The sequence below is a fragment of the Methanolapillus africanus genome, from assembly GCF_032714475.1.
Classification (GTDB): domain Archaea; phylum Halobacteriota; class Methanosarcinia; order Methanosarcinales; family Methanosarcinaceae; genus Methanolapillus; species Methanolapillus africanus.
Window position 1 is genome coordinate 1 of sequence record NZ_JAWDKD010000021.1, and the last position, 211700, is coordinate 211700.

180 protein-coding genes, 5 tRNA genes and 3 pseudogenes are annotated in these 211700 nt (G+C 44.0%); 122 read left to right on the forward strand and 66 right to left on the reverse strand.

What is annotated here, in order from left to right:
• Window positions 1-317 precede the first annotated feature (317 nt).
• Window positions 318-1949: a phenylalanine--tRNA ligase subunit beta gene (gene pheT, locus MsAg5_RS07440; protein WP_338099998.1), complete on the forward strand. Its 1632-nt coding sequence runs from the start codon at window positions 318-320 to the stop codon at window positions 1947-1949.
• Window positions 1950-2148: 199 nt separating this feature from the next.
• Here pheT and MsAg5_RS07445 read toward each other — a convergent pair whose 3' ends face one another.
• The 6 genes from MsAg5_RS07445 to MsAg5_RS07470 form a co-directional block, all read right to left on the reverse strand.
• A complete protein-coding gene (locus MsAg5_RS07445) occupies window positions 2149-2622 on the reverse strand; it encodes a peptidylprolyl isomerase (protein ID WP_338099999.1) in 474 nt (157 codons plus the stop codon).
• 131 nt (window positions 2623-2753) lie between these two features.
• Window positions 2754-2838: transfer RNA gene (locus tag MsAg5_RS07450), tRNA-Ser, on the reverse strand.
• 110 nt (window positions 2839-2948) lie between these two features.
• Window positions 2949-3656 (reverse strand): FKBP-type peptidyl-prolyl cis-trans isomerase, encoded by a 708-nt coding sequence (locus MsAg5_RS07455; RefSeq protein ID WP_338100000.1) that lies wholly within the window; start codon window positions 3654-3656, stop codon window positions 2949-2951.
• Between the two features lie 259 nt (window positions 3657-3915).
• Window positions 3916-5106 (reverse strand): argininosuccinate synthase, encoded by a 1191-nt coding sequence (locus MsAg5_RS07460; RefSeq protein ID WP_338100001.1) that lies wholly within the window; start codon window positions 5104-5106, stop codon window positions 3916-3918.
• Between the two features lie 797 nt (window positions 5107-5903).
• Window positions 5904-9116, reverse strand: a complete 3213-nt coding sequence (carB, locus tag MsAg5_RS07465) for a carbamoyl-phosphate synthase large subunit (protein ID WP_338100002.1) — start codon at window positions 9114-9116, stop codon at window positions 5904-5906.
• 2 nt (window positions 9117-9118) lie between these two features.
• Window positions 9119-9385 carry a hypothetical protein gene (locus MsAg5_RS07470; RefSeq protein ID WP_338100003.1) on the reverse strand — a complete coding sequence of 89 codons (267 nt, stop codon included), beginning with the start codon at window positions 9383-9385 and terminating at the stop codon, window positions 9119-9121.
• A gap of 1501 nt (window positions 9386-10886) precedes the next feature.
• Between MsAg5_RS07470 and MsAg5_RS07475 the strand changes: the two genes are divergently transcribed.
• Window positions 10887-11270 (forward strand): hypothetical protein, encoded by a 384-nt coding sequence (locus MsAg5_RS07475; protein WP_338100004.1) that lies wholly within the window; start codon window positions 10887-10889, stop codon window positions 11268-11270.
• 77 nt (window positions 11271-11347) lie between these two features.
• On the opposite strand, the gene gatE is transcribed toward MsAg5_RS07475, so the two are convergent.
• Both gatE and MsAg5_RS07485 read right to left on the reverse strand, forming a co-directional pair.
• Window positions 11348-13261 (reverse strand): Glu-tRNA(Gln) amidotransferase subunit GatE, encoded by a 1914-nt coding sequence (gene gatE / locus MsAg5_RS07480; protein ID WP_338100005.1) that lies wholly within the window; start codon window positions 13259-13261, stop codon window positions 11348-11350.
• Window positions 13262-13485: 224 nt separating this feature from the next.
• The gene (locus MsAg5_RS07485) at window positions 13486-14286 is read right to left on the reverse strand and encodes a DUF1638 domain-containing protein (RefSeq protein WP_338100006.1); all 801 of its coding nucleotides are present in this window, start codon (window positions 14284-14286) and stop codon (window positions 13486-13488) included.
• Window positions 14287-14935: 649 nt separating this feature from the next.
• On the opposite strand from MsAg5_RS07485, the gene MsAg5_RS07490 reads away from it, so the two are divergent.
• From MsAg5_RS07490 to MsAg5_RS07520, 7 genes are all read left to right on the forward strand, one after another.
• Complete coding sequence (locus MsAg5_RS07490) at window positions 14936-16723, forward strand: PKD domain-containing protein (RefSeq protein WP_338100007.1); 1788 nt, start codon at window positions 14936-14938, stop codon at window positions 16721-16723.
• Between the two features lie 341 nt (window positions 16724-17064).
• Entirely contained in the window at window positions 17065-17346 is a 282-nt protein-coding gene (locus MsAg5_RS07495) for a ferredoxin-thioredoxin reductase catalytic domain-containing protein (protein WP_338100008.1), read from the forward strand.
• 108 nt (window positions 17347-17454) lie between these two features.
• Window positions 17455-17652 carry a hypothetical protein gene (locus MsAg5_RS07500; protein WP_338100009.1) on the forward strand — a complete coding sequence of 66 codons (198 nt, stop codon included), beginning with the start codon at window positions 17455-17457 and terminating at the stop codon, window positions 17650-17652.
• Window positions 17653-17791: 139 nt separating this feature from the next.
• The gene (locus tag MsAg5_RS07505) at window positions 17792-18592 is read left to right on the forward strand and encodes a hypothetical protein (protein WP_338100010.1); all 801 of its coding nucleotides are present in this window, start codon (window positions 17792-17794) and stop codon (window positions 18590-18592) included.
• A gap of 163 nt (window positions 18593-18755) precedes the next feature.
• Window positions 18756-18827: transfer RNA gene (locus MsAg5_RS07510), tRNA-His, on the forward strand.
• 445 nt (window positions 18828-19272) lie between these two features.
• Window positions 19273-22923 (forward strand): beta strand repeat-containing protein, encoded by a 3651-nt coding sequence (locus MsAg5_RS07515; protein WP_338100011.1) that lies wholly within the window; start codon window positions 19273-19275, stop codon window positions 22921-22923.
• A gap of 250 nt (window positions 22924-23173) precedes the next feature.
• The gene (locus tag MsAg5_RS07520; protein WP_338100012.1) at window positions 23174-23629 is read left to right on the forward strand and encodes a universal stress protein; all 456 of its coding nucleotides are present in this window, start codon (window positions 23174-23176) and stop codon (window positions 23627-23629) included.
• A 564-nt stretch (window positions 23630-24193) separates the two neighbouring features.
• Here MsAg5_RS07520 and MsAg5_RS07525 read toward each other — a convergent pair.
• A complete protein-coding gene (locus MsAg5_RS07525) occupies window positions 24194-25480 on the reverse strand; it encodes an amidohydrolase family protein (RefSeq protein WP_338100013.1) in 1287 nt (428 codons plus the stop codon).
• A gap of 537 nt (window positions 25481-26017) precedes the next feature.
• Window positions 26018-26851, reverse strand: a complete 834-nt coding sequence (locus tag MsAg5_RS07530) for an Ig-like domain-containing protein (RefSeq protein WP_338100014.1) — start codon at window positions 26849-26851, stop codon at window positions 26018-26020.
• 308 nt (window positions 26852-27159) lie between these two features.
• Between MsAg5_RS07530 and MsAg5_RS07535 the strand changes: the two genes are divergently transcribed.
• Both MsAg5_RS07535 and MsAg5_RS07540 read left to right on the forward strand, forming a co-directional pair.
• The gene (locus MsAg5_RS07535) at window positions 27160-27477 is read left to right on the forward strand and encodes a DUF5611 family protein (protein WP_338100015.1); all 318 of its coding nucleotides are present in this window, start codon (window positions 27160-27162) and stop codon (window positions 27475-27477) included.
• Window positions 27478-27669: 192 nt separating this feature from the next.
• Window positions 27670-27741: transfer RNA gene (locus tag MsAg5_RS07540), tRNA-Thr, on the forward strand.
• 330 nt (window positions 27742-28071) lie between these two features.
• Here MsAg5_RS07540 and MsAg5_RS07545 read toward each other — a convergent pair.
• On the reverse strand, window positions 28072-28332 hold the full coding sequence (locus tag MsAg5_RS07545; protein ID WP_338100016.1) for a TfoX/Sxy family protein: 261 nt from the start codon (window positions 28330-28332) through the stop codon (window positions 28072-28074).
• Between the two features lie 322 nt (window positions 28333-28654).
• Window positions 28655-28897, reverse strand: coding sequence for a hypothetical protein (locus tag MsAg5_RS07550; RefSeq protein WP_338100017.1), 243 nt, complete (start codon window positions 28895-28897; stop codon window positions 28655-28657).
• Between the two features lie 37 nt (window positions 28898-28934).
• On the opposite strand from MsAg5_RS07550, the gene MsAg5_RS07555 reads away from it, so the two are divergent.
• From MsAg5_RS07555 to MsAg5_RS07580, 6 genes are all read left to right on the forward strand, one after another.
• A complete protein-coding gene (locus tag MsAg5_RS07555) occupies window positions 28935-30389 on the forward strand; it encodes a TIGR00297 family protein (RefSeq protein ID WP_338100018.1) in 1455 nt (484 codons plus the stop codon).
• A gap of 120 nt (window positions 30390-30509) precedes the next feature.
• A tRNA-Leu gene (locus tag MsAg5_RS07560) sits at window positions 30510-30592 on the forward strand.
• Window positions 30593-30989: 397 nt separating this feature from the next.
• On the forward strand, window positions 30990-32327 hold the full coding sequence (locus MsAg5_RS07565) for a phospholipase C/P1 nuclease family protein (protein WP_338100019.1): 1338 nt from the start codon (window positions 30990-30992) through the stop codon (window positions 32325-32327).
• Between the two features lie 139 nt (window positions 32328-32466).
• A complete protein-coding gene (locus MsAg5_RS07570) occupies window positions 32467-33222 on the forward strand; it encodes a hypothetical protein (protein ID WP_338100020.1) in 756 nt (251 codons plus the stop codon).
• Window positions 33164-33979, forward strand: coding sequence for a DUF2927 domain-containing protein (locus MsAg5_RS07575; RefSeq protein WP_338100021.1), 816 nt, complete (start codon window positions 33164-33166; stop codon window positions 33977-33979). The genes MsAg5_RS07570 and MsAg5_RS07575 overlap by 59 nt, the downstream gene beginning before the upstream one ends.
• An 83-nt stretch (window positions 33980-34062) precedes the next feature.
• Window positions 34063-34236 carry a hypothetical protein gene (locus tag MsAg5_RS07580; RefSeq protein WP_338100022.1) on the forward strand — a complete coding sequence of 58 codons (174 nt, stop codon included), beginning with the start codon at window positions 34063-34065 and terminating at the stop codon, window positions 34234-34236.
• 66 nt (window positions 34237-34302) lie between these two features.
• On the opposite strand, the gene MsAg5_RS07585 is transcribed toward MsAg5_RS07580, so the two are convergent.
• From MsAg5_RS07585 to MsAg5_RS07605, 5 genes are all read right to left on the reverse strand, one after another.
• Entirely contained in the window at window positions 34303-35178 is an 876-nt protein-coding gene (locus tag MsAg5_RS07585) for a beta/alpha barrel domain-containing protein (RefSeq protein ID WP_338100023.1), read from the reverse strand.
• Window positions 35179-35997: 819 nt separating this feature from the next.
• Window positions 35998-38826: a DNA gyrase subunit A gene (gene gyrA, locus MsAg5_RS07590; protein ID WP_338100024.1), complete on the reverse strand. Its 2829-nt coding sequence runs from the start codon at window positions 38824-38826 to the stop codon at window positions 35998-36000.
• A gap of 10 nt (window positions 38827-38836) precedes the next feature.
• Entirely contained in the window at window positions 38837-40915 is a 2079-nt protein-coding gene (gyrB, locus tag MsAg5_RS07595; RefSeq protein WP_338100025.1) for a DNA topoisomerase (ATP-hydrolyzing) subunit B, read from the reverse strand.
• A 530-nt stretch (window positions 40916-41445) separates the two neighbouring features.
• Window positions 41446-43107 carry a SulP family inorganic anion transporter gene (locus tag MsAg5_RS07600; protein ID WP_338100026.1) on the reverse strand — a complete coding sequence of 554 codons (1662 nt, stop codon included), beginning with the start codon at window positions 43105-43107 and terminating at the stop codon, window positions 41446-41448.
• A 187-nt stretch (window positions 43108-43294) separates the two neighbouring features.
• Window positions 43295-43672: a DUF1801 domain-containing protein gene (locus MsAg5_RS07605; RefSeq protein ID WP_338100027.1), complete on the reverse strand. Its 378-nt coding sequence runs from the start codon at window positions 43670-43672 to the stop codon at window positions 43295-43297.
• Window positions 43673-43825: 153 nt separating this feature from the next.
• Here MsAg5_RS07605 and MsAg5_RS07610 point away from each other — a divergent pair, with 153 nt between their 5' ends.
• From MsAg5_RS07610 to MsAg5_RS07620, 3 genes are all read left to right on the forward strand, one after another.
• Window positions 43826-44188 carry a winged helix-turn-helix transcriptional regulator gene (locus MsAg5_RS07610; protein ID WP_338100028.1) on the forward strand — a complete coding sequence of 121 codons (363 nt, stop codon included), beginning with the start codon at window positions 43826-43828 and terminating at the stop codon, window positions 44186-44188.
• 148 nt (window positions 44189-44336) lie between these two features.
• A complete protein-coding gene (locus MsAg5_RS07615; RefSeq protein WP_338100029.1) occupies window positions 44337-44627 on the forward strand; it encodes a hypothetical protein in 291 nt (96 codons plus the stop codon).
• Between the two features lie 307 nt (window positions 44628-44934).
• Window positions 44935-45084 (forward strand): hypothetical protein, encoded by a 150-nt coding sequence (locus tag MsAg5_RS07620; RefSeq protein WP_338100030.1) that lies wholly within the window; start codon window positions 44935-44937, stop codon window positions 45082-45084.
• A gap of 4 nt (window positions 45085-45088) precedes the next feature.
• On the opposite strand, the gene MsAg5_RS07625 is transcribed toward MsAg5_RS07620, so the two are convergent.
• From MsAg5_RS07625 to MsAg5_RS07635, 3 genes are all read right to left on the reverse strand, one after another.
• Window positions 45089-45703 (reverse strand): hypothetical protein, encoded by a 615-nt coding sequence (locus MsAg5_RS07625; RefSeq protein ID WP_338100031.1) that lies wholly within the window; start codon window positions 45701-45703, stop codon window positions 45089-45091.
• A gap of 280 nt (window positions 45704-45983) precedes the next feature.
• Complete coding sequence (locus MsAg5_RS07630; RefSeq protein WP_338100032.1) at window positions 45984-47186, reverse strand: hypothetical protein; 1203 nt, start codon at window positions 47184-47186, stop codon at window positions 45984-45986.
• 78 nt (window positions 47187-47264) lie between these two features.
• Window positions 47265-47336 (reverse strand) — tRNA-Thr (locus tag MsAg5_RS07635).
• Between the two features lie 199 nt (window positions 47337-47535).
• Between MsAg5_RS07635 and MsAg5_RS07640 the strand changes: the two genes are divergently transcribed.
• From MsAg5_RS07640 to hisC, 3 genes are all read left to right on the forward strand, one after another.
• Window positions 47536-48219 carry a flavin reductase family protein gene (locus tag MsAg5_RS07640; protein ID WP_338100033.1) on the forward strand — a complete coding sequence of 228 codons (684 nt, stop codon included), beginning with the start codon at window positions 47536-47538 and terminating at the stop codon, window positions 48217-48219.
• Between the two features lie 186 nt (window positions 48220-48405).
• The gene (locus MsAg5_RS07645) at window positions 48406-49581 is read left to right on the forward strand and encodes an acetylornithine transaminase (RefSeq protein WP_338100034.1); all 1176 of its coding nucleotides are present in this window, start codon (window positions 48406-48408) and stop codon (window positions 49579-49581) included.
• 114 nt (window positions 49582-49695) lie between these two features.
• The gene (hisC, locus tag MsAg5_RS07650; protein WP_338100171.1) at window positions 49696-50775 is read left to right on the forward strand and encodes a histidinol-phosphate transaminase; all 1080 of its coding nucleotides are present in this window, start codon (window positions 49696-49698) and stop codon (window positions 50773-50775) included.
• Window positions 50776-51321: 546 nt separating this feature from the next.
• Here the strand turns inward: hisC and MsAg5_RS07655 are convergent.
• Genes MsAg5_RS07655 through MsAg5_RS07665 form a run of 3 tightly spaced genes read right to left on the reverse strand, consistent with a single transcriptional unit; the run spans window position 51322 to window position 53172 of the window.
• Complete coding sequence (locus MsAg5_RS07655; protein ID WP_338100035.1) at window positions 51322-51675, reverse strand: dihydroneopterin aldolase family protein; 354 nt, start codon at window positions 51673-51675, stop codon at window positions 51322-51324.
• A gap of 52 nt (window positions 51676-51727) precedes the next feature.
• Entirely contained in the window at window positions 51728-52447 is a 720-nt protein-coding gene (pssA, locus tag MsAg5_RS07660) for a CDP-diacylglycerol--serine O-phosphatidyltransferase (RefSeq protein ID WP_338100036.1), read from the reverse strand.
• A gap of 26 nt (window positions 52448-52473) precedes the next feature.
• On the reverse strand, window positions 52474-53172 hold the full coding sequence (locus MsAg5_RS07665) for a phosphatidylserine decarboxylase (RefSeq protein ID WP_338100037.1): 699 nt from the start codon (window positions 53170-53172) through the stop codon (window positions 52474-52476).
• Between the two features lie 158 nt (window positions 53173-53330).
• Here MsAg5_RS07665 and MsAg5_RS07670 point away from each other — a divergent pair, with 158 nt between their 5' ends.
• Entirely contained in the window at window positions 53331-53855 is a 525-nt protein-coding gene (locus MsAg5_RS07670; protein ID WP_338100038.1) for a hypothetical protein, read from the forward strand.
• A gap of 369 nt (window positions 53856-54224) precedes the next feature.
• Window positions 54225-54689 (forward strand): hypothetical protein, encoded by a 465-nt coding sequence (locus MsAg5_RS07675; RefSeq protein ID WP_338100039.1) that lies wholly within the window; start codon window positions 54225-54227, stop codon window positions 54687-54689.
• Between the two features lie 93 nt (window positions 54690-54782).
• On the opposite strand, the gene MsAg5_RS07680 is transcribed toward MsAg5_RS07675, so the two are convergent.
• Window positions 54783-55541 (reverse strand): bifunctional nuclease family protein, encoded by a 759-nt coding sequence (locus MsAg5_RS07680; protein ID WP_338100040.1) that lies wholly within the window; start codon window positions 55539-55541, stop codon window positions 54783-54785.
• 197 nt (window positions 55542-55738) lie between these two features.
• Here MsAg5_RS07680 and rnhB point away from each other — a divergent pair, with 197 nt between their 5' ends.
• Complete coding sequence (gene rnhB, locus MsAg5_RS07685) at window positions 55739-56401, forward strand: ribonuclease HII (RefSeq protein WP_338100041.1); 663 nt, start codon at window positions 55739-55741, stop codon at window positions 56399-56401.
• A gap of 122 nt (window positions 56402-56523) precedes the next feature.
• On the opposite strand, the gene MsAg5_RS07690 is transcribed toward rnhB, so the two are convergent.
• Window positions 56524-57060, reverse strand: a complete 537-nt coding sequence (locus MsAg5_RS07690; protein WP_338100042.1) for a GNAT family N-acetyltransferase — start codon at window positions 57058-57060, stop codon at window positions 56524-56526.
• A gap of 537 nt (window positions 57061-57597) precedes the next feature.
• On the opposite strand from MsAg5_RS07690, the gene MsAg5_RS07695 reads away from it, so the two are divergent.
• The 4 genes from MsAg5_RS07695 (at window position 57598) to MsAg5_RS07710 (ending at window position 62916) form a co-directional block, all read left to right on the forward strand.
• The gene (locus MsAg5_RS07695) at window positions 57598-58932 is read left to right on the forward strand and encodes a COG1361 S-layer family protein (RefSeq protein ID WP_338100043.1); all 1335 of its coding nucleotides are present in this window, start codon (window positions 57598-57600) and stop codon (window positions 58930-58932) included.
• Between the two features lie 120 nt (window positions 58933-59052).
• The gene (locus MsAg5_RS07700; protein ID WP_338100044.1) at window positions 59053-60246 is read left to right on the forward strand and encodes an ABC transporter permease; all 1194 of its coding nucleotides are present in this window, start codon (window positions 59053-59055) and stop codon (window positions 60244-60246) included.
• A 14-nt stretch (window positions 60247-60260) separates the two neighbouring features.
• Complete coding sequence (locus tag MsAg5_RS07705; RefSeq protein ID WP_338100045.1) at window positions 60261-61487, forward strand: ABC transporter permease; 1227 nt, start codon at window positions 60261-60263, stop codon at window positions 61485-61487.
• Window positions 61488-61683: 196 nt separating this feature from the next.
• Complete coding sequence (locus MsAg5_RS07710; protein ID WP_338100046.1) at window positions 61684-62916, forward strand: ABC transporter permease; 1233 nt, start codon at window positions 61684-61686, stop codon at window positions 62914-62916.
• A gap of 905 nt (window positions 62917-63821) precedes the next feature.
• Here MsAg5_RS07710 and MsAg5_RS07715 read toward each other — a convergent pair.
• A complete protein-coding gene (locus MsAg5_RS07715; protein WP_338100172.1) occupies window positions 63822-64598 on the reverse strand; it encodes an ABC transporter ATP-binding protein in 777 nt (258 codons plus the stop codon).
• A 371-nt stretch (window positions 64599-64969) separates the two neighbouring features.
• On the opposite strand from MsAg5_RS07715, the gene MsAg5_RS07720 reads away from it, so the two are divergent.
• The 3 genes from MsAg5_RS07720 (at window position 64970) to MsAg5_RS07730 (ending at window position 68609) form a co-directional block, all read left to right on the forward strand.
• Complete coding sequence (locus tag MsAg5_RS07720) at window positions 64970-66469, forward strand: COG1361 S-layer family protein (protein WP_338100047.1); 1500 nt, start codon at window positions 64970-64972, stop codon at window positions 66467-66469.
• A gap of 12 nt (window positions 66470-66481) precedes the next feature.
• On the forward strand, window positions 66482-67732 hold the full coding sequence (locus MsAg5_RS07725; RefSeq protein WP_338100048.1) for an ABC transporter permease: 1251 nt from the start codon (window positions 66482-66484) through the stop codon (window positions 67730-67732).
• A gap of 385 nt (window positions 67733-68117) precedes the next feature.
• Window positions 68118-68609 carry a ferritin gene (locus tag MsAg5_RS07730; RefSeq protein WP_338100049.1) on the forward strand — a complete coding sequence of 164 codons (492 nt, stop codon included), beginning with the start codon at window positions 68118-68120 and terminating at the stop codon, window positions 68607-68609.
• Window positions 68610-68993: 384 nt separating this feature from the next.
• Here the strand turns inward: MsAg5_RS07730 and MsAg5_RS07735 are convergent, their stop codons facing one another.
• Window positions 68994-69551, reverse strand: a complete 558-nt coding sequence (locus tag MsAg5_RS07735) for a nitroreductase family protein (RefSeq protein WP_338100050.1) — start codon at window positions 69549-69551, stop codon at window positions 68994-68996.
• Window positions 69552-69713: 162 nt separating this feature from the next.
• On the opposite strand from MsAg5_RS07735, the gene MsAg5_RS07740 reads away from it, so the two are divergent.
• Together MsAg5_RS07740 and MsAg5_RS07745 are read left to right on the forward strand one after the other, a co-directional pair.
• Window positions 69714-70307 (forward strand): zinc-ribbon domain-containing protein, encoded by a 594-nt coding sequence (locus tag MsAg5_RS07740; RefSeq protein ID WP_338100051.1) that lies wholly within the window; start codon window positions 69714-69716, stop codon window positions 70305-70307.
• Window positions 70308-70330: 23 nt separating this feature from the next.
• Entirely contained in the window at window positions 70331-70831 is a 501-nt protein-coding gene (locus MsAg5_RS07745) for a zinc-ribbon domain-containing protein (RefSeq protein ID WP_338100052.1), read from the forward strand.
• 499 nt (window positions 70832-71330) lie between these two features.
• Here MsAg5_RS07745 and MsAg5_RS07750 read toward each other — a convergent pair whose 3' ends face one another.
• A complete protein-coding gene (locus MsAg5_RS07750) occupies window positions 71331-72080 on the reverse strand; it encodes a phosphoglycolate phosphatase (RefSeq protein ID WP_338100053.1) in 750 nt (249 codons plus the stop codon).
• Window positions 72081-72364: 284 nt separating this feature from the next.
• Between MsAg5_RS07750 and MsAg5_RS07755 the strand changes: the two genes are divergently transcribed.
• The 6 genes from MsAg5_RS07755 to thpR all read left to right on the forward strand — a co-directional run bounded on the left by MsAg5_RS07755 (window position 72365) and on the right by thpR (window position 77823).
• The gene (locus MsAg5_RS07755) at window positions 72365-73924 is read left to right on the forward strand and encodes an aminotransferase class I/II-fold pyridoxal phosphate-dependent enzyme (RefSeq protein ID WP_338100054.1); all 1560 of its coding nucleotides are present in this window, start codon (window positions 72365-72367) and stop codon (window positions 73922-73924) included.
• An 87-nt stretch (window positions 73925-74011) separates the two neighbouring features.
• On the forward strand, window positions 74012-75040 hold the full coding sequence (locus MsAg5_RS07760) for a cobalamin biosynthesis protein (RefSeq protein ID WP_338100055.1): 1029 nt from the start codon (window positions 74012-74014) through the stop codon (window positions 75038-75040).
• 64 nt (window positions 75041-75104) lie between these two features.
• Complete coding sequence (locus MsAg5_RS07765; RefSeq protein ID WP_338100056.1) at window positions 75105-75707, forward strand: phosphatidylglycerophosphatase A family protein; 603 nt, start codon at window positions 75105-75107, stop codon at window positions 75705-75707.
• Window positions 75704-76600 carry an adenosylcobinamide-GDP ribazoletransferase gene (locus MsAg5_RS07770; protein ID WP_338100057.1) on the forward strand — a complete coding sequence of 299 codons (897 nt, stop codon included), beginning with the start codon at window positions 75704-75706 and terminating at the stop codon, window positions 76598-76600. Before MsAg5_RS07765 ends, MsAg5_RS07770 begins: the two co-directional genes overlap by 4 nt.
• Window positions 76588-77220 carry an NTP transferase domain-containing protein gene (locus MsAg5_RS07775; protein WP_338100058.1) on the forward strand — a complete coding sequence of 211 codons (633 nt, stop codon included), beginning with the start codon at window positions 76588-76590 and terminating at the stop codon, window positions 77218-77220. The genes MsAg5_RS07770 and MsAg5_RS07775 overlap by 13 nt, the downstream gene beginning before the upstream one ends.
• A 69-nt stretch (window positions 77221-77289) precedes the next feature.
• Window positions 77290-77823 (forward strand): RNA 2',3'-cyclic phosphodiesterase, encoded by a 534-nt coding sequence (gene thpR / locus MsAg5_RS07780; RefSeq protein ID WP_338100059.1) that lies wholly within the window; start codon window positions 77290-77292, stop codon window positions 77821-77823.
• A 961-nt stretch (window positions 77824-78784) separates the two neighbouring features.
• On the opposite strand, the gene MsAg5_RS07785 is transcribed toward thpR, so the two are convergent.
• Window positions 78785-79597 carry a helix-turn-helix transcriptional regulator gene (locus MsAg5_RS07785; RefSeq protein ID WP_338100060.1) on the reverse strand — a complete coding sequence of 271 codons (813 nt, stop codon included), beginning with the start codon at window positions 79595-79597 and terminating at the stop codon, window positions 78785-78787.
• Between the two features lie 839 nt (window positions 79598-80436).
• Between MsAg5_RS07785 and dapA the strand changes: the two genes are divergently transcribed.
• The 7 genes from dapA to MsAg5_RS07820 all read left to right on the forward strand — a co-directional run bounded on the left by dapA (window position 80437) and on the right by MsAg5_RS07820 (window position 86277).
• Window positions 80437-81318 carry a 4-hydroxy-tetrahydrodipicolinate synthase gene (gene dapA / locus MsAg5_RS07790; RefSeq protein WP_338100061.1) on the forward strand — a complete coding sequence of 294 codons (882 nt, stop codon included), beginning with the start codon at window positions 80437-80439 and terminating at the stop codon, window positions 81316-81318.
• Entirely contained in the window at window positions 81319-82122 is an 804-nt protein-coding gene (dapB, locus tag MsAg5_RS07795; RefSeq protein WP_338100062.1) for a 4-hydroxy-tetrahydrodipicolinate reductase, read from the forward strand.
• A 163-nt stretch (window positions 82123-82285) separates the two neighbouring features.
• Complete coding sequence (pheA, locus tag MsAg5_RS07800) at window positions 82286-83191, forward strand: prephenate dehydratase (protein ID WP_338100063.1); 906 nt, start codon at window positions 82286-82288, stop codon at window positions 83189-83191.
• A gap of 180 nt (window positions 83192-83371) precedes the next feature.
• Complete coding sequence (locus MsAg5_RS07805; protein ID WP_420847003.1) at window positions 83372-84589, forward strand: phosphoglycerate kinase; 1218 nt, start codon at window positions 83372-83374, stop codon at window positions 84587-84589.
• A gap of 119 nt (window positions 84590-84708) precedes the next feature.
• Window positions 84709-85308, forward strand: coding sequence for a TIGR00296 family protein (locus tag MsAg5_RS07810; protein WP_338100065.1), 600 nt, complete (start codon window positions 84709-84711; stop codon window positions 85306-85308).
• A gap of 60 nt (window positions 85309-85368) precedes the next feature.
• Window positions 85369-85803: a VOC family protein gene (locus MsAg5_RS07815; RefSeq protein WP_338100066.1), complete on the forward strand. Its 435-nt coding sequence runs from the start codon at window positions 85369-85371 to the stop codon at window positions 85801-85803.
• 66 nt (window positions 85804-85869) lie between these two features.
• A complete protein-coding gene (locus MsAg5_RS07820; protein WP_338100067.1) occupies window positions 85870-86277 on the forward strand; it encodes an iron chaperone in 408 nt (135 codons plus the stop codon).
• Between the two features lie 12 nt (window positions 86278-86289).
• Here the strand turns inward: MsAg5_RS07820 and MsAg5_RS07825 are convergent, their stop codons facing one another.
• Together MsAg5_RS07825 and MsAg5_RS07830 are read right to left on the reverse strand one after the other, a co-directional pair.
• A complete protein-coding gene (locus MsAg5_RS07825; protein WP_338100068.1) occupies window positions 86290-86658 on the reverse strand; it encodes a hypothetical protein in 369 nt (122 codons plus the stop codon).
• A 137-nt stretch (window positions 86659-86795) separates the two neighbouring features.
• A complete protein-coding gene (locus tag MsAg5_RS07830) occupies window positions 86796-87203 on the reverse strand; it encodes an acyl-CoA thioesterase (protein WP_338100069.1) in 408 nt (135 codons plus the stop codon).
• Between the two features lie 862 nt (window positions 87204-88065).
• Here MsAg5_RS07830 and MsAg5_RS07835 point away from each other — a divergent pair.
• The 8 genes from MsAg5_RS07835 (at window position 88066) to MsAg5_RS07870 (ending at window position 96302) form a co-directional block, all read left to right on the forward strand.
• The gene (locus MsAg5_RS07835) at window positions 88066-89562 is read left to right on the forward strand and encodes a 2-isopropylmalate synthase (RefSeq protein ID WP_338100173.1); all 1497 of its coding nucleotides are present in this window, start codon (window positions 88066-88068) and stop codon (window positions 89560-89562) included.
• 285 nt (window positions 89563-89847) lie between these two features.
• Entirely contained in the window at window positions 89848-91560 is a 1713-nt protein-coding gene (locus MsAg5_RS07840) for an acetolactate synthase large subunit (protein ID WP_338100070.1), read from the forward strand.
• A complete protein-coding gene (gene ilvN / locus MsAg5_RS07845; protein WP_338100071.1) occupies window positions 91561-92076 on the forward strand; it encodes an acetolactate synthase small subunit in 516 nt (171 codons plus the stop codon).
• Between the two features lie 350 nt (window positions 92077-92426).
• The gene (gene ilvC, locus MsAg5_RS07850) at window positions 92427-93434 is read left to right on the forward strand and encodes a ketol-acid reductoisomerase (protein ID WP_338100072.1); all 1008 of its coding nucleotides are present in this window, start codon (window positions 92427-92429) and stop codon (window positions 93432-93434) included.
• A 310-nt stretch (window positions 93435-93744) separates the two neighbouring features.
• Window positions 93745-93960 carry a hypothetical protein gene (locus tag MsAg5_RS07855; protein ID WP_338100073.1) on the forward strand — a complete coding sequence of 72 codons (216 nt, stop codon included), beginning with the start codon at window positions 93745-93747 and terminating at the stop codon, window positions 93958-93960.
• Window positions 93961-94261: 301 nt separating this feature from the next.
• Window positions 94262-95047 carry a hypothetical protein gene (locus MsAg5_RS07860; RefSeq protein WP_338100074.1) on the forward strand — a complete coding sequence of 262 codons (786 nt, stop codon included), beginning with the start codon at window positions 94262-94264 and terminating at the stop codon, window positions 95045-95047.
• A complete protein-coding gene (locus MsAg5_RS07865) occupies window positions 95040-95513 on the forward strand; it encodes a hypothetical protein (RefSeq protein WP_338100075.1) in 474 nt (157 codons plus the stop codon). The genes MsAg5_RS07860 and MsAg5_RS07865 overlap by 8 nt, the downstream gene beginning before the upstream one ends.
• Before the next feature lie 156 nt (window positions 95514-95669).
• Complete coding sequence (locus tag MsAg5_RS07870; protein WP_338100076.1) at window positions 95670-96302, forward strand: hypothetical protein; 633 nt, start codon at window positions 95670-95672, stop codon at window positions 96300-96302.
• 19 nt (window positions 96303-96321) lie between these two features.
• Here MsAg5_RS07870 and MsAg5_RS07875 read toward each other — a convergent pair whose 3' ends face one another.
• Entirely contained in the window at window positions 96322-97209 is an 888-nt protein-coding gene (locus MsAg5_RS07875; protein ID WP_338100077.1) for an NAD+ synthase, read from the reverse strand.
• A 518-nt stretch (window positions 97210-97727) separates the two neighbouring features.
• On the opposite strand from MsAg5_RS07875, the gene MsAg5_RS07880 reads away from it, so the two are divergent.
• The 3 genes from MsAg5_RS07880 to MsAg5_RS07890 all read left to right on the forward strand — a co-directional run bounded on the left by MsAg5_RS07880 (window position 97728) and on the right by MsAg5_RS07890 (window position 102242).
• On the forward strand, window positions 97728-100241 hold the full coding sequence (locus tag MsAg5_RS07880; RefSeq protein WP_338100078.1) for a CDC48 family AAA ATPase: 2514 nt from the start codon (window positions 97728-97730) through the stop codon (window positions 100239-100241).
• A 210-nt stretch (window positions 100242-100451) separates the two neighbouring features.
• Complete coding sequence (locus tag MsAg5_RS07885; protein WP_338100079.1) at window positions 100452-100715, forward strand: PRC-barrel domain-containing protein; 264 nt, start codon at window positions 100452-100454, stop codon at window positions 100713-100715.
• Window positions 100716-101186: 471 nt separating this feature from the next.
• Entirely contained in the window at window positions 101187-102242 is a 1056-nt protein-coding gene (locus tag MsAg5_RS07890; protein WP_338100080.1) for a methyltransferase domain-containing protein, read from the forward strand.
• 122 nt (window positions 102243-102364) lie between these two features.
• Here MsAg5_RS07890 and purB read toward each other — a convergent pair whose 3' ends face one another.
• Window positions 102365-103717 carry an adenylosuccinate lyase gene (purB, locus tag MsAg5_RS07895; RefSeq protein WP_338100081.1) on the reverse strand — a complete coding sequence of 451 codons (1353 nt, stop codon included), beginning with the start codon at window positions 103715-103717 and terminating at the stop codon, window positions 102365-102367.
• A 208-nt stretch (window positions 103718-103925) separates the two neighbouring features.
• Here purB and MsAg5_RS07900 point away from each other — a divergent pair, with 208 nt between their 5' ends.
• The 9 genes from MsAg5_RS07900 (at window position 103926) to MsAg5_RS07940 (ending at window position 112952) form a co-directional block, all read left to right on the forward strand.
• Window positions 103926-104534, forward strand: coding sequence for a hypothetical protein (locus MsAg5_RS07900; RefSeq protein ID WP_338100082.1), 609 nt, complete (start codon window positions 103926-103928; stop codon window positions 104532-104534).
• Window positions 104535-104919: 385 nt separating this feature from the next.
• The gene (locus MsAg5_RS07905) at window positions 104920-105069 is read left to right on the forward strand and encodes a 50S ribosomal protein L40e (RefSeq protein WP_338100083.1); all 150 of its coding nucleotides are present in this window, start codon (window positions 104920-104922) and stop codon (window positions 105067-105069) included.
• Between the two features lie 7 nt (window positions 105070-105076).
• Window positions 105077-105832 (forward strand): phosphoglycerol geranylgeranyltransferase, encoded by a 756-nt coding sequence (locus MsAg5_RS07910; RefSeq protein ID WP_338100084.1) that lies wholly within the window; start codon window positions 105077-105079, stop codon window positions 105830-105832.
• 160 nt (window positions 105833-105992) lie between these two features.
• Window positions 105993-107780, forward strand: a complete 1788-nt coding sequence (locus tag MsAg5_RS07915) for an ATP-binding cassette domain-containing protein (RefSeq protein ID WP_338100085.1) — start codon at window positions 105993-105995, stop codon at window positions 107778-107780.
• Between the two features lie 291 nt (window positions 107781-108071).
• Complete coding sequence (locus MsAg5_RS07920; RefSeq protein ID WP_338100086.1) at window positions 108072-109502, forward strand: RNA-binding domain-containing protein; 1431 nt, start codon at window positions 108072-108074, stop codon at window positions 109500-109502.
• A gap of 172 nt (window positions 109503-109674) precedes the next feature.
• Window positions 109675-110973 carry a phenylacetate--CoA ligase family protein gene (locus MsAg5_RS07925; protein ID WP_338100087.1) on the forward strand — a complete coding sequence of 433 codons (1299 nt, stop codon included), beginning with the start codon at window positions 109675-109677 and terminating at the stop codon, window positions 110971-110973.
• A 152-nt stretch (window positions 110974-111125) separates the two neighbouring features.
• Complete coding sequence (locus MsAg5_RS07930) at window positions 111126-111557, forward strand: ACT domain-containing protein (RefSeq protein ID WP_338100088.1); 432 nt, start codon at window positions 111126-111128, stop codon at window positions 111555-111557.
• A 79-nt stretch (window positions 111558-111636) separates the two neighbouring features.
• Complete coding sequence (locus MsAg5_RS07935) at window positions 111637-111975, forward strand: DUF2103 domain-containing protein (protein ID WP_338100089.1); 339 nt, start codon at window positions 111637-111639, stop codon at window positions 111973-111975.
• 62 nt (window positions 111976-112037) lie between these two features.
• A complete protein-coding gene (locus tag MsAg5_RS07940) occupies window positions 112038-112952 on the forward strand; it encodes a methanogenesis marker 12 protein (RefSeq protein WP_338100090.1) in 915 nt (304 codons plus the stop codon).
• A 572-nt stretch (window positions 112953-113524) separates the two neighbouring features.
• Here the strand turns inward: MsAg5_RS07940 and MsAg5_RS07945 are convergent.
• Window positions 113525-113767 carry a hypothetical protein gene (locus MsAg5_RS07945; protein ID WP_338100091.1) on the reverse strand — a complete coding sequence of 81 codons (243 nt, stop codon included), beginning with the start codon at window positions 113765-113767 and terminating at the stop codon, window positions 113525-113527.
• 241 nt (window positions 113768-114008) lie between these two features.
• On the opposite strand from MsAg5_RS07945, the gene MsAg5_RS07950 reads away from it, so the two are divergent.
• The 4 genes from MsAg5_RS07950 to MsAg5_RS07965 all read left to right on the forward strand — a co-directional run bounded on the left by MsAg5_RS07950 (window position 114009) and on the right by MsAg5_RS07965 (window position 117557).
• Window positions 114009-114797, forward strand: coding sequence for an ABC transporter permease (locus tag MsAg5_RS07950; protein ID WP_338100092.1), 789 nt, complete (start codon window positions 114009-114011; stop codon window positions 114795-114797).
• Window positions 114798-115577 (forward strand): ABC transporter ATP-binding protein, encoded by a 780-nt coding sequence (locus MsAg5_RS07955; RefSeq protein WP_338100093.1) that lies wholly within the window; start codon window positions 114798-114800, stop codon window positions 115575-115577.
• Window positions 115578-116430: 853 nt separating this feature from the next.
• Entirely contained in the window at window positions 116431-116826 is a 396-nt protein-coding gene (locus MsAg5_RS07960; protein ID WP_338100094.1) for a DUF1699 family protein, read from the forward strand.
• A gap of 248 nt (window positions 116827-117074) precedes the next feature.
• Complete coding sequence (locus MsAg5_RS07965) at window positions 117075-117557, forward strand: hypothetical protein (RefSeq protein WP_338100095.1); 483 nt, start codon at window positions 117075-117077, stop codon at window positions 117555-117557.
• A 123-nt stretch (window positions 117558-117680) separates the two neighbouring features.
• Here the strand turns inward: MsAg5_RS07965 and MsAg5_RS07970 are convergent, their stop codons facing one another.
• On the reverse strand, window positions 117681-118658 hold the full coding sequence (locus tag MsAg5_RS07970) for a Fic family protein (protein ID WP_338100096.1): 978 nt from the start codon (window positions 118656-118658) through the stop codon (window positions 117681-117683).
• Between the two features lie 440 nt (window positions 118659-119098).
• On the opposite strand from MsAg5_RS07970, the gene MsAg5_RS07975 reads away from it, so the two are divergent.
• Window positions 119099-119236 (forward strand): hypothetical protein, encoded by a 138-nt coding sequence (locus MsAg5_RS07975; protein ID WP_338100097.1) that lies wholly within the window; start codon window positions 119099-119101, stop codon window positions 119234-119236.
• Window positions 119237-119765: 529 nt separating this feature from the next.
• Here MsAg5_RS07975 and MsAg5_RS07980 read toward each other — a convergent pair.
• The 5 genes from MsAg5_RS07980 to MsAg5_RS08000 all read right to left on the reverse strand — a co-directional run bounded on the left by MsAg5_RS07980 (window position 119766) and on the right by MsAg5_RS08000 (window position 124601).
• Window positions 119766-121052, reverse strand: a complete 1287-nt coding sequence (locus MsAg5_RS07980; RefSeq protein ID WP_338100098.1) for a (Fe-S)-binding protein — start codon at window positions 121050-121052, stop codon at window positions 119766-119768.
• The gene (locus MsAg5_RS07985; RefSeq protein WP_338100099.1) at window positions 121052-121888 is read right to left on the reverse strand and encodes a respiratory nitrate reductase subunit gamma; all 837 of its coding nucleotides are present in this window, start codon (window positions 121886-121888) and stop codon (window positions 121052-121054) included. The genes MsAg5_RS07980 and MsAg5_RS07985 overlap by 1 nt, the downstream gene beginning before the upstream one ends.
• Window positions 121889-122352: 464 nt before the next feature.
• Entirely contained in the window at window positions 122353-123564 is a 1212-nt protein-coding gene (locus MsAg5_RS07990; protein ID WP_338100100.1) for a leucine-rich repeat protein, read from the reverse strand.
• A gap of 261 nt (window positions 123565-123825) precedes the next feature.
• Window positions 123826-124236: a Fic/DOC family protein gene (locus tag MsAg5_RS07995; protein ID WP_338100174.1), complete on the reverse strand. Its 411-nt coding sequence runs from the start codon at window positions 124234-124236 to the stop codon at window positions 123826-123828.
• A 182-nt stretch (window positions 124237-124418) separates the two neighbouring features.
• The gene (locus MsAg5_RS08000; protein WP_338100101.1) at window positions 124419-124601 is read right to left on the reverse strand and encodes a hypothetical protein; all 183 of its coding nucleotides are present in this window, start codon (window positions 124599-124601) and stop codon (window positions 124419-124421) included.
• A 117-nt stretch (window positions 124602-124718) separates the two neighbouring features.
• On the opposite strand from MsAg5_RS08000, the gene MsAg5_RS08005 reads away from it, so the two are divergent.
• The 3 genes from MsAg5_RS08005 (at window position 124719) to MsAg5_RS08015 (ending at window position 127732) form a co-directional block, all read left to right on the forward strand.
• Window positions 124719-125660, forward strand: a complete 942-nt coding sequence (locus tag MsAg5_RS08005) for an RNA methyltransferase (protein ID WP_338100102.1) — start codon at window positions 124719-124721, stop codon at window positions 125658-125660.
• 657 nt (window positions 125661-126317) lie between these two features.
• Window positions 126318-126809, forward strand: coding sequence for a hypothetical protein (locus MsAg5_RS08010; protein WP_338100103.1), 492 nt, complete (start codon window positions 126318-126320; stop codon window positions 126807-126809).
• A 452-nt stretch (window positions 126810-127261) separates the two neighbouring features.
• Window positions 127262-127732 carry a GNAT family N-acetyltransferase gene (locus MsAg5_RS08015; protein ID WP_338100104.1) on the forward strand — a complete coding sequence of 157 codons (471 nt, stop codon included), beginning with the start codon at window positions 127262-127264 and terminating at the stop codon, window positions 127730-127732.
• Between the two features lie 92 nt (window positions 127733-127824).
• Here the strand turns inward: MsAg5_RS08015 and MsAg5_RS08020 are convergent, their stop codons facing one another.
• From MsAg5_RS08020 to MsAg5_RS08040, 5 genes are all read right to left on the reverse strand, one after another.
• Window positions 127825-128790, reverse strand: a complete 966-nt coding sequence (locus MsAg5_RS08020) for a polyprenyl synthetase family protein (protein WP_338100105.1) — start codon at window positions 128788-128790, stop codon at window positions 127825-127827.
• Window positions 128791-128949: 159 nt separating this feature from the next.
• The gene (locus MsAg5_RS08025; RefSeq protein ID WP_338100106.1) at window positions 128950-130293 is read right to left on the reverse strand and encodes an RNase J family beta-CASP ribonuclease; all 1344 of its coding nucleotides are present in this window, start codon (window positions 130291-130293) and stop codon (window positions 128950-128952) included.
• Between the two features lie 303 nt (window positions 130294-130596).
• Entirely contained in the window at window positions 130597-131691 is a 1095-nt protein-coding gene (gene fni, locus MsAg5_RS08030) for a type 2 isopentenyl-diphosphate Delta-isomerase (protein WP_338100107.1), read from the reverse strand.
• Between the two features lie 372 nt (window positions 131692-132063).
• The gene (locus tag MsAg5_RS08035; protein WP_338100108.1) at window positions 132064-132855 is read right to left on the reverse strand and encodes an isopentenyl phosphate kinase; all 792 of its coding nucleotides are present in this window, start codon (window positions 132853-132855) and stop codon (window positions 132064-132066) included.
• Between the two features lie 109 nt (window positions 132856-132964).
• Entirely contained in the window at window positions 132965-133915 is a 951-nt protein-coding gene (locus MsAg5_RS08040) for a mevalonate kinase (protein WP_338100109.1), read from the reverse strand.
• 469 nt (window positions 133916-134384) lie between these two features.
• On the opposite strand from MsAg5_RS08040, the gene MsAg5_RS08045 reads away from it, so the two are divergent.
• Window positions 134385-134681 (forward strand): hypothetical protein, encoded by a 297-nt coding sequence (locus tag MsAg5_RS08045; protein ID WP_338100110.1) that lies wholly within the window; start codon window positions 134385-134387, stop codon window positions 134679-134681.
• A gap of 115 nt (window positions 134682-134796) precedes the next feature.
• On the opposite strand, the pseudogene amrB reads toward MsAg5_RS08045, so the two are convergent.
• A pseudogene (gene amrB / locus MsAg5_RS08050) lies at window positions 134797-135768 on the reverse strand (AmmeMemoRadiSam system protein B).
• A 238-nt stretch (window positions 135769-136006) separates the two neighbouring features.
• Entirely contained in the window at window positions 136007-137035 is a 1029-nt protein-coding gene (locus MsAg5_RS08055) for a D-aminoacyl-tRNA deacylase (RefSeq protein WP_338100111.1), read from the reverse strand.
• A gap of 144 nt (window positions 137036-137179) precedes the next feature.
• On the opposite strand from MsAg5_RS08055, the gene MsAg5_RS08060 reads away from it, so the two are divergent.
• The 3 genes from MsAg5_RS08060 (at window position 137180) to MsAg5_RS08070 (ending at window position 141638) form a co-directional block, all read left to right on the forward strand.
• Window positions 137180-139510, forward strand: a complete 2331-nt coding sequence (locus tag MsAg5_RS08060) for a heavy metal translocating P-type ATPase (protein WP_338100112.1) — start codon at window positions 137180-137182, stop codon at window positions 139508-139510.
• A 296-nt stretch (window positions 139511-139806) separates the two neighbouring features.
• A complete protein-coding gene (locus MsAg5_RS08065) occupies window positions 139807-141060 on the forward strand; it encodes a chymotrypsin family serine protease (protein ID WP_338100113.1) in 1254 nt (417 codons plus the stop codon).
• A 2-nt stretch (window positions 141061-141062) separates the two neighbouring features.
• The gene (locus tag MsAg5_RS08070) at window positions 141063-141638 is read left to right on the forward strand and encodes a hypothetical protein (RefSeq protein ID WP_338100114.1); all 576 of its coding nucleotides are present in this window, start codon (window positions 141063-141065) and stop codon (window positions 141636-141638) included.
• Between the two features lie 57 nt (window positions 141639-141695).
• On the opposite strand, the gene MsAg5_RS08075 is transcribed toward MsAg5_RS08070, so the two are convergent.
• Both MsAg5_RS08075 and MsAg5_RS08080 read right to left on the reverse strand, forming a co-directional pair.
• Window positions 141696-141929, reverse strand: a complete 234-nt coding sequence (locus MsAg5_RS08075; RefSeq protein WP_338100115.1) for a hypothetical protein — start codon at window positions 141927-141929, stop codon at window positions 141696-141698.
• A 264-nt stretch (window positions 141930-142193) separates the two neighbouring features.
• Window positions 142194-145793, reverse strand: coding sequence for a beta strand repeat-containing protein (locus MsAg5_RS08080; RefSeq protein ID WP_338100116.1), 3600 nt, complete (start codon window positions 145791-145793; stop codon window positions 142194-142196).
• A gap of 251 nt (window positions 145794-146044) precedes the next feature.
• On the opposite strand from MsAg5_RS08080, the gene MsAg5_RS08085 reads away from it, so the two are divergent.
• From MsAg5_RS08085 to MsAg5_RS08100, 5 genes and pseudogenes are all read left to right on the forward strand, one after another.
• Window positions 146045-146593 (forward strand): helix-turn-helix domain-containing protein, encoded by a 549-nt coding sequence (locus MsAg5_RS08085; protein ID WP_338100117.1) that lies wholly within the window; start codon window positions 146045-146047, stop codon window positions 146591-146593.
• A 189-nt stretch (window positions 146594-146782) separates the two neighbouring features.
• Window positions 146783-148528 (forward strand): AMP-binding protein, encoded by a 1746-nt coding sequence (locus MsAg5_RS08090; RefSeq protein ID WP_338100119.1) that lies wholly within the window; start codon window positions 146783-146785, stop codon window positions 148526-148528.
• 245 nt (window positions 148529-148773) lie between these two features.
• Window positions 148774-149100, forward strand: a complete 327-nt coding sequence (locus tag MsAg5_RS08095) for a hypothetical protein (RefSeq protein WP_338100120.1) — start codon at window positions 148774-148776, stop codon at window positions 149098-149100.
• 116 nt (window positions 149101-149216) lie between these two features.
• Window positions 149217-149624 (forward strand): annotated as a pseudogene (locus MsAg5_RS09395) (AlbA family DNA-binding domain-containing protein); the annotation flags it as partial.
• A 96-nt stretch (window positions 149625-149720) separates the two neighbouring features.
• Window positions 149721-150887: an ATP-binding protein gene (locus tag MsAg5_RS08100; RefSeq protein WP_338100121.1), complete on the forward strand. Its 1167-nt coding sequence runs from the start codon at window positions 149721-149723 to the stop codon at window positions 150885-150887.
• Between the two features lie 310 nt (window positions 150888-151197).
• On the opposite strand, the gene MsAg5_RS08105 is transcribed toward MsAg5_RS08100, so the two are convergent.
• From MsAg5_RS08105 to rpl7ae, 6 genes are all read right to left on the reverse strand, one after another.
• Window positions 151198-151617: a 30S ribosomal protein S6e gene (locus tag MsAg5_RS08105; protein ID WP_338100122.1), complete on the reverse strand. Its 420-nt coding sequence runs from the start codon at window positions 151615-151617 to the stop codon at window positions 151198-151200.
• A 285-nt stretch (window positions 151618-151902) separates the two neighbouring features.
• Entirely contained in the window at window positions 151903-153687 is a 1785-nt protein-coding gene (gene infB / locus MsAg5_RS08110) for a translation initiation factor IF-2 (protein WP_338100123.1), read from the reverse strand.
• A 285-nt stretch (window positions 153688-153972) separates the two neighbouring features.
• A complete protein-coding gene (gene ndk, locus MsAg5_RS08115; protein ID WP_338100124.1) occupies window positions 153973-154422 on the reverse strand; it encodes a nucleoside-diphosphate kinase in 450 nt (149 codons plus the stop codon).
• A gap of 12 nt (window positions 154423-154434) precedes the next feature.
• A complete protein-coding gene (locus tag MsAg5_RS08120) occupies window positions 154435-154623 on the reverse strand; it encodes a 50S ribosomal protein L24e (RefSeq protein WP_338100125.1) in 189 nt (62 codons plus the stop codon).
• 11 nt (window positions 154624-154634) lie between these two features.
• Entirely contained in the window at window positions 154635-154856 is a 222-nt protein-coding gene (locus tag MsAg5_RS08125) for a 30S ribosomal protein S28e (RefSeq protein WP_338100126.1), read from the reverse strand.
• Between the two features lie 33 nt (window positions 154857-154889).
• Window positions 154890-155261: a 50S ribosomal protein L7Ae gene (gene rpl7ae / locus MsAg5_RS08130; protein ID WP_338100127.1), complete on the reverse strand. Its 372-nt coding sequence runs from the start codon at window positions 155259-155261 to the stop codon at window positions 154890-154892.
• Window positions 155262-155865: 604 nt separating this feature from the next.
• Here rpl7ae and MsAg5_RS08135 point away from each other — a divergent pair.
• The 7 genes from MsAg5_RS08135 (at window position 155866) to MsAg5_RS08165 (ending at window position 172193) form a co-directional block, all read left to right on the forward strand.
• On the forward strand, window positions 155866-161505 hold the full coding sequence (locus MsAg5_RS08135; protein ID WP_338100128.1) for a cobaltochelatase subunit CobN: 5640 nt from the start codon (window positions 155866-155868) through the stop codon (window positions 161503-161505).
• Window positions 161506-162529: 1024 nt separating this feature from the next.
• A complete protein-coding gene (locus MsAg5_RS08140; RefSeq protein ID WP_338100129.1) occupies window positions 162530-162676 on the forward strand; it encodes a hypothetical protein in 147 nt (48 codons plus the stop codon).
• Window positions 162677-162954: 278 nt separating this feature from the next.
• Window positions 162955-163707 (forward strand): hypothetical protein, encoded by a 753-nt coding sequence (locus MsAg5_RS08145; protein WP_338100130.1) that lies wholly within the window; start codon window positions 162955-162957, stop codon window positions 163705-163707.
• A gap of 230 nt (window positions 163708-163937) precedes the next feature.
• Window positions 163938-169985: a cobaltochelatase subunit CobN gene (locus MsAg5_RS08150; protein WP_338100175.1), complete on the forward strand. Its 6048-nt coding sequence runs from the start codon at window positions 163938-163940 to the stop codon at window positions 169983-169985.
• Between the two features lie 240 nt (window positions 169986-170225).
• Window positions 170226-170972 carry a DUF2162 domain-containing protein gene (locus tag MsAg5_RS08155; protein ID WP_338100131.1) on the forward strand — a complete coding sequence of 249 codons (747 nt, stop codon included), beginning with the start codon at window positions 170226-170228 and terminating at the stop codon, window positions 170970-170972.
• A gap of 160 nt (window positions 170973-171132) precedes the next feature.
• Window positions 171133-171780: a MotA/TolQ/ExbB proton channel family protein gene (locus MsAg5_RS08160; RefSeq protein ID WP_338100132.1), complete on the forward strand. Its 648-nt coding sequence runs from the start codon at window positions 171133-171135 to the stop codon at window positions 171778-171780.
• Entirely contained in the window at window positions 171777-172193 is a 417-nt protein-coding gene (locus MsAg5_RS08165) for a DUF2149 domain-containing protein (protein ID WP_420847004.1), read from the forward strand. The genes MsAg5_RS08160 and MsAg5_RS08165 overlap by 4 nt, the downstream gene beginning before the upstream one ends.
• 166 nt (window positions 172194-172359) lie before the next feature.
• Here MsAg5_RS08165 and MsAg5_RS08170 read toward each other — a convergent pair whose 3' ends face one another.
• The 8 genes from MsAg5_RS08170 to MsAg5_RS08205 all read right to left on the reverse strand — a co-directional run bounded on the left by MsAg5_RS08170 (window position 172360) and on the right by MsAg5_RS08205 (window position 178276).
• The gene (locus tag MsAg5_RS08170) at window positions 172360-173784 is read right to left on the reverse strand and encodes a hypothetical protein (protein WP_338100133.1); all 1425 of its coding nucleotides are present in this window, start codon (window positions 173782-173784) and stop codon (window positions 172360-172362) included.
• 157 nt (window positions 173785-173941) lie between these two features.
• Window positions 173942-174622: a hypothetical protein gene (locus MsAg5_RS08175; RefSeq protein ID WP_338100134.1), complete on the reverse strand. Its 681-nt coding sequence runs from the start codon at window positions 174620-174622 to the stop codon at window positions 173942-173944.
• Between the two features lie 141 nt (window positions 174623-174763).
• The gene (locus MsAg5_RS08180; RefSeq protein ID WP_338100135.1) at window positions 174764-174997 is read right to left on the reverse strand and encodes a hypothetical protein; all 234 of its coding nucleotides are present in this window, start codon (window positions 174995-174997) and stop codon (window positions 174764-174766) included.
• Window positions 174998-175230: 233 nt separating this feature from the next.
• Window positions 175231-175587 carry an antibiotic biosynthesis monooxygenase family protein gene (locus tag MsAg5_RS08185; RefSeq protein ID WP_338100136.1) on the reverse strand — a complete coding sequence of 119 codons (357 nt, stop codon included), beginning with the start codon at window positions 175585-175587 and terminating at the stop codon, window positions 175231-175233.
• Between the two features lie 54 nt (window positions 175588-175641).
• Window positions 175642-176181: a methylated-DNA--[protein]-cysteine S-methyltransferase gene (locus MsAg5_RS08190; protein ID WP_338100137.1), complete on the reverse strand. Its 540-nt coding sequence runs from the start codon at window positions 176179-176181 to the stop codon at window positions 175642-175644.
• Window positions 176182-176455: 274 nt separating this feature from the next.
• Window positions 176456-177052, reverse strand: a complete 597-nt coding sequence (locus tag MsAg5_RS08195; RefSeq protein ID WP_338100177.1) for a CDP-2,3-bis-(O-geranylgeranyl)-sn-glycerol synthase — start codon at window positions 177050-177052, stop codon at window positions 176456-176458.
• A gap of 80 nt (window positions 177053-177132) precedes the next feature.
• Window positions 177133-177294: a hypothetical protein gene (locus MsAg5_RS08200; protein ID WP_338100138.1), complete on the reverse strand. Its 162-nt coding sequence runs from the start codon at window positions 177292-177294 to the stop codon at window positions 177133-177135.
• Between the two features lie 76 nt (window positions 177295-177370).
• Window positions 177371-178276, reverse strand: coding sequence for a DMT family transporter (locus MsAg5_RS08205; protein ID WP_338100139.1), 906 nt, complete (start codon window positions 178274-178276; stop codon window positions 177371-177373).
• A 175-nt stretch (window positions 178277-178451) separates the two neighbouring features.
• Here MsAg5_RS08205 and MsAg5_RS08210 point away from each other — a divergent pair, with 175 nt between their 5' ends.
• From MsAg5_RS08210 to MsAg5_RS08275, 14 genes are all read left to right on the forward strand, one after another.
• Window positions 178452-178700 (forward strand): DUF2164 domain-containing protein, encoded by a 249-nt coding sequence (locus MsAg5_RS08210; RefSeq protein WP_338100140.1) that lies wholly within the window; start codon window positions 178452-178454, stop codon window positions 178698-178700.
• A 124-nt stretch (window positions 178701-178824) separates the two neighbouring features.
• A complete protein-coding gene (locus MsAg5_RS08215; protein ID WP_338100141.1) occupies window positions 178825-179274 on the forward strand; it encodes a hypothetical protein in 450 nt (149 codons plus the stop codon).
• Between the two features lie 206 nt (window positions 179275-179480).
• Window positions 179481-179657, forward strand: a complete 177-nt coding sequence (locus tag MsAg5_RS08220) for a 4Fe-4S binding protein (RefSeq protein ID WP_338100142.1) — start codon at window positions 179481-179483, stop codon at window positions 179655-179657.
• Between the two features lie 326 nt (window positions 179658-179983).
• A complete protein-coding gene (locus MsAg5_RS08225) occupies window positions 179984-180235 on the forward strand; it encodes a 4Fe-4S dicluster domain-containing protein (RefSeq protein ID WP_338100143.1) in 252 nt (83 codons plus the stop codon).
• Window positions 180236-180237: 2 nt separating this feature from the next.
• Window positions 180238-181338 (forward strand): 3-methyl-2-oxobutanoate dehydrogenase subunit VorB, encoded by a 1101-nt coding sequence (locus tag MsAg5_RS08230; protein ID WP_338100144.1) that lies wholly within the window; start codon window positions 180238-180240, stop codon window positions 181336-181338.
• Entirely contained in the window at window positions 181338-182810 is a 1473-nt protein-coding gene (locus tag MsAg5_RS08235; protein WP_338100145.1) for a 2-oxoacid:acceptor oxidoreductase family protein, read from the forward strand. Before MsAg5_RS08230 ends, MsAg5_RS08235 begins: the two co-directional genes overlap by 1 nt.
• A 335-nt stretch (window positions 182811-183145) precedes the next feature.
• Window positions 183146-184477, forward strand: coding sequence for a cobyrinic acid a,c-diamide synthase CobB (locus MsAg5_RS08240; RefSeq protein ID WP_338100146.1), 1332 nt, complete (start codon window positions 183146-183148; stop codon window positions 184475-184477).
• 335 nt (window positions 184478-184812) lie between these two features.
• The gene (locus MsAg5_RS08245; protein ID WP_338100147.1) at window positions 184813-185055 is read left to right on the forward strand and encodes a hypothetical protein; all 243 of its coding nucleotides are present in this window, start codon (window positions 184813-184815) and stop codon (window positions 185053-185055) included.
• Window positions 185056-185217: 162 nt separating this feature from the next.
• Window positions 185218-186255, forward strand: a complete 1038-nt coding sequence (locus tag MsAg5_RS08250) for a DNA double-strand break repair nuclease NurA (protein ID WP_338100148.1) — start codon at window positions 185218-185220, stop codon at window positions 186253-186255.
• Window positions 186256-186259: 4 nt separating this feature from the next.
• Entirely contained in the window at window positions 186260-187852 is a 1593-nt protein-coding gene (locus MsAg5_RS08255; protein WP_338100149.1) for an ATP-binding protein, read from the forward strand.
• Window positions 187852-188001, forward strand: coding sequence for a hypothetical protein (locus MsAg5_RS08260; RefSeq protein ID WP_338100150.1), 150 nt, complete (start codon window positions 187852-187854; stop codon window positions 187999-188001). Before MsAg5_RS08255 ends, MsAg5_RS08260 begins: the two co-directional genes overlap by 1 nt.
• Before the next feature lie 2 nt (window positions 188002-188003).
• A complete protein-coding gene (locus MsAg5_RS08265; protein ID WP_338100151.1) occupies window positions 188004-188996 on the forward strand; it encodes a hypothetical protein in 993 nt (330 codons plus the stop codon).
• 114 nt (window positions 188997-189110) lie between these two features.
• Window positions 189111-190181 (forward strand): hypothetical protein, encoded by a 1071-nt coding sequence (locus MsAg5_RS08270; RefSeq protein WP_338100152.1) that lies wholly within the window; start codon window positions 189111-189113, stop codon window positions 190179-190181.
• 5 nt (window positions 190182-190186) lie between these two features.
• Window positions 190187-191131 carry a hypothetical protein gene (locus MsAg5_RS08275; protein ID WP_338100153.1) on the forward strand — a complete coding sequence of 315 codons (945 nt, stop codon included), beginning with the start codon at window positions 190187-190189 and terminating at the stop codon, window positions 191129-191131.
• A 5-nt stretch (window positions 191132-191136) separates the two neighbouring features.
• Here the strand turns inward: MsAg5_RS08275 and MsAg5_RS08280 are convergent, their stop codons facing one another.
• Window positions 191137-191961, reverse strand: a complete 825-nt coding sequence (locus MsAg5_RS08280; protein WP_338100154.1) for a DNA adenine methylase — start codon at window positions 191959-191961, stop codon at window positions 191137-191139.
• A gap of 292 nt (window positions 191962-192253) precedes the next feature.
• On the opposite strand from MsAg5_RS08280, the gene MsAg5_RS08285 reads away from it, so the two are divergent.
• The gene (locus tag MsAg5_RS08285) at window positions 192254-193312 is read left to right on the forward strand and encodes an MtaA/CmuA family methyltransferase (protein WP_338100155.1); all 1059 of its coding nucleotides are present in this window, start codon (window positions 192254-192256) and stop codon (window positions 193310-193312) included.
• Window positions 193313-193497: 185 nt separating this feature from the next.
• Here MsAg5_RS08285 and pyrH read toward each other — a convergent pair whose 3' ends face one another.
• Window positions 193498-194193, reverse strand: coding sequence for a UMP kinase (gene pyrH / locus MsAg5_RS08290; protein ID WP_338100178.1), 696 nt, complete (start codon window positions 194191-194193; stop codon window positions 193498-193500).
• A 252-nt stretch (window positions 194194-194445) separates the two neighbouring features.
• On the opposite strand from pyrH, the gene MsAg5_RS08295 reads away from it, so the two are divergent.
• The 5 genes from MsAg5_RS08295 to mutY all read left to right on the forward strand — a co-directional run bounded on the left by MsAg5_RS08295 (window position 194446) and on the right by mutY (window position 199470).
• Window positions 194446-195396: a tetratricopeptide repeat protein gene (locus MsAg5_RS08295; RefSeq protein WP_338100156.1), complete on the forward strand. Its 951-nt coding sequence runs from the start codon at window positions 194446-194448 to the stop codon at window positions 195394-195396.
• Between the two features lie 89 nt (window positions 195397-195485).
• Window positions 195486-196832: a DUF1266 domain-containing protein gene (locus MsAg5_RS08300; protein WP_338100157.1), complete on the forward strand. Its 1347-nt coding sequence runs from the start codon at window positions 195486-195488 to the stop codon at window positions 196830-196832.
• Between the two features lie 143 nt (window positions 196833-196975).
• The gene (locus tag MsAg5_RS08305; protein WP_338100158.1) at window positions 196976-197530 is read left to right on the forward strand and encodes a DUF4240 domain-containing protein; all 555 of its coding nucleotides are present in this window, start codon (window positions 196976-196978) and stop codon (window positions 197528-197530) included.
• A 78-nt stretch (window positions 197531-197608) separates the two neighbouring features.
• On the forward strand, window positions 197609-198268 hold the full coding sequence (locus MsAg5_RS08310) for a suppressor of fused domain protein (RefSeq protein WP_338100159.1): 660 nt from the start codon (window positions 197609-197611) through the stop codon (window positions 198266-198268).
• A 59-nt stretch (window positions 198269-198327) separates the two neighbouring features.
• Window positions 198328-199470, forward strand: coding sequence for an A/G-specific adenine glycosylase (mutY, locus tag MsAg5_RS08315; protein WP_338100160.1), 1143 nt, complete (start codon window positions 198328-198330; stop codon window positions 199468-199470).
• 556 nt (window positions 199471-200026) lie between these two features.
• Here the strand turns inward: mutY and MsAg5_RS08320 are convergent.
• On the reverse strand, window positions 200027-200911 hold the full coding sequence (locus MsAg5_RS08320) for a polyprenyl synthetase family protein (protein WP_338100161.1): 885 nt from the start codon (window positions 200909-200911) through the stop codon (window positions 200027-200029).
• A 349-nt stretch (window positions 200912-201260) separates the two neighbouring features.
• On the opposite strand from MsAg5_RS08320, the gene MsAg5_RS08325 reads away from it, so the two are divergent.
• From MsAg5_RS08325 to MsAg5_RS08370, 10 genes and pseudogenes are all read left to right on the forward strand, one after another.
• A complete protein-coding gene (locus MsAg5_RS08325; RefSeq protein ID WP_338100162.1) occupies window positions 201261-202625 on the forward strand; it encodes a DNA double-strand break repair nuclease NurA in 1365 nt (454 codons plus the stop codon).
• Window positions 202615-204516: an ATP-binding protein gene (locus MsAg5_RS08330; protein WP_338100163.1), complete on the forward strand. Its 1902-nt coding sequence runs from the start codon at window positions 202615-202617 to the stop codon at window positions 204514-204516. Before MsAg5_RS08325 ends, MsAg5_RS08330 begins: the two co-directional genes overlap by 11 nt.
• A 226-nt stretch (window positions 204517-204742) precedes the next feature.
• Window positions 204743-206518 carry a replication protein A gene (locus MsAg5_RS08335; RefSeq protein ID WP_338100164.1) on the forward strand — a complete coding sequence of 592 codons (1776 nt, stop codon included), beginning with the start codon at window positions 204743-204745 and terminating at the stop codon, window positions 206516-206518.
• Window positions 206519-207076 (forward strand): DNA-binding protein, encoded by a 558-nt coding sequence (locus MsAg5_RS08340; RefSeq protein WP_338100165.1) that lies wholly within the window; start codon window positions 206519-206521, stop codon window positions 207074-207076.
• A 179-nt stretch (window positions 207077-207255) separates the two neighbouring features.
• Window positions 207256-208440, forward strand: a complete 1185-nt coding sequence (locus tag MsAg5_RS08345) for a cysteine desulfurase (protein ID WP_338100166.1) — start codon at window positions 207256-207258, stop codon at window positions 208438-208440.
• A gap of 163 nt (window positions 208441-208603) precedes the next feature.
• Window positions 208604-208831, forward strand: coding sequence for a hypothetical protein (locus tag MsAg5_RS08350; RefSeq protein WP_338100167.1), 228 nt, complete (start codon window positions 208604-208606; stop codon window positions 208829-208831).
• Window positions 208832-208854: 23 nt separating this feature from the next.
• On the forward strand, window positions 208855-209760 hold the full coding sequence (locus MsAg5_RS08355) for a rhomboid family intramembrane serine protease (RefSeq protein WP_338100168.1): 906 nt from the start codon (window positions 208855-208857) through the stop codon (window positions 209758-209760).
• Complete coding sequence (locus tag MsAg5_RS08360) at window positions 209761-210324, forward strand: hypothetical protein (protein ID WP_338100169.1); 564 nt, start codon at window positions 209761-209763, stop codon at window positions 210322-210324.
• Between the two features lie 178 nt (window positions 210325-210502).
• Window positions 210503-211000 (forward strand): annotated as a pseudogene (locus MsAg5_RS08365) (TIGR00288 family NYN domain-containing protein); the annotation flags it as partial.
• 433 nt (window positions 211001-211433) lie between these two features.
• Window positions 211434-211700: hypothetical protein (locus MsAg5_RS08370; protein WP_338100170.1), on the forward strand; the 267-nt coding region annotated here is incomplete at its 3' end.

Genomic DNA, 211700 nt, shown 5'->3' on the forward strand with positions numbered 1-211700 from the left:
TTTCATTCAATTTCATTCAATTTCATTCAATTTCATTCAATTTCATTCAATTTCATTCAATTTCATTCAATTTCATTCAATTTCATTCAATTTCATTCAATTTCATTCAATTTCATTCAATTTCATTTAATTTCATTTAATTTCATTTAATTTCATTTAGATTTCAATTTGACCGGATTGTAAAGAGTCATTATGGAATGATTCATATATGAAAGAAAGGTTTTATACAACAAATTTATAACAGAATTTTACATATACTGATTTTTAATTTAATTTTTCAAATATAATTTTACAATTTATCGAATTAGGACGATAGTATGCCTGTTATTACGGTTGATAAAAAAGATTTAGAAACGCTTTCGGGAATGGATTCCCAAATAATTATCGATAACGTTTCCATGATCGGCGCGGAAGTCGAACGTTTGGAAGACGAATTTGTCGACATTGAATTTTTCCCGAACCGCCCCGACCTTTACAGCGTCGAAGGCGTCTCCCGCGCGATGAAAGCTTTTTTGGGCAAAAAGCCGGGGCTTTTGAAATATGACGTCGGTACGCCCCAAATAACCATCTCCGTTTCAGATGAGGTTTTAAAAGTTCGTCCGGTTCTCGGCTGCGCCGTTGTCCGCGGCCTTTCTTTTACGTCGTCGTCCATCAAATCGCTCATGGACCTTCAGGAAGATTTGCACTGGGCGCTTGGCCGCAACCGGAAAAAAGTATCCATCGGCGTTCACGACATGTCTCAAATCGTTCCGCCATTTACATATTCTGTGGAGTCGCCGGCCTATTCGTTCGTGCCGCTGGACCACACCGAAAAAATGTCCATGGCCGACATTTTAAAATCACATGCGAAAGGCGTCAAATTTGCGCACCTTGTGTGCGATATGGACAAATATCCGATCATCAAAGATTCAAACGGCAACGTTTTGTCGTTCCCGCCGATTATTAACGGAACGCTCACCTCCGTCACCGAAAAGACAAAAGACCTTTTCATCGACGTCACCGGAACCGGCAAAGAGGTTTACACCGCGCTCAACATCGTCGCAGCCGCCCTTGCCGAACGCGGCGGAAAAATTGAAGCCATTACGGTTGTGTCTCCAAACGGCGAGAAGAAAAATTATCCGGACATGGAACCGAAACCCTACATCATCACGCTTGAAGAAATCGAATCCCACCTCGGCTTTAAAATGAAACCGGAAGAAGTGATTCAATGTCTTGAAAAGATGGGGCACAACGCAACGGTTTTGTCCAAAAGTCCGGCGTCCTTTGAAATTATGGTGGCGGCCTACCGCGCCGACATTATGCACAAATACGATATTATCGAAGACGTGGCGATCGGATACGGTTATGCCAACATTCCGTCGGAACTTCCTCAAAACTACACGATGGGAAAAGCGCACTCGACTTCGTTGATTCGCCAATCGTCCTCCGATATTATGGTCGGTCTTCAATTTAATCAGGTGATGCCGTTTACGCTGACAAGTCCGCAAGTTCATTTTGAAAACATGCGCCGGCCGGTGACAAACGATGTGACTTATGTGCTCCACCCGATCAGCGAAGATCAAACAATGGTTCGGACAACGCTGCTTCCCGGTTTGTTGGAAATCTTATCCATGAACCAGCACCGTGAACTTCCTCAAAGCATCTTTGAAGTCGGCGAAGCGGTTGTCGGCGGAAAAAACAAACAAAAAATTGCAGCGGCATCCATTCACCACGCCGCCAATTTCACCGAAATTTCGGAAATCGTTGATGCATATCTCCGCGAAATGAGAGTAAATTACGAATTAAAAGAGTCGGAAGATCCCGCCTTCTTAAAAGGCCGTGTGGCGGACGTTTATGTCGGCGGCAAAAAGATCGGCGTTTTCGGAGAATTGCATCCGGGCGTTATTACTTCTTTTGAACTCGGCTATGCCGTCATCGGATTTGAAGCAGATTTGACCGATCTCTTCTAAATCCATTTTCTTTTTTTCTATTATTTTTTGATTTATTCTTGCTTTTCTTTTTTTCGTGATTTCATCTAAAGCGACCGCTCTTTTTTCAAAAAAGTCATCCAAAATGATTGCCATAACGCGCGCAGCTGCCCGCCAAAAAATGAAAAGAGACGAAGAATAGAGAAAGTAAAAAAGAAAATAAATGATTTAAGAATTAATCTTAAATCACGGTCGCTTTGATAATTTTAACGTCTTGAACCGGCTTGTCGCCTCTGGCGGTTTTGACATTGCCGATTTTGTCAACGACGTCCATGCCTTCAATGATTTCGCCAAAGACCGGGTGCTTGGAAGATGCCGGCGGTTTGTCCCAGTCGAGGTAGGTGTTGTCGACAAGGTTGAGGAAGAATTGGCTGCCGCCCGAGTTCGGTCCGGCGTTGGCCATGGAGATGGTTCCGCGTTTGTTGGAGGAGCCTTTCACGAATTCGTCCGGGATGGAGTAGCCGGGGCCGCCCATTCCGGTTCCAGTCGGGTCGCCGCCCTGAACCATGAAGTTCGGAATTACGCGGTGGAAAATAACGCCGTCGTAAAAACCTTGGCTGACCAATTTTTTGAAGTTGCCGGCTGTGATCGGCATGTTGTCGTACAATTTGATTTTGATGTTACCGAGTGTTGTTTCTAAAAGAACGGTTGTCATAATAGGTTCTCCTGTTCACTTAAATTTAATTATTGTATTTCGTTATATCCATAATAAATTCAGAATCATAGTTCTCATCATATTTTTAATCACATATCGTCAAAAATGGGAAGAGAATTATTTAAAAAAAGCGCGGAGAGGGAGATTTGAACTCCCGGGGTGCTGTGCACCACCGGTTTTCAAGACCGGCGCCGTGGGCCGCTTGGCTATCTCCGCATATTGAAATAAATTCGTCGTCAAACAAGCCATTAATAAGTTATTGATATATAATTATTTTGCAAAACGGAAAGCGCCGTGTTGAAAAAAAGAAAAAGACGAGAGTAAAATTACTCTCCGATTGCTTTTTCCATGATGGCGTCGACTTCGTTTTGTTCTTTGGTGACGCGCTCGACGAATTGGATTTCGGTCAAGTCTGTGTTGTCCAAGATTTCTTTTGCGAATTTTCCTTTGGCGATGAGCCATCTTTGGTTGAAGGTAATGCCTCTCGGGATATAGATCTTGGCAACCGATGCGTCAAATTCGAGTTCGATTTCTTTTAAACCGGTGTAAAGCGCTAAGAGACCGCGGATTTTTTCTTCGTTGGTGCTCAAAATGGCTTCAATTTTGTAATCGTAAACGACGTTTTTGCCGGCGAGCGGGCTGTTAAAGTCGATGGTGGCGCGGCGGCCGACGACTTTTGTCACGACGCCCTGGCGGCCGTCTTGTTCGATAATCATGCCGACATTTGCGCGTCCGTCTTTGAATTTGGATGTGGAAACGGAGGTGATTAAATCTTCTTGGGGAAGACCGAATGCGTTTTCCGGACCGATGACGACGCTGCCTTCGCAGCCGACTTCTTTGCCTTCGAATTCCGCGTCAAGACCGGCGATGGTGTGACCGCAGCCGACGACAACGACGTCGCCGCCGTAAACGCCTTGCGGGCTGTAGACGCCTTCGGTTTTGGCGACTTCTTCGTCGGTGGTGTCAAAAATGCGTCCTTCTTCAAACTTTCCGGTGTAGCTGACCCGGATAAAATCTCCTTTCTGTAATGCCATGGTATTCACCTGTAATGTAAAATATAAACATAAGAATAAAAATCGTAGAGCCAAAAATTTCGGAAAAAAGAATTGCCGAAATATAACGATTATACGAATGGATGACCATTAAACAAGATATTCCTTTAATAATCTTTTCCTATAAATAAAGGAACAAAATTCCGTATCAAGTCCGTTAAAAAAGTTGTTTGAATGTTGAAATCGCCTTGAATTTGCGACGCCAACATTCTGAAATTTTAAGAGTGTTATGTTGAAAAAGTTATTTGTTCTGCTTTTTCAAGCTTTGGTACATCCGGGCTTGGAATCCGTGGTATTTGCAGTAACCTTCGGCATCTTTTTGGTTGATGGTTTGGCTGTTGAAAGAAACCATGTCTTCGGAGTAAAGCGCAAACGCAGATTCGCGGGCGACAACGGAGGCGTTTCCTTTGTACAATTTCACTTTGACAGTTCCGGTGACGCGTTCTTGTGTTTTGTCGATGAAGGCGTTTAAGTCTTCGTAAAGCGGTTCCTTCACAAGTCCTTGGTAGGCGAGTTCGGACCACTGGGCGTCGACCATGGCTTTGAATTTGAGTTCGGCGCGGCTGAGGACCAATTGTTCCAAGTCTTTGTGGGCTTTGAGAAGAACGGTTGCGGCCGGGTGTTCATAGTTTTCACGGGCTTTGAGTCCGAGAACGCGGTCTTCCACGAGATCGGAGCGGCCAACGCCGTTTTTGCCGGCGGTTTTGTTGAGTTCGCGGATTAAATCGACGCCTTTCATTTTCTTGCCTTCGAGCGAAACCGGAACACCGTTTTCGAATCCGATTTCAATGGTTGTCGGGGCGTCGGGCGCTTTTTCGGGAGAGACGGTCCATTCGTAGATTTCTTCCGGCGGCACGAAGTTCGGGTCTTCGAGGCGGCCGCCTTCGATGCTGCGGCTCCAGAGGTTTTCGTCAACGCTCCACGGTTTGTCTTTGGTCGCGGCGACCGGAATGCCGTGTTCTTTGGCGTATTCGATTTCCCATTCGCGGGTCAGGTTGAGTTCGCGCATCGGCGCGATGACGTCAAGACCTGTGGCGCGGAAAATGGTTTCAAAACGGAGTTGGTCATTTCCTTTGCCGGTGCAGCCGTGGGCGAATGCGGCAACGTTTTCTTTTTCGGCGATTTCCGCGACTTTGATGGCGATGAGCGGGCGGGCGATGGAGGTTCCCATGACGTAACCTTCGTAATCGCCGTTGGCTTTGATGAGCGGGAAGATGTAATCGGAAACGAATTCGTCTTTCGCGTCAATGGTGTAGTGTTTGTCGCTGATTTTTTTCGCTTTTTCTTCCGCGTTTTTGACTTCGCTTTCCGGCTGGCCGACGTCGACGGAAACGGTGACGACGCTGTCGTAGCCGTATTTTTCTTTCAGAAGCGGAATGCAAACGGACGTGTCAAGACCGCCCGAGTACGAGAGGATTGCTTTTTTTGCCATGTTCTCACCTGGATTTCAATAATATTGAAAATTTGGTGGATATTTCAACGATTCATTATATTAATCTTTGTCCGACTCAGGAGGGTTTTGAAAGAGAAGGGGTGGGTTTTTTGAGGGCGGCGGTGGCGCGCGCGTTATGGCGGCACTTTTTCGTCGACTTTTCAAAAACGGTGGCTGTTTTTTGGAAGCGTCAAGCAATAACCTCGCAAAATCAGACGCGATTCGCGTCTGTATTTTGCAGATACCGTTTTCAGATGCAATTGACAGAGACAGAAGATGCAAATCGGATTCGGAAATATCTGTATTTTTGGAAACAGTAGATGCAGATCGGACCAAGAAACAAGTGTATTGTTGAAAACAGCAGATGCAAACTGAAATCTAAAAACAGTCAACTGCAGGTGCAAATTGGAATTTAAAATAATAGTGAACTGTAGGTGCAATTTGTTACTGTAAATCAACGCATCTTACTGGCGGAAATCCGCAAAATACAGACGCAAAGCGTCTGATTTTGCGGGATGGTTTGTTTGAACATTCAGAATAAACAAAACCAAACGTTTAGCGACCGAAGGGAGCCGTTCGCGCAGCGAACTTTTGGAAACAGACTCACACCGCCACTGAAAAATTCCTAGCGAAGCGACGGAATTTTTGCGTCAGAATTTGCGGGATGGTTTGCTTGAATTAAAACAAAAAACAACAGCCGGCATAAAAGAAATCGTCAAAAATGATCGCCATAACGCGCGCGCAGCTGCTCACCCAAGAAGAAAAGACAAAAAATAAGAAAAGAAAAAACAAGGAGTTTATTCCTTGTTATAGTCTTGAATCGACTTAATTGTCATTTCTTTTTCTTTCGCGGCTGTGATGGCCTTGGCCGAAATCTTGGCGCTTTGGAGCGTCGTGATATATGGAATGCCGTAATCGACCGCTGTGCGGCGGATTCTGGAACCGTCCCGCTTGGATTTTGTCTTTTGGGTCGGCGTGTTGATCACAAGGGCAACTTCATTTTTCCGGATCCGGTCAATGACGTTGGGGTTGCCTTCGTGGACTTTCAAGACGATGTCCATGGAAACGCCGTTCTTTTCCATGAAAGCGGCGGTTCCGCGGGTTCCGATCATTTTAAGACCGGCTGCGCTCATTTCTTTGGCGACGAGCAACATGTCGTCCTTGTCTTTGTCGCGGACGGACACGAAAACGTTTCCTTCGAGCGGCAAGGCGTTGTCGGCGGCCATTTCAGCTTTGTAGAACGCCAAATCGAAACTGTAATCGATGCCCATCACTTCGCCGGTACTTTTCATTTCCGGGCTGAGGAGCGGGTCGGCGCCGGTTAATTTGTCAAACGGCAAAATAACTTCTTTGACGGCGACGTGTTTGATTTGCGGTTCTTTGTCAGCGATGTAACCTTGTTCTTTTAAGGATTTGCCGATCATCACTTTGGCGGCGATCTTGGCCAACGGAATTCCGACGGCTTTGGAGACGAACGGAACAGTCCGGCTGGATCTCGGATTTGCCTCAAGGACGTAAACTTTGCCGTTTTGTTCGGCCATCTGGATGTTGATCATGCCTTTGACTTTGAGCGCCAGAGCGATCTTTTTGGTGTAATCGCGGACGGTGTCCATAATTTCCGGAGACAAAGTTTGCGCCGGAATGACACAGGCGGAGTCGCCGGAGTGAATACCGGCTTCTTCGACGTGTTCCATAATCGCGCCGATGAAAACGTTTTCGGCGTCGCAGACGGCGTCCACGTCGATTTCACGGGCGCCTTCGAGGAAGTCGTCAATCAGAATCGGGTGGTCTTTGGAGACACGGACAGCTTCTTTGATATATTTCTCAAGCTCGTCGCGGTCGGAAACAATTTCCATTGCGCGGCCGCCGAGAACATAAGACGGACGAACAAGAACCGGGTAGCCGATTTTATCGGCCACGTCGTACGCTTGCTTTTCGGAAGTAGCGTAACCGGCTTCCGGCTGCAAAACGCCGAGTTTTGACATCATGACGTTGAACTTTTCGCGGTCTTCGGCAATGTCCATGTCAGCCGGCGTTGTCCCCAAGACTTTGGTCGACATATTCCGGCGCTTTAATTCTTCTTCCAAGGGAATCGCTAAGTTGACAGACGTTTGTCCGCCGAACTGAACCAAAACCCCGTACGGGTTTTCCTTTTCAATGACGTTCATGACGTCTTCGAGCGTGAGCGGTTCAAAGAATAATTTGTCGGACGTGTCGTAGTCGGTGGAAACGGTTTCCGGGTTGTTGTTGATAATATGAGTTTCAATGCCTTCTTCCCGAAGCGCTTTGACGGCATGGACGGTACAGTAGTCGAATTCAATGCCTTGACCGATGCGGATCGGACCGGAACCCAAAATCAAAACCTTTTTCTTTTCAGCGGTTGCCACTGACAGGTTCTTCATGTCGTATTCTGTGTAATAATAGGGCGTGAACGCGTCCAGTTCTTTGGCGCAGGAGTCGACCATGCGGTAAGCGGAAATAATATTTTCATTGAGACGCATGTCTGTAATTTCAACGCGCGATTTCTTAGACAGCTCGGCGATTCTTTCGTCTGTGAATCCTTTCTTTTTGGCGTCCATGAGCAAGTCTTTTGTGAGCGGCTCTTTCACCAAACGGTCTTCCATGACAACGAAGTTTTTAATTTTCTCGATAAAGAACGGATTGATTTTGGTCAAACCGGAAATGGCTTCAACGGTGTAGCCTCTTCGGATGGCGTGAATGATGGCAAAGATGCGTTCATCGGTCGCGACTTTAAGCAAACTGATGATTTCTTCATCCGTCCAGCAGTAGTCGTCAACGCTTTTCCCGAGGTCAAGGCCGCGGATGGCTTTTTGAACCGCTTGTTCAACGGTTGCGCCGATCGCCATCACTTCGCCGGTGCTTTTCATGGATGTTGTGAGCGTGCGGTCGGCGGTTGTGAATTTGTCAAACGGCCAGCGGGCCATTTTCGCCACAATATATTGAACATTGGGTTCATAATTGTCGGATCCGACTTTGACGCCTTTGATGATTTCATCCAGGGTTTTGCCGATCGCAATTTTTGCGGTCACGCGGGCAATCGGGAATCCGGTGGCTTTGGAAGCGAGAGCGGATGAACGGGAAACACGCGGATTGACTTCAATAATCCGGTAATCGCTGGTTTCAGGGTTGTAAGCGAACTGGACATTACAGCCGCCTTCAATGTTTAAGGCGCGGAGGATTTTAATGGCTGCTGCGCGGAGCATTTTTTTGTCGTCTTCCGGCATGGTTAAAATCGGTGCGACGACCATGGACTCGCCGGTGTGAATGCCCATCGGGTCAATGTTTTCCATCGTACAGATGACAATACAGGTGTCGTTTTTGTCGCGCATGACTTCGTATTCGATTTCTTCCCAGCCGAGAACGCTTTCTTCGATGAGAAGCTGGTGAATGCGGCTCTTTTTCAAACCGCGTTCGGCGATTTCAAAGAGTTCTTCTCGAGTGTGCGCAATGCCGCCGCCGGCGCCGCCGAGCGTGTAAGCCGGACGGATAATGAGCGGAAGCCCGAATTCTTTAATGGTTTCTTCGACTTCTTCCAGGGATGAAACAGCTTTACTTCTCGGGACGCGCTCGCCGATGCTGATCATGAGTTCTTTGAAAAGCTCGCGGTCTTCGGAAATTTGAATGGATTTGACTTGTGTTCCGAGGAGTTTGACATTATATTTCTCAAGGATTCCTTTTTCGGCCAGTTCGGTGGTCATGTTCAGACCGGTTTGTCCGCCGATGCCGGCAATAATACTGTCAGGTCTTTCTTTTTCAATGATTTTTTCAATAATTTCGGCTTTGATGGGCTCGATATAAATCGCATCCGCCGTTTCAGGATCCGTCATGATGGTGGCCGGGTTGGAGTTCACCAGGACAACTTCAAATCCTTCTTCTTTGAGAGCGCGGCAGGCCTGAGTTCCCGAGAAGTCAAATTCCGCCGCCTGGCCGATGGTAATGGGGCCGGATCCGATCAGTAAAATTTTGTGGACATCTTGTCTTTTTGGCATATTTAATCCTCAATTGTTTTTGAAAATAAAGAAAAAGAAAAGAGAGAAGATAAGAGGGAAAATAAAGAGAGAAAAAATGAAAAAAACGAATATAAAAAAGAAGAGAAGTCAAAATCAGATAAAGTGCGTTTAAATGAAATACAGTCCGATAATGGGCGTGTCATTTCATCGGCATGCGCAGGTTTGACGCATGAGGGCGGTTTTTTGGGATAGCGGTGGTTCATGCCATTCGCCGATTTTCCAAATTCCGTTCCAAGTAATTCTGTCAAAATAATCAATCCGATTTTTTAGTTGACTTAATGGGTTGCGCACATTTGCGTGTATAAGCCTCTAAAAGTGGATTGATAATTCTTCAAATATATAACTCCTCTGTTCGAAAATGTCATGAATATGTGTGTATTAAAGCTGAAAAACCCGTAAAATATTAAATGACAAATTCGAAGCGTCGGCAATAAAAGGGAAACAACAGACGTCAAAGTTGAATGATATAATTTCATTTAGCTTTTGATAGCACAAAATTTTTCGGTAAAATGTCCCCCGTTTGACGGCCGGAAATAATCTGACGGATCAAAAATAACAAAATGATTTGAAACATTTAAAATTAGAAATAATATAAAAATACCCATTAGCTGATTCAAGCAAAAGTACTATATATTTTGAAAAGATAGTGGGTTGATATTGATACATCCTACAAACGAAAATACGATTTTTCGTTATCGGATTTATATCATCTATTTTGTTTCTTTCAATTGTTTAATTTAGAACGAGTAGAAAAGGATAATTCGCCACAAACTATCCTTTTCTCTTTCACACATTTCTTCCAATTCAAAGATTTTTGAGTCTAGTTGAGTTATTGAAAAATTTCAGCCCAACACTGACAATAACCTACTAGGAATATCTCGAATAAATACTTATCGTTTAACATCTAGGATTTGATAGCAATATTTTCGACAATTGCTAGAAATGACCTATCTTTTTCTACGACATTTTCCAAGTATATTCAAAATAATACAAATTCATATCAAAATGTATCATTTTTGATGTGTTTTGCTAAGAATTATTTAAAAATATAAAATAAAACGATAGCAAGAGATATTGTTTGAGAACTAGCTTGGAAAATATCGTCAAATTTAGCAAACTTTGGGGAATCCTAGAAATTTGCTAGAAACATATCCATTTTCCGCTATAAAATATTGATAACAACGTATATAGATACTGTTTTTAAATGATAGCAAATTATATCAAATAAAATAAATGTGTTTATGAAAACCCCTTGAATTTCGATCCGAATATCAAGATGGCTGCAAAAGTTTTATAGATTAAGCTATTTATCGTAAGGCAGCTCAAAATAAAATTTCAAAAAAACTATCATAAATCTATTCATTTCTAGCTGCAATGATAGCAAACATCCGTTTATTTTGCCGACCGGATCTTGAATACGATGAATACACCAAATAAAATAGCATCCATTAGCGTTCTGATAGTAGTTCCTACCTGAAGAAAGGCTGAACCAGTCAGAAAAAAGATCAAAAATAAAACAAAACATACTTGGCAGACAGATCGACAATAAAAATCCGGAAAAATCATCCAAAAGACCGCAATATTTTTGCGCCGGATGCAATAATGATAAATACAGAAAAAAGTATAATGTTTGATAGATTTTTGATATGATTCAATAAAAAGGCTTGACATAACATGACAGATCCTATTGATTTAAATGATAGCAGGGCGTCGGATGACAAAACCGATAAAAAAGCACTGCAGATGAGGATGCCGGCAGACGATGGCAAGGCAGGCGACGACAAAAAACAGCTTAATGTTCGAATTTCGACCGAACTTTATAAAAAACTGGAATTGGCTAATGAGCCGAAAGGCATCATTGTGACAAAAGCGCTTGAAAAGTATTTGGAGCCGGACACTGCCTCAGCCGTTTCCCAAGAATATGTGGACGCCCTGATCAAACAACTGACCGTCAAAGACGAACAGATTGCAGCCCTTTCCCGGCAAATGGAAACAAAAGATGAGCAGATCATGGAGCGCGACAACACGACGAAGATGCACATCGCCCAGGTTCAGACATTGATTAACCAATTGGATAAAAAGCAGTTGGAACTTGAAAGCGCCAAAAATAAAAAATGGTATCAGTTTTGGTGATACCGGAATTTAAAAACTTATTTTAAAAACGAAGTATATAAAAAAGTAAAAAAAGAAAGTTGATAAACTTTCTTTAATTAACTCATTTTCCCGATCTTCTCACGAAGCATCGCATTCACGACTTTTCCATCAACCTGGCCGCGGTATTTTTCCATGACAAGACCCATGAGCGGTCCGGCCGCATTTAAGCCTTTCTCGGCGATGAAATCCTTTTTCTCAGCAATGATTGAATCGACATAAGCTTCGAGTTCGCCCATATCCAATTCTTTAATACCGAGTTTTTCAACCGCTTCAACAATCAGGCAGCCGGATTCGTTGCAGACGACGACCAAAATGTCGCGCGCGGCGTCTTTGGAAAGCCCGCCTGCGGCAATTAAATCGAAGAGTTCCTCGAATTGAACGTCTGAAATCGAATCAATGTTCAGGCCTTCGCGTTTGAGTTCCGGCAAAACGCCTGTAAATGTTCTGGCGATTAAGGTCGGCGACACAGAGTCGTTGCCTTTGTATTTGTTAGCCAAACGCTCAAAGAGCGGCAAATACCTGGAAAACACAATCTGGTCCGCAAAGTCCTTGTTCAAGTGGTATTCTTTCATGAACCGGGCAGCTTTGTCAGTCAAAAGTTCCGGCGTCGGGTGGTTGTCGTATTTCTTCCGGCTGAGCGCAAACGTGTACAAATCGGTTTCCGGATACATACGGGCAGCGCCCGGCAGCGGACGCATGTAAGACGTGTTGCCGTCCGGAAGGGCGTGGCGCGTTTCGTTGGGGATGCCGACCAATAAATCGTCAGCGCGCTGCAAAACGGATTCCATGGCTTTTCGAACAACGCTTTCGCGACCGGAAATCATGACGACGGCGTCGTCTTCTTTGGCGCCGACAAAATTCCGAAGCGCGTCAACTTCTTCTTGCGTAATGCCGTAGTTCGGCAGCTCGTCTGTATGGAATAATCCTGAAACACCGACTGCTTTCGCGCGTTCGGACAATTCGGTGCCGATCCGGCGGCCCGGCATGATTTCCCGGCCGACGAAACCGTCAAAACCGTTGAGACGAATCGCAATGATCCGGCGGTCTTTGGCGCTTTTTTGAATCACTTTGGAACTTGTGTCCTTAAAAATCTCAGTGGCGTCAAACATTTCATGACAGATCGACGCGCCCTTGGCAAGCAGCTCGTCCCGAACCTGAAGAAGATTCACCTGGCGGCCGATTTCGCGGCAGATGAGTTCGTCAATCATGTTGAGCGCCTGAACGCCTTTCATTTCAACACGGGCGCCGTCACGAATGGAAACGTTGACGTCCTGGCGAATCGTACCGATGCCGCGCTTCACTTTGCCGGTGGAACGCAGGCACATACCGAGATAAGCCGCCACTTCATAGGCCTGTTCCGGCGTTTTTATATCCGGTTCGGTCGCGATTTCAACGAGCGGAATGCCGAGGCGGTCCAATGAAAAGATAATATATTCATTCGTTTCCTCAACTTTCGGCGCGGATTCTTCCTCCAAACACAAACTGGCGATGCGGCATTTTCCGGATTCGGTTTCAATCCACCCGTTTCCGGCGATAAAAGATGTTCTCTGATAGCCGGCCGGACCGGAGCCGTCCACAATGATTTTACGCATGGTGTGAACGCGGTCCACCGGAACCAAATGGAGTAATTTGGAAATAGATAACGTGATGTCGAGCGCTTCCGGGTTAATCGGCGCCGGACCAGCCTCGTCAATGTCGCCCAAACACGTTGTGTCGTAGACTTTGTAGATGTTTTGTTTGCGGGCTTTTGTCTGTTCGATGGCGGCCGCATCCATCATACCCAAGTTGTTGGCCTTCGGGCGTAAATACCGGCGCAGCTCGTGCGTGGATTCCGTCACGTCGCGGTAAATATTCGGGCAGCGGCAGTGAAGCTTTTGTTCGGAAGCCACCTGCTGGTGAATTTCCAGACCGACTTTCAGTCCGAGCGCTTCATAATCATATTTCGATATGGTTTTTGTTTCGTTGCTCATAGTCAAAAGTCCCGTAATTTGATTAAAAAAAGAGTGACGAACGTATCTTTTATAAATGTAACCCAAATGAATCGTCGTTCATCATTTTTCATAACAATTCATTCGGATCATATAAATCGATTTTTAAAAGTTAAAGAAATTAAATGGCATGCAGAGAGCTTGCGCGATAAAATGAAAATAAATTTAACTTTTGATGCGAATAAGATTTGTCATCATATTTGAAATTATGATGACAAATTGTTCAATTCTTTCATAAACTTCTCATAACATGTATAGACGATGCTTTGGCCATCATATTCAATAATTTTCATATTAAAGCGCGACGAAAAGTCGGAAACGATATCGTCGTATTTTTGCTCATATTGAAACCCGGTATTGATTTTACCGACGCGTTTGTAATTGGAATATTCAAAAACAAACCGGATCATATCGTCGTCGTTCGGATCCGGCGTCAAAGCGCTCGCATAAGCAATTTCGCGCCAATAAGCCGCTTGCATCGGCGTTAAAAAGAAAGTCCCTTCACCGCGCGGCGCATCTTTTAAAATCTGAGTATACCGCTGCCGGCTGCCCAGAGATGCGCAAATACAATCATCAACAATGTCGCCGTCACAGTCTTTCAGAATACGGACCGGGCAATCCGGCAAACTCAAATCTTCTTCAATATTTCCGAGAACGTTACCGCATAAGCCGTACAAAACCAAAATACCATCCGACTCAGGCTGCGCTTCTTTGACGGTCGCATAAACAACAGCCTTGTTTTCATTCGGCCGTGCTTCCATGGAAAATTCAATCAATCGAAGAACAATAACATCATCCCCGGCCGGAAGCGAAACGCCGCTGTCGACCAGTTCATAAGAAACACCTTCGGAATCCAATTTTGCCGTAAACGTTTCGATAAAATCCGTCCGGTGAAGAATGATTTTTATTGGTTTGCCGCTGTTTTTTCCCACATCGTCTTCTTTTTTCAAAAGAGCTGTGAGTTCATCCTCAAATATTCGACAAGAGACTAAGGTAACCTTCGTCATATGTATTCCCCCGATTTTTTGAATTCATTTCAAAAAAATCTTAATAAACGATAACAAGAGAGAAGATAGAATTTGATAAATTAAAAGGAAACAAGAATTCCGGACAGGCCGATAGTTGAATAATAGACCGCATCACTTATAATAAAGGAGCGGTTTTCACTCAATTACAACGGAGTATATCCGAAGTATTATTTCAAGTCAATCAAATAATTCAATTTGATTAAGATAAATGACCGTTCACCAAAAGAGCCGTCAAGAGAAGGAACTTAAAAATATACATCAAAAGTGAGAAAATATATAAATTTCATATTATTTGATGGATTTTTTTCTGTATATTCACCTTAACAATGCTTGTTTCAATGGTAAGGTATATATTCTTCTTTATATCTTATATTCAAGCAGTTATTTGATTATATGGCCTGATAAGAATTTATATAGTCAAATAAGATTAAAGTAGATTCTTACGACAAAACAATGTCTGATATACTCAAAAATTAATATTTTACTCATTAAATGAACAAAATTTAACATGAAACTAACATTAACCATTGCTTAAAAAACGAAAAAATGATGAATGTTATTGTTGTTTATTGTTCAATTTATATCCTTTTTGAGGAATTTTTAAACGAACCTTGGAGTTTAGATATTTATGAAAACACATGGAAACCATTTCGGGAAATTAGCGGGAGTCGCTCTCGTTCTTTGCCTCCTCATGGCTTTGATCCCGGTGACCGTTGCAGCGCCGACCGACGGATATATCGAAGTCGGAACCATGCCGGTCCCGGACTTCGTCGGAACACCGCTCCGCGGAAAAGCTCCGTTAAACGTCGCTTTCACCGACCAATCCGCCGGTGCAAGACAAAACATGACCTACAACTGGAGCTTTGGTGACGGAACCTATTCCAACACATCCGGAAACGTCACACACACCTACACCAAAGAAGGCAACTACACCGTGACCTTGACCCTCTCCAACGACTATGGCGTCAAGAACATGACCAAAACGAACTACATTTATGTCGGTTCCGGACCGGTCGCCAACTTCACGGCTAACCAAACAGCCAGCAACTCTGCATTAAACGTTAAATTTACCGACCAATCCACCGGTAACCCGACCACCTACCTTTGGAACTTCGGAGACGGCACCACCTCCAACGAGAAAAGCCCGACCCACAACTACGACAAAGTCGGTTCCTACACTGTTTCTTTAACTGTTTCCAATGAATTCGGAAACGACACCATGACCAAAACCGGTTACATCAACATTGGCGTCGCACCGTACGTTTTCTTCACAGCCAACTCCACTTGTGACAACACCAAACAAATCGTTTTCACAACCTACGGCTCTGTGACCGACCCGGCCACCTACAACTGGAACTTCGGAGACGGCACAACATCCACAGAAAAGAACCCGACCCACAACTACAAGTCGGCCGGCGTCTACAACGTCACCTTGAACGTGACTGACAAATACGCCACCACCACCTACACCTTAAAGAACGTCGTTGTTTCCGACACTGTGAAAGCAGACTTCACCGCCACCAACAACCAAGGTGCAGCACCGTTGAAAGTCCAATTCACCGACCAATCCACCGGCAGCGGCAACTTGTCCTACCTCTGGAACTTCGGTGACGGAACAACCTCCACCGACAAGAACCCGTCCCACACCTACAACCAAACCGGCACCTACACTGTTGCTTTAACAGTTGTCAGCAGCTGCGGTGTGAACTCTGTTGTGAAACAGAACTTCGTCAGCGTCGGTAAAACACCGGTCGCAGACTTCAGCGGAACACCCACTGACGGAGCAGCCACCTTGTCTGTCCAATACACCGACAAATCACAGGGCGAGAACTTGACCTACAGCTGGGACTTCGGAGACGGAATCACATCCACCGAGAAGAACCCGAAACACAACTACACCACCGGCGGCGTCTACACAGTCAAATTGACCGTGAAGAACCAATACGGCACCAACACCATGACCAAGGACAAGTACATCACAGTCGGATCCGCCCCGCGCGCAGACTTCCAGGCTGACGTCCTCTCAGGCGTTGCACCGCACCCGGTCCAGTTCACAGATCTCTCTACAGGCAACCCGACCTCCTGGTCCTGGGACTTCGGAGACGGTGGCACATCCACTGAAAAGAACCCGAAACACACCTACCAGAAATCCGGTTACTACAACGTCACTTTGACCGTTAAGAACCAATACGGCGAATCCACTCTCTTCAGAATGGGCGACGGACAGAAGATCTACTTGGAAGACCAAAAGGTGAATGAAACCAACACAACCAACCAGACAAACCAAACCAACCAAACAAACGATACCAACAACACCACCAAACCGGAATCTTCAATCCCCGGATTTGAAGTCGTGTTCGCGATCGCAGCCATCCTTGGTCTTGTGGGCGTCGGTCTTTACAAGAGAAGAAAATAATAAAAAATAAATGAAAGAGGATTTTCCTCTTTCTTCTTTTTCTTTTTTTTAAGGTCTGTTTTTAATTTTGCTTTTTTTCTGTTTTATTCCATTATTGTTCTGTTTTATCCCGTCATTGTTCTGTTTATCTCAATCATTGAGTTGGTACTGTTTCTATTTTGATCTGAATTATTGCCTCTGCACGTCTCTTTAATTAATATCAAATAAGAGAAATGGACCCCTGACAAAAAGAAAGCAGATGCCATCATTTTTGAAAGATTAAATGAAAACAGATTAAATAAACAAAATTTTAAATAAAACAAAAACAATGAGGCTTTATTATATTATAAAATGGTGAAAAAATGACGCTTGAAGAAACGAAGGAAAAAGTCAGATCTTATGCTGAAAAATATGCGGCGAAGAAAGGTTTTCGCCTGAACCCGGACCCGGAAGAACTGGAATTGGTCATCGAAGGATTGGCCAAACGACGGGAACAGTATGGTGTTCAATATTGCCCGTGCCGGATTATTTACGGCGACAAAACGGAAGACCGAAAAATCATTTGCCCGTGCATTTATCACGAAGACGAAATTAAAAATGACGGTGCATGCCACTGTGCACTCTTTTTCAAAGGCGACGCGTAACCGCCTTAATTTTTTCTGCGAAAAAACGAACGGAAGAATCAAATAACTAAAAAGACATTGATATGACAAGACGGACGAGAAGTCCGGAAAAATGATTGGGGAAATAGAATGGACGAAAATGAAAGACAATTGCTTTTACTTCAAGACAAAATGGAAAAGATGAATGAAGAAGACCTTTACAAATTCGTGACCGAAAACTATCCGGAAGCGGGCTGGTGCGGAAAAAAGAAGCTGGTTGTCCGCAAAATCATGACGTTTGAGCGGGCGCGCATTTACGGCGATAAAGATCCGCTGGCCACGGAATAATTTTTTCTAATTTTTTAAATCTTTTTTAATACTTTTTTACATTTTTTAATCGACTGCGTTTGAAAATCATGAGTTAATGAATCATCTAATGCAAACAAGTCAAATTCAACCTTCTAACCATAGAATCGGAGATGAAGAGATGAAAAAACAAATCATATCAACGATTTTGATGATTGTTGTGATCTTATCAGCCGCCGGCGTCAGTGGTTGTTTAGAAAACGAATCATCGGAGAATACGAGTTTAGAAAATGAATCCCCCGAAAATACGAATGTGGAATGGGGAGAAAATATCAGTGAATTTTACCCGACTGATTTGTACGTCCGGGAAACGGACGGAAACCGGACGCTTGAACTCAGATTAAGAGAACGCATATATGTGGACGAGAGCAACATCACCGTCAGCATGTCTTCAGATGTCATCAATGTGAATCTGCCGATTGCCGAAGGGAACAACGGATCATATATTGAGTGGTTCCCGCTTGATATTTCAAATTTAACTCTTGAAACCGGCAAAATGTATACGGTTTTGGTGAACGGAGATGAAGAGGTCAGATCCGGTTTCATACTGAACGACAATGAAACAACGACCTTTATTCCGGCATCGATCCATGGCATGAAAATAACGTCAGACAAAACAACGGCTTCTGTCGTCATCTTCGGATACACCGGCGATCTGAGCGCATACAGCCTTCCCGGCGAAGAAATAACAGAAGATACGGATGGAAAAACATACAAAATATATTTCCCCGTCAAAAGAGTATATGACGGCGGCAGCATTAACGCCAGCGCACACTCTTACCAAAAAACAATCCCGATTGCTTCATTGAATGAATTGGAAGACGGCACGTACAAAGTCAGAGTCAACGGCATTGAACTGATGTTTACCGTCAAAAATCACAAAATATCCAATACAAGCAGCTACGGAAATTTTACACAATGAAGCGGATATTTCCGCTTCATCCATTTTTAACAAAATATTAAAAAAACGCTGATGACGCAAAGCCGACTTTGTCGAAACATTTATATGAAAAAAACGGGTTTATGGCTTGCTTTAAGAAACAAAACCGCTTTTTTGACGTTTCTTTCGGCATGATTTCTGAGTGGCCGGGGTGGGGTAAAGGTTATCCTGAAGCCCTGTGGAGGCTTTGACCCGAGTTCGATTCTCGGTCCCGGCCCTTGAATAATCAAAAACAATTCTTGAGAATAATTCGGTGAATCGAAGATAACGAAATTCGGTCACCTTCATGACTCCCTTTTTTAGAAATATACTGTTTTGCCGACATCATATAAATAGAAACAATAAAATAATATTTTTTAGATAAATAACAATATAATATTCACAAAAATAAAAGAGGCGACTGATAGAGATATCTATAAAAAAATAGGAAAATATGAACAATTATAATTTTAATAGAATAGTATAATAGTAGCATACCTGTTCAAAAATCAGCATGAGAAGACATAGCATATGACAAGCCGTATCTCACAAAATATATATAATTTCCTCAATAATTATTAACTAATAGATATATCATAATTTTAGATATATACTAAGAGGGAAAATAGATGATACGCAAAGTAAACCGATTGCCTTTGTTTTTTATTGTGATAATTGTTTTAATGATGTTTGCCGGAACGGCTTGTGCCGATTCTGAAGGTATAGATGGCGCCGATGTTACAGTTGACGGCGCAAACGCTTTTTATGAAATTACATCGCCGGGAACATACACAATCAAAGAAGATTTGATTAATCCCGCCGGCACAAATCCCGTTATTTTGATTAATGCCAGTAATGTCATTTTGGAAGGAAACGGCAAAACCGTTGATGGAAACGGAACTTCTATTTTTGGAATTCAAGTGGCGAATGACCAAAAGAATATCACCATTCAGAATGTGACCATCATAAACGCAACCTCTGCCGGAATTTACACCGGAGATGCCAATAACTATTGGGATTTCGGCAATTTTATAGTGATGAACGTCACTGTTGAAAACATTGTTTCCGCCGATGGCTTCGCAGCCGGCATATGCGCCTATTCAGAAGACGGCGGCAATGTAACAATTACCAACAGTACAATTGGCGGGGATGGAAGTCAAATTTCCGGATTGAAAGGAATCGGAATTTACGCCAACACCACCGGCAATGTGACAATTGAAAAATGTAACGTGAGCGGAAAAATTGAATCATCGGGAGCCGGAAACAACTCACAGGGAATCATTGCATGGAGCCTCGGCAACGGCAATGTGACCGTTCAGGACATCATCATTAATGCAACGATTCAAACAACAAGTACAACCAACAGGTACAATGCGTACGGTGTGGACGCCCAAACAAAATCAACGAACAGCGGACACAGCTTGATTCAAAATGTCACTGTCAACGGAAAACTAAATGGAACATACGCCTACGGAATTGCAACAGCCGTTCTGGAAGACGGAACAGGAACCATTAAAGATTGTACCATTGACGGAACATTCCTTTCTTCAAACGCTTATGCAGTCGCCCTTTTTGATAATGTGAACGGCGCGACCGCAAACCCCGGCATCCGAACATTGAATTTGAATAATGTCACAACACCAACAGAATCACCTTTGACGGCAGCCGTTCGCCTTTATGGTGGAAACAACGCACCAAACTTGTCATTCCACATTGACGGATGCGATTTTAATCAAAGCAAAGCGACAAATGGTATTTCATTGGAAAAATCATCCGGATCAACCGCACCGGTTGACGTATATATCAACAACACGACTGTTGAAAACGTAATAAACATGATCGGTACAACAAAAGTTTACAATTTGAGTGTCGACAATGTCACCCTGCTCAACGTAACAAACCTGTTTAGCGGAACCACAACTCCAGCCAATGAATTGCCTTTGATTCCGGGATATAATATCGCCAACTGTACCGGCTGGACCGGAACCGACGACGGATGGAATTTGACGATCACCGGTTCTGATAAAACTTACAAAATGACAGATGACATAAAAATCAATTATTTCTTGATTTCAGCGTCCACGTCAAACGTAACCGTTGACGGCGCAAACAAAAACATCACAAAGGGCTCTGATTACGACGGCGGAGCAGACATGTTGATTAATGCGGCCGGAAACGACGTTACGTTGAAAAACATGAATGTGGACATTTCCAACTCGATGCGTACCAATTCCAACATTGTGATTCAAGCCAACGGTAAAAATACAACCATTGCCAATTCCGTCGTCAAAGCAGGCAGCTCGACCGACAGCAGCAGTCAGGTTATTGTTGTCAATAATGAAGGAACTATCATTGAGAATAACACATTGGTAACCGGAACCTCAAACACGGACACAGCAAGCACCGGAAACGTTGGCGTTCGCCTCTATAAGAACGGACAAAACGTGACGGTGAAAGACAATAAGATTACCGGCAATGCAACCGGATCCAGAAATGCCGGCGTCAGCGCAGATGGTGTGACAAATGACGTGACGATGACAATCCAAAACAATATTTTTGAACTGAATTCTTCAAACGGCTACATGGTTTACATCAGCCCCGGCGCTGACAGCAAACTCATCAACATAACGGCGATCAACAACACAGTGACCGGCGCAAAATCCATTCTTTTCGCCGATAATGTCAATAACGCAACGGGTGTGAAAACTGTCAGCATATCCGGAACAATCCAAGGCAACTTCAGTTCTGCGGAAAATTTCCTGGATGATTCCCTGCCGAAAAATATCACGCTTGTCAATTTGACGGTCTACGACGGGTACAAAAAGACAATTCCAAACACAGTCAGCACAAAGGGAACCGTTGTTTTGAACAACTTGACGTTTACAAACGAAACGTACATGATCATACCAGAAGACGGAAACAGTTTGAAAATTACAAATTCTGTTTTTGGCAAAGAAGGACAGAACAGCTCCCATGCGGTTCTCGGATCGACCGGGAAAAAATTCTCATCAATTTCGATCAGCAATTGCGTTTTTGAAGGCAATTTCAGAAAAGGACTTTTGATTTACGCCAACACAACCGATCCGAGTTTTGTGACGATCGAAAACAACCAATTCAACGGTCAAGGCTATGATTGGAAAGATCAAATCAATAAAACAAGTTCTGTGACGATCGTTGCCAACGAAAATACAAACACCACGTTCTCCAACAACACGGTGAACAATTACTACAAAGTTCTCAGTATCGACCACAGTCCCGGCAACGGCAACTGGACGATGACGAACAACACATACACCAACGTTGTTTATGCATTGGATATTAACAGCGCAAAGGACTTTGAATACAATTTGACCTATTCATTCTTCTCCAAGGATGGAAAAATAGGAACAATCCCGATGGTTTTGGATTCCGGCAAATCGCCTGAAGAAACGTACACCGGAACAAAAGTCAATGTCTATCCGTACTACACCAACGCCCAAAAAACAGAGATGAAAACAGATGCCGCCACGACCAAAAAGGTAACGGAAGTGGTGAACAGTACATTTGGGGACATTGAGAGTTTGAGCAGCAATTCAGATGAAACCGCCGTGAAAAACGTTGTCGATGAACTGACTCATTTGCCTGTTGAAAGCATCAGACAGGAAATGGAAACGCCGGCGGGTCTTGCGGATATTCAAAAGCTGGAAGCGCTTTACGAAAATACGAGCAATGTGACGGTTAATGTGACCAAACCAAACGGTTTCGGCAACGTAACAATTGTCGGCGCCGCACTTTCCGCCAACCCGGACACGAAAGTTGAAATGACAATCAGCAATGAGATTAACGGACTTGAAGTTCCGGTTCAAGTATCGGAAAAGGCGATCGTTTTGGAAATTAACATGTCTGTGACGCCGCTCGTGCCGGTTCAAATCACAATGCCGCTTCCGGAAGGAATGAAAAACGCCATTGTCATCCACTGCTGCAGCAACGGATCCATTGAACAGATCCCGGTGACCGTCAGCGGAAACATGATGTCTTTCATCGTGACCGGATTTTCACCGTTCATTATTGAAGAAGCCGACCCCGTTTATCCCCCGGGATCATCGGGCGGCGTCGGATCGGCAACGGTTGTGGACATGGCGAATTCCCAACCGATGCAACCGGCAGATAACGAAACCGTAACGCCGGCAGACACTCAAAACACAACATCGGCCAATACAACAGATAATACCGGCACGGCAAACGTGGACAAGCCGGCTGCAGCCTCAAGCTGGACGGCCTGGATTTTGGTTGCCGTGGTGCTGATCATTGTCGTTGCGGCCGCCGTTGTGCTCTACCGGAAAAACAAAAAATAAAAACAAAACAAAAACGAAAAAAATAAAAAAGAAAACGAAATGAAATAAGAAAGGCTTCTGCCTTTCTTTTTCCCCTCTTTTACGATCAATCAACAGACTATTTTGTATTTTCGATTTTATTCAAAAGATTGGTTTTTTGTCTGTTTTTCAATATTATTCATGAGATGAATATATAAATCATGAACACCAATATTGTTTTACTTTATTTTTCGGATTTGTTGGGATAAACAAGTCAAAGGATGTGTCTTTTATGGACGAGAAATTATACCAAAAAATTATTGTGGCCACCGACGGCACGGATTATGTGAAAAAAGCAATCAACACCGCAATCAGTCTGTCGAAGCTGACCGGCGCCGAACTTTATGCCGTTTATGTGGCGGACGTTTCAAACATTACGCCGACCAGCGCCGAATGGGTTTTGGTTTCCGAAAACATTAAAAAAGAATCCGACGCCGCACTCGAGTATTTCAAAGCGGAAGCGGAAAAAGCCGGCATCCAATATCAAACCATCAGTCTTTCCGGATCTGCGCCGGGCGAAATTGTTCAATACGCCAACCAAATCAACGCTGATCTCATCATTGTGGGCGCCACCGGCAAAAAAGCTCTTGAAAGAATGCTCCTCGGCAGCGTTTCTGAAAAGATTGTACGGACGGCCAAGCAGCAAGTTTTGATTGTGCGGTACGACGCTGCGGAAAACAAAAGTTAATTTTTGTTTTCTTCTTTTTCTTTTTTCGTTTTTTCAGCGGCGCCGGCGCGCGCGTTATGGCGGCATTTTTTCTTATGGGGTCAATTGAATCCGGCTCCAATTTCTATTTTCGAGTCAATTGAATCCGATTCCAATTTTTATTTTCGAGTCAATTGATATTCGACCTCAATTTCTGTTTTTGAATCAAGCAACCAACCCCGCTTAAACAGACGCGTTCCGCGTCTGTTTAAGCGGATGGCGCTAACGAAAATGAATTGGTTGGAAACACGTGCTGCAAACTGAAACAAGAAAAAACTGTATTGTTAGAAGCAGTTGCTGCAAACTGAAACAAGGAAAAACTGTATTGTTGGAACCAATTGCTGAAAACGGAAAAAGAAAAAACTGTATTGTTGGAAACAGTTGAGAAAAACAGAATCAGAAAGACCTGTATTGTTGAAACAGTTGCAGAAAACGGAATCAGAAAAAACTGTACTTCTGCGACCGTAGGGAGCCGTTCGCGCAGCGAACTCTATAGAATCAGACTCCCACCGCCCCGGAAAATTCCGAAGCGAAGCGAAGGAATTTTCAGACAAGCCCCAAAATATCGTCTTTGCAAGCCCTTCGGACAAAACCGGCCAACGGATCACGAATATTCTTCAAATTCAGAGATTTGGCGTTGAGCACGATCAAATCAGCCTTTTTTCCGACGTCGATGGAACCTGTAAATCCGCACCCGAGCGCTTGCGCGCCGTTTGACGTCGCCATTTTAAAAACCTGATTGTCGGAAAGCCCGTACAAGCGGGAAATAAAGTGCATTTCTTCAAACATATCCGGCGAATTGAGCATCATGTTATCGGTTCCGATGCTGACGGAAATGCCGTGTTCAAGCATTTCCACAACCGGCGGGAGACCGACACCCGTGGTTAAGTTGGAGCGGACGCAAACGCTGACCGGAATTTTTTTGTCGGCGGTTTTCTTCAAATCCGAGTCGTTGGCGTGCGTCATATGAATGAGCAAATCGGGCGACAGTGCCAAAGCGCGTTCAATATCGCTTCGGTCTTTTTCGCCGGCATGAATCGCCAGCCGCTTTCGTTTAAGTCGTGTCTTGGACGTGATTTTGGTCAGAACGTATTCGTTCAAATCGTTGGCGCCGCTGAGGCCGATGCCGTCGGCGACTTCCAAAATGTCGCGCACTTCTTCCAAGAAATCCATGTTCGGATGTTCCCGAGAGCCGGAATCAACGTGGCCGGGGCGGCCGTAGACGATCGGAAAAATATCTTTTCCGGTGTTTGAAACGGCTTTGAGAAGCGCGACCGTTCCTTCGAGCCCGCCTTCCCGGAAGTCAGCGAAAACGCCGGCGCCATTTAAGAAGAGTTCCCAAACCGCCGATTCCATGGCGTCGATGGATTCTTCAAAACCGATTTGAGATAAAAATTGATGTTTGAGACCGTTGGGCGGCTTGACGAGCGCGTCCAAATCTTTTTCAATACAAAATCCGCGTTCATTTCCGAGCGGCGGATCTTTGAGAAGCGAATCGCCGATGTGGGTGTGCGTGTTCACAAAACGCGGCGCAATCCAATTTTCGGACAGAACCGGCCGTTCTTCGATGTCGACGATGAGCCCGTTTTCGATGTAGATGTTTCCGGAAATAATGTCCGGATTTTCGCCCCAAAAAATGGTTCCGGAGACGACGCGGTCGTACGGAAAATCTTTTTGCAGAAACAGATCGTTCGGGCTGGCGTCCGGCGAAAACGAATCAGATAAAAAAAGATCAGAATCATGGGGGACAAAGCTTGCGCTTCCCGAGTCGGCTTTATTTTTTTCGATCAGCCGGTGAACGCGGTTAAAATCGGCTTCGTCAAACCCGGACATTCTTACCCTCGTACTCAAAAGGGAGGACAAGTTATTTATTCCTTTACCCGAGATTTATTCCGTCGCATTGTATAGGTCCTGGCATGAGAATCGGGATTACCCGTCTGTGATTGATTCAGACAACCCCAATGCGGTACACACAAACAGTGCACAACTGCCCTTTACGAGGGAAACCGAAGAAGACTCAAGGATCACCGGAAAGAATGATTCTTTGGCGTTAGTGAAGGGCGACAGCACCTATTTTCAAATAATTACAACTTTTTTTTCATTTCACCTTTTGTTCCGTTTCATTTTTTGATTCGAGCGGCGGCGCGCGCGTTATGGCGACACATTATTTTCGAGTTTTGAACACTGAACCGCCATTTTCAGCACATAATAGCCGGTGCCTGTTTTTTAAAAATATCATGCAGACCATCCCGATTAAACAGACGCGTTTCGCGTCTGTTTAATCGGATACCATCAACTGAAAGATTGGAATTCGGAATCAGTTGCTGAGATTTATTTTCAGTATTGTGTGCATTCCGCCAGCGTCCGAATTTATTTTTTCATTCCGGGCCTCCGAGAAATAATCAGGAAAAAGCAAATCGATACCAAAAAGGTCACACAAAATGAAACCAAAATAATCAAAATCGGTCTTTTGAAATACTGAACCGGATCCAATAGATCTTTTTTTGAATCGTTTGAATTTGAATCCGATTCTGTTGATTCATAACCGGTTGCAGCATCCGTTTTGTTTGTTCTGTTTGTTTCGTTTATTCCGTTCTTTTGACTTGAATTGACGCTGTTTGTACCGTTTTTGTCGGTTGTGTTGTTTATTTTGCTTGTGTTGCTCGTGTTGCTTGCATTCCGCCCACTTTGACCGGAACCGCCGCTGCCGGAACTATTACCGGTTTGATTGTCATCGCTTTCACCGGAAACGGTCACCTGAATCGGAACAATATATCCGACCGGCGTCGCTGATTCCGGATTTCGAACGATTTTCAGCTTCACGCCCGAAAAATCTGTTTCCGATTTGACAGAACTCGATTTAACGGAAACCGTCAGTGAATGACTTTGTCCGGGTTCCAGCGTTGCAGACGATTCGGAAAGCGAAAAAGATGACAGAACACCTGTTTTCTTGGATTGGTCCAAATAAAAAACATAATTCAACGGCGTATTTCCGGTATTTCGGATATAAACGGTCTTTGAAACCGAATCGTTTGACTTGCCGGCGGCGTCCAAATGAATGTCAAGTTTGAGCGGCGAAACGGAATCCAGAACCACATTTTCGCCATCTGCCGCACAGACCGGTATGAAAAATACACAGCTGATACAAACGACTGACAGCAAAAAAAGACGGATAAATTTGAGAAAATCTCGATTTTTGTACATACTCTTTGCTCCTATTGGAATTAATTTTATGAAACGGATGACTTATTTTCTCAACGGCAAAGACAAAACCAAGGAAATGAGAGCGGGCCAAAACAAAAGACAAACGGAAACCGTCAAATACGATACAACATACGACAAGGAGCAACAAAAAACAGAAGGGCGATGTTCATATACGTTCCGATTTTGACAAAATCGAAACATTTTTAAAGGCAGATTGAACCTTTTCATTTTGTTTTTGATTTTTGGAAAACTATATTTATGAAAGAGAACAAATGGGAGTCAACACTTTGACTCATTGGGGAAATTTTATGCAAGAATACAAATTAAAACGCGGATTTACGCCGGACATCGAACGCTTGAGAACCTTACTCGCCGAATGCTTCGGCACCGAAATCAAAGAGGAAGACAAGAAATTGGTGACGTCCTACGGCGCTTTGAAGAAAATTACCGTTTGGATCGACAACAAAAAAATGTGCGTCGACACCGTTTCGGACAACGCCGGCGTCAGCGACGAGATGGTTTTAGACACCAACAAACGCTTCAGAAACTTTTTGGACAAAGGAACCGGCTACACCTCCAAAGACCGCGTGAAAAACGCTAAAAAAGATGTCAGCGGCGAAGATTAATTCAAAATAATAAAGATATAATAAATAAAAAAGAATGAAAAACAAATGACTGATTCATTTGTTTTTCAAAAGGATTCATTTTGACCAATTAAAGACACCGGAATTGAAAAATCACCAAAAGATTAATATTTGAGGTATTCCTTTTTGGAGTCTGCTTTCCGAAGCAAACGTTTCTAACATTGTTGTTTAACTGCCTTGATGGCTTAGCGGTATAGCACTTCCTTGGTAAGGAAGAGGTCGCGGGTTCAATTCCCGCTCAAGGCTTTCCTTTTTTATAATCATTTTTTTAATTTAATTTATATTTTCGAGTTCTATTTTATTCATTTTTTCGTCCCACATTTCTCGCCTTTATTTTTACTTTAGCGGCAGCCACGCGCGCGTTATAGCGATCATTTTATTCAATACAAACGCAAAGCTGCAACCGTTTTTGAAAAATAAAAACAGCCAAAGACAGCCCATTTCATTTATTTCAAGATGAATGAAACGACAATTCCAATAATCCTCTTTTTTAAAAATATAAACAAAAATAAAACAAAATATGAACTAAAAATCAAGTGGAGTCGAAAGACTTCATTTGTACGTTCATGACTCTTTTCATTCAAGCGATTTATAGAAATCTTTCAGTTGCTTCTTTTTTTCATCACTCAAAGCATGCCAGCGAACGCCCTCAACAGCGCCTTCCAATCCGTAAAGCATGCTCAAGCATACGGTCGGATCTCTCAGACGAAGTTCTAAAAAAGCGCGTTGGCTTCCGAGTTTCCGAAATTCTTCCGGCGTTTCAATCCCGGCTTCAACTAATTTTCCGGCAGCGACTTTGCCGATGTTGGGCATTTTTTGCAAATCTGATTCGCTCATAGTGATCTGCTGAAAGAATGGAATGTTTCTATTTTATTTTTTGGTTTATTTTTGGGTCTGTTTTTTGTTTGTTTTTTGGTTTATTTTTTGATTATTTTTGGTTTATTTTTTGATTATTTTTGATTTTTTTGGTCTGTTTTTATTAGGAATTCAAGCAAACCAACCCGCAAAATCAAACGCGATAGCGTTTGTATTTTGCGGATTTCACTGAACGTTAGATGCAAGTTGGAAATAGAAACAGTCGGTGCAATCTAAACTATAAATTCGTAACCGGCAGATGCAAACTGCAAATTAGAAAATTAAATCTGAATAATAGTACCTGTCAGCTGTTACCGTAAATTTTACTGTATCTTCCTGTTGCTGTAAATTGTACTGCATCTGCTTGCTTGGCATCTTCAAAAAGTGTTCGGGTGGCTTTCATAGCATCAAAATAAAAATGACCCGCGGATTTCAAAAACGCAAAAGAAAATGTGTCGCCGTAACGCGCGCGACCCGCCCGCCGCCAAAAAATCGTGGCAACAATATAAATAGGAAAAACGGAATCTGAATATCTTATTATAATCATAAAAATTAATTCAAATAACAAATTTTCAGGTCAAAATATGAGTGAAGCAAACGCAAAATCCAACAGCGACGTTGCCGCATGCAAGCTATTCTATTTGACCAAATATGCGCTCAGCATTTTCATTATTTTTTTGGCGCCGTTTTTGAGCATGGGAACTTTTGTTCTCTTATTTGTCTTGCTCTCGGTTTTATCACTGACCCCAATCATGGAATTCATTTCCAAAGCCTTCGGTTTGACCGATGAAGAAAAAGTCAAAAAAATCCGCAGCGACTTTCAATCCGTCATCATCGTTTTGACGTTTGCCTTTTTGGCAGCGGCGCTGCTCAACTATTTCAACTTCGCGTTTGAAAATTACATCCTGTTCCAAGGATTCGCCGTGATGGTTTTCAGTTCCTATTCGCTGTATTCCGTCACCCACAAAGTGACGCTGGCCGACAATTTAGATGACATCGCGTCGTTTCAAAACGCATCCCTCGTCCATGAATTTGTCCTCGTCGTTCTTCGAACCGCCGCCGCCTTTTTGACCGGCTGGTGGATCATTTACATGACCGGCGGCACCGGAACTGAAAACTGGATGCTGGCGCCTGACTTGTTGAACCAATTGTTTTTCATTTCGCTCATCGGCGCCTTTATCGGCAGCCTTTTTGAATCCATCCCGTCCGGCACGGACAAAAACATTTCCGTCTTTTTGGGGTCGACGCTGTCGATCTGGCTTCTTTATTTGTTCGGCTACCAAACGCCGTGGAACCAAACCCTCATCGCCGCCGGATTTTCGATCATTCTGGCATTCCTGGCCTACCGCTACAAAATCGCCGACCTGTCGGCATTGTTCAGCGCGGCCGTCCTCGGAATTCTGATTATCCTTTTCAGCGGCATCGAATGGTACATTCTTCTCGTCGCATTTTTCATTCTCGGCGGCGGCTTTACGAAATACAAAATCAAATACAAAGCCTCCATCGGTCTCGCCGAATCCAAAAACGGCATCCGCAGTTATGAAAACGTTTTCGCAAACAGCATTTTCGCGATGATTCTCGCCGTCCTGTACGGCATTTCCACCCAGTACACTGATTATTCCTGGCTTTCCATTCCGATTGTGTTCGCGTACGTCGGCACGGTTGCGACCGCCACCGGCGATACGATGGCGAGCGAGATCGGAACGACCGCCAAGGGCCCGACGTTTATGATTACAACGCTGAAACGCGCCAAACCCGGACAAGACGGCGGTGTGAGCCTTCTCGGAGAATGTGCGGCACTGCTTGGATCCATTATTATCGGCCTCATGGCATTCTTTTTCGGCATGATCGACTCGCTGCCGATTGCCCTGTTGGTTGCCATTGCCGGCGGATTTTTGGGAACCAACATCGACAGCATTCTCGGTGCGACGCTTCAAAAGAAAGGTATTTTGACAAACAGCAGTGTGAACTTGGTTTCAACCATTATCGGCGGCTTGATTGCCGGATTCGTGTATTTCATCATTCAGTTTTTGATGTAAACAACCCAAAAGAAGCGAAAAAATTCAAAAAATATGGTTGTCCATCATAACTTATTTATATTAAAAATCGGTTTTTAACCTGCAATTGGGTTGCCTTTTCTAAAACAAACCTTTTCATTTGCGGGGGTAACCAAGTGGTCAACGGTGATAGACTCAAGATCTATTCGCGTAGGCGTTCAGGGGTTCGACTCCCTTCCCCCGCACTTTAACTCTCATTTTATTCTAATTAAGACACATTTATCTGTCTTTCCGATTTTATTATAGAAGTGTTTTGAAGATCAATAAAGATATTTTTCGATATTTCAACTTCAGATCAGATGAAAATCTATTTTTATTCTATTTTTCTAACGAAATAAAGACAAATACTGGCCCTAATTCTTTAAAAAGAGTATGAGACGCTCACAATATTTGATAATCTGAATTGGTGGCTGTTTAATTTAATTTACTATTGTAATATTTTTTAAATATTTATTGATTTATTTTATAATAATCTTTTTAAAAAATTATAAGTAATATATAAATAATGTAATTTTATGGCTTAAATTATTAAGCCACATAATTTCGTAAACAGGAGAGTTTTCGTGAACAGGAGAAATAAATATGTTTAAAAAATTCTTAACGACCATTTTATTAGTTGCAATGTTAATTTCATTGACAACTCCGGTGTTTTGTGCACCGATAGAGAAATCGACAAGTTATGTTGATTATGATAAGATTATGGATAACCCTGATTACTTAAGAAAGGAAATATTAAAAGATTTTAGTGTTTCAGATGGCACACTTGAATCATTCTCTGCATTTAGCATTTGGTTAAAAAAACAAGGTGTTGATGCTGAAGCTGAAGGTATAAATCTAATTTTCATAGATGATGATTTATTCAATTTAACACCTGAAGCATGGATCTTTGCTGCAACCCCTGAAACAAAAAAGATAATTGAAGAAAAAATTAATTCAGCTGAAAATCTTGATATGAGTCCTGCCATTGATTCCAAAGATTCTGATAAAAAATTGTATTCAAAAGAAGAGATGCAATCTTATTTAAAGAACTTTGACGAAAAGTATCCGACAAAATATATTAACACCGGACTCGTTACATATATTACAGTTGAAAATAAAGAACTTTTGATGAAGGATTTTTCAGAAGAAGATGAATTGATATTGCAACAAATTCTCTGGATTGTCATTTCACCAAACAAAGAAGACATTAAAGTCTCCAATTGGCCATCTTCAAGTCCGAGTAATATTCATAAAGATATGACTGCATGGGCATGTGATAGAGCAAATGATTTATCAAGACCAGGTATAAATGCATCGAATGCCAGTTCTTATATCTCCGCCAATGCTTCTTGGCCGGATTATGCTCCTCCACTTTTAGATATACCCTTTATTGGTCCCTTAACAGATGCATATGAGCATAACTACAAACACTACTATTGTCCTGCTACGGGTTTCGGAGGAGCTATATCTGCTACAGAAGGTAATCTCTCATTCAATTCGATAATTAATCCACTTACAACAGAACAAAAGTTCAATAAGTTGGGAAATGCTACACATTATGTGGCAGATCTTAGTACGCCACTGCACACTAAATATGCCGTAACTCAAACAATTGAATTCAAATTTAACGATTCTGCTCCGCATTTTACTTATGAGAGTTATGTCGGAGATAATTGGTATAACACTTCCTCCCCCAATTCCAAAAATTTCAGCAAATTTGCAAAAGATGTGAGAAGTGGATATAGTGTCGTCAATGTTGAGCGTTCTCTTGAAAATTTATCAATGTATTCATATAGTTATGCGGATACAATATGGTCGGCATCTCTTAATGCAAATACACTCAAAAACAATTCTTCTGCATATTATGCCACAGCTTTCTGTATTGATGAAGGCCAACGTTATCTAATAGGTGTAATAAATTATGGAAATGCACGAATTTAAAAAAGAATAATATTTAAATTCAATTAAAATTAAGAGTGATTCAACTCTTATTTTTATTTTAGGGGATGATAACATTTTCAAAGAAATATCTTTTTCAAAATTAAAAGAAGAATTAAAAAAAGATACTTTTTACGTTTTGATGGAATGTTTGTTTTTTTTCATCCCCATCTTTTTGTTTCATACATGGACACAAACAAATTTTTCAGCATTCTATCCATTTATTTTATTAATTGTGCTTCCATTATTGTTTTACTTCATTTTTAGGTCTTATTTTGATTACAAAATAAAGGATGTCTTATATTGTATTTTATTTTCAACAGGTTGCCTTTATTTACTGGATTTTATGGATTTGGTATATCTGCTCTCCCTCATACAACCACCACAACATATTGTTCCCCTTGAAGGGGTAGCTCCTTATTTTACTCTGGAACCAATTGTTATTTTATTTACTCTCCTTTATTTCATTATGATTAACGTTACGTTTTTGATTTCAAAAAAATCAACTCATATGAAGGATAAACTGTTAATAACTTTTTTAATATCAGCGATTGCGATTATTTTGGTAGTCGCCATTATCAATAAGGATATGGGAAGGCTGATGAACATCGAGACACCAATTTTGATAATATTTCCAATTCTCTTATCTCTTTATTTGGCTTATGCTTATTGTTACAAGTCAAAGATCCCTACGCACAGAAGCATTGCACACGTACCGTATTTTGTCATACCTTCCTTATTCTTTGTCCTTGATGAACGCATTTTTATGCCAAATCTTAATTTACTGGATGTTTTGTTAATATCAATACCGCCTGCAATCGGAGCAGGTGTTTTAGTTTTTGTATTCTATTTTATCCAAAAAGGCTTCAGAAAATTTTGGGCATATTTCTTCACTTAAAAATGAAGGAGATGAAACAATTAAACAAAAAAGACATTTTAAAAAAATGTTTATTTTAGTACTAATTTCCATAGTTGTTCTGGGGTTTGTGTCCATAATTTATTTGCAAGAAAACATTACAGATCATTTCAAATCCGACAGCAATTTTCAAGTTCTAAATAAAGATGAAACTTTGTTGAGTTTTCCAGATGGGATGAATTTCATTTACGAAACACAACTATCTAAAGTTCGGAGCATTGAAAAATGGGTCACGCCAATTAAAATAAAATATGAAGGCGACCCCACAAAAGAAGATATTAAATTTTTAAATAATATAATAAAGGAATTCAATAAAATAGATGGATTTCCGGGAATGAAAATTGTCAATAAAGATGAAAATGTCCTTTTAATTTATGCAACAAAAGAGACTTTACCCAAATATCAGGAAAAATATAACACAGAAGACGTTGACAAAGGCATATGCCATCACTTTTCAGAAAACGGAGAAATAACCCAAGCAATCATAATTATTGAATCTGATATTGACCAAGATTATAAAAACAGCGTTGTTTTACACGAAATTTTTCATATGGTTGGCTTTTATGGCCATTATTATAACAATTCTAGTATTATTAATCAAAATGGTGAACCTGTTTCAGGGTTATCTGCCACAGATACTTTAGCTTTGAAAATGTTGTATAATCCTGAAATATTAATTGGGATGAAGTATTATGAAATAAGAGAATATTATCAAAACAAAGAGATGAATGATTTTTAATTAAGAGGATAGTAATCCAAAAGATTATATGATTAAAGCAATGATTCAAATCCAATAACCAAATTTAATTTCAGGAATCAATCATGCCAACGATGCGCGTCAAAGGAAAAAAAGTCAAAGTCGCCCCGATTTACTGGGCGATCTTTTTGTCAACCAAAATTATCATCGTGATACTGGCAGCGATCTTTGTTTTAAAGAATTTTACGCATTATTTGGATCCTTATTTCGGAAAAATGATCCTGATGCTTTTGATTTAAAAAAGCAGCCCATATTTTTATCGATTTTTAAAACCTGACGCCATAACGCGCGCGATGCCGGCGCCATTATTTTTTCGTATCCGTGGTGGCTTCCGCACCACGCATACCACTGCCGATTCCTTTTGAAATCTTCGCGAGAACGTCCGGTTTGTCATAATTTTTAACGGCTTCAACGATGGCTTTGCCCATCAATTCCGGATGTTCCGCTTTAAAAATGCCGGAGCCGACGAAAACGCCGTCACAGCCGAGTTTCATCATCAGCGCAGCGTCCGCGGGCGTTGCAATGCCGCCGGCGGCATAATTGAGAACAGGCAGGCGTTTCATTTCAATCGCTTGCGCGAGCAAATCCTCGGAAATCTTCTTGGTTTTGGCGTACTCCGCGCGCTCCTCGTCCGATTTTTCCAAAAGCTCAGCCAATCGTTTCAAGATTTGAATTTGGCTTTGAACCGTTCCTGCAATGTTTCCGCTGCCGACTTGTCCGGAAACCCGGATCATCATCGTGCCGGTCGACACCGAACGAAGCGCTTCGCCCAAATTAGTCGCGCCGGTAATGAACGGCACATTGAATTTGGTTTTGTCAATCACGGAATCAAGGCTTGCCGGCGACAAGGCTTCGGACTCGTCAATCATGGCGATGCCGAGCGCTTGTAAAATTTCGGCTTCCACGAAATGGCCGACACGGACTTTGCCCATCACCGGAATGGAGACCGACGTCAAAATTGCTTCAATGGTTTCCACGTTGGCCATTCGCATAACGCCGCTTCGGGCGCGAGAGTCGACGGACAGCGAATCCGTGACCATGACGGCGGCCGCACCGCACTCTTCGGCCAGCTGGGCTTGATCGGGCGTGCTGACGTCGCAGATGACGCCGCATTTCCCCAATTTTTCAAAACCGCGCGCCAAGAGTTCGTTTCCGAAACGAAGTGTGGATAAGTCGACCATAATGATTCCCGAAAAAATGATGACGATAACAGAATAAAGAAATAAAGAAAAATATCTGCAAAATGATATAAATTTTGTTATATAATTTCGTTACAGAGTGGCAAATCAAGAAAATGAGGGAACGGTTTTGGTCGAGTCGGCAAAAATGTGTCGCTATAACGCGCGCGTGGCCGGGCGGACGAAAAAATGGGAACGCAGGCTATGAATGATGAATATAGAAAACGTGTGTGGAGACTGTATGAAACACAGTAATTATTCCCAAAGTGAACCCGCAAGTTCAGAACGCTGAGCGCCGAAGGCGTGAGGCGGACTGAACTTGGCGGATTACTCTAAAAATAAGATGTAGTGACAGAAATAACGGAACAGATTTGCAGAATTCAGATTGCACCTACAGTTAACTATTTTTAAATTCAGATTGCATCTGCTGTTTCCAACAATACACCTGTTTCTTGTTCTGATTTGCACCTTACGGTTCCGATTCAAATTGTATCTGCATATGGTATCCGCAAAATACAGACGCAAAGCGTCTGATTTTGCGGGATGGTTTGCTTGTTGAATTGGAACAAGCCAACCCAATTTTTAAGCGACCGAAGGGAGCCGTTCGCGAAGCGAACTTACGGAAACTGATTCCCACCCCCCCTGAAAAATTCCTAGCGAAGCGACGGAATTTTTCGGTTGATGTTACGGGATGGTTTGCTTGATATCAAAATAAAATAACCCCTCGATTTCGAAAACGCAAAAAGAAAAAGTATCGCCATAACGCGCGCGGCGCCGCCCGCCAAAAAAGAAAAATAAAAAAGGAATTGAGAAGAAGCCTCCTCAATTATCCATCATTTCTTCTTCATCGTCGGCGATTGAAAAATCAGAGTCTTCGTCGTCAAAAATTTCAACAACGGCAACAGGTTCTGTTTCAGATCCATTTTCTGTTGAAACGGACGCTTCTTCTTCGCCGTCTTCTTTTGTCGCCGGCTTGACGCACGCCATGCCGACCACTTTATCGCCGTCGCTGAGCTTCATAATCCGAACGCCTTGGGTGTTTCTGCCCTGCTCCCGAATCGTTCCCGCGCCGACGCGGATGACAATGCCTTCCGCGCTGGTGATGATGAGTTCATCGTCTTTGCCGACCGACTTCACGGCGACGACCGGACCGTTTCTTTGGTTGGTCACAATCGTCATCACGCCCTGAATACCGCGGTGTTTGGTCGCGTATTCTTCAAAGCTGCTGATTTTTCCGTAGCCGTTTTCCGTAATCGTGAGAAGCGCTTCTTCCGGATTGACGACGTCCATGCAAACGATCGCGTCGTTTTCTTTGGACAGGCGCATACCGATCACACCGCGGGCGGACCGTCCCATCGGACGCACTTCTTCTTCAAAGAAGCGGACCGACTTGCCGGCGCGCGATACCATCACAATGTCGTCTTTGCCGGTCGTCAACACCACGTTCACCAACTCGTCGTTGGCCGCCAATGTCGTTGCGATAATGCCGGTCTTTCTCGGATTACTGAAATCCGAAAGCGGCGTCTTCTTGACAATGCCTTCCTTGGTCGCCATCATCAAATATTGGTCGTCGGTGAACTTTGCGACCGGAATGTTGGCGGTCACGAACTCGTTTTCTTTCAAATCCAGGAAGTTGACAATGGATTTGCCTTTGGAGGTGCGGCTTCCTTCCGGAATCTCATAGCCTTTCTTCCAATAAACGCGTCCTTTGTTCGTGAAAAAGAGAATGTAGTTGTGCGTTGATGAAACGAACAGGTTTTCCACAATGTCTTCTTCTTTGGTTTCCATACCGATAATACCTTTACCACCACGGTTTTGCCGGGAATAAGTGCTCAGCGGAATCCGTTTAATGTAGCCGTGGTTCGTCATCGTGATGACGACGTCTTCGCGCTGAATCAAATCTTCGTTATCGACGTCAAAACCGCCGTGAATAATCTTGGAACGGCGTTCATCGCCGAATTTTTCTTTGATGTCCAAAAGCTCGGCGCGGATGATGCCGTATTTTATCTCGTCGCTTTCAATGATCTTGCCCAAATCCAGAATCTTTTGGCGCAGCTCATCGAGTTCATCCAAAATCTTTTGAATTTCAAGACCGGTCAAGCGCTGAAGGCGCATTTCCAAAATGGCTTTGGCTTGGATGTCATCGAGACCGTAACGGCTGACTAATCCTTCACGGGCGATTTGAGCGTCGTTGGACGCCTTAATGAGTTCAATGACTTCATCAATGTTGTCAATCGCGATTTTCAAACCATTGAGAATGTGTTCGCGTTCCCGAGCTACCTTTAAATCGTAGATCGTCCGGCGCTGAATGACTTCCATCCTGTGTTTGAGATAAACTTTCAGCAGCTGGCGCAGTCCCATCACACGCGGGACGCCGTCAACAATCGCCAAATTGATGATACCGAAGCTGGTTTGCAGTTGCGTGTGTTTGTAAAGCTGGTTCAAGAGAACATCCGCATTGGTCCCGCGGGACAGTTCTAAAACGACACGAATACCGTCGCGGTCAGACTCATCGCGCATATCGGAAATCCCGACAACTTTTTTGTCGCGGACCAACTCAGCAATATTTTCAATCAGCCGGGCTTTGTTCACTTGATACGGCAATTCCGTAATGACGATTTTCTGGCGGTCGTTTTTCATTTCCTCAATGTGGGAAACCGCTTGAATCCGAACGCTGCCGCGGCCGGTTTTGTAAGCCGAAATCGCGCCCTCGTTGCCTAAAATGTGGGCGCCGGTCGGGAAGTCCGGACCTTTGAGGACCGTCATCAGTTCCGGCGCTTCAGCGTCAGGATTGTCAATCAGCATCACCGTCGCGTCCACAACTTCAGATAAGTTGTGGGGCGGCATGTTGGTGGCCATACCGACGGCAATACCGGTCGATCCGTTCACCAGTAAACTCGGAAGCTTGGCCGGCAGCACCGACGGCTCTTTGAGAGATTCATCGTAGTTGGGGCGGAAATCAACGGTATCCTTATCGATATCGTCCAGCATTTCCGCTGAAATTTTGTCCATTCGGACTTCGGTATAACGCATGGCGGCTGCAGAGTCGCCGTCAATCGATCCGAAGTTACCCTGACCGTCAATCAACGGGTAGCGCAATGAAAATTCCTGAACCATGCGGACGATCGCGTCGTAAACGGACGAATCGCCGTGCGGGTGGTATTTACCGAGCACGTCTCCGACGACACGCGCGGATTTTCTGTACGGCTTGTCCGACGTAATGCCGGTTTCATTCATCGAAAAGAGAATGCGGCGGTGAACCGGTTTGAGACCGTCCCGGGCGTCCGGAAGCGCGCGACCGACAATGACGCTCATGGCGTATTGAATGTAAGAGTTTTTCATCTCATCGCTGATGAAAACCGGACGAACGGCAACGCGTTCTTCGTCTTCGCCGAGGAAAACGCCGTCGTTGTCATCATCGCCGCCGTCATTATTTCCACCGTCATTGTTTCCATCGTCATTATTTCCACCGTTATTTCCGTCACCTTCCCCGCTGTTTCCGGTTCCGACCATTGCGGTTTTGGAATCTTCATTTCTCATCGCGTATAATTCCTCAGCGGATTTTTCTTCGATATGCTCGACGTCGTCATCGGGGAGCTGTGAGCGGCGGACGTATTCGTCTAAAGTAGGTTGTTGTGCTTTTTCATCCATTTTTCTCACCTCAGATATCCAAATTCACCACTTCTTTGGCGTGTTCCTGAATGAACATTTTTCTCGGCAGCACTTCGTCGCCCATCAAAATCGTAAAGATTTCATCGGCGGCAATCGCGTCTTCGATCGTGACCTGAAGCAAAGTCCGGGTTTCCGGGTTCATGGTGGTGGACCACAGCTGTTCCGGATTCATTTCTCCAAGACCTTTGTACCGCTGAATGGTCACGCCTTTGTCGCCGATTTCCGCGACTTTCGCTTTCATTTGTTTGTCGGAATAAACATAATATTCCGCTTTTCCTTTCTTGATTTTGTAAAGCGGCGGCTGCGCGATGTAAACGTGTCCCGCCGTCACCAAATCCGGCATGTACCGGAAGAAGAATGTCAAAATTAAGGTGCGGATGTGCGCGCCGTCAACATCGGCATCGGTCATGATGACGACTTTGTGGTAACGAAGCCGTTCAAGATCCATTTCTTCGCCGAGACCGGCGCCAAGAGCGGTAATCAGAGACGCAATTTCGTTGTTTTTAAGCGCCTTGTCCATTCGGGTTTTTTCCACGTTGAGGATTTTACCGCGGAACGGCAAAACGGCTTGGAACGCACGGTTACGTCCTTGTTTGGCGGAGCCGCCGGCAGAGTCTCCTTCGACGAGATAGAGTTCGCAGAGGCTGGCGTCTTTTTCGGAGCAGTCGGCCAGTTTTCCGGGAAGCGTGCTGACTTCCAGCGCGCTTTTCCGGCGCGTGAGTTCGCGGGCTTTTTTGGCGGCTTCGCGCGCCTTTTTGGCGAGCAGTGCTTTTTCAAAGATCGCGACGGCCACTTTCGGATTTTCCTCAAAGAATTCGGACAAGCCGTCGGAAACGAGGGAATCGACAATGCCTTTCACTTCACTGTTGCCGAGTTTTGTTTTGGTTTGGCCTTCGAATTGCGGTTCCAAGAGCTTGACGCTGATAATGGCGGTCAGTCCTTCCCGAATATCTTCACCGCTGAGTCCGGAACCGTCTTTCTCAAGACCGTTCTTTTGGATGTAAGTGTTGGCGGCGCGGGTGAGTGCGGATTTGAATCCGACCATGTGGGTGCCGCCTTCGGTGGTGTTGATGTTGTTCGCGAACGAATAGACGTTTGAGTTGTAATTTTCCGTATACTGCATCGAAATTTCAACATCGATACCGTCTTTTTGTTTTTCAAAATAAATCGGATTTTCATGAAGAACGGCTTTGCCGCGGTTTAAATATTTGACAAACTCGATGATACCGCCTTCATAAAATAAGTCGTGCGTCTTGTCTTTGGAAACATCATGCTGCGGAATAGCGGATTGTTTTTTGGATTTTTTGCCGCCGGCGGTGGCGGTGCCGTCGCCGTTTTCATCTTCATCGGTGAATTCGAATCCTTCCAAATCATCTTCACCGGAATCGGCTTCCGAAATGCTGGCCAATTCCAATTCTAACTCGTCTTCATTTGCCCGAACCCGTTTGTCTTCGGTGACGATGTGAATGCCTTTGTTTAAAAACGCCAGTTCGCGCAGCCGGTTCAATAAAATATCATACTTGAAATCAACGGTCTCAAAAATGGTTTTGTCCGGCATGAACTTGATGGTGGTGCCGGTGTGATCGGATTCGCCGACCACTTCGACGCCGGATGTCGGGATGCCGTAAGCGAATGTTTGGCGGTAAACTTTGCCGTCGCGGCGGACTTCTGCAATCAGCCATTCGGACAGCGCGTTGACGACGGAAACACCGACGCCGTGCAGGCCACCCGACACTTTGTACGTGTCTTTGTCGAATTTTCCGCCGGCGTGAAGAATGGTTAAAACGACTTCCAGCGCAGACTTGTTGTATTTGGGCTGGTTGTCGACCGGAATGCCGCGGCCGTCATCGACCTCAGTAATGCTTCCGTCTTCTTCGATGGTCATTCGGATATTTTTACAATAACCGGCCAGCGCTTCGTCAATACTGTTGTCCACCACTTCATAAACCAAATGATGGAGACCGCGTGCATCGGTGCTGCCGATGTACATGCTGGGTCTTTTGCGGACGGCTTCTAAGCCTTCCAGGACCTGAATGTTGCTTCCGTCGTATTTTTTCTCGTCAGTCATATAAATTCCTGATTTTTAAATGATATTTAAGATTATGAATAAAATGAAATTATGTTCAATAACAAATATTTGTGAAATAAAATACTGATGAATGAAAACGTAAACGTACGATGATTTTTAATTTGAAATGACAAATCATAAAAACGCGATTCTTTTTTCTAAAAAATTGATTTTCAAAAAATCGAAACACAACAGGGAATAATCGATGTCAATCGGCGTTTTATTTTGAGGATAAATTAAAGATGTCAAATGTATGTTTGAACGGTAAAAAAAGGGTTTGAACGTATATAAAGATTGCCTATAAAATCGTGATTTGCATACGGATTTTAAAGATGAAAAAATGAGCGGATATTTTTTGAAAAATAATCCTGAAAAACGGCGGCAAAATTTGCCGCCGGACTTTATGAAAAATGAACGCGATAACGCGCGCGGGTGGCAGCACAGGAAAAAGAAAAAAAATGGAAAAAGAAAAGAAAGAAAATAAGAAAGAAAAAAAGAAAGAGAAAAAAGAGAAAAAGAAAAACAAATCGTTAATCTTTTTCAGCTGCCAAAATGGCTTCTTCAATCGTCCGTTTCGTGTGGCCGCTTTCAATCAGTTCATCCAGTTCGTTGCTTCGGAGATCTTGTTCCACATCCGGACGGATGCGTGCGAAATAGAAGTCGATGCCGTTATCTTGTAACGTTTTGATCAAAAATTTCAGCGAATCGCCGGCCGTCACGTCGATGTTGTTGATGCCGGAGGCGTCGACGATCACGGCTTTCGGTTTACTGGACAGCGCGCTTTCGATGCCTTTGGTGAAAATTTCAATGTTGCCGAAGAACAGGCGGGCGCCGAATCTGTAAATCAGGAATCCGTCCACCGGTTTAGCGTCTTTGTTTGAAGCCAAATCATAAAATCCGGGCTGTCCGTCGACTTTTCCCAAATAAGATTGCTTGGGCGTGGCGATGCCGCGGATGACGTCGGCAAACGACAAGATGACGCCGACCAAAACGCCGAACAAGACGCCGACGAACAAAACGCCGATGAGAGAGATGATCCAAATCCAAAATTCATCCCGGTTGTCTTTAAAAAGAACGTGCGCCAATTTGGCGTCCACGATGCCGACAACGGCGGCAATGATAATGCCGGAAAGCACGGGCTGCGGCATATAATAAAGCAGGCCGCTGAAGAAAGCAACAATGAGCGCGATAACGCCGGCGCAGACCAGGGAAACCATTTGCGTTTTCCCGTGATACTGGTCGTTGGACGCCGTACAGGACGTGCTGGTACAAACGGGGACCGTTCCGGAAATGGCGGACAGGAAGTTGCCGGCGGAAAAGGCGAAAACTTCGCGGTTTTCATCGAGTTTGTACCTGTTTTTCATGGCGAAACTTTTGGCGGTCATGAGCGAATCCGACAAAATCACGATGGCGATAATGAGTCCTGACAAAACGCCCATCGATATATTTGGGAAGCTTGCAAAGTCCGGAATGATCAGAGACGGAAGACCTTTCGGAATGGAGCCGACGATTGTCACGCCCTTTTGATCCAAGCCGAAGAAATAAGTGACGGCCGTTCCGATGACCAAAGCAACCAGTGCCATGGGCACTTTTTTGAGAAATTTCTTACCGAGATAAACAGCCAAAAATGTACCGGCCGCCAGCAAAAAAGCGTAAATGTTCAACGACGGGATTTCCGTGATAATGCCCAACACCTTGGCGAGAACGCCGCCGTCCACGGATGAAATTCCCATCGCTTTTGGAATTTGCCCGAGAATCACGGACAGCGCGATACCGGAAAGAAATCCGCTGACGACCGGCGTTGAAATATAATTGGCAAACCGCCCGGCTTTTAAAATACCGAACAGAAGCAGGAAGACGGCGGTAAAAAACGTTAAAACGGGAATGATCGCCATGGCTTCGGGCGACCCAAGCGCGACGCCGAGACTGACGACAACGGACCCGGTAATGGCGCTGGCCGCAGAATCGGCTTCAAAAATCACTTGTTTGGACGTGGCAAAAACCGCATAGCCAATCATCGGTAAAATCGCGGCGTAAAGACCGTAAATGGCCGGGAGTCCCGCCACCTGGGCGTAACCCATGGCCACCGGAATTGTGAGGGCGGCCACCACAATACCCGCAACAATATCATTTTTCAGATAGGATTTTTTGTACCCTTTCAGCGTAACGAAGACATGGTCAAATAGGGACATGGGAACCTCCGTGTCAAATTCTAAATTTGAATAAAATGATCAGAGAAAATCAATCTAAATTATATCTAACGTATTTTAATAATTTAATTTTAATAAATGTTTCTATGACAAATTTTCAGATGGTTCATTTCATTATTTCATCAATTTATCATTTCAAAAAATTATTTCAAACAACTCATTCAAACGATCATTTCAATCCGGCTTTTTCCACATCAACCGCTTCCAAAATGTAAGCTTTCAGAACCGGCTCTTTTTCAACAATTTCAGAAACATTTGCAAACCGCATTTGGCGGCCAACGCGCGTGTTGTCCCCCATTTTAACAAGAATTTGATCGGGATCGCTGAGCAAATATCCTTTGAAAAACAGAAGCGCAAAATATTCTTTAAATCCCTGAATCAGAACGATATTTCTTCCATCCGCCGTGTAGCAAGGTTTCCCCCACTTTAATTCTTCAGTCAGCCCGCAGTCGAGAATGATTTTCCTCAATGCTCTTGTTTCGTCTTGCCATCTTTGAATTTTGCCGATATAGTCGTCAACTTGTGGATTTGTTTGAATTCTCGTCATGTCAAATTATATCCATTTATTTTTATATAATTGTATGTTTTTGAAAATCTATTCTGCCGGCAACATACAAATATAAATCAAATCGGACATTAATTTCTTTTTGAAACTAAGATTCAAAAGTAAACAAACAATCCAAAGAAAAGGAGAAAAGAAATGGAGAAAATGGAAAACAGATGTCCGGTGGAAACGACGCTGTCCTTGATTAACGGCAAATGGAAACTTCTGATCCTCAAAGAGTTATCTCAAGGCCCTGTCCGTTACAATCAATTAAAAGAAAGTATTCCCGCCATCAGCACAAAAGTGTTGACGCAGCAGCTGCGTGAAATGGAATCCGACGGCATGATCATCCGCGAAGTTTTCCCGGAAATCCCGCCGCATGTGGAATATTCGTTATCGGAAATGGGCGTCAGCATTTTTAAGATTTTCGCGGAAATCCGGCGTTGGGGGCTTGAAGACGATAAAAGAAACAATCCGAAATGTTCGGATTGTCAAAGCTGCCGCCCTTATCATTTGTAAAACAACGGAACCGACGGAGACAGTAACTTTCAGGTATCCTAGCTAACAATGAGGTTTCTGCTTGCCTTTTATATTTTTCAGTGATTTTTGGATTTGACAAAGATTTGTCAAAAAACAAAATCAAATAAAAGTAAAAGGAGAACTCAAAATGCAAGTGAAAGCCTATTTAGAAATTACAATGGATATCGGCGCTGCAAACCGCCCGGCTGCTGCAAAAGTTTACACCACATACAAAGGACCGTTTTTGAAAGAAATCAAAGGCGCTTTGACCAAAGAATTGCTTGTTCGGAATGAAGACGTTCAAGTGCTTCACGGATTCGACAGCGTTGAAAACGCGACGGCTTACCTTTCCAGCGCCATGTTTCAAAACGATGTATTTGTCGGGTTGAAGGGACTTTGGGGGAAGGAACCTGAAGTCAGGATTTATGGAGTTGCTTAAATTGAGATTCGGAGGAACGGAAAGTTCCTCTGAAGATTTATTTTATTTTTAAAAATTACACCTGCAGAGATAACATTAATATAATATTTGAACACTCTTTTTTTCAGTTACCTGATTTTAGATTCCGAGGTGTAAAAATGGCAACGTCATCAATTACTGATTTGATCATTGTAGATAGCGAATAGCTACAAAAAGCTCTGAGAGAATTTGAAGATGAAAAATTCACAATGGATTGGGAACCGGTAAATGTTCACGAATTGCTTGAAGCCGGAAGAAAGTTGTTGTAAAAAATAAAGAGGTACTGGAAATGCCAACATCATCAATCACAGATGTCATAATTGTTGACAGCGAGAAACTAAAAAAAGCATTAGAAGAATTTGAAAATGAAGATTTAACGATTGGCCGATTTCGTGTCAATGCACTTGAACAATTAGAAGCCGGAAGAAAGCTATTGTAATCGGTTAAATAAATCTAAAACCTGCTTTTTTCAAATCATTGATGATGGAAATCATGTCATCATTGCCGCTGTTGACTTCCAGAACCATATTCCGAATAACTTCATCATCAAACAAGTTATGCAAATCAGAAAGAAACTTTTCTTTGCATTCGCAATTGTTGTTGAAATATGTGTTCAAATCCCCGATATGCGGTGTTTTGCTGCCGGATTCAGAAATCTTTTTTCCCCAAAGATGAACACCGGAAATAGACTCACGACAGTTCATTATGTCGCTAAATAATGTTTCCAAAAGTTCAGTTTGCCCATTCATTGTATCAATATCATGAGCGGTGCAAAGTTGAGGAACATCAAACGTAATCCTCAACTTCAATTTATTTGAAGAAATGAGATCGGATAATTCCAAAAAACTATCTGCTGCTGACAAAATGAAAGTTCCACCTTTGTAAGTAGAACCGCTTCTGTTTTCAATTAATATTTGAGTTTGCGGATACTTTTCAAGAATTAAATCTTCAAAAACAGAATATTTGTCAATGAAATCGCTCATTGACGGCGTATAATCTGAAAAAGGCGGATGGATTTCAATATATTTTGGCGGCTGATATTGATTCACCATATCCATGATAAAATAAGAAAATTCTTCAGCCCACTTTTCACTGTACCAAAGCATCGGAACGCCTTTTTTATTGGCGTCTGTGATTGTTTTGTATTTGAAAAGGTGAGGATTTTTGAATTCCCGTTTGAAATAACTGTATTCGGTATGAAGAGAATAAGGCATTTTTGGATTTATTTTATTGACGTCGAAATGACAAGCTATCTCTTCCGCTAAAAGTGAAATATCTTCCGGATATTTCTTGCTGTGGTATTTTATCATTTCAAAGAGGGGCATGAAGAATCACAAATTATTCACGTATTTTCTTTAGTTCATCCCGTTTTTCTATAATTCTTAGATTGATCTTTCCTGTATCATTTATTATTTTTTGCCTAATTTGCCTTAGCTCCAAAAGACAATAATCTTTCAATTCGTCTTCATTAAAACTTTCATCAACAACATAAACTTCCTCTTTACCTTTAGCTTTTTGAAGCCTTTCATTGACTAAATCTAATGTACCATGTTTTTTTAGGAACGACGCAAAGTATTTCTGAAAGATAGAAAGTGATTTTTCAACATCTAAAATGACTAATTCTGAGTCTAAATAAGCATATTTAGCTACTGATTCACTAAGTTTGTTTGCACATTTAATAACTTTATTCTGATAACTTTTCTTAGCTTGTTCCTCATAAGAAGATGAGATAAAGTTGAAAATAGTATCAACGTATTGATAAATAGGCCAATAAAATTTATTTAGTTGAGAAGTCATAAAATCGATATCAGATCTAATATTTTGTTCTTGAATATCTTTTCTTTGAAATTCTATCTGTTGATCTATTTGCTTCTGCTGCGTAATCATCTGTTGCTTCTGAAATTCAAATTGTTCCTTTGAATCCTTTAATGATTGTGAATTTTGATAAAACATAAAACCTGTAAAGGCAACATAAATTATTGTTGCTGCCACCAGTAGAAAGTCCATCATCCAACTAAATTCAAAAACAACATCTTCTGGTGCATAAGGACTATCATTTATCAAAATAAGATAAGCTTTTATGACAAGACCAAAAATCGCAAAGAATAGACTTAAACAGAGTGTTAAGCGATAAGCAAGCAAGAAAAAAGAATCTGTTTTTTCAACATTTTTTATAATGATCAAATCATTAGACTTCAAAATATTATTATATTGATTTTTGATTGTAAGGTATTTCAAGGCACTTATATATGAAAATAAAAGATATGAACCGTAAACAATACAGAAATACAAAAACCAATTGTATTTTTCCGCAGATCCATTCACTATTGATACGAGAGAAAACGCACCAATCATAAGTGAAATAAAAATCAGATAAAAACATCTAATCCAGTTCAAAGAAAATTCATTTTCAATAGGATTTGAAGTTATAGTTCTTTTTGTTAAAAACAAATAAACCTCGCCAACAGCAACCGGTAAAATTTCAAATAATAAAACAAACCCACCAAAGAAAATAAAATAAGAAATTAATTCATTTGTCAACTTCAACACCAATCAATAATAAGATAGAAAATATTTATAAATTTTTAAAAATTTTTATTTAAATTTTAAAATTAAAAAAGCCGCTGGGGGGACTTGAACCCCCGGCCTGCTGATTACGAATCAGCCGCTATACCGCTAAGCCACAACGGCGCTTTTTTGATGTGAAAAGAAGAAAGGGATTTGTAAGTGTCGTTTAAAATATTTAAACTATTCTTTTGAAAAACCCAAAAACCCCGTTTTTTTCTGTTTTTTTCATTTTTTGAAAAGAATCATTAAATAATTCAAACTCTAATACAGCCTTGTATTTATAAATAACAAGTTATTCAAAAAATCAAAGGGAGAAAATATTATGCCTGCCAAAAAGACAACGGAAACACAAACACAAGCTCATTCCATCGACGTTCAAACAGAAACCTGCGCCCCGGAAAAAACAACCGGACCGGATGACTTTAAATCGCTCGGCATTTCCACAAACGCGCACGTGACGCCGGTCTGGGTCATCGGGACCTACGACAAAGCCGGACGCGCGGACGCGATGACGGCCGCCTGGGCGGGCGTCGCCAACTCGGCGCCGGCTTCCATTTTTGTTGCGATCCGGCCGGGACGCTATACCTACGAAAACATCATGGAAAGACGTGAATTTACCGTCTGCATTCCGTCCGAGGAATATGCGAAGCATGCCGACTATCTGGGTATTGAAAGCGGCCGCGAGACCGACAAATTCGCTGCGGCGGGACTCACACCGGTCCGCGCGGGCAAAACCAACGCGCCGTACGTCAAAGAATTTCCGATGTACCTCGCCTGCAAATTGAAAGACCGGATGAACCTTGGCTCCCACTTTGTGATCATCGGCGAAATCATGGACGTCTGCGTTCAAGAAAAAATGCTTGACGCCGACGGAAAAGTGGACCTTGAGAAAATGAAGCCGCTCGTTTACGCGCCGGACAGTATGAAATATTTCGGCGTCGGCGACGAAATCGGACGCGCTTTCAATATCGGTAAAGAGTTTAAGAAACAAAAAAGCGACGATTAAAAATCGAAATTGGATTGTTTATTGGTTCAACAAAAACCAACCCGTGTCCGCCCGAGCGGCGGCGGCTCAAAAATAACAACAAACAACAAACCGAGAATAAGGTTTAAATCAAGCGATGAAATTTAAAAATCATTTTAAAAACCAAAATTATACAAAAATACAGTTAGAATTGTGAAGGAAAAAAACATGGATGCTGATTCAATTTACAAATCCGTCGTCGAAAAAGACGAAAAGTATGTGATGCAAACATATGGCCGCAAACCGCTTCTCTTTGTGAAAGGCGAAGGAACCACTTTGATTGACGTTTACGGGAAGCGCTACATCGACTGCGTTTCCGGTATTGCCGTGAACGCGACCGGCTACTCCAACCAAAGATTAATCAAAGCGATTCAAGAGCAGGCGGAAAATCTCATCCACATTTCCAACTACTACTACAACGTCCCGCAGGCGAATCTGGCGGAAAAAATCATTCAGATTTCCGGCATGTCGCGCGTGTTCTTCTGCAACTCCGGCGCCGAAGCCAACGACGGCGCCTTGAAGCTGGCGAAGATTCACACCAAGAAGGACAACTTCATTTCGACGCTGCACGCCTTCCACGGACGCACGATCGGTTCCCTGGGAACGACCGCGAACCAGAAATACCGCGACCCGTTCGTCCCGATGGTGAAACCGGCCACGTTCGTCGAGTACGGAGACGCAAGCGCCATTGAAAAAGCGGTCGACAAAACCATCGCCGCCGTCATTTTAGAACCGGTTCAAGGCGAAGGCGGCGTTCAGGTGCCCAAGAGCGAATATTTCAAAGAAGTCCGTGAAATTTGCGACAAAAAAGACATCCTGATGATCATCGACGAAGTTCAAACCGGATTCGGGCGCACCGGAAAATGGTTCTGTAAAGACCACTACGGCGTTCAGCCGGACATTTTGACCATGTCCAAAGCCATTGCCGGCGGCATTCCGATGGGCGCTTTTGTGGCCCGTGAAGGATTGTCGTTCGGAAAAGGCGAACACGGAACCACATTCGGCGGCAGCCCGCTTGCGTCAGCCGCGTCGCTGGCCGTGATTGAAACCATCGAAGAAGAAAATCTCATGGACAACGCAGCGAAGATGGGCGACTACCTCATGAAGAAATTGTCCGCCATGAACCGCAGCGACGTCATTGCCGTCCGCGGCAAAGGATTGCTGATCGGCGTTGAATTCGATCACGAGTGCAGTTACATCATGGACGAAGCCATCAAGCAAGGCGTTTTGGTCAACGTCACGTCCGGAAACGTTCTTCGTTTGATTCCGCCGCTCAATATCGCTAAAGAAGATATTGATCATGTGGTGGAAGTCATCGAGTCCATCAAAAAGCCGGCGCAATAACCGCAGAACAGATCAGAGAAAAGAATCTCAATCGAACAAATAATCAAAGATAAACGCCTCATTGCGTTTATCTCAAAAATCCAGACCGATATGTCCCCAAAATATCAAAATTTGATGAACAAATCCGTGGAATCTGTTCCCGAATATGTTCCGGGAAAATCAACCGCCCAAGTGGCGGCCGAATACGGACTCAATCCGAAAAAAATCATCAAGCTCAACTCGAATGAAAACCCGCTCGGACCATCCAAGAAAGTCCAAAAAGCGATTCGAAAAAGCGCCGCTGCGGCGTCTCTTTACCCGATTGCGGACGCGTCGAATTTAAGATATTCCCTTTCCAATTATACCGGCTTTCCGAAAGAAAACATTATGGCGGCCGGACCCGGCATGGACAGCATTATCGACGGCATGAACAAAATATTCGTGGCGCCCGGCGATGAAGTCGTCATTCCGGTGCCGACATTTACCTATTACGGCATTTCCGCCGCCGGCATGGGCGGCGTTCCCGTCAATGTGATGCGGGAAGCAGACTACTCTGTGAGCGTTGCTAAAATAAAAGAAGCGGTGACGGACAAAACCAAAATCATTTACGTCTGCACGCCGAACAACCCAACCGGAAACGTCATCACAGAAGCCGAGGTTCGAGAACTGGCGCAGCTGAACTGCATTCTGTTCCTGGACGAAGCATACGTCGAATTTTCGGATGCGGAAAGCCTGATGAAATTGGTGCGCGAATACGACAACATTGTCATCGGGCGGACATTTTCAAAAGCGTTCGGACTTGCCGGCATGCGGATCGGCTATGTGATCGCGCCGGAATGGATTGTTCAAAAACTGCTTTCCGTTATCCCGCCGTTTTCCGTCAGCACGCTCTCGGAAGCTGCCGCCGTTGCCGCGCTTTCCGACAAGAAACATCTCGAAAAGAGCATTGAGCTGGCAAAAGAAGGACGGCAATTTTTGATGGAAAAAATATCTGCACAGACGCCGTACAAAGCGTATCCGTCAAACGGAAACTTCATGATTGTCGACGTATCGCCAAAAACGTCAAAGGAAGCCGTGGATTTCCTGCTGAAAAATGAGATCATTGTGCGCAGCTGCGATTCCTTTGAAGGGATCGGCAAAAGTACAGTCCGAATCACCATCGGTACCCAAAAAATGAATAAACGCGTGGTTGAAGTTTTGAAGAAATTCAAATAACTTCATCCGTTTTCTTTTTTTGCTTCGGAGTCTATTTTTTTCTATTTTTGCGGCGGACACGCCCGCGCGCGTTATGGCGACATATTCTAATTTTGCGTTTTTAGAAAACAAGGTTCGATTTTTTTCGCTTCAAGCAAACCGCCCCGTAAAATCAGATGCGATCACATCTGTATTTTACGGATACCGTTGTGCAGATGCAATCTGAAATTACAAACTGTAGGTACAAATCGGATCAGAAAATATGTGTCTTGTTGGAAACAGCAGGTGCAAGCGGCAAATCTAAAAATAGTGAACAGCAGGTGCAAGCGGCAAATCTGAAAAGAGTAAACAGCAAGGTGGAAACAGAATACTGAAAATATTTTCTAACATTTTCTGTCGCTGCATCTTACTTTCAGAGCAATCCGTCAAGTTCAGTCCGCCTGACGCCTTCGGCGCCCGGCGTTCTGAACTTGTGGGCCCGTTTTGGGAAAGTGACCACACAGTCTTCCATAATTTTCCGCAGCCGCCGGGAACATGCACGTTACGGCACACATATTTAAAAAAGAATCAAAACGAGTCCTCAACTTTGTCCACTTTCATGAGCGGATAATTGAGTTTTTCATCAAATTGAAGCGACGCGAAAACCCGAACCGAATTGAACCGGACAATCAGTTTGACGTCCAGCATTTTTCCTTTCAATTCCGTATACTTAAACGTTGAATTAAGTTCTTCCGCAATCATTTTTTCATTGATACGAACAGTGACGTTTTCCGCAAAAGGCTGAACTGCAATACTTTGTTGAATCGCGGATTCAACCGCAGCCTTATTTTCAAGAGACAGCGGTGTTCCGACAAACTGGTGGTACAGCGCGCCGAGTTTAATACCGGCTTCAAAAAGAGCGTTGTCGCGATCCGTTATCATCCCATCCATCCTAAAAATGTGAATTAAAAATTAAAAATCAGAATCAACATCATCAAATGCTTTTTTTGCTGTGGCGCATAAAAGCCGGAGAAATCAAGTAGATCAGCAGCAAAAGGAAAAGAATTCCCGGGAAAAGGAAAGCCAACGCATTCGGGAAAAAGGCAGATAATACTGTCAAGGCAAAGATGAAGATCAAAATCAAGAAAGTCTTGGATTTGGTCACTTTCATGTACGGAATACTGCTGACCATCACAAATGAGAGCAACAGCATGAAAAACATCAAAATAACCGGTTCATAAGGCGTCAGCATTTGCAGGAAATCAATTGGCGGAACCGTATATTGAACATTTTCCAAAAACAAAGCCAAACATGCCAAGAAAACAGCAGCGGCTGTAATCGGAATCCCTGAATAGCCGGGCGTTTTGGAGGGAAAGGCATTGTAGCGCGCCAATCTTAAAATGCCGCACAAAAGGTAAAAAACCCCAATGACCGCGGCAATGGCGCTCCCGGAAATCGAACAGATTAAAATGACCGGCGCCACACCGAAAGAAACGGTGTCGGCGAGAGAATCAATATGTTCGCCGAGAGGCCCTGAAGATGTTCGGCGAGCGACGTAACCATCCAGTCCGTCCGCCACCGCCGCCAACAAGATATAGACAGCCGCAGCGCTGAATTCACCGGAAAGGGCGAGAAAAATTCCCCCCATCCCGAAAATGATATTGATGAGCGATACATAATCCGGCGGCTTGATCAGTTTGATTAAATTGAACACGAAAATCACGACAGGTTATAAAATAATCACAAACTTATATATTCGTTGGTATTAACGGAAATTTCAGAATGATTTGAATGATTTTCGGAGACGGAAATATCGGAATAAGAATCGGATGTTGAAATCTTGGCGATAATCGTCTCGCCGGCTTTGACTTTTTGCCATTTCTTCACTTCAATGCAAAACGACTCCGGAACCGTCACATCAACGCGCGAGCCGAATAAAATGGTCCCAACGCGCTGGTTTTGAGTGACGGAGTCCCCGCATTCGATGTAAGGACGAATCCGGCGAACCCCGGTTCCGGCGATTTGCGTGAGTTCGACAATCCCGTGCGGTGTGTCCAGAAGCGTAATAAAGCGTTCGTTGCGGTCGGAATCTTTGGTAAACGCCGGCAAATACGAACCGGCCACATGCCGGACCGACAACACTTTTCCGGGAAGCGGAGACCGGTTGACGTGAACATCCGTAATGTTCATAAAAATACACAGCTTGCGGCCCCGGATATCCACAATCCGCCCGTCCGCCGGCGATAACATATGCGTTTCGCAAATCTCGCCGTGACGTTCCGGGTCCCGGAAAAACAGAAGGAAGAAAATAAAAAGCAGAAACGCTAAAACGGATAAAGCGATCAGAACCGGAAGATGAAAAGCCAGGCTGGCCAAAAGCAAAGCGGCAAACAGAACAAAAATTGCCGATAACCATCTTTCACATCCTTTCGCCAACATAATTTCAACCGTCCGGTAAAATGCTTGGGTGAATGCCCATCATTTTTAAAAACTTATCGGAAATTCAAAAAAATAAAAGAGATTATATAAAATAAAGCCATTGATGTCAAGTAATTTATGATTTCAGATGAATATTTTACACACCCAGAGGTGAGAAGATGAAAATGAAAACAGCGTTAACCGCAATGATTCTTGTATTGGTTTTGGCGGCCGGCGTGAGCGGATGCCTTTCCGGCAATGACAACACCACCAACAACACAACCAATAACACCACAAATAATACGACCAATAACACAACCAACAATACGACAAATAACACAACAGGCAACACAACCGGTGAAAATCCGGCAAAAGTTGATTCCGTTATGATTCATTTGACCGGACGCAACGTGACGGCAACCGCCAACATAACCCTCAACAACAGTTGCCAAAAAGTGGATGAAGCGAACATGACCGTGACCGGAAATGTTTCAACCGACAAGAGTTGCACCATTTTCATTCCGCTCAAAGTCGAAGGCGACGTTTGCGCCCAGCAAATTCAAAAAGTCTACGAAGATTTCGAACTCGGAAACCTTGACCGGATGGAAGACGGCGACTACACCGTCACCATTAACGGTGTGGAAGCGGCTTTCAGAGTGAATACCGACGCCAACCGGATCAAAGGAATTTTGCAGCTCAAATGATTTTGATAAAACTTCAAAATCATTTTTCTTTTTATTGACGATTTTTTCACTCATTTTGATTCATTTTTTCATCTTTCTCCATTCTATTTTATTCATTTTTTTATTCATTTTTTTATTCATTTTTCATCTCATTCAACTTTCAATTTCCTCGTTTTTTGAGCCGGTATGCACCGCGCCCAACTTCGAAATATTATATATTTAAAAAAATAAAGAACAGAACGCGTACACTTAAATACAATCAACAAATAATATCTTATAAATATTCTTTAATTCACTTCAAATTAAAGTGAATGACAAGAATAATAGAATAATTATAGGAAATTTAATGAATAATTATTTAATTAAATAACTAAAATCAGGGTGCTTCGAATGACTCAAAAATTGAAATTAGCTTTACCCGTTTTTGCTCTCTTTGTTTTGATTATTTTGGCCGCCGCCGTGGGCGGATGTTTGGGCTCGGACAACTCAACGAAAGTAACATACCAGCCGGCACAAATCGAATCCGTTAAAGTTATCCAAGACAACGGAACGATCTACGCCATCGCCAATGTCACCATCAACGGCGGATGCCAGAGCATTGATGAACAAAACATCACCGCACCGGTTCCGGGAACCAAACCGGAAAACAATGAATTTGACATCTACATCCCGGTGAAAGTGCAAGGCGACGTCTGTACTGCCATCATCAGCTGGAAAGAAGAAACGTTTGAACTCGGACAAGTGTTCGGTTTGCCGGATGGAAACTACACAGTGGTCGTCAACGACAAAAACGCCACGTTCAACATCAAGAGCGAATCCAACACAACAAAAGTGTTTACTGTTTACGAAGAATAAATAAAATATTGAAAAACGCCCAAAAGGCGTTTCTCAACTTTTTTGAAGATTTTTTTTTCTTTTTTCATTAAAATTCTCATTTTAATTCTCATTTTAAATTTCGAAATCGGCTTCAAATTCCTCCACTTCGAAAAAATCAGTAAATTTGACATCAAGCGTTTCCTTGGTCATCCGAATCGGCGTATGCGTCCGGTAGGCCAGCGCGATGCCGTCGCCCGGACTGATGTCGAAATGAGACAAAAATTTGGACCGGGTGACCAGAACACAGCACAATTTGCCGTCTTCAACTTCCAATTCAACCGCTTCCAACAGGATATTGAATTCGGAAAAAATCGCAAGCAATACATCATACATCGTGGCCGAAGGGAATGATTTGCGCTCCATCATATATTTGATGAACAAATATTCGAAATAGCCAACGAAAACCGGCAGCACATTCTTGTCCGAATCGCGCAGAAAGATGATCGGAACCGGAAATTCTTCATGATAAAAAATACCGGCGCGCAGAACTTCAAGTTCCAGATAATCATCTTCGGGTTCAATCGACCGGTCTTTTCCGATATATTTGGCGTTGACGCCGAAAATACCGCTGCGGCTCGTGTATCCGGATTTTCGTCCAGACCGGCTGTCAGATCTGTCCCGGCTGCCGGACCGGGTGCATTCATTGTTTTTGATATTGCCGCCGCGGGAAAACATACCGTTTGCGGCGTTCTCGACATCATTGCCATAGACGTTGCGGCTGCAAATGTTGTCGCCGAATGGGTTGCCGCAGTCGTTTTCAATATTTTGATTTTGTTCGTTTCGAGCATTCTTTTTGAGTTCACGGATAATAAATTCACGATCGATGTTCATTTTAAGACCTCCTATGGTCATAAGGCAGAAAAAAGCAAAAACAGAAAAAGGTTTTTAAATAAAATCAAGAGCGATAGAATGAAAATTTATAAAATAAAATGATTGAAAAACAAAAAGAAAAAAAAGAATCAGAAAAAGAAACAAATCCTCAGTTAAAACGGTATTTATAGAATGACACGCATGTCAGTTTGACAGTTATGGCAGAACAAATCAAGTTGGGCGTGGATGAAGCCGGCAAAGGTCCCGTCATCGGACCGATGTGCATCGCCGGTGTTTGCGCAACGGAAGAGCAGGAAAGAAAACTCAAAGCGCTCGGCGTTGCGGACTCCAAAAAGCTGACGGCAAAAAAGAGAGAACAGTTGGCGCCGTCAATCCAAAAATACGTGACGAGCTGGTATGTTTTAGAAATCGAGCCGGCAAAAATCGACGACCTCCGAAACATCATGACCATGAACGAAATTATGGTGGTTGGCTTCTCCAAAGTGGTCGGCGAGTTGGCTCAAAAAACAACGGTAAACACGGCGATTTTGGACGCCGCCGACGTTAAAGAAGAACGGTTCGGCCTTCGCGTGAAAGAGGAATGCGTCAAGAAAAATCCCAAAACGGAAAACATTGAATTTATTTCAAAACACAAAGCGGACAACCTCAGTCCGGTGGTTTCGGCCGCATCGATTCTGGCCAAAGTCAGACGGGACGAATTGATTGAAGGGATTAAAAAACGAGAAGGCGTTGATTTCGGAAGCGGTTACCCATCAGATCCAAAAACGGTTGAATTTTTGGAAAAAACCGCCGGCGAAAAGAAGGAATTTCCGGATTATGTCCGAAAATCCTGGGAAACCGCCAAAAAATACAATCTGTAACTGATTCTATTCAACTCAAATTTCATTTTTTTAAACTTTTAAATTTTGAGTTCGTTTTTGAACTCATAATTTTGAGTTTATTTTTTTGAATTCATAATTTAGAGTTTATTTTTTGAATTCATTTAGTTTTTATAAGTCCGGATCGGGCACGTCATCACATAATCGTCCATCACAAAACCGCTGCCGATGTCTGTGACGAGCTCTCCGGAAATCTCAAAGCCGAGTTTTTTGTAGGCTTCGACCGAATTGTTGTTTTTGTTCACCGTCAGCCAGAAACAGGGCGCTTCAATGGTTTGATGAACCGGATTTCTCGGGATCAAACGCCGGGATTCGATTTGCGCTTGCTTGAAAAACATCTTGCCGATACCTTTTCCGCGCACTTCTTTTCGAACATAAAATTTACTGATAAAAATGCCTTTGTCGTCCGGACAAAGTCCCATGTATCCGACAAAAGCGCCGCCGTCGCAGGCCGCGTAATAAACGTAGCCGTTTGAAATGTCGGCATAAATCTTATCGGCGGACTGGAATTTGTCAAGCATGTACGCGACTTGCTCGGCGCCGATCAGCGGCGTGTAATGTTCCATCCAAATCTCCCGCGCCAACTTTGAAACAGCGGCGCATTGGTCCTTCGTTACGACTTTGATCAGCTCAACCGGCATGGTATTTCCTTCTTTTTTATAGGAACTGAAAAATATATTTAAACAATTATAATGAGCAACAAATTGTTATTGAAGGTTTTATTTGAGATTTTATTTAAATTTTATTCTCTCTTTACCCATTTAGAACTTATTTTTATCTTCATTTTTATCTTCATTTTTATCTTCATTTTTATCTTCATTTTTATCTTCATTTTTATCTCTTTTCTTTAAAAATAAAGATTTGTCAACCCATGATCTGAAAAAGGTTAACAGTCATTTATTTTTTAACTAGGCTCACATTGATTTTACAAAACATTCGTGTGGAATTGGTTTATATAGAAGGAAATCGTTGAAGCAGAAGTTTCATTTATAATAATATACACATTTATTAAAATCAGAATATATAAATAGGTGAAATTTTAATTGAATTTGAATAATAATATCACAATAGAATGATTCTATTTTATTCATTTTGAATTGATTTCATCATCCAAAAATCAAAATACTCGTCATCAACTGACCTTTAGATGTCGGCAAAAAAAATCGGGATTTGTGAAAATGGAAACAAAAAATAAACAAACAACAAACATAACGTCGGTCATCACATCAAAACGTGTGATGAGCGTTTTGAAGATATCCGTCTTGGCATTCATCGCCTTTTTAATTTTATTCCAAGGCGCATCGGCTGCAACCGGCGGCATTAAACTCACAGTCATTGACCAAGATCCGTATCCGGCTCAACCGGGGCAGCAATTCCGCCTCTGGGTTCAGGCTGAAAATATCGGATCGGGAACCATCAACAACCTGACCGTTCAAGTCAACGCCAGCTATCCGTTTTCCATCAGTTCCGGCAGTTCTTCCAAAACATATACCGACCTGTATTCCGGATCTAAAATTTACAATGAATATTTCCTCTATGTGGACCAAAACGCGACCACAGGACCTTACAATTTATCCCTCCGCTACCAGGTTGACGGCGGCAACTGGGTTGTTTCCAACTACACCGTCTACGTCGGCGGCATTATTAATATGGACAATCAAGGAACACTGATTATTGAAAATGTGACCACAACGCCGGAAGCATTCATGCCGGGCGATGAAGGAATCATTTGGGTGACATTGAAAAACAACGCAACGCCTTCCCAGTCCACCACGTCCAACAAAACCAACATTTCCAACGCCCGGATTCAATCGGCAAACTTGTATTCCGCCGATGAATTGGTCGTCACCAGCGCATCCCTTTACGATCTCGGTATTATCGCCCCGGGAGACAATATCAGTTTGCCGTTCAGGCTGACCGTTCCCGAAGGAACACCGGACGGCACCTACCTGTTGACCTTAAACGTCACCGGCAGCTCTTACGAATACAATATTAAAAGAAACATTGAAGTGACCGTGGATTCAACCGGCATCAAAGCCATTCCGTCCAAAGAACCCAAAATGAACGGCACTGACGTGGTCGTTGAAATCGATATCGTCAACTATCACCAAGGAACCATCCGCGGCGTCGTCATCGTTCCGGAACTGGAAGGCGTGGACTTCTATCCGGCGGAATATTTCATCGGCGAAATGAAACCGGATGACCTTTACACCGCCAAATTTACTGTGAAGCAGAACGGCACAAAGATGAATGATACGGCCACCATCACGTCCATTTACTACAACGGAAACAATATGCACGAGGACAATGCGACCGTTAAAATCAGCACCAGCGCAACTTCCGGCTTGGGCGGCGGCACGTCTTGGACCACCTACTTGATCATCATTGTCGTCATTGTCGCCATCGCAGCGGTCGGCGCTCACTTCTATTTGAAGAAAAAGAAAGACATCGGACTTGTCGAGTATTTGAAACAAAAGAAGGATGAGAAATTCCCGAAAAAGAAATCGGAATGATCAAACAAATCACCGATGATGAAAACGTGACGAATCACAATTGAAAAATAAAATAAATCAAAAATAAATAAAAGAGCCCCAGGACCGGATCAAATGATTAGCCTCGCCCACTGCGTCAATATGGCCATACAGAGCCTCAGAAGCTCCAAAATGCGTTCCGGCCTGACGGCTCTCGGTATTATTATCGGCATTGCCGCCGTGATTGCGACTTTTACACTCGGCAGCAGCTTCAGCGCTTATTTTACGGATGAATTGGACACGACCGGCTCTAATTACATTATTATCGCCGCGACAAAAGAGAATATTTTTTATGACCAACAACTGGCGATTGTTGAAAACACACCCGGCGTCACCGGCGCCTCCGGAGAACTTTCAGGAACCGGCGTGATCGCGTTTGCGGGGGAACAGAAAAATAAAACGGTTCTCGGGTGGGACGAAAATATCGAAGAAATTGTCTCCCTCCCGATTTATGAAGGCAATTTCATTTCAAACAACGACATGTATTCCGCAGCCATTGGGAAAAAGATTGCTCAGGAAGATTTTAGAAATGAAATCGGACTCAGAAGTACCATTGACGTGACGCTTTACAACAGCGAAACAAAGGAATATGTGACCGAGACCTTCAAAGTTAAAGGCATTCTGGGATCGGACGAAACAAATTTGATGACCGGAAACCAGGAAGACGAATGGATCGTCATTCCGATCGAAACCATGCGGAAGATGACCGGAAAAGACGATTATCAAACGCTTTACGCCATGACGGATTCCCGGGAAACGCTGAATGAAACCGATGACGAAATCACGCTTCGTTTGGCGCGCAATTTGGGCGTGTCCGACCGCGACATTTATGACAACAACACGGATAAGATTCCGTTTTTGACAACGAACCAGGCTGAAATCGTAGACGAGGTCAGTTCTTTGACCGATACGCTTCAGTGGTTCTTGCTCGGCATCGGCGGTATTTCGCTCTTGGTCGGCGCGGTCGGCATTATGAATATTATGTTGGTGACGGTCACGGAACGAACCAAGGAAATCGGAACGCTGAAGGCGCTCGGTTATTCGTCGCGGGACGTTTTGATGATGTTCGTGATTGAATCCATCATTATCAGCGCGATCGGCGGCTTTATCGGCACAATTATCGGATTATTGGTGGCGTATGTCGGCGTCAGTTATTTGGATTTGACGATGGCGGTTCCGTACTCCAGCGTTTTGTTCGGCGTCGGATTATCCATTATTATCGGTGTTTTGGCCGGCGCCCAGCCGTCGTATAAAGCGGCGAAAATGAATCCGGTCGACGCGCTTCGGAGCGATTGAGGAGCCGTGAGAAAATGATCGGATTACACCACAGTATGAAAATGGGTTTGGCCAGCTTGAAAAGCGCCAAAATGCGTTCCGGACTCACGGCTCTCGGCATTATTATCGGCATTGCGGCCGTCGTCGCGACGTTTACGCTCGGCAGCAGTTTTGGCGCCTATTTTTCAGAGCAAATCAGTTCCAGCGGCTCCAACTACATCATGATTATTTCCGAGAAGGAAAATTTATTTTTTGACCAGCAGGTGCAGGTGGTCCGAAACACGCCGGGCGTCACGGGCGCGTCGCCTGTGAACTCCGCCGCCGGCGTTGTGACGTTTATGGGCGAGGAGAAAAACGTGACGGCCATCTACGGGGTGACGGAAGATTATGCTGAAATTGCATCCATGCCGATGCAATCCGGCAGTTTCATCAGCGACAAGGATACGTCGTCGATCGTCATCGGCAAAAAGATTGCTCAAGAAGAATTCAAAAACGAGATCACCACAAGAAGCACGGTGACGCTGACGGTTTACAACAACGAGACGAAGCAATATATCACGGAAACGTTTAAGGTCAAAGGTATTTCCGGTTCCAACGAAACCAACATCATTACCGGCGGCGAGGTCGATAACGCGATTTATATTCCGCTGGACGCTGCCAAAAGATTGTCCGGGCGGGATGATTATTACATGATTTTCGCGATGACGGAGTCTTCGGACGACGTTCAGGAAGTTGCGGACGACGTTGAAGTGAATTTGGCCCGCAACCTCGGTGTTTCCGAGCGGTATTTGAACAATCCGGAATATGACGACTTGATTCCATTCATGATTATGAACCAGGCCGAAATTTTAGAGCAGGTTCAGCAAATTATTCAGACGATGCAGATCTTTTTGGCGGGCATCGGCGGCATTTCTTTGGTTGTCGGATCCGTCGGCATCATGAACATCATGCTGGTGACGGTCACGGAGCGGACCAAGGAAATCGGAACCTTAAAAGCGCTCGGTTATTCGTCCAAAGACGTTTTGCTCTTGTTCGTGACGGAAGCGATTATGATCAGTTCGGTCGGCGGCGCGGTCGGCGTATTGCTGGGTCTTCTCGCCGGATATGTCGGCGCCACCCTGATGGGATTTTCGATGGGATGGTCCATCACCGTGATTCTCGCCGGAATCGGTATTTCAATCGTCATCGGCGTGATTGCCGGCGTTTACCCGGCCAACAAAGCGGCCAAAATGAATCCGGTTGACGCATTAAGAAGCGATTGAAATCAGATGATAAGATTAAAATAATTAAAAACAAAAACAGAAAAAAACAATAACGGAAAAACAACTCAAAACATCGGACCGGTTTTATTTATAAAATCCCCTTTCCTTTTCATCGCTTTTGACAAATAATTTGTCATTCTTTTTCTCAAAAACGTCACGGAAATGGTTTTTGACTCCGGTTCGTTCGGGGGAAAAAATGATCGGTGTCGCACACAGCATGAAAATGGCTTATATCAGCTTGAAAAGTTCAAAAACGCGCTCTTTTTTAACCGCTCTCGGGATTATCATCGGGATTGCGGCCGTCGTTGGGACATGGACGCTCGGCGCCGGTTTTAACAGTTATATGACGGAACAGATCGGAGAAGACAGTTCCAATTTTATCGTGGTGGCCGCCAAAAAAGATCATTTGTTTTACGACCAGCAATTGCAGATTGTTAAAAACACACCCGGCATCACCGACGCGTCTCCGCTGGTCGGCAGCGGCGGCGTGGTTGAATTTATGGGCGAGCAAAAGAATATTTCCCAGATTTACGGTGTTTTGGAAGATTATTCGGACGTGGCGTCGGTCACGCTTTCTTCCGGCGGGTTCATCACAAACAGCGATACGTCTTCGGCCGTCGTCGGCAAAAAAATCGCGGCGGAAATGTTCAATAATGAAATTTCCGACCGGAGCACCATCAAGATCACGGTTTACAACGAAAATACGAAAGAATACGTCACGGAAACGTTTAAAGTCAAAGGAATTTCCGCTTATGAAGAGGACGGCGGCATCTTAAAAATCGGCAGTGACATTGAGAATACAATTTACATCCCGGTAAAAACCGCTCAGCGGATGACGGGACAAGACGATTACCAGGAATTTTATGCGGCGGCCGACACCGGTGAAAACGTGTCAGAGGTTTCGGACGACGTTGAGACGAATTTGGCTCGGAATCTCGGCGTTTCCGAGCGGTTTTTGAACGACCCGGGATATGAGGATTTGATTCCGTTTGTGATGATCAATCAGGCGGATATTATGAATCAAATGCAGCAACTTATCCAAACGCTTCAGACTTTTTTGATCGGCATCGGCGGCATTTCGCTGGTCGTCGGATCGGTCGGCATCATGAATATTATGCTCGTGACGGTGACGGAGCGAACCCGGGAAATCGGCACCTTAAAGGCGCTCGGTTATTCTTTAAAAGACATTTTGTTCTTGTTCGTCATTGAAGCAATCACGGTCAGCTTATTCGGCGGCGCAGTCGGCGTTTTTCTCGGTGTCCTCATGGGATACGCCGGTTCCGCCCTCATGGGTTTCCAAATGGGACTGCCGGTGACGCCGATTGTAGGCGGAATAATTTTGGCAATCATTATCGGCGTGATGGCCGGCGTTTATCCGGCCAACAAAGCGGCGAAGATGAATCCGGTGGACGCCTTGAGAAGCGATTAAGTTCACAAGAATTCCGTCGTTTCGCGAACGGTTCCCTTCGGTCGCGAAATATTTTCTTTTTTGACGGGCGGCATCGCGCGCGTTATGGCGACACATTTTATTTTTAAGCCAAGCAAACCGTTTGGATGATTTCTTTTTTTGAATCAAGTAAAACCATTTGTTCAATTTCTTTTTTGAATCAAGCGAACCCATTTGTCTAATTTCTATTTTCGAATCATACGAGCCATCCCGCTTAAACAGACGCAAAGCGTCTGTTTAAGCGGATACCGCGATAAGGAGATGGAAATTGGATGAGGAAAAGACTGTATTGTTAGAAACAGTTGATGCAAACCGGACCAGGAAAAGACTGTATTGTTAGAAACAGCAGATGCAAACCGGATCAGGAAAAGACTGTATTGTTAGAAACGGCAGATACAAACCGGACCAGGAAAAGACTGTATTGTTAGAAACGGCAGATGCAAACCGGATCAGGAAAAGACTGTATTGTTAGAAACAGCAGATACAAACCGGACCAGGAAAAGACTGTATTGTTAGAAACAGCAGATACAAATCGGATCAGAGAAAGACTGTATTGTTAGAAACGGCAGATGCAAACCGGATCAGGAAAAGACTGTATTGTTAGAAACGGCAGATGCAAACCGGATCAGGAAAAGACTGTATTGTTAGAAACAGCAGATACAAATCGGATCAGAGAAAGACTGTATTGTTAGAAACAGCAGATACAAATCGGATCAGAGAAAGACTGTATTGTTAGAAACAGCAGATACAAATCGGATCAGAGAAAGACTGTATTATTGGAAACAGTTGATGCAAACTGAAAATAAAAAACAGATTTAAAAAAGATAAAACTGAAAAAAGAAATGGCAGCCGTTTTTGGCTGCACTGTGAAATGAAGATATATTTATTCAGACGTGAATTTCAGTTTGCAAAGACGCTTCAAGCGCTTCTTTCATGTGAATGGCGTGTTCTTCCACACTTTCGTCGCTGGTGATGAGGCCGTCCTTAATCGTGACGACGCGATCGGTTTGAAGCGCCAGTTCGTTGTTGTGGGTAATCATGATGATGGTGACGCCTTTGTGGTTGAGTTCACGGAAAAACGCCATCACTTCGTCGCTTGTTTTCGAGTCTAAGTTTCCGGTCGGCTCGTCCGCCAAAATGATGGTCGGATCGTTGATGAGCGCGCGCGCGATGGCGACACGCTGGCACTGACCGCCTGAGAGTTCCGACGGTTTGTGTTTCATACGGTCTTGCAGGCCGACCAGCTTCAAAAGATCTTTCGCTTTTTGAGGATAGTCGATGTTCGGCTTTTTGCTCGCGTAAGTCGGAAGCATAACGTTTTCATAAGCGGTCAGTCTCGGCACCAGGTTGAATTGCTGGAAAATGAATCCGATTTCTTTGCCGCGCAGGTAAGCCAATTGGTTGTCGTCGAGATCGTTCACATCTTCGCCGTTGACCAAAACGGCCCCGGACGACGGGCGGTCGAGACAGCCGAGCATATTCATCAGCGTACTTTTGCCGGACCCGGACGGACCGACGATGGCCAAAAACTCGCCGTCGTAGACGTTAAAATTAATTCCCTTTAAAATCGGCACTTCTTCGTCTCCCAAAAAATAGCTTTTGTGAAGATCTTTCACTTCGACCACCGCTTTTTTGGAGGCGGATTTAGGAATTCTCGGCGCCAGCGCCGGGTTTGTTGTTTCAGTTTCGTTTGTCAAAAATAGACACCTCAATTTGATAAAATGAATCACTTAATTATATTTAAACTCAGGGATGAAAGTCCGGGAACCAAAATTCGACACGCGGAATCAAAGATCAGCGAATCGAATATAGAGTCGCAGCGGACGGATTGTATAAGGACAAATTGTATACATTACCGTTAGAAATAAATAAGGTGGATTTTATTGTTCACCTCAAAGATTTATTTGGTTAACAAATCAAGAGATTGATAGCAAATAAACCTATCGGTAAACTTCGGTAAAACAACTTGGTTTGAAAAAACCAATACCGGACAATGTAACCGGAATGTCCCCCAGATGAATCAAATGGTGAAAATATGTTTCAAAAACAAATCGATACCCTGAAAATAAAAAAAGAACAACAAACAGATCAACCTCTGAAAAACGCCTCCAAAAATAAAAAATTCTCAACGATCGCGATCCTTCTGCTGATCGCCGCCATTTATGTCGCCGGATTTTCCGGCATGGCCGGTGCGGCAAGCCCATCCTTGAAATTAACGATGATTGAACAGGATCCGTATCCGGCGCAGCCCGGCGAGCAACTCCGCGTGTGGATCCAGGCGGAAAATGTCGGATCAGGGACGCTTGAAAACGTCACCATTCGAATCGTTCAAAATTCCCCGTTCTCCATCAGTTCGGGCGACTCTTCTAAAACCTACAGCTACATTTATTCCGGGTCTAAAGTGTACAACGAATTCTTCTTATCGGTTGCTAACGACGCGACCAAAGGCCCCCGGGATTTAAAAGTTCAATACCGCATTGACGACGGCAACTGGATTGAAACCACCTTTTCCATCAATATCGGCGGCGTCATTGACTCGGACAGCAAAGGAACGCTGATTGTGGAAAACGTGACCAGCGACCCGGGCGTTTTCATGCCGGGCGACTCCGGTATTGTTTGGGTGACGCTCAAAAACAACGCCACCAGTCCGACCGTGACAATTTCCAATAAAACATACGAAACGACCGCTCGCATCCAATCCATTGACCTGTATTCGACCGACGACATCGTCGTGACCAGCATGGCGATGGACGATTTGGGAATTATCGCCGCCGGCGACACCATAAAAGTTCCGTTCAGAATCACGGTTCCCGAAAATATGACGGACGGCACATACCTCCTCACACTGAACGTCACCGCCGGCTCTTACCAATACAACATCAAACGCACCGTTGAAATCAAAGTGGATTCGGACGGCATCAAATCGATTCAATCAGGCGAACCGAGAATGAACGGCACCAATACGACGATTGAAATCGATATTGTCAATTACCACCAGGGCGCCGTCCGCGGCGTGACCGTGATTCCGGAAGCGGAAGGCATGACATTCTATCCGTCGGAATACTTCATCGGCGAAATGGATCCGGACGACCTTTATACGGCGAAATTTAATGTGAAAAACACAGGTACCGGATTCGGCAACTCAAGCAACGCAACCGGAATGGCAGGCGGTCAATCGATTACACTTCAAACGATTTATTACAACGGCGACAACGCGCATGAAGATGTGTCCACCATATCGATGTCGACGGTGAGCATGCAAAATCCCGGACAACAAACCGGCGGCGGCATGTTCACGCTCAAAAATATCGCCATCGTGGTGATTGTTCTTTTGATTGCAGCGTTCGGTGCGAATTATTATCTCAAAAAGAAGAAAAACACAACGCTTTCCGACTACTCCAAAGAAAAATTCCAAAACGGCAAAACCAAATTCAATGATTGGAAACAAAAGAGAGCGGATGCAAAACAGACCAAACAGCAGGCCAAGCAACAAAACAAACAGCAAGATGAACAACAAAACAAGCAACAAAAATAAGCGGTGAGATCTATGATCAGCATCGCACATAGCTCGAAAATGGCGGTCGAGAGCCTACGAAGCTCAAAAATGAGATCGGCATTGACGGCGCTTGGAATTATCATCGGCATCGCGGCCGTTGTCGCGACTTTCACATTCGGTTCCAGTTTCGGCGCCTACATGGAAAGTCAAATCAGCAGCGAAGGGTCCAACTACATCAGCATTTCGGCGACGCAGGAGAATATTTTCTTCGACCAGCAAGTGGACATCGTCGCGGACACGCCGGGCGTTGCCTCGGCAACGCCGCACCTCAGTAAATCAGGAACGCTTGAGTACATGGGGGAGTCCAGAAATTATACGATCAGCGGAACAAAAGAAGAATATGCGGAAGCGGCGGATCTTCCGATGTATGAAGGCAACTTCTTCACGGACAAAGACGTTTACACGGCCGTCATTGGTAAAAGCATTGCGAAAGACGCGTTTAAAAACGAAATCAGTTCAAGAAGCACAATCGAGCTGACTGTTTTTAACGAACAGACGCGCGAATATGTCACGAAGAAATTCAAAGTTTCCGGCATCGTCGGCGAAGACGACACCTCTTTGGTCGGGCGGACCAGCAGCTCAAATGTGATCATCATTCCGGCCGAAACGCTCAAAAACATGAGCGGAAAGGATGACTACCAAATGATTTTTGCGGTGACGGAATCCGAAGACAACGTTTCGGAAGTTGCCGACGAAGTTGAAGAACGGCTGGCCCGAAGCGTCGGCGTTTCCGACCGGGAGTTGCGGAACACAAGTGAATATGATTCAGCCGGCGGCTTTGGAGGCGGCGGCAAGATTCCGTTCATCATTTTCAACCAGGCGGATATGCTGGAACAAGTCGGCAGCATCACGAATACGCTGGAACTGTTTCTGATCGGCATCGGCGGCATTTCACTTGTTGTCGGTTCCATCGGCATTATGAATATCATGCTGGTGACAGTGACGGAGCGGACGAAAGAAATCGGAACCTTAAAAGCACTCGGCTATTCCGCCCGCGACGTTTTGTCGCTCTTTATCGTGGAGTCGGTGATCATCAGTGTGCTTGGCGGCGCCGCCGGCGTGGCGCTCGGACTTTCGGTCGCATACGTCGGGTCGGGTTATCTCGGAATTCCGCCCGTCATTCCGATGTCAACCGTGGTTGCAGGCATCGGCGTGTCCGCCGTCATCGGCGTCTTTGCAGGCGTTTATCCGGCCAACAAAGCGGCCAGAATGGATCCGGTGGAAGCGTTAAGAAAAGACTGACGGAAAGGAAAAAGAATCGAAAAATTAAAACGGAAAAACAAAAAGAAAAGACTGACGGAAAGGAAAAAGAATCGAAAAATTAAAACGGAAAAACAAAAAGAAAAGACTGACGGAAAGGAAAAAGAATCGAAAAATCAAAACGGAAAATCAAAAAGAAAAAGAGTCAAAAATGGAAAAACAAAAGGAAATAGAGTCGAAAACGAAGGAATCAAAATAAAAACAAATGAAATAAAAACAAAATTTAAAGGAAAAAACAGGAGGTGACAATCCAAAAAACAAACAATATAAACAAAGGGATAAAAATTATTATGATACGAATCAGATTTATATAATAGTAAATATAATATATACAGGTGTTAACTCTGCTTATGCAGGAGGAATAAAAATGATCAAAAAAACCGTTTTAAAAGAACTCAACGATCAACTCAACAGAGAACTGTATGCGGCTTATCTTTACTTAGGCATGGCATCCAAATGTACCGAAATGAACCGCCCGGGCTACGCCCACTGGTTAAAGGAACAAGCGGAAGAAGAAATTGAACACGCCATGAAATTCTACGACTACATCCACGACCAATGCGAAGTTGTTGAATTGGCGGCCGTCGACAAACCGGCTCTCAAAGGAAAGACCCTCCTCGACTTCTTCAAGCAGGCGCATGAACATGAAAAATTGGTGACCGACTACATCAACAAACTCATGGACCTTTCCGTCAAAGAAAAAGACTATGCGACCCAAGTCTTCCTTCAATGGTTCATCACCGAACAAATTGAAGAAGAATCTCAAACAGAAGCCATTGTCGAAGCTCTTCAAGCATGCGGCGACGATGCCTCAGCTCTTTACATGCTCGGAAAGCACTTGGCCAAAAGAGAAGACTAATTTTATTTGAAAATTAATTCTTAAAAATAAAGCCGGCATTCATTTGAAAGCCGGCTTCCAATCTATTTTTCTATTTTGAATTTCAGTTTGCACCGACAGGTGACTGTTTTTAGAATACGGTTTGCACCAACTGTTTCCAACAATACAGATATTTCCTAATCCGATTTGCACCTGCAGTTGACTGTTCCAACTGCATCTGCTGCCACTGTATCCAATCCAAATAATCGGATTCCGCTTAAACAGACGCTTTGCGTCTGTTTAAGCGGGATGGTTTGCTTGAAATATTGCAAAAGTGACCCGCGATTTTTGGCGGAAACCTGAAAAATGTGTTGCGATAACGCGCGCGTATGCCGCCGCCCAAAAAAAAACAGATTCGAGAATCAATTATTTGTCAGAATATTTTTCCCAAAAAATGATCTCGTCCAAATTTTTCCGGTCTGTCCTTTCATTTCCGGAAACAGCCTCTTGTTTTTCCAGGCGCCCGACGGCAATGACGGCCATCAATTCATAGCTGTCCGGCGTCGCCAAAATCTCCGAAACCTGATCCTTGTTTTTCAGAATTTCGCCCAGCCAGACCGCCCCGAGATTCATCGAATGCGCGGCCAGCAAGATGTTTTCAAAGCCGGCGCCCAACGCCGCAATATCTTTTTCGCGATGGTAAGACGCCGATATGTCCAAAAATCCGGCGATCAAGAGCGGCGCGGTTTTGACGATTTCGGCATAATGCGTGAGCCCGGAAAGCTGCTGTTTTGTTTCGGCGTTTTGAATCAAAATGTAACGCCACGGCTGATTGTTCAAGCCTGACGGCGCAAACCGCGCGCATTCCATCAGCGTCAAGATTTCGTCATCGGAAAGGGAATCCGCCGTATATTGCCGAACGCTTCGCCGCGTCAAAATGGTCCGGACGGTTTCGTTTTCAATTATTTTTTTGGAATCTGTCATATTTATCTCCCGTTACAGATACTGAATAAATGCCATTTAAATAAATTTATATCAAATGGTCGTTTAATATTTAATGAATTACTGTGGGTAAGAAAAGAACATGAGATTCATGAAACAAAAGACAGAGTTATAATTTTATAAACCACAATCAAAAGGATCATTATGTCTGAAAATTACTGTTCCAACTGCGGCAGCAAAATCGAGGAAAACGCCGCTATTTGTACCAACTGCGGCATGCCGCTTAAGAAAACACCCTACGGAAACCCGCCCGAACCGCCGAAATCCGACGAGCCGTCCGCGGAAAAACCGCCGGCTGTCGACGCCGAGCTCGTGAGCGAACCCAAAACGGACGGAAACGCCAAACAAGGCAGCTCCAAATCGCAATCACAGTCCCAATCGCAATCATCCTCAACCGTACCGCCGAAGAAAAGCGATAAAATTCCGTTCTTATCCTTGATTTTGTCCTTCTTCTGGACCGGTCTCGGACAGCTTTACAACGGTCAATTCTGGCGCGGCATCGCTTTCATGATATTGGTGCCGATCGGAACGCTGTTTTTGATTGTTCCCGGATTGATCATTTGGATTTACGGCATGTACGACGCTTACACACAAGCCGAAAAGATGAATAAAGGCGAAGTTCCGTATTCGGAAGCAAAACTGTGGGAAATTTTGGTCTTCATTCTGTTCCCGTTCATCATCGCAGCCATTCTCATCGTTTTGATAATGTTGCTCATGATTCCGTTTATGATCATTTAAGTTAAAAGAAAGGAAAATCCGAAATGCCAAACTATTGTTCCAACTGCGGAAACGCCCTTCCGAAAAACGCCGAAAACTGTCCGAATTGCGGCGCCGCCGCCGGCCCCACGGCAAAAAAGCCGTTTATGGAATCCCTCAAGGAATCCTGGGACACTTTTATTTCCCAAAAAGAACCGTTTGCCGCCGCCATTTTTTCCGTCTTTATGTCGGGGCTCGGACAGCTTTACAACGGCGAATTCGCGAAAGCCGTTTGCATTCAAGTGGCAGCAATCATTTTGTCCGTCATCGGTATTTTCATTTGGCCGATTCTGGTCATCGATTTGATCGTTTGGGTGTGGAGCGTTTACGACGCCTACAAAACCGCTGAAAAAATGAGAAACGGCCAAAAACCGGCCAAGATCCCGAAATGGTCGGAAATTCTCGTTTATTTCCTGTGGCCATTTTTGGTCATCGGTTTTATCGTGATCATCGCCATTATCATTTTGATGATTGTCGGCATCGCCGGATTCGCCGCTTTTATTTAACCGGATGAGAATCCGGTTTTCCTTTTTTTCTGTTTTTGTTTTTTAAATTCGGTTTTTCGGCTTGTATTTCTGTTTTTAGATTTCAGTTTGCATCGACAGGTGACTGTTTTCAGATTGCAGATTGTACCGACAGGTGATAGTTTTTAGATTGCAGATTGTACCGACAGGTGACTGTTTTCAGATTGCTGATTGCACCTACAGGTGACTGTTTTCAGATTTCAGATTGCATCGACAGGTGACTGTTTTTAGATTTCAGATTGCATCTGCTGTTTCCAACAATACACATGATTCCTAATCCAATTTACACCTACGGATAACTATTCCAATCATAATCATGTGCCATATCCGCTTAAACAGACGCTGTGCGTCTGTTTAAGCGGGATGGTTTGCTTGGGAATAAAGTCGGAAAATGAAATGAACCACCGTGTTTAAAAAACGCAAAAGGAAAAAGTATCGCCATAACGCGCGCGCATGCCGCCCGCAAAAAAAGAAAATGAAATTATAATTTCAACTTCAAAGCGCCGGCTTTCTCAAGCGCCAAAACCGCTTGGGCAAAACCGTCGCCGAATTTTTCGTCCAGAACAATATCGGCTTCTTTTTTCACGTAATCGGGGGCATTCGCCACCACAAAAGACATACCGGCCGCATGAAACATTTCAATGTCGTTCGCGGAATCGCCGATGACAACGATGTTTTCGGGCGTTATGCCGTACATGTCCGCGATTTGTTTGAGCGCGGTGCCTTTGTTGATGTTTTTGCCGACCAAATGCGCGGCGTATTTTGCGTCCACTATCGACAGATTCGAAAATCCGGAAATAACATGGCGCGCCTTTTCAATGTCGAACGTTTTGGAAAAAGCGATATCCGTTTGACGGTCGTATGAATCAAAAACAAAGAAATCGAAATGCTCCTGCAAAACGGCCAAAGCCTCCCGCATTTCCGGCAAATAGGAATTGTTGATCACCGGAACACCGTCGTGCTCTTCGAGAACGATGCCGCCGTTCTCCGCGATGACCGGCGCGTTCGTCCGAAGAGCCTTCGCAATCGCGCGGGTAAAACAAAGCGTGTTGCCGGAGGCCAGCACAATCGGGATTTTGTCGGAAAATTCCTGAATGACTTTGGCGGCGGACAATGACAAACTGCGGTCGTCTTCGGTAATCGTCCCGTCAATGTCGGAAACAATCACGGAAAAAGAGCCCGGAAGTGCACGGGAACGAATCTGCAAAGCCAAATCATCCAAATCAGACATGGAAAAGTAAAGAACGGAAAACCATAAAAATGTTTCACAAAAGGAAAAAACGGACCTCTTTTTTGAAAAACTTTAAAAGCCGGCGGCGTCACGCGCACGCACGGCGCCGGCAAAAAACAAAAAAACCAAAATGATGTCAAAATAAATCAAAATGAAAAAAAGAATGGACTAAAAAAGAACGGAATATCATAATCAGCCGTCCAAAAAACAATTAAAATGAACCAAAAAGCAATCAAATATGAACAGCTTAATATAGGTTCAAAAACAATAAACAAAAGATTTTCGTGACCAAAAAAGCATCCCACCCGCTCAAAGAAAATATCCGAAACTTGAAATGCTGCTTTCACGGCGGCTTGATTAAGGAAAATTCGGAGAAATACAACATTCCCGAGCAGGATATATTAGATTTTTCCGCCAACCTCAACCCGTTCGGAACGCCTTTCGACCATCCGGAATACGGTTTGGACTACATGCAGCTTGCAGCGGACGCCTTAAAAGAATCCGTCAACTATCCGGACAACCGCTATTTAGAATTCAGAAATGCAGCGGCGTCTTTTTTAAACAAACCCAACATCACTTTTGAAAACATCATTCCCGGAAACGGTTCCACCGAAATTATCCGGCTGTTTTGCCAGTGCGTTCTCGACGAAGGCGATAAAGTCATTATTCCGTACCCGACATTCGGAGAATACGAGATTCAATGCCGTCTTCAGAATGCCGAAATCATTTACGTGCCGACAAAATCCATTTACGATTTGACGGAAGAGGAACTTTCCGCCGCTAAAATCATTTTTATTTGCAACCCGAACAATCCGACCGCCGTTCTCAGAAAACGAGAGGATTTGCTCCAACTCGCCAAAAAATGCGCACGCGCCAAAACGGTTCTCTTTATGGACGAAGCGTTCATCGAACTGTCCGATCCGGAAGAAAGCTTGTGCGACATTGCCGCTGAAAATGATTATGTTTTCGTCATGCGGTCATTGACCAAATGTTTCGCGCTTCCCGGCGTTCGCCTGGGATTCGGCGTCGCGTCAAAAAACATTGCCGACGCTTTAAACCGGGCGCGGCTTTCATGGAACTTAAGCCCGCTTCAGGAAAAAATGGGCGCAGCGTTTTTGTCCATGCCGGGCGGCGTCAACTCCGATTATCTTCAAAAATCCCGGGAAATGATTCTCGGGGAAGCCAACTATTTGAAAGACGAATTGTCCAAAGTTTGGGGATTTGAGCCGGGCGTGGCGACAACCAATTACCTGCTCATCGATATCAGCAAGCGGACGCTTGATTCGTCGGCGATGGCCGCCCGGTTTGCCGGGCACGGCATTCTGATCCGCGATTGTATCTCATTCAAAGGTCTCGAAACCGACTACATACGGATTGCCGTCCGAACCCGCGACGAAAACGTCCGGTTCGTCCAAACCGTTTCCAAAGTTTTTGACGAATGGGCCAAAGAGTTCGCGGAATACGAACTTCAAAACACGCTGGCCAATCACAAAAGAGGCGGACGGCAAAACGAACGCGAAACGTGCGGCTATTATCCGTGCCACTTTGAAGGACAAGACTGCACCTTCTGCTACTGCCCGTTTTATCCGTGCGGCGACGAGCGGACCGGCGGCACCTATGTCTACAGCACCAAACGCAACGGCAAAATCTGGAGCTGTACCGATTGCTACATCCCGCACATCTCGTCCGTCGTGGATAAAATGCTGGACGGCCTGATGGAAGACGGCGAAACGGAAGACCTGCTCAAAAAAGAATGGCAGGAGATTATCGTTCCGATTCTGGAAGAAAGAGACGATAATACCATTTTGGCATACTGCCGGAAAATAAAAGCGGATAAAAAATAATTCGCCTATCATTTATTTTTCATTTTTTTAAATAATAACAAGACCCCCTGAGACGGAGGAACCCTTATACTTTCATATTCAGCAACAATGGCCCTCACGGAAATCACCGCTTATTTACAGAACATGTTTTCCTATTCGTTCACGGAACTGATTTGTATTCTGTTGCTGGCCATTCTCATTGATTTGATTCTCGGGGAACCGCCCGAAAAGATCCATCCGGTCGTTTGGATCGGAACCGTGATTCAATTCTTTAAGAACCGGATTCCGAAAAATCATCAAAAATTCTACGGCGTCGTGATGGCCGTCACCACAATTTTGTTTGCCGGAGCGGTTGCCTTTGCCGTCGTCTGGTTCTCCCACTTATACTTCCTGCCGACGTTTGTCGGCGTGATTATTCAAGCGTGGTTCCTCAAAGCCACGTTCGCCGTCAAATGCATGATGTCGCCGGCCAAAGAAATGAAGAAAAAACTCAATCAAGACGACTTGGACGTCGTTCGGGACGAACTCAAAACATACGTCAGCCGGGACACATCCAAACTCAGCAAACCGCAGATCATGTCGGCGATTATTGAATCCATTTCGGAAAATTATGTGGATTCGATTTTGTCCCCGATATTGTTCTTCGCCGTTTTCGGACCGCTCGGGCTCGTTGCCGCATACATGTTCAAAGCGGCGAGCACCTTGGATTCCATGGTCGGCTACAAAACCGAAAAATACATCAACGTCGGCTGGTTTTCCGCCCGTTTCGACGATGTGACCAATTGGATTCCGGCCCGGCTGTCGCCGATATTTATTGCGGCCGGCGCCGTATTTTCCAACCTTGCGATTGGAAACGGCAAAGACATGGAAAAACTGTATGCGAAAGACGGTTTTAAATTGGCGTTGGCGGAAAACAAAACGACGGCGTCGCCGAACTCGGGCTGGCCGATGGCCGCTGCCGCCGGAACGCTGCACATCCGTTTTGAAAAACCGGACAATTATGTGATCGGCGGTCAATACCGCGAACCGGTTTTGCGGGACATCGACCGGGTTTCCGTTCTGATTATGGCGACGTCCGTTTTGTCCGGAATCATCGCCTGCCTATTGATTTATATTTTATACGGACTCTTATTCTAAGAAACGAGACGAAAACGGAAAACAAAAAATGGGAACTAAAGATTGAAAACTTGAGGGGGAAACGATGAAACGATCAAACATTGACGAGGGATTCCAAAAGAATCAGCCTGCAGCAATCGAGACGCAGTCGTCTGAAAATATTATGAATTACCTCAACGCGCGCGGCATTGAGTATGCGGATTTGGAAGCGACCGCAATGGAATTTTATGTGCCGCATCCGGGCCTTGAGACGCCCGAAAAAGCGAAAGCGGTATTCGAACGGGAATTCCAATACGCAATGGCCGACCCAAACTTGCAGATGCTGATTTATGCGGCGGTTCTGTTGGAACAAGAAGGCGAAAAAGGAAAATTGCCGGGCGTCAGCCGCGATTCTTTTGAAAAAGATTTGTCGTTTATCATCGCTGATGAAATTTTGGGCGAGGCCGTTGCCGATTACATTGCCGGCAGCAAAGGACGGTTTGAATTTGTGCGTTTCGACAAAAACAAGCCGGGCATTTTAAAAACACTGGGACCGTTTATGGACGACATCATCGGCGGGCTTTTGGGTGGCGTTTCCGCGAATATGTATTCCCGGGCCATGTTTGAATTTGAGGAAGAACAGAACGAAAAGCAAAAGAACGGGAACGGAAAACAAAAAACAGAACAAAAACCGGAGGAGAAGAAATGAGTTTTTGGTCGGCTTTAAAAGCCGGGTTCGGATTTTTATCGATTTTACCGGTCGGCATTACGATGGAAGGCATCGAAGAGCTCATGAATAAGCTTTACTTCTATCCGATCACGGGCGCGCTTCTCGGGATTTTGATCGGCATCTGCGCGTTTGTTTTTGAACTTATTTTGCCATCGCCGTTGACGGTTATTGCAATTATTTTGACGATTTACGGACTGACCTGGTTTAATCATTTGGACGGCATTGCCGACATGGGCGACGGCATGACGGCGCACGGTTCTTTGGAAAAGAAAAGAAAAGCGCTCAAAGATATGGCGCTCGGCGTCGGCGGCGTCGCCTGCGCGGCGTTGCTGTTGCTTTCTCTGTACGCGTCGATTGCGTCGTTGGAATCTGCCGCGGTTCTTTTTGAACCGTTTGCGGCGGAATGGAATATGTATCTGTTCGGATTGTTGTCGGTTCTGACGGAAATACTGCCGGCTTATTTGTCAACCGGCGCGGTGCTTGCCGTTTCAGTTGCTGCTGTTGTCACGCTGACGGCCGTTGTGGCGGAAACGTTGTCCAAACAATCGATGCTGACAATTGCCACATTCGGGAAACCGTTTTCGGAAGGACTCGGTTCGATGACGATGAAAGGCGGTACGAAAAAGAATTTTGCGATCGGCATTATTTTTTCAACGGTTGTCGCGGTTCTTTCGCTGGGCGTTTTGGGGCTTTTGTGCGTGATTGTGACGACTGCTGCGGCAGGAATTGTTCTTCGGACCAGCAACCGCCACTTTGAAGGACTCAACGGCGACGGCATTGGGACGGCCAACGAAATCGGACGGATGCTGACGTTTGCAACCATGGCGGTTGTTATTTGGATATTGGGAGGCGGAATTTCATGGATGCTTTAATTATGGCGGGCGGTTTGGCGCAGCGCCTCGGCCGCATTGAGAAGTCATGCATTGACTTAAACGGGCAGCCGTTGATTTCGTACATAATCGGCGCTTTGACGGGCGCCAAGGGCATTGACCGGATTTTCGTTTCCGTGACCGAAGCGACGCCGAAGACGAAGGATTTGATTGAAAAAACGTACGAGAACATTTCCGTGATTGTCGCCAAGGAAGGCAATTACGTTCAGGATATGATTATGTCGATCATCGACGCCAAAATCACGGGACCGGTGATGGTGGTGATGTGCGATATTCCGCTGGTGGAGTCGGACATCATCGATGAAGTGATTGAAAAGTATGACGCGTGCGAGGAGCCGGCATTGTCCGTTTATGTTCCGATTGCGATTTGCAAAAAAATCGGTATTCGGCCGGACACCGTTTTTCATAAAAATACGAAATTGATCGTGCCGACCGGCATCAACATTTTGGATGCGAGCGACATTTACAATGAACAGCCGGATTACAATTTCATTGTGGACGACCCGCGTTTGGCGATGAACGTCAACACGGCGGAAGATTTGGAAAAGTGCCGGAAAATGGTGGAGATCGGAACGTTTCTGCCGGAAGATGAAACAATATAAAAACAAAGAGAATAATATTAAAAACAATAAACTAATTAAGAAAAAAATAAAAAAAGGAAAGAGAAAAGAATGATGCGTTTGTTTGTGGCGATTGATTTTCCGCCGGCAATTCGGAAACAGTTGGCTGAGATTGCCGGCGTGGTGAAAAAGAATTCCACTCAGGGCAGTTTTACGCTTGAAGAAAATATTCACCTGACGCTGGCGTTTATCGGAGAAACGGAACGGTTTGACACCGCCCGGCGCGTCATTGAGCAGATTCCGGTTCCTCTTTTTGATTTAACGCTGGAAGGGTTGGGCGTTTTTAAGCATCACGACGGCGGCATATTGTGGGTGGGTGTTCGAAAAGACGCGCCCCTGATAGATCTTCAGTCCCGTGTATACAGTGTTTTGGCGGATGCCGGATTTAATATCGACCCGCGGAGTTATATGCCGCATTTAACCCTCGCCCGCCGCACCATTTTTCAAAAGGATTTTGACTTGGAAGCATTTTCAAAATCACTTCCCCCAATTACAATTCCGGTTGCGCGAATCAGCCTGATGAAATCGGAAAGAATTGACGGAAAGCTGACATACACGGAAATGGCCTCAAACCGTCCGGCTTGAATGCGGGTGCCGGCGCGCGCGTGGCGCACACATTTTCGTTTTGGGTCAACCAAAATGATTCTCTCATTTTTTATTTTCGTCAGAAATCAGCCCATTTTTTATTTTTGAATCAATTGACCGGTTCGTCCATTTCTATTTTTGAGTTAAGCGAACAACTCATCCATTTCTATTTTTGAATCAATTGAACTATCCCGATTAAACAGACGCAAAGCGTCTGTTTAATCGGATTTCGTCAGATGAGAAGTATAATTGGAACAAGAAAAGACTGTATTGTTGGAAACAGTTGAGGAAAACGGAACAAGAAAAGACTGTATTATTGGAAACGGGTGAGGAAAACGGAACAAGAAAAGACTGTATTGTTGGAAATGGTTGAGGAAAACGGAACAAGAAAAGACTGTATTGTTGGAAACGGTTGAGGAAAACGGAACAAGAAAAGACTGTATTGTTGGAAATGGTTGAGGAAAACGGAACAAGAAAAAACTGTATTGTTGGAAACGGTTGAGGAAAAAGGGGACAGGAAAAGACTGTATTGTTGGAAACGGTTGAGAAAAACGGAACAGAAGAAGACTGTATTGTTGGAAACAGTTGCGAAAAACGGAACAGGAAAGACCTGTATTGTTGGAAACGGTTGAGGAAAAAGGGGGCAGGAAAAACTGTATTGTTGCGACCGGAGGGAGCCGTTCGCGAAGCGAACTAATAGAAACAGAGTTCCACAGCCCTTGAAAAATTCCGAGCGAAGCGATGGAATTTTTGAACTGTATTGTCAGAAACAGGCAAACCGCCCAACAAAGAGAGGACACGTGGGTTAATGAATTTAAAAAAAGAAAAAGGCGCTCTCGTTTATTCTTAAAAAAAAGATATTAAGAAGACTGTAGTTGCGACGTTGCCGTCACAACCCAGTTTTTCGTTTCTGTGTTTGAAAAAGCCGTTTTTGTTTTTAAGCAGTCGTGCTTTTCATTTATCAATCTTTGACATTTGTTTCAATTCTTCTTGCGTTGCGGCTGAAGTATTGATAGAGTTCATATCCCCAGTTGCGGGAGCGTTCGCCGGTACCGAGAATATACCGGGAGTCGAACCGTCCGTCGCTGTCAAAAAGACCCAAAAGGACAATATCGTTGGTGACGGAAATTTCCGTGATCTCAAGGCCGTCCGGAATCACAAGGAACCGAACGCGCTTCCAGTCCAAAAATTTCACGTCGTCCAGTTCGGCTTTGCCGTCGTAGACGTATTCGGAAAGAATTCTTTCGTGAACGGATTCGGAATAAATCAGAGTCAAATCGCAGCCGTTCTTCAGCATCGTGTTGTACATTTTATTGTACTGCGGCTGGAAGAAGTTGGACAGCGTCACACAGAAGGTGGCGTTGATCATGGCGGCGACGACATCGTCATTGGCGTCGAAGACGTGCGCCAAATCCGATTCCAATAATTTGCAAGGACCGACCTCTCCGATGCGGTCAAGCAAATGCGGCGGAATTCCGGATAAATCGTGTGTAGCCAGGTATTTGTGATTGTGTTCATAGACACATAAGATATTGAGCAGCCGTTTGGAATTGTTCGCAATGGCGCGCCCCATATCTGTTAGGTAGTAGACACGGTCTTTGCTTGTGATAAGATCCCATTCTTCCAGCTTCTTAATCTGAGGAATCATCGCTCCCCAATTGACGTTTAACTTATCTTTGATTTCGTCAGACGTCTGCGGACCCTCAAGAAGCAGGAGGAGTAAGTTTTTTCTCTTATCCGAAAGAAAAATCGTATCGATCAGACACGATTTCATAGTGATGTAACCTCCAAAAACATCATCGGCGAAACATTCATCCCACGGAACCGAAAAACAGCCTCAAGTATGCAAAACACATACAAACGCCGAATTGGCTCAATAACATGAATGAAAATCCCCGCACTATTTTGTTTTTTATTCGCCTTTCAGCGTAATATCAGTGCTATATTCTTTTTTTGGGAACCTTTTTAAAAAAGATAAACTGATCTGAATAAGATGATCGGTATATTATTTTTAAAAAAATGTTAAAAAATATCTTTCGATATTTCAATTTTATATCCCTGTTGTATATTGGAGAAAATATGATTTTAATCTTTCGTTTATAATTTGTAAAAAAGAGTGTAAAAAACAGAGCGATAAATGACGAAACATGATAAACCAATCGCTTGCTTGCGGATTTTATTCGAAGAACGGCAAAATCGCTTAAAATATTGAAAAACGCCGAAAGCCAACAACAATTTTGTTTTCGCCGTTTAAGCAATAATTTTAATTACATCTACCGTCAATTTTCAAAAAAACGTTTTATTTATGCCTAATAAAAATGATGAACATATTTGACTGTTGCCGTGTATGATGCCAGAGATTAATTCATATGAATGGCGCCGCACAATATGTCAAAGCAGCCCAAAATATACAATGCTGATGTCAGAATCATTTAAGTCAGAGTCATTTTAGTCAGAGTCATTTAATTAACAGACCGATGTCTCTATTATTGTCATTATTACCACAATTGTGGATGGTATTGTCATTATTAACATAATTATTGTCATTATTTTCGTATTTATGAATATTGTTGTACTTATTACGTAAAAACTGTTTACAGGTGGGTTTTTAAAATGAATCAAAAATTTCATGGCGTGATCCCGGCTTTAATTACGCCGTTTACAGCCGACAACCGGATTGATGTCGAAGGTTTCAGAAGAAATATCGAATTCGTGGAAAAAGGAGGCGTCAGCGCAATTGTTCCGTGCGGAACGACGGGCGAATCCGCCACCATGACCGCCGAAGAACATATGAAAGTCGTCGATATCGCCGTTGAAACCGCCAAAGTGCCGGTGATTGCCGGAACCGGATCCAACAACACGGAAGAAGCCGTTTTATTTACAAAACACGCGAAAGACGCCGGCGCAGCGGTGGCTTTGGTCATTACGCCTTACTACAACAAACCCACCCAAGCCGGTTTAAAAGCCCACTTTGAAAAAATCGCAAACAGTGTCGACATCCCGATTATTCTGTACAACGTGCCGTCCCGAACCAGCGTGGACATGGCCGTTTCCACCATTGCCGACTTGGCGAAGCATGAAAATATCATCGGCATCAAAGAAGCCACCGGCGACATGGGCAAAGCGTCCGAAATTCTTCACAAAACCAAGGACGACGATTTCATTTTGTTATCGGGCGACGACATTTCAACGCTCCCGTTGATGTCCATCGGCGCCACAGGCGTTATTTCCGTTGCGGCCAACATTGTCCCGCAAAAAATGTGCCAAATGGTGTCGGCGTTTGACAGCGGCAAATTAAAAGAAGCCGCCAAAATCCATGACGAGCTCACGCCGCTCATGAAATCTTTGTTTATTGAAACCAATCCGGCCCCGATTAAAACCGCCGCCGGACTCGCCGGACTCGCCGCCGGACCGCTGCGCTTGCCGCTTGTGGACATGACACCCGCCAACCTGGAGATTCTCAAGGCGGAACTCAAGAAACTTGGAGTGATTTAAATGGCAAACGACGTGCGCGCCGCCGTCATCGGCGCTTGCGGCCGGATGGGAACGCTCATTATTCAAAAAATCCAAGCGACTGAAGGCATTTGCCTGTCCGCCGCCTTTGACGTGACCAACGTCGGCAGCGATATCGGCGAAGTCATTCGCGCCGGAAAACTCGGGATTCCGGTTTCCGACCCGAAAGATTTGGCCGCGGTCATTAAAGAATCCAAAACAGACGTCGTGATCGACTTTACGGTCGCCGCCGCCACCGCCGTCAACGCGCCCGTTGCCGCCGGCGCCGGCGCGAACCTCATCATCGGAACGACCGGGCTTTCCGCCGAACAAAAAACCAATATCGTGTCGGCGATTACGAAAAACAACGTTGCTGCTGTCATTTCATCCAATTATTCCATCGGCGTCAATGTTTTCTTCAAACTTTTAAAGGAAGCGTCGCAATATTTGGGCGACTATGACATCGAAATCATCGAAGCGCACCACAACCAGAAAAAAGACGCGCCGAGCGGAACCGCCATGACGGCCGCTGAAATCATCAGCGACGCCTTGGGCGGAAAAGAATTTGCCCACGGCCGTGAAGGACTTTGCCCGCGCGGCAAAGAAATCGGCATTCACGCCGTCCGCGGCGGCGACATTGTCGGCGACCACACCGTCATGTTTATCGGCAACTCCGAACGGATTGAAATCCGGCACCAAGCGCACACCCGCGAAATTTTCGTCGGCGGCGCCGTGCGGGCGGCCGCATGGGTTTGTTCGCAAAAGAAAGGCGTTGTTTACGAAATGACCGATGTGTTAAACCTTTAAGGTCAACATTGGATCATTTCTTTTCTTCATTTTTTATTTTTGTTATGGATTGGTCTTTTGTTTTTGAATCATTATTTTTTGAATTTGTGATTTAATTTGTTATTAATTTGTATTTAATTTGTATTTAATTTGTTATTTTTCGTTGACAGATTGGAACTTCATTATGAAAATATCCGTTTTAGGCCCGGCCGGTTCATACTCTGAAAAAGCGGCGCAGCTGTTCTTTAAAAAGTGCCGCCCGGAGGTGGCCGATAAAGAATTGATTTATTCGTCCACCATTGAAAACGCTGTTTTGAGTTTGTGGGATGAGAAAAATCCGGCTGACTACGCCGTGATTCCGATTGAAAATTCCATTGAGGGCGCCGTCGGCGTCAGCATGGATCTGCTGAACGAAAAAGACGTGGCGATCGGCGCTGAAATCATCATTCGGATCGAACATTGCCTGCTTTCTCGAGAAGCGGCGCTTTCCGACATCGATGTTGTCTATTCCCATCCGCAGGGACTTTACCAATGCCGGAATTTTTTGCGGGAGAATCTCAAAAACGTCAGGTTGATTGAAACCGACAGCACGTCCAAGGCCGCGCAAATGGCGGCGGCGAATCCGAGAAGCGCGGCGATCGCTTCGGCGGAAGCGGGACGCAAATACGGCTTGAACACATTGGAAACAAATATTCAATCCGTCAAAAACAACCGGACGCGTTTTGTTTTGATTTCAAAACGAAATGAATCAAACGGTTTTATTTTCGGCGACGTTCTACAATATGTTCCGGAAAATGAATTTGAGACGGACGGGAATGGGAAGACGTATCTGAAAACGTCCGTTGTGTCGTATTTAAAGAACGACAAGCCCGGCGCCTTGTATCACATTCTCGGCGCTTTTTTTGAACACACGCTCAACTTGACGCGGATTGAGTCGCGGCCTGCGAAAAAAGAATTGGGCGACTATTGTTTTTATATTGATTTTGAAGGGGACCGGCGGGACGAAAACGTTCAAAAAGCGCTGGAAGACGCTTTGGAACAATCCGACCGGCTGAAAATGCTCGGCACGTACGGACGGCTGGCGGAATAACAAGCCGGCAAGAAAAAAGACAGGAAGGGCGGCAATCAATGGCAATCCGATTGAATCTTGGATGTTCAAATAAGATTATAAATGTTGGAACCTGTAGGAAGAAAATAATAAAATAATAAAATAAATATCTAAAAACTCAAATCAAAAACAATAAATTTGGACGAATGGACGGGGAGAGAGTTGACGAAGAATTTTTTCACGATTGATGATTTTGACGTTTCCGGAAAAACGGTTCTTTTGCGTGTGGATTTTAACGCGCCGATGAGTCCCGAAGGCAAAATTTTGGACGACGCGCGGATTAAAAGCCATGTCAAAACAATTATGGATTTAAAAGACGCGAAAGTTGTCGTTTTAGCGCACCAAAGCCGTCCCGGAAAATCTGACTTTACCACCACAAAACCGCATGCGGAAATCTTATCCAAATATCTCGGCAAAGAAGTCCGGTATGTGGACGACATTTTCGGGTCTTACGCGCGTTCCTGCATTGCGGCGATGGTTCCGGGCGACGTTATTTTACTTGAAAACGTCCGCTTCTTTTCGGAAGAATCCATGGACAGAACCGTTGAGGAACATTCCGACTCTTTTTTTGTTCAAAAATTACTCCCCTTTGTCGATTTCTACTTAAACGACGCTTTTGCTGTTTCTCACCGCTCTCATTTGTCGGTGGTCGGATTTACGGAAGATGTCAAAAGCGGTGCAGGCCGGCTGATGGAATCCGAAATTGTGAATTTGGAACGCGGACTCAACGGCGAACGCCCTTGTGTTTACGCGCTCGGCGGCTCCAAAGTGGACGATTCGCTTCACGTGGCTGAAAACGTTTTGTCCAAAGGCAGCGCCGATTCTGTTTTGTTCAGCGGCGTCGTCGGCAACGTGGTGTTGGCGGCGGCCGGATTTAACATCGGAAAGACGAACATGGATTTAATCGTCAAACTCGGATACACCGGTCAAATCGATATCGCCAAAGAAATGATTCAAAAATACGGCGACAAGGTCAAGTATCCGACGGATGTGGCGCTCAACGCCGACGGCAAACGCGTCGAAGCCAGCATTAAGGAAATGGGAAAAAGTAAATTCCCGGCGTACGACATCGGAATCGAAACCATTGTCGCTTACACGACGGAAATCGAAAATGCGGGGACCGTTATTCTGAACGGACCGGCAGGCGTGTCCGAAAACCCGGACTTTGCGATCGGAACGCACGAAATTATCCGTGCGGGAACACGCTCCAAATTCTCAATCATTGGCGGCGGACATATTTCCGCGGAAGTGAACCGTCTGGGCATGGAAGGACAATTCTCCCATATCAGCACCGGCGGCGGCGCTTGTATTGAATACTTATCCGGCGTGGAATTGCCGGGAATCGCGGCGCTTGAAAAAGCGGCGGAAAAGAAGAATTAAAGGTCATAATTAGTACCACAATCAATATCACAATCAGTATCAGAATCATCATCTTAAAATTCTGATATCGCCATCATCAGACTCTTAAAAACGGCGTCAACTCATGGAAAGGATGAATTATGTCAAAATATCACTTGTTAACGAACGAAGGGATTTTGGCCGTTAAACTGGCCCGGCAAACGATTGAAGCGATGTTAAACGATGAAAAGCCGGAGCGGATTCCGAATCTGCCGCTCAATTTTCAGGAAGACCGTGGCGTTTTCGTGACGCTGACGCTGGACAACCAACTGCGCGGCTGCATCGGTTATCCGTATCCGATTATGTCTTTTGAAAAAGCCGTCATGAAAGCCGCGATTTCGGCGGCGTTTGAAGACCCGCGCTTTTTCCCGATCGAGAAAAAAGATTTCGGCAAGGTTTGCGTCGAAGTGACGGCGCTCACGATTCCGGAAGAACTCGAACAGCCGTTTACATCTTATATCAATCAAATCCAAATCGGAAAGCACGGCCTGATGGCGGAATACCAAGACAACATCGGGCTTTTGCTGCCGCAGGTGGCGACCGAGCAGGGATGGGACGCGATTGAATTTTTGTGCCAAACGTGCCTCAAAGCCGGACTCACGCCCATGGCCTGGAAATACGGCGCCAAAGTGTACCGTTTGGAAGGACAGATTTTCCACGAAGTTGAGCCCAACGGCGAAATCGTGGAAGAGAAACTTTAATTTTTTTGTAATCGAATTTTTGAAGTTGTTATCATTATTCGTTACCGGAGGAAATGTTTTATGATCGGCGTTGAAGTGGATATGATTGTTTCCGACAGCTTAAAAGCGCTTGCTCTTTACGAAAGTGTTTTTGAAGTCGAACGAATTGAAGTCACTGACTACAAAACAGGAATGAACGAAGCCGTCTTTTCGATGTACGGCACCCGGTTCCACCTGTTGGATGAAAATCCGGATTTTCAAATGAACGCGCCCAAACCCGGCGATCCGAAACCGATGTGGATGAACGTTGTTGTTCCGAACATTCGGGAAACGTATGACAAAGCCCTGAAAGCCGGATGCGACATTGTCCAGCCCATCAACGAAATGCCGGAAATGGGCGTCATCAATGCTTTTTTTGCCGATCCGTTCGGATATTTGTGGCTGCTTCATGAAATCGTTCGCGAAGTCAGATTTGAGGAACGGATGAAGATTATGGAAAAAAACATGGGCATGTAATTGAATTTATTCATAATTCATTTATTCATTCATATTCATTTTTTATTTTATTAAAAGGTGTTTTTTGTGAGCGAACAAACCGGTCCCGCAACGATTGACGAATATATCTCAGCGCAGCCGCCCGAAATCCAATCGATTTTGAACGAATTCAGGCGGACGGTGTTGCACACCGTGCCGGACGCGTCGGAAAAGATTGCTTGGGGCATGCCTTCTTTTTCGGCTTTTGGAAGTTACGTCGCCCAATTCGCCGCCCACAAAAATCATATCGGGTTTTATCCGGGACCGGAAGCAATTGTTGTTTTCGAAAAAGAGTTGAGTAGCTTTAAAACGTCCAAGGGCGGGATTCAGTTTCCGTATGGAAAGCCGGTGCCGTATGATTTGATTGAAAAGATTGTTCAATACAATGTGGATGAAAACAAAAAGAAGATGGCGGAAAAGGAAAATCTGAAGAAGCAAAATAAAAAAACAAAATAAAAAAACTCTTTTTTACCAGAAATTTTTAAATTTCGGCATGTTGTCATCCTTTTTTGGTTCCGGATCATATTTGTGTTTGACGGCCAGGAATATGATAAAAAACAAAAGTGAACCCAATATCACCCAGACTTCGGTATACGCTCCAAAAAAAGGCCCGGCAAAGTGAAACGTGTAAAGCATCATTGAACAGAAAATGAGTCCGAAATTCCAGAATTTGGAAAGCTTCGTTGGTAAAAGACCGAGATAAGCATACGTCGCAGCGCCAATCAAAAGAGAAGTGCCGCCGTCTTCCCGTAAATAAAGCCCATAATAAATAAAATTGGAAGCCGCAATCAAAAGCAAAAAACTGAAAACATATTTTGCAAATTTCTTTTGATCCATCAGAACACCTCAATCTTGTAAAAGAAATGAGACGTTATCTTATTTGAACTTTTTTAAATTTTTGAAAATTGATAAAAACGGAAGAATAATAACAGAAAATAAAAGTAAAAAAGAATCAGAAACGAATCCGTTTCCGATTATTTCGGCATTTCAATCAAATGCTCTTGAAGCTGAACTTTAATATCATCCGGAATCGGCGTCGTCACTTTGTTTTTGAAATCGTAATGAACAATGACGGCGGAACCTTTCACGCAAAGGCGTCCTTCCTGCCAGGCTTCGTGGTAAGTCGTAAAGGATTTGGTCCCGATGCGGGTAATGTAAGTGCGGATTTCAACGTCGTACTGATAGAAGAGTTCGTCCAGGAAATCGAAATCGGTGTGCGCCATAATGAGCGTCCAGACGTCGTGGGACAAATTCAAATTTGGTTGAAACATTCTGAAAATCGGATTCCGGCCAAGTTCAAACCAATTGCCGAGAACCACATTGTTGATGTGGCCGAGGCCGTCGACATCGCCAAAACGTGGGGTAACAGTTATTGTAAACATAGGCTTGCTCATATTGGTGAAAAATATTTAAAGGTTTGGATGTCCGTTTTTTCAATTTAAATATAAACAGTCTGCCGACAAAATTTTTTATATAATTCATGAAATTTATTCACATTTTTCATTCAACTCAAGCAAAAAACCGGCAAAATCAGACGCGTTGCGTCTGTATTTTGCAAAAAACCGTTATCCGGATACATTTGAATTTAAAAATTGGATGGTATCTGCAGGTGACTGTTTTAAAATTACAGATTGCACCTACAGTTAACTATTTTTAGATTTCAGTTTGCACCTGCAGTTCACTAGTTTTAGATTCAACTTGCACCTACGGGTGACTGTTTTTAGATTGCAGATTGCATCTTCTGTTTCCAATAAGACACATATTTCCTAATCTGATTTGCATCTTCTGTTCACTATTTCTAAACTGTATCTGCTCAGTGGTATCCGTAAAATACAAACGCTATCGCGTTTGATTTTACGGGATGGGGTGCTTGGGAAGTTGGAACAAATGGAATCAAACTTTTGCGACCGAAGGGAGCTGTTCGCGAAGCGAACTTACGGAAACAGCCTCCAACCGCCATTGAAAAATTCCTAGCGAAGCGACGGAATTTTTCAGCTGATCTTACGGGACGGTTTGCTTGATATTTACAAAACCGACCCATCTTTTTAAAAACTCGAAACAAAAATGAGCGTCATAACGCGCGCGCACGCTGCCCGCCACAAAAGACAAAACTAAACAAAAAAATCAGGCAAGATAATGATAAATCGTTATAGATATATGAAAAATTATATAACTGATTAGGGATTTTCTAGTTTCGCAAAAACTGTGTTTTTGCCTATTTGTCAATGAACCATAAAGAAGGGGATTCCATTATTCGAAAAACTCAGCATCCTTGACACCACACTCCGTGATGGTGAACAAACGCCCGGTGTGGCGCTTTCGACAGACGATAAAATAAAAATCGCAACGGCTTTGGACGATTTAGGCGTCACGATTATTGAAGCCGGCTCGGCCGTCACGTCCGAAGGCGAACGCGCGGCGATTAAAGCGGTCTCGGCCCTTGGCCTTTCCGCCGAAATTTGCAGTTACTGCCGCATGAAAAAGGAAGACATTGATCTGGCGCTTGCCTGCGACGTCGATTCCGTTCATCTGGTGGTTCCGTCTTCTGCGCTTCATATTGAGATGAAGCTTCGAAAAGACATTTCCAAGATTGAAGATCGGGAATCTGTTCTTTCCATTGCGGGAGACGTTGCAGAATATGCCAAATCGCACGGCCTGATTGTCGAATACAGCGCAGAAGACGCATCGCGCGCCGATTTAAAATTCCTTAAGGAATTGTATAAAACAGGCGTCTCACATCACGTTGACCGTTTATGTTATTGTGATACTGTCGGTATGTTGACGCCGGAACGGGCGTTTACGATTTTCTCGGAACTCGCGTACAATGTGGGGGCGCCGCTCTCGGTGCACTGCCACAACGACTTCGGTCTCGCGACCGCCAACACAGTGGCTGCTTTGCGCGCCGGCGCGGCCGAAGCGCACGTGACCATCAACGGAATCGGTGAGCGCAGCGGAAATGCGTCGCTGGAAGAAGTGGTGGTCCAGCTGGAACACTTGTACGGCAAAAAAACCGGCATCAAAACTGAGAATTTATACAAAGTCTCCCGCCTCGTGAGCCGGCTCACCGGCATTCCGGTGTCGCCCAACAAAGCGCTCATCGGCGGCAACTCTTTTACCCACGAAGCCGGCATTCACGTTCATGATTTGGTGAAAAATACGGCGACATACGAGCCGATCAGCCCCGAATTCGTCGGACGGGAACGCAAAGTCGTTCTCGGAAAGCATGCGGGAACCAGTTCCATCGAATTGGCCCTCAAAGAACTCGGATTCTCCGCCGAGAAATCTCAAAAAGAAGAGATTTTCGCCCGCGTCAAAGAGATCGGCGATCTCGGCAAACATGTGACGGACGCCGATTTGCAAACGATTGCCGAAGCCGTCCTGGAAATTCATCACGACCCGGCTGTCCGCTTAAAAGCGTTTACGGCGGTTTCCGGAAGGCCGTCCATTCCGATGGCTTCCGTTGTTTTAGACGTTTTCGGAAAGGAAACGATTTGCGTCGATACCGGCGACGGCCCGGTGGACGCCGCCATCCGCGCCATCCGGCAAGCGGTCTCATCCGTCGGCGACATTGTTCTTGAAGAATACCACGTCGACGCCATTACCGGCGGCACCGACGCTTTGGTCGAAGTCATGGTCAAGTTATCCAAGGACGGCAAAACAGTGACCGCCCGCGGCGCCCGGACCGACATTATTGAAGCTTCTGTCGAAGCGGTCATTAACGGGATGAACCGGTTGGTTTGACGGCTCAGCCCGTCAACAACCCACCACCCCGGAAATGAATTTTTTTGATTTTGAGCAGCGGATATTTTATCCGTTCGCGTTTTTCAAACCAAAAAAAATTCACAAATAAAAATGAGTGACAAGACTCATATAAAATAATCCCGTACAGATTGACCTATCATATTTCCAAATGATTCGTTCAAACAAACAATTATCAAAATCATTTCCAAATAAATAAAAATTTAAAATACTGAAAATTAAAATTTCGATTTCATGAAACAATTGATTGAATAATAGGAGATTTTTATGAAAAAAGAATCGACAGAACGAATGAACGGTGCCAAAGCGTTCATCGAATCTCTCAAAATGGAAGGCGTGGATACCATCTTCGGCTATCCGGGCGGCGCCTTGCTTCACATTTACGATGAGATATTCGGTTGCGATTTGAACCACATCCTGGTGCGGCACGAACAAGCGGCAGCGCACGCCGCTGACGGTTATGCGCGCGCGACCGGAAAAGTCGGCGTGTGCCTGGCAACCTCCGGCCCCGGCGCCACCAATTTGGTGACCGGCATTGCGAACGCGCACATGGATTCCATCCCGATCGTGGCTTTTACGGGACAAGTGGGCAGTTCCCTCATCGGAAACGACGCCTTCCAAGAAGCCAACATCACCGGAATCACACTTCCGATCACGAAACATAATTATTTGGTTCAAAAAGCGGAAGATATTCCGAAAACCATCAAAGAGGCCTTTTTCATCGCGGCGACCGGCCGGCCCGGCCCGGTTCTCATCGACATCACCAAAGACGCGACGATGACCGAGACGAAATTTTCGTATCCGGAAAGCGTGAATTTGCGCAGCTACAAACCGACCGTTCGCGGAAACGCCCAACAAATTAAAAAAGCGGCGGAACTGATCGCCAACGCCAAAAAACCGGTGATTTACGCCGGCGGCGGCGTTGTGCTTTCCAACGCGTCGTCCGAGCTGTATAAATTTGCGGAAACCATCAACGCGCCGGTGACGACAACGCTCATGGGCATGGGTGCGTTCCCGACAACGCATCCGCTCTTTATCGGAATGCCCGGCATGCACGGCACAAAATACGCCAATTTCAGCATCCAAGATTCCGACCTCCTCATTGCGGTCGGCGCCCGGTTTGATGACCGTGTGACCGGAAAAATTTCTTCCTTTGCGGCCGGCGCCAAAAAGATTCACATCGACGTGGATCCGGCGGAAATTTCCAAGAACGTGAAAATCGACGTCCCGATCGTCGGCGACGCCAAAAATGTGCTGACAGCGCTCACACAGACGGTGACCGAAAAGATCACGGCCGGAAAAACCGAAGAATGGCTCAAGCGCGTCAACCAATGGAAAAAAGAGTATCCGCTCGGCTATTTGGACGACGGCTCCACCATCAAACCGCAGTTTGTGATTGAAACGTTGTCCAAAATCGCACCCGACGCCATCGTGGCGACGGAAGTCGGCCAGCACCAGATGTGGACGGCGCAGTATTTCCAATTTAAAGAACCGCGCAAATTCGTGACGTCCGGCGGTCTCGGCACCATGGGATTCGGCCTTCCGGCCGCGATGGGCGCCAAAGTCGGCTGTCCGGACCAAATCGTCCTGAACGTCGCGGGCGACGGGTCGTTCCAAATGAATTCACAGGAATTGGCCACGCTGGTCACGCACGATATCCCGGTGATTTCCGTGATTTTGAACAACGGCTACCTCGGCATGGTACGCCAGTGGCAGGAATTGTTCTACGACTGCAAGTATTCGCACACCGATATCATCGACAGCGTCGACTTTGTGAAGTTGGCGGACGCTTACGGCGCTCTGGGCATGCGCGTGGAAAAGAAATCGGAACTGGAAGAAGCTGTGAAGCGGGCCATTAAAGAAGGCCGGCCGACGGTCATTGACGTTCGCGTGGACCGGAAGGAAAACGTGTTCCCGATGGTTCCGGCCGGGGCGTCCATTAACGAAAGGATAGATGAAAGAAAATACGGGGGCAAATAAATGTCCGACATGAAGAATTATACGTTGTCCATTTTGGTGGAAAACCACTATGGTGTGCTGACACGTGTGGCGGGACTCTTTGCCCGGCGCGGCTACAACATCGACAGTTTGGCGGTGGGCGTCACGGAAGACCCATGCGTTTCCAGAATGACGATTGTGGTCCGCGGCGATGATTCCGTCATCGAGCAAGTGATTAAGCAGCTGTACAAGCTGATTGAAGTCATTAAAGTGGTGGATTTGAGTTCGGAAGAATATGTCGACCGCGAGCTGGCCCTCATTAAAGTGGCGGCCAACAAAGAAAACCGCGCCGAAATCCTTCAAATTGTGGAAATTTTCCGTGCGAAAGTCGTCGACGTCGGCGCCAGTACCATGATGATTGAAATCACCGGCAGCGGCGAAAAGATTTCCGCGTTGGAAAAGCTTCTCAAACCGTTCGGCATTAAAGAGCTCGCCAGAACCGGTCGCGTCGGACTTCTGCGCGGCACAAAAGACGTCGGCAAGGCGCGGGAAGAATAAAGGGGAATTAACGACGGGGTCAAAAGTATATGAGATGGAACTTTGTTGTACAACAAGAAAGAGCAGATTACGTCAGAATTGAAAACCGTAAAGACAAAATAATAATAATGGCAGTATGGGGCATAATGGTCCTTTTTTTTATTATTGCTGCAATTAGCCGTAGCGATGCAGTATTAATGGCTACATCGTTCATATTATTATTTGCAATTATTATTACGCTCATCTTTGGCGTGAAGATTTTATGGCGAAAGTACGTTTACGGCTAATTAGTGGAACATATCCATAGAATAACAGGCATAAATCTAAAATATATAATTCATTTAATTCACATTTCATTAGGAGCTAAAAATATGGCAAAGATGTATTATGACAAGGACGCAGATTTGAATGTTTTGAAAGGCAAAACCATTGCTGTTATCGGATACGGTAGCCAGGGTCACGCCCAAGCCCGCAACCTGAAAGACTCCGGCCTCAACGTGGTCGTCGGTCTTCGGGAAGGCGGTTCCGGCTGGAAGAAAGCGGAATCCGACGGCATGAAAGTCATGACCGTTCCGGAAGCTGTGAAAGCGGCCGACATCGTTCAGATCTTGGTGCCGGACGAAACCCAATCCAGACTTTACTATGCTGAAATCGAGCCGAACCTGAAAAAAGGCGCTGCGCTTTGTTTCTCCCACGGCTTTAACATCCACTACAACCAAATCACCCCGAGAAAAGACATGGACGTCTTCATGGTCGCCCCGAAAAGCCCGGGCCACATCGTCCGCCGGACATATTCCGACGGTATCGGCGTCCCCGGCTTGGTCGCGATTTACCAAAACGCATCCGGAAAAGCCATGGACCTCGGCCTCGCTTATGCCAAAGGAATCGGCTGCACCCGCGCCGGCGTTTACGAAACAACCTTCCAGGAAGAAACCGAAACCGACCTGTTCGGCGAACAAGTCGACTTGTGCGGCGGCGTTGCCAGCCTCATGAAAAACGCGTTTGAAGTCCTCGTCGAAGCAGGTTACCAGCCGGAAATGGCTTACTTTGAAACCGTTCACGAACTCAAATTGATCGTCGACCTCATCCATGAAGGCGGCCTTGAACGCATGTGGTTCTCCGTTTCCAACACCGCCGAATACGGCGGCATGACCGTCGGTCCGACCATCATCAACGAAGAATCGAGAGAAGCCATGTACGAAGCGCTCGCCCGCATCCAAAACGGTGAATTTGCCAAAGAATTCATTTTGGAAGGCATGATCAACCATCCGGTTTTGAAAGCGATGGAACGCTACGAGAAGGAACTTGAAGTCGAAAAAGTCGGCAAAGAGATCCGCTCCAAGATGCCGTGGCTCAACAAAGGCATTGATTCCGACTGATTTTTTTATTTGGATTGATTGAAAAATCAATCTTCTCTTTTTCTTTTTTTGCGTTTTTCTCTTTTTTCGTTTTTTTGGCGGGCAGCGGGCGCGCGCGTTATGGCGATGGCTTTTCTTTTGGATTTCGAAAACCGTTGGTGGTTTTTTTGTTTATTTTTCTTTTAATTTGAGAGTCGCTTTTTTCATAATTCCAAACAAACCACCCCGCTTAAACAGATGCCTTTGGCGTCTGTTTAAGCGGATATCGCAACTGTTGGGATTGGAATAGCTGACAGCAGGTGCAGATTGGAACAAGTAAATATGTGTATTGTTGGAAACTGAAAGGTGCAAACAGGAACAAGAAAAACCTGTATTGTTAGAAAACAGAAGATGCAAAGCGGTACCAAAAAAACCTGTATTGTTAGAAAACAGAAGATACAAAACGGTACCAAAAAAACCTGTATTGTTAGAAAACAGAAGATACAAAACGGTACCAAAAAAACCTGTATTGTTGGAACAGAAGATGAGAAATGAAAATAGAAAATGAGTCAAAAAAACTCATTTCGTCACTTTTTCAACATCAAACAGCCCGGCATTTTTTGCTTGTGTTTGGCGCGCTCAATTCTTCCGAGAATTGCCACTGCTTTTTTTAATCACTTGTTTTTTCTTTGGTATTTATTTCAATTAAAAAATAGATTTATTATAATTATTTTTTTAAAATTATAAAGAATTTATAATATATAAATAAACGACGATAATTAATTTGCTACTTAAATTCACACGGGGGTTGAATATGTAAAGAGAATTTAAGCAGACAAAAAACAAAAATGGAAAAAAGGTGAACAAAAATGGCTTTAAAACAAATATTTTTTGTAACTTTAATTCTATCGATAATTCTAATTTTGACATCTCCTGCTTTTGGAGCAGACATTAGAGACCTTTATAAAGACACTCACACCGAAGAGGAAATACAAAAGATTATTGATACCGCCAGTCCTACAAAACCCGAAGTATTTTCTAATTATTCAAAGAGTAATAAAGAGAATGTTTTGGCCGTTTATGGCGAAATTCCTGTAAAAAAGGGAGGAACTGAAGCATATGAATGGTGGCTGTCAATTAGTGATACAGTAATATCAATTTCAAACGACCAAGCTTTAGGAAAATATCATTATATGAATGGCGGATTCATTACAGGATATGGACCTTATAGTGAAGGGTTTATTACTGTAAAAATCGACCCAGAACAACGAAATAAAATTACTGAAAAAGATTTGAGCGAAATAAAAAATATTGTTGACCAATATGCTGAAAAAAATGGAATAAACAACGCACCAATATTGATTATATGTGAAGATATTCCAAGAATTTCCTCTGAAAATGAAAGCAACAAAAAAGATGAATTATCTTTGATAATTGCACAAACCGACCTTTACAATGATTCCTATAGACCTATCATTGGAGGAACAAAAATAACCCGTGAATTTTCAAACGGCAGTACAAATTATGCAACTATTGGTTATGCTGTACGGTATGTAAACAACTCAAGCAAAACAGGAGTTGTAACCGTTGCATTTGATAGATTACCAGCCTGCTTCGATGTATCACCCAACAACATCAGGTTATTTTATGGGTAATCCAACGTTTATTACACCAAATGCCACAGATAGCACCAGTAATATCGATGCTATATTTGTAGAATATTCAAACGTTAGTGCCAGTATCCATATAGGAAACAATACAATCAGAGCTGTAAATGATGCTAGATACCAGTTCCCCTCTAATCAACAAATACACAGGTCCGGAATAGCAACAAAAAACACCGTTGGAACATATGGAGGTTATTGGATGGATCAGATAGAATTAGGTGGAGATGGACCTATTGTACACAGAATGGACTTTATTTACCAAAGCAATAATTCACAAGGGGGAGATAGCGGAGGACCATTATATACAATAGATGAAGATAATACGCTATCCATCTGTGGTATTACTTCACAACATGCAACTCTTGATGATGGAACTCCAATCACAATGTTCGTAGCAGTTGAAGAAATACAGTATCAGCTTGGAGTTATGCCATTGACGAGATCAGGAACTTAATGTTGATGAAAAAGAGAGATATGATAAAGGCATCATTATCCCTCTTTATTTTTTAATTACTTTAATATTTCAAATCACCTAAAAACAAAATCAGATAGTTATTGAATGATGCTAATTCATCAAAATAGGACTCATAAATAAGGAGGGAGAAATGAAGTGAATTTAAAATCAAATTTGGTTGGAATATTAATTTTAACAATGATCTTAAGTCTGATTTCCCCTTCGTTAGGAACTGACGTACAACAATACATTGATTCATTTGGCCCTATGAATCCTAAAGATTTTGAAAAATTCTCAAATAGGCATAGTGAAAATATCCTTACCGTTTATGGAGAAGTTCCCGCAAAAAGCAAAGGTGAGGAATCATATGAATGGTGGCAGGCACTAAGCAATACAATCGTCTCAATTTCAAATGACCAAGCATTGGGAAAATATCATTACATGAATGGCAGATTTATTACAGGATACAGCCCCGATCGTGCCGGATACATAATCATTGCAACAGATCCGGAACAACGAAATAAAGTAACTGAGCAGGATTTAATTGAAATAAAAAATATTGTTGACCAATATGCTGAAAAAAATGGAATAAATAATACACCAATAGTAATATTAAGTGAAGAATATCCAAAATTTTCAAATAATGAGCCGGAAGAGAAAAATGAAACAAATGAAAGTGAAACGCCCAATAACAGCAGCAATTCAATTCCAAGTTTTACATTAACAATGTGTCTGCTTTCAATTGCATTTATAATCGGAATCAGTTACAAATCAAAACAAAAGAAATGAGCCAAAAAGGCTCAATACATTACTTTTTCAACTTCAAGCAGCCCGGCATTTTCTGTTTGTGTTTGGCGCGCTCAATTCTTCCGAGAATCGCCGCTGCTTTTTCTTTGGAAAGCCCGGACTTTTTGACCAATTGTTTTTCTTTTTTCTTGCCGATTTTGCCGCCCTTCTTGCTTTTTTCAATCATCAGCAAAAAGGCGTCCAATTCTTCATACGAAATCCCAAGATCCGCTTCATCCGATTGTCCTTCAAAGAACCCGGCAGACGGCGTTTTTGTGAGAATATTTTCCGGCAAACCCAAATGTTTCGCAAGCAATCGGACTTCCGTTTTGTAAAGGCCGGCAATCGGCTCGAAATCGACGCCGCCGTCTCCGAATTTTGTGAAATAGCCGGTGACGAGCTCCGTTTTATTTTTCGTTCCGATCACCAACAAATTGTTTTTGTTGGCAAAATTGTAAAGAAGCGACATCCGAAGGCGTGATTTTAAATTGCCGTCAAAAATATAGGAGGCGGAGTCAGATCCGGATTTTGATTCAGAATCGGAATCTGAGTCTGTTTCACTTCCGGATTCAAATTCGGCCGCGACAGATTTGGCAGACTGGAAAACGGGATTCATATCCACTTTTTGGAAATGGAATTCAAATTGACTGTTGAGAGACAGCGCGTCGTTTAAATCGGAACGGTAAGAACTGCCGGTATGAAAGAAAAAACAGAAAACATTCTCGGGACCGAGCGCTTTTGAAGAAAGCGCGGCGACGACAGCTGAATCGATGCCGCCGGAAAGTCCGAGAACAACGCCGGTAGCATTGGCTTTTTGGACGGTTTTTCGAATAAAAGAAACGATTTGCTTTTCCGCGGACGCGGCGTCAAAACGGTCCTTCATTTTTTGGTTGGCGGAAATCAGAGTCATAAAGGAAAATTGGGCTTGTTGATTCTAATAGTTTTCTAAGAAAAAATCAAACCAAAAAAATAAAAAATTGAATCGAAAAAAATGAACAAATGGAGTTCGTACAGGATTCAGATTTCAGATTGCATCTGCAGGTGACTGTTTTGATTACATCTACTGTTGCTGTATCCAATCATTTCATCGGAATCCGAGAAAATCAAACGCAAAGCGTTTGATTTTTCGGGATGGTTTGCATGATATCAAAAATGAAATGCCCTATCCATTTTTGAACTCAATATGAAAATGTGTCGCTATAACGCGCGCGTCGCCCAGCCGAAAAAAAGACAAAAACAGGAGAAAACGAAAACTCGACAAGAAAATGCCGAAACGGTAAAAATGACCAAGTCAATAAAGAAAATTTATAACCGATAACGGAATGTATACAGTCATCGACTGCAATAGTTTTAAATGAATCAATTATTATTTACTTCATATTTTATTTTGAATTAAATTCACACACTTCAACTCAAAAGCGGGATTTTATGGCGAGAACTGACAAAAACACGGAACGGATCGAACTGGTCCGGTATGAAAAAGAATCCAATGAAAACGGAGGAAACCGGACGCCGGAAAAGGAAGCCGTCATTGAAAAGAAGGAACCGGCGGTCAAGGGGCCGGAAATTCAATTGGGCGTCGAAAAAGTTTATCCGACCGACGACTACGGCAAAGGCATTATTCCGCTGACCAGCGACATTATGGAACAGCTCGGCGTTTCTGTCGGCGAAGCGGTTGAAATCGAAGGCGAACGCAAAACCGTGGCCCGGGTTTGGAAGGCCAACATTTTGGACGGCGTCGACGATTCCGTCCGGATTGATACGTTTATCCGCTACAATGCCAAAGTGTCCGTCGGCGACCGCGTGACCATCCGAAAAGCAAAAGCCGTTCCCGCCAAAAAAATCACAATTGCGCCGCTGGAAGGCGAAAAAATTTCCCTCACCAAAGAAATTGAGGACAATATCAAATACAACATCCGGGAACGCTATCTTGTCAAGGAAGACATCATTCCGGTCCGAAAAGATTTGCTGCCGCTGGCCGAATTCTTTTCCGAGCCGGAGATGAAAAAGCAAACGATCGAATTTATGGTGACTCAAGTCACGCCGTCGAAAGCCACCGTCCTCATTACAAACGAAACACAAATCGTTTTTGAGAAAAGCGCCGACGGATTCCGCAAAAAATACATTTCCTACGAAGACATCGGCGGGCTTTCCGGCGAACTTCAGGAAATCCGCGACGCGGTCGAGCTGCCGATGAAGCAGCCGCGCCTCTTTAAGAAATTGAAAATCGACCCGCCGAAAGGTTTGATTCTTCACGGCATCCCCGGCACCGGAAAAACCATGATTGCGCGCGCCGTCGCCGACGAAATCGGCGCCAACTTCTATTATGTCGCCGGCCCTGAAATCGTGCGCGGCGGCTACGGCCAAAGCGAAGAAATGATCCGCAACCTTTTCCAAGACGCCGCCAAAAATGCGCCGGCAATTATTTTTATCGATGAAATAGACTCCATCGCGCCCAAACGTGAAAACTCAGGTGAAGTCGAGCGCCGCATCGTTTCTCAGTTGCTGACCGTGATGGACGGCATGATGGACACAACCCAAGTCTTTGTGATCGCCGCAACCAACCGCCTGCACACGATTGATCCCGCTCTGCGCCGCCCCGGCCGTTTCGACCGGGAAATTGAAATCGGCGCGCCGGACCAAGCCGGACGGGAAGAAATTATCAGCATCCATACGCGGTTTATGCCGTTGGACGGCTCGCCCGCGCTTCGAAAAGCGGAAACGGCACTGAGAGAAACAAAACAAAAAATGATTGCGGAAAACAACGGCGTCGACGATCAAATCGATAACGATGAGAACATCGCCCGCCTGACGCAAAAAATTGCCGTCCTTCGGGAAACGTATGAAGCGGACAAGAAAACACTCTTCAAAGAGTTGGCGGTTCGGACGCAAGGATTCGTCGGCGCGGATTTGTCGGCGCTGGCGCGCGAAGCGGCCCTGTTCGCGATCAAAAGAATTGCGCCCATCCTTGATTTGGATGAAAAAATTCCGGACTCGGTTTTGGAAGAATTGGTCGTCACCCGCGACGACTTCGAACAAGCCTTGAAAAAGAGCGAGCCGTCGGCCCTTCGTGAAATTTTCGTCGAAATTCCGGAAATTTCATGGAACAACATCGGCGGTCTCGACGACGTCAAGCAGCAAATTATCGAAACGGTCGAGTGGCCGCTCAAATTCCCGGAAAAATTCACCCGGATGGGCATTGAGCCGCCGACCGGAATTCTGCTTTACGGACCGCCCGGTACCGGAAAAACGATGCTGGCACAAGCCGTCGCCCACGAATCGGAAGCGAGTTTCATCAGCGTGAAAAGCACGGAACTGCTTCTCAAATGGGTCGGCGAATCCGAAAAAGCCATCAAAGAGATTTTCAGAAAAGCTAAACAAGCGTCTCCGACCATTATTTTCTTTGACGAAATCGACGCCTTTGCAACCATCCGCGACGGCAGTTCCACCGGAACGCGCTCGGTCGCCGAAAGCACGCTCAACCAAATGCTGGTTGAAATGGACGGCATCGAACGCCTCAAAGACGTTTTCATTATTGCCGCGACCAACCGCCCCGAAATTTTGGATCCGGCCTTGTTGCGCCCCGGCCGCCTCGACCGTTTGGTTTACGTCGGCGCGCCCGATTTGCCCGGCCGCAAAGCCATTTTTGAAATTTATTTGAAAAACACGCCGACCGCCCGGGACGTCAACATCGACGACCTCGCGGACATGACGGAAAGATACACCGGCGCCGACATTGAAGCGGTTTGCCGGGAAGCTGTGATGACCGCGCTGCGCAAAAACTTCGACGTCGACATCATCAAAATGGACGACTTCAAAGAAGCGCTCAACGTTGTCAAGCCGACCGTCACCGAAGACCTCAGCGATCAATACAAGATGATTGTGGACTACATCACCGGAAAAGATTCGCCGGACGACGATCATTCCATGGCTTACAGATAAAAGCCGGGCGGACGGAAAATAAACGTCGATCATCCGGCAAAAAAAGACGGATGAACGCAAACAGATGAAAATATATATAAAACAAAAGCGATTTATCATATCCATAGAAGAATATATTTTGAATATATTATTCAAAATAATAATCGAACTCATTGCAATTGAATTTTCACACAATTCAACAAAAAGTTAAACCCATTCAGAGGAAATAAAATGAAATATTACGCCAAAACCCTTCTGGACAACAAGCAAGTCATGTCCACCGACGCCAAAGAACTCGGAACGCTTGATGACATTTACATCGACGCCAAAACCGGAAACATTACCGAACTCGTGATTTCCCCGAGCGACGCGCTCGATGTGACCAAATACAGAAAGGAAGAAGACTACATTTTAGTGCCGTTTTCCGCTGTCAGCGCCGTGAAAGACTACATCATCGTCGACAAAGACAAAGCGAAATCTTTCATCGCCAAATAAACAAAATCAAAAAAAGGATTTCATTTCCTTTTTTCTCTTTTCTTTATTTTTGTATTTTATTTTTCGTTTTTATTTCTGATTCACAAATCTTATTCTGTTTATTTTTGGCGGCCGTCGCCGCGCGCGTTATAGCGACACGTTTTTGTGAATCGGCAAAAACCGGATTTGGTTTTGAATTGTTTCATTCAATTTAATTACAGATCGGTTTTGTTGCTGTTGCCCATCCCGGAAGTTCGCCCGCAAGTTCAGACTTTTCATGAGCGAAGCGAATGAAAATGTCTGAACTTGGCGGAAACCGCTAGAAAATAAGATGTAAGTAATTGACAGATTCTGATTGCACCTGCAGTTGACAGGTTCCGATTGCACCTGCTGCATATAATAAATCTCAATCGTTTTGGCAAAATGGAAGGATTTTATATTTTATCCGCCAATTTAAATTAAATGGAATTTCCATGAAAAGGAGACGGTTTTATGGGTGACATTAATGAAAACATCAAAGAATATTACGGCAAAGTCCTGCAAAGTACAGCGGATTTGAAAAGCAAAGCCTGCTGCTGTTCGCCATCTTCCGCATCTAAAGAAGTCAAAGAAACGCTGACCTTGATTGCGGACGAAGTGGCTGCCAGATATTACGGCTGCGGTTCGCCCTTACCGCCGTTGCTTGACGGCATGACGGTTTTGGATTTGGGTTGCGGCAGCGGCCTGGACGTTTACGTCGCGGCCAAACTCGTCGGCGAACACGGAAAAGTGATCGGCGTCGACATGACGCCGGAGCAGCTTGACGTCGCCCGAAAATACGAAGACGAGCAGCGTCGGCGGTTTGGTTACAGCAAATCCAACACACATTTCATAAACGGCTACATTGAAGATTTGCGTTCGGCCGGAATTGAAGAAAATTCCGTTGACGTTGTCATCTCCAACTGCGTCATCAACCTCTCACCGCACAAAGAAAAAGTGTTTGAGGAAATCCGGCGTGTCTTAAAACCCGGCGGAGAACTTTATTTTTCGGATGTGTTCGCCGACAGGCGCATTCCCGATCATTTGGCAACCGATCCGGTCTTGCGCGGCGAATGCATTGGCGGTGCAATGTACGTTGAAGATTTCCGCCGCATGATGCAGCGGACCGGTTTTACAGATTTCCGTTACAAATCCATCCGGAAATTGGATCTGGACAATGAAGCCATCATCGAAAAAATCGGTTTTGCAAACTTTACGGAGCGGACGGTCCGAGCCTTTAAGTTAGATGATCTGGAAGATATTTGCGAGGATTACGGACAGGTTGCCGTTTATACCGGCAATATCCCCGACTACCCGCATTTCTTTGATCTGGATGATCACCACCGCTTTTTCACCGGCAAACCGCTCTTGGTTTGCGGCAACACAGCGTCCATGTTGGAAAATACGCGCTACGCGTCTGCGTTTAAGATTATCGGCGACCGTTCGACGCATTACGGCGCTTTTGACGGCTGCGGAACTTCAAGCGAAGACGATCGGCCGGATAATGGCGGCGGTTCATGTTGTTGCTGAAATAAATTGACCATCGTTTTTGAAAAATCTAAATGAAAAAGTGTCGCCGTAACGCGCGCGCATGCCGTCCACCAAAAAAAGAAAATAGAAAAAAACAGAAATAGAAAAAAAGGCAAAATCAATCAGATTTTGCCGGCGTATTTTTTCATCAACTTTTTGTTGAGATTTTCCACTTGAGGAACAGCCGTTCCAATGTATTTGTACGGGTCGACCAAGTTCTCAATGTCATCTTTTGTTAAGATGGCAGCCACATCCTTGTTTTCCAAAAGAACGGTGCGGAAGTGTTTCTTTTCTTCAACGGCTTTCATGGCGGATTCGCGGACAAGCTCGTGCGCTTCCTGACGGCCGACGCCGCGGTTCGTGAGCTCGATCATGATCGCTTCGCCCATGTTGAGACCGTTCAAAAGATCCAAGTTTTTCTTGATGCCGTCGTGGTTGAAACGGAGATTTTCAAGCACATTGATGCCGAGATTGATGATGTGGTCCGTTAAAATGGTACATTCCGGGAAAACAATGCGTTCGGACGACGAGTTTGTGAGGTCGCGCTCATCCCAAAGCGTGTTGTTGAGCAGTTCGGTTTCAATGAACCCGCGAACGATTCTGGCGAGACCGCAAATCTGTTCCGACTTGATCGGATTGCGCTTGTGCGGCATGGTCGACGATCCGACTTGTTTTTTGCCGAATCCTTCTTCCAGTTCCGCAATTTCACTGCGCTGCATGGACCGGATTTCAACGCCGATTTTGTCGAGTGTTGTGACGACGTTGCCCATCCACATCACGAATTCGGCGTGGCGGTCGCGCTGAATCAGCTGGTTGGACACATCAACGGAGCCAATGCCCAAGTATTCCATCGTTTTCTTTTGAACCTCAATGCCGTGCGTGCCGAAAGCCGCTTGCGTGCCGACGGCGCCGGTCAGTTGGCCGACCAAAAGGCGCGGCTTGAGTTCGGCGAGGCGGTCGATTTGGCGGTCCACTTCAGACGCCCAGATCGCAAAGCGAAGACCGTAAGTTGTCGGAACGCCGATCTGTCCGTGCGTGCGACCGCAACAGACGGTGTTTTTGTGTTCGTCCGACAGGCGGACCAAGACTTTCAAGAGGCGGAAAAGTTTGTCTTCAAAAATGACGACAGCGTCTTTGAATTGAAGCGCGGTCGCCGTGTCCAAAATATCGTTGGACGTCGCCCCGAAGTGAACCCACCGGCCGGCGTCGTCGGCGCACTGTTCGGAAATCGCCTTCACCACCGCCATCATGTCGTGGTTGATTTCGCGCTCGATTTCATCGACGCGTTCCCATTCGACCAACGGAAGTGCTTTTTCGATTTCAATGGCGGCGCTTTTCGGGATCATACCCAAATCGGCTTCGGCTTTCGAGAGCGCAATTTCAGTTTCGACCAACGTTTTTAACCGGCGTTCCTGAGACCACACGGCTTTCATTTCAGCAGTTCCGTAACGGAACTCAATCGGATGAATCGGCATAATTTTGACTCCATAATAATGTCATAAATTAAAGGAATGAGATCAAATTGAAAAGAATAATAATAGGATAATCTGAGTAGTGGAAAATGAAGAATGTAGTTTATAAATTTAATGAATTTGCTAGCCAGTATAAAATTCACAAATCCATTTTATTACCCAAAGTCACAAGTCCACAAAGTTCAAGAACTTTATAGAAATAATCGTAAATATGTTTCTTGATTGGATAATATCTACATTTAATTTATTACCTTATGACGATCAAAATGCAGCAGCATATTATAATTTTTTGTTGGCTATTACTACATTTTTATTCTTTTTAGCGACATTGGGAACAATTGTTCTTTCGTATCGTACATCAAAAACAGCCAATAAAGCATTGAAAATTGCAAATGTTGAACATATCACCAGTGAAATTCAATTTTTAGAAAAGAAAATAGAAATGGAAAAAGGAGAGTTGAATTACTTATTAAATAATAAAGAATACTTTGGAGATATTTTGGATCATGGGATTTTCACTCATGAAAATGAAGTTCATTTACAACTGGATGTTGAGAGAGTGTTATTAAAATTAGAAGATATGCGTCATGATAGCAGAAATTTTTATTTATACAATTATAAAACTGGGACAAATCCATTAGACAGTATTTCAGAAATCATGTACTATTATTCGGATTATTTTAGTGCAAAAAATTTTTCGAATTTGATTGATGAGTTATATAACTTAACAAGCGATGAAATCAATACATTAAAGAAAAACATACTTGTTAATGAAAATAAGTTGGAAAAATTAAATTTAAAAAAAGAAAAATTAGAATGATTTTGTCATTTTATCATTCACCTTTTTCTAATATACATCATCAGAGGAGCAATGTAAAAGTGTACCATAACCCTAGTATATCTTCTGATTAATATTTTGTTGTGCGAAAGAACTCTCAATTATTGGATTCTCTAAAAATAATTAATGATTTATTACAAATTTTTATCATTTTACACAACTTGGACTTTTCCACAAAGCTGCAAAAAAGAAAGGATTTAAATAATTTGGATTCGGTTTTCATCCTTCTAAAAGGGGAATTAATCCAAAACTATTATATGTATTAAGTGCAAGTTTACATTCCTTTTTATCAATTCGAATCAAGCGGCGATTTATGAAACCGCCTCTTTCCGATTACATTTATCAAAAATAATATCAGGTGAATTTTATGGGAAAATTTCCGGAAGCTGAAGAAAGATTATTGAAAAAGAAGATCTGTATGAAATGTAACGCCCGAAACTCTATTCGTGCAACCCGTTGCAGAAAATGCAACTACCCGAACCTTCGCTTAAAATCAAAAGACAAGAACGGAGCATGATCCGAAAATGACGGTGGAAGACTATCTCTCGGAAGTCATTCAAAGGGATGGCGTTGCCCATATCACTTTAATCGACCCTGCCTCCCAAAAACCGGAAGAATCCGTCCGGTTGGCGGTTGCGGCGGCGGAAGGCGGCACAGACGCCATTATGCTTGGCGGATCGACCGATGCCGGCGGCAACCTTTTGGACCTCACGGCCAAAATGATCAAAGAGAAAGTCAAACTCCCCATCATTCTTTTCCCCGGAAACACAACCGGGTTTACAACAAACGCAGATTGCGTTTTGTTCATGAGCCTTCTCAACTCCCGCGACCCGAATTACATTGTCGGGAACCAAGTTCAAGGCGCGTTCACCCTTTATAAAGTCGGCATGGAATCCATCCCGATGGCGTATTTGGTGTGCGAACCCGGCGGCACCGTCGGCTGGGTCGGAGACGCCAAGCTTCTCCCCCGCAAAAAACCGGAACTTGCAGCGGCTTACGCTTTAACCGGAAAATATTTCGGCATGCGGTACACGTACCTTGAAGCCGGATCCGGAGCGGACTCCCCGCTTCCGCCGGAAATGATCGGAACCGTCAAACACGTCTTAAAAGACAGCGTTCTCATCGTCGGCGGCGGTATTCGCGACGGAAAATCCGCAGCGATCTGCGCCAAAGCCGGTGCGGATATCATTGTAACCGGAACCGTCATTGAAAAAGCAGACAATGCTAAAGCATTGACGGCTGAGATTGTTCAAGGCGCCAAAGCCGGTAAAAAGGCTTAAAATCTTAATTTATTGATTCATTTATTTATTCTAATCCTTCGGCACTTTTGCCGAAACTTTTCTTTTTTATAACGTCAACGTTTCATGGTTTTGAGATTCATCGAATGTCAGAGATTCATGGAAGACGTGACAATGATATGACTTGTCGGAGGCCCCGAGCGTGCTGAAAGTATCTCAATTGGTGAAAGATTATCAAACAGCTCACGGAAAAAAACGTGTTTTAGACGGCATTACCTTCTCCATATACGACGCTGAAATTGTCGGCATCACGGGAAAAAGCGGCGCCGGAAAATCGACTCTTTTAAAAATTCTGCGCGGCGCCGAACCGTTCGACGGCGGTAAAATTGAAATCGGCGGGGAAACCGTTCTGCCGGACAGCGGCAAAGAAGGCGAAAAGATTCTGCGCAAAGCGACCGCGATTCACCTGCAGCGCAATTTCGGCTTGTGGGGCGGCCCGGCTATTGAAAATATTATCCGCCGGCTGAATTACCATTTGGTCGGCACCGAAGCGCTCCCGCTTCCCGACCATTACACATACCCGGAACTGTACGATGAAGCGATGGAAATTTTAAAACTGGTCCACCTCGACAAAAAAGCGCTTCACTCCACAGACCAGTTGAGCGGCGGCGAAAAGCAGCGCCTTGTTCTGGCCCGCCAAATCGCGGCCAAACCGCAAATTCTTCTTTTGGACGAACCGGTGACAATGACCGGCCCCGACACCAAACAGGAAATTCTGGACGTCATTTTGGACCTCAAGAAAAAATTAAACATCCCGATTTTGGTCGTGTCCCACCTGCCGGAAGTTCACGCATATATTGCCGACCGATTGTTGTTTATTGAAAACGGCAAAATCGCCAAAGAAGGCGACCCGGTCACCGTTCTTCAATATTTCCTCAAAGACATGGCGCAAAAGGAGCCGATTTCGGAAATCACCGAACAAAAAAGCTGCATCCATGTCCGCGACGTAAAAAAGAGATACAGTCTCATTCGCGTCGGGGAAGTTCTCAACATCGAGAATTTGACTTTTGACATTTTTGACAAAGAAATCACCACGCTGGTCGGCAGTTCCGGCGCCGGCAAGACGACCGTTATGAAAATGATGGAAGGCATGATTCCGCCGACCTCCGGATTGATTGAATTTTTGTACCGCGGAAACGCCGACTTGGCCAAAATAACCGGTCAAAACAAAGCGAAAACGGAATCACAAACTGCCGGCGAAAATTGGATTGACATCGGCACGTACAATGAAAACCGGATTTACCTCCGAAGCGCCATCAGCATCATGAACCAAGAGTTTTCCATGTCGGTCAACTCAACCGTCCGCGACCAAATCCGGTTCCGCTTGAGCATGAAAACACGGCAGGCCGTCGATTACGCCAAACAAAAGGCGTCCGAGCTCGGTATTTCATCACAGCTGTTGGATATCATTTACCGGATCCCGGACATGTCCACGGAAGAAAAAGACAAAGTGATGAACGAAATCGGTCTTCCCGACAATATTTTTGCGGAACTGTTCCCGATCATCCCATCCACCGACGTCGACAAATACGCGGCGCCGATTTTTAAATCTTTGGACCTTCCGCTCGAGATTCTGGACCAAAAACCGGACGAGATCAGCGGCGGCGAACACGTGCGCGCGTTTATTGCGCTCAGTTTGGCAACGTCTCCCGACTACCTCTTTTTGGACGAACCGTTTGGGGATTTGGACCCGGTCACGCTGCGCGACGTCACAAACGCCTTAAAGCGCATCAACAAAGACTTCGGCACCACCATCGTCTTGGTCAGCCACCACATGGATTTCGTCAAAGAAGTGTCCCACCGCGCCATTTGGATTGAGAAAGGGCAAATCGTCATGGACGGAAAAGCCGATGCGGTTTGTATGTCTCTGATTCAAAAGAGCAACGCCAAATATCTGGATTTTGATATTGAAAAATTAACAAAACAATGATTTTGAAAAATTGAATTCAAAATCATTCACTTCTTTTTTATTTCTCTTTTATTCTTTCATTTATTCTTCCATTTCTTTTTTCATTATTCTTCCCATTTTTATTTCTTATTTCTTTATTCATGAATCGTCCCCACTTCCTCATTCTTTTTCTTTTCACTCTTTGCAGACATGAAATAAAAGGACGTCATTTGTTCGCCGTTTGTTGGATAAGTGATTATAAATAGATATAAGAGATTATAAGAAATATAAGAAATATAAGAACTGAAAACGAATTGAGTGCAGGTGATTCCGATGAAAATGAAAGAAAACGTAACAACCGAATTCAAACAGGAATATTCGGAAGAAATTAAAAAATGCGTTGTAGCATTTGCAAATACGAGCGGCGGCGTTTTGTATGTTGGTATTGACGACAAGGGAAATGCCATCGGGCTTAAAGATTTGGATGAAACGATGCTTCAAGTTTCAAATGCGGTCCGGGATTCCATCAAGCCGGATGTGACGCTTTTTACAAATTATGAAATCGAATCGATCGATGGTGTTGATGTCGTAAAAGTGACAGTCCAAAAGGGAACGGCAAGCCCGTATTATTTGTCAGGAAAGGGAATCCGTCCGGAAGGAATTTTTATCCGTCAGGGCGCTTCCAACGTTCCGGCAACCGACACAGCCATTTTGAAAATGATCAAGGAAACGGACGGCGAAAAATATGAAGACGTCCGTTCCCTTAACCAAAATTTGACATTTTCCGATGCGGAAAAGGAATTTAAGATCCGGAATATTCCTTTTGAAACAACCCAAAAAAAGACGCTCAAACTCATGAATCCGGACGGCATTTATACGAATTTGGGGCTGCTCCTATCAGATCAATGTCCGTTTACCGTCAAAGCGGCTTACTTTCAAGGAACCGAAAAAACCGTATTCAAGAACCGCAAAGAGTTTTCAGGATCTCTTTTCCGGCAGCTGAATGACGTTTATGATTTCATCGATTGGTACAATCAAACGCGTGCTGAAATCCACGGCCTTTACCGCGTCGATAACCGTGATTATCCTGAAGAAGCTGTTCGGGAAGCACTTTTGAACGCGCTGATTCACCGGGATTATTCCGTCAGCGGCACCCATGTTTTTGTCAATATTTACGACGACCGGATTGAAGTGATTTCAATCGGCGGTCTTGCCACCGGAATTTCACAAGACGATATTTTAATGGGCGTTTCCATCTGCCGGAATGAGAACTTAGCAAACGTATTTTACCGGCTCAGCTTGATTGAGGCGTACGGCACCGGTATGATAAAAATAATGAAAAATTACGGAAAATATACGGTCAAACCGATGGTAGAAATCACGAGCAATGTGTTTAAAATTACGCTTCCGAATATGAATATTGAAGCTGAACAAAAAACAGATGCGGAGAAAAAATTGAAAAAGGAATTGAACGTCGCCGAATCCGCCGTCGTCTATAAAATTTCAACCAATTCGAAGGAAAATCCCAAAAAGAATATATTGGAAACAGCTTCGTCTTCGAAAAATATTTCATCCTTTTCGGAACACGAAAGCGTTGTTTTGAAACAGTTTGACAAACAAAAATTAATGACACGGAAAGAAGTCGAAGAAGTTCTTTCGCTGTCGCAGCCGATGGCGGCCATTATTCTTCGAAAAATGGTTGAGAACGGAAAATTACGAAAAGTCGGCAGCGGAAATAAAACAAAATATGAACTGATTCAATAAAACAGATTCAATAAAACAGATTCAATAAAATAAATTAAATAAGACAGATGATTCTTTCCATTAATTTTTTATTCTTTCATGGATTCACTATTCTTCGTATTGATTTATTCACAATAAATTAAAAATCAAAAAAAATTGAACATATCATTCACATAAAGACGGAAGAAAAAACATGGCATATTGGAATCAAGAAATTGAAACAATGGATCCCGCGCGCCTGCGCGCGCTTCAGAGCGAACGGCTGGTTAAACTTGTCCATTACGTTTATGAAAACTCGCCGTTTTACAAGAAGCTCTTTGATGAAAAAGGCATCAAGCCGGACGACATAAAATCAATCGACGATATCCAAAAACTGCCGTTTACCTTCAAAAAAGACTTACGGGACACTTACCCGACCGGTATGTTCTGCGTGAAAAACACGGATTTGGTCCGCATTCACGCGTCATCGGGAACGACCGGAAAACCAATTGTCGTCGGCTACACGCAAAACGACATCGACAACTGGGCGGAATCGCTTGCCCGCGGTTTCACATCGGTCGGCCTGGACCAAGACGATATTCTCCAAGTCAGTTACGGATACGGCCTCTTTACGGGCGGACTCGGCGCGCACTACGGTTCCGAACGAATCGGCGCGACAACCATTCCGACCAGTTCCGGAAACACGGAACGGCAGCTGTCTTTGATGGAAGACTTGGGCGTCACGGCCGTTTTATGCACGCCTTCTTATTTCTCTTATTTGATCGAAGTCGCTGAAAAAGAAGGACGAAGCCTCAAAAATAACAAAAGCCTTCGCGTCGGCATTTTCGGCGCCGAACCGTGGTCGGAATCGCTGCGCCACCGGATTGAAGAACGCTCCGGCATTAAAGCTTACGACGTTTTCGGAACATCCGAACTCAGCGGACCGCTTTTCACGGAATGTCCCGAGCAAAAAGGCATGCACGTTTGGGCGGACATGTTTATTGTTGAAATCTTAAATCCCGATACGATGGAACCGGTCAAAGACGGAGAGACCGGCGAATTGGTCGTCACCACGCTCCTCAAAGAAGCGCTGCCGCTCATCCGCTACCGGATCGGCGATTTGGCGTCGGTGGAAACCGGCGTTTGCCCGTGCGGGCGAACGCACCCGAGATTGATGCGCCTGAAAGGACGGTCGGACGACATGATTATTGTGCGCGGCATCAACGTTTTCCCGGGACAAGTCGAATCGGTTTTGATGAAAATCCCGGAAGTATCGCCGCACTTTATGATCATTATCGAACGAAACGGCGAGCTCGACGACATGACGGTTCAGGTGGAACTCAACGATATGTCGTCGGACAAAGTGGACGATTACAACAAACTCATCGCCCGGATTTCACACGACCTCCGGACGGTTTTGACGCTTTCCGCCTCGATTGAATTGGTCAATCCGGGGACAATTCCGCGTTCGGAAGGAAAAGCAAAACGCGTGATTGATAAACGAAAATTCTGATGAAACAGAAAAATCGAAAGGACTTAAAAACAAATATATGCCATAAAATTATAATTTAAGGTAATACTTTACAATATTTTACAATACCTTACAATACCCTACACACTTTACAATATTTACCGTTGCAAACTTAACCGACAGGATTTGATAAAATGGTCAAAACAATCAAACAGATTTCCTTATTTTCGGAAAACAAACCCGGCCGCTTGGCAAAAGTGGCGGACACCCTGGGCAACGTCGGCATCAACATTCGCGCGTTTACGATTGCTGAGTCGGGCGACTTCGGAATTATCCGGATCGTTGTCGACCACCCGGACGCCGCACACGACGCGCTCAAAAAGGCCGGCTTTACGGTTTCCGAAACCGACGTCCTCGGCATTGAAATTGCCGACCAGCCGGGCGGCCTCCGGGACATTGCCGCCGTTTTGGCGGAAGGAAACATCAACATCGACTACGCCTACGCGTTCATCGGACGCAAACAAAACGCGATTTTAATCGTTCGCGTGACCGATTTGGAAAAAGCGGTCGCGTATTTGAAAGGCAAAAACAACTTGAAACTTTTGGGCATTGAGGATTTGGCTTAAACGCCGTCCTCTCATTTTTCTTTTTTAATCTATTTTACCCGTGTTGTTTTGTTATTTTCTGCCGTTGGGGATGAATATTTTGCCGCAAAGAATGACTTCGGCCGACCGAAACAAAATCGGCGGCATCCACACAACAATTATCGGCGAAAGAACCGGAAAAAAGATTGTTGCATTGGTCGCAAGCCATCCGCGCGTGAAAAAGATTGTTCCCGGCATCATCAAAGTGAAAGGTTCGTCCGGCGGCAGTTTTCGGGCAAAAGTTCTGCGTCCGGACAACCGCGGCAACTTACGTTTACTGCTTTCCCAAGGAACGAGCGTTCAGGAAATCCAACTCGTTACCACGGCGTCAGATCCGCTGTCGGGCGAAATTGTTCTCAACGAACTCAATAAAATGATTGAAAAAGAATTGGCGGAATAATTGGCAGAATGATATAGAATAATGAGCAGAAGAACAAACATCAATAAAAAAAGGAAATTGTCATGGCATTTTTAGGATTTGATCACGGAACTTCTGCGGTCCGTTTTGCGCTTATTCAGGACCAAGGAATCGGAACACTGCTTTTTGAAATTCCGCGTGAAACCGCCGGCGCCATGGAAAAATCAGATCTTCAATTGCTGATTGAACAGAATCTGGGCGCCTGTTTGTCTGAGATCGATCTGGCATGTGTGACTTATTCGATGGGCGACGGCATTTCCGAAATTGTTTCTATTCAAGACGCCCCCAACCGCGGCGTTGTCAGCATCGCGGGAGCCGGCGAAAAAACAGGCGCCGGCACAAAAGTCTTTGACATCATCCGGGAATCCGGATGCAAAGCGGTGGTTCTTCCCGGCCTGCATCAAAAAAGTCCGACGGATTCGAGAATGGCGTTTTTTTCCCATCAAGCCAGTCCCGAAAAAATCGGCATCGCCTATCACGCTTACAAATCCGGCTACAAAAATTTCATTTTGTCCGACATCGGATCCAACACCGTCACGATGGCGGTCGCCTATCCCAAAATTTTGGGCGCGATTGACGCCTGCATTTTTGCCCCCGGAACGCGCCACGGACCCTTGGATGTGGCTGCAATCCGAAAAATCGACGCCAAAGAAATGTCCGCCAATGAAGCGTTTTCGACTGCCGGAGCCAAAGATAGAACGGACGTCATCGCCCTTTTCGCCGCCATGGAAATTTCAGCGCTGGACGTGCTGATGAAAGATTACGATGCGGCCGAATACGATATTTTGATTTCCGGAACCGGCGCGGAAAAAAGAGAAATCTTCAAATCCGTCACAGAACTTCTGCACCGTCCGGCGGAATCGCTCGGAAAGTGGGCGGCTGCCATCGGCTGTGCAGAAATTGCGAAGGATATCGCCGAAGGGGAACGGTCCATTTTCGGGATCAATGTCCGGATTTGAGAAGTTGCCGTTATTCAAACTCATCAATTCATATCTCAGTTTTTTGTTTTGAACTCGAGCAAACCAATCCGCAAATGTTTTTTCAAAATCAAGCAAACCAACCCGCAAAATCAGACGCTTTGCGTCTGTATTTTGCGGATTCCGATCAGTAAGATATATTCCAACTTACAGTAACAGATACGCGTGCAGTTGACTGTTTTAAATTTCAATTTGCATCTGCAGTTAACTATTTTTAGATTTCAGTTTGCACCTATTGTTTCTGACAATACAGTTGTTTCTTGGTCTGATTTGCATCTTCTGTTGCTATTCCCAATCCCATTTCATCGGATTCCGAGAAAATCAAACGCAAAGCGTTTGATTTTTCGGGGCGGCTTGCTTGATATTTTTAATAAGCCAGACCTTGATTTCTAAAAACGTGAAAAAAAAAGTGTCGCCATAACGCGCGCGCACGCTGCCCGCCAAAAAAGCAAAACAAATAAAGAAGGCGGAAAGAGAAAAAAAGAAAAAAAGAGATAATGAAATCTGACCCCGTTTTTAAAAATAAGAATAATAAATAAAAAATAAGAGAGGGATTAATTTTCGGTTTTCGCCTTGTTGACGAAAGTCATTAAAGCCGGTCCGACGGCAACAAAGACAACGCACCAAATGACGGCCCAAAAGGCGCCGAGAACGGCGTAACTGATGCTGCCGTACTCCAAACTGAACACACAGCCGGCGGCTAAAATCAAAACGCCTAAAAATGCCCATAAGCGTTTCGGATGGTTGGCGGCGTATTCGTCCGCTTTTTGATTAAAAGTTGAAAAATGAAGATCCATTGAATTCCTCAAGTGTTTTAGTTGATAATTATAACAATAGTTTACGGGCAAATGAAGGTTCATATTTATATATTTTTCTTTTTTTCATTTTTTCATTTTTTGTTTTATTTTGTTTACTTTTTCCATTTTCGTTCAATTTTATGCCGCCGGCGGAAAGAAAGGATGAAAAATGTCCGAATAAATTTAATTTTTTAAATAAAACGCTCAGGATTATAAATGATGAGCGTGTTTACAGGGGTGTATGACAAACCGTTTTATCAAAAAAATAAAATCGAAGAACATCGAGATTTTATCTGTCGTCACCGTGATCGTCATTTGGGAGCTTGTGGCGGATTTCATTGTCAAAAATCCGTTTTATATGCCCAGTTTTCACAGCGTCGTCCTCGCGTTCATCAACGTGGTCCAAAGCGGATCACTCTTTTCGGATACCGGAATCAGTTTGTACCACTTCGCCTACGGTTTCATCGCGGCGCTGATTGTCGGCATTCCGGTCGGCATTTTGATGGGCTGGTTCCCGAAAGCCAACCGGGCGCTTTCCCCCATTATTGAAATATTGCGTCCGATCCCGCCGCTGGCCTGGATTCCGTTCGCCATCATCTGGCTCAAATTGACGCACACGGCCGCCGCGTTTATTATATTTTTAGGAATGGTCTTTCCAATCATCTTAAACACATATTCCGGGTTCAAAAATGTCCCGAAAGTGTATGTCGAAGCCGCTAAAGTTCTCGGCTGTACCGAAAATAATAAATTAATCCGATACGTTGCGCTTCCGGCCGCTTCGCCGTCGATTCTGTCCGGCATTCGGGTGGCCATGGGCGTCGGCTGGATGTGTTTGGCCGCTTCAGAAATGTTCGGCGTCAGCGATTCCGGTATCGGATACAAGATTTGGTTCTATTACGGCATCCAAAGAATGGATTACGTCGTCGTTTATATGCTCATTTTGGGTATGGTCGGCCTCTTGCTGGACTTCTTGTTCCGGCGCTTCGTTCAAGACCGCATTCTGAAATGGCAAAAAGGAACGGTGATTTAAATGGCCGGCTTAAAAATTGAAAATTTGGAAAAGAAATTTGTCAAAAAGGGAAAAGGCAAAGAAGAGGATTCATTTGTCTTGGCCATCCAAGATATCGACCTCAATGTCAAAGACGGCGAGTTCGTGACGATTCTGGGGCCTTCCGGCTGCGGAAAAACAACACTTCTTCGGATCATCGCCGGTCTTGAAACTTATTCGGACGGAAACATAATTCTCAACGGCGAAAAAATCACGGGACCGAGCCCGAAACGCGGCATGGTTTTTCAGGAATATTCGCTTTTCCCCTGGAAAACAGTGATTGAAAACGTGATGTTCGGACCGCTGATGCAAGGCGCCTCGAAAGAAGAAGCCAAACAAAAGGCGATTCCATACATTGATTTGGTCGGCCTCGCAGATTTCATGAACAGTTACCCGTATGAACTTTCCGGCGGCATGAAGCAGCGCGTCGCTATTGCCCGCGCGCTGGCCAACGAGCCGGACATCATTTTGATGGACGAACCGTTCGGCGCCCTTGACGCGCAAACCCGAAACAACCTGCAAAAGGAACTCTTGCGCATTTGGCAGGAAGAAAAAAGAACCATCATTTTCGTGACGCACAGCGTTGACGAAGCGGTATTTTTGTCTGACCGGATCATTATTTTGACCGGACGCCCCGGAACCGTCAAAAAAGAAATCCCAATCAACATCCCGCGTCCGAGAGACCGGACCCGTCCGGAAGAAAACGCTATCCGAAACGAGGTTCTGCAATTGCTGGACAGCGCCCGGTGCGCCATTGATTAATGGCGCCCGCCTGTTTTTGAACAGAAGGTACCGGAAAAATGTTTCATAACCGTCATGCGCGAACCGTATTTGACCGGTTTTGCCGAACCTCGTTGATCCGGCTATTTATTTTGATTTATATCATCGAGTCAATCCCATAGTTTTAACCGATTCTTATTTTATTTTATAATAAATCAAATTTATAATGAATCGACTCTTATTTTACAACCGATTTTAAAAAATCTCATTACCGTTGCACATTTTTTGCGCGCGTTTCATTACTGCCGCACATTTTCAACAGCTGTTGACAGTATAATACAATATTATTCCAAAGATCGGACATTTTTCGGGCATTTTGATAACATTGTTTATTTCATGATTTTTGATCAAAATGCCAAAACATGTTTTAAAAACGCAAGGGGTCAAATCACCCCTTGTAGCTTTTGAAATATAATTTTTTGAAAATATTGATAAAAACAATTAAATAATAATATATCTTATTAAATCATGTGTGTCTGAAATTTATTTGAAAAAAATCGAATAAAAGACAATAGACAACAAAAAATGTGTCAAAAGAAGGAAGGAATCAATAACGAACGAAATGATTTCCGAAATTGTTTAAAACACAAGAAAAGACGGGATATTTGACAAAAAATTTGTAAATCTCGTAAAATGTTTATAATTTCAACAAAACATTTGTATTTTAAACAAAACATTTAATACACCTTCTTTCAGTATACATATTTAGTTAGCATTGATGTATAATTTAATACTGTTCCGGTAAAGAATTATTCAAAAATGCTTGTATAAAAAAACAGAATACCAAAAACAATTTGGGATAAGTGATTATTCCAAAAAAAGGTAGGGGAAAAAAATGAAAATCAGAGTTGTTAGTTCAAAAGAAGAAATCGAAACACTGAAATCATCCGATGAAGTGATTCACCTTGCATTCAGACCGTCCAACAAGGACATTTTCAACTTGGTCTTAGCATGCCCGAACATCAAAGCCATCCATATCCCGAGTTCCTACAAGAAAACCTTGTCCGAGTCTGTCCAAATGTATTTGGCTATGCAAAACATCGCCCTTCTGGAAGGAGATGTCTGGGGCCACAGAAAGGATATCAACGAATATTCTGAAGTCTCTCAGCATGTTTTAGACAGAATTGACGAGTTAAAAGCGGAAAAAATGTCCACCGACGACATCGTTTCGCTGGTCACAAAAGAAACAAAATTGAGCGAAGACTTCATCCGCTTTATTGTGGAGTCCTAAGCGTTTATCATTCAATTTTTCAATTCAACCAAATTATATTGTCTGAAGCTGAATTTATTTCACTTCGACATTTTTATTTTCCTAAAGCGATGCCTGTGAATTGAAAATATTGTTTTTTGAATATTTTTTCTTTCATCGAAATACTTTTCTGCAGAATATTTCTTATTGAACACATTCTCTCGCATTCTTGCGAATACTTTCTCCCCGCTTGGTAAAACCTGATATATCTTTGAGCCGTTGACTGTTTGATGACAGAATTTGAAAGAGATCTGGTTCATTCCTTCAACGAATATTTCCAAGAGAAGAATATTCGCGGAATTTCCTACCGGCTCAAACAGCACCGTTTTACCAGCCAATTTTTAGACGTTCTCGTCGATTCCCTCAACCCGGATTATTACCTGGGCATCGAATGCAAAAGCATCTCCGTTGAGAAAGGAACAAAGGCGCTTTACTTTACCCAGCACTTTACAACGGACAAGAAAGGCGTTCATCAAATCGAGCGGATCTCCGATTTCTTAAAATGTTCCGGACGGCGGGGTTATTTGGCCGTGGAACTCCGGTACGGCGCCGGACGCGCCCGCGAGGCGTACGCGATTCCCTGGAAAGACATTTCCGAACGCTTCAATTCCGAATCTTTAAAATTCACCATCGAAGAAATCGCGTCTTACCCATCCATTCTGCGCGGAAAAAGCGATTATCACGTTGAAGCCGACGTGTGGGGCGTTGATTGAAAAATAATAAATAAGAAAACGCCGGCCATCTCTTTATTTCTTATCGTGTTATTTTTTATCCTTAATGTTTTTTACATTTTTATTTTTTATCTTTTTGTTTTTATCTTTTTATTTTTTATCTATTTATCTTGTTTTCAGCCGATCAAATTCCGTTTCAATTTTTGATAAACGAATTTGATAAAGCCGGCTGAAAATTTCAATCATTTCCTTGTATTCTGAATTATTTCCAAACTGCAGCGCTTTGATGTAATCAGCCCGATCTTCATTTCTTAAAATTAGATCCGGATATCCTTCTTTTTTCAGCAAATAATTAACGAGTTCCCGTCCGACACGTCCGTTCCCGTCAACAAATGGATGAATCATTTCAAATTCATAATGAAATTGAATAATTTGCTCAAACGGATATTTGCCGGCATCAATATTTTGATAATATTTAGAAATAGCCGCCTCTAACTCTTCTTCAACCAATTCGGGTGGCGTCAGTTGAAAATCGCAGCCGGAAATACCAATGTTGCCGATTTGGCGAAATTGTCCCGGATTGTCAAGAATATTTTCCATCACCAGAAGATGCAATTTTTTAACAAAAGCTGAATCAATCCGTTTCGTATGGGAACGGGTAAACAATCTGACTTTTTTATAATTCTGAACTTCAAAGATTTCCCGTAAACTCTTTTGAGCCGGCTGAATGGATTTTTCAATCAAATCGCTGACTTCTTGCTTATTCAGCGTATTTCCCTCAATTGACGTCGTCCCGTGAATATAGTTGATTTCATTAAACTGATGATAAGCGGCAGCTTCGTCCGCGGAAATATTTTTAAAAAAAGTTTCGTAAAGAAACTTTTTATATTCAAGAGGTAAAACGTCTTCCGGGATTAAATAATCGAAATGAAAATAGCTGAGGCTCATGGATGCTTTTTTAGCAATAATTTTTTTCTCAAATTCGGCGTCAAAGATAATTCGATCCGGAAAATCGACTCTTTTTCGAACTTTTGACTTCTGATCTTTGAACTGAATATCTTTAATCAAATAATATCGATATTCGCCCGGTTTCGATTCTTGACCGGCTTGAACCTTTTCAACCCGATAAAATTTGGAGTCCATAAGCAAAAAAAGTCGGGGTTTTATTTAAATTTGTCGAAACCCCCGACTTTTTTATAATTTTGTACAGTTTGAATAATCGTGATATTTGACCATCCGGCAGAAGAAGAAATCGACGTACATTGATTTCGTCTAAACGAATAGATTAAGACGATAATATATAATCAAAAAGATTTAAATATAATACATCCCTTTTATATCAAACTTTGAATAAAGAGATTTAACAAATCTAAATAAAATTGATAAATCTATATAGATTATATCGAGAACATATATATTTGTTGAAATCTTTTATTCGAATTGTCAGAAACCAAAGAAAACTGTTTGTTGGGAAACAGATTGGTCGACAAACGCAAAGGCCAAAATCGGCACTTCATTCGTGAAAAACAATGAAACCGATTGAAATAAACCGTTCGTCAAAGAACAAGAAAAAAGGTGATAACATGTTTGACGAAAGTTTCTTTGATGTCGACGGCGATGAAGAACTCGAAAAGTTCGAAAGCCCAAAAACCGACACAAGCGTCAAAAACCTCCCGCATTACACATTTGATGTGAATAAATATGTGCGGGTTATGAAATAAAAGAAAATGGCGGAAAAACCGCCTCTTTTTATTTCATTTCTTTTTTACAATAATTTTGGCAGCTGAGTGGTATCTATTTTAAAAATACTGAGTTGCGCTTTCAGTTTACTGTTTTTAAATTTCAACTTGCACCTACTGTTCACTATTTTTAAATTTCAATTTGCACCCACGGGTGACTGTTTTTAGGTTTCGATTTGCACCTGCTGTTTCTGAAAATACAGTTGTTTTCTGGTCCGGTTTGCATCTACTGTTTTCTAACAATACAGTTGTTTCTTGTTCCGTTTTGCATTCGTTGCTGCTGTACCAATCCCATTTCATCGGATTCCGATAAAACAGACGCGAAACGCGTCTGTTTTATCGGGAGGGCTTGCTTGACATCTTCAAAAATCAACCCACCGTTTTCGAAGACTCAAACGAAATGTGTCGCCATAACGCGCGCGCAGACCGCTCGCTAAAGAAAAAAAACACAAAAAAAGAAAAGAAAAAATCTCGGAAAATCCGAGATTTAATGAATTTATTTGAGAACAGTTTACTCTTTCGACGGGCTGAGACCAAGGGCACGGGCGCTGATTTCGACGATATCTTCAATGATGACATCGGCTTTTTCGTCGCCGGCTTGTTTCAAAGCGTCGCGGCCATCGGACAAGTTTCTCTTACAGAACGGGCAGGCTTGTGCGAAGACGTTGGTTTGCGTCTTTTCTTCCGGATAGAGAACTTCTTCCGCGTCGCCGACTCGGAGTTTTGCAATGGAGAGCGCGAGTTCGGGCATACCGGCTTTGACACCGCCGCCGGCGCCGCAGCATCTCTGGTAGGATTTGCAGCGTTCCATTTCGACGTATTCCATGCCGGGCATGCTTTGAATGACTTTTCTCGGCTCATCGTAAACGCCGACGTGGCGTCCCAAGTGGCACGGGTCGTGGAAAGTGACTTTTTTGTCTTCTCCAAACGGCTTTTGAACCCATTCCACTTCTCCGGCGTCAATCTTTTCGGCCAGGAATTGGGTGACGTGCATCACTTTAAAGGGCACTTCTTCGCCGGTGAGTCTCGGCCAGTCCACAAGGGAGGCACGGAAACAGCCGGAGCAAGCGTACAAGACGATTTTGGCGCCTTTGGCTTTGATGTTGTTCACGTTGGTTTCGGCGAGTCTTTTGGCGAGGTTGTCCTCTTTGTAATACTGTCCGGTTCTGATCAAAACGGAACCGCAACAGCATTCTTCTTCACCGAGCGTACAGAATTCAACGCCGAGTTTGTTTAAAACACGAGCGGTTGAAACGGCGAGGTTGGTTTGTTTCATGCCGGCCGTGCAGCCCATGAAATAAAGAACATCGGCTTTGTCCGCGATCTTAACGTCGCTCGGAATCCAAACCAAGCGGTTTTCTTTGGGTTCGTTGTAAGAGTTTTTGGTGTCGTTGATGATCTTGGGCATGGTGCCTTGCTTGCCGTACGGACCGATACCGCGTTTCACGAGGTTGGCGCGCATGGCTTCCCAAAGTTCGACGGTGTTGATACCGGATTCACAAACAGTGGCGCAGATACCGCAGGTGGTACAGCCGTGAACGTCGTCTTTGAAGGAGACGAGTTCTTCTTGGGTGATTTCTTTCGGACCGAAGAGGGTCGCGGAAATACCGTAAGAGCGGTCGACAAAGCGTTTCCAGCGGTAGATTTTGTCGCGCGGGGAAAGACCCGGTAAGTTGCCGGAGCCTTCATAAGTCGGACACCATTCGGCGCATTCGCCGCAGCGCATGCAGCCGTCGAGTTCCATTGTTTGGACCATGGTGATGTTTTTCAGGTCTAAGTCAGGTTGTCTTCTTGCCATTATTTTTCGCCTCCTTTGTTCACGAGAATCGTGAGCGGCGAGGTAATCATGTGGATGTATTTGCTGTACGGGATGAACGCAAGACCGACGAAGAGCGCCAAAATGCTGTGGGTCAAAGCCAGTTCTTTCACATAGGTGTTAAAGAACATCATGCCGCCAAGCGTCCAGATTTCGTAGTCGTAGAAAATGGCGTCAATGCCGGTGAACGCGGAGGCGCCCATGACGATGTAGCGGCCGGCGTGTGCGACGAAACCGGTAATCACGACGATCAACAATGTAATCAGCAAAACAGAGTCGTAAGAGTTGGTGTTTTGGCGGACTTTCGGGATGAAGAGTCTGCGGACGACGGCGATCAAAACGCCGATCAAAAGCATGTAACCGAGAATTTGGTTCGGGAACTGAAGCATGGTTCTGAACGCTTCAATGTCAAAGTGAACGCCGGCCATGTGTGTGAGTTCGGCGGCGAACATGAGACCGGAAAGTGCGAAAAGGCCCATCCAGCCGATGAAAATAAGCATGTGCATGAACCAGCGGCCTTTGCTGGCGCGGAAGGTTCTTCTTTGGAGACAGACGTCCAAAATGAGGGATTTCCAGAAGGATTGTCCGTGGTGGACGCCTTCATGAGATGTTAATTGTTTCCAATACGCTTTAATGAACGCGATGATGCTGCCCGATTTTCCTTCTTCCGGTTCAAGACCGTATGAAACGACGCCTCTGGACCATTTTTTGAGATCCAAATAGAGACCGAAGATCAAAAGAAGAATCGCAATGGCGCAAACACTCATCATGACGACGAATGTTAATGAAACACCCGCAATACCTGAAAAGTAATCCATTATTTATTTCTCCATTTATTTTTGAAAAGCAAATAAACCGTTAACGAAATTCGTTTTTGAATAAATTGTACAAATATAACAGCGGCCTGCTCAAATGAATTTGTTATGATTGATCATTTGAATCCGGCGCATTGAGAATTTAAAAGTTCTATCTACAACGTCTACTCTTCCCGATTTAATGAAAGAGAAAAGATTGACCGAAAAACAGCCAACGGATAGAAGTTGTATCTCCTTTGTACCGATTATATTTAAACATTATCTTCAAAAATGACGGGCTTGAACCGAAAAATAAGCTGTCCCGGAAACAATATTATAATATTTAAGAAATATAACAAAACAAAAGGGCAGACCGACTTGTCAAAATTCAATGAACATAAATGACAATCAATGACAAAAACGTGATAATTTAAAAAAACAAAAAAAAAAAAAAATGTTTGATGAAAAACATCAAACGATGTTTAATTTTAAATGGGTTGTTTTGAGCCGGTGTAAGATGCCCAGGAATCAGCATATTCCGGATGATAATAAACAACGACACTCGGAGAATTGGAAAACACACTATCCGGATCCCATGTTGTCGGCTGCGGACCTAAAAATTCAACACGTTCTAGATTTTGACAGTTGGCAAATGCCAAATCTCCAATGATTGTCACCTTCTCCGGAATGACAACTTCATCAATCGCTGTTCTGATAAATGCCGAGCTGCCGATTGTTGTAAGATGGCTGTCGCTTTCAAATGTAAGCGTTGTCAATTGTTGGCAGTCTGAAAACGCTCCCGCCCCATATTCTCCGGACTCTATTGATTCAACGCCTCGAGGAATTGTTAAAGAGGTAATATCGCATCCGGAAAAAGATGTCCCTTCGATTTTTGTTAAATTGGAAGGAAGAGTGATTGATGTCAAATCGCGGAGATAAAAAGCATATGGTCCGATATACGCCACAGAATTCGGAATCTCAACTGCTGTCAAATCCGATGAAAAAAGACGATCTGCCATAACACCGGTACCGTTGCAAAGACTTGTCAAGATACGTTCATCCAAATATTGAGGTAAATAAACGCTGAAAGGAGTTGACGGCGGAGCAACGTGTCCGTGAACTTCAATCGTTGAATCTGTTAAATTGGTGACATTTAAGTTGAGTTCCGCACTGTTTCCACACATAACAGCATAAAGTGTCGTATCCCCCGTTAACGTAAATGTATAAAACTCGCTTGTGCTAATCGCATCATCGCCGAAATTATCGTCATCCACCCATTTCATAAATTTATATCCTGGAGAGACCGGCGTTGCCGTCACCGTCACCTCGTCGCCGATATTGAAAGTTCCGCTGCCGTCAATTGTTCCGTAATGGTCGTCGACGCCGTTCAGATATTTCACGGTCACCGTTGCCTGAAGAACAGAAGGCGTCGGCGTTCCGCCGCTGCCGCCACCGCCTGTTGAATTATTCGCGATGATGGGGGAAGGCGTTTGAGGCGGTTCATTTGCCGGCGGCAATTCAAATCCGGCGGCCGATTCCGACGGATTGGCAACAGAACAGTTTGTACAAAGATCATCTTGGTTTTGGCTTGAAAAATAGATATAAAAAACAGAAACAGAAAGAGCCAAAATTAAAAGAGCCAGAAGGACCAAAACGATTCCGGAATTTTTTTTGTTGTTGATTTGAGATTTTTCAGACATGAGTTCACCCGGATAAAAAATAAAATTTTTAAAAAATCGAGCGGCAAATATTTAAAAAGATATTAAATAAATGTTCTTGAGTAATACATATGTGTCCGAAATATTACGAAAGATATATAATATAAATTTTAAAATAAGTATTATTGACAAGTAAAAAAATGATGAGAGAATAGAATGATATAAATCATTAAAAAAAGAAAACAAATTAAAACGTAATGAAAAAAGAAAACAGATTAAAACGTAATGAAAAAAGAAAATAAATTAAACTTTTTGAACCATCTTTTCAAGTAAAAAACGTAATGGCTCATAATTTTTATTAAAAGAGGCGATGTCCGCTTCTAATAAATCGTCTTTATCAACCGCTGCAAAATTCAAATTATACCCCACACGTCTTGCTAATTCCTGAAAGAAAATACGTTGAACACGCCCATTCCCATCCCGAAAAGGATGCAAGGCATTTATTTCACCCATATAATAAGCACAACGCCCAATAAATGTTTCATATTCCATATTTTGAAGATAATTTTCAGATTTTAATTCATTAAAAACCGTATCCGCATAAACATGAATGAAATCGGCTCTGCAAAAAATAGATTCACCTTTAATTAAGAACTGGCAATTTCGAATTTCGCCGACCCATGTATAAATATCTTCAAACAAATATTTATGGATTTTTTACAGATATCTTAAATCAAATTTGTCTTTAAAAGGAGTTTTTTGAAGCTGAGCCAACTTAACATAGGTGATTTCAGACTCAATTTCCTGAAGGTGACCAAGATCTGTGATATTAAACTTGTTCATTAAAACCGTCGAATCAGGATAACAATAAGGGTCACCGCTTTTCGTAGAATATTTCATATCTCAGATGCATAGCCTTTGGCTTTTTGTTTACATGAATTGACATAATCATTTATATCAAGTTCACCGGTCAATATTTTTCGGCCTTGTGCTTCCAATTCTTTTGAAATGGTAAACCCTTCGATTTCCATTATTTTCTTAGAATTGGATAATATTTGGCTGATTTCATTTTCATCCATAAATATCTCTGCTGTGAATTGTTTAGTATAAAATCCCGTTCCATAATATATATAACTATTCAAAAGAGAAATGATAAACAAAAACATCAAATAACAGTATCCTCTTTTTTCTTAATTATGCAAGACCCGACCCTTTCTTCTTTTTCGAAAAATATGACCGACGCGGATTTGAACGGTTCCGAGAAAAACGAACCGGCAGGCATTTCGGACTCGGCTGTTGACGCGCCGGAAAAAGACGCCGGTTCGTCTTCGTCGCCGCTTCCGAAAATTCGCGTCGTTTTGGTCGAACCGCTTTACCAGGGAAACGTCGGGTCGGTTTGCCGCGTGATGAAAAACTTCGGATTTTGTGAACTATTTTTAGTGAATCCATGCGCGCTTGAAGGCGAAGCGCGCGCCATGTCGTCGCACGCCATTGATGTGCTGCAAAACGCGCAGCTCTGCGCGACGGTTGAAGAAGCGGTTTTGGGCTGCGATGTCGTGATCGGCACAACCGGATCGCGCGCTTTTAAAAAATGCGACCACATCCGAACGCCGGCTTATTCGCCGCAGGCGCTCAAGGAAAGAATGAATACATACCACCCGGACACGAAATTTGCCGTATTGTTCGGCCGGGAAGATACAGGATTCACAAACGAGGAACTGTCTTATTGTTCCATGATCGCGACCGTTCCGACGTCGCACATTTATCCGGTGATGAATTTGTCACACGCCGTCGGCCTGATGATGTACGAACTGTCGGGCGCGAAGATGACGGGCGAGGTTAAAACCGTCGATTGGAACAGTTTTGAAGCGTTGTGCGGCCATTTTGAAGACATGCTCAAAGATATTGAATTCACGCCGCACAAACAGGATAAAATGGCGCTGATGATGCGCCGCATTTTCGGACGCGCCGATTTGACGCCGTGCGAAGCGCAAACGCTGCGCGGCATTTTCCGGGTGGTTCAATACCACGCCAAAAAAGGAAAGGGGGAATACGTCGGCAAGCTCAAACTCGATATTGAAAATCAATTCGAGAAAGAAGAGCTGACATTTTTCTATGAAAACGAAATGGAAGAATGAAAATAAAAACAAAATATCAAAAAAACAAATAAAAACAAAATATCAAAAAAACAAATAAAAATAATAACAAAACAGCAGCGGAAATAACATCAAAACAACACCGCAAATAATGAAAATAAAAACAAAAAATAAAACGAGATCGGATACTTGTGTGCGGCGGGCAAAGGTTTCGACCATCTGCAAACAATAGTTCCTTTTAAAAAGGCGGATGACAACCATACAAACAGTCATTTCGTTTTGTCGCCCGTCACACATGTTTTAATTTGGAATGGAAGTATAAAGAACTATTGTCAACCACAAAATCCTATGAGCAGAGAAAAACACCTAAATAGTAAAAATTACAATTAGGATATAAAGTTGATAAAAAATACATATTTTAGATATTATCATGATTATAAATTTAAAAACGGAAATAATCATATGAATCTAAGATATTTTTGAGGCATCAACACAAAAACGGTCGGATCACAAAAAAGGATGACACAAAAACAAAAACCAACAAAAAGCAAATTGATAAAGTTTTTGAGGACCCTGAAATTTTGAATTTTTGGAAGTAAAAAGGTTATTAGTTGCAATGGTTGGACAAATCAAATATAAAAAACAATTAATATAATAATTGATATTTATATAACAATTAAAAAGAGTTGATTTTGTCTGATGGAAAATGAAAAGATAAACAATAAAAAAACGCCGGTTTCAATATCGATTAGTGAAGACCTGCTGGCAAAGGTGAACCAATTAGTGGAAACGGAAGATTTTGCGTCCATTTCGGATATTGTCTTTACGTCGTTATGTTCATTCTTCGGGAAAATTGCTGTTTACGAAAACGACCCCGAATTTGAATATAAGATGCTGTTGGCCGCCTCCAAAGAAGACCGGTCTCCTAAAAAGCAGATTTCGGTTTCATTGAACCGGTACCTGATTAAGGAATTGAAGTTTTTATCCCAGATTTTGGAAAAAAACCAATCCTTCATCATCCGAATTGCAATTGTCGATTATATGGAAAGTTACACAACCACCCGAAAACTGCGTGAAAACACGCTCCAGGAAAACATCAAATCGAAGTCGGAAAAGCTGGTTTTGATTTCAGAAAAAGACTTGGAAAAAAGCATTCGGGAAATCATTGAAAAAATGTACAAAAAACAATAACAGTCGAGTTAACGATTCTAAAAAAATTAAACCAAAGATTTCAATTTGAAGAGGTCGGACTTCAAATTGACTCATTCTTTTTCACGTATCTCTTCAGCCTACAGCCCTTGTTTTTTCACGGTTTTCGCGTTTACCGATTTCATTTATTTTTGAAATTCAGATTCTCGTCCACGAATTCACTTTGTTATCATCATTTCTCATCAATTTCATTTATTCACCAATTTTACTCATTCACCAATTTCACTCATTCACCAATTTCACTCATTCACCAATTTCACTCATTCACCAATTTCACTCATTCACCAATTTCACTCATTCACCAATTTCACTCATTCACCAATTTCACTCATTTCACCATTTTTACAATTTTAAATGAAATCATTCATTGATGAAAACAAATTCATTCAAATAGAATCCACACAAAATATACATAAAATAACTCTAACAGGAGGGTGTTTACAATAGAAGCGAACATTCACTATGTATTGGGGAAAGAAGATTTATTGGACAATGTTAAAACCTTGTGGGAAGAACTCAATAAATTACATTCTGATAAATCCCCTTATTATAAGGATTTTTATGCCAACAATACTTTTGAAGCCAGAAAAACAACTTTGCTCTCAACGGCTCAAAAAGGTCAGGTGTGTGTTGTGTTGGCCTATGACGCGTCTCTTGTTGTTGGTTACTGTATCGCAAGCGTCGTTGATGACACCGGAGAAATTGACTCAATTTTTGTTTCCGGCGATTATCGCAAAATGGGCATAGCCGGCAACCTCATGGACAAGGTATTGAGTTGGCTTAAGCAGAGCAATCCTAGGAAAATAGTTATCAAAGTAAGTGTCGGCAACGAAGAAGTTTTTGGATTCTATGCTAAGTATGGATTTTATCCCTGCTTAACGGAACTGCAGATGCTTCCTGATTAATATAAGTTAACTCGTACACCAAGGCTGATAGATGAATAAAAAACGAGAACGCAGCCATTGGAAAAAAGGCGAAATAAAAAAAGGAACCGGAATCAGAAATTCCGGTAAAGCATGTAATCGGCAATGTCCGACAAAACCTGTTTGGCTTTGCTGTCGGGCAGAATATCCAGTTTGGATTTACCTTCTTCCACATAAGAAACCGCTAAGTTTTTCACGTAATCCAAAGAGCCGGATTTCGTCAAAACGTCGATGGCTTCCTGAATTTCTTCCGGCGTCGCGTCGCCTTTGCCGAACGCTTTCGGTTTAGCGCCGTGTTCCAGCGCGTGAATCATCAAAAGTGTGCGTTTGCCTTCCACGATGTCGCTGCCTTGCCGTTTTCCGAGAACGTCGGATGACATCGTCAAATCCAAAACGTCGTCGTAAATTTGGAAACCCAGACCGGTCAAACGTCCAAAATCGTAAAGCGCTTGGCCTGTTTTTTCATCCGCGTTGCCGATCACAGCGCCGATTTGTGCGGCGGCGCCGAAGAGAACGGCGGTTTTTTTCTCAATCATTTCCAAGTATTCTTCTTTGGAAACCGAGTCGCGGTTTTCGAAATCAATGTCCAGCCACTGGCCTTCGCAGACTTCCACGCATGTTTTCACCAAAATATTGGCGGCTTTTAAAAGCTGTTTCGGCTCGGCGTCCGATTCCGTAATGATCTCAATCGCCTTGGAATAAAGCGTGTCGCCCGCCAGAATACCGCCGGCTTGTCCCCAAATTGTGTGAACCGCCGGAAGACCGCGGCGCACCGGATCGTTATCCATAATATCGTCATGAACCAGCGTAAACGTGTGCATCAGTTCAACCGCCACCGCTGCCGGAACGGCCGCGTCGGTGTTTCCGCCGACCGCTTCGTTCGCCGCCAGCAATACCGCCGGACGGAGACGTTTGCCGCCGGCTTTCACAATGTGGCGGGACGCTTCATACAAACCGGCCGGTTCTTTGACCGGCAGAAGCGTGTCAATCGCTTTGTCCACCGGAACAGATCTGTTTTTAATTTCATCAATAACCGTCATCGTCAAACACCAAAAATCCGTATTTTAGATTTAGATTCAAAAAACAATTCAAAATATAAAATGAATAAAAAATGAATGAACTGAATGAATTTAATAAATATATGAACTGAATGAATTTAATAAATAAAATAATTAAATTAAAATGAAAAACATTGAGCGTTAAGGCTCAATGTACAAAATTTCACCGTTTCTGAGCAGGTGAACCGTTTCACCGAGAACGTATCCGGCGTCTTCCGCCATTTCAATGTAGGCGCTGTGCATGGCTAAATCGCCGTGTGCCGGAATAACGTGTGTGGGCTGAACCATGCGGAGCAATTCCCAGTGATCTTCCCGGTAAGCGTGTCCCGACACGTGAACATCGTCATAGATTCTGGCGCCGCGCATCTTGAGTTTGGTTTCAAGCGCATAGCGGTTGGCGCGGGTCATGGGACTCGGAATAATGTTGGCTGAGAAAATAACGCGGTCGCCGGATTCCACTTGGAATGGCGTTTCCCCGTTAGCGATTCTGACCAAAATAGAACCGGGTTCGCCCTGGTGTCCGGTGACGACCGGCAAATATTTTTCCTTGCCTTCCGTCATGATCTTTTTCAAGGCTTTGTCAACGTCTTTGCGCTGACCGTAAATTTCCACATTTTTCGGGAGATTGACAAATCCCAAATTATGAGCCGCCAGCAAATATTTTTCCATGGAACGGCCCATGAAAACCGGAATCCGGCCCATTTCTTCCGCGATTTCGATAATCGCGTTGAGACGGGCGATGTGCGACGCGAAAGTGGACACAATCATGCCGACGTGGGATTCTTCCGTTCCCAAAAGGACGTCGCGAAGCATTTCTTTCGCAATGGTTTCGGACGGCGTTTTTCCGGAACGGGCACTGTTTGTGGTTTCCGTAATCATCGCCAAAACGCCTTTGCGGCCGAGTTTCTTTAAAGCGCCGAAGTCCGGCGAGTCGCCGATGGTGGGCGCGCGGTCCAATTTAAAGTCGCAGGCGTACATAACGGAGCCGTACGGCGTGTGGATGACCGCAATCACGCTGTCAATAATGCTGTGCGGAATCGGGATAAATTCAACAGAGATGGTGTCGGTGATTTCGTAGGAATCGCCGGCTTTCAAAGCGACCAACGGGTTGTTGACTTTGAATTTTTTCTCTTCTTCGATCTGTTCGCGAATGAGCGCCGTCGTATACGGCGTCGAGATGATCGGGGCGTTGTAGCGGTGCGCCAATTTCGGGATGGCGCCGATGTGGTCCAAGTGTCCGTGCGTACAAACGATCGCCTTGACGGTTCCGTTGATGTCGCGCATGATGGTGTCGTCCGGAATCGCGCCCATATCAATCAATTCGAGAGAGTGCATGCGGTCAATTTCCGCATCTTCGTGAATCTGAACGCGGTCAAGACGAATGCCCATATCTAAAATAACAATTTCGTCGCCGACGACAACAGCCGTCATATTACGGCCCATTTCATTATAGCCGCCCACGGCGACAATACCTATTTCTTCCATTTTTATGTTCCTCTAAAGACACAGTTTCTGTGTTTAATTTTTGTAGATTATGGTTTTATACTAATATTTATTTGATTTTTTTATTTGATTTTATTTTGATTTGAATGCATTTTTAATGTTTTTCAAATTTTTATTTTATATTTTTCTAATTTTTTTCTGTTTTTGAATAAATGATGTGATGAATATGATAACGAATGAAGGATTTTCAACCGGTTTATTTTCCGGAATAATGATGACCATCCAATGATCGTTCAATATGTTCAATAATCCGTTTATTTTGCTCGTAAAATATCTTTTTAGGATTTAAAGCATCTCTTTGTTCGCGTAATCTTTCACATTAAATCCGCGCTGGCTCAAATATTCATAAGTGCGTCCCGTAATCGCGATGTTCGTCCGGGACAAGTCCGAAACCGTGTCGCAGCCGGTCAAAAACATGGCCGCTTTCAGTTCCTGGCGCATGAGTTCCAGTTTTTCCAACACAGCGTTGGGTCCTTCGAGGGCCGCGCCCACAAACGGCAGCGCAGCACTTGCGGCCGTTGCGCCGAGCGCAATCGACTTGGCCACATCAATACCTGTTCGGACGCCGCCGGTCGCAATCACCGGCACCGACACTTTGCATTCCACGATGCTGGAAACGGTCGGAATGCCGAAATCCCAAAAGAGTTCGCCCAAATATTCGCCCAGCGTATCCGCCGTCTGCCGGGCCCGGTATACTTCAACGCCCGCCCAGCTGGTTCCGCCGACACCGCCGACGTCAATCGCACTGACGCCTGCTTTTTTAAGCATCAGGGCGTCTTCCCGGGAAATGCCGGCGCCGGTTTCTTTAGCGAAAACCGGAACGGATGAAACAGAACAGAGTTCTTCGATTTTTTCCAGGCAGCCTTTTGCGTTTCGGTCGCCTTCGGGCTGAATCGCTTCCTGCAAAAAGTTGAGGTGGACCGCAATCGCGTCCGCGTCAATCATTTCTACAGCACTTTCGATTTGAGAAAGGCTGTATTCTAAAAGCTGCGCCGCGCCGATGTTGGAATAAACAAAGGCCGTTGGCGCTTTTTCGCGGACAATTTTAAAAGAAGACACTTGAGATTTATCGTCAATGGCCGCCCGTTGGCTGCCGACGCCGATACCGACGCCGATTTTTTCAGCCGCTTCAGCCATCGCCGCGTTGACGGCGGTGGTTTCAGGATGTCCCCCGGTGATGGAGGCGATCAAAAAGGGAAAGGACAACGTTTTATCGAAAAAGTCAATCGACATATCAATGTCGTCCATGGAGATTTCCGGAAGCGCCCGGTGAATCAACATAACATCTTCAAAACCGGCGCTGACTTTTCGAGACTCGACGTGGCTGTGCGCGCAAAGCTCAAGGTGCTCCATTTTCCGTCTTGATGTTTCATACTCCATTTCTGATTGCCCGCTTGTATTGGATAAATGATAAAATAACGATGTTCATACAAAAAAAGAACCGGAAAAACCCGGATCAATGATGCCGGCCGATACGGCCCAACCCGAAAGATAAAATTCAGATTCAATTCTGATTCGCAGCGAATTTTTATTTAACCTACTCGGTAATAGTATATAAATAATTCATTTTGAGCGGCGTGAAACCGCTTGAAAACCACTGAAACTACGCTGAAATCAAATATTTTTGTTAAATATTTGACAGACATTTGATAGATATTTGACAGACGCTTGATAGATATTTGGCAGACGTTAGATAGATATTTGATAAATATTCATCAAATGTTTTTACGAAAAACGTTGTCAAAAAGAAAATCAGTCCCGGGAAATCCGGGTTCCGATTGTTTTTCCGTTCAAGTAATCCGCCACGTTTCCGGGCGTGTTCGCGTTAAAAATACAGGATTCAATGCCTGTTTTTTCAGCCAGTTCCAAAATTTCGGACACTTTGCCGAGCATGCCACCCGTCACGTCCGTTCCGGCCGAGCCGCCGATATGTTTTTTGACGGAATCAAATGTTTTGGGTGTAATAGTCGAGATGACTTTCCCGTCCGAATCCAAAACGCCGTCCGCTGCCGAGCCAAGTCCGACCCGTTTTGCGGAAAGCGCCGCCGCCACATACGGCAAAGACTGGTCGCCGGAAAGAATACAAGATCCGCGAACGGTGTCCATGCAAACGTCGCCGTGCAGCACCGGCACCAGTCCGTGGTCCAGCATGAGCGCGATTTGGTCGACGAACATGGACTTTATACGCCCGTCTTCGCAAACGGAAAAGGCGAGCGGCTGAAGCGGAACGGCGGGAATGTTTTCATTCCGGAGTCCTTTGACAATCATCTCGTTGAGCAGGCGGACGGAGTCGTGCGTGATCAAAAATCCTTCTTTGTGAAAGCCTTTGTCCAGCCCGTACTCTTTTGCGTGCGTGTGACCGTACGACCCTGCGCCGTGAACGATCACGAGCGGTCCCGAAAATGAAGCGATTTCCTTAAAAATACGGCGCATTTCGTCTTCTTTGGCCAAACCCGCTGTCGCATTTTTGTCCGTGACGGCGCTGCCACCGATTTTTAAAACCGTAATTCCGTCGACGGTTGATTTTTTTGAAGTTTGCGTCATAAAAACAAATCCTAATAAATCGATAATAATCAAACCGATAATAATCAAAATCAATGAAATGATATCAATAAAAGTATTGGTGATCCGGTTTTATCCGGCTTGATCCAAATTATTTTTCCTTATCCACGCGGACGCCCGAATTGGATGTTCGGCAAATGAACGAATCGCCGCCGGCGCGTTTGATGGAATGCGCGACGCGGGAGAGATTTTTGTGTTCGCACAAAGCGATCATACAGCCGCCGCCGCCAGCGCCTGTGATTTTTGATCCGAGCGCCCCGGCTTTTCGGGAAGCATAAACCAGTTCTGACAATTCAAACGAGCCGACGCCGATGGAATCCAAAAGACCCTGGTTGATGTTCATGAGTTCACCCACGGTTGTAAAATCGTTCGTGGTGACGTATTTGACGCCGGTTTCGGCAATCGTGCCGATCGTATCCATAATTTGATTGATCACTTGCGGATGGCGTTCTTTTAAGGAAGCGACGTTGGAAACAAGTTTTCGAGTGGACGAGAACTTGCGCGTATTTCCGATGACGATCGGCGCGTCAAAGAAATCCAATTTGACCCGGTCCGGAATCCGGACAAGACCGCCGAATGTGGACACAAACGTGTCCGTGGGGCTTGCGCGTCCCTGAACGTCCTCTTCTACTTGATGGCCCATGCGTGCGATTTCATCCAGCTTTAAGTTGGTGCCGTAAAAAACGTCCAGGGATTTCAGCGTCGCAATCGTGACGGCGGACGACGATCCGAGACCGGAGCCGACCGGAATTTCGGAATGAATGTCGATGCAGATGCCGGAGCCGGACGCTGTTGTTGCGTCTTCCGGCGGCAGATCCGCCAGGTGCCGGAACTTTTCGACAGCGGCATAAATGTAGGGGTGCTTGCGCTGGTTGAGGTCGACGTTACCGCCCGGACCCTTCATTTGGACCGCCGGACTGTTGATTTCTTCAATCGTCACATGCGCCCGAATATCAATCGCGCAGGCGATTGCCGTTTTTCCGTACACAACCGCATGCTCCCCAAACAAAAAGATTTTCCCGGGCGCCGAACACGTAATCATTTGAACACCATGAATGATAAGACCATTTGAATAAAATTGTAAAATTTAAATGAGATATAGAATAGAAATTGCAAACTTAATTTATAAATCCATTCCCATGATTCAAAAAATTCGAATCCGTTTTGGGACGTTTTGAAAGAGATTTTTGTGTTTTTTGCGGCGGGCAGCGGGCGCGCGCGTTATGGCAACACATTTTCCTTTTGCGTTTTTGAAAAACGGCAGGCAATTTTTGAAATATAATCATGCAAACCGCCCCGTAAAATCAAACGCGACAGCGTTTGTATTTTACGGATACCGCGAACAGATACAATATCATTGCGAACAGATGGTGCAAATCAGATCAGGAAACATCTGTATTGTTGGAAACAGTAGGTGAAAATCGGATTAGGAAACATCTGTATTTTTGGAGACGGATGATGCAAACGGCAATCTAAAAATAGTTAACTGTAGGTGCAAATTGAAACTAAAAATGGGAACAGCAGGTGCAATCTATACTGTAAATTGCGCAGTGTATCTTACTGACGGGATTCCGCAAAATACAGACGCAAAGCGTCTGATTTTGCGGGATGGTTTGCACGGGAAGTTGGAACAAGCAAAACCAAGATTTATGCGACCGAAGGGAGCCGTTCGCGAAGCGAATTTATGGAAACTGGGTTACACCGTCCCTGAAAAATGCCTAGCGAAGCGACGGAATTTTTACGCAAAGCGTCTGATTTTGCGGGATGGTTTGCTTGACTCAAAATCAAAAATGACGGATAATTTTTAAAAACTCGAAAAGAAAAAGTGTCGCCTTAACGCGCGCGGCGCCGGCGCTATAAAATGCAAAAAACAAAAAACAAAAAGAAAAGAGAAGCAAACAGAGTCTGCTTCAATCAGAATTTTTACTCGCAGCTGCAATTGCAGTTGTTTTTGTCTTCCAGGATAAAACTGAACGCGGCATAACCGACGACGTTGGTCCTGGATTCGGTTTCATCGTTGCTGGTCATGTATTTCAAAAACACCGGCTTTGCCAACACGGTTTTGGAAACTTCCATCAGCACGGCGATGGGGCCGTAACCGCAAAGGGATGCGTCTTCGTTTTGAATCGTTTCGTAGAAGCCGGCAACATCCATGTCTTTGATGCGTTCGATGACTTTGAGATCGGCTGCTTTGGCTTTTTCCGGAGAGACGTAGTGCGAAAAGTCGCTGGAAGCGATCACGGCAATTCTTAATTTCTCGGAATAGCCGCCTTTCTTTTGAACGGTCACGTCTTTGATGAGAATGTTGGAAATGATGGAAGCGACAAGAGAAACCGCTTCTTTGCTTTGGTCGCCCATACAAATCGGCAGGATTTTAAATTTGCGGCCCTTCATTTTGCGCTGCAGGAACGGCAAGATGACTTCAATGGAGTGCTCGTGCGTGTGAGCGGATTCGTCTTTGACAATTTCCGTTCCTTCAAAGTAGGACGCTAAGAACTCGTCGCCTTCGACGGTACCCAACGGCGTTTGCCAAGTGGCGGTGGACAGCGAAAGCGCGTGGCCGAGTCCCGTGTGGTTGGGTCCGAGAATGATGTACGTGTCGGCCTCCTACAAGGATTCGATTGCGAGCGCGGATACTTTTCCGGAGAAGATGTAGCCGGCGTGCGGGCTGATGGCGCCGAACGTTTTGTCGGACGAGGTCACTTCTTTTTTGGCGGCGGCAAGCGCGGCGTCGACTTCTTTGGCGAGTCCGTCGGGATTCGCGTCATAAAAAAGACCGGAAACGGTCGGTTTTCTGAGTGTCAAATCAATTCCTCCGATGGGGTTTAATGAGAATAATGATGGTTTGTAATGATGGTTTGATAAGTTTACGGAATGGGAAAGCCGGCAGATCACGCCGGCCTGAGCCGTTTTTGGAGGTTCGTTTTTGAAAGGTTTGGGTTGACTTAGTGGATGTTGATTTTGTTGATGGTTTGTCAAATTTTTTGACGTTTTGTATTATTTATTGATAAATATTCAAATTATTTTTTAAATATACATAAATAATACAATATATATAAAATTGCAAGAGTCTTATAAATAGTTTTTTCTCAGCAAAAAATCTATTTAAATGCCCGCCTTCAAAACGGCCCGATCAGTCGCCCGCTTCATCAAACCGACACAAACCAAACTCTGCTGCCGCTTCTTTGTCCGACAAGACCCGATACCCCATCGCGGAAATCATCTCAAAAAGACGCCGCCGGTCGTCGCCTTTCATGGATTTTTTGTCAAAAAAAGCGATGTTTGCACCGGTTTTCAAAAAGGCGTCCGAAACAACCGTTTCCGTTAAAACGTCCAGCTGGTGCTTCGGAAAAATGTGTCCGAACGCCAGTTTTGTCCGGAACAAGTCTTTGGTTTGACGCTCCGCATAATGTCCGCCGCCGAATCCGACCGCCAAAACCGGATCGGAAACGAGTTCCAAATATGTATCCGAACGCGTCAAATCAAAACCGAAATCGGAAGAGAGCGACAGGATTGATTGGGCGATAATTTCGCCGGCCAGCGGGATTCCCCATTCGTTTTCCGTGCTGCCGATTTCGGCAAACATGGACGGAACGGACAAAGCCGTCGGACCGTGATGGGTGACTTCCATCGTGACGTCAAACGCAAGCCCGAGCCGCTCGTTCAAATCGGCCATCGCCAAAATCATTTTTTTCATTTCAAGCGGCATCGGAACGGACAAACTCTGAGGGAATCCGCCGAGCGCCGACTCGCCCGCGTTTCCGGTCGGATGAACGGTAAGCGCTTTGGTTTCGCTTTTGCTGCGGTGCTTGGACGCAAAAATAATTTGATCGGCCGGCATATTCAGATGTTTCAGCCGCAGGTCCAACCGGTCTTGGAAAATGTGTTTGCCATCCAAGAGAATCAGCCGGAAAAGCACATCAGAGGCTTGCAGCTCAAAAATGCCGGTGAACAGATTGGTTCCTAAAAATTCATGAGCCGAAGGCATGGTTTCTTCGGACGGTTCGGTCGGCGGAAAAAGAGAAAGCGCTTCTTTCATTGCGTCTTCGGACGGCAATTCTTTGACCGTCCATGTTGCGGCTTTGAGGAGATTGTCTTTGATATTGACGCTGGCCACGTCTGAAAGCGAACAGATAATCGCGATTGTTTTTTGATTTGTCATAAAATTCACCTTTTTGATAAAAAAGGAGACGGCGAATGAAATATAAAAAGAATTGCGCCAGATTTTTTTCAAAACTGAATATTTATATATTGCAGAATACAAAATATAATTTAAATTTTATAAATATTTCTGACAGGTGATTCAATGGCGGAAGAAAATCATAAACAACACCATGGGCATGGGAATTCGGAAAATAATATGCCGGAACACATGGAACACGAAACAGCTGAACACATGGAACACGAAACAGCTGAACACATGGAACACAACACAGCTGAACACATGGAACACAACACAGCTGAACACATGGAACACGAAACAGCTGAACACATGGAACACAACACAGCTGAACACATGGAACACGAAACAGCTGAACACATGGAACACAACACAGCTGAACACATGGAACACAACACAGCTGAACACATGGAACACGATGCAGCCGGACATTCGGAACACATGCACAGCGGCGGCGCCCACGATAAACATACCGGGCATTCGCCGAAAATGTTTTGGACCCGGTTTTGGGTTTGTTTAATTCTGACGATCCCAGCGCTTGTTTTTTCGCATCAAATTCAAGAAATATTCGGGTACAGTTTTTCGTTTTCGGGCAGCGAATACATTTCGGCGTTTTTCGGAACGATTATTTTCATATACGGCGGACTTGTCTTTATCAAAGGCGCGAAAAATGAATTGATGAACAAAACGCCCGGTATGATGACGCTGATTACGCTCGCCATCACCGTTGCTTTTCTGTACAGTCTCGCCGTCACGTTCGGAATCGTTGACGGCATGGATTTGTGGTGGGAACTCGCCACATTGATTACGATTATGCTGTTTGGGCACTGGCTGGAAATGGTGTCGGTCGTCCGAGCAAAGGGATCTCTGGACGATTTGGCCAAACTGCTGCCGGACACCGCCGAAGTAACGGACGGATCCGGCACGCAAACCCAAACCCGAACGGTTCCGTTATCACAGCTGAAACCCGGCGATTTTATTTTGGTTCGTCCGGGCGCTAAAATTCCGGCAGACGGCATTGTCGTTTCCGGAAAATCCGACGTCAACGAATCCATGCTGACCGGCGAATCCCGGCCGGTCCAAAAGCAAAAGGATTCAAAAGTGATTGCCGGAACGCAAAACGGCAGCGGAACGCTGACGTTTTCGGTCACGGATACCGGCGACGGCACCGTCCTCTTCGGCATGATGAAACTGGTTAAAGAGGCGTCCGAATCGAAATCCAAGTCGCAGGTTTTGGCCGACAAAGCCGCCTTCGGACTGACAATTTTAGCAGTGGCCGCTGCTGTGGTCACATTCATTTATTGGACATTTTTCACAAACCAGCCCATTGATTTCGTTCTGGAACGGGTTGTCACTGTCCTTGTCATCGCTTGTCCGCACGCGCTGGGTCTTGCGATTCCGCTCGTGGTCGCCATTTCAACAACGATGGCCGCCAAAAACGGATTTTTGATTCGCGATCAAACGGCGCTGGAAAATGTTCACAAAACCAACGTATTTTTGTTTGACAAAACCGGGACACTCACCATCGGAAAACAAGGCGTTTCCGACATTATTACGGCAGACGGATTCGATAAAGAACAAGTCCTTTCATGGGCGTCAGCCGTTGAAGCCGGATCGGAACACCCGATTGCTGCGGCAATTATGGATGCCGCCAAGGAGAAAAATATCACACCGGCTAAAGCGGAAAACTTCTCAGCGCTTGCCGGACGCGGCGCCGTTGCGGACGTGGACGGAAAAACAATTTACGTCGGCGGTCCGGCTTTGGCGGCGGAATTGAACGCCGAACTGCCGGAAAGCATTCGGGCGGCTGAAGAAAAAGCGGCGGCCGAAAGCAAAACCATCGTTTTCGTGATGGAAAAGGAGAACGGCAAAACAAAAATCACCGGCACCATTTTGTTGTCCGACACCGTTCGTCCGGAATCGGCGGAAGCAGTCAAAAAGCTTCAAGAGATGGACAAAGAAGTCATGGTGCTGTCGGGCGACTCAAAGAGCGTGGTGAAAAGCGTGTCTGATGAACTCGGCATTTCAAAATATTATGCTGAGGTCTTACCGGAGAAAAAGACGGACGTCGTTCGGGAACTTCAAAACGAACACAAAAAGGTGACAATGGTCGGCGACGGCGTGAACGATGCGCCCGCGCTGATGTCAGTCGACGTCGGAATTGCGATCGGCGCCGGAACGGACATTGCGATTGATTCCGCCGGCATCATTCTCATCAACAACGATCCGCGCGGCGTTCCCAAAGTCGTCAAGCTGTCTAAAGCGACGTACCGGAAAATGCTTGAAAACCTCTTTTGGGCGAGCGCTTACAACGTTGTGATGATTCCGCTTGCCGCCGGCCTGTCCGTTTATTTCGGATTCGTGATTTCACCGGCATGGGGCGCGGTTTTGATGACGGCATCAACGGTTATTGTGGCCATCAACGCTCAGTTTTTGAGGCGGAAAAAACTGGATTGAAATAAAAGAGAAAATGGAAAATAAAACAATTATTAGAGGCTACATAATATGAAAAATTTAATTTCGCTTTTAGAAGAAATTTATTTTTTTTAATAAATAATTTTTGACAGACAGAGATTATTTATACATAAAAATATAAAATGCTTTTGTGAAATTTCTGTGAGAAGTAGGCAGGAGCTCACCACCGAATGTTGGCACTGATACTGCCAAAATTCGGTGCTTTGATGTGAGCGAATTCAAAAGTCGTTGACAATTAGAATTCGCTCCTATCCTTGATTTTTAAAGTATTTAAACAAATGCAAGCAAATTTAGGAGAAAGCATAATGAAATTGAAAATATTAAAATTTTTGATAATATTCATAATATTAACTAGCCTTATTATGCCTGTTTTTGGCGAAGAAGACATGAGAAAAGATCCCACTTGTCCCCTCACAAAAGAAGAAATACAAAAAAGAATTGATTTAACACCGCCAACAAACCCCGAAGTACTTAACCAATTGAAAAAAGATGAAAGTATCTTAGCAATATATGGTGAAATTCCTGAAAGAAAAGGAGAAGATGCATATGATTGGTGGATTTCAATTGACAATATTGCATATTCAATAGCCGTGGATGGAGCTTTTGAGAAATATCATTATGACAATGGGGGTACAGTTATAGGATTTGGTCCAAGCTGCGACGGATACATCCAAATTACAATATATGACGAATTGCAAAATGAAGTATCATCTCAAGATATAACTGAAATGAAAGAAATTGTCGAAAAATACGCTGCAAAAAAAGAAATTAAAAATATACCGGTTGTATTTAGAAGTTCAGAAATGGGTCAAACTTCCAGTTCAATTGAAAATGAGCATGAAAATGCAGAAAAAAATATTCTTGCAGCAGCTCCAAATTATTACTCTGATAAAATAAGGCCGATCATAGGTGGAATTTCTGTTTATAGCAGTTATACAGGACCTGGAACAATTGGATATGTTGTAAAACAAACTAACAATTCCAGTAAAAGAGGATTTGTGACTTCTGCACATTTAGTTGATTTTCAAAATATTTCAGTTTACCAGCCAACTGTAGGCATACTAAATGGTGTTGGAACTTCATCTGTAAATGCAACAAATAAAAAAGTTGATGCGATTTATATTTCACCATCGACACTACATCCATTTTCCGTTAGTGCAAAAATACACACAGGAAATAATCAATTAGTGGATGTAAGAGGACAATTAAACCCGATTTCCGGAGACTTTTTAAAAAGGTCTGGTTTAAACACTACCAGTACATCCGGATATTTCATAGAATACAATTATAATTATTCTCTTAGAGATGAACAGTCGGGAGCTGTAACGTTTACATTAGATAAAGTAGGAGTAATGAATGGAACCACTTCACAAAAAAAGGATAGTGGAGGACCAATATACATAGAGGGCGAGGGGAAAGTATACATAATTGGAATAACACAAGGACACTATGGTAATCTAACAATTTTCGTTCCATGCTCTGAAATTACAAGCAAATTGGGCGTAGAAGCATTGAAAATGGAAGATAATTAAATATGGATGATAATATGATGTGCCAAAAAATGAAATATCTTATTATCATCAGTTTTATTTTTTTTATGACAATCGGATTACCTTTTTCAAATGGCACGTCTTCGGAATATATTCGGAGCCCGGAGGACATAGCGAAGGTTTCTACAAAACCGGAAGCTCTTGAAATCGAAAGACAAAATGGAGCTATTGTTTCCGGAACAATTCCAAAAAAGCAAGGAATGGAAGCAATTGAATGGTTTAACCAATTGGATGTTGTCAGCGAAAAAATAGCTGTTGATGGTTTGCTTAAAAAATATGAATTCATTGATGGGTTTGGACCTCATGTTGATGGTTATATTCAGGTTTCAATCTGCATGAACTGTACAACTCCTGAAGAAAACATTTCTGAAATTATTGAAATTTTCCAAGAGGAAGGGAAAAAACAAGGCATTGAGAATATTCCGATCGTTGCCAAATTTGTCGAACAGGCTACAAACGCAACAACTCCTTCTGAGCCTAAAGACATGAGTGGGTTTTCAATTTGGCAACCAGTCTTTGCTTTAATTTTGATCATGGTTGTTGTCAAATTTAAAAATTAATTATGAGAAGATTCAACCTGAATCTTTATTCAATATTTTTTAGTATGACTTCTTTTTTCATATATTTATCAACTCAAGCCAACTGACATTAAAATTGATCGGAATGCCGGTTTCCTTAAAATTGACAAAACTCATGGTGCTTGTGTTTCCGGCGCTTGCGGGGACCACACATGTTGAACCGGCCTGTTCATCGACAAAATAGCCGTAAATGGCGTCTGCCGCTAACAATGCAAACAGAATGATCAGAACAAGAACAACGATTTGCCCCATGGTTTTAGGTGTGATTTCCAAATGAATTCCTCCGATGATTGATAACACATATATTTCGAAATATATAAAAATGTTACCAATATTTTTGAAGCCGGCGGGCGGCGGCGCTCACGCGCCTGCCGCCGCCTTTCGGATGAAAATGAAATAAAACAACGCCCGATTTTATATTTACAAAAATCCGATGAAATTCCGGAAAACCCCAAACCACCTTTTAAAATTCGATAAAAAAAAGCCGGTGAAAATTTCTTTCACCGGCAAACCTTACTTTTATTTTAATTTAATTCGTCATTTCTGCCGCAATGCAAAATACCAATAGGCAGCCCCGCCGACAACCAAAACCGCCAAAACGCCGGCAACAATCCAAATCCAAGTTGAACCGGACTTTTGGCTTTCAATACCGTTGCCTGTCGAAGATGGTGTTTGCGTCGAGCCGTTTGAATTTGAACCATTTGTTCCGTTCGCCGCATTTGTTCCGTTTGTTCCGGTGCCGTTCGCTGCGTCGGTTCCGTTCACCGCATTCGGCTGTTGTTGTCCGGACTGATTTCCATCCAGGATTTTCACGCCGTCGGCCCCATAACCACCGCTTGACGGTGTTTTCGTCACCGTTAATGTGACGGGGTCGGATTCAATGGTGTCCGTCGTGCCGTCTCCAATGCCGCTTCCGGAAACTTGGACTTTGTATTGCCAACCGGCCATGTTGAGACGTGCGTCGATGTTTAAAATTGCATTGGTTTCGCCCGTTAATTCGACAAATCCAATCGTGTCGTTTTTGTCGACAAACCATTGATAAGAAAGTCCGGCAACGTCTGTTGTTTCCAATGTTGCGGCATGGAATTCCTGAATGGTTTGGCCGACGGGCTGCGCCAAAACAATCAATTCGGCTTCTTCGGACAAATCCGTGACGCCATCAATTTCCGCCTGATAGGAACCAGCGTCCGTCAATGCAATTCCAAACAATTCCAATTCATTCGCTGCTGAGCCGAGCGGCGTTGCGGTGTCCGGAGATTTGTACCAAATGTAAGTCAGCGTTACGCCGGAATCTGCTTCTTCAGGCGTTTGCGTGACGGAAAACGTCACATCCCGTCCTTCAAATTCCGTGATGTTGACCGGATCGCTGACGGCCGTCAGCCAAACAGAATCGGATGTTGAAACAGTTACACCTGCGGAATCATTGATCAACAACTGATAGTTGCCGGCATGTGTATCGGCAACAGTGAGGATTGAAAGAGTCGCGTCGTCTTCGCCGGAAACATCGTTAAACATTCCGGAATCGTCCTTTTGCCATTGGAATTCAAAGTCTGTCGGAAGCGTCCCCGTTACAGAGAAAGAAGCCGGGTTGCCGATAAAGGCGACCGTATCCGTCGGCTGTGATAAAACAGCCAACATAACTTCATTTGACGTTGCCTCATTGTCTGCTCCCAACCCTGTCACCACAACTCTGTAATAACCGGCATCTGAACTTGCCGCAGAATTAATGGTATAAGTTGCAGATGTTCCATCTGTTGATATATCGTCCCAATCGGCGACACCGTCATATTTTTGCCATTGGTAAGAATCAGCTCCGTCTGCCGCAACAGTAAACGTCACTAAATTTTCGATAAAAGCCGCCGTGCTGACCGGCTGCGTTGTAATTGACACGATCGGATGAACTGTCAACGTTACTTCGTTTGAATTAAATGTGTTTGAACCGCTTGTCACAACAACCCTGTAAGAACCGGCATCTGTACTTGCCGCAGAAGCGATGTTATATGTTGCAGATGTTCCGCCGGTCACATTTGTCCAAGTTTCGGAAATAATCTTTTGCCACTGACATGTTCCCGTCGCCATTACCGTAAAGCTTGCCGACTGTCCGGCAACAACTTCGACACTCACCGGCTGTGTTGTGATCGGGTTTTCCAGAATCGGTGAACCAAATTCGGTTTTATACAAATACAATTTCCCGGACTCGTCCGCATAGGAACCAAATTCACAATTCGGAGTGACTTCCGTATTTGTCAGGTTGAATAATTTTTCAGCATTTCCGATTCCCAAATCAACCGTATATCCGGAAACATCTACAAGCTCGCGGTTTTTCGGAGTTGCTCCCAAAAGCGTTCCCGTCGTCGCATAAATGCTTCCGCCGTCAATGGTAATCGCCGAAACGCCGTTTCCTTGTCCACCGTTTCCGCCTCCGATTGCATGATTTTCGGAAGTCGGCGTTACAAAGACGGTACCGCCTTTAATTGTAACAGTGCCGTCGCCGCCGGAGCCATGACCACTTCCGCCACCGATTACCGCAGGAGTATTGAATAAAGAAGAATCGGAAGAAGACGAAATCAAAACTGTATCTGAAATTGTAACGTTTCCAATTCCTCCACGGCCACTGTTAGGACCGGGGTCAGGACCGGAGTCGTTATAATCACTGCCACCGCCCCCACCGATTGCAGCTCCCGAGCCAAAATAACCCGGGCCGCCAATAACCTCGTCAATATGTACAGAACCTGATAAATTGACATTACCAGCCCCTCCTGCACCTTGTATTGATCTACCGCTACCACCGCCGCCGCCGATTGCAGCGCCGCCGGAATCTCCACCTTTGCCGCCTGTCGCAGTTTTAATTAGTACCGAGTCAGATATTGTAACATTGCCGGTCCCGCCGTTACCGGCGGAAGCCCCGTCTGAAATTTGAACTACAGCGCCGGCTCCGCCGCCGCCAATTGCAGCACCACCGCTTCCGGCACCGTCCCCATGACCTCCTTCAACCATATAAATAATTACAGAATCTGACAATATGATATTACCTGAACCGCCGTCGGTGCTATAAGAGCCGGCTATGTAGTGACTGCCACCACCACCGCTACCGCCACCGCCACCGCCGATTGCCGCACCTGCGCCGCCATTTCTATCAAGACGTGGGGTTTGACTAGGAGCACAACTAAAACCACCAACAGCCGATTGAATGACGACAGAATTTGAGATCGTAACGTTGCCGATGCCGCCACCGCCGGAATAACCAACATTGTCGCCACTGCCACCGCCACCGCCACCGATTGCAGCGCCACCGCCACCCGTAATATAATCTCCGGAGTAACTGTTGACATCTCCGCCACCTTTGCCACCGGTAACCGATTGAATCTCAACAGATTCAGATATGCTGACGTCGCCGTTGCCTCCAAAATTATAATTAACCGGAGAATCAAAGTTATCACGGCTGCCGCCACCACCGCCAATTCCGGCACCGCCGCCCCAACTTTTAGAGGCAACTTTACCGGCGCCGCCGTGACTTGAAATAACTGCATTGCCGTTAATGACAATATTTCCGCTGGATTCGCCGGGTTCACCGCCGATTCCGGCACTGCTCGGCCCACCGTAAGTTGTTAATGAACCGCCCGACGTGGAAGTAATTGTCAGATAAGTAGATTCAGGAATGTGAACGCCTGTCAAAAATGTTGCCGGAGAATCAGATGTCCACTCCTTGTTGATCACATTTGTGCCTTCCAAAAAGAGAGTTGTGCCGGCATTCAAATTGGCAATATCAATTCCGCTTTTATCGGCTCCTGGCACCAACGAAAGATTGACGATTGTCAAGTTTAAAGCAGTTGTTCTGGATGGTGTGGCTTCAATGTTCGTATCTGTGAAGACAAAATTTGAATTGTCGCTTTGGATTGTCAAATCTGTTATTCCATCCGGAATCGTAATCGTTCCGCCGACCCAAACAGAACTTGTCAATGTTAAAGTGTGCGGACCGGAACCGGATGACGCAAATGCTGTCAAATTAAATGTTGCGTCTGCAGCACTGCTAACGGTCGCATCGTTTGCCATTACCGGCGTTGCAGCCAAAACGATAAGAAGCGTCATGGCGATTAAAATCATCATAAGTTTTCGAGCAATTGTTGTTTGACTCATTTATATCTACCCAAACTTTATTAAAATCGAATTATATATTTATCACGATTAATAATGATTGAATTGATATAAGTGGCGTTTCTATAAATTTGTTTGTCTGTTTTTTTGACAAATGCCATCAGATTTTTAAAAACAGAAAAATTCAATGAAATTGAAACGCTGCCGAATCGAAAGGCAAATATTTATATGAATCCAAAGGTATCTGCAAACTTCATATTTTGTATTTTATAATTTATCAAAGGTGTTTAAAGATGCAGGAAAAAATTATTGAAATCGCCAACAGAATCCGCGAACTGCGCGAACTCTCCGACGTGTCGCCGGAAGAATTGGCAACGGCGCTGGGCGTGTCCGTTGAAACTTATTTGAAATACGAAACCGCGAAAGCCGATATTCCGGCCAGCGAACTCTTGGAAATCGCCAACTACTACAAAGTCGACATGTCTCTTCTTTTGACGGGCGAAGAACCCCGGATGAATGTGTTTACCGTGACCCGGTCCGGCAAAGGCGTCAACGTCGAACGCCGCAGCCAATACAAATATCAAAATCTGGCGGAAAAATTTATTCACAAAAAAATCGAGCCGTTTGTCGTCACGGCCGAACCCAAAGAAACCGACCCGTCGCTGCACTCCCACCCGGGACAAGAATTTAACTATATTTTGGAAGGCAGCCTGAAAATTTATATTCACAACAACGAAATCGTTCTGGAAGAAGGCGATTCTATTTTCTTCGATTCCAATTATCCGCACGCTATGAAGGCTTTAAACGGCAAGCCGGCCAAATTCTTAGCCATTATTGCCTGAAAAGGCAGCGTCACAACATTCCACTCAATCGTTTGCAAACAGATTCAATCGGATTTGTTTGCAAAATAAAGTTTCAACATTATCCCGTTATTGTTTCATTTATTTCAATAATTCAAATTATTTATCAGATTGTTTCAAATTAATTCACAATTCATTATCCCGATTATCATTTTATTTGAGAGAATACTTATGAATACAAATCATGAAGCTGATGCGAACCAAAGCGGAAATTTGGTTCACCGTTTTGCCCCAAAAACAAAGTTCGACTCCTACGAAGATTTCAGAGACAATTTCAAAATCAATATTCCGGACGACTTTAACTTTGCGTACGACGTTGTGGATTGGTACGCCGAAAACGACCCGGCCAAAACCGCGATCGTTTGGTGCGACGACCATGACGGCGAGAAAATCTTCTCGTTCGGCGACCTGAAGCGGGAAACCGATAAAGTCGCGAACATGTTCACAAATCATGGCGTCAAAAAAGGAAGCGCCGTTATTTTAACCCTCAAGAGCCGCTACGAATTCTGGATCTGTTTGGTCGCGCTGCACAAAATCGGCGCCATCGCCGTTCCGGCCACCCACATGCTCAAGAAAAGAGATATCATCTACCGCCTTGAAAAATCAAAGGCGTGTGCGGTCGTGAGCATTTCCGAAAGCGGTCTTGACCTGATCTTTGACGAAGCGATTCAAGAAGCTGCCCCCGACAAATTCAAAAAATTCGTTGTCGGAAAAAGCTCGGCCGGCGCAACCGGATGGATCGACTTTGCCAAAGAAGCGGCTGAGGCGTCCGACGTCTTTGCCCGCCCCGCGGGAAAAGACGCGGTCACGGCCAACGACGACATGCTTTACTATTTCTCCTCCGGCACCACCGGTTTTCCGAAAATGGTCGCCCACAAATACGCGTATCCGCTCGGACATATCATTACCGCCGGCTACTGGCAAAACGTCCAAAACAACGGCCTGCACTACACCATGGCCGACAGCGGCTGGGCGAAATGCGTCTGGGGCAAAATCTACGGCCAATGGATTTGGGGCACCGCGGTTTTCGTCTACGATTTCGATGAATTCGACGCGAAAAATATGCTTGAAAAAGTGTCCAAATACGGCGTGACCACGTTTTGCGCGCCGCCGACCATCTACCGTTTCTTCATCAAAGAAGATCTTTCCCAATACAAATTCGGAACACTTCAATACTGTACCGTTGCCGGCGAACCGCTCAACCCGGAAGTGTACGACAAATTCCTGCTCTATACCGGCCTCCCGCTCATGGAAGGTTACGGTCAAACCGAAATTATCGCCTCCATCTCCACTTTCCCTTGGATCCAAGCCAAACCCGGCTCCATGGGAAAACCCGCACCCGGCTACGACGTCGTCCTCATTAACGTCGACGGCAAAGAATGCGACGTCGGCGAAGAAGGCGAAATCGTGATTCGCGTCGGCAAAGACGCTGACAAATCCACCCCGAAAGACTTGCCGCCCGGATTTTTCGCCGGCTACAAGTACGACGACGAAAAAACCAAAGATTCCTGGCACGACGGTTTCTACCACACCGGCGACACCGCTTGGAAAGATGAGGACGGCTACTACTGGTTTGTCGGACGAACCGACGACATCATCAAGAGTTCCGGCTACAAAATCGGTCCGTTCGAAGTCGAAAGCGCGCTCATCCAGCACCCCGGCGTTCTCGAGTGCGCCATCACCGGCGTCCCGGACCCGACCCGCGGCCAGGTTGTGAAAGCGACGATTGTTCTCACGAAAGATTACAAAGACAAAGCGTCCGACGCGCTTAAAAAAGAGCTTCAGGACCATGTCAAAAAGATCACCGCCCCATATAAGTACCCGCGTGTCATCGAATTCGTCGATGTTTTGCCGAAAACCATCAGCGGAAAAATCCGCCGTGTAGAAATTCGGGAACACGACAGTGAGAAAAAGTAACCGAACGGTTGAATTTATCTCAAAGAATAAGATATAATTAAAACAAATTTAAAAAGTATTAAATAGAATCATAGATAACTCTGAATTGCTGCCGATGGCGGAAATTCAGAGTGTTCCTTTTTTGAATTATTCTAATTTCCCGCATCGGATCAAACAGATGAGGGATAAATATGGAAAAAAGAAGCCTACTGAAAGCTTTTTTGTTCGCGGTAGCGATAATGACGGCGTACCTGTCATTTGTTTTTATGATTTGTTATTTTGCCGCCGCCATTCTGGCAGCCGTACTCATCGCATTTTTGAATCCGTCCGATCTGCAGCCCACCATTACGGCATCCGTCTTGATTGCATTTTCAATCATTGCCGGATTGGATATGCACCGGACGTTTAACGGAAAATGGTCGCCGGCAACATTTTTGATGTCTGTTGTTGTTTTCGCCGGACGGTTATCAAAATCAATATTTAATGGAAACAAAACATTTGACTATAAAATCAGCCGGCCGCCGGAAATAAAAAATGCGGTTTGGGGTTTTAGATCCGAGAAATTCCAAAAGGATCAAAACAATACATTATAAATCATCGCTTGTGATTGGATTTATCTCAAAATATTAGATATAATTAAAACAAATTTAAAAAGTATTAAATGTAAGAACCCCGATTGTCCTATATCAGTTGACATCGGGGTTTTAAAATGGTTTTATCGGAAAACGAAATCAAATCTCTTTTTTATTTTTTGCTGAAACAGCCTGAATCGGAAGTTTTCGAATTAAAGGAAGCAAAAAATGATTTTAATTTTGAAAAGCTCGGAAAATATTTTTCCGCTCTGTCGAATGAAGCAAATTTAAAAAAACAAGAATCCGGATGGCTCATTCTCGGCGTTCGGGATAAAAATCATGACGTTGTCGGCACCCGGTATTTGGAAAATTGTTTGAAACAAAACGAACTGAAACAAAGAATTTCCGAAAAAACCAATGATGGAATGACATTTACGGAAATTTATGAATTCATAGAGAATGAAAAGAGGGTGCTGCTTCTTCAAGTTCCGGCCGCTTCTCCCGGAATCCCGACAAGTTTTGAAGGACATTTTTACGGCAGAAACGGTGAGTCACTCGGTCCCCTAAGCCTGTCGGAGTTAGAAAAAATACGCGCACAAATAATGCCGGATTGGAGCGCCGGCATTGTTCCGGAAGCAACATTGGAAGATTTGGATCCAAAAGCCATATCAAAAGCCCGGGAAAATTACAAAATTCGATATCCAAAAATTGCAGAAGAAGTAGATTCGTGGGATGACGCGACTTTTTTGAACAAAGCTAAAGTAACCGTCAAAGGAAAAATAACTCGGGCCGCTTTAATCCTTCTCGGGAATGAGGAATCGGATTATTATTTAAGTCCGGCTGATGTTAAAATTCGTTGGATTTTAAAAGATGCTGAAAACAGAGAAAAAGATTATGAAATCTTTTCAATACCGTTTTTACTGTCAGCTGAGAAGACCTATTCAAAAATCAGAAACGTGAAATATCAACGTATGACCGGCGACACCATTTTTCCGGAAGAATTGTTAACTTATGAACCCTTTGTGATTCGAGAGGCTTTAAACAATTGCATTGCACACCAAGATTATCAAAAAGGCGCCCGAATCAATGTGGTTGAATTTGAAGACGGAAAATTAATATTTTCAAATTACGGCGATTTTATTCCGGGATCTGTGGAAAACGCCGTCAAAGAAAATTCACCGGAAGAATGCTATCGAAATCAATTTTTAGCAACCGCCATGCTGAATTTGAACATGGTCGAAACAGTTGGCGGCGGAATACGGAAAATGTTTGAGTTCCAACGTCAACGCTATTTCCCAATGCCGGAATATGAATTAAGTAAAAATAAAGTTCGAGTGACTATTACAGGTAAAATATTGGATGAAGAATTTGTTAAAGCCCTATTGACCAATTTAAATTTGAGTCTAGAAGACATTATAATACTGGATAAAGTCCAAAAGAAAAAAATAATCAGCGACATGGAAGCTCGTCATTTGCGAAAATTAAATTTAATCAGCGGGCGAAAACCAAACTATTACATATCATCAGAAATTATTTCAAAATCCAAAAATATTGATTTGAAAGCACAACATGTTCGACAACGCGGTTTCGATGACACATACTATGAAAATTTAATTTTGAACTATTTGAATCAATATGGATCTGCAACAAAAATTGAAATTAACAACCTTCTTTTTGAAAAGCTTCCTGAAATCTATAATGAAACTCAAAAAAAGAATAAGATCAAAAATTTGTTGAGTTCGTTGCGCCGCTCAAATTTAATCGTAAATAGTGGAACAAGATGCAAACCAAATTATGTCTTAAAATAAATGATTCATATAAAGTATAGAATGATGTTGGAAATATGATTAAAAGTTAGATAAATTATAGATAAATTATCGCACGATGTTGAAAAATAAATTTAATTATCTAAATTTAAATGAGATTAAATAAAATTATCAAAAAAATAGATAATAACATCGACCGGCAACTTAAATGAAAAAACGATCTAAAATTTGGCACGGCAGAACCGATAAAAACTAAAACATCATAAATATGAAAATGAATAAAAACTGAAAAACGAAAAGAAGTTAAGAAATGAGAAAAAACAAAAAAAGAGAAGTCAAAAGAGTAAAGAACTTACTCTTCTGCAGCTGCAACTTCTGCCGGTGCTTCTTCGGGTTCGAGACCGAGGAGCTTTTCAACGGTGGCATCGCCGAAAACAGTCAATTTTGCGTTGACTTGGATGATTTCGTTGGAGATTTCGTTGCCGCGGATGAATTTTCTTCTTCTTTGACCGTTGATTTTCGGTGCAAAACCGACGCCGGTGGCGTCCAAAATTCTTCTCTTGGCCGGGCCCGGAAGGTCGGCGCGCATCACGAAGCCGCTTTTGTCGCAGCCGCCGGTGATTTTTAATTTGTAGCCCGGAAGGCCGACGAAGAGGGCATCCATTTCGGTACCGATTGTCTTTCCGACAATTGCTTTTTCTTTTGTTGCGTCAAAATCAATTTTGTATGATTTACCGGATCTCGGGTCAGCAAGGACCATTTTAATTGCCATAAATATTCTCCTGATGAGTTAGAATTTGAATTAAAAAGTATAGGTGCGTAGGCCGCCGCCGTTAATTTTAATCGTTTCGTTTTTTCGAGTAACTTTTAGTCCGTCATCGTGTAAGGCTACCATAAAACCCGTTATAGTTTATAAATCTTATTCGTGAACGCCGTATTTAAATGAAAAGTTGGAAAAAAATCGCCCATGGTTTTTGAATGTGGTCTGCAAAAATGGTCGCCGTTATGCGCGCGCATGCCGCCCGCAAAAAAATAAAAAGAGAATGGGAAAATGAAATCATTTTCCCCAAAACGGCTTGTCTTTCCGGCGGATCGCCAAATATTTTTCAAGCGTTTCTTTTTCATCATTGGACAGCGTGTCAAAAATTTCAAATTCCAGCACTTTGGAGTCCTGCTCCGGAATGTGAACGTACAAGATGTCTTCTTCTTTGATTTGACGGCCGACGGTGGCACCGTCCAGCGCCATCGCGACTTCCATGCCGACGGTGGCTTTCGGAATCTTCTTGCCGTTGTTTTCAATGCCTTTGACGGTCCCGACAACGGTGCCGTCCGGCAGCATCACATCGGTGTTGTTTTTCACAACGCCGCCCAAAATACGGACGCCGACGACAGCCGGTTTGCTTTGCCGGAACACGCAGCCCGGTAAAATTTTAAACTGGCCGGGTTTGATAAGTGTGTCGGAACGCAGCTTTTCAAGCTCTTCTTCCTGCATTTTGACGAATTCTTTATAATCGTCTAAAATCCGGTAAATCACGTCGTTGGTGAAAACATGGACATCCGGCATCGTATCTAAAAGTTCAAATGCGTCCGGCGTTGTTTTGACATTGAACGCCAAAATAACGGAGTGCATCGGGTCGCCGATCGTCGACGCTTCCATAATATCGCGTTTGGATACGTCGCCGACTTCCGCTTTGCGGATTTTGATGTCCGCTTTTCGGAATTCGTGAACCATGGCTTCCAAAGAACCGAGCGTATCGGCTTTAATCATCACGCCGTCCGAATCGGTTTGAATTTGAACGTCGTCAATTTCCTTTTTCACTTTTTCAAGAACCGCCTCAAGCGTTTCCGGCGTCGCCAGAATTACCGGGGACCCGGCCAGCGCTTCTTCGATGCCCGGCGCCGAAATCTTAACACCGCAAGCCGCAACGGCTTTGGGCACTTGTTTGAATTTGCTTTCGTACCGGATTTCACTGAGCTCGCGCGGTTTTAAAAGGGCGCGGATCTTGGTTTCAATGGGTTCGCCCAAGCGGCCGACGACGATCGTGTCACCTTTTTTGAGCGTTCCGTCGTACAAAATCACGTCAATCGTAATTCCGAGACCTTTTTCTTCTTTGACTTCGAGAACCGTGCCGACGCCGGGACCGTTGACGTCGTAGTGCAGCGACGATTCTAAGAACCGCTGCGCCAGGCCCAACAAAACCATAAGAACGTCCGAGACGCCTTCGCCGGTCAGGCCGCTGATCGGAACGACGCCGAGCGTTTTTTGGAAATCGGTGACCCGGTCGTAGCGGTCGGCGCTGAAACCTTGTTCATAAAGACGGCCGACGACTTCGTAGAATTTGGATTCAAAAAGAGCTTGGGTTTCCGGTGTTTGTTTTTTGTAAGTCGATAAAAAGGATTCACCCTTGTGGGATTTCCAGCCGTAGAGTTTGTCGATTTTGTTGGTGACGACGATGAACGGCGTTTTGAACCGTTTCAAAATGTTTAAACTTTCAATCGTCTGCGGCTTGAAGCCTTCGTTGATGTCAACGACCACAACCGCCAAATCGGCCAAAGAACCGCCGCGGCTGCGCAAGGTCGTAAACGCGTGGTGCCCCGGTGTGTCAATAAACAATAATCCGGGAACAATAAATTTGTCGCGCAAGCGTTTGTCGCCGCACCGTTCGACAATCACGTCAATCGGCACTTCCGTCGCGCCGATGTGCTGCGTAATCGCACCCGCCTCTCCTTTCACAATCGCCGTTCCCCGAATTTGGTCAAGCAGCGTCGTTTTTCCGTGATCGACGTGTCCCATCACACAAACAATCGGTGTTCTGAGATTGTTTTTCTCGTTCTCGCTCATAAAAATCACCCATCAAAATATAAAATATGAAAGTATGAAAATAATGACAATAATAAAATGAATTATAAAAGGGAATAAATGAAATGGATACAACCAAATATGAACGCCATTATAAAAATATGTTTCCTCAATGATTGACTCGTTTTTCTGTTTTGACGCCGCTCGAAAAAGAGAGACCGTCAAAAACAAAGCATGAAAGCTCACGAGCGGTCATCAAAAAAAAGAAACGAAGCCGGAAAAATTCCGGCCGATTATTTTTGTATTATTTTTATTTTTGAGTAAAGATTACTCGTACAAGTAAGCATCGTCCGAGCGCTTGTATTCCAAGATTTTGTCGTTGCCGAAGTGGATTTTAATTTCGCGTTCGGCAGCTTCCAAAGAGTCGGAGGCGTGGACAATGTTGCGGCCGGTGTCCATGGCGAAATCGCCGCGGATGGTACCAAGTGCGGCTTCGGCCGGTTTGGTGGCGCCGTTGATCGCGCGCATGATCTTAATCGAATCGCGGCCTTCGACCACAAGGGACAAAGACGGAGCGGATGTGATAAAAGACACAAGGCCCGGGAAAAACGGGCGTGCGGCGTGTTCGGCGTAGTGCTCTTTGGCTTTGGCTTCTTCCATCACGGCCAATTTCATGGCCACGACTTTGAGACCTTTTTTCTCAATGCGGGAGAGAACTTCTCCCATGAGGCCGCGGGCAACGCCGTCGGGTTTAATCATAACGTAAGTGCGTTCCATGATAATCCCTGCTTACTTTCTCTTTTGTTCAGCGCGTCCTTTTTCGGTCCAGATGGTTTTTCTCGGAAGTCTGCCGAGGTCCAAATTGTTCTGGCACTTGGAGGAGCATAAGTAAAACGCAGAGCCATCTTTCTTAACATAAAGACGTCCGGTTCCGAGTTCGATCATTTTTCCGCAAAAGCTGCATTTTTTCTGATCCATTGCAATCACCGTTATCTCATTGTTAATTTCTTGGCTTCACGAGATGTTTCAATCAACATCAAGATGTCGCCGAGTCTGACGGGTCCCACACAGTTTCTTGTGATGACGCGTCCTTTGTCGCGGCCTTCCAAAATTTTGCATTGGATTTGCTTGGCCTCACCATGCATACCGGTGTTTCCGATGATTTCAATCACTTCGGCCGGAAATCCGTTTGAGTTGTTTTCGTCTGCCATAATTTTTTCTCTCCTGATCAGTTATTGATAGAATTAGTTCTTGAGAGCGGCAAGTTTGGAGGCGAGGTCGGACAACATTTCGCCGGCTTTACCGGCATCGGTCACCGCGACGGCAGCGCAGCCGACGGAAAGACCGCATGCGGCGCCGAGCTCTTTTTGCTCGTTAACAAAAATGTAGGAAGCCCCTTTCTCTTCACAGAGAGGACCGAGGTGGGCAATGATTTCGGCCGGTTCAACGTTCTTCGCAATGACGACGAGTTTGGCGGTGCCGCGCTCAATTGTCTTTGTGGCTTCGTTGGTGCCTTTTTTAATTTTGCCGCTGTCTCTTGCGGTTTCAACAACATCAAGAGCGATCTTTTGAAGTTCTTCGGGTGCATCTGTAGCGAATTTTGCCATATAAATCAATCTCCTTCAAGTCTGACGATACTGATTTGATCAGCGTCAAACTTTCATTATTCATAGTTGTTTTATGACTCGCTTGAAAAATAATCAGAATCAGTTTTTAATTAAAATGATTTAAAAAATGATTTTCAGGTCAAGTCTGAGTTTAAAACAGACCATAGAGGCAAATATAGCTTATAAACCTTTTTATGCGATTTTTGACGGCGATTCTATTGGATTCTAAAGACCGTTTTCTTTTTTGTTTTTATTTTGACAAAGACCGGCGTCCGGGATAACGCGCGCGAACGGCGGCGATGAAAGACAATGCGGCAACCTATATTATTCAATTGTTATCTTAATAGATGATATATGTTATTCAAAAAAATAGCCTTTTATTCGTTGTCGCTGATTAAAGAAACTTAATTTGATTTGCAAAATTGAAGAAAAGCAGGTCAAGACCGTTAAAAACAAATTGGATTGATTAAAATTAATGATATTTTAACCGATTATTAATATTTTTTAATTTATAAATGACATTCATAAAAAATAAGTGAGAACTATGAAAAAAATAGGTACATTTTTTGTATTGCTTCTTTTACTGCTTTCGATGATACCGGTGATGCCGGCCATGGCAGACAGCAGCAGCGAATGGAACGGATACACGCTGATTGCCAAGACGACCAGCAACTCTAGCGCAATTAACTATGAATTTTTGAATGTTCCGAATGGCGAATATTTGATTATTGCCCGAGATTGGATTATGAGCAAGGATTACGTGCAATATCGCCGCATCGAAGTTAAAGACGGAGCTGTTACAGTCCCGGAGTTTTCATTAGTAAGCCTGGCAAGTAATACGGAATTGGAACCATATTACGACATTTATGATGCAACTAAAGATTTGACAGCAGCCGGTGGCGGTACATATACGGTCAATGGAACTGTTAGAACAACAAGCGGTCCGCGATCAGGTTCAACCGTTCTTTTATTAAAAGAGCCGCCGACCGTAGATATCTCGAATTATAAAGTTGTTTCCGCCACCACAAGCAATGCCGTTGCAGACGGTCCGAATTTTGAACTGACAAATGTTTCCGCCGGACATTATGTGGTTTTGGCCGGATGGATCATGGGGTCGACATATTATGTCTCGACAACCGAGGTATCGGTGGATTCCGACACCGGAAACATCCAGGATTACGGAGAGATTAACGTCATAAAATCGGACGCAGCAAGCGACCCGATTCGTGATTTGTTTATTCAGCTGAAAGACACGGAAGATACAAACGATGCAACAGCAGGCGGCATGTACAACATTACCGGCGTTGCAAACTACACAACATCCGCCGGACTTGTCAAATCCCGGGCAAGTACAAAAATTATCCTGCTTCAATCGCCGGTCATTGCCGACGTTTCTGAAAGAACCGAAGGAACGATATCCAAAATAACGGTCACCGCATTGGGAGACGAATCGGTGACAGTAACATACACCGACAAAGACGGAAAAGTTTCATCAACAAAAGCATCGGACCAGAAATCAAATGGTGCTTACACATTTTCAATTGATAAAGAGAACCTGCCGGCCGGAAGAACAGATGTGACCGTGACGGCCAAAAACGGAAATTACATTTCCAAAAAAACAGTTGCTGTTATTAATGCGGACCCGGCTTTGCTGAACGTTCCGAAAAAAGTCGTTATCATCAGCGGTTATGAAACCCACAACAAAATCATTCAGGAGTTGGCCGCCGATTATACTACTCAAAATGTGGAATTGGTGTCCATTGAGACGAAAAAAGTCCCGAGCATGAGCCAAGCCGAAATTGATGCGGCACTTGAAGGCGCAGATGTCATCACCATTCACATGGTTTCAACCACACCGACTTGGAATGATTTGGAATCCGCCATTAAAAACCAAACAAAAAAAGGTGCAACAGTTACTCTTTTTGACGACAATTCTACACGTTATACAACATCTTACGGAACTTACGCACGCAAATCCATCCCCGGAATTTCGGATACGACAGCCAACGCCGACAAATATCAAGCCAAAATTTCAGACTATTGGTCCAACACGCCTTACGACCATTCCAATCTGGAACAAATGATCAACATGATTTTAATCGACTTTTACGGCCGGTACGATTTGCCGGCGCCCAATGAACCGGTGACATTGCCGCTCAAAGCCATTTATCACCCGAATATGGAAATGTCAATGGGTTCCGTTTTTGAAGCAAATTATACAGACTATATTAATTGGTACAAAACAAACGATGTCAAATGGGACGGAGAAGAACAGCCCATCACTTACGATGCGTCCAAACCGACCGTCGCCATCGCCTTTTACAAATCTTATTTCCCGGACAAAATGGAACCGATCGCCAAGCTCATTGAAGAACTTGAGAAAACGGGCGTGAACGTCGTCGCCGCTTATTGCGAATCGCCGACATCCTTTGACACCGCCGACAGCGGCGGCGCTTATTTCATCGCCGGTGAAACAGATATTGTTTTGAACTACCGGTACATCGGAGAACACCGTTTCAACCAAACAAACTTGGACATTCCGGTTTTCAACATTTTGATTGTCGACTCGGCCGCCGACTGGGAAACATCCACCCATCCACTCGGCAACAGTTCCACGAAATTGGTCAACCAGGAACTTCAAGGATTTATTGACCCGATTGCAATTGTTTCAACTGAAGTGATCGACGGCGCCACGGTTACAAAACCAATGAATGAACAAATCGATTGGTTCGTCAGCCGCATCAACGCGCAAATTAACCTTCAGCAAACCGCCAACGCCGACAAAAATATCGCTGTTGTTTACTATGACCACGGCGGCGGCAAAGCCAATATCGGCGCGTCTTATTTGGATGTTCCGAACAGCACCGTCGAGCTGCTGAAAGGCATGGAAACGGCCGGATACAACATTGACACGTCAAAGGCACCCGATGCCGACGCCCTCATTCAGTCCATGCTCGCTCAAGGAATTAACGTTGGCGGCTGGGCACCCGGAGAACTTAAAAAATTGGTCGGCGACGTCAGCATTCCGGAAAACACCGATATTTATGATAACGGAAAAGCTGTTTTCATTTCCAAAACCCTTTATTTGGAATGGTTCCGCGACGTTTATTTGGGCGATTGGTTTGAAGCGACGATCGCCGGTTTGGACCCGGCGGAACAAACCTCAAAGAGAACGGCTCAAGAACAACTGTACCAAAGCAAACTGAAAGAAGTGGAAGACCTTTGGGGAACGGCACCCGGCAACATCATGGTGTACCAAGACAAATACATCATCATTCCGTACATCGACGTCACCGACGAATCCGGCACCGGAGACGGACGCGTCATTTTGACGCCGCAGCCGTCGCGCGGAAATGCCGAAAGCATTGAAGTGATGTACCACGACACCAACATTCCGCCGAATCACCAATATATCGCCTTTTACCTGTGGCTCCAACACAAGAATGATTTGCAATCCGCTCCGCAAGAACTCGGATTTGACGCGGACGCCATTATTCACCTGGGCCGCCACGGTACGCAGGAATGGCTCCCCGGAAAAGAAACGGCATTGTCCAGATATGACTGGCCGGCCGTGATGGCCGGACACGTGCCGATTATTTATCCGTACATTGTGGACGGCGTCGGCGAAGGAATGACAGCCAAGAGGCGTGGAAACGCGGTTCTTGTCGACCACATGACGCCGGCAATCATTTACGCCGAACTCTACGGCGATTACGCCATACTGAGCGGCAAGATTCAATCTTACCAATCGCTCCAGGACGGCGACACCAAAAATGAAACGAAAGCAACGATCATCACTCTGTTGAACACGACTGCTATTGACATCCGGCTCGGAAAAACAAAAGCCCAACTGACCGGCATGGACAACGCGGATTTCGAGAAAGAGTTGGAGAAAGTGGACGACGTTTTGGAAGATTTGAGATCAAGCTACATGCCGTACGGACTTCACATCCTTGGAAAGCCGATGGAAGGAGATGTGTTGGTACAAATGGTCTATTCCATGATGGGCGCCAACTATGTCAATAATGTAACGAACGCCGGCTTGAGTCAATCACAAGCTTACAGTTTGCTGAAGCAGGCTGTTTTGGATGGCGAGTCGCCAAAAGGTATTGCAGCCGGACTTTCAATCTCTTCTGACAACAAATACATTTTAACCAAAGAACTGAACCGCGCCAGAGAATATGGAAACTATTTGGGAAAGCCGCTTTCCTTACCTGACTCCGTGGAAGTGATCTATTATAAACTGGATATTTCAGACACGGAATCATATTCCAAAAACGCAACTGCTGCCGGTTTGACGGAGAGCCAAGCCTATTCCATTTTAACCGACGTCGTTGTCAATAGTAAGACGCCGGAAGAAGCTTTATCGACTTATTCAACGCTGACACCGGCACAAAAAACAAGCTTGACGGCGGACTTAACAAAAGCAATTCAGTATAAAAATGAATTCTCAAAGCATGACCGAGAAATCGATCAAATTTTAAACGCCCTCAATGGAAAATATATTGAGTCCAAAGTCGGCGGCGACCCTGTTTCCCGGCCGCACGTGATGCCGACCGGCGGCAACTTCCAAACCATCGACCAACGGCTTGTTCCGTCCAAAGAGGCTTGGGACGTCGCCGTCAAACTCACGGACGAATTGCTGAGAAAATATTACGAAGAGCATGGCGAGTGGCCGAAATCCATTGCTTTTGTTCTTTGGGCCGGTGAAACCACTCGTCACGAAGGTGTGATGGAAGCGCAAATCATGTACTTGATAGGCGTCAAACCGAAATGGAGCAGCACAAATATCGTGGATGCTTCCAACTTTGAAGCGATTCCGGCCGCCGACTTAAAAGTAACGCTCAGCAACGGAACGGTTGTTCAAAGACCACGCATCGACGTTGTCGTTGAGATTTCCGGTCTTTACCGCGACACTTTCCCGGACAAAGTTTTGATGCTTGACCGCGCCGTTCGTTTCACTTACACGCTCGACGGCACCAATTACATCAAAGAAAATACGGACGCTTTGATCAGTAAGGGATATTCCAAAGACCAATCGCTTTCCAGAGTCTTCGGACCGGCTGCCGATACCTACGGCGTCGGCATGGAAACAGCTATCGGTTCAACCAACACCTGGGACGACAACAACAAATTGGCGGACTTCTTCATTTCCAGAATGGGATACGTCTACAACAGTCTCGGCAGCTGGGGATCGGAAAACAACCAACAGCTTTACAAAGACAACTTGGGCAAAGTCGACGCGACGGTGATGAGCCGTTCGTCTCCGCTTTACGGCGTCCTTGACAACGACGACGTCTACCAATATTTGGGCGGCCTTAATTTGGCAGTTGAAAAATCAAGAGCTGACGGCAAAAAGCCGGACTCGTACATTACAAACCTCCAAAGAGCCGGCGGCGCCGAGATGACAACACTTGGGGATTACTTGGGCAACGAATTGATTTCAAGACCGCTCAACCCGAAATGGCAGGAAGGTATGCGTGAGCACGGTTATGCCGGCGCCCGCGAAATGGACAAAGCCATTGAAAATCTGTGGGGCTGGGCGGCATTAAATCCGGACTTGATCACAGACAAAATGTGGAACGACATTTATGAGGCGCTTTTGACCGGAGACAACGAAGAATGGCTCAAAAATGATCCGAACAACGCGTACAGCTATCAATCTGCCGTCGCCCGTATGCTTCAAGTGGCGACCAAAGAAGACGGCAAATACTGGAACGCCGATTCAGCCGTTCTGAACGATTTGATCAACCAATATGTTGACTCCGTCGTCCAGCATGGCGTCGCCTGCTGTGACCACACCTGTGGCAACCCGTTCTTTGATCAGTTCATCGCGGGACAAATGTCTGTGGCCGGCGTCAGTGAAGAAAAGCAAAAGCAATTCTTGGACACATTGAAATTGGCCACCGAACGCGAGATTGAACCCACCCCCGGATCCAAAACTTCCGGCGGAAGCGGCGGTGGCTTTGGAACGGCGGCTGTTGTCAGCGGCGATTCCGGCGGCGAGGGCGGCGAAAGTAGCGACACCCCGGACCAAGGAGACGCCGGCGCCGGTTACGGCACCGACCTCGGACAAAAATCCGGCAACGTGGAAGGCTACCAAATGATTGAAAAGACGGCGGACGGAGCGGCCTCAGCCATTCGCGACTTCATGGAAAATCCGACTTTTTCGGCCTCCAGCTTTGTCGCGATTGCGCTTGTGATTTTGGCCGTCGGTGCTATATTCTACGGCCAAAGAAAGAAAAACATGTAAATCGACAACGAAAAAATGAAAGGAAAAGAGTTCAATTGGATTGTTTTTCTTTCATCTTTCTTTTTTCATTTTTCGTTCTTTTCCAAGGAGTTGTATTTTTTAACGGAAATTTATCAATTATACTTGATTTAGATTTATAAAAAAGCATAATTTTATAAATTAAACTTTTTTTAACAAAAAATGAACACCAATTGAACGTTAGTCAAAAAGATAACACATATTTCCCATTTGAATAGATATATATACTTTTGACAGTATTAGTTGAGTGATAAGAGACCTTTGGGTCATTTCTTTTAAATTTAAAAACCGGTTGAGTTTTCTTTTTTCCTCAACACGATTATTGACGTTGCGCCTGTTGCGGGGTATAATCTCCGTGCCGCTTTTTGTTTTTCAAAAAGCATCAGACGACGGTTTAAGTCCGTCGGGCGGCAAATCTGACATCCGTTTCAGAAAAAAACGATACCCCAGAAATAGGAAAAAACAACAACAAACAAAACAAACTTTACCCGTCAAAAGGTAAACCATTCATCAAAATAGATTCGGGAATCCCGGCCGCGGTGCAACGCGGCCGAGACATTTACCCCAAATACGCTTGAGAAAAGATGTCCTGCAGCGTAAAGAGGCAAGTTCAATTTATCGGATATTCGGATATAATTCTTCCGCCGAAACTTCTCTTTTGCTTTTTTCTTTTCCCGCGCGCCTTTGGAGCGTCGAATTCCACCACGAGAATATTCCCGAATCTTATTTTAACCGAATTTCGCCGGCCGTTTAAAATCCCGACTCGTTCCTCGAAAAACCCCTCGGACAAGATCAAAAACGACCTCGACGTTGTTTAAAACCGACAATAGACCCTCAAGCAACATTCAAACTCCAAAATAAAACGCCGGCGAGATTCGGGTCAAAATAAAAACAAAGCAGCAGAAGCCGTCGAAAAATGAAAAACGGGGGATGCGAAAATAAAATTAATAAAATAAAAATCAATCAAAAAAATAAGTCAAAAATATATCAAGCGCCGCTTTACAAGATGAAAACGCTGAAAAGCGAAACGGTTCAAACCCGTTGGGCGGCAAAAATCATGAAATCGTCCGAAAAATCACAAAATAAAAAACGGATTCCGGTCATGTTCCCGCATGACCGAAACGAAATCTTAGGATGGACAAAGTTGTCTTAAATTGTATACAAATCAGAAAAAAGTTCCTCTTGGAACGCAATTTAAAGAACGGGTTTTTAGTTAATAAACCTTTCTTCAAGTTGTCAATCATTATTTGATTAATATAATTTTTCAGACAAATATCTCCTTGATTTTGTTTCACGCCGCCTCATGGTGGAATTGGAATTCGGTTTTTGATTGGCCGACAACCTGAGCGGCGTTTTTTCGAACGGTTTCGAAGAATCGAGACGTGAAAACGTAAATGAAACTTAAATAAAAAATCAAAGGAGATTTTTAAAATGAAATTAACAAAAATTTTAATCCTTGCCCTTGTGGCCATGTTGGTTTTAACAGTTGCCCCGATGGCAATGGCCGGAAACGGCAATGACCAAGGCGGTAACAACAACAACCAAGGCGGTAACAACAACAACCAAGGCAATGGCAACAACAGCACCGGCGCTAACCCGGTTACCGGCGGTTCTAATACAGTTGCTGCAAAAGGCACAGCAGCGAATCCGTACAAAATCTTGTATCTTGGATGGAGCTGGAACGGTACAAACTGGACAACGGGCTTGCCGGACTCCGGCAAAAGCATGGGCTTCTACACAGGAGCAACGCAACACGGCGTTTCCACATACAACTTCAGCTACAACGGTATCTACTACACACACGTGTACTGCGATTTTGATTCTTGGAATACCACCGTCATCCCAGCATCATTCTACGACAGCAGTGTAATGGGACAAGATTATGATCTGTACATCGGTGACATGTTCTACTCCAGTTACTACAACGGCCTCAATACAAACTACTTAAATGCGATGGATGCCGAATTTAATGGTTCCTCCACATTCACGGCATCTGTTTTTGCAAGCTACAACAATCAAACCTGGGCACCGAGCTACTTTGACTACAAAGACACGCTTGCTCTGACTCCCAATGCGTCTGATGATGCTGAATGGTTTGATGAATGTTTGACACTTTCAGGAGCAACAGCAGAATCCGCAGCCTGGAGCCAATATTTGGTTTTGATTGACGGATACTTTAACTAAAATATTGATTCTGCCATGTGAAAACAATCTGATTTTAGGTGTTTGGACATGGCGTTCTCAATGCATTAGTTTGCGGCAGCAATTGCTGCCGCATTTTAATTTTTAAAATTTTTGGATTTTGTTAGCTATTTTTACAAGGGAATTGAAAAATGGAGGAATGAAAAGTGAACAAACGTGTGGTTTCAAAAAGTTTTATTTTTACCATATTATTAACAGCATTATTGTTCTTGATGCCTTTGGCTGCAGCAGACGATGACTCGACTGTTAACATTACTTATGTCGGATTTAATTCACCGGATACATTTTCAGCAATTGAAACAATCATTCCAAGGCATTTGTCCAGCCTGCCGGACAATTATAAAATAAATTATAATTATATCTCCGGCTACAATACAACAGATTCGGGTGAAAAAGACTGGTACAATTACAGCCCCGAATTATTGGAATTTGTTTCAGACACCGGCGATCTCTCTGCTCAAGATATTGTTATTTTTGATATGGTTTTTGTCAAAGGACTTCCGGGTGGTGACGGGACATCCATATTTGATGATTTAAAAGTGGCAAAAGAAGTAAACACCAATTTAAAAATTATTCAGATTCGAGCGGATGAAGTCGGTACAGACGATTTGTTCTACACGCAAGCGGATGAAAATTTGGTTTATTATCTCAGTTTGCCATTCTATGCGCATACTTTCGATACACAGGGGGAAAAGAGATATCCTGAAGGGAATGCGAGATTTGAATCTACGAATGGTCCCCTCCGTGCGGAAGGCCGGACCTTAACTCACTTAATTACCACCCATTTACTCAAAACATACGCCCCTGAAAAAGCGGAATTGCAGAACATTCCGGATCAAGATAAAATGAACATTTTGTATGTCGGCTATGATTTCGGCGGAACTTCAGCTTCACGTAATTCAGGTGTGGAGGGGTTTAATTCTTTTGTTGATGTTTTCAGAAAAACAATGTATGTAGATTATTTTGACCAGATTCAAGCCGTTTCATACGGTACGACGCCGGATGGTTCCCCTTTTATTTTTGATGAAACAAATAAAGTCCTTTACAATCATGATTGGTACAGTAATGAAACTTTAACGCGAAACATTGCGGTTCAAAATATTGATCTTGATTCGGTTGACGTTATCATATTGGATGGTTTCTTTGACAATGAAATCTTAGAAGAGTTTGAAGGTTTCTTTGAGATGGCGACTGATAAAGGAATTATTTTAATCTTTAACAATATATATGTATCGAGTACATCCAGTACACAGTTTTTAGTTTTTGCAAGTCCTGATGGTGAATTTAGTTCCAGCTCTGATGCTGATATAGCTATTAAGTTGAATTATCCAGACTCGAATAATGTTTATCTTATTCGACAAATACCCCTAAATTCTATATTTTATTTTGATAGTCCGCTCAGTAATAAGCGGGGAGACACGGTCGCGAGTTATTCGTGTTTTTCTCAATTCGGTTCTGAGTTTGTTCAAGGAATGCGTATACCAACCGCCACTGCATATTTGACTTTGCCCAGTGGATTTATTTTCCACCCGGTTGCCAAAATGTATTTCGAAACGACCGAAGAATACATGTCGTGGTATAAATATCAAAGCGGAAGATATACGGATGGTGCTCCTTTCATCGGAATTTTTGGCTTTTCTTCTGTTTATTACGGCCCAATGCAGACGCTTACTGAAATTCTTGAAGGAAAGGGTTACAACGTCATTGTCGGTGGCGGTGACGCCGACGGCGTTTATGATGATATGACCGGATACTTCCTTGATGCAAACGGAGACTGTTATGTCACTTGTTTAATTTCTCTGAAAAATTGGGCATTAAATTACGGCAACCAACAAGAAGGCGTCTATGAATTGGAGAAGCTGAACGTTCCGGTTATTAAAGTGGTCGGCAGTTCGGGATGGGGAGAAACCACCGGCTATGATGCCAATTCCGGAATTTCAGCCAGCACATTTACCTGGATGGCATCCCCCTCAAACGTGGACGGTATGATTGATTTCATTGGCTACAACGATGAAAACAAAGAATGGATTACCGACCGCGCGATTGCCTGGGCGGAACTCAACAACACATCCAATGCCGACAAAAAAGTCGTCTTCATGTACTACAACTATCCGCCCGGAAAAGAAGAAATCGGCGCCAATTATTTGAACGTCATGAGAAGCTTTGCCGGCGACGGTGCGAAAGACCGCGTGACAGCCGGATGTTCAACGGTTGCCATTACTGAACCGGATTACCAAGGCATTTTCCGGGAACTCCGGACGGATGGCTACAATGTCAAAATCGATAAGCTTCCGCTTGTGACAATTGAAACGGGCGGAAAATATGCGTTTGATTACACCGTCACGGATGAAAAATTAATTCTCAACGAAGAAAACCTGATCAACTTGATTTACGCCCAAGGCATCAACGTCGCCGGTTATGCGCCGGGCGTTTTGGACACGATGGTCCGGCAGCGCGTTGACTTCATTGACGCCGGCAACGACCCGGACGACTGGTGGGGCTGCGAACTGATTCCGGTCAGCGACTATCTGAAATGGCTGGAACATGAAACCACGCCGAAATCTGAGGGTGGAAACGGAACGATGGATCAGAAACTGTACAACGACCTGGTCAAAACGTGGGGAACGCCGGCGGCTTTCGGACCGATTCCCGCAAATACCGCGGCAGACGCCGCTTGGGGCGGTATGATTTGGAACGACAAAGACAATATTGTCGGCGGCGGCGCCGATCGCAACTATGTCGTCGTCCCAATGATCAAACTCGGCAACATCCGTATCATGCCGGAACCAAACCGGGCACTGGCCAGCGATAAAGCCTTAGATTCCGCAACCTACCACAGCGGCGACTTGCCGCCGACGCACCAGTACGTCGCCACTTACTTCTGGCTCAACCGCGGAACAGCGGACAGCACGGGCTCCGGAGAAACCGGATTTTACAACGGTGAAGACTGGAAAGCCGACGCTGTGGTTCACTTCGGAACCCACGGCACACAGGAATGGCTGCCCGGAACGTCCGTCGGACTTTACAGAACACATGACTGGGGACCGGTTTTGCTCCCGGACATTCCGAACATCTATCCATATATTGTCGCTAACGTCGGTGAAGGTTTGACGGCGGAATACCGCGGCAACGCCGTGATTATTTCCCACCTGACGCCACCAATGGTCAAAACGAGACTCTACGACGATATCATCGATATGGAAACAGCCATTCGCGGTTACCAAAAACAAGTCTCCAGCGGCATGACCGATACGGCAATTTTGGGCGCTTACCGCCAAATCATTGTCGAAGACGTCTACAAACTCGGCTGGAACGACGCTTTCCCCGAACAGTTTGCGCTCTACAAGAAAACAGTTGCTGCAGATAAGTACCGCAATGGCGACATCAGCAAAGTGAAAGACTCAGATCTCAAAAAAGTGACGGACAAAGATGTGACGGACTATTTGGTGTCCAACAAAGACGGCGTTTTTGATATTTTCCTTGAAAACCAACTTCACAGTTTCGTGGAATCCATTAAGGAAAACAGTTTGTCTTACGGCACCCACACCTACGGCACGTTCAACGAAGAACAAATCGCGCCGATGGTTTGGAACATGTGGAGCCGGCAAGGCTTTGACGATATTCTTCTGGACACCTACTTTGACGACGTCCAAAGCATTCCGACCACCAACAAAGGTTTGACCTATCCGAACGGAACGGCGATTCCGGACGACGATGTCAATTCCAAATATACGGAAGACGATGTTTTGAAATTTGTGGAAAAAATGACGGATTACGGTACAACAACGCCGAATGCCGCTCAAATTCGAACAGATTTGCAAACGGTGTTTAACAAAGAAACCGGAACGCCGGAACAAATCAAAGCGAAAGAAGATAAAATGATTTACTTCCTGCTCGGTCCGGCCGGCACCATTTCAGACATGACCAATTATGCAACAGCCGAAGATGTTGTTTGGGCGTGGCAAAACACATTCATCGGTGATGAAACAACACAGACGACCAAAAGCATGTACGACCAAATGGTTGACGATCTCTTTGAGTTCTATTTCTACTTTGAAGTTCCGGCAAAATTAGCAACGGAAGACTCAACAAAAGGATCGCGCCAAGACACGAAAGGCAACTATTTGAATGACGCTGAAATGCGAAAGGCAATGATTCAGTTTATCGAAGATGTTCGTGCCGGCCCAATGACATATGAAAACGTTGAAAAAGCACTGGCCAAAGATATCGGAATGACAACAACCGCTCGTCCCTGGTACAACGACCAAATGACATATATGATGCTCGCGAACAACCGCATCGACTACGGCAACGCTCTTCAGTCTTGCGGACCGTCCGAAATGAACGCGCTGAAAAATGCGCTTTCCGCCGGATACATTACGCCGTCTCCCGGAAACGATCCGGTTTTGAATCCGAACGTTTTGCCGACCGGCCGCAACTTCTACGGCATTGACCCGTCCACTTATTCAACGCCGGCCGCCTGGCGCGTCGGACAAGCGATGGGTGAGCAGCTTCTGATTGATTACTACCAAAAGTACGGCGAATTCCCGAAAACGGTTTCTTTCATGCGCTTTGGTGTGGATTTCATTCAGGACGAAGGAACGCTGGAAGCGTGTTTGTTCTATTTGCTCGGCTGTGAGCCGACTTGGAACGCACAGGGTGTTTTCACAGGCGCCAAACCGGTTGTTCAAGGCGATTCGAATTATGATGAAATGTTTAAATTGACATTTAAGAACGGAAAAGGAAAAACCGTCACCGTTGACCGCCCACGTGTGGATATTGTTTACAACTCCGCCGGTATGCGCGACGGTTACGGTAGCATGCTCCGGTACATTGACCGGGCGGTGAAAGCGGTCGCGAATCTGGAAGACGGCGCAGACCGCAGTTCCGTCACAAACAATGTCAAAATCAACGTTCAAGACATGATTGAAATTCTCAAAAAAGCCGGACTATCCCAATCAGAAGCCGAAAAATTGGCAACAGCCAGGGTTTTTGCGCAGGAGCTTGGAAACTATGAAATCGGAACCGGCAACCTGGTCAGCGCGAGCGGCAACTTGGATCCGAATTCACCGACTTATCAGGACGATTTGAAAGCGATCACGGACATGTATTTGGCAAAAATGGGTTACCTGTACACGGAAGATAACTGGGGCGAAAGCAGCGAGGCGATTACCAAAATGCTTCAAGCGCTTCTCGGACGGACCGACGCGTCGATTTTCGCCAGCGCCGGCAACCTGTACGATTCCTTGGACAACGACGACGTGTTCCAATACTTCGGCATTATGAATATGGCGTCGTCCATGTACGATAAGGACGGAAATTACATCAAAGACAAAAACCAATGGAAGATGCCTCAAACCTATATTGCGGACACCAGCAACATTCACAACTATAAGGATGGAGACAAAATCGTGTATACGGCCGCCGAATATATCCAGAAGGACATCACTGCGAGACTGCTCAATCCGGAATGGATGCAAGGTCAAAAAGAAGCCGGATACAGCGGCGCGATGATGATAGCCGAATATATCGAAAACTTTTACGGGTGGTCCGTTGCCAGTAACGGCGAACTGATCGGTCAGGAAACGTGGAACAAGGTGTTTGAAGCATTCGCCAACGATCCGGACATGGTGGACTGGATGTCAAGCACTTCGCCGTATGCGCTTCAGTCCGTGACGGCGCGCATGATTGAAGCGTCCAGAACAGGTTACTGGGACGCCAATGACGAGCAAATGAAACAGCTAATGGAAACATATGTGAAAGACGTCATTGAACACGGCGTTGCTTGCTGCCACCACAGCTGCGGCAATCCGTCCTTGGACAAGTTCATCGCCGGGCAAATGTCCGTTCTCGGATTGACGCCGGATGAAGAAAAAGCCTACTGGGAAGCTGTGAAAGATGCAACTGAACGTGATAAGCCGTCGGAAACATCTAAACCGACATCGTCCACCACCTCCGGCGGCGGTTTCGGAACAGCGGCGGTTTCAAGCGGACCAACGGCAGATGGCTCGAACGCCGGCGACACGCCTTCAGAAGGATCAGACGTCGGCGGCGGCTACGGAACAGACGGCACCACCCCGGGAACACCCGGAACGCCGGTTTCCGGATATGAAATGACGACGTCCATTCAAAACGCCGCCAATTCCGTCAAGGATTTCATTGCAAATCCATCGTTCTCGGCGTCCAGTATGATTGCGGTCGCTTTGGTGATTTTGATCATCGGCGCCGTGTTCTACGGCTACCGGAGAAAAGGAATTTAAGACAAAAGTTAAAACAAAGTTAAAAAAGAAGGATTTTCCTTCTTTTTTCTATTTTTTATTTGATTCTTTTTTATTATCATTTCTTCTTGCGCCACCCGACGCGCGCGTTACAGCAATACTTTTCACCGACGCTTCCAAAAAGGAAGGATATTTTTTGAATTTCAAATATTATCCAAAAAGATAATAAATATAATCTAAAAACGATTCTTTATATAATTTCCATCGCCTATACTTTACTTCATGGAAGCAATGGCATTTTTGATTGTTGTTGGTATTCTGTCCAGTGTATTTATATTCGGACTGAAAACCGGTGTAGGCTGCGGATTTTCAAGCGTTAAATGGCCGGTGGTTTTCGGTCTTTGCGCGCTGTATTTTGTGATTGCGCTTGTGGCGGGCTATTTCATGGACGCGATTGACGTCACTTCTTTTATGAGTTCATCGCTGGCAACGGCCATTCACATCACATTGGCGCTCTTCTTGGTTTTCGGCGGCATTTACACCATGAAAAAATGGAATGCCGGCTGCGACGTGTCCAAAAAAACATTTTTGATTCTCGTTTTTCCGTGCCCGGTTTGTATGGCGGCGCTCCTCGTCTCTTGTGTGGCGTTGTCGACCGTGGTCACAATTGACGGCGTTCTCATCGGCGCCATCGTCGGCATTGTTTTTGTGATTTCAATCATTGTGTCGACGCTGTTCATGAAAAATTTGAACAAAATTTCAAGCTACCTCGGCATTCCGATTTCCGGAACGCCCGATACTCTCGGCTCCGTGATGGTTTTCATCGGACTCTTTTACTTGGCGGCCGCCGCCATGATTCCGGCTTACATCAGCGCAGGCGGAAGTCAATCCGCCACGCCGACGCCGTTTGGAACGGTCGAAATGGGCGCTCTTGCCGCTGCTTTTTTGTTGATTCTCTTCGGCGCCTTGATCGCAAAGGCGGCGGACAGTTCCATCAAGAAAAACCAATCGAAAACAAAACTCTCCTAAAGGAGGTTTTGACTTCATTTTTCAAAATATTGAATCAATTTTTTAAAAATAAGGTTTCCGGATTTCACTTTTGATCTGAACCTCATTTTTTATTTTAAATGATTATTTGGGTTTTCAAATTTTAAGAAAATATTTCAAAAACAAGTATAGGTGACTATGAATGGAGATTAATTTTTTAACAGATTTTGGTTCGGCGATTTCGTACATCATGTACATTTTTTCAAACGCGCTTTTGTACCCGGTCATGATTTTGTTGATGCTGCTTGTCGTCGTTATTTTAATGATGACCGGCGAATACATCACGGAATACACCCGCCGGCACAAGGATTCGGTTGGTTTTGAAAAAACCTTAAACACGATGTCAAAAACGCTGAAAGAACCCAACGGCAAAGAAAAGACCGCCGACATGTTGAAAAACATGGATGGGCAATCCCAAATGGTGGTTTCCTTTTCAAAGAACATCGCCGATTATGTGAAAGACGACAATTTGTTATCGGTCGGACGTTTAGCCGACGATTATGAAATCAAAATGGTGAAGCGGACGGAAAAAACCAGAATCATCACCACCGTCGGCCCGATGCTCGGCCTTATGGGAACGCTTATTCCGCTCAGTCCGGCTTTGCTCGGCCTCACGTCCGGCAACATCGACGAACTCGCGTCTAACCTTGTGATCGCTTTCGCGACAACCGTCGTCGGTTTGTTCTCTGCCGGCATCGCTTACTGTCTGACCGTCGTCCGGTCCCGCTGGTACTGGCAAGATATGATTGACATCGACTACATCATCGACGTTTTGGAGGCGAAAGAGTGAGCCGCCGGGCCAGAAGAGGACGGCGCGGTTCAACATTCGCCAAGGTCGAAGTGGAGAATCCGATGGCCAGCGTCGGCAACGTTTTTGACGTCGCCATGGTTTTCTCGGTCGCCTTGCTGGTTGCATTGGTGATGTCGTTCGGCATCTCGGAATTGCTGACCGAAGACTCCGTCACGATTGTGAAGAATCCGGGCCAGGACAACATGCAAATCATCACCAAAACCGATCAGGGCATTGAAATTATGGAAATCAACGCTGAACAACAAATCGGCGGCGGTATCGGCGATGTTCTCGGAACGGCGTACCGACTTGAAGACGGCCGTGTGATTTATGTTCCGGACAACAATTCGACAAACACAAACAATACAACCGTTCCCAATACGACAAATTCAACCAACGGCAGCGCGTCTTAAGCGCGCGGTTCAAAGACCGATATGGGTTCGGTCTTTGGGTTTTCTTTTTTCATATTTTCTCTTTTTTATTTTTATCAAACCGATGGGCAAGGGTAATGCGCGCGGACGGCGGCGGTAAAACCCAAACTGCAGCTTTATTTTCGAGACGAGTTCATTTTATTCATTCTCATTCTTTTTTCCGGCCGTCATACCAAATGTAAACAGCAAATCCAACAATAATGAGGGCGACCAAAGCAAGCCCGAGAATTGTGTCGCGATTATCAGGCGTTTCATTCAAATATTCATACGGATCAGGATCCGGCGAATACCACATATCATCGAAAACAACGATCGGATAGTTGTCAATACCGTTTTTTCGGCCGATTTGCGTGTAAACGTCAATGAAATACTTATCCACGTCAATCACATCCAAACCATTTTCATCAACGCCGACGACTCTGTAATCTGCCGCCATCCGATCCCGAACGCGGTAATCAGAATAATTGAGTCCGAACGTGCGGACGACGGTTTCAACAAATTCAAGCTGCTGATGCCATTCATAAGATTCACGACCCGCCGCAATCGAGGGAACGGTTCCGGAAATCCGAACCGTATGCTCGTTGCTCTTCAAATTTTCAAATTTTTCCGGATCGGTGCCCGGATAATTGTCAATATTTTTCTGAGCCTCCGCTTCTTTGGCGATCTCGCTCGGAATCGGAAAACCGGAACGAATAATCACAACCGGCAGGTTTGAAACGTTATAAGATTCACCCCGGACCGTGTACACCCGGACAATTTCATCCAATTCGGCGTCCGTCACATTGTATGCCGTGTTGACGTAAACAACCACATGATCGCGTTCATATTCATGGTCAAACCGTTGAAATCCGGTCGCGTCGCGTTCCGGAAATTCGTTGCGTTTGACTTCTTTGATGACGTCGTGAAGGCCAACATAATAATAATGAGCATCCATCTTTTCCCGGTCAAAACTTTTGGGAACGGTTCCGGAAATACGAAGCGTATTCGGATCTTTTTGTAATTTATTGAAGGCAGCGGGATCCTGATTGACGCCGTAAGCAATCGCCAATGTGATGATCGGATAATCCAAAAACACCAACGGCACATTTGAAACGTTGTTCTTTTTTCCGGCTTCCTCATACAGGAGAATAATTTGGTCCAATTCCGCATCCGTCGAATTGTTCACATCAATGCCGATTTCAATATATCCTTCTCCTTTGACTCTTTGGAAATAAAAAGGTCCGCCGTTTCCGTAAAGATGATATTCTAAAGATACGGGATCCAAGTCTTTTGAAACATTGAACAGCTGCATTCCCCAGTCGTAAGTTTCTTCGCCGGATTTGGTTTGCGGAATTTCGCCCGAAATTTTAAATGCATCATCGAGCATACCCGTATCATTTTCCAGAAACAATTCATTCAAAAGGTTCGGATTTGTGACCGGAATCCGGTCAAAAACATTGCTTTCCGACGAATTGTCTGAAGCGGAAAGATTGGAACCGTTTTCCTGAGCGAAAACCGGCGCCGTCAATAAAAGAATAGCAAAGAGAACGCCGATTGAAATGAGTTTTTGGTTGGATTTCATTTTTAAATTCATGCGACAACATCCTGAAAATTGCTATCAGATAATAAAATCATGTCCTGATTTTATTTAGAAGTTCGCACAGCGATAAATAGAGAAAATCAAATCAGAGAGATGTGATCAAAAAAGAAAAAGCCGGTATAAACCGGCTGATTTGAATTTCGAAGACGGGTTAAAGTATAAACATAAACGCCATAAACGCCCAAGTTTGACCGGCATTTCGATTGAGCAAAATGTAAGGCAATCCCAAAATAATACCGATGGCAAAGCTGGAAAGACCCACGGTAAGATCGCCCTTGGTAAGGGCATGCGGCAATCCCCATATAATTCCAAGCAGCAATCCGCCCCAGGGAATCTTATTAAGCGAGGTCGCCGCTTCCCCGGCTTTTTGGCCAAAAGCCACAAGGATGAGGCAAACCAGCATTTCAAAAATATAATAAATGTTTTGCAGGATAAAATCCACCCAACCGTAAGCACCCAACCTTGTGATGGCGCTTTGATATTCAAGCCAAGGCTTAAACCCGCCCCAAAGCACAAACATGAAAACCGTTACAAGAACCACCAGGATGATGCAAAGAAGAATGCCACGTTTCGTCGTACCTGTTTGAACTTTGAACAGATTAAAATTAAATTTTTTGTGAATGAAATTCAGCAAAAGATATGATCCGACAATCCAAATCATAATTGTCGTGATATGCGCGCCGCAGGACGTCGCCAGTTTTGATAATTGGAATTGCTCCGCAAGCATTCCCCAGAAAAAAGCACTCAATACATCTGAAAACAAAATAATAAATGCCGAACCGATAATAAAAACATACCAGAACCATTTAATTTTAGATTCTTGCGTTTGCAATAAATTGACCTCCGTAGATCCGTTTTTTAGAGAATATTAGAATTATATCGGATTTTATCCCGAATGAGAAGACATGAAAAAAGGAAATAGCCGGCGAAAACCGACCGTTTTGAATTTTGAAATTGAACAAATGATTGTCCTTTATATTTTGCCCGGATTGCGGACGTCATACCAAACGTAAGCGCCCATAGCCACAACCGTGATAACGGTTCCGACGATGCCGAGAACCCACCAGTAAAGCGGCGTTTTCATAGACATCGTGCCTTCATCGGCAGATGCCGCATCTGTTTCCGCCAAAGCGGGGGAACCGAACAAAAGAACGGCAGCCAATAAGGCGCCGATGATTGCAGAAAGACGTGTTTTTTTAGAAATCATTTTTTAATACCTCCGTAAAAAGATGAGTAACTTGCCCGAAACGCGCCCCAACGCGCAGCGGCACTTCCCGGCCGTAAAGGGAGGAAATCCGGAAGATAGAAAAAAGTATATTTAAAATATTATAAATAATTTCGGATTTCTTTTTTTTATTTTTAATAAAGTCGACCGTTCTGTTAAAAATAAATTTCCCGGTTGTATCGGCTCTTTTTGAGAGATATATAATAGATGCGGCATTATAGAGAATATCCAAATAAAACGTTGCTGTCTTTCGGTGCCTCCAAACGTTCACCGGAACTGCCGTAATGTCGAATTTTCGACGCGACGGTGATCGTGTAGCTTTCAAAAAGAGAATCTCGCCCTTGCTGCTGGTTCATGCGGTGCGCCGTTTGATTGCGCCATTTTTCAACAGCCTCTTCGTTTTCCCAAACAGACAAACTCAGCAGCTTTCCGTCATGGGTGAGACTGGAAAAACGCTCCGCCCGAATGAGCCCTTCGCTTTTGATGAGATCGTTTCTCAAACAGGCCGCAGCGGCCAGGTAATCATCCATGCCGCTTTTTTTGACGACCACTTCAAACAAAACAAAAATCATAACAAGAACCTCGATTGTATGTGTTTTAATTTATCTGCGCCGTATGACACAGAATTAAAGAGCGGTTCCTTTCGCCGGAACAGACAAATGGGACATGTCGACGCCTTCCAATTCAAGCAATTGAATTTTTTTATCGACGCCGCCGGCGTAACCCGTTAAGCTGCCGTTTGATCCGACCACGCGGTGGCATGGAATAATGATGGAGATCGGATTGTGTCCGACAGCGCCGCCGACCGCTTGCCCGGACATGCTTTCCCGGTTCATTTGAGCAGCCATTTTTTTGGCAATATCGCCGTACGTAATCACTTCGCCGTAAGGAATGCCGCACAAAATACGCCACACGCCCTGACGGAATTCGCTGCCGACCGGCGCCAGCGGCAATTCCGAAACCGCCGGATTTTCGCCGGCAAAATACCGGTCCAGCCATTTTTTCGCGTCAACGAATACCGGAAGATCGTCTTTTTCCGTCATTTCACCGGAAATGCTGCCGCCATGATACTTTTGCCCTTCAAGCCATAAACCGACAAGATTTTGACCATCGCACGCCAGCGTGATGATGCCGACTGGTGATGAATAGGTTGATTTGTAATACATTTTCTTTCCCCTTTTTTCTTTTTAATTTCCGCTGTTTTCCTTTTTTCTCATTTTTTAAACCCGTCGGAATCGACCGGTTTAAAATCAATTCTTTAAACCCGCCGAAATCGACCAGTTTAAAATCAATTCTTTAAACCCGTCGAAATCGACCAGGTTAAAATCAGAATGCAAATCAAAAATGAAAACAAAAATAAAAACAAAAATAAAAATGAAAACAAAACGAAAATAAAATGAAAACGAAAATAAAAATGAGTGGTAATTGTTATAAAACCGATTACCACGGCTCATTTTTAATGCCGAGTTTATACCCGACAATGTTGGTGCCGACGTGCAAAAGCGGCGTGATGATAATCACCGCAATCAACGGCCAGAACGCCAAGGTTTGGAAGAACCAGGTCCAGGACGTCAGCATCGTCAGCAAAAAGGCGCCGATGAGGAAATCGTATTGGTCGACGAGCGGGAAAGCAGCGCCGCGCGGAAGTCCGATTCTTCTTTTGATAAAACTGAACGTCATGTCGCCGAGAAGCGCGCCGACGGCGAGCGATAAAATGGCGACGCAAGCGGACAAGTCCAGCGCGTCCGGGACGCCGGTGGCTGAAAATCCGGGAAGGGCGATGCCGAAGAAATTGAATCCGAATTTCAACAAAAAGATTTCAATGATTCCGACTAAAAAACCGAGAAGCGTGCCCGCAAAAAAGCCGCGCCAGGTTTTGCCGTCGCCGAGAATCCGGCGGCCGTCTTTCATCGTTTTTCCGCCGTCGATCGGGCGGCCGCCGCCGAGAAGCGCGGCAAAAGAGTTGGGCAAATACGCGGGCAGCATAATCCAAAGACCGACAACGATTGCCGTGACAATTTCAAGAAGCATAATCATCTTTTCCATTTAAAAAATTGAAATAAATGCGAATCATCAAAGATATTTTTTTCTTAAAATGCCTTTATCTTATAATATCGTTATTCTTTAAGTGGACAGCACTTTGACAAATTTAATCTTTCACGCATATTTTCATCGCTGATCCAATCGGAATTTGTTTGAACAGACTGTTCCGCTTCATCCAAAGCTTCCAACAATTGAATCAATGCTTTTTCGGATTCATTCGAATTTGATGATTTCAAACTTGAAATTAAACCTTAGCGTTCGGATATTTCTTCAGACATAATAATCACAAAATTTATGATGTTGTCTTTAGATTTATATTTTTTCAACAGCTTCGATTTTTGAAACATTCGTCTCTTTCTTTTTATTCGGCATCAATTCCGCGAACATAACGCTCGCAAAGACAATCGCTGCACCGAGATACTGAATCGGCAGAAGGTGTTCCGACGCGAACAGATACGCAAACAATGCGGCAAAGACCGGCTCCAAGGCGAAAATTAATCCGATGTGGGACGGCGTCGTATATTTTTGAGCGACCACTTGAGCGATAAATCCGAACGCGCTGCAGAAAATGCCGAGGAACAGAACCGGAACCCACAAGTCAATCGTATTCGGAATGAACGGATCTTCGAAAATCAGCGAAAAAACCAATCCGAAAAGAGCGGTGAAACCGAGCTGAATAATGCCCAAGTTGAGCGGATCCACTTCCGGAATGTCCACGAACTTTTTGGACAGCATGATGTGGGTAGAATAAACGACGGCTGCGAGAACGCAAACCAGATCGCCGAGACCGACGCCCATGGATCCTTCCAAAGTCATCAGTCCGATGCCGATGGTGGCGCAAATGCTGGCGATGATGATTTTCTTTTCCGGAAATTTTCGGTAAGCCAGAGACGACATGATCGGAACGAAAATCACCGTGAGGCTGCCCAAAAATCCGACATTGGAAATGGTGGTGTATTGAATGCCGTAATTGACGCCGGCGAGCGTCAGAAACAACAAAAATCCGAGAGCAACGCCGCATTGGATGGTTTTGGCGTTGATTTTGGAGAAATGGCGGAAAAACAGAAGCACGGCAACGATAAAGCCGACGCTGAAGCGAAGAGCGATGAAATTAAAAATCGGAATCGATTGGATGCCGACGCGGGTAAAGAGATAAGAGAGACCCCAAAAAAAGACGACCATAAACATGAGTAAGTCTGCTTTTTTCTGAGAGTCCATAAAAATTCACGGATGATTTCAATTTATTCTTTCTTTATAATGGTATCTGATAATTTTTTAAATACATTATTTTTATGTTTTGATTTGTTTCAACAATAAAATATTATAACTGAAAAGACAATAAAAAGAAGAACAGAGAGAACAGAGAACAAAAACAGAATAAAGAGATGAAAAAATGAAAAAAGACGAAAAACCAATCCTTTCCAAAGAAAAGCGGTCTGCCGCTGCCGGCCTCATCAAAAAATACCTGGAAGAAAATTCGGACGCGGAAATCGGCCAAATGCAAGCCGAATTTTTGATGGATTTTATTGCCGACAATATCGGCGTTTATTTTTACAATCAAGGCGTCGCCGACGCGATGACTTTTATGGCGGAAAAAACGGAAGATTTGTTTGTGCTCATGAAAGATGAAAAATTGAAATAAATAATAAGTTAAAAGATAAGTAAAAAATAAATTAAAAAGATTAATAAAAATAATAAAGATAATAAATTAAAGAAAATAAATTAAAGATAATAAATGAATCAAATAAACCGAAGGAGAAATTCTGATGGCATTCTCGTTTTCCGATTCCAAAATGACGGTTTTGCCGTTTTCGGAACTGCCGGTCCGCTACCGGATCAGTTCAACCGCTTGGCAGCCGAAGGTGTCTGATTTTGAATCCGGCGCGGAGCTGGCGGAACAGCTTCTCCAAAAAGCGGTTGTCATTTACAATGAGAAAGCGTCGGAAGATTTTGTTGAATTTATGGCGCGCAGCCCGGCGTCCAACTGGGCGCAAACGGACCTGTTCATCGAGCCGGAAAAATATTACCGCCAATACGTTCTGTTTTTGAATGAACGGGGAGAACATTGTTTTTGGATCAATTTCTTCTGCCGGCCGGTCGGCAATTGGAAAGCCAGCCGCGTGGACGTGAAAAACGGCGGAACCTGCTATTTTTCCATCGGACTCAATATCGATACCGGAAAACGGTTTGACTTTTTGGTGAACGGCAAAGAATGAAATTTTCATATGCCGACATTTTTTCGTCGAGCCGTCAAAAATACGATTTACCGTTGCCGTTTTTTGCAAAACGTATATAAAATATATGCGTATTATGTGGTGTATATGATTCATGTAATACCGATTGGGAGCATTACATAATCCATAACCCAAAAAATAATTCTTTTTAAATCATAAGTATTGAAATTATTACGGAGGAGAAAATTATGCCAGCAATTATTGATGAAAACGAGTGCACCGGATGCGGACTTTGTGTGGACGAATGTCCGGCCGAAGCCATTACCCTTTTGGACATCGGCGTCTCCCGTGTTGACCCGGCGGAATGCACCGAATGCGGCGCTTGCGTCGATGTGTGCCCGGTTGCAGCCATCACTTTAGAGTAAACCCAATGAACCGATCTTTTCGGTTTCATTCTTCTTTTTATTTGTTTTTTTTTGAAAAGTATTTTTCTGTTTTGTGTTTATTTTCTTCTGAGCCTTACCGTTTGTATTTGACCGGCAAGCTGCCCGGTAAAAAAGAACAAGCCACGATTTTGAAAAATTGAAAGGATCTGGACAGCCGGATTCGTCGGTTCGCTTTTAAATTGATCGTCCATCACCTTCATTAATTATAAATAGGGCAATTTCACCATAAGGGTTATTCTTTTGATAGATGATTTCTATTCAATTTTTACCATAATTCAACCACTTTATTCTAAAGGAGTCTACAGATGTCAGAAACAAATGAGAAAGGGGTGCCTTACCCGGTCATCAACATATTGGAATGCAAGTCGTGCGGCCGGTGTGTTTTCGATTGTCCGAAAGGCGTTTTGAAAATCGGAACGATGCTCAACGAACGCGGCTATGCGCCGGTCGTGTACGCCGGTTCCGGCTGCAGCGGATGCGGCAACTGTTATTACACTTGCCCGGAACCGCTCGCGATTGAGGTTCACATTCCGAGAAAAACAAAAACGGAGGTCTGAAGATGACGATTCAATTGATTAAAGGAAATACGGCCGTTATTATCGGCGCCATGTACGCCGGATGCGACTGTTATTTCGGATATCCGATCACGCCGGCCAGTGAAATTTTGCATGAAGCGTCGAAATATTTCCCGATGGCGGGACGAAAGTTCGTGCAGGCCGAATCGGAAGAAGCGGCGATTAACATGGTTTACGGCGCGGCCGCCACCGGTCACCGGGTTTTGACGGCGTCGTCCGGCCCCGGCATGAGTTTGAAACAGGAAGGCATTTCCTATTTGGCCGGCGCGGAATTGCCGTGTGTGATCGTGGACGTGCAGCGGGCGGGCCCGGGTCTCGGCAACATTGGTCCCGAGCAGTCCGACTACAACCAAATTGTCAAAGGCGGCGGACATGGCAACTACAAAAACATTGTTCTGGCGCCCAACTCCGTTCAGGAAATGTGCGACTTGACCATCAAAGGATTTGACCTGGCGTTCAAATACAGAAACCCGGTCGTCATTTTGGCGGACGGCGTTTTGGGACAAATGATGGAGCCGGTCGCGTTCCCGAAAGCGGCGGTTGAGCCGAAAATCGACAATTCCTGGTCGGTCGGCGGCAACGCCGAAACGAAAAAGAATCTGGTCACCTCCATCTTTTTGGATTTCGACCAGCTGGAAGCATTCAACAACAAACTCATGAAAAAGTATCAGGCCGTTTGCGAAAACGAACCGATCTATGAAGAGTATATGATGGACGACGCGGACATCATTTTGGTTTCTTACGGCATCAGCAGCCGGATTTCCAAGAGCGCGGTCGACACCGCCCGCCAAATGGGTATTAAGGCCGGCCTTTTCCGCCCGATTACGCTGTTCCCCTTCCCGGAAAAACGCATTCAAGAGATTGCAGAGCGGAACTGTACTTTCCTGGCGGTGGAAATGAGTTCCGGACAGATGCGCGAAGACATTATGCTCGCGATCCGCTGCAAGCGCGACGTCGAATTGGCGAACCGGATGGGCGGCAACATCATTGAGATGGACAAAGTGATTCAGAAAATTAAGGAAATTGATCAAAAACAAAAGCAGGCAAAGAATAATCAAACAGCTGCAACGCCGGAGGCGAAATAATGGCAGGCGAAATCGTCAACAGTCCGCAAACCAAAGCCGGATCGGGTTCTGTTGAAAAAGTCATGAAAAAACCGGCGAGCATGAACGACATTTATGAACGCAAAGGCGGCGCCGCGCCGACCGCCACGCACTATTGTCCGGGATGCGGACACGGTGTGATTCACAAATTGATTGGCGAAGCGATTGACGACTTGGATGTTCAGGACCGCTGCGTTCTCATCAGTCCGGTCGGCTGCGCCGTTTTCGCGTATTACTACTTTGATTTCGGAAACGTTCAAACCGCACACGGACGGGCGCCGGCTGTCGGCACCGGCATTTCGCGCGCGCAGGACAACGCGATTGTGATGTCGTACCAGGGCGACGGCGATTTGGCGTCGATCGGCCTCAACGAAACCATTCAAGCCGCCAACCGCGGCGAAAAGATGGTCGTCTTTTTCGTGAACAACACGGTTTACGGCATGACCGGCGGCCAGATGGCGCCGACAACCTTGATCGGCGAAAAAACCGTGACGTGCCAGGATGGCCGCGACCCGAACTTCGCCGGCTACCCGCTGCATATGTGTGAAATTTTGAGCAATCTGCAAGCTCCGGTTTTCATCGAACGGGTGTCCGTGTCGGACGCGAAACACATCCGGCGCGCCAAAATCGCGATTAAAAAAGCGCTTGAGATTCAGCGCGACGGCAAAGGCTACGCTTTTGTCGAGATTCTGTCGGGCTGCCCGAACAATCTGAAACAGGATGCAAAAGGGTCTTCTGATTTCATTAACGAACAAATGGAAAAGGAGTTCCCGCTCGGCAACTTCCGCGACCGCTCCGCGGACGCGTGCCCGGTGATCCGGCCGACAACTGATTTTTCGACCAAGCGGTTGGTTGAGATTTTCGGAACGTCGGACGCCGCAACTTCGAAAGCTGATGCTGCCTTTGAAAATTCCCGGATTAAAATCGCCGGTTTCGGCGGCCAGGGCGTTCTCTCAATGGGCATTATTTTGGCGGAAGCCGGTTGCGCCGGCGGCAAAAATGTTTCCTGGTATCCGTCTTACGGCCCGGAACAGCGCGGCGGAACGTCGAACTGCTCCGTGGTTTTGTCCAAAGATCCGATCGGATCACCGGTCGTGTACGCGCCCGACATTTTGGTCGCGCTCAACCGCCCGTCGCTGGACAAATTCGCCAAAGACGTCAAAGCCGGCGGATTTTTGTTGTACGACGACACGATTGAAGGTTTTGAACCGCCCAAAGACGTCACAGTTATTGCGGTTCCGGCGGTTGAAATCGCCACAAAAGGCGGCTCTCTGAAAGCCGTCAATACGGCGATGCTGGGCGTCATTATGGAACTCGGAAAAACCGGTCTTTCGGAAGAAGATTTCCAAAACGCAGTCAGATCCGCCTTTGCTGATAAACCAAAATTGGTGGATTTGAACTTGGATGTTTTGAAAGCGGGCGCCGACTGGGCGAAGGCGAATTTGAAGAAATGAATGAAATTTGATTTCATTCTTTTTCTTTTTTCTTATTTTATCTTTTTTTGAATTATATTTCAAAACTGTGGGGGCGGCTTTGGCGCGCACCGGGCGGCTTTTGAAGAAAAACCGGATTGGTTTTTGAGGGATAAATAAAGGTTTGTTTCGGAAGATTTTGAGTCTTTAATTTTTTTGGTTTTTACTCCATTTATTTTGTCATCTTTATTCATTGCTATCATTTTTTAATAAAAATAGGGAAATATTTATTTGTGATAGGGTTTTCTTTTCCTTTGTTATTGTCATTTTTTATTTTTAATTTCTAATTTCTGAGATGAACGACAAAAGGTGAAACCATGACAAAAGGATTCTTGATTGCGGGAACGAACAGCGGTGTCGGAAAAACAACGTCGTCGATGGGCTTGATGGCGGCTTTAAAAAAGCGCGGCCAAACCGTTCAGGCTTTTAAAGTCGGTCCGGATTACATCGACCCGAGTTACCACACGGCGATTTGCGGCCGCGAATCCCTCAACCTGGACACCTACATGATGGGAACGGACGGCGTTCTCGACACTTATCTGCGTGCATCACAAGGTTCCGATTTGTCGATTGTGGAAGGCGTGATGGGCCTTTACGACGGCATGGACTCGACCGAAATTTCGGGCGCCGCCCACGTCGCCAAAACCTTAGACGTTCCGGTCTTTTTAGTCATCAACGTTCACGGGATGTCGCGCAGCACCGCCGCCATGCTGAAAGGTTACGCCGAATACGACAAAAACGTGAAAATCGCCGGCGTGATTCTCAATAAAGTCGGCAGCCCAAGACACTTGGAGCTGATTCGCGGCGCTCTGGACGGCAAAATCCCGATCGTCGGCGCGCTTCCGAGAAACGTCAACATCGCCGTTCCCGAGCGTTACATGGGCCTGCATATGCCGGACGAATCCGACTTTGATTTTTCGGAACTGGCGGACTTTGTCGAACAGAACATGGACATTGATTTGATTTTAAAAATTGCCGCCGAATACGAAAAGAAATATCCGGAACCGGCGCCGCCTTTGAAGCACGACGTCGACGTGAAAATCGGGGTCGCTCAAGACAAAGCCTTTTGTTTCTATTACCCCGCCATGCTCGACGCCCTGAAAAAAGCCGGCGCCGAACTTGTCTTTTTCAGCCCGACAAAGGGAGAACTGCCGGAAGCCGACGGTTATTATTTCGGCAGCGGTTACCCGGAATTTTGCATTCAGGAACTGTCGGATTCTCCGACGACCAAGAAGCTGAAGAATTTGGCCGCCGCCGGGGTTCCGATGTTCGGCGAAGGCGCCGGACTTTCGTATTTATGCAAATCTTACACGACGGACGACGGAAAATTCAAAATGGCGGACATTTTGCCGGCGGAATCCGAAATCACGAAAAAGCTTCAGGGGCTTGGTTATGTCGAAGCCCAGCCGTTGTCGCCGGCGCCGCCGTTTGGAAACAAGAATATTAAGGCGCATGAGTTCCACTACTCTTTGACGACGCCTGAGAAGGATTCTAAATTCGCTTATGAAATGTTACGCGGGAAAGGCATTTTTGAGAAAAAAGATGGACTTTTCGAGTATAGTGTCATGGCCGGATATATGCAGATGCACCCGGGATCTTTCCCTGTTGGGGATTTCGTGGAGAAGTGTCGGGTGAATAAGAGAAAATGACTTTGATAAGTTACTTTTCTTCTTTTTTTGTTTTTCTTTTTTTGAAGGGAATTGGGTCCATTTTTTCGTCGCGTAGTGGAGCGGCGGCGAAAAGAGGATTGGGGCGGTTTTTTGTTTTTGAGTTTTTTGATAGCATGGGTGAGTTCTTTTTTGAGTTCGAGCGAACAAGCCCGAAAAATCAAACGCTTTGTGTTTGATTTTCTCGGATTCCGATGACAGATTTATGAACAGTAGCGTCAGATGTAAACTCGGAAATTGAATAAATTGGCATAACTAAATATTTTTAATTTCATTTAATTGAAATTTATAAATATTATCCAGTTGTTTCTAACTTTATGGCATTAATTGAAAGAGACAACATCGAACATGTTCGAAATGATAATCCAAAAATTCACAAAAATGTAAACAGGTGCACATACAGCGTGTATAAAATTGATGAAAAGAAGTACATTCAATTTGATACTTTTGGAACTTCTGAACGTGCAAATCCTAAGAAATCCAGCCAAACCATACAATTTGATTCAGAAACTGCAAAACACCTCGTTCAAATATTTAAAGAAGAAAGGCTGATAGAATAAAAGAATACTATAAAATATTTTCATTGAAGGCCTTACTATTACAGAAAATTATTTATTAAATAGATTATAATAATCAATATCATTCAAACTATTTTTATTTTGAAAAGTAAATATTAGTAGGGGGTTGCTAAAATCGAAAAGGTTGAAATTTTTGAGAAAAAATTGAATGTTCATAAAAATTTCGAGAAAACCCTTGAAGCGGTGCGTTCCGAAAAAATAAGTTTGCCACCGATTCCTTCTCCTGAAAATCTTGATTCAAATAATTTTTTTTCATCGGGATATGGAAAAATCGAGTACGATATTATCACATATGAAAACTTGGACGCAAAAAATGGGTTGGAATATTATAATTCAAAAATTGTTTTGGGGTATGATGAATCCATCCAAAAATATCAAGCCTTGGAAGGAGCAGCCTATTTTACTTCTCATTCACTGATTATGTTGGACCCCGAAGAGAAAGATTACATCCCCTCTAGCTTTTTGACATTTTATTTTTATACGAGATCAAAAACAATATTGGAGAACAGTGAATATATAAAAAGTGTAGACACTTCTTCTAACCCAGAAGATGTCTCTGATTTTACAAATGAACAATTTGAATCAGCTTATAAAAAGGACTATGCTAACGATAGATCATATTTGATCTCTAAATGTCCCCCCAATTCAATTTTGTTTGTTGATGGCCCGCTCATTGGTGCCCAAATGAGTGAGTATACTGTAAAAATGAATCACGCTCTCTTAGAGAAAAATATTGTTCCAATTTTTTTTATAAAAAATAGTTCTAGCAACCTTGTTATTGATAATGTCTCCGAATTGCGTTCAAAATTCAACTCAGATATGCATTGGTCATATCAATTTTTAAAACAAGGTCAAAGAACTAATTTTTTTAAGTATACTGATAAAACAAACTCTTCCTTTTCAAAAGTATTTTGCTATTTGAAACCATTCAAAAATAGGAGCCCACAGAGGGTTGAAATTCATACAAAAACGTATGAGATGTACAAAAATGAAATTGATTCTATTATGAATTTAGTTTACTATTTTTTGTTAGTACATGGCGATGTCAATAATCCTCAGGTCCGTCCAGTTGCTATTGCCGAAATGTATGCTCGCCACACATTAAATGTTTTTAATATTTATGAAATGGTAAATTCTACAAAACTTACGCCTACAATGAATGAAGTAAGAGGATTCAAGTGATGAAATGACATGGATAGTTGTTGGAAGGGAAAAAGACAAAATTAAATTCGTATCGAAAAGTTCTATGGAAGCTTTGCTTCCAAAAGGATATTACATAACAATAACCGAGCCAGAGGATTCTAATGTTATCTTGAGGGTTGAAGACAGCTATCAAGATTTTCCATACAATCCATCACCTATGATTGTCGATATGGATTTATCTCCATTAATTCAAGACCAAAAATGTCAGAATACGATTCTTGCTTACCCGATAAAAGATTTAAAAGGAAGACAGGATGGTTTAGTAAATTATATACGCCCATTATCGGTGGCCAGGCGCGCTAACCAAGATGAAATCAATAAAGCATTTGATTGTGATGTTAACGAGAAGGGACCAAAGATCTTTTTAGGTACAATCCAAGGAACTGAAAATAAAATTTTAATGGATGAGTCTGGAAACTTATTAACTGCAAGCCTTCCTGAAGACTTCTTTTTTCATCAAACCATGATTTGCGGTAAAACCGGCAGTGGAAAAACCGTATCAACAAAATACTTGGCACAATACTTTGTCGATAAAATGAAGGGAGCAGTTCTTGCGATAAACGTTAAAGATATTGATTTTTTAACGATGGACAAAGCTTCTAATGTTGTCAATGACCAGATATTACATGAATGGGAAGTTTTAGGGGAAAAGGCAAGAGGTGTAGAATCTACTTTAATTTATTACCCATCCACAATTAACATGAAAAGTAACAAGGAAATCAATCGAAGTATATGCAAACCAATTACGTTGGACGTAACAACAATTGATCCCACATCCTTAAATGGCATTCTCCAAAATATTTCAGACCTCGGTGCTCAATATTTGCCTGATATTTTCAGATATTGGAAGGAGGAATACGTTCCTAATAAAAATGATAAAGACTATTTTAAATTTAAAAATTTCGTGAAATGGTTTGCAGATATTAACCGGAGTAAAGGGGATGAAAAAAATCTATTCCCTACAAAAAATATGCGTGGAGATCTTTATGATATACCACTACATGCTGGAACAGCATCTAATATTTTGAGAAATCTTAATAACTCCGCTGACTATTTTGATGATGAAAATGGAAGACCCATTGATGGAAATGATATATTACAAAGAGGAAAAGTATCAATAATTGATATTCAGGACGAGAGATCAAAAATCTTCGGCTCAATATTATTACGCCAACTACTGCACCATATTGAATATTTAAAAACTAATAATGATAGTAAAATTCCAGTTCTTGTAATTATTGATGAAGTCCATCAATTCTACAATACTGAAAGTTCCAAAGAAGCACTTGGCGATCTTGATACAATATGTCGACAAGGACGAAGTCAAGAAATAGGAGTGATCTTTTCATCACAAAATCCCTCAGATATACCGAGAGGGCTCTCAAGTGTAATTAATACAAAAATCTTTTTTAAATCAGATTCAGCTGCAGTCAAATCAATTGGAACATCGATAACTGAAACAGAATTCGAGAACTTGAAGAAGGGGTTTGCAATAGTTAGTGTTCATGATCGATCTCAATTAAAAATTGTAAAGTTTCCCTTATCTTTTGCTGGAGTCTATAGGAGGAATGAATAATGGAAGAAATGTCAATTTTAGATTTATTGCAAAATTTATGTGACAGTGAAGAAAGTAAGTGGTTACTATTACAAATTTCGGAATCGTTGAATGATCCTGAGTTTGATTTTGAAAAAATCATTGAACGGTTTATTTCTCGGGAGGAATAAGTATGCTTTCAATTGATTATACAATTAAAAAGGATAATGATACTTATGTTCCAATTGAAAAATGGAAAAATATTAATTCAAACATATTTATGTTAACGGCTCCAAATGGACAAGGAAAGAGTACATATTTGAATATTATTGCAACCGGATTATATGGACATAAACTTTCAGAAAAAAGTTGTCATATATCAAAAACCATAAAACCAAAACTTGAAAACATGAATAAAAGAGTAGGGAAAGATCTTTCTTTTGATATTACCATCAAAAATACAAAAGGTTCAATATTAAATTTAAAAAAATCCTTAGATTCAAAAGATGTTGATATTTTAGAAAATAATGAAATATTAAACCCTGATCAATTTGAAAAAAAATATTTTTTGATATATGACATCCCAGAAGATCCCCTTGGAAGATTATCTCATTTAACATCAGAAGTAGAAGTTGAACAAAAGAGATATGATGACCAATTAAAAGATTTTTCGAGATATTTAAATGATACAATAAAAGATATACAATCGCGTAAAAATCCAGAAGAAATTGAAAAATTGAAAAAAAGGATTATGGACGGCCATAATGAAACTGAAAAATTAAGCAGAGATTTAGAAACACAGAGAGAGAAGCATGATGTGTTATATAGATATCATATTTTGAGATCATATAAATTTAATTCGGAAAAAAATCAAGAATATCAAGAGCAATATAAAAAGCTCCAAGCCACTGAAGCAAACAAAGAAAATCAGAAAAAGCTGTCTTCAAAAAATAACAAAATACAACAAACAGCAAAAGTCCAAATGGAGGCAATTGAATCTGATTTTGAAGATATAAAAAATACAATGGAGGATTTTTTTTCAAATAAATATAAAGCTTATTCAATTATTAAAAACATCGACATTTCTGAATCTTTGAAGGATTTTTCAATCCCCGTTGGATTTGTTGAGTCATTGGATATGGCTTCAAAACAACTAACAGATTACTGTTTAGAAGACACAAAGTAGAAGGAAGCAAACAATAATACTGAATTTTATAAAATCATTAAAAATGCATTTGAAATAGCCTTTGATCGTATTCCCCAAAAAAAATTAGAGACAATATCGGGAACAAATACAACAATGGATGACATCATTCAATATATTGACAAGGAATATAATGATTGTACAAATGTGTCTATAAATTATTCAAAGGCTAAAAGAACAAAAGAAAAAATAACTAAATTAAAAAGTGTAGGAATTCCAGATTATAAAAAATCACTCGATGATTTAAAGATTATTTCAAAGAAATCTCCTGAAAGCATTATTGATGACACAGAAAGTGACATGAAAGAATTGAGAAAAAAAATTAAAGAAACTGAAGATGCTCTGAACAAATTGAAAACTTATGGCGACGAAATAGGATTAAAGTTATCCAGTCTTTCAATTAATAAAATAAATTCTGACATAGAGGAAATTAAATTAAATAATCCTAATTTTAAGAATTATTATTCGATTGGTGGAATAGATTTATGGAAAGAAATTGAGTCTATTAAAATAGGAATTAATTCAAAAAATGAAAGTTTATTGAGAAATATTTCTCAGGTGGAAATATATCAAGATAAATTAAATGAGTTATTAAAAAAAGAACCACATAAATATCAAGAAAACTATGATAATGGAGAAATTCAAAAACTTGCTGAATTAGTTAAAAATCTATCATTATCTCTTAAATCGTATGGTGATTATTTAACAGATATGAGAAAGAAAAACAAGCCTGAAAGTAAGCGTACAGTCTCACATGATGGAAATCCTAAAGTTACATGGGAAATTAGTCCCTATGAAAATTATTGTAAAATGATTTCTAGATATTTTGCTTTAAAAATAAAACAATTTAATTTTACAAGTGATGTTTTCAATCCAAAATATGTAAATATAGTTACAGAAGAAATTATATTAGATAATGGTAAATCAATAAAATTTGATGATATAAGTACTGGTCAAGGAATAAGCCTATATCTCCAAACTCTTGTTAACCGATCGGCTACAGATTCGCGAAAAATAATTGCGTTATTCGATGAAGTATCTACAATGGATAAAAGATCTTTAGACCCAATATTAGAGATTCTTAGAAAATTAAATGAATCTGGAAAGTTAATGTTAGCAATTTTTGTAAAGATGGATGAAATTTATGAGGTTTATAATTTGGAGTAAGATTTATGTCTAAATATGAATTGGATGAAGAGATTATAGATGAAAATGAAACATTAGTTTTAAAAAAGGTATTTTATGACAAATTTAGAAGTTCATTTTATAGTAAATCTAAAACAGCTGACTCAATTGAAAATAAATCAATTTTTATCGATTTATTGAAAAAAGATCCGACACCAGTTCAAAATATAATTAAAGAAAATAGTGTATCTGTAGATGATTTACCATCATTTCAATTAAATGAATTATTATCAAAAAATTTAATAAAACAATCACTGAAACCAAATGAATATACAATATCTTCCAATGGAATATGGTACATTGAGAAGGAATTAGAATTGGTAGATGTGTCAAAGGTCATTGAGTTTGTTGATAACAAATTTTTTGATTTTGGTGCATCTGAAACATTGAAACCGCTAGAGAAAATTGCATTGCTGACTTTAATTTCAATTGGAGCATTCTACAAAAAAACGCCACTCGATAGAAATAATGGAGAATCCTATTCTTCAAAATTAAGTGAAATATTGGAAAAGTCAAGAGAGTTTTTAATTAATGAAGAATTTATTCCAAAGTCATCTAAATTGGGAGTAGTAGATGAAAAGCAAATTGTCGATTCCGTATTCAAGAGAGTAAACGATTTGCCAAAAAAAACAATGCACTTATGTCAATTAGAAGCACCAAAAAAACATTATTTATCCCTCTATGATGAAGAAAATTGTCAATTCGATTTTAAATCATTAAGCTTTCTTTTATGGAAAATTTTCGGAGATAATTTAAGTTTAGACCAACAAAGAAAAATTGACGAGTTCTGTCAAAAGATTATGATAAATAATTTATACGATGTGTTTAATCCAGATCAAATTCATGACCATCTTTACTATAAAGGGGGATATGAAAATGCAATTTCAAATGCATTGTTTGACATTGGAGAATTAAGAGGTAATTGGAAATGAAATGTTCAACCATTTATTTTATAATTTGAAATAAATACCTCTTTTCCCTTTTTTGCTTGTTTGCTCTCTTTTCTGTTATTCACACCATATTGCAATTCCCATTCCTTAATTTCAGCAAAACCAAACAATTCTCGAATTTCTGGGGAATCATCACAGGTAATTAACCATTTACACTTATTTCCACATTTTTCGACTGTGTCTGCAAATCGCTCATGATCAAAATCTCTATGAAGGTTGCCTTTAACCCCGTATAATCGTGATTCCTTTACATTCAAATAAGGAGGATCTAAAAAAATAAAAGTATCTTTATGACAATTTGTCATAACCTTTTCATAATCCATATTTGTAATTGTTACATCTTTGAGTAAATCTGACAAAGGCCTCAATCTTTCAATAGAGGATTCAGTAAATCGTTTTTCAAAAGACTCATTGGAATATCCACCACATTCAGCCAACCCTGAAAATGTGATTCGATTTAATATGAAAAAGCGAACTGCATTTTGATAAATATCATCTTCTTCTTTCACTTTCAATTTTTCATATAATTTTTTTCCACTTCGTGTTCGACTTTTTATATCCTTCAAGTCTTGAACCATTTCATCACAGTTTTTTTGCACTTGGTCCCAAAAACAATAAAGATCGTAATTAAAATCATTTATCCAGTATTTACGATTGGAATTTTGTTGAATTTGTGAAATAAAAACAGAGCCGCCACCAATAAATGGTTCTCGATATTCCGAAAACTCTTTTGGAAACATGGGAAGAATTTGCTTTAAAGCCCTAGACTTTCCTCCAGGATAACGCAATGCGGTTTTAATGGTCTTTTGCATAGGGCTCACTTTTATTTTTTCAAATCATAAATTCCACAAAATATTAAAGTGTACCCGTAGTTAAATATGGCGTTGGACCACTTATAAATACAAACAAAGCCTATCTCTTAACCAGCAAATAACCCCCATCCCTACTCAATTTTCCCCTTTTCCTTTTTCTCCCAAATAACACCCGCTCACGGTTTTCGGAGATTTGTTCAATTTAACACCCCTTTGCTTTTTGAAAAACGTCTTTCACTTCAAATTTTGTTTCATTTATTCCCATAAAATTAAACAAAAAAGGTGATTCATTATGGAAAGCGAACTTTCAGCCGCTCAGCGGTTTATTTCCGCCATGACCGGCGACTATGTCGATTATATTCCGCCTGGTGGCGGTCTTATTTCAATTACCGCAGATATGATTGCCGCCGCGGGCGCCTCTTGGCCGAAAGCCAACCAAGACGCTCAGATGATGGCGAAATTGGCGGCCATGCCGCTTGAACTCGCCGGCATCGAAGGCGCCACGCTTCCATTCGACATTTCTTTGGAAGCGGAAGCCCTGGGCGCCACTTTGGATTGGGCGAAACCGGACCGCCCGCCGGTCAAAAATCATTTCGTCACAGATCCGGACGACTTGGTTCTTCCGGAAAACATCGAAGCCTGCGGCCGAATTCAAGTCGTCCTTGACGCGATTGAAATTCTGAAAGAAAAGTATGCCGACGATTTGGCGATCGTCCCGACAACGGTTGCGCCGTTTACGATCGCCGGGCATTTGGCCGGCGTTGAAAACCTTTTCATGTGGATTTTGGAATCCCCGGAAAAAGTGCGCGCCCTTGTTGACAAAATCACGACGTTCGTCATCGGTTATCAGGAACTGCTCGCCGAATACGGCGCCGACGTCATGTTCCAAGTCGATCCGACGTCGTCGGGCGACATGCTTTCCGGCGACATGTTCAAAGAATTTGTGCTGCCCTCTCACGAAGCGTTGGCAAAGTCGTCGCCGGTTCCGCGTGTGACGCACATCTGCGGCAACACAAAGCCGATGCTCCAACATATCCGGAATTCCGGCGTCGATGGATTCTCGTTTGACACGGCTGTTCCGGTTTGGTACGCCAAAAGCATTCTCGGCGATTGCGTTCGAACTTACGGAAATTTGGACGTCATCGAATTGATTCCCCGAAAAACACCGGCGGAAATTTATGCGGCGACACAGGAATGTATCCGGCAAGGCGTGAACGCCGTCGGAACCGCGTGCGACATTCCGGAAGCGACGCCGCTTGAAAATGTGAAAGCGATTGTTCAAGCGTGTAAAGAAACGCCGGTGCCGACAAAAAAGGAAGTCAGGGAATACAACGCCCAATTCAAAAAATAAGAAGTAAAAAACGACATCTTTTTTTTACATATCAAGCAAACCATTCCGCAAAAAACAGACGCCAACGGCGTCTGTTTAAGCGGGAACGGCTTTATTGAATTTTAAAAAATGACCCTCGGTTTTGACCCAAAAAGAGAATGCGTCGCCATAACGCGCGCGTGGCGCCCGCCAAAAAAGAAAAAAAGTTAAGGAACGATAATCGTTCCGCAGGAAACTTTTTGAGGTCCTTTCGCTTCGTTTTTAACCAATGCCGTCAAATCGTCCAATTGCCGCCCGTCCATCACAATCGTCCGGATGCCGCAGCGCTCAATCAATTTGCAGGCAATCGGGTCAATCGGAGACTTGGAACCGGCTTTTAACGACATGCCGGCGGATAATTGAACCAATTGCGTTGCCGTCATCGTTTCATATTTTTTGGCGGTTTTGTCGGTGTTCGGATCGGCCGTGTAAATGCCGTCAACCGACGTCGGAATGATAAGAAGATCGGCTTTCAGATATTCGGAAAGCGCGGCGGAAACCGCGTCCGTGGTTTGTCCCGGAAGAACACCGCCCATGACAACGATTTTGTTGAATTGCATCGCAATCGCGGCTTCGTTGTAGTTTTGCGGCACTTCGGGGTAAGCGGCGTCGCCTAAGGCGGCGATGAGCAGTTTTGCGTTGAGGCGGGTGATATCGATGCCGATGAAATCACAGGTGACTTCGTCCGCGCCGGCGCCGCGGGCGGCTTCAATGTATTTGCGCGCAGAAACGCCGCCGCCGACCACAATCAACAAACGGTGTTCTTCGGACATTTTCAAGAGAGCGTCCGCATACTTTTTAAAACGAAGGGGATCTAAGTCGCCCGCCAAAATCGAGCCGCCGAGGGACATGACAATAAGCATGTAATTCATCCATCCTGATTTTATTTGATTGATTTTTATTGAAATTATTGATATGATTTGTATTTAAGAAATCTATTCTAAATGGCTAAACAAAGTGAGACCAAATTTTTAAATGTGTCGATGAAAAAAAGCGCGGGAATAAAAATTCGGTTCAAAATTGACCCAAAAGGATTAAAAGGTTATATTTAATTCAAAAGTAGAAACAGATTCAGATTATTTATTTTAAATTTAAAAACCAACGAGAGGGGTAAAATGACAACAGAAGAGAAAAAACAAGAGACAGAGCAAGAGACAAAGCAAGAAACGACAGAAAACGTTGCGGAAACCACGCCTGTTACCGGTGAATCGCCGGCAACTCTGGGAAAGAAATATGAATCCACGGCCGACCCCGGATACATGTATAACCAATTGGCGGAACGCGAAAAAGCGCTTGAATATTATGACGGCGTGATTGCGGAAGATCCGAAAAACGGCGACGCTTGGTACAACAAAGGACTCACCCTTCATGGATTAAGCCGCTTTTATGAAGCGATTGACGCCTATGACGAGGCGATTGCCGTCAATCCGAATGACAGCGACGCTTACTACAACAAAGGACTCATTCAAGCGGAACTCGGACTGCCGGAAGACGCGATTGACAGCTACAATCAAGCCATTATGGCGGACGGCGAGAACTTGGACGCTATTTTCAACAAAGGCAACACGCTGATGGAATTAAAGCGGTATCCGGAAGCCGAGAATGCCTTTGACATCGTCTTGAAGAAAGACAAAAAACACTTCGGCGCCGCTTACAACAAAGCGCTCACCCAAGTTCAAATGGAAAAATTCGACGACGCCGTCAAATCCTTTGACACTGTCATTCAAATCGATCCGTCGAACCGGGAAGCCTGGTACGACAAAGGTCAGCTTTTGATGTCGCTCGGCCGGGAACAAGACGCCAAAGAAGCGTTCAGCATGACGCTGAAGCTGCTGCCGGATTTGCCGGACGCCTGGTTCAGAATCGGCGGTATTTTGGCGATGGTCGGCGAAAAAGAAAAAAGCTTGAAGTATTTGAAGAAATCCATCACGGCGAACGAAGAATCCAAAGAATGGGCGCTCCAAGACGTCGATTACAAATCGCTTTGGGAAGACCAAGACTTCAAAAACGTGTTGAACGGCGTCGACACAAAAATCAAAGCGTTTGAGGAACCGCCGAAAGATTAAGAATAAAATTTAAAAAAATAAAACAAAATAAAAAATAAAACAAAATAAAAAATAAAACAAAAACGAACGGAAAAAAAACAGAGGCAGGTATGATTGATATTTCGGAAACGTCTCAAAAGCTGAAAGACGTATTTGAGCGGATGTTTCAAAAATTGGAAACCGACCACACGGACATCTTGGTTCACGAAATTGAAATTTTTACCTGCTACGAAGACGGATTCATCAACGCCCTCATCAAAAACGGCGGTTACATTTCTCAAAAATATTGTCAGGAGCCTCGACCGGATTCGGATTTACCGGACGAATTTTTTAAAGAATACTTTGAAGAAGATGCGGACAGCGAGACGGTATTTTTGGCGTCGGAACTCTTTCCGAGCTGGATTGTTGACGTTGCGGCCGCCCCGTCTTTGTCAAAAGAGGAATTTTTTGAGTTAATCCAGCCGCTGATTGTCGCCGCTTTAAAATCCGCCAATGCCGGCCGTGATTTGCCGATGCTGCTGAAGCCGTTCACCTTTGTTCTCAAAATTTTCGGCTACCCCGAATCGGTCCTCTTTTTCCGAAACGCCGACGGCAAAGAAATGTGGGCCGGCGAGAATCAAAACTTGGACCGGTTTGAAGACAATAATGTCTCCGGAAAAGACATGATTCCGCCCGTCCAACAAATTGAATTGCGGATGACGTATTGGGACCGTTTGCCGGATAAAAATCCGAAAAACGAACTTTTATTTTGCGATGATTTTTCATTGCGGGAGACTCAATACTGGGCGCTGACAGCTGCAGCGCACACAGCCATTCGAAATGGGCACTGTTTGGATTCGCTGTTCTTGAACATGAGTCCGGAAGAAGCGCAAACACGTTTGTCGGACGTGTGGCAAGTGGACAGCCGGCTCGAATTGGTTCAAATTTTAGATTATTTCTGGTACGAGGGACAACATCTCAACTACGATATTGTTCTGGAAAGCTTGTTGTCCGTTCCCTGGTACGAATGGAAAGCGGAAATCGAAAGATTTACACAAGAAAACGAAGACGGCGATATCACCTATACTTTAATTCCGCTGCTGGAAACGATGGAAACAGCATTCAGTTTGCTGAAGCGGGAAAAAGTCATCACGTCCGATTTTGTGACAAGCGTGCTCGCCTGGGATTTCGGGCGTTTTATCTATGTTTGCCGTCTCGGATTTGCGGCCGGATACATCAGCGAAGAAGAAGCGTGGGACGCGATTATGCCGGCGGCGGACGCCCTTCAGCAAGAGTTTGAGTCTTGGGAAGAACTGTCAATTTCGTATTTGACCGGCTGCCTCCTTTGGAACGGATCTTTTCAGGAAAGAACGGCTGCCATCAATAATCACAATCTGTTGATTCAAAACCCGCAGAGTCCGTTTAATTCGCTTCCGTGGAACTTGGAATTGGAAGAAAACGGCGTCAATTTACAATAATTTTATGAATTTACAATAAATCAATTATTTATCCAATCCCGTTGATTAGATTCACTGAGCGCTGTTCAGCTTCATATAGAATGATTCAAATTTAACAAATTATCAATCACACGATTATAAAATTAACAAAAGGAAGGAATAAAATGGTTTCAAGAAAAGACATGATGTCGGAAGACTTGTTCTGGGAAATTATCGACAAAACGAAAGGCGGCGACCCGCAAGACCAGCTGGACGCCTTGGTGGCCGAGCTGTCGGTTCGCCCGGTCAATGAAATTTTAGGATTTGACTACCGGCTCGACAAATATTTGGAAAACTCCTATAGCCCTGATTTGTGGGCGGCCGCCTACATTATTTGCGGCGGATGCGACGACGATGAATTCGATTACTTCCGGGCCTGGCTGATTTCCCAGGGACGGGAAACCTATGAAAACGCACTCGAACACCCGGATTCTCTTTTCGACGTTTGCTCGAAGATGGGACAAAACGAATACCCCGACAACGAAGAAATCTTATACGCCGCCCTTGATTCTTATGAAGAAGCCACCGGAAAAGAGGATTTCTACGACGTTTTGGACACGTTTGAAGACGATTTCGCAATTATTGAAATTGAGCTGACTTGGGACGAAGAAGACCCGAAATCTCTTCGAAACATTTGCCCGAAGCTGTTTGATTTGTATTACGAGAATATCGGACAATAAACGAGAGCACGGGTTTGGAAGCGTCGTCGAAAACGATTGCTATAACGCGCGCGGCGCCGCCCCAAAAAATAAAAAAATATGAAACAAATGAACGCAGAAGAAACATCCGCTCAAAATGCCGACCAAATCGTTTTGGATCACCTCGCCCGGTTTTACGATGAAAAAGACATCGAGCTCATCGAAAAGACAACAGAAGATTTGATTCACGTTTATGCGGTCAAAGCCAACAAAGAGCGGCCGTATCATTTGCTGATCACCGCCGGCATGAGCGACATTCCGATGGAGGTTCCGCCGGGTTTTGAAGAGTTTCAGTTTGCGGAAATGATGATGCTTTTGCCGGAATACTGGCCGCTGTCGGAGACGGATTTGGAAGAAGAAGTCAACAACTGGCCAATTCAGGTTCTTCAAACGATTGCCGAACTGCCGGTTCCTGACCGCACCTGGGTGTCGTGGGGGCACACCGTTTCAAACACAGACGCGCCATTTTCGAATTTTGTTTTGTTTGAAAGCTCCCTCTTGGTTTATTCCATTACGACGTCGGAAGAGTTCGTTAAAATAGAATTGCCGGAAAAAACCGTTCACATTTACTCTGCGATTCCGCTTTACCCGGAAGAATTGGAATTTAAAATCAAATACGGCGCCGACAACCTTCTTGACAAATTTAACCGTTATCAAACGCCTGAAATTTTGGACTGCGACCGGGAAAACGTCTGCAATCCCAAACATTTGAGATTCTGAAAAGCTGACCGATTGATTTTATGACAAAAGCAAAATCGAAAAACGAACCTGATACAGAAATGACGGATCAGACAGACACAACGCCTCTTTCGTCGAGCCTGCTTGCCTGGTACGACAAAAACGGACGTGATCTCCCGTGGCGCGTCCGCGGCGCGCACCCGAATCCGTATTTGGTATGGGTTTCCGAAATTATGCTTCAGCAGACCACTGTTCAAACGGTGATTCCTTATTTTTACCGGTTCATGGACAAATTTCCAACGATTGAATCGCTTGCCAATGCGGATATTGAAGATGTTTTGCTGATGTGGCAGGGACTGGGCTATTACACCCGCGCCCGAAAATTGTATGAATGCGCCAAAACGATTGTTGCCGATTACGGCGGAAAATTTCCGGAAACGTATGCCGAACTGCTCAAACTGCCCGGAATCGGACCGTATACGGCCGCCAGCATTTCGTCGCTGGCGTTTGACAAACCGGAAGCGGTTGTCGATGGAAACGTTATTCGTGTGATTGCACGACTTTACTCGATGACGGAACCCGTTGATCAAATCAAACAGGAAATTGTCAAAAAGGCGCAGCAGCTGATGCCCAAAGAGCGGGCGGCCGACTATACGTCCGCCATTATGGATTTGGGGGCCACCGTTTGCACGCCCAAAAATCCGAAATGCAAAAGCTGTCCATTCAATTCGGATTGCTGTGCACTCAAAGAGGGAACCGTCGATGAGATCCCAATTATTGTAAAGTTGGAAAAGGTCAAAAAATCAGGACCGCTGTTTTGGATTGAAAACGAACGCGGCGAAGTATTCATTCGGAAAAGAACCGAGACGGGACTTTTGTCGGGACTCACAGAATTTCCGTGGTCGGCTGATGATGTGAGCGTCGGAAAAAAGGAACCGGAATTCCCGTTTGCAGGCGGCTGGACGTTCACAAATAAATCTGTCAAGCACGTTTTTACACATATTCAGTTGAGCTTGGACATTTATAAAACAGAAGTGAGCGGCAAGGAAGAGAAAAGTTCGGACTTTAAAGATTTCAAAACCAAAACAGGCGGCATTTTTGTTTCCAAAGAGAATTTTAAAGATTATCCGTTTTCGACTTTGATGAAAAAAGTGATTGCTGAGATGGAAAAGCCGGACGTGAAGAAAAACAAAAAGAGCGGCAGCAACAAGAAAACGGAAAATAAACAACTGAGCGACTTTTAATTTTCAATTTTTTATTTTTACTTTTTGATTCAATTACTTTTTTTCAATTAATAATTTCTTTTTTCAATCCCAAGCAAACCACCCCGCTTAAACAGACGCGTTTCGCGTCTGTTTAAGCGGATATCGCAGAACGGGAAGATGCAATCGAAAACAGCAGATGCAAAACTAAGCAAAACAGCAACTGTATTGTTGGAACCTGTTGGTGAAAATCGGAACAAGAAAACAACTGTATTGTTGGAAACAGCAGGTACAATCAGAAATATTAAAACAGTCAACTGCAGGTGCAAATCTAACTTGTAAAATAATAAGTGCAATCTGTTCTGTAAACTGAATGTATCTGACAGATCGGATTCCGCAAAATACAGACGCAAAGCGTCTGATTTTGCGGGATGGTTTGCTTGATTTTTAAAAAAATGACCCTTTGGTTTTTGAAAACTCGAAACAAAAAATGATCGCTATAACGCGCGCGCGGACCGCTCGCCAAGAAAAAAATGAAAAATAGAAAAGAAAAATGAAGAAAGGGAAAAAGAGAAGAAAAGAAAGGAAAAGATGGAAATCAGACCGCCAATTCCGGCGATTTTCTGACTTTGTCCATCAATCCATTCACGTAATCAATTAAATCAAACAACTTATCCTTAGACGGCGAGGCTGAAATGCCGGAAAGCGCTTCTTTGGAGCGTCCCAAGTATGCTTCAGCTTCCATAATTGTCTTCTTGGCGGCTTCTGCATAGGGCATCGATCTCAGGTGAATCGAAAACAAGCTGTCCGAGAGAATGCCGGACTCTTTGTCTTTGTAAAGGCCGAAGTCTTCGAGGAGGTCGTCAATGATTTGATATGCCATGCCGAACTCGTAACCGAACGTTCCGAAAGCGTTGATTTGATTTTCGTCATTCGGCTGCGCGATCCGGGCGCCGATTTTCGCGCTGATTTCAAAAAGGGCAGCGGTTTTTTTGTAAATGCATTCGAGATATTCTTCAGCTTTCATTTCGCCGCGTTTGATGCTCGCGTCAATGATTTCGCCTTCGGAAAGAAGCGCGCCCGAATGTCCGAAATCCCAAACCACTTGATTCTCGTAAACGGAAATCCATTCAATCGACTTCGCAATCAAAAAGTCGCCGCACAAAATCGCAGCCGCCATGCCGTATTTTTCGTGAATGGTTTGCTGGTTGCGCCGCATTTTGCCGTCGTCCAAAATGTCGTCGTGTGCGAGCGACGCCGTGTGAATGGCTTCAATCGCGAGACACGCGTTGGTCGCGGACTTGTAGTCGCCGCCGGCTGCGCCGCAGGACAACATAATCGTCAGCGGGCGTAATTTTTTGCCGCCGGCGTTAAAGATGTAACTCGTTATTTTCGTGAGCGCCGGCGACGAAGAAATATTTGACGCGGCTTCCGTCACGGCGCCGATAAAGTGCTTGTATTCATCCCAATCTTCAATTCTCATAATTTTTACCCTTTCAAATACGTAAACCCGATGCTGTAAAATAAATGTGAAATCAATAAACAAATAGTCCCTATTTCTGAAAATTAGTCAGAGTGAACGTTTTTATTCGTCATAATTCGTTTTTTTATTATATATCTGTTTTGAATAATAAAATCGAATAATCAAATCAAAAGTTATTCGAACAATGTTTTGAAAATTTAATTTTCTTCTGTGACGCATATAAATAAACTTAATGATTGAAAAAGATGAAACATAAAATACGAAGGGGAAGCAGAACAGAAACATGAAATGATTTCTTTCACCACGCTTTCATCAGGTTTATATAAAAAACAGACCATACTGACTGTGTATGACTCTTGAGCCTGTCCACATGAAAGAAATTGAAGAAATCGCGACGGGAATCGATTATTCTTTTACGAAAAGAGAGACAAAAGATAATCTTGACATTTTTAAAAACCTCGCTCATCTTCAAAGCGACGGCAAAACCATTCTCAAATCTATCGGTCCGCTTTTCCGTTCCAAAGCCGACATCTCGGTCGTCAGCCTGTCGGACGACGATTTTGACGTCACCTATTCATCCGACAGCGGCAGCACCAACCCAATTCCGTTTGAAAGCGGTCTTTTTTTAGACATCTGCCACTGTGCCATTGCGTCCACGCCGACGGATTTAGACATTCAGAGAAAACGAACCATCGTTTGCGTCGGATTTTCACCCGACAAAAACAATTCGCTGACGACGACGTCTTTGACCGCGAACGCCGACTGGAAATATTTCGACGACGGATTCGGCCGCAGCAAAATCATTCAAATTGATCCGACCCTTCTCAAAAAAAGAATGGGGCGTATGGTTCACGACATGGCGATTTACGCCTCCGAATCGGAACACATTCTGTGGCTGCAAGAAGACATCATCGCCCAAAAAGACGAAACGGACAATCCGGGCGAAAACAATTCATTTTTCATCATGGACGGACCGATTTATCCGAAACAGTTGTTGTACTGGATGGGAACGGAATCCGACGATATCAAGATCCGCCACGACAAAAACGCGCAGAAAGTCCTTCAAAATTACATCGACATCATGGATTTTCACATTGAACATGAAGTCCCGCTGGCCGGTTTTGTGAAAAATCCGGCGGAAACGCAAATTATAAACACGCTTCGGGAAAAAATCAAATCCGAAAAACACTTTTTGGATTTGCCGTGGGCAACCGATTCTCAGCTTTTTAAGGCGTTTTTAAAAAATCCGAACGAACAAGAAAACAAATCGAGCGGCAAAGAAAACAAAAATCAAACCGGTTCATCACGAAAATATTTGACGTACACCAATTGGTTTTTGCAGCCCAACCAGTTTTATGAAGCGGAAATTAAAGAAAATTCACCGCTGGTCCGGGAGAATCTGTCGCATAAATACGAAGCGGACGACTATTCTTTGGCATTCTTTATGATTTATGTGCCGTACGAATCAGACGGCCTTTTGTTTAAAATCGAAAGTCCTTACGGACTTGTCAAAAACGAAGACATGCGGGCAAAAATCACCCGGAAAATGCTTTACGAATTATCCATTGACATCATTCCGGCGACGCTGCGAAAAGCCGACAACGTCGCAAAAATCGGAATTCAGGAAAAGAACGAAATTAAAGACCTGTTCTCAAAAGAGACGGTCGACCGAACATACAACAACGTCCGCTGGGGGGACATCGATGAGTTTTGATCAAAAGAAATTGACAGATCAGCAGGATTTTGACAGCATCAAAGAAAAATTAAACGCCATGAAAACAAGCGAAACAGTCGGACCTGTCGATACGGCCGGCTCAGTCAAACCGGCCGGTTCTGACGAAAACGAATCCGGTGAGGATGATTTGCCGTTTTTAGAATATGATTACACATCTTCAACAAAAAGCGGTAACAGCAACAGTAATCTCGGCAAAGCTTACGGCATCATTACAACCGGCGTCGAACCGCTTCAAATTGACGATACAGGCGCCAACATTGTCGCCTACATTTCAGCGGCCGAACGGGAACAAATCCGGCTCGGCGGGTATGTTATTGTGCCGTACGGCAATGAAAATTTATTCGGAAAAATCTCAAAACTGGAATACCGGCAAGAATTCGCCGTCGACGACGCGACTGAAATTCATTCCCGGCGCATGCTCGGCAAAGACAGTCGCCGCGAAATCAATGAGGAAGATTACAAACTGCTGGCCTTGATTGATCCGATTTGCATTCTTTACGAAAAGCAAAACCAATTGCTGCGCCGGATGGCCGACCGGATCCCCAAACCCAACACGCCGGTTTTGCCCGTTATGGATAAAAAAATGATTCAAACCGGACTGAATATTCCGGAAGAGGGAATCTTTTTGGGCCATTTGAGCGTCGGCGGCGAACTCGTCAAAACGGAATCAAAACCGCCAACTGTCGCATACTATTTGAGAAACGATTATTCGACCGGCGATCCGCTCATTTTCCGCCACATGCTGGTTTGCGGCAGCACCGGTACCGGAAAAACATTCCTTACAAAAAATATTCTGCGTCAATTTTTGGCGGAAAACAGCAAATATCACCCGCGAATCGATCCAAAAAGAGAGCAGAATCCATGTTTGGTGATCATGGATCCGCAGGACGAATATTCTCAGCTTTATGAAGATAACACGCTCACAGACAACGACAAATTTTCATTCGAATCGGAAAATGTCGCGTATGGCGGCGTTTCCAACACGAGGACATTCACGGCAAAAGTCGACGGCGAACGCTACAGCGGAAAATCCAGAGCGCAGCAAGTCGAATTCACAATTCCGTTTTCATTTATCCGGTCCAATCCTTGGATTTTGGAAGCGGCGGAGATGCCGGAAAACCAAAAAATCGGCTATGAAGTCCTCATTGATGAATATTTCAAGAAGGCGGACAAGAGAAACGAAAAACCGACGTACCTCGGATTTAAAGCATTCTTGGAAGACTCGCTCAATAAGGAATACTTTACAGAACAAACCGGAAAAATTCACGAAGCGACTTACGGCGGCATCGTCCGAAAAGTTCTCAACAAATCTTATGAGCGTATTTTTGACAAGGACGCGAAGCCGGTTACGGAACTTTTCGAGGTCATGTTTAAGCCCGGACAGATTTCCGTCTTCCCGACCGAATACATTCAATCGTCGCGCATCCGCGACCTGATTGTTCTGTCGATGATGACCGTCATTGTGGACAACAAACTCGGAACGTCCGGCAACGAAACCGTCAAAGACACGCCGATCGTTCTGGTTCTCGACGAAGCCCACCGGTATTTGTCGGGCGCGTCGTCCACGCAATCCGGAAAAATCATTTACAAATTTTCGGAAGCGGCCAAACAGGGACGCAAAGAAGGACTGGGGCTTTTCTTAATCACTCAAGACCCGCAGGACATCGACGTCGATATTCTCAAACAAGTGAACACAAAAGTGGTCCTGAATCTCAACAATGACGCGGCGATTAACGCCGTCAAGGTGCCCAAAGAATATGAGAAACGGGTACCGTACTTGAAAAAAGGGCAAATGATCATCCACAGCCCGGACAACGGCGACATCGTCGAAATTATGGGACTTTCCAATTGCGTGGTCAAACACCAATAATTGTCCTTCTTTTTTTCATTTCTTTTTCTCTTTTATTGAGCTGCGCCGCCGCGCGCGTTACGGCAATCATTTTTGCCGACGCCGCCAAAACCAACCCCAATTTTCTTGTAAAAACACCATCGGGAATACTTTCACCCCCCTTGGATTTTTCCTTTATAAGATAACAGTCTAAAAGAATATTCGCCTCCCCGAAACCAAACCGAATAAAAATTGGAGGTCTACGGACATGACAAATATGACTGAGAAAAGCGAAAAAATCGAGAAAAGGAAGAGAAGCGAAACAAAGAGCGAGCACATTGTTGCCGAAACCTTTGAAAAGTACGACATCACCGAACAGGCGGAAACAGAGATGAATACGGAACCAAGCGAACACAAACCAGATAATGCTTCATACGAACAGGCCGGCGGGCAGACGGAAGGAACCGGCACAACGGAAGCGGATTTGATGGCGGACGCTGTTTCAAGAATTCTGAAAAATTTCGCGGGCAAAAACATTGAGCTTTCAAGAGACGAAGTTTTCGAGAAACTACAGGAATTGGTTCTCGTTTACAAGGTGCCGCCGCATGAAGCGGAGCGGACGGTTTCAAACATCTATGTCAAGAGACACAAATTGGCAAAAAGCGATGTGTCCACCGGACGCGGCGCAAAAACCATGAAAATCGACGAGATTTTAAAAACCGGAACAAACGAATCCGCAAATACGGAAGCCTTGTGGGTTTCGTTGGACGGAAAAGTCATCCAGCTTTGGGAAAATCCGCATGAGAGCATCGCCCAAGTCGGATTGATCGGAGACGAAACCGGCGTCACAAAATTTACGCTATGGGGAAACGCGGGACTTCCGGCCCTTGAATTGAACAAATCTTATCAGTTCAAAAACGCGATTGTGAAGACCTGGAACAACAAAGCGCAAATAGAATTAAACAAGGCGACCAATGTCAGCGTTTCGGAACGGGATGTGCAGGTCCTCCCGCTTGAAAATACGGCGGCCGGCGACAAACAAAAGAACAACGAAATCCGAAAAGTTGAAGAGTTGAACAAAGACGGCGTCTGGACGGACATTTACGCAAAAGTCGTTCAAGTTTTTGATAAAACACACGACAGCATAACCGTGGCCGGCATATTGGGCGACGAAACCGGAACGATTCGGTTTACCATGTGGAAAACGGCAGAATGCGAAGCGGTTGAAATCGACAAATCTTATTTGTTCACAAACGTCATCGTCAAAGAGTGGAACGGAAAATACGCGGTTGAGCTCAATAAAAACAGCCGGACGGAAGAATTGGACGAAGAGGTTTTTGTGAAATCCTCCGCCGTTGAAATGACCGGCTGCGCCGTTGATATTCAAGCCGGCTCCGGCCTTGTAAAAAGATGCCCGGACTGCAACAAAGTTTTGTCCAAAGGCATTTGCAGCGAGCACGGAAAAGTCAAAGGAAAATATGATTTGCGGATCAAAGCCGTCATCGACGACGGAAAAACAGCGCAGGAATCCATTATCAACTGTGCGCTGACGGAACAGATTTTGAAAATGACGCTGGACGACGCCATTGCCATCGCCACCGAAACTTTGGATCCGGAATCCATTGCCGATTTGATCAAACGGGATTTCTTGGGAAAATATTACACCGTGACGGGCGCCAAAACCGACCGCTACATTATTGTCGAGACGATCGAACCGGCAAAACCGGTTGATTTGGTTGCCGTGGCGCAGCTCAAAAGCCGGATCGAATTGGAACGGTTGGAGTACGAACTGTTCGGAAATAAAATCGATAACAATGATGACGGCGTTCATGAAACGACCGCCGGTTATCCAGAAGTGAATTCAGATGACGCCGTCGATTTTACCGACGTTGGTGCTGACACAAACATTGAAAATGATGCGATTGACTTCGCCGACATTTCAAAATCGACATCCGGCCTTCGGATGAGTTTGGATTCGGAACGAAAATTAGAGTCTGACGACATCGGGTTTGAATTTGAATCTGTTGCCAAAGGGGTGATTTAAATGCCGGGATATTTCAGAGAAATTGCCGTCCGCGTCTTTGCCAAAGAAATTCGCGATTCTGCCGTCGTTTACCGGGAAGAGGGCGACCAATATGCGCCGCAGTATGTCATGACGCCGACCGGCGCCCGCATCAACCGCGTTTTGATTGCCGGAACTTTGACCGAAAATGAAAACATCGGAACGGATTCCGAATATTACCGGGCGCGGATTTCGGACCCGACCGGAACGTTCATGGTTTACGCCGGTCAATATCAAGCCGAAGCGATGCGCTTCTTGTCGGAAGTCGAAACGCCGGCTTTTGTGGCGGTCGTCGGAAAAGTGAACGCGTTTAAAGCGGACGACGGCAACATCTTGGTGTCGATTCGGCCGGAGCATATCCAAAAAATTGATGAAAAAGACCGCAATTTGTGGGTTTTTGAAACCGCTCAAAAAACGCATGAGCGGATTACGGAGATTGAAACCGATTCGGAAAAATCGGCCGAACTCTTGAAACATTACCACCCTGACTTTGCGGGATACCGCAAAATGATGGCGGAAGCTTTGGAAACGATTCAATAACCAACGAGATACTTTAAATCGTCAATAAGCTGGAAACGGCTTATTGACGATTTTGTAATTTATTTTGTAATTTATTTTGGAATATTTTTAATAAAATTTCTTCCCATTCGAGTTCTCTTTCCCAAATTTCCGATTCTTTTATCCAAATGTTTTTATTTTTCCGCCCTATTCTTTCACACATGTACGATGTGAATTTAATCCGAAAAGATTTTCCGGTCCTGGACCAGGTCATTTACCTGGACAACGGCGCCACCACGCAAACGCCGAAACCGGCCGTTGACGCCATGCTGGATTTCTATTACAATTATACCGCCAATTACGGACGGGGCGCGCACCGGCTGTCCATTGCGGCAACGAATGCTTACGAAGACGCGCGCGATTCCGTCGCGTCATTTTTAAACGCGCCGTCCGAAAAAATGATTATGACAAAAAATACCACCGACAGCATCAACATGGTGGCCAATGGATTCGGATTTTGTGCAGGCGACCATATTGTGACCAGCGTGGTTGAGCATCATTCCAATATCGTTCCGTGGCTGCGGCAAAAAGAAAAAGGCGTTGACGTATCGGTTGTGGACATGGATTCGGAAGGAATAGTTGATCCAAAAAATATTGAAGCGGCCATCACAGACAAAACGAAATTGATTGCGATTGGACATATTTCGAACGTTTTCGGCTCGATTCAGGACATTGAAACCATCATTCGGATCGCGCACAAAAACGGGATTCCGATTTTGATTGACGGCGCACAGTCTGCCGGGCATACGGCTGTCGATTTGAAAAAATTGGATTGCGATTACTTTGCGGCCGCCGGCCACAAAGGGCTTCTCGGACCGCAGGGAACCGGCGTTCTTTACATCAAAAATCCGGAAACGATTGAGCCGACCAATCTCGGCGGTGGAACGACGTCTGAAGCGGATCGCTCTTGTTTTGTGACAAAAGAACCGCCGGAAAGCTTTGAAGCGGGAACGCCGAATTTGCCGGGCGTGATCGGTCTCGGCGCCGCGGTAGAATATCTGAAAAAGATTGGTGTGGCGGACGTCGAGAGACATGAAACCGCTTTGGCCAAAGACGTTGCCAAACGGTTGTCTGAAATCGACGGCGTCGCCGTTTACGGACCCAAAAATCGGGCGGGTCTTGTCGCGTTTAATGTGCGGGATCTGGAACCGCATACCGTTGCCATGCGGCTGGACAAATACGACAATATTTGCGTCCGAAGCGGGTTTCACTGCGCCATGCCGAGCCAAAAGTTTTTAGGCATCAACGGATCGTCGCGGGCGTCGTTTGCGCTTTACAACACGGAAGAAGAAGCGGACACATTCGTGAATGCGGTGGAAAGGATTTCAGCCGAAAGCAAAAAGTGAAAAAGAAAGGATGACACAAAGAACAAGAATATGAAACAAAGAGTCAGATGACAAAGAGTCAGATGACAAAGAGAAAGACGATAAAGAGTCAGACGATAAAAAGTCAAACAACAAAGAGTCAGAACAGAGTAAGATAAATAAGCAAAGAAAGGAATGAAGTTTTATGAAAACGTATTTGATGATTTGGTACAACAGCAGCAGTGATTGTTCCAACCCGTCGGAAGTCAACAGCCGGCTCATGTCTCTTGGATTTAAGCCGATGCAGGGATCTTTCGATTATGTGTACGAGTGGAATAAAGCCGCGACGGTTGAAGATGTTTTGCGGTTCGGGGACAAGATTCATTTGTCTTTGATGGGAACCGGCGTCTTCTTTAAAATCGAAACGGACTAAAAACAATCAGAAAGGTACCTAAAATGACAAAATGCCATGCGTGCGGCAAAGAAGAAACAGCGCAGCCGGTCTGCGACGTTTGCGGAAAAACATACTGTGAAGACCATATTTCTCGAAACAATCATATTTGTTTCACAGATCCGAAGGGCGTGAACGTTGGGAACGGAAACGCGCGCGTTTATGTGAAAACTTACGGAACGGGCGCAGCCGCCGGAACAAATCCGCCGAAAGCTGATTACTACGACCGGGATAATTTTGAAAAAAAGAATGGGTACGCTGCCAAAAGAGGCGGCAGTATTTGGAAAACAATTTTTGACAGTCCGACGTATACGGTTATTTTGATTTGTGTGATTTTGCAAATTATCGGCTCAATCGGCTATTTTTTTAATTTTATGCCGTTTTGGATTATATGGAGAATACTGGCTCTGGAATCCAATTTTGAATATGCTTTGCACTATCCGTGGACGTTGATCACAAGCATGTTCCTGCATGACTTGGGAAATATCACGCATATTTTGTTTAACATGATTACGTTGTTCTTTTTCGGAACTTATTTGGAACGGGTCATCGGAAAGAAAGCGTTCGTCACGACATATTTGGTTTCCGGCGTTGTGGCTGCGGTTGGTTTTATCGCGGTCGAAGTGATGACGGCCGGGCCGTCAACCACTTTGCTGATCGGCGCCAGCGGCGCGATTATGGGCGTATTGGCGGCGATTGCCATCATTAATCCCAATCTGCAGGTTTACATTTACTTCATCCCGGCCAAAATCAAATACTTAATTGTTTTGTATGCGATTATGGACTTTGTGTTCATGGGTTCGGGAGATTCGATTGCCCACGCGGCTCACCTCAGCGGTCTTTTTGTCGGTCTTTGGATCGGTTACTATTACCGGAAAAAATTGAGGAACAAACGCCCTCAGGAGTTTTAAGTGACAAAGCCGGCGGAAGAGACGGATTTCGATGTTGAAGCGGAATTCGACAGTGAATCTGAGTTGGAATACGATTTGAAATCCAATTCGGAATCCGGTTTAGGATCCGATTCAGAAATCAGAACCGGAACCAATATTTCCATTCCGGTTCCGTCCGGAATAACCGTTTCCCCGCTTATCGGCCACAATTATTTAAAGCCGGCACAAGACGAAAAAGTGTTCATTCAGGTTTTGGATTTTAAAAAGATGTACGCCTGCTGGCTTCCGGGGCTCCGGTACACGCTTTATTTTGACGAGGAGCCGAAAACGGAAGAATTGAAACGCATCCGTCAAATTGTTTTGCTGGAAGTTTACGACGGCAACGGCAAAAGACTGATCGAGCTCAATGATGAAGAGTTTGAGCAGTTTGAAATGGTTTACGACATGTTCTCGACGTATGGCGGCGAGATTTGGTTTTACCGGCAAAAGACGGGGCGTCGGCTTCGGAAAAACTTCTGGCTGAAACAAAAGAACGCCAAACCGGGGGATCCGATTCGAAAATATAATTTATCGGACATGGTTTAACCAAAAGGGTGGCCGGACAGGAAAACTGTTTTTCAGGTTCTTTGATTTTTTAGATAATTATTAATAATTCGGATGCCTCATACAATATCGTTATTTTTGATTGTTATTGTTTTTATTGTCATTTTATTGTTATTTTGTTAAATTGTGTTATTTTTATGAACAGAAGGTTTTGAAAACCATGAAGACAACAAAAACCGGTCTCGGTTCTATTACAAAGTATTTGTCTTCCAAAAAAGAGGTTGAGCGAAGACGCATCGGTCTTTTGGTGGACGGTCCGAACGTTATTCGGAAAGAGTTTAACGTTGATTTGTATGAAATTAAAAATGTTTTAAAGGAGTATGGAAACGTCAAAGTCGGAAAGGTGTTTATCAACCAGTACGCCTCTGAAAAATTGATTGAAGCCATTGAGAATCATGGTTTGGAACCGATTATTTGTTCAACGGATGTGGACGTGCGTTTGGCGGTCGAGGGCATGGAACTCGTTTATAACGATAACATCGACACGATTGCGATTGTGACGCGTGACGCTGATTTCAAACCGCTGCTCAACAAGGCGAATGAAAAAGGCAAAGAAACGATTATTTTCGGCATTCAGCCGGGCTTTTCAATCGCCTTGAAGAACTCTGCCGATTACGTTATTTTGCTCAAAGACGCGCAAATGATGTATGAGGAAGAGGTTGAGGACGAGCCGCGTTACTTGGGCGTCGCCGAAGAAGACGAGCATGAGGAAATCGAAATCGGCGGCAAAGAAAAGACCGACGCTGAATCTGAAAAAAAGCCGGAACAAAAAACCGAAAAGCGTTTTGAAGTGATTAAAAGCAAAGACGACAAAATCGGTCCGGCCGAAAACGATGTGAAGCAATAAGCAAATATTGTTTCATATTTTCTTTTATTTTTTCTTTTTTTATTTTTCTTGGCGGGCGGCGGCGCGCGCGTTATAGGGATACTTTTTCTTTTGAATTTCAAAACCCGTTGGTTGATTTTTTTGATTTGTTTCTTTTAATTTGAGGTCAGTTTTTCGTTTTTTTAGTTCAGGTTCGGTATTTTCTATCTCAGGCAAACCATTCCGCTAAAACAGACGCGAAGCGTCTGTTTTAGAGATAACACGCGTGATAGAGATTGGAACAAGAAAAACCTGTATTATTGGAAAACAATTGATGCAAAACGGGAACAAGAAAAACCTGTATTGTCAGAAACAGAGATGCAAAACAGGAACAAGAAAAACCTGTATTGTCAGAAACAGTAGATACAAAACGGGAACAAGAAAAACCTGTATTGTCAGAAACAGAGATGCAAAACAGGAACAAGAAAAACCTGTATTGTCAGAAACAGTAGATACAAAACGGGAACAAGAAAAACCTGTATTGTCAGAAACA

What these genes read in the sequence shown, in the direction of transcription:
- MsAg5_RS08000 (WP_338100101.1), bottom strand. Translation starts at nt 124,601, where the DNA reads ATGGATGAAAATGAAATCAGCCAAATATTATCCAATTCTAAGAAAATA.
- MsAg5_RS08145 (WP_338100130.1), top strand. Translation starts at nt 162,955, where the DNA reads ATGAAATTAACAAAAATTTTAATCCTTGCCCTTGTGGCCATGTTGGTT.
- MsAg5_RS07750 (WP_338100053.1), bottom strand. Translation starts at nt 72,080, where the DNA reads ATGTCTGATTTGGATGATTTGGCTTTGCAGATTCGTTCCCGTGCACTT.
- MsAg5_RS08215 (WP_338100141.1), top strand. Translation starts at nt 178,825, where the DNA reads ATGGCATTCTCGTTTTCCGATTCCAAAATGACGGTTTTGCCGTTTTCG.
- MsAg5_RS08105 (WP_338100122.1), bottom strand. Translation starts at nt 151,617, where the DNA reads ATGGCAATTAAAATGGTCCTTGCTGACCCGAGATCCGGTAAATCATAC.
- MsAg5_RS08330 (WP_338100163.1), top strand. Translation starts at nt 202,615, where the DNA reads ATGAGTTTTGATCAAAAGAAATTGACAGATCAGCAGGATTTTGACAGC.
- MsAg5_RS08295 (WP_338100156.1), top strand. Translation starts at nt 194,446, where the DNA reads ATGACAACAGAAGAGAAAAAACAAGAGACAGAGCAAGAGACAAAGCAA.
- MsAg5_RS07620 (WP_338100030.1), top strand. Translation starts at nt 44,935, where the DNA reads ATGCCAACATCATCAATCACAGATGTCATAATTGTTGACAGCGAGAAA.
- MsAg5_RS07455 (WP_338100000.1), bottom strand. Translation starts at nt 3,656, where the DNA reads ATGGCATTACAGAAAGGAGATTTTATCCGGGTCAGCTACACCGGAAAG.
- pyrH (WP_338100178.1), bottom strand. Translation starts at nt 194,193, where the DNA reads ATGCTTATTGTCATGTCCCTCGGCGGCTCGATTTTGGCGGGCGACTTA.
- MsAg5_RS08180 (WP_338100135.1), bottom strand. Translation starts at nt 174,997, where the DNA reads ATGATTTCTAAAAAAACACGTCTTTCTGCAATCATCGGCGCCTTATTG.
- MsAg5_RS08340 (WP_338100165.1), top strand. Translation starts at nt 206,519, where the DNA reads ATGCCGGGATATTTCAGAGAAATTGCCGTCCGCGTCTTTGCCAAAGAA.
- MsAg5_RS07460 (WP_338100001.1), bottom strand. Translation starts at nt 5,106, where the DNA reads ATGGCAAAAAAAGCAATCCTCTCGTACTCGGGCGGTCTTGACACGTCC.
- MsAg5_RS07925 (WP_338100087.1), top strand. Translation starts at nt 109,675, where the DNA reads ATGGCATATTGGAATCAAGAAATTGAAACAATGGATCCCGCGCGCCTG.
- MsAg5_RS07740 (WP_338100051.1), top strand. Translation starts at nt 69,714, where the DNA reads ATGTCTGAAAATTACTGTTCCAACTGCGGCAGCAAAATCGAGGAAAAC.
- MsAg5_RS08170 (WP_338100133.1), bottom strand. Translation starts at nt 173,784, where the DNA reads ATGAATTTAAAAATGAAATCCAACCAAAAACTCATTTCAATCGGCGTT.
- MsAg5_RS07580 (WP_338100022.1), top strand. Translation starts at nt 34,063, where the DNA reads ATGCCAACGATGCGCGTCAAAGGAAAAAAAGTCAAAGTCGCCCCGATT.
- MsAg5_RS07535 (WP_338100015.1), top strand. Translation starts at nt 27,160, where the DNA reads ATGCAAGAATACAAATTAAAACGCGGATTTACGCCGGACATCGAACGC.
- MsAg5_RS07830 (WP_338100069.1), bottom strand. Translation starts at nt 87,203, where the DNA reads ATGTTTACAATAACTGTTACCCCACGTTTTGGCGATGTCGACGGCCTC.
- MsAg5_RS08025 (WP_338100106.1), bottom strand. Translation starts at nt 130,293, where the DNA reads ATGGAAGAAATAGGTATTGTCGCCGTGGGCGGCTATAATGAAATGGGC.
- gyrA (WP_338100024.1), bottom strand. Translation starts at nt 38,826, where the DNA reads ATGGATGAAAAAGCACAACAACCTACTTTAGACGAATACGTCCGCCGC.
- MsAg5_RS07980 (WP_338100098.1), bottom strand. Translation starts at nt 121,052, where the DNA reads ATGGCAAGAAGACAACCTGACTTAGACCTGAAAAACATCACCATGGTC.
- MsAg5_RS08325 (WP_338100162.1), top strand. Translation starts at nt 201,261, where the DNA reads ATGACTCTTGAGCCTGTCCACATGAAAGAAATTGAAGAAATCGCGACG.
- MsAg5_RS07930 (WP_338100088.1), top strand. Translation starts at nt 111,126, where the DNA reads ATGGTCAAAACAATCAAACAGATTTCCTTATTTTCGGAAAACAAACCC.
- MsAg5_RS07770 (WP_338100057.1), top strand. Translation starts at nt 75,704, where the DNA reads ATGAGTTTTTGGTCGGCTTTAAAAGCCGGGTTCGGATTTTTATCGATT.
- purB (WP_338100081.1), bottom strand. Translation starts at nt 103,717, where the DNA reads ATGCCGATTCATCCGATTGAGTTCCGTTACGGAACTGCTGAAATGAAA.
- MsAg5_RS08010 (WP_338100103.1), top strand. Translation starts at nt 126,318, where the DNA reads ATGGAAAATGAAAAGATAAACAATAAAAAAACGCCGGTTTCAATATCG.
- MsAg5_RS08140 (WP_338100129.1), top strand. Translation starts at nt 162,530, where the DNA reads ATGAAAACGCTGAAAAGCGAAACGGTTCAAACCCGTTGGGCGGCAAAA.
- MsAg5_RS07640 (WP_338100033.1), top strand. Translation starts at nt 47,536, where the DNA reads ATGCCTGCCAAAAAGACAACGGAAACACAAACACAAGCTCATTCCATC.
- MsAg5_RS08280 (WP_338100154.1), bottom strand. Translation starts at nt 191,961, where the DNA reads ATGCAAAAGACCATTAAAACCGCATTGCGTTATCCTGGAGGAAAGTCT.
- MsAg5_RS07725 (WP_338100048.1), top strand. Translation starts at nt 66,482, where the DNA reads ATGATCAGCATCGCACATAGCTCGAAAATGGCGGTCGAGAGCCTACGA.
- MsAg5_RS07905 (WP_338100083.1), top strand. Translation starts at nt 104,920, where the DNA reads ATGGGAAAATTTCCGGAAGCTGAAGAAAGATTATTGAAAAAGAAGATC.
- MsAg5_RS07505 (WP_338100010.1), top strand. Translation starts at nt 17,792, where the DNA reads ATGAAAAAACAAATCATATCAACGATTTTGATGATTGTTGTGATCTTA.
- MsAg5_RS07900 (WP_338100082.1), top strand. Translation starts at nt 103,926, where the DNA reads ATGTTTCTTGATTGGATAATATCTACATTTAATTTATTACCTTATGAC.
- pheT (WP_338099998.1), top strand. Translation starts at nt 318, where the DNA reads ATGCCTGTTATTACGGTTGATAAAAAAGATTTAGAAACGCTTTCGGGA.
- MsAg5_RS07475 (WP_338100004.1), top strand. Translation starts at nt 10,887, where the DNA reads ATGCCGGCAGACGATGGCAAGGCAGGCGACGACAAAAAACAGCTTAAT.
- MsAg5_RS07765 (WP_338100056.1), top strand. Translation starts at nt 75,105, where the DNA reads ATGAAACGATCAAACATTGACGAGGGATTCCAAAAGAATCAGCCTGCA.
- MsAg5_RS08005 (WP_338100102.1), top strand. Translation starts at nt 124,719, where the DNA reads ATGCAAGACCCGACCCTTTCTTCTTTTTCGAAAAATATGACCGACGCG.
- hisC (WP_338100171.1), top strand. Translation starts at nt 49,696, where the DNA reads ATGAACAAATCCGTGGAATCTGTTCCCGAATATGTTCCGGGAAAATCA.
- MsAg5_RS07690 (WP_338100042.1), bottom strand. Translation starts at nt 57,060, where the DNA reads ATGCCGGTTGAGCTGATCAAAGTCGTAACGAAGGACCAATGCGCCGCT.
- gyrB (WP_338100025.1), bottom strand. Translation starts at nt 40,915, where the DNA reads ATGACTGACGAGAAAAAATACGACGGAAGCAACATTCAGGTCCTGGAA.
- MsAg5_RS08270 (WP_338100152.1), top strand. Translation starts at nt 189,111, where the DNA reads ATGGATGACATCATTCAATATATTGACAAGGAATATAATGATTGTACA.
- MsAg5_RS08185 (WP_338100136.1), bottom strand. Translation starts at nt 175,587, where the DNA reads ATGATTTTTGTTTTGTTTGAAGTGGTCGTCAAAAAAAGCGGCATGGAT.
- MsAg5_RS08235 (WP_338100145.1), top strand. Translation starts at nt 181,338, where the DNA reads ATGGCAGGCGAAATCGTCAACAGTCCGCAAACCAAAGCCGGATCGGGT.
- MsAg5_RS08350 (WP_338100167.1), top strand. Translation starts at nt 208,604, where the DNA reads ATGAAAACGTATTTGATGATTTGGTACAACAGCAGCAGTGATTGTTCC.
- dapA (WP_338100061.1), top strand. Translation starts at nt 80,437, where the DNA reads ATGAATCAAAAATTTCATGGCGTGATCCCGGCTTTAATTACGCCGTTT.
- MsAg5_RS07695 (WP_338100043.1), top strand. Translation starts at nt 57,598, where the DNA reads ATGGAAACAAAAAATAAACAAACAACAAACATAACGTCGGTCATCACA.
- MsAg5_RS07965 (WP_338100095.1), top strand. Translation starts at nt 117,075, where the DNA reads ATGACAGAATTTGAAAGAGATCTGGTTCATTCCTTCAACGAATATTTC.
- MsAg5_RS07520 (WP_338100012.1), top strand. Translation starts at nt 23,174, where the DNA reads ATGGACGAGAAATTATACCAAAAAATTATTGTGGCCACCGACGGCACG.
- MsAg5_RS07985 (WP_338100099.1), bottom strand. Translation starts at nt 121,888, where the DNA reads ATGGATTACTTTTCAGGTATTGCGGGTGTTTCATTAACATTCGTCGTC.
- MsAg5_RS07550 (WP_338100017.1), bottom strand. Translation starts at nt 28,897, where the DNA reads ATGATTATAATAAGATATTCAGATTCCGTTTTTCCTATTTATATTGTT.
- MsAg5_RS08060 (WP_338100112.1), top strand. Translation starts at nt 137,180, where the DNA reads ATGGCGGAAGAAAATCATAAACAACACCATGGGCATGGGAATTCGGAA.
- MsAg5_RS07705 (WP_338100045.1), top strand. Translation starts at nt 60,261, where the DNA reads ATGATCGGATTACACCACAGTATGAAAATGGGTTTGGCCAGCTTGAAA.
- MsAg5_RS07745 (WP_338100052.1), top strand. Translation starts at nt 70,331, where the DNA reads ATGCCAAACTATTGTTCCAACTGCGGAAACGCCCTTCCGAAAAACGCC.
- MsAg5_RS08070 (WP_338100114.1), top strand. Translation starts at nt 141,063, where the DNA reads ATGGATGATAATATGATGTGCCAAAAAATGAAATATCTTATTATCATC.
- MsAg5_RS08160 (WP_338100132.1), top strand. Translation starts at nt 171,133, where the DNA reads ATGGAGATTAATTTTTTAACAGATTTTGGTTCGGCGATTTCGTACATC.
- MsAg5_RS08335 (WP_338100164.1), top strand. Translation starts at nt 204,743, where the DNA reads ATGACAAATATGACTGAGAAAAGCGAAAAAATCGAGAAAAGGAAGAGA.
- MsAg5_RS08120 (WP_338100125.1), bottom strand. Translation starts at nt 154,623, where the DNA reads ATGGATCAGAAAAAATGCAGCTTTTGCGGAAAAATGATCGAACTCGGA.
- MsAg5_RS07485 (WP_338100006.1), bottom strand. Translation starts at nt 14,286, where the DNA reads ATGACGAAGGTTACCTTAGTCTCTTGTCGAATATTTGAGGATGAACTC.
- MsAg5_RS07880 (WP_338100078.1), top strand. Translation starts at nt 97,728, where the DNA reads ATGGCGAGAACTGACAAAAACACGGAACGGATCGAACTGGTCCGGTAT.
- MsAg5_RS07495 (WP_338100008.1), top strand. Translation starts at nt 17,065, where the DNA reads ATGACGCTTGAAGAAACGAAGGAAAAAGTCAGATCTTATGCTGAAAAA.
- MsAg5_RS08345 (WP_338100166.1), top strand. Translation starts at nt 207,256, where the DNA reads ATGTACGATGTGAATTTAATCCGAAAAGATTTTCCGGTCCTGGACCAG.
- MsAg5_RS07625 (WP_338100031.1), bottom strand. Translation starts at nt 45,703, where the DNA reads ATGGATATGGTGAATCAATATCAGCCGCCAAAATATATTGAAATCCAT.
- MsAg5_RS08255 (WP_338100149.1), top strand. Translation starts at nt 186,260, where the DNA reads ATGACATGGATAGTTGTTGGAAGGGAAAAAGACAAAATTAAATTCGTA.
- infB (WP_338100123.1), bottom strand. Translation starts at nt 153,687, where the DNA reads ATGAGCGAGAACGAGAAAAACAATCTCAGAACACCGATTGTTTGTGTG.
- MsAg5_RS07570 (WP_338100020.1), top strand. Translation starts at nt 32,467, where the DNA reads ATGGAATGTTTGTTTTTTTTCATCCCCATCTTTTTGTTTCATACATGG.
- MsAg5_RS07530 (WP_338100014.1), bottom strand. Translation starts at nt 26,851, where the DNA reads ATGTACAAAAATCGAGATTTTCTCAAATTTATCCGTCTTTTTTTGCTG.
- MsAg5_RS07515 (WP_338100011.1), top strand. Translation starts at nt 19,273, where the DNA reads ATGATGTTTGCCGGAACGGCTTGTGCCGATTCTGAAGGTATAGATGGC.
- pheA (WP_338100063.1), top strand. Translation starts at nt 82,286, where the DNA reads ATGAAAATATCCGTTTTAGGCCCGGCCGGTTCATACTCTGAAAAAGCG.
- MsAg5_RS08260 (WP_338100150.1), top strand. Translation starts at nt 187,852, where the DNA reads ATGGAAGAAATGTCAATTTTAGATTTATTGCAAAATTTATGTGACAGT.
- MsAg5_RS08055 (WP_338100111.1), bottom strand. Translation starts at nt 137,035, where the DNA reads ATGACAAATCAAAAAACAATCGCGATTATCTGTTCGCTTTCAGACGTG.
- MsAg5_RS07885 (WP_338100079.1), top strand. Translation starts at nt 100,452, where the DNA reads ATGAAATATTACGCCAAAACCCTTCTGGACAACAAGCAAGTCATGTCC.
- MsAg5_RS07970 (WP_338100096.1), bottom strand. Translation starts at nt 118,658, where the DNA reads ATGGACTCCAAATTTTATCGGGTTGAAAAGGTTCAAGCCGGTCAAGAA.
- MsAg5_RS08245 (WP_338100147.1), top strand. Translation starts at nt 184,813, where the DNA reads ATGGCATTAATTGAAAGAGACAACATCGAACATGTTCGAAATGATAAT.
- mutY (WP_338100160.1), top strand. Translation starts at nt 198,328, where the DNA reads ATGACGGATCAGACAGACACAACGCCTCTTTCGTCGAGCCTGCTTGCC.
- MsAg5_RS07710 (WP_338100046.1), top strand. Translation starts at nt 61,684, where the DNA reads ATGATCGGTGTCGCACACAGCATGAAAATGGCTTATATCAGCTTGAAA.
- MsAg5_RS08300 (WP_338100157.1), top strand. Translation starts at nt 195,486, where the DNA reads ATGATTGATATTTCGGAAACGTCTCAAAAGCTGAAAGACGTATTTGAG.
- MsAg5_RS08155 (WP_338100131.1), top strand. Translation starts at nt 170,226, where the DNA reads ATGGAAGCAATGGCATTTTTGATTGTTGTTGGTATTCTGTCCAGTGTA.
- MsAg5_RS07720 (WP_338100047.1), top strand. Translation starts at nt 64,970, where the DNA reads ATGTTTCAAAAACAAATCGATACCCTGAAAATAAAAAAAGAACAACAA.
- MsAg5_RS07680 (WP_338100040.1), bottom strand. Translation starts at nt 55,541, where the DNA reads ATGAACATCGATCGTGAATTTATTATCCGTGAACTCAAAAAGAATGCT.
- MsAg5_RS08080 (WP_338100116.1), bottom strand. Translation starts at nt 145,793, where the DNA reads ATGAGTCAAACAACAATTGCTCGAAAACTTATGATGATTTTAATCGCC.
- MsAg5_RS08135 (WP_338100128.1), top strand. Translation starts at nt 155,866, where the DNA reads ATGGCAGACAGCAGCAGCGAATGGAACGGATACACGCTGATTGCCAAG.
- MsAg5_RS08095 (WP_338100120.1), top strand. Translation starts at nt 148,774, where the DNA reads ATGATTTGTTATTTTGCCGCCGCCATTCTGGCAGCCGTACTCATCGCA.
- MsAg5_RS08065 (WP_338100113.1), top strand. Translation starts at nt 139,807, where the DNA reads ATGCAAGCAAATTTAGGAGAAAGCATAATGAAATTGAAAATATTAAAA.
- MsAg5_RS07655 (WP_338100035.1), bottom strand. Translation starts at nt 51,675, where the DNA reads ATGATAACGGATCGCGACAACGCTCTTTTTGAAGCCGGTATTAAACTC.
- MsAg5_RS07810 (WP_338100065.1), top strand. Translation starts at nt 84,709, where the DNA reads ATGTCAAAATATCACTTGTTAACGAACGAAGGGATTTTGGCCGTTAAA.
- MsAg5_RS07545 (WP_338100016.1), bottom strand. Translation starts at nt 28,332, where the DNA reads ATGAGCGAATCAGATTTGCAAAAAATGCCCAACATCGGCAAAGTCGCT.
- MsAg5_RS07890 (WP_338100080.1), top strand. Translation starts at nt 101,187, where the DNA reads ATGGGTGACATTAATGAAAACATCAAAGAATATTACGGCAAAGTCCTG.
- MsAg5_RS07670 (WP_338100038.1), top strand. Translation starts at nt 53,331, where the DNA reads ATGAAAATGAAAACAGCGTTAACCGCAATGATTCTTGTATTGGTTTTG.
- MsAg5_RS08355 (WP_338100168.1), top strand. Translation starts at nt 208,855, where the DNA reads ATGACAAAATGCCATGCGTGCGGCAAAGAAGAAACAGCGCAGCCGGTC.
- MsAg5_RS07865 (WP_338100075.1), top strand. Translation starts at nt 95,040, where the DNA reads ATGGGTAATCCAACGTTTATTACACCAAATGCCACAGATAGCACCAGT.
- MsAg5_RS07785 (WP_338100060.1), bottom strand. Translation starts at nt 79,597, where the DNA reads ATGAAATCGTGTCTGATCGATACGATTTTTCTTTCGGATAAGAGAAAA.
- MsAg5_RS07565 (WP_338100019.1), top strand. Translation starts at nt 30,990, where the DNA reads ATGTTTAAAAAATTCTTAACGACCATTTTATTAGTTGCAATGTTAATT.
- MsAg5_RS08230 (WP_338100144.1), top strand. Translation starts at nt 180,238, where the DNA reads ATGACGATTCAATTGATTAAAGGAAATACGGCCGTTATTATCGGCGCC.
- MsAg5_RS08210 (WP_338100140.1), top strand. Translation starts at nt 178,452, where the DNA reads ATGAAAAAAGACGAAAAACCAATCCTTTCCAAAGAAAAGCGGTCTGCC.
- MsAg5_RS07975 (WP_338100097.1), top strand. Translation starts at nt 119,099, where the DNA reads ATGTTTGACGAAAGTTTCTTTGATGTCGACGGCGATGAAGAACTCGAA.
- MsAg5_RS08020 (WP_338100105.1), bottom strand. Translation starts at nt 128,790, where the DNA reads ATGACGGTTATTGATGAAATTAAAAACAGATCTGTTCCGGTGGACAAA.
- MsAg5_RS07775 (WP_338100058.1), top strand. Translation starts at nt 76,588, where the DNA reads ATGGATGCTTTAATTATGGCGGGCGGTTTGGCGCAGCGCCTCGGCCGC.
- MsAg5_RS07645 (WP_338100034.1), top strand. Translation starts at nt 48,406, where the DNA reads ATGGATGCTGATTCAATTTACAAATCCGTCGTCGAAAAAGACGAAAAG.
- MsAg5_RS08305 (WP_338100158.1), top strand. Translation starts at nt 196,976, where the DNA reads ATGGTTTCAAGAAAAGACATGATGTCGGAAGACTTGTTCTGGGAAATT.
- MsAg5_RS07585 (WP_338100023.1), bottom strand. Translation starts at nt 35,178, where the DNA reads ATGGTCGACTTATCCACACTTCGTTTCGGAAACGAACTCTTGGCGCGC.
- MsAg5_RS07760 (WP_338100055.1), top strand. Translation starts at nt 74,012, where the DNA reads ATGGCCCTCACGGAAATCACCGCTTATTTACAGAACATGTTTTCCTAT.
- MsAg5_RS08150 (WP_338100175.1), top strand. Translation starts at nt 163,938, where the DNA reads ATGCCTTTGGCTGCAGCAGACGATGACTCGACTGTTAACATTACTTAT.
- MsAg5_RS08195 (WP_338100177.1), bottom strand. Translation starts at nt 177,052, where the DNA reads ATGATTATGCTTCTTGAAATTGTCACGGCAATCGTTGTCGGTCTTTGG.
- MsAg5_RS07945 (WP_338100091.1), bottom strand. Translation starts at nt 113,767, where the DNA reads ATGGATCTTCATTTTTCAACTTTTAATCAAAAAGCGGACGAATACGCC.
- MsAg5_RS07990 (WP_338100100.1), bottom strand. Translation starts at nt 123,564, where the DNA reads ATGTCTGAAAAATCTCAAATCAACAACAAAAAAAATTCCGGAATCGTT.
- MsAg5_RS08310 (WP_338100159.1), top strand. Translation starts at nt 197,609, where the DNA reads ATGAAACAAATGAACGCAGAAGAAACATCCGCTCAAAATGCCGACCAA.
- MsAg5_RS07920 (WP_338100086.1), top strand. Translation starts at nt 108,072, where the DNA reads ATGAAAATGAAAGAAAACGTAACAACCGAATTCAAACAGGAATATTCG.
- MsAg5_RS08285 (WP_338100155.1), top strand. Translation starts at nt 192,254, where the DNA reads ATGGAAAGCGAACTTTCAGCCGCTCAGCGGTTTATTTCCGCCATGACC.
- MsAg5_RS07500 (WP_338100009.1), top strand. Translation starts at nt 17,455, where the DNA reads ATGGACGAAAATGAAAGACAATTGCTTTTACTTCAAGACAAAATGGAA.
- MsAg5_RS07700 (WP_338100044.1), top strand. Translation starts at nt 59,053, where the DNA reads ATGGCCATACAGAGCCTCAGAAGCTCCAAAATGCGTTCCGGCCTGACG.
- MsAg5_RS07610 (WP_338100028.1), top strand. Translation starts at nt 43,826, where the DNA reads ATGGAGAAAATGGAAAACAGATGTCCGGTGGAAACGACGCTGTCCTTG.
- MsAg5_RS08225 (WP_338100143.1), top strand. Translation starts at nt 179,984, where the DNA reads ATGTCAGAAACAAATGAGAAAGGGGTGCCTTACCCGGTCATCAACATA.
- MsAg5_RS07940 (WP_338100090.1), top strand. Translation starts at nt 112,038, where the DNA reads ATGGCATTTTTAGGATTTGATCACGGAACTTCTGCGGTCCGTTTTGCG.
- MsAg5_RS07675 (WP_338100039.1), top strand. Translation starts at nt 54,225, where the DNA reads ATGACTCAAAAATTGAAATTAGCTTTACCCGTTTTTGCTCTCTTTGTT.
- MsAg5_RS08220 (WP_338100142.1), top strand. Translation starts at nt 179,481, where the DNA reads ATGCCAGCAATTATTGATGAAAACGAGTGCACCGGATGCGGACTTTGT.
- MsAg5_RS08085 (WP_338100117.1), top strand. Translation starts at nt 146,045, where the DNA reads ATGCAGGAAAAAATTATTGAAATCGCCAACAGAATCCGCGAACTGCGC.
- MsAg5_RS07730 (WP_338100049.1), top strand. Translation starts at nt 68,118, where the DNA reads ATGATCAAAAAAACCGTTTTAAAAGAACTCAACGATCAACTCAACAGA.
- MsAg5_RS07815 (WP_338100066.1), top strand. Translation starts at nt 85,369, where the DNA reads ATGATCGGCGTTGAAGTGGATATGATTGTTTCCGACAGCTTAAAAGCG.
- MsAg5_RS07615 (WP_338100029.1), top strand. Translation starts at nt 44,337, where the DNA reads ATGCAAGTGAAAGCCTATTTAGAAATTACAATGGATATCGGCGCTGCA.
- MsAg5_RS07735 (WP_338100050.1), bottom strand. Translation starts at nt 69,551, where the DNA reads ATGACAGATTCCAAAAAAATAATTGAAAACGAAACCGTCCGGACCATT.
- MsAg5_RS07600 (WP_338100026.1), bottom strand. Translation starts at nt 43,107, where the DNA reads ATGTCCCTATTTGACCATGTCTTCGTTACGCTGAAAGGGTACAAAAAA.
- MsAg5_RS07840 (WP_338100070.1), top strand. Translation starts at nt 89,848, where the DNA reads ATGAAAAAAGAATCGACAGAACGAATGAACGGTGCCAAAGCGTTCATC.
- MsAg5_RS07825 (WP_338100068.1), bottom strand. Translation starts at nt 86,658, where the DNA reads ATGGATCAAAAGAAATTTGCAAAATATGTTTTCAGTTTTTTGCTTTTG.
- MsAg5_RS08035 (WP_338100108.1), bottom strand. Translation starts at nt 132,855, where the DNA reads ATGACGCAAACTTCAAAAAAATCAACCGTCGACGGAATTACGGTTTTA.
- MsAg5_RS08275 (WP_338100153.1), top strand. Translation starts at nt 190,187, where the DNA reads ATGTCTAAATATGAATTGGATGAAGAGATTATAGATGAAAATGAAACA.
- rnhB (WP_338100041.1), top strand. Translation starts at nt 55,739, where the DNA reads ATGGCAGAACAAATCAAGTTGGGCGTGGATGAAGCCGGCAAAGGTCCC.
- MsAg5_RS07950 (WP_338100092.1), top strand. Translation starts at nt 114,009, where the DNA reads ATGACAAACCGTTTTATCAAAAAAATAAAATCGAAGAACATCGAGATT.
- MsAg5_RS08320 (WP_338100161.1), bottom strand. Translation starts at nt 200,911, where the DNA reads ATGAGAATTGAAGATTGGGATGAATACAAGCACTTTATCGGCGCCGTG.
- MsAg5_RS07955 (WP_338100093.1), top strand. Translation starts at nt 114,798, where the DNA reads ATGGCCGGCTTAAAAATTGAAAATTTGGAAAAGAAATTTGTCAAAAAG.
- MsAg5_RS08205 (WP_338100139.1), bottom strand. Translation starts at nt 178,276, where the DNA reads ATGGACTCTCAGAAAAAAGCAGACTTACTCATGTTTATGGTCGTCTTT.
- MsAg5_RS07490 (WP_338100007.1), top strand. Translation starts at nt 14,936, where the DNA reads ATGAAAACACATGGAAACCATTTCGGGAAATTAGCGGGAGTCGCTCTC.
- ndk (WP_338100124.1), bottom strand. Translation starts at nt 154,422, where the DNA reads ATGGAACGCACTTACGTTATGATTAAACCCGACGGCGTTGCCCGCGGC.
- MsAg5_RS07555 (WP_338100018.1), top strand. Translation starts at nt 28,935, where the DNA reads ATGAGTGAAGCAAACGCAAAATCCAACAGCGACGTTGCCGCATGCAAG.
- MsAg5_RS08190 (WP_338100137.1), bottom strand. Translation starts at nt 176,181, where the DNA reads ATGTATTACAAATCAACCTATTCATCACCAGTCGGCATCATCACGCTG.
- carB (WP_338100002.1), bottom strand. Translation starts at nt 9,116, where the DNA reads ATGCCAAAAAGACAAGATGTCCACAAAATTTTACTGATCGGATCCGGC.
- MsAg5_RS07605 (WP_338100027.1), bottom strand. Translation starts at nt 43,672, where the DNA reads ATGACGAGAATTCAAACAAATCCACAAGTTGACGACTATATCGGCAAA.
- MsAg5_RS08265 (WP_338100151.1), top strand. Translation starts at nt 188,004, where the DNA reads ATGCTTTCAATTGATTATACAATTAAAAAGGATAATGATACTTATGTT.
- dapB (WP_338100062.1), top strand. Translation starts at nt 81,319, where the DNA reads ATGGCAAACGACGTGCGCGCCGCCGTCATCGGCGCTTGCGGCCGGATG.
- MsAg5_RS08240 (WP_338100146.1), top strand. Translation starts at nt 183,146, where the DNA reads ATGACAAAAGGATTCTTGATTGCGGGAACGAACAGCGGTGTCGGAAAA.
- MsAg5_RS07860 (WP_338100074.1), top strand. Translation starts at nt 94,262, where the DNA reads ATGGCTTTAAAACAAATATTTTTTGTAACTTTAATTCTATCGATAATT.
- MsAg5_RS08040 (WP_338100109.1), bottom strand. Translation starts at nt 133,915, where the DNA reads ATGATTACGTGTTCGGCGCCCGGGAAAATCTTTTTGTTTGGGGAGCAT.
- MsAg5_RS07525 (WP_338100013.1), bottom strand. Translation starts at nt 25,480, where the DNA reads ATGTCCGGGTTTGACGAAGCCGATTTTAACCGCGTTCACCGGCTGATC.
- ilvC (WP_338100072.1), top strand. Translation starts at nt 92,427, where the DNA reads ATGGCAAAGATGTATTATGACAAGGACGCAGATTTGAATGTTTTGAAA.
- fni (WP_338100107.1), bottom strand. Translation starts at nt 131,691, where the DNA reads ATGGAGTATGAAACATCAAGACGGAAAATGGAGCACCTTGAGCTTTGC.
- MsAg5_RS07665 (WP_338100037.1), bottom strand. Translation starts at nt 53,172, where the DNA reads ATGTTGGCGAAAGGATGTGAAAGATGGTTATCGGCAATTTTTGTTCTG.
- gatE (WP_338100005.1), bottom strand. Translation starts at nt 13,261, where the DNA reads ATGAGCAACGAAACAAAAACCATATCGAAATATGATTATGAAGCGCTC.
- MsAg5_RS08125 (WP_338100126.1), bottom strand. Translation starts at nt 154,856, where the DNA reads ATGGCAGACGAAAACAACTCAAACGGATTTCCGGCCGAAGTGATTGAA.
- MsAg5_RS07960 (WP_338100094.1), top strand. Translation starts at nt 116,431, where the DNA reads ATGAAAATCAGAGTTGTTAGTTCAAAAGAAGAAATCGAAACACTGAAA.
- MsAg5_RS08090 (WP_338100119.1), top strand. Translation starts at nt 146,783, where the DNA reads ATGAATACAAATCATGAAGCTGATGCGAACCAAAGCGGAAATTTGGTT.
- MsAg5_RS08045 (WP_338100110.1), top strand. Translation starts at nt 134,385, where the DNA reads ATGGGAACAGCAGGTGCAATCTATACTGTAAATTGCGCAGTGTATCTT.
- ilvN (WP_338100071.1), top strand. Translation starts at nt 91,561, where the DNA reads ATGTCCGACATGAAGAATTATACGTTGTCCATTTTGGTGGAAAACCAC.
- thpR (WP_338100059.1), top strand. Translation starts at nt 77,290, where the DNA reads ATGATGCGTTTGTTTGTGGCGATTGATTTTCCGCCGGCAATTCGGAAA.
- MsAg5_RS07445 (WP_338099999.1), bottom strand. Translation starts at nt 2,622, where the DNA reads ATGACAACCGTTCTTTTAGAAACAACACTCGGTAACATCAAAATCAAA.
- MsAg5_RS07875 (WP_338100077.1), bottom strand. Translation starts at nt 97,209, where the DNA reads ATGACTCTGATTTCCGCCAACCAAAAAATGAAGGACCGTTTTGACGCC.
- MsAg5_RS07910 (WP_338100084.1), top strand. Translation starts at nt 105,077, where the DNA reads ATGACGGTGGAAGACTATCTCTCGGAAGTCATTCAAAGGGATGGCGTT.